The following is a 230,686-nucleotide window of genomic DNA, read 5'->3' on the forward strand; positions in this document are numbered from 1 at the left end:
CGACCGGCGAGGCACCGCCGACGAGGACGCAACTCATCATCGGCGGAGCACTGTTGTTCTTGCTGCTTACGGTCATTGGCCATCTCGCCGCCGCACGGGTGAACCGCCGGCTGCGCACTGATGCGGAGATCGCCGCGGCGTTGGGCTCGACGCTGCTGGGTACCGTCGAAGTGCTCGCTGCACCACCCGCGCACCCGCCGACAGGCCGGGACCCGCGGGCCTTGATCCGCCGGCTGCTTGGCATGGACACCCGGTGGGACATCCCCACCCCGCGCGCCTCCGGCGACGAGGCCGGCAGGCTGATCCGCTATCGACGGGTGTGCGCTCGTCTGCTCAACCAACTGCCGGCCCCCCGGCGGCTGCTGGTGGTCGTCCCGGACGGCGACGAGATCGCCCACCGGGCCGCCCGGCAGCTCGTCGCCGAGGCCAAGAGCAACCCCTCCCCCGGATCTTCGAGCACGGAGTACCCCGTGCTGCGAGTGGTGGAGGTCTCGGTTTCGCAGCCGATGGTGCCGGACCGCGACACCGAATCCGGTGCCCTGGTCGTGCTCAGCGCGGGCAGCTGGACCGCGGAGGAGCTCGCCGGCATCGCCGATGCGTGTGCGGACGCCAGACATCAGGTCGTCGGCATCGTCGTCGCCGGTGCGGTCCGGGCCCGTGCGACGGGGTCTGCCGACCATCCGACGGACAACACCACTTTGGCGCTCGCGGTTAGCGGCCACGCGACGGAAGGTTCAGTGTGACGACGAGCACGACTTCGGAGTCGCCGGCAGCCCGTCCGCTGCTCGACCTGCACGCACTGGTGGTGGCGGTACGCCGGCGCCGGCGCCTGTGGTGCTCCTTGGCGCTACTGGGGCTGCTGATCGGCGTGAGCGTGGCAGTTGTGCTGCCGCCACCACCAACCGCGGTGACCAAGGTGCTGGTCGCGCACCAGGGGGACCAGCCGAACGACACCGGAACGCTGATACGTACCGACGTCGCGCTGCTGACCACCACACGGATCGCCGGCAAGGCGCTACAGGCCCTCAAGTCTCCGCACAAACCGGAGGACTTCATGCAGGACTACCGGGGTAGCGGCCTGACCAACAACCTGTTGCAGATAGATGTGACGGGTACCAGCGACGCGCAAGCGGTGGCCCGAGCCAAGGCGCTGGCCGACGCGTTCGTTGCGGACCATGTGCGGCGGATACGGGATGCCGCGAATGCCGAGGCCAGGGCACTGCTCGACCAACGTGACCGCATGCGGGGCGAGCTTGCCAAGGTCAACGAGGCGATCGGCGGCCGATCGCCGGAAGGGGACCCGAAGGCGTCGGCGAGCGTCGAGTCGCTCTTCGCCCGCCGGGCCCTGCTCAACTCGCGGATCGCCGATTTCGACCAGCGCGCCGCGGAGGCGCGCACCAGCACGCCCAAGCTCATCGCCGGCACGCAAATCGTGGATGACCCGCGCGCGGTGCAGCACTCCCTGCCCAAGGCCGCTGCCATCAACGCCGCGATCGGGCTCGTCCTTGGGCTCGCCATCGGGCTCGCGCTGGCCGCGGTCGGCTCGGTGGTGGCGGACCGCCCCGTACTGCGCCGGGAGATCGCGGCGAACCTGGGCGCCTCGGTCATCGCGGAGTTGCCCCGCGCGCCCCGCCTGTCGGCCCGGCTGTGGCAGCGCAAACGGACCCGGGCAGCACGCGAACGGCTCACCGCGACCCTGGCCCGTACCGTGCGCGACTGTGCGGAACCGGTGTCGCTGCTGGAACTGGGCTGCGCGCGTACCGCGAGCGTGATCGCCCTGGACGCCGGCAGAGCACTGGCGGCAGAGGGGGCGATGACCATCATCGACGCGCTGCCTGGCCAGGAGCTGGCCAACAGCCGCCAGCAGCCAGGAGACCCGACCGTGGTCAGCGGCGAGCGTGCCGCAGCCCTGCCGCATCAGGCGCGCCGGCTCGGCGTCGGCTCGGTCGCGCCCGGCACGGCGTGGACCGACCTCCAGTACCTCGGCAGCCAGACCGTGCTCGTCGTGCGTGCCGGGCATGGCAGCGCCGCATGGCTGCACACCGTGGCGCGGCAGCTCGCGGACCAGCGCATACCGGTGATCGGTGTGGTGCTGATCGACCCCGACCCGCGCGATCGGACCGACGGCACGCTGTGGGACGGGTTGCTCACAGCGCTGCGCGGCCATCACGAACGGCTGCCCCGACCGAACGAGACGGGCCAGCTGCGGACGGAACGGCCCTCGATGCCGGCCGCACGGGTACCGGACAGCGACCAGGAAGCGCGGTAGAACATGTGTGGCATCGCAGGCACTTACCGATGGCCGGACGGGAAAGTCGTGACCGACCGGCTCACCGATGTCCTCGCCCACCGCGGCCCGGACGGGGCGGGCCGATACAGCCACCCCACCGGTGACGGCGAAGTGCACCTCGGGCACCGCCGGCTGGCCATCATCGACCTGTCCGAAACCGGCGCCCAGCCGATGGTCTCGGGCGGCCTCGCCCTCACGTACAACGGAGAGCTGTACAACGCGCCCGAACTGCGTGCCGAGCTGGCAGCCACTGGAGTGCGCTTTCGCGGCACCTCCGACACCGAGGTACTGCTTGAGGCCTGGCGGCGCTGGGGCACGGACTGCCTGCCCCGGCTGCGTGGCATGTTCGCGTTCGCGATCTTCGACGAGCGAACCGGTGAGCTGGTGCTCGCCCGCGACCAACTCGGCATCAAGCCGCTGTTCGTGCTCCGGCGCGGTGCGGGCCTGATGTTCGCCTCCGAGCTCAAGGCGCTCGCCGCAGCGACCGGTGGGTCGCTACAGGTGGACCATGCGGCACTGGTGGCCTCGCTGCTGTACTACTGGGTGCCGGACTCGCGCTGTGCGTTTCGCGAGGCGGAGAAGCTGCCGCCGGGGAGCTGGCTGCGGTGCCGGCCCGATGGCCGGGTGGAGCGCGGCCGGTATTGGAACTTGAAGGATGTCGCCGCCGATGGCCTGGAGCGGGCCCGCAGCGGCGAGCAGCCGGACATCGCTGCCGTGGTCGAGGAATCGACTCGGCGCCATCTGCTCTCCGACGTACCGGTGGCGACCTTCCTGTCCGGCGGTCTCGACTCCAGCTATCTGACCGCGCTGGCGGCCCGCGACCGGCCCGGGATCTCCGCTTACACGATTGGGTTCCGCGCCGAGGACGCCAAGTTCGAGGCGATGCCCGACGACTTGCGCTATGCCCGGCAAGTGGCCGAGCAGTTCGGTGTCGATCTGCATGAGATCGAGATCGCTCCGAACGTGCTCGACCTGCTGCCGCAGATGACGTACCACCTGGACGAGCCGATCGGCGACCCCGCCGCGATCAACACGTTCCTGATCTGCTCGGCCGCCCGGGAGGCCGGGGTCAAGGTCATGCTCTCGGGGATGGGCGCCGACGAGCTGTTCGCCGGGTACCGCAAACACCTGGCCAACCTGCTCGCGCAGCGCTATCAGCGCATCCCGCGGCCCCTGCGGCGCGGCCTGTCCGCGAGCGTGGGCCGGCTGCCGGTCGCCTCGTCCCGCCGGGGGTATCGGTCGGTGCGCTTCGCGAAGCGGTTCCTGTCCTTCGCCGATCTGCCGGAGGAGGCCGCGTTCCGGCGCAGCTACACCATGTACGACCGGGCGGAGTTGCTCGCGCTGGTCAATCCGGACTTGGCCGGGACGGTCGAGGACGTGCTGACCGAGCATGCGGACGTCTACCAGGACAATGACCTGGATGACTTCGTCAACCGCATGTGTCTGGGCGACGCCCGGATGTTCCTGCCGGGCCTGAACCTCGCGTACACGGACCGGTCGAGCATGGCCGCATCCACCGAGGTGCGGGTGCCGTACGTGGATGTCGAGGTCGTCAAGGCGGCGTTCGCCGTGCCCGGCAATCGCAAGATCGTCGGCCGGCAGGGCAAGGCCGTCCTCAAGGAGGCGGCCACCTCGATCCTGCCCCGGGAGATCGCGTACCGACCCAAGGGCTTGTTCAGTGCCCCGCTGCGGGCCTGGATGAGCCGGGATCTGGCACCGCTGGTGCGCGAGGTGGTGAACGACGGCGTGCTCGTCAGTTCCGGAATCCTGCGTCGCGACGCGCTGGCGCGGATGGTCGCGCAGGACGCCGCCGGACAGCAGGACTTCTCCAAGCATCTGTGGCACGTGCTGACCCTGGAGCACTGGTACCGCGGCGCGACCGCTGGCTCCGGCCAGAACCAGGCGGCTTGACGGCGCGGTAGCCGCAGCCAGGCGACTTGACTGCGTAGAAACAAGAGGAGCTCGGGTGAAACAGGTTGTGCAGAACTACAAGAGTGGCGAGCTGGCGCTGCTCGATGTGCCGGTGCCGGGGTGCAAGCCGGGCGGTGTGCTGGTGCGGAGCGCCTACTCGCTGATATCCACCGGGACCGAGCTGATGAAGGTGTCCGAGGCCAGCATGTCGATGCTGGGCAAGGCCCGTTCCCGTCCGGACCAGGTGGCCAAGGTCATGCAGAGCGTGGCCACCAACGGGATGGCCGCCACCTACCGCAAGGTGACCAACCAGCTGGACTCCTACACGCCGTTGGGCTACTCGCTGTGCGGGGTGGTCGAGCAGGTCGGCACCGGGATCGACGATGTGGCGGTCGGCGACCTCGTGGCCTGCGCCGGCAATGAGCACGCGCTGCATGCCGAGCTGAACTGGGTGCCGAAGAACCTCTACGCCCGGGTGCCGGACGGCCTCGCGCCGCAACACGCGGCGTTCGGTACCGTCGGGTCGATCGCGATGCAGGGCGTCCGCCGCGGTGAGTCGCAGCTCGGCGACGTGGCACTGGTCATCGGCCTCGGGCTGATCGGACAGTTGGTGGTGCAGCTGCTCACCGCCTCTGGAGTACGCGTCGTGGGAGTTGACCCCGACCCGGTGCGCTGCGAGCTCGCCGCACGCCTGGGCGCTGCGGCCTGTGGCGATCCCGCGTCCGCGGCCGTGGAAGCTGCCGTGGCCGAACTCACCGGCGGTCACGGCGTTGACCAGGTGTACCTGGCCGCCGGCGGCGACAGCAACCAGCCCGTTGAGCTGGCCGCCCGGTTGTGCCGGGACCGCGGCCGGGTCATCGACATCGGCAAGTGCCGCCTGGACCTGCCGTGGAACGCGTACTACGAAAAGGAGCTCGACGTCCGGTTCTCCCGCTCGTACGGCCCTGGGCGCTACGACCCGGCGTACGAGCTTGAGGGGCGCGACTACCCGATCGGCTACGTGCGCTGGACCGAGCGCCGCAACCTGGCGTGTTTCCTCGATCTCCTCGCCCGCGGCCGGATCGACGTGGAGCCCCTGGTCTCCCACATCGCCGACTTCGATGACGCGGTCGAGACGTACCAGCGCCTGAAGGACGGCGATCTGAAGGCCGTGGCCGTGCTGTTCCGCTACCCCGGCTCCGCTGAACACGCAGCACAAGCGGTGGCACCGGTGGTGGCCGTGCCCGCGGTGAAGCGAGGCAGCGGCGCCGCGTCCACCCCGGCCCGGGCGGCCACGGCACCGGTGCGGCTGGCGTTCGTCGGCGCGGGAAACTACGCGACGTCGATGCTGCTGCCGCACCTGACACAGCGCGACGGCGTCACGCTATCGACCGTTGTCACCACGACGGCGCTGTCCGCGGCCAACGCGAAGCGCAAGTTCGGCTTCGCCGAGGCGACCACCGATCTCGACGCCGTGCTCGGCGACCCGTCCATCGACGCTGTGTTCGTGGTGACCCGGCACAGCTCGCACGCGGAGCTGACCCGCAGGGCGCTGCTGGCCGGCAAGGCGGTGTTCGTGGAGAAGCCGTTGGCGCTCACCGAGGACGAGCTGGCCGGTGTGCTCGCGGCAGTGCAGGAGTCCGGCAACGACCGGCTACAGGTGGGCTTCAACCGCCGGTTCGCGCCGCTGCTCCAGGAGGGCAGGAAGCGGTTCGGCGTCCGGACCGGTCCGGCGAGCGTGCGGTACCTGGTCAACGCGGGCCGGCTCGCGCACGGCAGCTGGTACCTCCAACAAGGCACTCAGGGCTCGCGGTTCGCCGGCGAGGGCGGGCACTTCATCGACACGGTGAGCTGGCTGCTCGCGGCCGACCCGATCTCGGTGTACGCGACCGGCACGCCCGGCAACGAGGACCTGCACATCGTGCTGGGCTACCCGGACGGGTCCACCGCCACCATCAGCTACGTCACCACCGGCCCGACCGGCTTCCCCAAGGAGACGCTGGACATGGTCGCGGACGGCCACGCGCTGCGGCTCGACGACTTCGTCCGTGCCACCGTGTACGACGGCAGCCGCAAGCAGTGGGCCAGCTCGCGGCTGCCCAAGGCCCGGGACAAGGGCCAGTGCGCCGAGTTGGCCGCGTTCGTCAAGGCCGTGCGGACCGGTGGGCCGATGCCGGTATCGCTGGAGTCGCTGGTCGCCACCACCGCGGCCACCCTCGCCGTGCAGGTCGGCCTGGTCGGCGGCGTGCCGGTGACGTTGGCGGGGGTGCGATGACGGTGAGCTCGGGGAGTGCGGGCTGGTACCTGCGGCGGCTGACCCGGATGGGACCGCGGGAGGTCGGCGGCCGGGTGGGCGACGCGGTGCGCAGGCGGCGGTGGCGGTCGGCGCGGCCACCCTGCCCGAGCGTGACCGGCGCCCGGTTCACCGCCGTACTGCCCACCGGGACGATGTCAGCGGTGCCACCGGACGCCGCGAAACGCCTCATCGCCGAGGCGGACCGGCTGCTGGCCGGGCACGCCGAGTTCTTCGGCGTGGTCCGCGACGACCTGGCCGACCCGGACTGGTGGTTCGACCCGAAGACCGGGCGGCGGGCCCCTGCCGGCTACGCCTTCCACGTGCCGTACCGCGACGAGGAAGCGGTCGGGGACATCAAGCAGATCTGGGAGCTGTCCCGGCATCAGTACCTCACCGTGCTCGCCGCCGCGTATGCGATCAGCGGGGACGAGCGGTACGCCGATCGCGTGGCCGAGCATCTGCGGTCGTGGTGGGCGGCCAACCCGCCGCTACGCGGCGTGCACTGGATCAGCGGCATCGAGTTGGGCATCCGGCTGCTGTCCTGGGTGTGGATTCGCCGGCTGCTCGACGGCTGGCCGGGCGCGGCCGGGCTGTTCGAGGACAATCCGGTGGCGCTGCACCAGATCTGGCACCACCAGCGCTGGCTGGCCGCCTTCCCCAGCAGGGGGTCATCGGCGAACAACCACATCATCGCCGAGGCCGCCGGACAGTTCGCCGCAGCCTGCGCGTTCGGCTGGTTCCCCGCCTCGGCGCGCTGGCGCGATGACGCGCTGCGATCGCTGGAGCGGCACCTGCGGGCCAACACCTTCCCCTCCGGCCTCAACCGCGAACTGGCCACCGAGTACCACGGTCTTGTGCTGGAGCTCGGCTTGGCCGCGGTGGCCGAGGCGGATGCCGCCGGCGTGCCGCTCCCCCCGTCCGTCCGGCTGGTGCTGCTGCGGATGACCGACGCGCTCGCGGCCGTCGTGGACGGCCGGCTACGGCCGCCGCGTCAGGGGGACGCGGACGACGGGCACGGCCTGATCGTGGACGGCGCGGGCACCGACCGCTGGGCCTCGCTGCTGACCACAGGGGACGCCGTGTTCGGTCGGCTCGCCTGGTGGCCGGCGGTGACCGGCACCGATGTACGCACCCCGCTACTGGCCGCGCTCATCCGGCCCACGGCACCTACCGTGACCCGCCCGGCAAGCCGACCGGCCCACTTCGCCGACGCGGGCATGACCATCCTGCGCGGCCCGGCGCAGATCTGGTGTCGCTGCGACGCCGGCCCGCACGGGTTCTTGTCCATCGCCGCGCACGCCCACGCAGACGCGCTGTCCGTGGAGGTCCGGCACGACGGGGTTGATGTGCTCGCCGACCCGGGGACGTTTTGCTACCACGGGCAGCCCGAGTGGCGGCAGTTCTTCCGATCGACCCTCGGCCACAACACCCTGCGGCTGGGTGGCGGCGATCAGTCCGTCTCCGGCGGCCCGTTCCTGTGGACCCGGCACGCCCGCAGCCGCGTCCTGGTCGCGGACACCTCCGATGAGAAGGTGGCCCGCTGGTGTGCCGAACACGACGGTTACCAGCCCTCCGTGCACCGCCGCCGGGTGGAGCTGACGGCCGCGAGCCAGGAGCTGAGGGTGGTCGATGAGGTGCGCGGGCCGCGCCGGGACGCGCACCTGGCGTTCCACCTCGGACCGGCGATCACCGCGGACCTGGTGGGAAACCGGGCAGTGCTCACCTGGACCCGGGACGGCGAGGACCGCTCCGCGGTGCTCGACCTACCCGAGCAACTGTCCTGGAGGGCGCATCGCGGCGAGAGTGACCCACCGTTGGGCTGGTACTCAGCGGGCTTCGGGCGCAAGGAACCCACCACCACGCTGGTCGGCGCCGGCTTCGCCGACGGCACGCAGGGGTTCACCACCGTACTCAGGTTCCGCGACTAGGGAAGGGAGGGGGCGCGTGGGGAACAAGTGGCTGCACTGGGCGTTGCCTGCGGCATCGCTGGCGCTGGTCCTGCTGGCGGTGACCGGTTGTACCAGCACGTCGGATGCCCCGGCTGCGAAGCCGACCGGTACGCCATCCACGCCCGGGGCGCGCTCCACGTCCGTGGCCCGGGTGTGCGCCAAGCCCGCTGCCGGGCCGACGAAGGCGCCGGCGGGCGCGGTGACGGTTGACCCCGCGGTGATCGGCGACCTGGCTGAAAAGACCATGAGCAGCCCTGCGAACACCACGTTTTGGCTTCGGCCGGGCAAGCACAGGCTCGAGCCGGACCGCTACGCCCAGGTGATGCCCAAGAAGGGCAGCCACTACCTCGGCGCGCCAGGTGCGGTGCTCGACGGGCGGAAGGTCAACCAGTACGCGTTCAGCGGCACCGCTCCCCATGTCACCATCCGCCACCTGACCGTGGAGCGTTTCGTCGCACCACACAACGAGGGCGTGGTCAACCATGACATGGCCGATGGGTGGGTGATCGAGCACGCGAAGATTCAGTACAACTCCGGCGCCGGACTGATGGCCGGTGCTCGCCAGCAGGTCCGCGCCAACTGCCTGCGTGACAACGGCCAGTACGGGATGAACGCGTACAAGACCGGCGACTCCATCCGGCAGCTGGTGGTCGAGGGCAACGAGATCGTGGGCAACAACACCGACGACTGGGAGCGGCGGCGGTCGGGCTGCGGCTGCACCGGGGGCATCAAGTTCTGGGCGGTCAACGGCGCCGACATCCGCGGCAACTGGGTGCACGACAATCGCGGAGCCGGGTTGTGGGCGGACAACAACAACAACGACTTCCGCATCGAGAACAACGTGCTGGAGGCCAACGACGGTGCCGCGCTGATGTACGAGACCAGCTACAACGCGGTCATCCGGAACAACACGATCCGGCGGAACAACTGGGTCGAGGGCCGCAAGTACGCCGACCGCGGCGACAACTTCCCGTACGCGACCATCTACGTGTCCGAGGCAGGCGGCGAACCACGGGTCCCAGGCCGCACGGACAAGATCGAGATCTACCGGAACGTGTTGGAGAACAACTGGTCGGGGATCACCCTGTGGGAAAACGCCGACCGCTTTTGCAACAGCCCGGCCAACACCTCGACCGGTTACTGCACGCTGCTGGTCAAGGACACCAACCGCTGCGCGCGGCCGGCGATCACCACCGCACCGCTGTACTCCGACTGCCGGTGGAAAACCCAGCGGGTGGACATCCACGACAACCGCTTCGTGCTGGATACCTCCGTCGTCAAGTGCACGGCGGCGTGCGGCCGTATGGCGGTACTTGCCAACTACGGCACCTACCCGAACTGGTCACCGTACAAGGGCACGCGGGTGGCCAAGGCGATCACCCACCACCAGCACAACCGCTGGCACGACAACGTCTACAGCGGACCGTGGAGCTTCGTCGCCAACGATTCCAGCCGGGTGCTCGACCCCGGGCAGTGGCAGGTCGGGCCGTACCAACAGGACGCGGGCAGCACCTTCCGCGCGCGGGACGGTGGTTGAGAATGGGCCAGGACCTGAAGTGCCTTCGGCTGCCGGGCGGATCGGACACGGCGGGCACGCAGCCCGGCGCCGTACCGCACTGCGCCGCCACACCGAAAAGCGTCGGGATCGTTTGGGGACTGCTGATCCTCAACACGCTCGGCTCCGCCGGGGCGAAGACCGTCATTCCGCTGCCCCGCTCCCTTATTCAGATGGTCACCATGGCCGCACTGGTCACCGCGTTCTCACTGGCGCTGGTGCTCAACGTCCGGCTGCGCATCCGCGCCAGCGCCTTCGTGTTCCTGCTCACCCTGCTGCTGGTGCCGAGCGTGATCTCCAGCGCCAACCTGGGGGTGGGGTACGGCGCGCTGTTTCGCTGCACCCGGCTCGCTCTCTTCGTCGGCACGCTGTGGTTGCTCAGCCGCTGGTGGGACGGCGGCCTGACGTTCGTCCGGCACCACATCCGGATCTACTTCGCGGTGCTCGCCTCGGTGGCCGCGGGCCTGGTCATCTCGCCGGGCACGGCCATGCCCGAATACTACGGAGGGCGGCTGGTCGGCGCGTTGTGGCCGCTCACCCCGCCGCAGATCGGACAGTACGCCGCGGTGATCATCGGGCTCACCGTGCTGCTCGTGCTGGGCCGCCAGACCACCAGGGCCAGCGCGGCGATGGTCATCGTGCCAAGCCTCGTCCTGCTCGCGATGACCCATACCCGCACGGCCACGCTCGGCTTGCTCATCTCGTTGGCGTTGGCGATCGGCTCACTCGTGCTGACCAGCGCCGCCGCCCGCCGGTTCTTCGCCTGGGCGGTGCTGTGCGCCGTGGTGGCCGCGGTGGCGTTCAGCTCCGCGCTTCAGGCGTGGTACCTGCGGGGACAAAGCCAGGAGAACATGTCCAACCTCACCGGTCGGGCCAAGGTCTGGGACGCCCTGCTGGCAGCGCCCAGGACGACCGGGGAACAAGCACTTGGCATGGGCCTGGGCGACAAGTCGTTCGGTGGGCTGCCGATCGACAACAGCTGGCTGGCCGTCTACCACGAGCAGGGTTTGATCGGTGTCGCCATCGTGGCGGCGATCATCATCGCGCTTGGCGGCGTCGCGTTGTTGCGGCCACCGTCGCTGCCGAGGGCGTGCGCGATCTTCCTGATCAGCTACTGCGCGATTTCGTCGTACACCGAGGCCGGTCTCGGCGACGCCTCGCCGTATCTGCTGCATCTGGCCCTGGCCGCCTCGCTACTGGCGGCGCCTGCCGCGACGCCGCCCCACGCCGCGCCGGAAGCCCCTCAACGACACAGCCCGCGACGGGCCCGGGATGGAAGATGACCTCAAGCATGCATGTCCTCGTGGTGCACAACCGCTACTCCTCGGCGCAGCCGAGCGGGGAGAACAGGGTCGTCGATCAGGAGGTGGGGCTGCTGCGCGCGGCCGGCCACCGGGTCGAGGTGTTCGAGCGGCGCAGTGACGACATCGCCGCCCGGTCCCTCCTCTCCAAGGCCACCGTGCCGCTCCTTGTGCCGTGGAACCCGGCGGTCCGCACGGAACTCACCGCCCGGCTTCGCGCCGAGCGGCCAGACGTGGTGCACATTCACAACGTCTTCCCGCTCCTGTCGCCCGCCGTGCTGGCCGCCTGCGCCGACGTCGGCGTGCCCGTCGTGGCCACGCTGCACAACTACACCCAGGTCTGCCCGCCCGGCACGCTGCACCGCGACGGCCAGTTGTGCACCGAGTGCGTCGGATCGGCGGCGTCGCTGCCCGCCGTCCGGCACGGTTGCTACCGCAACTCCAAGCTGGCGACGGTGCCGCTCGCGGTGAGCCTGTCGGTCAACCGGCGGCGGTGGTGGTCCGGCGTGGATCGGTTCTTTTGCATCTCCGCAGCGCAGCGCGACGTTTTGGTGCAATCGGGCATGCCCCCCGAGCGGCTGACGGTGAAGCACAACTTCGTACCGGACCCGGACGCCCGCCGTTCGGGGGCCGGCGAGCATGTGCTCTATCTCGGCCGGCTCGCGGAGGCCAAGGGCGTACGGCTGCTCATGACCGCGTGGGATGAGATCGCCGCGGACGGCGGTGTGGGCGTGCCGCTCGTGCTCGCCGGCGCTGGGCCACTTGAGCAAGAGGTGACCGCCTGGGCGGCGGGCCGCGATGACGTGCGATATGTCGGCCTGTACGACGCTGCCCAGTGTCGGCAGGCCGTCGCGCGATCGGTGGCCGTGGTGGCTCCGTCGATGTCCCTGGAGACGTTCGGCCTGGTGGTCGCGGAGGCGATGGCGGCGGGGGTGCCGTCCGTCGCCTCCGGCCACGGCTCCTTCGTCGAACTCGTCGAAGACGGGGTGAGCGGACTGCTGCACCAGCCGGGCGACGCCGCCTCGCTCGCGTCGTGCCTACGTCGGATCGCGGCCGAGCCGGCCCGCAACAGGGAACTGGGCCAGGCGGCCAGGCGCCGTTACGAGCAGGACTTCAGCCCGGTCGTCGGCCTGGAGCGCCTGGTGGAGGAGTACCGCACCGCGATCGCGGGTCGGTCCGGCAGCGGGGACAGCCCGCCGCCGGTAGGGGACAAGAGCACTGGCTCGCGGTGGGGCACCCGCGCGAGCAGAAAATGGGGGAAATAGATGACTCGATGCCGACTTTGCGACTCGCAGGCGCTGGAAAGCGTCGTCGATCTTGGAGCGACCCCGCCGTGCGAGAGTTTTCTCGCCGCGGACCAACTGGACCAACCCGAGCCGGCGTACCCGCTGCACCTGCGGGTGTGCACCGACTGCTGGCTCGCGCAGATCCCTCCGCTGATCACCCCGGAGGAGACGTTCACGCAGTACGCGTACTTCTCCTCCTACTCGACCTCCTGGGTGGAGCACGCGCGCACCTTCGTCACCGACGCCGTACAGCGCCTGGATCTCGCGTCCAAGGAGAAGGACGCCTTCGTGGTCGAGGTCGCGAGCAACGACGGTTACCTGCTCAAGCATCTGGTGGATCGTGAGATCCGCTGCCTTGGCATCGAGCCATCGGTGAACGTCGGCGCGGCGGCGCGGGATGCGGGCGTGCCCACGCTCACGGCGTTCTTGGACCCGGCCACCGGGGCGGCCGTCCGCGCCGAGCACGGCCCGGCGGACCTGGTCGTGGCCAACAACGTGTACGCGCACATCCCCGATGTGGTCGGGTTCACGCAGGGGCTGCGCGCCCTGGTCGCCGACGACGGCTGGGTCTCCATCGAGGTGCAGCACCTGCTGACGCTGATCAAGGAGAACCAGTACGACACGATCTACCACGAGCACTTCCAGTACTACACGGTCGCATCCGCGACCCGGGCGCTGGCGAGCGGCGGACTCACCCTGGTGGACGTCGAGTTGCTGCCCACACACGGCGGCTCCATCCGGCTGTGGGCCCGGCCCACCGAGGTGGCCGGCGAGCCGGCCCCCGGGGTGTCACCTGCTGGAGCGGAGCCGGCAGCTTGGGGAAGAGTGGCCGACGTGCTGGCCCAGGAGAAGGCAGCAGGGCTACAGGAATTGTCCGGGTACACCGAGTTCTCCGCTCGGGTGGCCACCGTGCGCCGGGATCTCCTGCGGTTCCTCATCGAGGCGGCCGAGCGCGGCGAGACGGTCGTCGGATACGGCGCCCCGGGCAAGGGCAACACCCTGCTCAACCACTGCGGCATTCGGCCCGACCTGCTCGCGTACACGGTCGATCGCAACCCCTACAAGCACGGCAGGTTCACCCCGGGTACCCGCATCCCGATCCTGCCGCCCGAGCAGATAGCCGCCGACAAACCGGACTACGTGTTGGTCCTGCCCTGGAACCTGCGGGCCGAGTTGGTCGAGCAGCTGTCCTTCGTGCACGCCTGGGGCGGCCGGCTGGTCTTTCCCATCCCGGAACTGAGCATTGTCGAGGTCAAGCCATGAAGGTCGTACTGTTTTGCGGCGGTTACGGGCTGCGTATGCGCGCCGGAGCGTCCGACGACGTACCCAAGCCGATGGCGATGGTCGGCCCGCGACCGCTGATCTGGCATGTCATGCGCTACTACGCGCACTTCGGGCACACGGAGTTCATTCTGTGCCTGGGGTACGGGGCTCACCACATCAAGGACTTCTTCCTCAACTACGAGGAGACGACGTCCAACGACTTCGTGCTACGCAACGGGCAGACCGAGCTCTTGTCCACCGACATCGCCTCCTGGACGATCACGTTCGTGCAGACCGGCATCGAGTCGCCGATCGGGGAGCGGCTGCGCCGGGTGCGGCACCTCCTGGAGGGCGACGAGATGTTCCTCGCCAACTACGCCGACGTACTCACCGACGCCCCACTGCCGGAGATGATCGACCGGTTCGCGCAGCGCGACGCCGGGGCGTCGATGATGGTGGTGCCGCCGCAGTCCTCGTTCCACTGCGTGGAGCTGGGCGAGGACGGCCTGGTGGGGGGCATCACCGCGGTGAGCGAACTGCCGCTGTGGGAGAACGGCGGCTACTTCGTACTCCGCCAGGAGATCTTCGACCACATACCGGAAAACGGGGACCTGGTCGCTGACGGATGCACCCAACTGGCCAAGCGTGGCCGGCTGGTGGCGCACCAGCACCGCGGTTTTTGGAAGCCGACCGACACCGTGAAGGAGCGGGCCGCGCTCGACGACGCCTACGCCCACGGTGACCGCCCGTGGGCCGTGTGGGAGCGCAGCGGCGCGAGTGCGAGTGCGACCGCGAGCGGGCACGGCGCCGGGGTGAGGACCGCATGATCCGGCTCGGGGCCGGGCGCCTGGACCGGCTCGTCGCGGTGGGCGCGCACTGCGACGACATCGCCATCGGCGCCGGCGGCACGCTGCTGACGCTGTGCCTGGCGCGGCCGGGTATCCGCATCGACGCGCTGGTGCTCTCCGGCGGTGGCAGTGCGCGCGAGCAGGAGGAGCAAGCCGCGCTCGCCGCCTTCTGCCCGGGCGCCGACCTGCGGCTGACCGTGCTCAAGTTGGCGGACGGGCGACTGCCGGCGCAGTGGGACCAGACCAAGGACGCGGTCGAGGAGCTGCGCGGGCAGGGCGAGCCGGATCTCGTGCTGGCCCCGCGCACCGATGACGCGCACCAGGACCACCGCGGCCTGGCGCAGCTGATACCCACCGCATTTCGCGACCACCTCGTGCTCGGCTACGAGATCGTCAAGTGGGACGGCGATCTCGGCCGTCCCACGGCATACCAGCCACTGTCGCCGGAGATCGCCGAACGGAAGGTGCAACTGCTACAGGAGCACTATCCCTCGCAGCGGCACCGGCCCTGGTACGACCGGGAGGCATTCCTCGGTCTTGCCCGCATTCGCGGCATCGAATGCCACGCGCGCTACGCCGAGGCGTTCGCCGTCACCAAACTCACTCTCGACCTGGGGGAATGAACCTTGCGCGTACTGCTGACCGGACACCAGGGGTATCTGGGCACCCTCATGGCACCGGTACTCACCGCCGCCGGACACGAGGTCGTCGGTCTTGACGCCGGCCTGTTCGCCGACTGCGTACTGGGCCCACCGCCCGCTGACCCGCCGGGGCACCGGGTGGACCTGCGCGACATCACGGCCGAACACGTGGCCGGGGTGGACGCCGTGATTCACCTGGCCGCCCTGTCCAACGACCCGCTGGGAGCGCTGGCGCCGGACCTCACCTACGACATCAACCACCATGCGTCCGTGCGGCTGGCCCGGCTGGCCCGCGACGCCGGAGTGCGGCGCTTCCTGTACGCGTCAACCTGCTCGGTCTACGGCGCCGCCGGCAGCGGTGACTCGACGGACTTGGTGACCGAGGACGCCCCGCTGCGCCCGGTGACGCCGTACGCGGAGTCCAAGGTGCGGGTGGAGGACGACCTACACGCGCTGGCCGATGACGACTTCAGCCCGGTGTTCATGCGCAACGCCACCGCCTTCGGCTACTCGCCCCGGCTGCGCGCCGACATCGTGCTGAACAACCTGGTGGGCCACGCCCTGCTGTCCGGCGAGGTGCTGGTGCTCTCCGATGGCACCCCCTGGCGCCCACTGGTGCACGCCGCCGACATCGCACGCGCCTTCGCCGCCGCGCTGATCGCGCCGCAAGAGGCGGTGCACGACCGGGCGTTCAACATCGGCACCGAGGTGAACAACGTCACGGTCGCCGAGATCGCCGAGCAGGTCGCCGATGCGGTGTCCGGCTCGCGGGTGGTGATCACCGGGGAGAACGGTGCCGACCCGCGGTCCTACCGGGTGGACTTCGCCCGGTTCCGCGCCGCGATACCCGGCTTCGACTGCGAGTGGACCGTGCGGCAGGGCGCGCTCGAACTCGCCGACGCCTACCGCAAACACGGGCTGACCCGGGAGGACTTCGAGCAACGCTTCACCCGGCTCGCCGTGTTGCGCGCGGCACTTGAGCAGCAGGGCACCGCCGGCGCCGTTGACGACACCCTGCGGCGGCGCCCATGACCACGGCAGGCGAGCAAATGCACGCGCTGGTGGAGCGGCTGTACCCGCTGTGCCGGAGCATCACCGGCGACGGTGTGCGCGCCACCTTGGAGATCATCGACGAGTACATTCCGCTTCAGGTGCACGAGGTGCCGACCGGGACGCAGGTGCTCGACTGGACGGTGCCGCAAGAGTGGAACATCCGGGACGCGTACGTCGCCGACACCGCCGGCAACCGGGTCGTTGACTTCGCCGCGTCCAGCCTGCACGTGCTCGGCTACAGCGTGCCGGTGTCGGCGACCATGCCGCTGGCCGAACTACGTGAGCACCTGCACACCCTGCCGGACCACCCGACCTGGGTGCCGTACCGCACCAGCTACTACACGCCGCAATGGGGATTTTGCCTGGCCCAGGAGACGTTGGACGCGCTGCCGGACGGCGAGTACGAGGTGCGCATCGACTCCACCCTCGCCGATGGCCACCTCACCTACGCCGAGCACGTGATCCCCGGGCAGGTCCCCGACGAGGTGATCGTCTCCTGCCACGTCTGTCACCCGTCGCTGGCCAACGACAACCTGGCCGGCATCGCGGTGGCGACGTTCTTGGCCCAGGCGCTGGCGAAGACCACCCCGTGGTACACCTACCGGTTCCTGTTCGCGCCCGGCACCATCGGAGCGATCACCTGGCTGGCCCGCAACGCGGAGCGGGTGGAGCATGTCAAGCACGGCCTCGTGCTGGCCTGCGCCGGCGACCCGGGCCAGTTGACGTACAAGCAGAGCAGGCGCGGCGACGCGGAGATCGACCGGGTAACGCAGCACGTGCTGCGCGCATCCGAACGCCCGCACCGCGTCACCGAGTTCACTCCGTACGGCTACGACGAGCGGCAGTTCTGCTCGCCCGGGTTCAATCTCGGCGTGGGCTCGCTCAGCCGGACCCCGTACGCCGGCTATCCCGAATACCACACATCGGCGGACAACGTGGGCTTCGTCTCCCCGCAGGCGATGGCGGACACGCTCGCCGTCTGCAATGAGACGTTCGCCGTCCTTGACCGCAACCGGCGCTACCGCAACCTCAGCCCCTACGGCGAACCGCAGCTGGGCCGGCGCGGGTTGTACGACTCGCTCGGCGGGCGCAGCGACGCGAAGCAGGCCCAGATGGCCATGCTTTGGGTGCTCAACCTCTCCGACGGTGAGCACAGTTTGCTGGACGTCACCGAGCGGTCCGGGCTGCCGTTCGACACCGTCGCCGCTGCGGCCGACGCCCTGCACGGCGCCGGGCTGATCAAGGCGTGACACCGATGACCACCGAGGGGGAGAACACGACGACACCGGCGGCCCCGGCCGAACACGCCCCGCGGGCCGCCAAGCGGGCCATGTTCGGCCGGCTGTCTTGGGGGTTGGCCGACCAAGCGGCCTCCAGCATCAGCAACTTCGCGGTGGGCATCTACGTGGCACGCTCGCTGGGGCTGGCCGCGTTCGGCGTGTTCACCCTGGCATGGGTGACCTACGGCGTGGTGCTCAGCGTCTCGCGCGGGCTGGCCGCCGACCCGCTCGTGGTGCGCTTCAGCGGCGTGTCGGACGCGTCCTGGCGCGGGGCGGTGGCCCGGTCGTCGGGCACCGTGCTCGGCGTCGGTGTCGCCATCGGCGCGGCGTGTGCGCTGGTCGGGCTCGCTGTCGGTGGCCGCGTGGGGTCAGCGTTCGCCGCCCTCGGCGTCGTGCTGCCGGGGCTGCTGCTCCAGGATGCCTGGCGGTACGCGTTCTTCGCCGCCGGCACCGGGCGCAAGGCGTTCATCAACGATGTCGTGTGGGGCGTCGCGCTCGTCCCGGCCATGGTGGTGGCGGCCCGGGTGGGCAGCGTGGCCGCGTTCGTGCTCGCCTGGGGCGCGTCCGCCACGGTGGCCGCGCTGTACGGCTGCTTCCAGTCCGGCATCCGGCCGCACATGGCCGGAGCGCGCCAGTGGCTCCGTGAGCACCGCGACCTCAGCTACCGGTATGTGGTGGAGAACGTCAGCACGAGCGGCGCGAGCCAACTGCGGGCGTACGGGCTCGGTGCGATCGTCGGGATCAGCGCGGTGGGTGTGATTCGGGGCGCCGAGCTCCTGCTCGGCCCGTTCATGGCCGTGCTGATGGGTCTTTCGCTGGTCACCGTCGCGGAGGCGGCACGGGTGGTGCGGCAGGCTCCGCACCAACTCGGCAGGTTCTGCCTCTTGTTGGGCGGGGCGCAGGCCGTCGCCGCGCTACTTTGGGGCGCGGCGCTGCTGCTGGTGCCGGACCGGCTCGGCGAGCTCGTGCTCGGCGACGTCTGGGGCTCCGCATCGGAGCTCATCGTGCCGGCGACGCTCGGCGTCGCGGGCGCCGGCCTTGGCACCGGTGCGGCGGCCGGGCTGCGGGCACTGGGCGCGGCCCGGCGCAGCCTGCGCAGCCAGCTGTTCGCCTCCACCTGTTATGTCGGCGGCGGGCTCGGCGGCGCGGCCTTGGCCGGCACGGTCGGCTCGGCGTGGGGCGTCGCCGCCGCGACCGTGTGCGGCTCCGCCGTGTGGTGGGTGCAGCTGCGGTCCGCCCTGCGCGAACACCACCACTATCCCCTTCGCGAAGTGAGGACGCCATGACCGCTCTTCCCCGGTTGAGCATCGGCCTGCCCGTGTACAACGGCGATGAGTACCTTGCCGAGGCGCTCGACGCCCTGCTGGGCCAGACGTACGAGGACTTCGAGCTGGTCATCTCCGACAACGCCTCGACCGACGGGACCCAGGACATCTGCCGCCGGTACGCGGCGCGCGACGCGCGCATCCGGTACATCCGGTTGCCCCGGAACATCGGCGCCGCGCCGAACCACAACTATGTGTTCACCGAGTGCCGCGGCGAGCTGTTCAAGTGGGCCTCGCACGACGACCTGTACGCCCGGGACCTGCTGCGGCTGTGCGTTCAGGCCCTGGACGAGCGACCGGACGTGATCCTCGCGCACTCCGACCAGGCGGTCATCGACGGCGATGGGCAGGTGAAGGTCCCGTACGAGTACGGGCTCGCCACCGACTCGCCGCACCCGCCGCAGCGGTTCCGCAGCATGCTGTTCGAGCCCGGCGGCGACGACTTCTACGGGGTGATGCGGGCCGACGTGCTGCGCCGGGTCAAGCCGCACAACAGCTACCACCACGCGGACCGCACCTTCGTCGCCGAGATCGGCCTGCACGGGCCCTTCCACCAGGTGCCGGAGTTGCTGTACTTCCGCCGCGACCACCCCACCCGCGCCGAGCGGGCGAACCCGTCCAAGCGCTCCCGGTGCGTCAACTTGGACCCGCGCCGGGCAGGTCCGCTGCACCCGACGCCGCGGCTACTCGCCGAGTACGTGTGGGGCTTCGTCGCAGCGATCCGGCGGGCGCCGTTGTCCCCGGCGGATCGGCGCGCGTGCTATCGCCACCTTGCCGCATGGATGGCCAGCCGGGCCCGGCCGGGCGCCGGCGAGCGGGTCGAGGACCGCGCCCCGGTCGATCCGGCCCTGCTCACCGTCTCCGTCGATGCCCTCGTCGCAGGCCGGGAGGGCAGGCGGACATGACGTCCACGGATGAAACGCCGGCGCGCGTGGGGGTGTTCGGCCTGCTCGGCTCCGGCAACATCGGCAACGACGGGTCGCTGGAGGCCGTGCTCGGGTACCTCCGCGCCGAGCATCCGCAGGCGGTCGTGGACGCGCTGTGCGGCGGACCCGAGGTCGTCGCGGCCCGGTACCGGATTCCCGCGACCCGGCTGCACTGGTACCGCGGGGAGTACCGGACCGCGTCACGTGCAAGCGCGATCGCGGGGAAGGGTCTGGGCAAACTCATCGACGCCTTCCGCACCGCTGCCTGGGTGCGCCGGCACGACGTGGTGATCGTGCCGGGCATGGGCGTACTGGAGGCCACGCTGCCGCTGCGGCCGTGGGGCTTCCCGTACTCGCTGTTCCTGCTCTGCGCATCGGGGCGGCTGTTCGGCACCCGAGTAGCGCTGGTCGGCGTCGGCGCCGCCGCGATCAACCAGCGACCGACCCGGGCCCTGGTGCGCTGGTCGGCGCGACTGGCCACGTACCGCTCCTACCGCGACTCCCTGTCCCGCGACGCGATGCGGGCGATGGGCGTGGACACCGCACGCGACGAGGTGTACCCAGACCTCGCATTCGCCCTGCCGACGCCGCAGGAACGGGATGTCCCCTCCTCGACACCCGTCCAAGAGCTCGGGGAAGCGTCCCCTGACCCAGCTGGCCCGGTATGCGTCGGCGTCATGGCCTTCCACGGCGGCAACGACGACCGCGCCCGGGCCGAGGAGATCTACCGGCGCTACCTCGACGGGACGACCCGCTTCGTCCGCGCGCTGGTCAACGACGGCAGGCCGGTCCGGCTGCTCACCGGCGACGCGGTCGATGCGTCGGTGGTCGCCGCGATCCTCGACGCGGTGGACTCGCCGCTGGTCACCGCTGCCGAGGCGGCCTCGCTGGCCGACCTGATGACGGAGATGGCGGCTGCCGACACCGTGGTGGCTACCCGCTACCACAACCTGGTCTGCGCGCTGAAGGTCGGCACACCGACGCTCGCACTCAGCTATGCGGCGAAGAGCGACGCGCTCATGGCCCAGATGGGTCTTGGGGCGTACTGCCACCCGGCTCGCGAGGTGGACGCCGACCGGCTGCTTGAGCAGTTCCGGGCGCTGGAGCACAGATCGGCGGAGCTACGGCGAACCCTCACCGAGCGGAACCTGGCCACCGCACAGCGCCTCGGGCACCAGTTCACCGCCTTGACCGCGGCCCTGTTCCCGACGACTGACCGCACTCACACCCACACCCACACCCATGCCCTACGGGAGACTCCATGAAGGCGGCCGGAATGCAGGCGACCGAGGTCCCGGCGATCGTCGGCGCGTACCTGTTCGAACCGACGCCCTACGCCGACGAACGCGGCTTCTTCTGCCGCACCTTCGACGCCGACGTGGTCCGCTCGGTGGGCCTGGACCCGGGCACCTTCATCCAGGACAGCGTGTCCCGCTCGGCCCGGGGCGTGCTGCGCGGCCTGCACCTGCGCTCTGGGGCCGGCGAGGCGAAGTTGGTGCGGTGCTCGTACGGAAGGATCTTCGACGTCGTCGTGGACCTGCGAACGGACTCCCCCACCTACCGCAACCGGGCCTTCTTCGAACTGTCCGACGCGACACAGGCGACCCTGTACATCCCGGCGGGATGCGCACACGGCTTCCAGGCGCTGACCGAGACCGCCGACACCTCGTACCGCATCGACCGCCCGCACGATCCGACCGAGGACGTGACGATCGCCTTTGACGACCCGGAGCTCGCCATCCCCTGGCCGCTGCCGGTCACATCAATGTCCCAGCGGGACCGGGAGGCACCAAGCCTCGCCCAGGTCCTGAAGCACAAGGAGAGTTGAGGTCGGCGTGGACACCGAAGACACCGAAGAGTTCCTCCTGCCCCGGTCACAGCTGGCCAACGAACGACTGCACGCCATGATCCCCGGGGGCGCGCACACCTACGCCAAGGGCGACGACCAGTACCCCGAGAACCTGGCCCCGGTCATCAGCCACGGCCGCGGCGCCCACGTGTGGGACGTCGACGGCAACCGCTACCTTGAGTACGGCTCCGGCCTGCGGTCGGTCAGCCTCGGCCACGCCCACCCACGCGTGATCGAGGCGGTCCGGCGCGAACTCGACCGCGGCAGCAACTTCGTCAGGCCCTCCATCGTGGAGGTCGAGGCCGCGGAACTCTTCTTGGCCACCGTGCCGACCGCCGAGATGGTGAAGTTCGCGAAGAACGGCTCCGACGCCACCACCGCCGCGGTACGCCTCGCCCGCGCCGTCACCGGACGCCCGCGGGTGGCCATCTGCGCTGACCATCCGTTCTTCTCCGTTGACGACTGGTTCATCGGCACCACGCCGATGTCCGCCGGTATTCCGGCGGCGACCACCGAGCTCACCGTGGCATTCCCTTACGGGGACCTGGCCGCCACGGAGGAGTTGCTCACCCGCCACCAGGGCCAGATCGCCTGCCTGATCCTCGAACCCGCCACCCACGCCGAGCCTCCCCCAAGCCCTCAACTCCTCCCCCAGCCTTCGGCGGTAAAGCCCCCCCAAAACGGGGGAGACCTCACCGCCGGATACCTCGCCGGTCTGCGCGAGCTGGCCGACCGGCACGGCTGCGTACTGATCTTCGACGAGATGATCACCGGCTTCCGCTGGTCCGAGGCGGGCGCTCAGGGCCTGTACGGCGTCGTCCCCGACCTCTCCACGTTCGGCAAGGCGCTGGGCAACGGGTTCGCCGTCTCCGCGCTGGCCGGGCGCCGCGAACTCATGGAACGGGGCGGGCTGCGCCACTCCCGCGACCGGGTGTTCCTTCTGTCCACCACACACGGTGCGGAAACCCACTCGTTGGCCGCCGCGATGGCCGTGCTCACCACCTACGTCGAGGAAGGCATCACCGCGCGGCTGCACGCCCTCGGCGAGCGGTTGGCCGCCGGGGTGCGCGACGCCGCGGCCGGCATGGGCGTCGGCGACCACATCGTCGTCCGGGGCCGAGCCAGCAACCTCGTCTTCGCCACCCTCGATGAGAACCGGCAGCCGTCACAGCAGTACCGCACCCTGTTCCTGCGCCAACTCCTCGCGAATGGGGTGCTCGCCCCGTCGTTCGTGGTGAGCAGCGCGCTCAGCGACGCCGACATCGACCGCACCATCGACGTGGTGGCCCAGGCATGCGCGGTGTACCGCAAGGCACTGGACGCCGCTGACCCCACCCCCTGGCTGGGCGGCCGACCGGTGAAACCCGCATTTCGCCGCCTGGCGTGATGCGCAGTCAGCGACGCTGCTGCTGACCGGCGTCAACGCTCCCATCGACGAGCCGGTCAGCCGTCCGGTCGATCAGCCAGGCGGTCGCCGGTACCACCGCCAGCGCGGTGCACCAGCCGCCCAGGACGTCGGTGGGGTAGTGCGCGCCCAAAGCGACCTGCGCCCAGCCCATGGCGGCGCCGGCAACCAACGCCGCTGCGAACACGAGTAACGTGCCAGCCGTCCGGCCAAGGCTGAGCCGGCCGGCCGCGAACAGCGCCAGTACAAGGGCGAGCGCGGTAAGGAAGGCGGTGTGTCCGCTCGGGTAGGACAGGTGCCCGTCGTGGATGGTGCGTCCCACCAGGGGCTTGAGCAGCTTCGTCGTCCCCACCGCCATGCCGACGCCGGCAACGATGAGCACCGCGGCGCGAGGTCGCCGAAGCAGCAGGCAGCACGGCACGGCGGTCCCGACCAGCAGCGCCGCTCCGACGGGCTCCCCCAGGAAGTCCGTGGCCAAGGCGAAGTGCCGCCACGGCGACCCCACATCGCCCACCGCCGACTGCACCCACGCGTCCACCGTGCCGGGCCGGCTGTGGCCGGCGTACAAGGCCCCGAGTATGACGACCATCAGCGTGGCGAGGGCCGCCATCAGCCCGAGCCACGCGCGCAGCGACGGGGGCAGCACAGCGGGCTCCGGCCGGCCGCTCACCCGCCCACCGCGTCCGCTAGGCCCCATCCGAGACACGGACAAGCTCGCACACCGTCGCAGAGCATCCGGCAGCTGCGCTGCACCTCCCCCTCCAACCTGGGCCGTTAACGCCCTGTCATCCACCGCTACCGCGATGCCACGTTCCAAGAACTGCCCGCTGCCGCCCGCCGACAAGGCGGGATCGTCAGACCGTACGCTCTGCGCGGCTGGACCGAGCGAGATCGCCGATACGGCAAGCGCGAACTGTGCCTGGCCGACAACCCTTCCCGGCCAAGCGATCCAACGCCACTGAGGCTGGTTCACCGTCCCTCCGGCTTCTGCTGGCGCCGACTCCCCGCCAATCCCGGCTCACCCGCCGGGAGTTCGCGACCTTGGGTGCGGCGAACCGTTGTGCTTGCCGTGCAAGACCATGTGCGGCCCGATGTCTGGTCGGCAGAGTTGGCAGAGGCAGGGCCGCGTCGCGATGGACTGGAGCACGATCCGGAACGAACGGCCTCCCTCACGGCCCCAGCCGTGATCGGCCTCGCCGAGGGCAGTGACTCAGCAGGCTGCTTTGGCGGGGGCCTGCGTGGGCGTCAGCAGGTGTCCCATGGCAGCGAGAACCGACGGCTCGACGCGGTAGTACACCCAGGTGCCACGCCGCTCGGAGAGCAGGAGACCCGCTTCCTTGAGCTTTTTCAAGTGGTGGGAAACGGTCGGCTGGGAAACGCCCACATTGGCGATGTCGCACACGCAGGCCTCACTGTCCGGGTGTGAGGCCACCTTGGAGAACAGGCGTAGCCGAACCGGGTCGCCCAGGGCCTTGAACATGGCGGCCGTGAGTTCGGCCTCCTCCACCGTGAGTTCCCGCTCGGTCAGGGCCGGGCAGCACGGCTGGGCCGAGAGCACGGCTACCTTCTCCTGATGATTTGACCCACCCCCGGCGTGCCACCACCGAGGCGGCCCTGCGGCGCGGCATCGAACGCGGCGACATCCGGGCCGACGCCGACATCGACCTACTGCTCGACCTCCTCGCGGCCTCCACCTACCACCGCGTCCTCTTCGGCCACCGACCGGTCACCGACCAACTGGCGCACGACGTAGTCATGACCGTCCTGGACGGCGCGGCAACCCCGCGCTGGCGCGACCACTACCGCCAGCAACACCACGCATAGCGCCCGGGAGCGGGAGTCTGCCGGCTCGGCGATGCGGTCACCGACCGGGTGCGCTGCTCTCAGACTTTGGCCCGTCCGTCCGCCCGCCCGCCCGCCCGCCCACCTGCCCACGCGGGAGGGCCGCGCGATGGACGTACCCGGCACCGGGGCGACGCGGGGATGATGTGCGGGAGAGCTCACCGGTACGAGACACCTAGCGAGGACAGCGTGCCCATCGCCTCCGCCTCCTTTCAACTCCACCCGGGGGCGCCCGACTCCCCCGTACTCCTCCACGTCCCGCACTCCTCCCGTACCCTGCCCGCCGAGGTCCGCGCCGGGATCGTGCTGGACGACCGGGAGCTGGCGGCGGAGCTGGACCACATCACCGATGCGCACACGGCGCAGATCGCCGCCCGCGCGGCCGAGGCAACGCCCCGCGTCCCCTGGCGGTTCGTCAACCAGCTCTCCCGCCTGGCCATCGACCCCGAGCGCTTCCCCGACGAGCGCGAGGAGATGCTGAGCCGGGGCATGGGCGCGGTCTACACCCGCACCACGCACCGAGCGCTCCTGCGCCCGGCCGACTTCAACGGGCAACCGCTGATCGAGCGCTACTTCCACCCGTACGCGGAGGCGATGACGGCCGCCGTGGCCGAGCGGCTGGCAGCGGTCGGGCGCGCGGTGATCATCGACGTCCACTCGTACCCGACCAGGCCCCTGCCGTACGAGTTGCACGGCGCGGGCCCGCGCCCGCCGATCTGCCTCGGCACGGACGCCTTCCACACGCCGGCGCCGCTGCTGGCCGCGGCGCGGCAGGCGTTCGCGGGGTTCGGCGGCGTCGGCCTGGACAGCCCGTTCGCGGGGGCGTACGTGCCGCTGCGGTACTACGGGAAGGACGCGGGGGTCAGCGCGCTCATGGTGGAGATCCGGCGTGACCTCTACATGGACGAGCCGGGCGGGCCCGCGGGCCCCGGCCTCGACACGCTGGCGCGGGCGCTGGCCGACCTCGTCGCGCGCGTACCCGCCTAACGGGCCGAGGCCGTCTCAGCGCCCCCGCCACGGTCACAGAGCACGCCGGACCGGCGGGCCCGTGCCCGCTTTGCGGGTGTTGCGCGGGCCCCCGTCCGCGGGGGTCTGCGGGTGCCCGCAGGTGCCCGCGTGGCGGACGCGTGGCGGACGCGTTCGCCACGCGGGCAGCTGTCAGCAGCAGGTCATGCGGCGTTCGGGCCGACGTCCGCCGGGGTGAGGGGGCCGCGGACGGGGGCCAGCGTCGTGTACTGGTCCGCGCCGACGTCACGCTTGTCACCACGCGCGTGGCCGTCGATGTCGTCGGCCACGGCCTGACTCCTCAGCGTGGCCGCGCCGATCGCCGGGCTGCCGGCCGAGAGTCGGTGGATGCCATCGGAGCCCTTGCGCAGCAGGGGGTTGGCCCGGGTGTGGCCGCTGGAGGGGATGGTGCCGTTGGACGCCGCGCCCCACAAGATGTTGCCCTGCCAGGTGAAGCCCGTGGTCTTCTGCATCGCGACCAGGCTGCCTGCGTCGCCCACCAGGAGGTTGTCGGCGACGACCACGTCGCGGGGTTCGTAGGTCCGGCTTTCACCCGAGAGCGTGCTGCGGTTGTTCAGCAGGGTGTTGTGCACGATCACCGCGCGATCGCACGCGTCCTTGCCTCGCCGCTCCTCTTCGTTCTCGTTGGTGTGGTGGTCGCGCGTGCTGCCGCTGCCGATCACCAGGGCCTGTGCCGTCAGGCCGCTGAGGTAGTTGTTGACGACCAGGTGGTCGTTGCCGTAGACGCGCACCCCGTCGGCCCCGCCGATCAGGTAGTTGCCCTCCACGGTGGAGCGGTTGCCGTGGCGCAGCACGATGCCGCCTCGGCTGTTGCGGATCGTGTTGTACCGGACGGTGTTGTCCGACGACTTCACCGAGATGGCCTCGGGGTCCCCGTCGCACCGCTCGAACAGGTTGTACTCCACGAACGCCTTGGCGCTGGACAGCGCCTTCTCGCTGACGCCCAGGCGGATCGACTCGCCGCCGTTGTCGCCGCTGAAGCTGTGGTCGGAGAAGTGGTTCCGGAAGACGTGCAGCCCCTGGGCCATGGTGGTCGGGTCCGGCCCGTCCACGACGATGAAGATGCCCGCGGTGGTCTTGTGGTGGAAGTGGTTCCGGTCGATCTTGACGTTGTCGCCGCGTACGACCACCCAGTAGAGCTTGGTGATGTCGGCCAACTGGAAGTCGTTGCGGGTCAGTCGGATGTGCTGGCAACTCGCCGGGATCTCCAGGCCCGTGGACTGCCGGAAGGCGAAGCCGCTGACGATGATGTTGCTCGACTTGTCGAAGACGAAGCCGCGCTCGCCCTTGAGCACCACGCCCCCGCGGGACTCCGCGGTGATGGTGATGGGCGCGCTGGCCGTACCGTTCTTGCCGGAGACGTTGATGGCGCCCCCCGCGGGGACGGTGTACGTGCCGTTGGCCACGACGATGCGGGCGCCGGGTGCCGCGCGGTTGATCTCGTTCTGGAGTTCCTTCAGGAATGTGATCGGCGCCGCCGACGCGCTGGTCGGCAACACGGTGGTGAGGGCCGCGCCCAAGACGGTACCGGCGAGAAACGTGCGTCTGTGCATGATGCCTCCTGAGGGAACGGGGTGGTGCTGGGCCGACGCGTGGTCACCCCCGCCCCTGAGCGGTGGAGAAGGTGCGGTGAGCGGCCGGGTGCGAGAGCACGTCACCCGGCGCGGCTCCCGCGCCGGGCGGTCGCGCCCTGCGTACCCACAGCTTCGGGCCTGGCTCTGCCGTCGCGCTGTCGCGCCGCTAACGCGCGCGACATTCCCGGATGAGTGAGGCCACCTCACGGGCTCCGACGCGGTACGCACCCCACGCGCGCGGCGAGCTGCACGCGGACCGCGAGTTGCAGCACGGTGCCTGGCGGGTCAGTACGGATGCTTGTCTGGCTTGTGTTTCCACGCCTGGTAGGCGGTGGCGCCGAGGTCGGGGGAAATCTGCCGGATCGGGATGAGGCGCTGGTCGAGCGGCTTGTCGAAGTCCTCGTATTGGTAGGCGTCGCTGAAGCCGATCTCCGCGGTGGCCTGCGGGTCGCAGGAGAAGTAGACGGCATCCAGCCGCGCCCAGTAGATGGCGCTCATGCACATCGGGCACGGCGCGCCGTTGGTGTAGATCTCGCACCCCTTGAGCATGCGGGCCCGCTCCGGCAGGGGGTCGGGTGATCCTTCCTCGCGCGAAATGGGCTTGAGGGTGCTGTCGTTCTGGCGGCTCTGGGCGATCGACGGGGCTGAGGGGTTGAGGACCTGGACGGCCTTGCGAATGGCCTCGACCTCCCCGTGCGCGGTGGGGTCTCCGGTCAGCAGGACCCGGTTCTGCCCCCGGGCGATGATTTCCCCGTCGCGGGTGATGACCGCCCCGAACGGGCCGCCCCAATTGTTCTCCACCGATTCCATGGCCAACCGCGTGGCCTCGGCCATAAATATCAGGCTCTTTGGCATGCCCCGTCCCCGTCCCGGCCCGCTTGGCCCGTCGCACAGTTCACCATTCATTCCCTTTGCGGCGATACGACCCAAGGGCGGATGGCAGCCTCGTCCACCCGCCCCGACCTGGGAGGAGCAGACATCCGCGACCACCGCCCGCGCTCGTGCCACCCCGGCCGAGTCGCCCGCCTCATGTGTCCGAAACCCACTTCGCCGCACCGGCTCGTAGGGGCTCGTCACCGGCGCTCGGTCAACGAACGCGGTACCTCCGCACCTCGGCACGCCCTCAACCGAGGGGTGGCCTATGCCCGAGGCAGGGGCCAGAGTTCACCGTGCTCTGTACAAGCTGTCGAAACTCGGGAGGAAAAGGTGTCCGTACGACCGTATGTGATGGCCATTGCCGCGCTCGGGCTGCTCGGTGCCGCGGCCGGCGCCACGCAGGCCGCACCGTTCCACGAGAACGCCTCGACCAGCACGTCAAAGCCCACCAGCACGGCTCGCAGCATCGACGACGGGAGCTTTGAGTACCCCACCGCGCCAGCGAACAGCTTCACCAACGTCACGACGGGCCAGCCCATAGGCCCATGGACCGTCAGCAGCGGAAACGTGGACCACATCGGGCGCGGGCTGTGGCAGGCAGCGGAGCGGCACCAGTCCGTTGACCTCAACGGCCAGTCCCCGGGCACGGTGACCCAGACGTTCCCGACCACTCCGGGCACCACGTACGCCATCACGTACGCCCTCGCCGGCAACTACGCCGGGGGTCCGGCGGTCAAGACGGGTCGCGTCCTGGTCGACGGGCAAGGCATCCAGGACTTCACCTTCGACATCACGGGCAAGACCGCCACGGACATGGGTTACGTGGGCCGCCACGTCACCTTCGTCGCCCGCTCCACCTCCACGACCCTGTCCTTCGCCAGCACCACGCCCAGCAGCGCCCACGGGCCGGTGATCGACGACGTGGTCGTCCGGGCCTCCTGCTGCTCTTGCGGATGCAACCGGGGAGCCACCGGAAAGCAGTGACCCAGCCTCTCGCGGCCCCGTCACCACCGGGGCCGCGAGAGCGCCACTGATCAGCGCGACAACGCGGGGCCCCAGCTTCTGACGCGCATGCGTCGGTCGCTGGGGCCCCGCCCCGCGGGCTCACTTGAAGAGTACGGGTGACGGCCAGCGGGCGCACCGACCCACAAAGGGGCCACGACGGGCCACGACGGGGCACAGCGAGGCCCGAGCACGACCTAGGATCTCGGCCTCAGCCGTCCCTCGGGCAGGCGATTGCCCGCGAAGGCTGGGCCACGAGCCTGGCCAGTCACCGAATAGGACAGCCGCGCTTGGTCGTTGAGCCTGACTAATGCATCGCCTCGGCAGAGCCCTCCGGGCCGCTCGCACGGCTGGGCGGCCTGCCGAAGCTTCGTTGGGTCCCGTGAGTCGCCGGCGCGATCGCGTCCAACCTGCTTCGCAAGTGGGCGCGTTCGGGTTCGGTGCCGGCAAGCTCCAGGGCCCTTCGGTAGGCCTCAGCGGCCTCCGGTAGCCGGCCGAGCCGATGCAGCAGGTCCCCCCGGGCGGCCGGGTACGGGTGGTAGGTCTGGAGCTGCCGTTCGTCGGCCAGGCCGTCGAGCAGCGCCAGACCGGCCAGCGGCCCGTCACGCATCGCCACCGCCACCGCCCGGTTGAGCGCCACAACGGGGGAGGGAGTGAGCGCGAGCAGCACGTCGTAGAGCGCCACCAGTTGCGGCCAGTCGGTGGTGGCGAGGTCGGCAGCCTCGTCGTGCAGGGCGGCGATGGCGGCCTGCACGCCGTACGGCCCGGGTGGTCCGCCCCGCAGCGCGCACACCACCAGGTCCCGGCCTTCCTCGATCATCGGGCGGTCCCAGCGGGTGCGGTCCTGATCGTCGAGCAGGACGAGCGCGCCATCCGGGCCGGTCCGGGCCTCGCGCCGGGCGTGGACCAGCAGCATCAGTGCGAGTAGCCCCGCGACCTCGCGCTCGGCGGGCAGCAGGCGGCGCAAAATCCGCGCCAACCGGATGGCCTCCCCCGCCAGGTCAAGCCGCTGCAACGCCGGGCCCGAGCTGGCCGCGTACCCCTCGGTGAAGACCGAGTAGAGGACCTGGAGCACCCCGGGCAGGCGCTCGGGCAACTCGTCGGCGCCCGGCACCCGGAACGGGATGCGCGCCTCGCGGATCTTCTTCTTGGCCCGCACGATCCGTTGGGCCATCGTCGCAGGTGGCACGAGGAAGGCTCGCGCGACCTCGGGCGTCGTCAGGCCGGCCAGGCAGCGCAGGGTGATCGCGACACGGTCCTCGGCGGCGAGTGCGGGGTGGGAGCAGGTGAAGAACATCTGCAACCGCTCGTCGGGCAGGTCGCCGCCGGCGTCGGCGGGGGGCGCGGGGTCCGCACGCTCCATCTCCGTCTGCAAGATGGCCAGGCGCGCCGCGTACGCCTGGTCGCGCCGCAGGCGGTCGACGGCCTTGCGGCGCGCCGTGGTCAGCAGCCATGCCCCGGGCTTCGCGGGGACCCCTGCGCCCGGCCAGTGCACCAGTGCCGCTTCGACGGCCTCGGAGGTGACCTCCTCGGCCAGGTCGAGGTCGCCGAAGCGGCGGACGAGGGAGGCGAGCAGCCGACCGCGCTCTTCCCGAAACACCGCTTCCACGGACGCCCGCGCGGGAGACTGCTGGGAGGTTGCAACCGGTGTGCCGAACTCGGCACGCTGCTCGTCTCCCATGATCAGGCGTCGAAGTCGGCGATCGGGCGCACCACGATCGATCCGCTGCCGCGCGCACCGGGACAGCGTGCGGCCCAGTCGAGCGCGACGTCCAAGTCGGGCACGTCGATGACGTAGAAGCCGCCGAGGACCTCGCGCGTCTCCGCGAACGGCCCGTCGGTGATGGTTCGCTTGCCGTCCTCGCCCACCCGTACCGCGGTGGCGGTGACCAGGTCGGCAAGCGACTCCCCGGACACGAAGATCCCCGCGTCCTTGACCTCCTTGTCGTAGGCCATCCAGTCCTCGACGGTGCACTCGGCGGCCCCGCCGCTCTCCCCGATCGCGCCAGCGTTGATCAGCAGCATGTACTTCATGGTCCGACTCCTTCAGGTCCCGTGGTCTCTTCGCGCGGCGAGTCGCCGTACACCTAGACGACGAACGGGCAGCGGCCCGATCGACACTGCTGCGAAGATTTTTTCTCCGCACGTTTTCGACTCCGTAGCGGGCGGCTCACACCGAGCCGCCCGGCCCACCTGGCCCACCTGGCGGTGGTACGACCGTTGCGCGCCGGCGTTGGGGCTCCAGTCGCCCGGCCAGGCGGTCCTCGTTGGCGAGGTGGAGGGTGCGGACCCGGTCGATGACGTCGAGTCCGTGGAAGTGGGGCGGACCTGGACGGAGCGACGGTCATGGGGAGAGTTCCGCCAGGGCCGGGGCTGGCTCCGTCGCCTCCCGCCCCGGTGCCCTGCTCCGTCTGGCGGGGCGCGGCACCGCCGGCGGGTTCGGGTCACGGACGTATGGTTTGGCCCTGCAGTGCGCCTTCCACGGCCTCCACATACGCACGGGCCACCTCGGAGACGGGAGTGCCGTCAGCCGGGTCGGCCCCCATGCCTTCCAGAGTCTCCTTGATCCACCCCGGACTGATGAGGTTGATGCGCAGGTTACGCGGCAACTCAGCGGCCACATTGGCGACGAAGCCCTCCAGACCGGAGTTGATGAGAGCGCCCAGCGACCCGCCCGCAAGCGGAGCGGAGAAGGTGCCTCCCGTCAGGGTGATGGAACCGCCGTCCCGTAGATGACGCACGGCTCGCCGAGCCAGCGCGACCTGTCCCAGGAGCTTGCCCCGCACTCCGTCCGCGATCTCGTCGTCCGTCACCGCCGCCACATCCACTAGCGGGCCACTGGCGGCGCAGCACACCACCGCGCCCAAGTCCGACACCTCGGTGAAGAGCGTGTCGAGGGAGGAGGGATCTTCCAGGTCAACCTTGAGCGGACCACTGCGTGAAGCCCCCACGACCTGGTGAGAAGCCTCCAGCGCGCTGACAACAGCACGGCCGACCATTCCGGTCGCCCCAATCACAAGTACCTTCATGCCACCGATCATGTCAGCGGCGGCACTCCCCGCACCCGCGATTACCGCCCTGGGCCGACCGGCCGACAGGGCCTCCACCAGCCGTCTGAGCCACGAGACTTACGCTGTCCGCCCCGCCGCACGGTAGGGCGGGATGGCAGCCGTCACGGCGTACGGTCGCGGCCGTCGCGCGGGGCGAAGGCTTGGATGGCGTCCGCGTCGGTGGCGCGGGCGTGGAGGAAGTAGTCGGCCCACTCGGCGGCTTCGGGGTAGGACGAGTCCTGGCTGACCTGGGTGGCGGCGGCTTCTACGTCAAAGTGCGTGGTGCGCAGTTCGACACCCGGGCCCAGCAGGGCCCAATGCGCTCCGGCCCTCCCGTAGGGCATGCCGACGCTGCCGGGGTTGATCACGAGGCGGCCGTGCGCGAGTCGGACGAACGGCATGTGCGTATGGCCGCAGACCACGGTGCGGAGGTCGGCGTCGAGTCCGCTGAAGACCTCCTGCCAACGGTCGAGTCGGGTGTCAACCAGGACGACCTCCTCGTCGTCGCGGGGCGTGGCATGGCAGAACAGCACCTGGCCCAGGCCGCGCACGGGGAGGGCGAGCCGCTGCGGCAGGGAGCCGAGCAGGTCGAGGTGGTCCGCGCGCAGTTGTTCGGCCGCCCAGGGAGCGATCGGGTCGGGGATCGTGGCGCGTTGCCCTCGGCGGTATTCGAGCAACTCGCGATCGGCGTTGCCGCTGATCCATGCGACGCGGTCACCGAGACCCACGAGCAGGTCGAGAACCCGCGTCGGCTGCGGCCCCGCGGCGATGTCGCCGGTGAGCACGATGCGATCGGCGGCGCTCACCTCTGGTTCGGCGAGCACCGCTTCCAGGGCAGGCAGGACCCCGTGGATGTCGGACAGGACGGCCACCCGGTTCAGCATGGTCACCACTGTGCGGTGTGGGTGGCCAGGAGGCCAGGTCGTTTCGCCTGACGCGTATCTCACGCCCTCCGAAGGAGCAGGGTGGTGTCTGCGGGGGTCGAAGCCGGCGCGCAGTGGCCGAGCTCGCGGGTTCGCGGACCTGCGGGCGCGGGAGAGCCCAGCCGCCCCGAAGCCGCTGACCGACGCTGACCGACGAAGAGGTCAGGGGCTGGCGATGAGTACGCCGAGCTGCCTGGCGAGCCATGGTCTGCGGCCACTGGCTCGCAGGTGGCCGCGCGCGATCGCCTTCCAGATCGGCGAGCGCCGAAAGGAGACCAACAAGAACGCGGTCGGGGTCGCCGTGATCTTGCAGTCGTAGCCGCGGGGTGGAGCATCGCGGGTCACCGTCATCGTCTCGTCCTCGACGACGACCGCCAGCCGCGGGCCACCCTTGATGGCAAGGTCGAACGCGATGCTGACGCCCCGGGCCTTCGCCTTGTGCAAAGCCATGCTCATCATCGTCGGCATCGACTGCCCGATCACCAGGCGCGCGTCGTCCGCGCTGATCGGCCAGGGGAGTCCGGCGCCGCGCGCGATGTCCAGACCGTGCACGAGGGTCTCACTCAGCACGAGTCCCGTCGCGGTCGCCACGGTGATCTCCTGTCCGAGCCAGGGCGCGGCGACGAGTGCATCCGCGGCAAGGCTTTCGGTCACCCGGAGGAACATCTCGCCCCGCTCGGCGAGGAACTCGCCTAGGTGAGCGCGTTCTTGGCCGTGGAACATCTCGATGGACGCGGCGTTCACGGTTGCGATGCGCTCGGCGAACGGCTCATCGCCCTGCGGCAGGATCTGATCCCACTCCACGGGCTCGTCGGCGCAGGCGATGGAGTGGTACGCGAGGTACACGGCGCCCAGGTGCGCGCCGACATCCCCCACCGACCACACCGGGACGCCCGACGCCGCGTCCACATCCCGTACATCGCGCAGCAGCCGGACCACCCTTGGGATCGCGACACCCAGCGCGGCACGGGTCTTCGCGTGCTCGGCGACGGGATCGAAGTGCGTGACGGCACCCATGCCACTCCCCCATGCTGCGGTCGGGCCCGCAGATTACCGCCGGGTAGCGCGGTTGCGATAGTTGTCTGCCCATACCCGGGTGGCGCCGATCGGCCTGCTCCGGGAGGCCGCCCGCCGCCGCGCTACGGCCCCTCCCTCACCGAGGTCACCGAGGTCCACCGAGGTCACCGCGCCCTGCGTACCAGGCGCCGGGCCTCCAGCGCGGCCACTTTCACGACCTCCGGCATTCCACGGCGACCACGCTCCTGGAGCAGGGCGTCGAAGTCCTCCCCCGCCAAGGTGAGCACCGCTCTTCCCGCCGAGCAGGCCCCCGCAGTTCGGTCCTGCATGGTGAACAAGGACCGGAGTGACACCAGCCAGCACCTAGTGCGCGTGCTACGCGCCCCTCCACCTGCGTTCTTCGCACATCATCGGCGGTTGGTGTCGTGCGGGTTGCAGTACGCCCACTCGCAGTAGCCCAGGCCCTCGGTGCACTTGCCGTTGAGCTTCCACTGCGGCGAGCTGGGAGGATGTACGGATGGGTGACGAGGGCACACTCAGGCCAATACCGCGGCCCTGTCCCTGACTTGCCCGCCAACACCCCGACCACCGACAGGCGAACGCGCCACCATACGGAGAAAAGTTCAGGAGAACCGATCGGCAATCGGCGGAAAACGAGTGGCGCTCCCGAGGTGCGGCGCCGTGTCGCTGGCCGCCGCCACGCCTTCACTCACCTCCTGCGGGGCGACCGCGCGGCAGTCGGCCCGTCGCCGTCCTGCCTCGGGCGGTGGACATCAGCTCAGGTGAGAGCGGTCGCGGGCCTACGACGAGCGTCGGTCACGCGGCACGAGGACGCCTTCCGCCAGCTCCGGCCTGCGTCGTCGTAAGTGCGGGTGGTGGCGGGCGATCCCGGGTCTCACATGGTGGGTGGCCGAAGTCCGAGCACTGGCCAAGATGTTTATATAAGCGTCACACTCATTTTGCCCCGCGAGCGGCGACGGCGCCGAGCGCTCATCCATGGACCGGGCCCAAGCGAGCCACACCCGTGCTGGAACCGGTGACAGCCGCGCCAGAAAGGCATCCTGTGACGACGCGATCTGACATGCAGCGCGTACTCGGCAACATCTTGGCCGAGACGGAGCAGCGCAACCCCGCCCAACCAGAGTTCCACCAGGCCGTCCACGAGGTTTTGGAGTCCCTAGCGCCGGTGCTCGCAACCCACCCCGCGTACGCCGAGGCCGGGCTCATCGAGCGACTGTGCGAGCCGGAACGCCAGATCATGTTCCGGGTGCCGTGGCAGGACGACCGCGGGCGGGTGCACGTCAACCGGGGTTTTCGAGTTGAGTTCAACAGCGCGCTCGGCCCGTACAAGGGCGGCCTGCGCTTCCACTCGTCGGTCAACCTCGGGGTCATCAAGTTCCTGGGCTTCGAGCAGATCTTCAAGAACGCGCTGACCGGTCTCGGCATCGGGGGCGGCAAGGGCGGCAGCGACTTCGACCCACACGGGCGCAGCGACGCCGAGGTCATGCGGTTTTGCCAATCCTTCATGACGGAGCTGTACCGGCACATCGGCGAGCACACCGATGTGCCGGCGGGCGACATCGGCGTCGGCGGCCGGGAGATCGGCTATCTCTTCGGCCAGTACCGACGCATCACCAACCGCTGGGAGGCCGGTGTCCTCACCGGCAAGGGCCAGGGTTGGGGCGGCTCCCTGATCCGCCCCGAGGCAACCGGGTACGGCAATGTGCTGTTCGCCGGAGCGATGCTGCACGAGCGCGGCGAGGACTTTGAAGGGCAGACGGTGGTGGTCTCGGGCTCCGGCAACGTCGCGATCCACACCATCGCGAAGCTGCGCGCACTCGGTGCAAACCCCGTGACGTGTTCGGATTCCTCCGGGTATGTCGTGGACGAGAAGGGCATCGAGGTAGAGCTGCTCCAGCAGATCAAGGAGGTTGAGCGGGGTCGCGTGGACACCTACGCCGAGCGCCGGGGCGCTTCCGCCCGCTTCGTGCCAGGCGGGCGCGTCTGGGACGTCCCCGCCGATGTCGCACTGCCATCGGCCACACAAAACGAGCTGGACGAGGACGCCGCCGCCGCGCTGATCCGCAACGGTGTGAAGGCGGTCTCCGAAGGCGCGAACATGCCAACGACGCCCGCGGCCGTCCACCTATTTCAACAGGCCGGTGTCGCCTTCGGTCCCGGCAAGGCAGCCAACGCGGGCGGCGTCGCGGTCAGTGCGCTGGAGATGGCACAAAACCACGCCCGTACCTCGTGGACGGCACAACGAGTCGAAGACGAACTGACACACATCATGAACGACATCCACGCCACCTGCCATGAAACCGCCGAGCGCTACGGCGCCCCCGGCAACTACGTGACAGGCGCCAACATCGCAGGCTTCGAACGGGTCGCCAACGCGATGCTGGCTCAGGGCATCATCTGACACCGATACCCCGGCATTCTCCGACGGTGTCGTGCCAACCGACGGGCCCGTGTCGGCCGCGCCCCGAGCGAACGAGGTTCGGTGCCTGGCCGACGCGAGGGCTCGCCCTTGAGTAATTTCGGTCAGCCGGGACGACTCAGCCGCACGCTCCGGTGGGCATGGTCGAGCCTCGGCCCGCTGAGCGAGCGACAACGGCTGCCCGCCCACGCGGATGTCAGCCTTCAGCGTGTGCGCGACCTCTGTCGGCGCAGGGTGTGGTTTCAGGCCCACAGGGCCGCGTCCCCGAACACCCGCCGCGCGTAGACGTCGCGTACGGCGTCTTTGTCGCGAGTGCCCACGGCGGTCGGCGGTACGGCAGGCCGGCGCTTCCCGGCCGGTCCGGCGGCCCCGCGTGGGGCGGGCAGCGGGGCGTTAGCCAGGCGTGAGTGATGGCGTGCAGAGCTGGCGCGGTGTCACGGTCGGGCCTCGCGGTTGCCCGGACGCGGGGCCGGAGCGGTGCCCAAGCCCTCCGGTGCGGGGCCGAGCTCGAAGGACCGACGCGTGAGCCCACGCCGTCCGCTTCGGCGGTGGGCGATGACGTCGTGCTGTCCGTGACGCGATGGGCGCGGAGGATGCCCCAACCCACCGGCGCCGCGGCCAAGGCCGTGAGCGTGAGGCCAGCCCAGGTGCCCGCCTCACGGAGCACGGGCGTCTTCGCAAGGTGGAGTTGCGCTGGCGGGAACTCTGCGGCAACCCGGACTCGACGTCCGAGGAGATGCCGATCTCGCCGTCTCGGTGGCCTAGTTGTCGGCCGCGACGACACCTCACCCTCTCGGCTGGGACCCCTGGTTAGCGTCCGCTTCGAGTTCGCACGGAACCGAGAGTTCGCACTGAACCAAGCGACTCGCCCCACTTGCCGGTAGGCAACCAAGACCATCGCCGCCTACTGGTGGGCGCGCTGGCTCCGGCGTCATCACCCGGCTCATCGAGACCATGCGACGTCGCCTCGCTCCGGCCGTTCGGCCGAAACCACCGACAGTCCAATCGACCAAAATCGTGAAGCCTCACGCTGTCCGCGAAAGGAAACACACGACATGAACGTCCCGAACCGCATCACCGACCGCCCCGAGCGCCAGATGTTGGAATACATGCTCGACCACACTCGGGCCGAACTGATCGACACGGTGCGTGGCTTATCCGAAACGGAGTCCCGCCGCCGTCTCGTCGTGTCCCGGACGACATCGATCGGTCTGGTCAAACACGCTGCGTTCGCGGAACGCAAATGGTTCCAGCACATTCTGGGCGGCTTGCCGGAATCCGAATGCGACGGTGCGATGGTGGGCGAAGCCAGTTTCGAGGTCAGCGACGACGAAACGGTCGCCGACGTGATCGCCGAGTTCGAGCGCGCCAGCGACCGAGCACGGGCGATTGCCGCTGACGTCGGCCTCGACGCCACCCGACACCATCCAGCCTGTGGCACGGTCAGCCTGCGCTGGATCTACCTACTCATCATCCAGGAATTCGCCCGCCACGCCGGCCACAGCGACATCCTGCGCGAGCAGACCGCCGCCACCCGTCGAACATGAGCCAGCCGTTCAAACCCCGCCCAGCCAGCCGCATCTGCCATGTGACCGACACCCCAATGGATCGAAGCGGCCACTGCAACGGCCGCGATCCCTAGCGTAGTTCGGCGGATTCCCATCACGCGTTGCTGAGGAGAGTTGGCCGACCGCCTGGCCACGCTGGTCAAGCGGGGCGGCCAACGGCTGCGTACGGCGTGCACGCACTGCGGCTGACGCGCCGCGGGCGGGATCGGGTCTCCCACGGACAGGGGCCGCCCTCCATCTCCTTCAGGCGTACGCCCTCGTACGCGACGACGTGATGGACGGACGCCGCAGCGCGCAGACGGCCCCACCCTGCACGTCCAACTCGCCCGTAGGCGCTGGGCCGCAGGCATGCATGGCTCCACCGACCGCGCCCTTCCCCCTACCGCCCCAGCACTCGTCACTCCTGCGAGACCGTGCCTACGGTGATCCGGACTCGTTGGCTTCCCGATCAACGCCATCCTCAACTGGGCGATGGCCACCCAGGCCGGCTTCGCCGCGTTCCTCGACAGCGACGTCAACAACGTCCTCGAAGACATGCTCAACGAGTGGAGCGTGTACCTGGCGAGCCCCGAGCAACCTATGTGCTCGACACGAAGAAGAACCACCGGTTCAGCAAGGAAGCCCTTAACGCGATGCCCAAGTTCGCGAGCACCTTCGAGTGCGGCCCCAAGGCCAAACACTACGGCTTCACGTCCTGGGACGACTTCTTCACGCGCAGATTTCGGAGCGGCGTACGCCCCGTCGCCACGGACCCGAAGACGGTCACCAGCGCTGCCGAGTCCGTCCCCTGTGATCCGCTGAGGCCAGTCAAGGGCGCCGGTCCCCCAACTGGTCCCCGGGAACGGCCAAGGGCCGGTTTCGGATTTCTCCGAAACCGGCCCTGACCTACGACTGTCTCCAGTCGGGACGACAGGATTTGAACCTGCGACCCCTTGACCCCCAGTCAAGTGCGCTACCAAGCTGCGCCACGTCCCGATGCATTCAACGTCGGCGGCGATGTGCCGTCACCTTCGCTGTCGTCGCAGGTCAAGAGCGTACAGCATGGTCGGTCTGAACGCAGTCAGGGCCCCGGCCAGCGCCCCTGGTGCGGCTGTGGGGCACGCGCCCGAGATGCTGCCGCGTGCGGTCCGTGCCCCGTGCCGCCGACGGCTACCCTCGACGGCCATGACGTCGAAGCATGCCGCCTGACGATCGGCGAACTCGCGGCCCGCAGTGGCCTGGCAACCTCCGCGTTGCGCTACTACGAGGAACTCGGACTGATCCACTCCGAACGCACGGTCGGCGGCCAGCGTCGCTTCGCCCGCGCCACGCTCCGCCGGGTCGCTTTCATCCGTGCCGCTCAGCAAGTGGGGCTCTCGCTGGAGGAGGCGGGCGCCGCGCTGGCCCGGCTGCCCGAGGAACGCGCGCCCAACGCGGCTCAGTGGAACTCGGTGGCCCAGGTGTGGAGTCTGCGCATCGATGCGCAGATCGCCGACCTGGAGCGGCTCAAGCGCCGGCTCGCAGGGTGCATCGGCTGCGGATGCCTCTCCCTGCGCAAGTGCGCCCTCTACAACCCGAGCGACGCAGCGGCCGACCACGGCTCGGGCGCCCGCTACCTGCTCGGCGATGCCCCGACCGTGTCGGAGGCGTCGTCCGCCAAGGCCCCGGGCGCCGCCAAGGCACCCGAGGTCGCGCCGGCGCCCGGTGTCCCCAAGTCGTCCTCGCAGCCGCCGGCGCCCTCCTCCTCCCCGGTGGCCCGCGCCTAACACGGCCGGGGCGCCGCCCCCAGCGAGGGGAGCGGCGCCCTGTCGATGCCGAGCCGACCGCCTCCGGCGGCGGCTGGGCCAGTGCCGCCATCGCGGCCCTGGCTTCACTGTGTACGTCGAGCGACGCACGCCATGCGATCCGTACGAAGAGTAACTAATCCCTCACATGCTGCCAGGCTTAAACACATCTTGCTCAATGAGGATCTTGTCGATCCGGGCCTTATCGACTCGGTTGGTCACCTCCTCGACCTCCTGCCGGTCCCGGACGCACTTGGCGAGGGTGAACGTCGAGGTCACCACGAAGACCAGGCCAAGCCCGAGGAAGCTGCGCTCCCACGCCCCAGCGGGCAGCTTGGCGATGCCGATGGCGACAGCGGCGAGCGACAGGCCGAACGAGATCGCGGCCTGCACGAAGAACGCGGTAGTCGTAGGGCGCTGGATGGAAGGTGTCGTCATGCACGTAGCGTCGCCGGACCGTGACCCGGGCGCATGAGTACGCCTACTCAGCTCACCCTGAGTGGCACCACCGCAGCCCGTGCCCCCGCCGCCTGTCCCGAAGATCAACAGCGCGGAAGGGGGGCGCGACCACCCGGTGAAGTGCGGTATCGTTCTCGTGCGCGCTCGGCCGGGGCTCACCCCAGGCCGGACAAGCAATCGGGACGTGGCGCAGCTTGGTAGCGCACTTGACTGGGGGTCAAGGGGTCGCAGGTTCAAATCCTGTCGTCCCGACTGGAGACAGTCGTAGGTCCGGGCCGGTTTCGGAGAAATCCGAAACCGGCCTTTGGCCGTTCCTGGGGACCAGTTGGGGACCGGCGCCCTTGACTGGCCTCAGCGGATCATGTCGATCGGGCACGGGTCATGACGATCGGGCCCGGCAGGGAGCGGGGGGCGCGGAGCACGCTGAGGTGCGCGGAGAGTGCTGCCCCGGCGGCTGTGATCTTGTGTACGTCTGGGTGTAGGTAGCGCTGGGTGGTGGTCAGCGAGCCATGGCCGGCGATCCGCCGCAGGACGTGGACCTGGACACCGGCGTCGGCAAACCAGGTCAGACCGGTGTGCCGGAGATCGTGGCGGCGCGGGTGCTCGTAGCCGAGCTTGGTGACCACGTCATCCCAGCGAGTGGCGACGTGCAGGACCGCGGTGGAGATGCGTCCGCCGCGCGGGCGGGCCGGTGAACAGGCGGGCGTCAAGGTCGGGCCCGGCGGACAGGATGCGCTGGGCGACGAGAGAGCGGATCTCCTCGACGATAGGGACTTTGCGGGCCCGCTTGCCCTTGGTGCCTTTGTCGGTCAGCCCGCCGGGTGCGGGGGGCGTCTGACGCTGCACGGTCCAGTTGAGGTCGCGGGCTGGTGGCGACCAGGCGGAGGGCGCCGAGGCCGGTCGTTGCGGCGGTCACAGCAACAAGCTGGCCTCGGTGACCGCTTCGGGAACCCAGGACGGTGCCGAGGTCGTCCAGTGGACGGACAAGGACAAGCCCAACCAGCAGTTCCGCCTCGGCTGAGACCCCTCCGAAGGTCTCGCCGGCGACCGGCGGGCCTTCACCGTCAGTGCCCGAACCATGTGGGTACGGAATCTGCCGGGCGTGGTGTGACGTGTGCGGCGAGACCTGTCACTTCTCCAGGGGCAACTGATCGCCGGTGGCGCCGATCTCCAGGGATGCGTAGTCGGGGTGGTCGAAGCGGTGGTGGACGTAGATCTGATCCGCCCACGGCGGGTCGAGCGGTGTGAACGCGCGCAGTCCTAGAGCCCGGCCGATCGGCCAGTCAGGGTGAGCGGCATTGAAGTCCGCGATTGCGGCGGCCTCGCCGATCTGCTCGATGGTGCCCGGCAGGTCGTCGAGATAGCAGGTGACCCTTGGCAGCAGATGCTCGTGGCGCGGTCCTCGAAAGAGGTTGAGGGCGGTCGTCGTCGAGGAGCAGTAGTCCAGATCGAGGCTGACGAAGCCGACCGGGTGCTCACGCAGCACGTCCCCACGGGAGCGGAGGTAGTCGGGCAGGGCTACCTTGAGGTCGCCGATCAGCAACTCGGCCGCGCCAAGGCGAGAGCGCAGCCGCTCTTCGTCCATGGTGTAGAAGCCGGGGCCGAACAGGTAGGGCAGATCGCGCGGGTCCTTGGCCGGGGGCATACCGTGGCCGCCGTCGAAGCCGACCACCCGCACCGCTACGCCGGTAGCGGCTGCGTAGTAGCGGGCATGCTCGGCCAGGGCGAGCAGGCCGTTGCCGCCGGCCACCCCGAACTCGACCACGGTGACGCCCCGGTGGCCCAAGCGGGCGGCGAGCTCGGTGGCCCGGCGCACCCCGTAGGCGTAGTGCGGACGCTTCACCAACCCAAACCGGTAGGCCGTATCGTCGCTAACCCCGGGCAGGCGTCTGAGCAGTCGGTTGCGGGCAGCGTGCCGGGTGCCGGACTTCGACCACTCCCACACCGTATCGGCCAGCCCTCCCGCTGGCCTGCGGCCGTAGGGAAGGCCCTTCTGGGCAGTCGTCGGTATCCCTTTGCGCACTACAGTGCTCCCCCTGAACGACGGACAAACGGTCCGTCGCAGCCTCCCCGCCCATGCCCTACGCCCAATCCGGCAAGATTCAGCCAGCACAGATCCGGCCAGTCCTGTTTTCTTGGATCATGGGCGGAGGATAAGCGGTGCCAGGCGAGCCCGCTCCGCATTCGTCAACGCTTGCGGAGAGGATGTCCAGCCGCTCCGGTCCGAGGCCGGCGGTTTGGCCGACCGCCGCCAAACCCTTGAAGCGTCGCCTGGGAGCAGGAGCTTGGTCTTCCCCGCAGTCGGGGGTGCTCGGTTCCCGCGTAACCACCGACCTCGAAGGCCGTTCGACTAGCGTGATCACACCCCGAACTGCGGTCGGTCAGGCACGCAACAGTCCCTCTCCAGCACCCGCCCCGCAGGCTGAACGGGAGGCGATTTGGGGAAGAGTCCCTTCGCTTGCTGCGGGAGGGTCCTCCTTGGCCGACACTCGACGCGATGGCCAGGCAACTGAACAGTCCGTAGACGTCGCGAGGGTACATACCCTGATGTCCCCTCTTCGCCAGATTCACCAGATTCACCAGTGCCAACAACCCTGACGATTCATTGCCGGTGCCAAGAATCTTGGCCAGGCGGGGCCAAGTAGCGTGGCCAGACCATAGGAATGCCCAGTTCACGGGGACCGATTCGTGGCAACTTCCGTGCCCGCTCGCTTGGATGACAAGAAGCTCCCTTGATTGGCCTTGAGCAGGAGGCTCTTTGAGCCGGAGGAGCAGGTGCAGGTTGAATGCCTGCGGCGCCCCTCATGGAAACCTGACGGCGCACTGAGGGCCGCGTTGACATGATTGGCGCATGCTCGTCACACCGCGCCCCGATGTAGACCGGAAAAACATCCAACAGGCCCTCAGCGGCGTCCACATCACCGCGATGGAATCGACCGGACGGTGGCCATCCGGGACCTGGCCGGCTGCGGCGTTCAGTTGCTGACGTGCGATACGAGTCAGCACACCCGGGGTCGCGCCGCCGGGCTGCAAGTGTCCAAAGTGGCGACGAAGGACCCCGGGGCCGAGCCGGACTGGTCGGCCCTGGACGGGTCTGGCCCTGGCGTCCGCACGCAGCGGCGCGCCCGACAGGCCGCAGCCGAGGCTCCCACGGTCAGTTGAGGAACGAAGACCACGGCAGTGACACTGTCGTACACGCTACCTGACGTTAGCTAGCGAAGTAGTGGCACCGCAGTCACGTCCTCGGACCGCGCAGTCCCCAGTCCCGCAGTCCCGCCGTCCCGCCGTCCCGCAGTCCCGCAGCGGATGTCGCTGGCGCTCATGCACAGCATCCACGTAAGACAGCTCGACGTACGGCATCGCAACATCCACTTTGACCAGTGCAGCTACCCACCTCAGCACATCACTCGTATGACTGGGTTCGCTGGTGAGGGACCCAAAACGACGGGGGTTCGCTGTTGGACACCTCGATTCGAAAGCAGCTGTCCTTGGACAGCCAAGTTAGTCCGGTGCGATGCCCTGACCTGGGGCGACTAGGGCGGTTCAGCGCTGGCCGGAACCGCGTGCGCCACCTGCCACGGGCCTCCCTGCCCGCCAGGAGGTCGGCCACGCGACGTCGTCGATCGCCAGCCACGGCGCGGAGGCGACGGCAGTCGGCGTGAGCCCCGTAAACGCCTTCACTTCGCGGTGCAGGTGGGACTGGTCGACGTAACCGCTCTCGGCCGCGACACCGGCGGGAGGGACCCCCGCCGCGAGCAGATGGGCCGCGTGGTCGAACCGCACCAGCTGGGCGGCCCGCTTGGGGGTGACGCCGAGCTGCGCCCGGAAACGCGCCCACAGGCGCTTGCGGCTCCAGCCGACCTCGTCCGCCAGGCCGTCGATACGCATCCGGCCCCTGCTGGCGACCGTCCGCCTCCAGATGTGGACGACCTCCGGATCGACCCGCAGGCCGTCCTCGATCCGTCGGCGGACGGCGTCCGCCGCCATCTCGAACCGCTCGTCCCACGATCCGGCTGTACGCAGCCGCTCCTCGAAGCGCCCGGCGTCGCGGCCCCAGACGTCCGCCAAGGACTCCACGCTCCCGCTGCCCCCGGCCGACGAGCCGAGCACTGTGGCCGCCACACCCGGCTGCAGCCGGATCTGCAGGCACTCGCCCACCAGGCCGGACGCCCGGAGCTCCCCGGGGGCCAGGCCGATCACGACACTGCCGCGTCCGTGCCGCCCCTGCGTGTCGTAGACCAGGCCGTCATCGTCGCTCAGATCGATGAGCAAGGTGACGGACGGATGCGCGACCATCGCGATGTCTACGGGCCCGGGGTCACGGTGGCGGAATCCGGCCATGCTGATGCCCGGCAGCCGGTCCGAAGGCTCCGGTACTGCGATGTCAACGCCCGACCACGCGGGTGGCACGCCCTGCGACAACACGACCCCAGTCTAGGCCGGGCCTGCCGGCGGGGTTCCGGCGCACAGGGTCGCGAAGTCCAGCAGCAGCCGACCCACCGGCTCGGGCGCTTCCAGCATGGGCATGTGCCCAACGCCCGGCAGCATCTCGACCCGCACGCCCGGCACGACGTCGTACTGGCGCGCCGACGCCGGATTCCACCGGGGATCGGCGGCGCCGAAGACCACGAGCACCGGGAGCCCGAGGGCGGCGAGCCGCTCGGGCACGGACTGCTCGGCGAGGTACGCGGTGTTCTCGCGCAGCACCTTGCGGAACGCGCGGTACGTGGTGCTCCGCGCGTCGGCGACCATGCCGGGCGGAATGGGCGCAGGCCCGGCGAGCGTGGCGCCGATGCCTTTGCGGATCATCGCATCCGAACGCCGCCACCACAGCAGCGGTCCGAAGGGCGGTGCCAGCATCACGCGGAGGATGGCCGGCTGCGGCAGGAGCGCGTCGAGGTGCGGGCCGGTGCTGATCATCGCCAGCGAACCCGCCAGGTCGGGGCGCTGCTCCGCGAGCGCGGTGGCGACGTATCCGCCGCTGGAGTGGCCGGCCACGGTGACGGCGCGCAGCCCGAGTTCGTCGAGCAGCGCCGCCACGCGGCCCGCCTGCGCCGGAACGTCGTAGGACGTGGCGCTCGGGGACTGGCCGCAGCCCGGGAGGTCTATCCGGATGACGTGATGACGGGCGGCGAGGGCCGGGACCACCGGCCCCCAGGAGGCGCTCGAAGCTCCAGATCCGTGGATGAGTAGCAGTGGCGGCGCGTCCTGCGGTCCGTCACGGTCCACATGCATCGGCTGCGCGTGCTGTGTGTCGTGGGCGTTCATAGAGCGATGGTGTGGGGGGCGGCGACTGCCGGTCTTGTACGAATGTCGCCAACGGCCCGCGGCGGGCGCGCCCCGCATCTGGATGTCAACGATTCTGCTCGTGCTGGCGCTGTCGGGATCGTGTGTATCGGATGTAGTGGCGGATGCTGTCGTATGTGACCAAGTAGTCGTGGTGGTCTATCGGCCGCGACGACGCGTCCCCCGTCGCGACGGGTTGCCGAACGGATGTTTCTTGCACCGAGTGGGCGGCCGGGACCAGGTCGCGGGAGGGATTGGACGCACGCGCTGGCGTCGGGGTCTGAGCGTGGAGGTTTCTGAACCGGTTCAGGCGGGGGTCGTGGTCATCCGCGCAATGTGCCGCCCGGCCTCGGCGGTCCGGGCCGGTTCACCGGCGGTAACAGTGGCTTAACCGCTCTGTTCTGGTGAGCTGAAACAACCAGCCTGGCCCTGCTGGCCAGGGCACTATCACCGCTGATAGCGGCCTGGTCCTACCCCCAGGGCAGGACCTGGGAGACTAGGGATCATGACCGACCGCCGACCGCTCTCGCTGCCCGTCTTCTCCGAGCCTGCTTCCGATGCTCCCGTCCCCGCCCAGGCGGGTGGGCGCCGGCTGATGCCGATCGAGCAGGGCGCCGACTTCCGCCAGCCGCCTGGCGAGACCGAGCCCGAGCCCGCACCCGCCCCGGCCCGACGTCCGCTCGCCCCCGGCGGCCTCACCTTCTCAGACCCGGACCGCCATATCTGAGCACTACCACCACGGGTTGCGCCACGTCCGGGACCAGCTCACCACCTAGGCCCACCGCCCAGTGTGCCAGCGCCTCCACCTGGACAGTGGCCGTAGCCGGCCCGGCTCCCGCCTCGGATACCGTGTTCCTCCCCGGGGTGCCACAACGGATGTGACGCCCCCCACCGGAGGTAGTCAGCGTATGAGTTCAAAGCGCAGCAAGAATCCAGCACTACCCGTACTTGACGACGCGTTCCGACTCGCGTCGGTCAAGGACGCCGAAGAGTCCACCCGTGACTTGGCCGCGCGGCTGGCCACCACCGAGCTGCGCCGCGTTTCTCACCCGGGCCGGGTCACCTGGGAGCCCACCGATCAGGCCGAGCCCGTACCGGTCCCGCCGACTGTGGTCGACGGTGACGGGGACCTGTGGCTGCGGGACCGGGGCACTGGCACCTGGACCATGCCCGAGTTCGACCCGAAGGAGTTCCCGGCCCGCTGTGGCGAGGTTCTGACGTGGAACCAGCTTGCCCGCGAGTTCGGCCCGCTTACCGCACTGGCCGACGACCGCCGCATCGGCGGCGGCCGGCGCTGACCGCGCAGCCTTCTGGGATGACCGCGCCCCTGAAGCGCCCGTTACGGGTAGCTGGGAGCTCCAGCTCACCGCCGAGCTCGACGATGACGGCGAGCGAGCGTGGTGGTCGGTCACGATGTCTCCATGTTGCAGCCGGATACGTCGTCGCTGTCCGTGGGGTTGGGGTGGAAGAAGCGGGTGTAGCGGAGTCCGGTCTCCGGAGTGATGTTGGACACCGCGCATGGGTGCTGCGGGTCAGCGCCGGTGGCGGCGGCCTTTCGAGGATTCGGTCCTCGCGAGGTTGCTGGGCGGTGACCGGGAGGTCGCGTAGCAGAGGCTGCATCCAGCCGGTTGTGACGGGGCTCGGGTGGCGCGGTCTGCGAGCTGTTGCACACGTGAGGGTTGCGCGTATGTGGTCAGCGCTGGTGCCGGAGGTGGATGTAGTCGCGGCGGCCTGCTGGGCCTGCTGGGTGAAGGCGTCGAGGGGGGTGGTCGATGTCGCCGAGCGTGAGCCGGCCGCGGGTGAAGTCGATGGCGGTCAGGGGCAGCGCTCGGGCCTGGTGCGGGTAGAGCGCATGGATGCCGACGAGGGCGATCAGCAGCTTCAGGGCGGGGTTGGTCTCGGCGGCTGCGGTCAGACGCTGGATCGTTTCGGGGCTCAGCGGCATGGGCACCGAGCCGGGCCGAGATCTCAGGCTCACGCCTCGTGCGGGGTTGGCGAACAACAGCCCAACCGGCGGCTGACCGCCGCCGCCACGGTCATCGCCTCGCTCCACCACGACAACCTGAGCGCGATGGAGGAGCCGCCCGCCGACCATCAGGGGTGGACGGATGTGATCCGCGACAGTGTCAGGGTGCGGCTGGAGCGCTGGCGCGAGCGCGGCGAGGCCGCAGTCCTGTGCCGGGCTTCACGAGGCTGGCCTGGGGACCAGTGGGGGACCGCACGGTGTGCCCGGTGGTCTACGTCAGGCCCCCGCAAGCACGGCAGGCACCCAATTTAAGCCTGTTAAGTCCGGAAAATACCCCCGACCTCACTCGCGGGAGTCAAGGGGTCGCAGGTTCACATCCTGTCGTCCCGACGGTGCAAGAAGGGCTGAGAGCCCAGGTCAGGGCCTCGGTGCCACTTCGGTGGGGCCGGGGCCCTTGGCTGTTGCCACAGCCCTGTCCTCGGCACCGCGGGCGGCTGCATGACCGCTGACTGCACGGCTGCATGGCTGCACGCCTGCCTGTGCTAGCCGGCCTTCGCCGCGAGGGACGCGGCGGCGACCCGCCGCGGGTCCCAGGCCCCTCCCCCGCCGCACTACTCGCCTCGTATCGCGAACGTCCCAGCCCGATTCTGGCGGGATTCTGCGCTTCCGTGGGGTAGTTCCCTGCCCACAATGGCGGTGGCTGAGAAGCACGGGCGCGGGCACGCCGTCCAGTCGTTCCTGTCCATGAACCGTCATGGAGGGGGTGGGCTGTGCGGTATGAGTGCTGTTCCGCGGGAACGTGGGAGATGGCGACGGCGCTGCCGGCCGCTGCGTTGCGGCCCGGTGTGGTGCGGTACCGAGGGTTTCGGCTTGATCTCGCGCTGCCGCGGCGGCGTCTTGAACTGCCCGACCACATGGCGACGTTCGTGATCCTCTTTGGACAACAGCTGCACGTCTGTGCCGCCGTGGGGCAGGAGGCCGGGCAGATGGCCACGTATGGCTCGCTGGTTGCGGGGCCGCAGGCTCGGGCTCGGATCGGGGAGCATGATGGTCGGCTCGCGGGGGTTGAGGTGGTGCTCGCGCCCTGGGCCGCGTACACGCTCTTCGGTACGCGGATGGATCTGCTGGCCAACTGGCTGGTGGGGCCGGATGACCTGCTGGGGGCCCGGTTCCAGGGGCTGGACGAGCAATTGAGTGCCTGCCCGGACTGGGCCACGCGGTTCGCGCTCCTTGACGTGGTGCTGGCCCGCTGGTTCGCGGTGGGGCCGCCGGTTTCGGCGCGGGTGCGGTGGGCGTGGGACCAGCTCAGCAGGACGGTTGGCAATGTGCCGGTTCGCGAGCTTGCCAAGGAGTGCGGCTGGAGCGAGCGGCACCTGGAGCGGCGGTTCGGGCAGCAGATCGGCTTGCGGCCCAAATCCATCGCGCGGTTGATGCGGTTGCGCGGGGCGTTGCGGTTGCTGACCGATGGGCACTCGGGTGCCAGTGCAGCCGCGCTCTCGGGCTACGCCGATCAGGGCCATCTGACCCGGGAGTTCAAGGCCATGACGGGCTGGACCCCCGTGCCGTTTTTGCGGGCCCGCGCGCTCAGGCATGGCGGCCCGCCGGATGTGGATCGAGCGAAGGGGCAGCCCACCAGCCTCGTACTGCCCTCTTGAGCCACATGGCGCTGTCTTGCGCCAGCATCGGTGTGAGGTCGGTTTTCTTCAAGACAGCTCCCGCACCGGTTGCCAGGCTGCTTCCGTCACGGCACCACCACAGCGCCGACTCAAAGGGACGACGGCATGCCACCGACACCGGCCGAACGCGTACGCGCCACGCTCAGCACCGACGGCTACGCACTCGTGGACTGTCTCGGTGGCCAGCGGCAGGCCATCGAGTTGCTCCAGGACATCGGCCGGTTCATTCCCCAGTACGGCAACACGGTCGAACACGAGGTCGTCTACCGCCCCGGCAACGACGGGCGAGCCTACTCGCAGAGCCGCAATGCCATCCGGGCGCACACCGAGGCGCCCGGCTGGGACCCGAGCCCGCGCCATCTGGCCCTCTACTGCCACCGGCAGGCCCGCTGCGGCGGGGGCCATACCGATCTCCTGGACTGGCAGGTGCTGGAGAAGGTGCTCGGCGTGGCCGAGGTGGAACTCCTGTCGGGCCCGACCCTCAGCTTTCCCGGGCCCGGCCCGGCCGGCCCCGTCGTCACCGCGATGCTCGCCGATGAGGGTGGCCGTCCCATCCTGCGGTTCAGCTACAACCTGCTCACCGCGGCGGACTACGATCCGCCCCTGGATGCGGTGGTGGAGCCCGACGCCCTTCCGCTGGGGCAGGACGGCATCGACCTGGCCCACCGGGTGAGCGACCTCTTCGACCAGTACCGTGTTTCGGTGCTCGTTCCCGATGGCGCGCTGCTCATCTGGGACAACCAGCGGATGCTGCACGCCCGTTCGCAGTACGAGGATGTCGGGCGCCATCTGACCCGGTATTGGATCGCCGCCTGATTCCGCCGCGCGCAAGGCCCCAGCCGCCTCGGCCCCACCAAAGCGCCGAGCCCCCGCACACCGAAGCGCCCCGCCCCACGCCCGGCCACCCGGTCGTCTGTCCCCCACCTGACGGCAGCCCATGGAAGCGCCCCACCCGGCATCCCGCGCTGGGCCCTCACCAGAAGGGCACACCCCTGAGATGACCACCCACGAACAGGGCGGCTCCGCGACACGGACCGTGTCCGGCCGCCGTCTCGCTGCCCTCGTGCGCGATCGGTGCGCCGACGAACAGCTCGCGCACGATGTGGAAGTGGTGCGCCAGGTCCTGCCGTTCAAGGTCAGCCGCCATGTCATCGACCAGCTGGTCGATTGGAAGAGCGCGCCCGACGACCCGCTGTATCGACTGCTGTTCCCGCATCGCGACATGCTCGACCCGAAGCACTTTCGGGCCATCGAGCGCGCCCTGGGCGATCCGGTTGCGTTGCGAAGTGCCGTGGCCTCGGTCCGCGGCACCCTCAATCCGCACCCCGGTGAGCAGCTCACCCGCAACATCCCGCACGAGGACGGCGACGAGGTGAGCGGAGTGCAGCACAAGTACGCGCAGACCGCGCTGGTCTTCCCGCGGCACGGGCAGACCTGCCACGCGTACTGCGCGTACTGCTTTCGCTGGGCGCAGTTCGTCGGCCATCCGGAGTTGCGGATCGCGGATGAGGGGCCGCGCCAGGTCATCGCCTATCTGCGGCGGCACCCCGAGGTGAGCGATGTGCTGCTCACCGGCGGTGATCCGCTGGTGATGCGGTCCGAGCTGCTGGAGCCGTACATCGACGCCCTACTCGGGCCGGGGCTTGAGCACATCAGCACCCTTCGCATCGGCACCAAGGCGTTGTCCTTCCACCCGGCTCGGCTGGTGAACGACCCTGATGCGGCGCGCCTGTTGAGGCTTCTGGAGAGCGTCACCGCGGCCGGGCGCCAGCTCGCGGTGATGCTGCACGTGTCCCACCCCAGGGAGTTGGAGCCGGCCGTCACCCGGCAGGCGGTGGCCGCGCTGCGCGCGGTGGGGGCCCAGTTGTGGGCGCAGGCTCCCGTCGTACGCCATGTCAATGACGACCCGACGGTGTGGGCGGACGCCTGGCACGCACAGCTCATGCTCGGCATTCACCCGTACTACCTGTTCGTGGAGCGGGATACCGGCGCGCAGCGCTACTTCGGGTTGCCGTTGCAGCGTGCGTACGAGATCTATCGCGACGCTGTGGTGCGTATGTCCGGGCTGGGGCGTACGGCACGCGGCCCGGTGATGTCCACGACCGAGGGGAAGGTGACCGTGGACGGGGTGGCCGAACTGCCGGGCGGGCGAGCCTTCGCGTTGCGCTATCTCCAGGCCCGGGTGCCGGATGTGGTGGGGCGGCCGTTTTACGCGGTCTGGGACCCGGCCGCCCAGTGGTGGTCGGAGCTGGTGCCCTTCAGCCGTCATGACCGCGGTTTCTTCCCACCGGGTGCGCGGGGTGCCGGCGGCGCGGACCGGGCTGCGGCCCGATGACCAGTGCGCCGCGTACGCCGAGCGCGCCGGTCGTGGCCGGTGGGGGTGGGCCGGCCGCGGGGGTCGCGCTGGCCGTGGTGTCGGCCTGCACCTTCGGCACGGTCGGCCCGGCCACCAAGATGCTGGACGCGGCGGGGCTTTCGGCGCTGGAGACCGCCCAGTTCAGGCTGACGGTCACGGCGGTTTTGTTGCTTGCCTACACGGCCATCACCCGGCCCCGGCAACTGCGCGCGACCCGGCAGGAGTGGGCGGTCATCGCGGTTCTCGGCGTGTTCTCGTTCGCGGCGCTGCAAACGCTGTGTGGCGTTGCGGTGGCGCGAATTCCGGTCGGGGTCTTCGTGGTGGTGCAGTTCCTGTCCCCTGTGATCGTGGTGTTGTGGCTGCGTTGGGTACGCCGCATCCGGCAGCCACCCCTGGTGTGGGCGGGCACGGCCGTGGTGCTGAGCGGGCTGCTGCTGGTGGGCGAGGTGTGGGCGCGGTTACGGCTCGATGTGATCGGGGTACTGGCCGCGCTCGGTACCGCGCTGGCGCTGTCCGTACGGTTTTTGGTCGCGCGGCAGGCGCTGGAGCATCGCGATCCGGTCGCTGTGGCCGCGCTCGGCACCGCCGTCGCCGCGCTGGCGTTGAACGTGTTGTCGCCGCCCACCGCATTTCGCTACGCAGCGCTCGGGGAGTGGGTGGCCTACGGGCGGGTGAGCGCGCCAGTGTGGGCCGTTGCCGGGTGGGCGGCCGTGGTGGCCACCCTCGTCGCCTACCTCAGTGGCATCGCCGCCCAGCGTTTCCTGGCGCCGTCCACGGCCAGCCTCTTCGCGACGCTTGAGGTGGTGGCCGGGGCGGGGGTCGCCTACGTCCTGCTCAGCGAGTCGCTGTCGGCCCCGCAGTGCGCCGGGATCGCCACCGTTCTGGCCGGGGTGCTGCTCGCACAGCGGGCCATGCGCGCCCAGCCACCGCCGGTCCCGGCCCGGCCCGGGTGCCACGCTGCGGTGGCGCCAGGGGAACGGACGAAGACACCAGCGCCGCCGAGATGACCGGCCCATCCGAGCAGGAGAGGAAACCGACCGATGGACGAGCGGTTCATCAGCAACGCCGAGGAAGACGCGCTGGGCAGCGAGCTGTTCGGCGCGGTGGACAACCCGGTGATTCAGCGCCTCGCGGTCAACTGGGGCCGCCGGGCCACCGTCAAGCGCGGCGACCCCGAGCTGCTCGACATGTTCGATCCGGCGCTGCCGGACTACCCGGAGGGCATCGTCCCCTTCGCGGACCACCCCACCTATCAGGGCCTGGCACCGGAGCAGCGCGCGGCCATATTGACGTGGGCCATGCTGGCGCTGAACCGCAACACCACGTATTCGGAGACGCACGTCGTCAATCCGGCCTTCGACCTCATTTTGCGCGGTGAGTTCCCCGGGCTGTGGGGTGAGGCGCTGGAGGTCGCGCTGCTTCAGGCCGTGGTGGACGAGCGCTACCACATCTTGATGCACCGGATGTCCAGCGATGTCATGCGCGCCAAGCGCGGTGCGCACTTGCTGGAGCGGGAGTTGCCACTGCCGTACGTCTCGACCCGGCACGGAGAATTGGTCGCCCAAGCGCCCGAGCGTTGGCAGCGCAGCCTGCTGACCCTCGCGTTCTCCACCACGACCGAGCTGTGCATCGGCGCCTATCTGGAACTGCTGGCCAAGGCTGCGGACGTACAGCCGATGAATGTGACCATCGCCCGGCTGCACCGGCACGACGAGGTGTGCCACGGCTCCATCAGCGGCGAACTCCTCAAGACGCTCTATCCGCAGCTCAACACGGAGCAGCAGCGGTTTCTGGTCGAGTCGCTGTGCGTGGCGCTCACGGCGTACTCGGCCAACGACTATCGCGCCTGGGAGGCGATCATGCGGCTGGTGGGGGTGCCGGGCGGTACGCAGATGCTGCGGGATTGCCAGTCGGCGGGCCGCACCGTGCTGCTCCGCGACTACAGCGGGCTGCACCGGGTGCTCAGCGAACTCGACGTCCTGGACGCCATCGACTTCGACTGGTCGAGCGTCAAGGTGAGCGACGAGCTGCCGTACGTGCTGTAGCCGGTGCGCTCTGCGCGGGGCCGGCGACCGCCGGATTCGCGGCGCGGCATGCGGCTCCCCGCCGTCCGCGCACCCCGGGCCGGGCAGCGGCGCCGGAACACCTCAAAGGGAAGCGACGGAGGTACCACATCCCGTGACAGTGGACGAGAGTGCGGCGGCGTACCGGATGGATGCGGTGACGGCCAGGGCGATCGTGATGCGCGCGCTCGCGGCGCACGGCGTGGACGACGCGGCGTGCGCGGTCGTCGCCGACACGCTGGTCGAGACGTCGATGCGCGGCATCGATACCCACGGTGTGCGGCTGTTGCCGCGCTACCTCAGTGATCTGGAACAAGGCATCGCCAACCCCCGGCCTACGATTCGGGTGGTTCGAGAGACCGGGGCCGCCGCCTTCATCGACGCGGACGCCGCCCTGGGCATCGTGGCCGGGGCGGCGGGCACCCGGGAGGTCGTACAGCGGGCGGCGGACAACGGTGTGGCTGCGGTCGTGGTGCGTAACTCCAATCACTTCGGGGCCGCTTCGGTCTACAGCCGCGCCATGGCCCGCGAGGGGATGGTGGGCTGGGTGATGACCTCGGCAGCCGCGCGCGTGGCCCCGTACAACGGGCGCGGTCCGCTGCTCGGCACCAACCCGGTCAGCGTCGCGGCGGGCGCGGGTGACGCCGAGTTCGCTCTCGACATGGCGACCAGCCAGGTGTGTTTGGGGGAGATACGTGAACGGGGGCGCCGGGGGCAGCCGTTGGAATCGGGTTGGGCGACCGACGAGAACGGCCAGGGCACCCGCGACGCCGCACAGGTGGCGGCCCTGTCGCCGGTCGGGGCCGGTTACAAGGGGCAGGGCCTTGGCATGGTGGTGACCTTGATGACGGCGGTGCTCGCCGACGCGCCCCTGGACTGGCAGCTCGACCACATCGGGCAAGCTCCACCGGGTCGGGGGCGGGGCATCGCGCACTGTCTGCTGTGCTTTGACCCGGCCGTCTTCGGTGGGCGCGACTCCTTCGACCGGCGGCTCGGGGACTTGGTACGCACCACCCGAGAAACCCAGCCGGCCGCCTTCGAGCCGGTGCGCTGCCCGGGCGACCCCGAGCGGCAGCGGGAGCGGGAGGCGGCCCGCACGGGCATCCCGCTGGACCCCGATACCGCGCGCGAGCTCCACGCCCTGGCCCAACGCCACCACATCCCGGTTCCACCGCTCCCCCAGCCGGCCGCGCCCAAAAGTTCCGCTACCGACTCATCCACTGCGGCACCGAGCTCCGCCCCGACCGCCCCAAGGAGGAGCATGTGACCGCGCTGTCGCCCGCGGAGGTCATCTGGATGGATGGCGAGTTCGTCCCCTGGGACGCAGCCCAAGTCCATGTGCTGACGCAGTCGCTGCACTACGGATGGGCGGTGTACGAGGGCATCCGGGCGCATGAGACCGGTCAGGGGCTTGCGGTCTTCCGGCTCCGCGACCATCTGGCGCGACTGGCGCGATCGGCCCGGGTCTATTTGATGGAACTCCCGTACAGCCAGGAGGAGTTGGTTACCGCCATCACCGATCTGATCGGCACCGGCGGTGCGGGGCCGCGCTATGTGCGTCCGCTGGTCTATCTCGGGTACGGCAGCATGGGCGTCGCACTCGATGTGTCCGCGGTGCGGGTGGCCCTTGCTGCCTGGGCCTGGCAGGAGCCGCCCACGCGTGACTGGCGGCTGATGACCAGTGGTTGGCGACGCAACCACCAAGACGCCATCCCGCCGCTGGCGAAGGCCACCGGCGGCTATGTCAACTCGTCGCTGGCCAAGCTGGCGGCCGTGCGTGCGGGGTACGACGATGCGCTGCTGCTGACTGCGTCCGGGCATGTTTCGGAGTGTTCGGCGGCCAACGTCTTTCTCGTACGGGAGGACGTGCTGTACACGCCATCCGTGGAGCAGGGCATCTTGCCGGGGATCACCCGCGCCACCGTGCTCGCCCTCGCCCGGGCGGCCGGCATTCCCACGGTCGAGCGACCGGTGGCTCACGCCGAGACGTACATCGCGGACGAACTGTTCGTCACCGGAACCGCCACCGGCATCGTGCCGGTGGCGTCGGTGGACGATCGCCCCACCGCGTCCAGCGGCTGCGGGCCGATCACCACCGTATTGCGCGACGCCTATCAGGACGCGGTGCACGGAAGGCATCCGATGGCGGACGGCTGGCTCACCCCCGTATGAGCCAGCCGGCGAACCGGGAGCTGCGACGCCGTTTGCACCAAGGGAGTTACGGGCTGCCGCTACGGGGCCGCGAAGAGGACGCTTGACCTGGTGTGGGAGGAGCTCACCGCTGTACCAGCGATGGCGGCTCCTCCCCAGGGCACGCCGCCTTCTCTGCCGCGGGGCGCACCATGATCATGCGGGACACGATGAAGGTGATCGGCACGGCCGCCGCCGCGGCGATCAGCGGCGCTGCCTTGCTGTTCATGCCGGCCAGATCGACCAGTACGTAGACGCCGCCGGTGGTGATGGTGAAGTTGGCGACGGTGGTGAGCGGAAAGAGTAGGAAAGTACGCCAGGCCGGGCGGGTCCGATAGGTGATGTACACATTGAGAAAGTACGAGCCGACCGTACTCAACGCGAACGCCATCACGTGCGCCGCGAGATACGGAAACCACCACAGCAAGGCGAGGTAACTGAGGTAATAGGTACCGGTGTTGACGACTCCGACCAGGCCGAACCGCACGAATTGCCCGGTGATCACCGCACCAAGTCCTTCAGATCGGCCGTGCTGGGAGCGTTCGTGGTCTGCACCAGGTAGTGCGGGCGGCGCTTGACCTCGTAGTAGATACGCCCGATGTATTCGCCGATCACACCGATCATCACCATTTGCACGCCGGCCAGTGCGGTCATGACCACGAGCAGCGTGGCATATCCCGGGGTGTCCACCCCGTCCATCAACACGCTGCCGACGATCCACAAGGCGTACGCCACGGCCACGGACAGCAGAATCAGCCCGAGATACACCGCGGCACGCAGCGGCTTGTTGTTGAAGGAAATGACACCATCGGCCCCGTAGTTGAGCAACTGGCCGAACGTCCATTTGCTGCGGCCCTCCTCGCGCACCGCGTTACCGTATTCGAAGGTAACGCTGGGGAAACCCACCCAGGCGAAGAGCCCCTTGGAGAACCGGTTGTACTCGGTGAGCTGCAAGATGGCGTCCACCGCGCGCCGGGACAGCAGCCGGAAGTCGCCTACGCCATCGACGAGTTCCACATCGACCAGCCGGTTGACCAGCTTGTAGTAGCCGCGGGCCAGCCAGGTGCGGGTCACGCGGTCGCCGTCGCGGGTGCGCTTGGCGATCACCTGGTCGTGTCCCTGTTCGCGCAGTTCGACCATGCGGCCGACCAGCTCCGGCGGGTGCTGGAGGTCCGCGTCCATGATGACGACGGCGTCACCGGTCGCGTAGCGCAGCCCCGCGAGCATCGCGGACTCCTTGCCGAAGTTGCGGCTGAAGGAGACGTACCGCACGCGTGGGTCCGCTTCACCGAGCCGCTTCAACAGGGCCAGCGTGCGGTCCGCGCTCCCGTCGTCCACGTAGACGAACTCGAACTCGTGCTGAATGGCGAGGAGTTCCAACGCCAGGTGCTCGTGAAAGCGGTCAATGACGGCTTCCTCGTTGTAACACGGGACGACTATGGAGATCAGCATGATTCTCCCCGTATGGGTTCGCGGGTGATAGGTCGATGGGTGGGGTGAGCGGTGGAGCAGGGCATGCGGTGGGGCGCGCTAGCCATGGCCCACTCCGTGGGCCGCCGCCGGCGGGCCCTGGGTCGGGTGGCTCGCACGCCGCACTCGCCAGGTGCGCCAGGCGGCGAGGGAGATGAGGGCCAGCAGCGCGCCACCGCCCGCCGCCGCGCCCATGCGCAGGCCCGGTGGGCGGAAGGTGCACTCCAGGGAGGTCGCCTTGCCGTCCAGCGGCACGGAGACGAGACCGAGGTAGGAGTCCGCGGCGCGTGCGGCCCCGTTGCCCGCCTTGCACTGCCAGCCCTCGATGCGGGGCATGGCGACGATGGCGGTCCCCCGGGTGCGGGGCGGGAGTTGGGCGTGGACGCTGGCGCCGGAGACGCTGACGTCGGTGGCTGCGCGGTCGGCCAGCCGGTCGACGGTGGCGCGCAGTTTGCCGGTGTCCAGACAACCCAGAGCGCCCTGCGGCACGGAGCCGCCGCGTTCGGGGCTGAGCGTCACGCGCACCTGTCCATGGGCCGGGACGCGGCCCAGTGGCTGCATGGCGGCGCGCCGCTTGTCCGGATACTCGCCGCGGAAGCCAGCGGGCTTGTGGTCAGCACCGCGCATGGTGGCGGTGCCCCAGTAGTGCGGCGCCCACAGGAAGGCCGAGTTGCCCGCCGGGCAGGTGGCAGCCAGCTCCACCCTCGCGTGTCTGCCGCCGACTATCTGGTATCCGCCTGAGCGATCACGGGCGGGCGTCGCGCCGTCCTCCCGCCGGGCGGACACACGTGTCGGCACGGTGTAGACGCGGGAGCCGAGCAGCAACTCCTGGTTGCGGTAGGCGGAGGTGCCGTAGGCGGGCGTCTTGCCTGGCGGGCGCACGGTCACCAGCGGCGGCACGTCCTGACGCACCACGCGCGTGGGTTCTCCCTTGCGCGGGTTCCACCTTTGGTGCGGGTCGGGCGCGGAGTGCACGCGAGCGCCGACCGAGAAGATGACGTCGGTCACCGGGTTGTCCAGGCTCTGTAGCGAGCGGCCACGTGAGGTGTAGCCGCCGCCGAGCGCCGTCATGGTGCGGCTGAGGACATCCGAGGTGAGGCTGCTGTAATACTGCGCGCCTTGGCCGCCGACCGACATTGGGTCGTTGCCCACGGTCTGCTCGCGGCCGGGCTCGGTGCGGTAGGCGGGCCAACCGTCCACCGCCTCGATCACCTCGCGTTGGGTGCGCTGCCGGTCGCCCCAGGGCCCGTAGTCGTCCATGTGGTTCAGGCGCTTGCGGTCGCTGACGGCCATGGTGGCGGCGGACTGGCCCACCTGCATGCCGATCAGCAACACGGCGGCAAGGGCCGTCAGCAGGGACCGATGGCGGGTGCGGGCCTCGGCGAAGTGCAGGAGCGCGAAGGCTAGCGCCACGGCGGTGACCCCGGCGAGCGTGATCGGGTAGGCCCACCAGTCCCGTAGGCCGCTGTTGCGGGTGCCGAGCGCGATGGCCGCGAGGACGGCGCCCCCGCCGAGCAGGGCGCGCCAGGTGGGTTTGGCGTACGACACGCAGAGCCAGGCGGCGATCACCAGCAGGGCGCACAGCACGAACGTCTGCCGAAATTGGCTGCCGTTGGGGGTGCTGAAGGCGTGCCAGGCCAGATGGGTGGGCTTCCACTGGAAGGAGAGCAGCACCGCGAGGGTCAGCCCGGTCCAACCCCATCGCACCCGCCGGGGCACCGCGCTGTTGAACGGCAGGGTCAGCGCGAGGAGCAACGCGATGGTGTCCACGTATATGGCGGGCGAGTTGAAGCCGTAGACGCCGGGCAGCAGCCGGGCGAACACCTCTTGCCAGGGCTCGGCCACGAACTCGGCGTCCAGGCCCGGATATGCCTCACCGGTGCCGGCGTAGATGACGCTGACGAGCGGTGCGGCGATGCCCATGCCGAGCAGGAGGGTGACCAGCGGGCGCCACAGCTCAAGGAGCCGCCGCGCCGCGGGCCACTGCGGTGGCGGGGCGGAGGCGCCGCTGCGTACCCCGTCGACAGCGGCGTCGCGCGCCGTGTCGCCCACGGGCGGGTGGGCAGGCTCTCGCGCTGTGCCTGCTTCGGGCTGTTGGGTGTCGTGGTGCCCGGGCTCGCGCGCCGCGTTGGGTGCCGCGGCGGCGCGAGGGGCCGTGTCGGGTGTCTCACTGATCAGTAGCCGGGTGATGAGGATCAGCGCGGCCCCGATGGTGGCCATATAGGCGGTGTAGAAGTTGGCCATCCACACGACGGCGACCAGCAAGGTGCCCAGCACCAACCGCCGCCGGGCCAGGGCCCACTCGCCGACCAGACACAGCAGCGGCAGGGCGATCAGGCCATCCAGCCACATCGGGTTGTACGAGGCATTGCCCAGGGTCCAGCCACACAGCGCGTACGAGGCGCCCAGCGCGCCCGCCGCCCACCAGGTACCGGGGCGCAGCGTGCGCAGCAGCCAGGCCATCATGGCGGCGGCAGCGGCGATCTTGAGCAGGGTGATGACGTAGACGGCTAGATCGATCTGGTCGCGCGGGAAGAACGCCACCAGGACCGCGAACGGGCTGGCCACGTAGGTGCCCAGGTCAGGCAGGAAGCTGGAGCCGTAACCGGATTGCCAGTTGATGAGCAGACCGCCATCGGCCTTGCCGTGCAGCAGATCCCACAGGTGGGCGTGAAAAGGAACGAATTGATTTCCCAAATCGTTCACACTGCGGGTCCTTGACCCGAAGGGATAACTGTCGGCGATCGCATCACCGCAGCACACAGCGACGACGGCAAGCAGGGCCGCGAGACCGGCGGCCCGTGCCCGGATACCCCGGAAAGGTTCGATCTTCTTTCCGTTTTGTCGCGGATTCACATCCGCTCGGGGCATAGTGAGAGAAGGCATGTTGTCTTTCGGGGTGTGAAAAGGTAGCCCGGCGTGGAATTGCACGCCGCCAATGAGCGCATGTCCGGTGAGACATGCCCGGTGATACGTATCCGGCCGAGCCGATGCGTTGCCGTGACCCCGACCGCAGTTGACCCACGCAGTTGACTCAAACAACGACGCGTGCGCATGCGGGACCACAGGCCAGCGCCTTTCCGTCCACCTCCCGGGCAGCACAGGCGAGTTTGTCAGTCGGTTTGACGAGCGTAGTACGGGAAGGGTTGCCCAGAGATGCAAATAAAATCGACCCTTATACGAGATGCGCGCGGAGTTTACGCTTCATACACCTGCATTTCATGCGGCATTGTGTAATTCGCAATTCCGCATATCGGCGCACCCGCCTGACCAGCCCGCACGCCCCCACCCGGGCACGACATTCCAGGCACCCCAAGCACCCCAAGCACTCCCGGCGCCCCAGCCACCCCAGGCTTCGTGAGCACCGAACACGGCACCGGAACGGCCGTGGCGCAGTCGATGCGCACGCTCACATCAACGAGCGATCGTCACCATCACCCGGCACGCCCCCGCTTCTCAGCCTGCCTTGACCCGCCCTCGCCCTCGCCCCGGCCCGACCGCGCGCCGCAGGGCGGTGGGGAGCTGCGGACTGACGCATAACAACTCACGACAATCCATGACGACTCATGGCAACTCAGCCGACTTACTTGTACCCTTACAATGATTGGGTTAACACAACTAAACTGGAGCTCACAAAGTGCCAGACGCCGACCTTCGACGGCCTTGGCTTGTGCTCGCCATCTGCTGCATGAGCCTGCTGATCGTCAGCCTCGACAACACCATCTTGAACGTCGCCCTGCCCACCATCCAGCGTGAACTGCACACCTCGGTTTCCGGCCTGCAATGGACGGTCAATGCCTACACACTGGTGCTGGCAAGCTTGTTGATGCTCTCCGGATCGACCGCCGACCGCATAGGCCGCCGCCGCACCTTCCAGCTCGGACTAGTGATCTTCACCGCGGCATCCCTGCTGTGCAGCCTGGCTCCCGGGCTTGGCTGGCTCATCGCCGCGCGCATGCTCCAGGCGGTCGGCGGCTCGATGCTCAACCCTGTCGCCATGTCCATCATCAGCAATGCCTTCACCGACTCCCGCCAACGCGCCCGCGCTATCGGCGTGTGGAGCGGCGTCGTGGGCATCAGCATGGCCGCCGGGCCGATCGTCGGTGGAGCGCTGGTGGAGTCGGCCGGCTGGCGGGCCATTTTCTGGCTCAACGTACCCATCGGCCTGGCCGCGCTGTTCCTGACCCGCAAGTACGTGCCCGAATCGCGGGCGCCGCGAGCTCGCCGAGTGGACCCGGTCGGCCAGGCACTCTTCGTCGTACTGCTCGCCACACTCATGTACGCGATCATCGAGTCTCCGAACCGCGGTGGGACCTCGCCGCTGGTCGTCGGCTGCGCGGCGGCGGCGCTCTGCGCGCTGCTGGGACTGTTGTGGTACGAACCCAGGCGCACCGACCCCCTCATCGACCTGCGGTTCTTCCGCTCCGCACCGTTCTCGGGTGCCACCGTGATCGCGGTTGCCGCTTTCGCCAGCCTGGGTGGCTTCCTCTTCGTCAGTTCCCTGTACTTGCAAAATGTGCGGCAGCTCGACCCGCTACACGCCGGCCTGTTCATGCTCCCCATGGCGGTCATGGCGCTGGTGACCGCACCCATATCCGGCCGCATGGTGGCCTCGCGGGGACCGCGTATCCCCTTGCTGCTCGCGGGGACGGCGTTGTGCGCGAGCGCCGTGCTTCAGGCACTCACCTACTCCGAGCAGCTTCCGGCGACGCTGCTTGTCGTTGCGTACCTGCTCTTCGGCACCGGCTTCGGTCTGGCCAACGCGCCCATCACCAATACCGCCGTATCAGGAATGCCCCGCTCGCAGGCCGGCGTCGCGGCAGCGGTGGCCTCCACCAGTCGGCAGCTCGGCCAGTCCCTCGGCGTGGCTGTCATCGGCGCCCTCATGGCCGGCGCAGCGCACACGAACGCGGCGGCCTTCATCGACGCGAGCCGCAAGGCGTGGTGGATCATCGCCGGTTGCGGCGCCGCCGTGCTGGTCGTGGGTACGCTCACTTCCGGCCGTTGGGCCCGGGCAACGGCCCAGCACACAGCGGAGCGGCTCGCTGCCGAGGAAACGAAGGAGACAGTGACCACCTGATGGAGCACCTGCACGCCAACGAACACCCCCAGGAGGGGGGCGACGCCACCGCCAAGACGGCAGCCCGAGCCTGGCAGGGGCTGAACACACTCCTGATAGAGCGCTACAACCGGCGCAGGATCGTCGCCGAAGCCCTCGGCATGAGCTTCAGTCGCGTCAGGGCGCTGCGCCGCCTCGCCGCCGGCCCGATCACGCTGCGGGAACTGGCCGAGCAGATGAGTGCCGACCCGCCCTACACCACCGTCATCGTTGATGACCTCGTGCGGCGCGGCCTCGCCGAACGCGTCACCAATGCCGCCGACCGCCGGTCCAAACTGGTCCACCTCACGCAGCCGGGACAGGTGACGGCTGCCCGTGCCATCGACATCCTCACCACCCCGCCGGACGCCCTGCTCGCTCTGCCTCCAGAGGACATCGAGGCGCTCGACCGCGTGGTGGCGAAACTTCTAGGCTGAGCCTTGCCGACTTGCTGACTTGTGGAATGTGCCTTCGCCGAAGGTGAGCACGATGCTGTAGACCAGTTCACGGCCACCCTGGTCGGTGACGTACCGGGAGGCGCGGACGCTCCGGTCAGGGGCCCGGTCTTCGCGCGGCCGTTACGAGCCGCTGGCGTGCCGCACATGCGCGAGGGCCAGTGGGGCCCCCTCCAGCCGATGGGCCGGGTCACTGCGGCGTCCACCGGGCTGAGTCAGCCCAGCCGGATCGCCGCACTCGCCGATGGACGACTGCATGTCGTCGCCCACGAATGGAACGCCGATTCCCGCTGCTGGCAGATCACCCAACTCTCCGCCAACGGCCCTTGCGGCTCATGGCAGTTCTGCCCCAGCACCGGATGCGCGTGAGCACTTACCGACCTGCTGCTCTGGAAGCGCCGGGACGGCGGGGCCCGGGACAGGGGCACAAGGACCCCGGTGCGGCGCTCCAGCGACGTGCGGTGACACAACACACCCCAGGTGCACCGCGGTTCACCCTTTGTTGGGAGATCACGTTCCGCAGCACACTTCCCGGATACCGCCCGATTCTCGCCGGACTGCCCGTAGTGTGACCTTCTCGCCGGGGCCAAGGGGGGTTCCCGGCCATGATCACGAGGAATCGCTCATGTTTTCCATACGTACCGCGACCTGTGCTGCCGTTGTCGCGGGGGTGGCTTTGGTGCCGCTGCTGCCCACTCAGGCCCAGGCCGCCGGCTCCGTACACCTGCACAAGATCTACTACGACAGCCCCGGCAAGGACGACCGGTCTACCAAAAGCTTGAACGCGGAGTACGTGCAGGTCAAGAACTCGACCAAGCGCGGTGTGAACCTCAGAGGCTGGACGGTCACCGACGCCTCCCGGCACAAGTACACCTTCGGTTCCTACACGCTGGGCGCGGGCAAGACCGTGACGGTTCGCACCGGTAGTGGCAATGACAACGCGTCCACGAAGTACCAGGACCGGCGGGCCTACGTGTGGAACAACGACAAGGACACCGCGACGCTGCGGAAGTCCTCCGGTAGCCGCGTAGACGCCTGCTCGTACAACTCGACCCGGTACGACTACAAGATGTGCTGAGCCGTCCGCGATCGGCCCGCCGCTGCGGCTGACCGGTAGGCAGCCGGGCAGGCGGGTAGGCGGGTAGGCCCGCACGGGCGCCGCGCCGCGCGGGCGTACGCGCTGTACTGGGCCTGTGCCGTGCGGGGCCCGCGCCGCACGAGGTCACGCGCCGTGCGGGGCCCGCACCGTACGACGTTACGCGCCGTGCGGGCCCCCGCCGTCGTGCGGCGTTACGCGTCGATGCCGGCGGACCGCAGTCGGCGCCGCACCTCCGCCCACTCCGGGGGCACCGGCTCGCTGGTGTGCAGGCCGACCGACACGTCCTTGAAGCCGCTTGAGGTGGACACGCACACCACCGGGCCCTCCATGTCCCCGCACTGGCGCAGACCCGCGAGTCCGGCGGCTGCGGACAGTTCCGCCCACAGCCCCGAAGAGGCCAACTCCCGTTGAGCTGCGTGCAGTTCGTTGTCGCTCAGCAGCAGCGGACGGCCTCCGCTCTCGCGGAGTGCGACGACGCCCCGGTAGCCGCCGACGGAACAGTCGATGCCGTACGCGTCGGTGGGGCCAACAGCGACCTCGGTCGCGGGGACGCCCTCGCGTACCGCCGCCGACAGCGGGCCACCAGCGGCGGGCTCACAGGCGAAGATCCGCGGTACGGCGCCGGTGACGCCGAGGCGGCGCAGTTCGGCGAAGCCCTTCCAAACACCGTAGAGGAGTTCGCCGTAGCCCGACGGCACGAAGACCGCCGCCGGGACCCCGAGGTCGGCGTGGATCTCGTACGCGATGGTCTTGTAGCCCTCGGCCCCGAAGGCGTGCCCGGTGTGGGTGGTGGTCAGGTTGCTGACCGGGTACAGCCCGCAGTCTTCGACGACCTTGTGCATCAGCGGCCACCGATCGGCCACCGGCACCGGCAGCACCACCGCGCCGTAGGCGTGCATGAAGGCGTCAACCGCCGGTGGCGTGTCCTCAGCGGTGAAGACCACGCAGCGCAACCCGGCCCGCGCCGCGTACGCCGCTGCCGCCGCACCGTGGTTGCCGGATGAGGCCACCACGATGCCCGAGGCCCCGGCTCGCAATGCCGCGCTCGTCGTGCAGCGGTTGAGCCGATCCTTGTGACTCCACGTGGGGTTGCGCGATTCGTCCTTGATGAAGACGCCGGGCTCCAACTCGATCAGTGGGGTGCCGCCCTCGCCGAGACTCGGCGCGTTCAACGGCGGAAGCAGCGGCGCCCAGCGCTCGATGCCAGCGCTCGGAGATATGGCGTGCGCCGCGGCGTACCCCGGGTCGAACAGAGCGATGTCCACGCTGTCGTACGCGTAGTCCACCTCGACCGGATAGGAGATGGTGGCGGTGCTGGTCTGGGGGCAGCCCATGGTCAGCGCGGGCCACAGCGGGTACCTGATGGTCGGATCGCCGAGAGATCGCTGGGCGGTCGCCAGTGTGCTGTTAGCTGTCACGGCTGACGAGCCTAGGCGGTCTTCCCCCTTGCGTGACACGTCACTTGACCTTGTCGCGGCGTCAACGTTTCTACTGGCCACATGCGTATTGGAGAACTCGCCGCCCTCACGGGCGTAACCCCCCGCACCGTGCGGCACTACCACCGCATCGGACTGCTGCCCGAGCCCGTGCGGCGGGCCAACGGCTATCGGGTGTACGGGCTGCGCGACGCGGTGGCACTCGCCCGCGTCCGGCGCCTCACGGAGCTGGGGCTGAGCCTGGACGAGGTGCGCGATGTGCTCGCCGACGACGCCGGCAAGGAGCTGCGCGAGGTGCTGAGCGAACTCGATGCGGATCTGGCCCGGCAGGAGGAGACCATCCGGCTGCGCCGGGCGCGCCTTGCCGAGTTGCTGGAGCTGTCCGCGGAAGGCGAGGGGCTGCCGGCGGAGGGCCCCGTGTCGGCCGAGGTCGCCGCTGTTTTCCGGGAAATGGCCCGGACATCGGCGAAGCTGCCGGGCCCGGAACCGGCGATGGCCGCGAAGGAGCGCGAGCTGATCGCGCTGCTCGATGGGACCGCGTCCACCGAGGCCCGCGGCTGGCTGGCCGCAATGACGCGGTCGATGGGCGCGGACCCGGCAGCGATGGAGCGCGCGTACGAGGTGTACGTGCGGATGGATGCGCTGGCCGAAGCGCCGGTCGGCGATCCGCGGGTGGCGGAGCTGGCGCGGGCCATCGCGGCGCAGGTGCCGGACGAGGTGGTGGACGCGATGGCCGATGCCGCCATCCGTGACTCCGACGCCGAGCCGGGTGGCGCCTTCGCCGAGGCCCTTTACGCGGACTTCGCCCCTGCCCAGGCCGAGGCCATTCGGCAAGCCGTACGACTACTCCAGGAGCAGTCCCCATGACCCACACCACACACGCCACATCCGCACGCCCTCCAACATCCGGGCACCGACTGGCGCGCTGCCGCCGCTGGGCCCGCACCCGGGCACTCTCCCTGGCAACTGCCAGCGCTGCCGTGGTGCGGACGACCATGCCACCAAAGCTACGGCGCCTGATGCGGCATGACTTCGTGCTGTCGGCGAGCCTGTTGCGCTGGCTCGCCCGCCGCCGCCCGCACGGGGTGCGCGACGGCGATACGGCGGTCGCTTACGCCGGGGCGCAATCGGCAGCCCTGTACGGGATGCTCTTCGTCTGCCTCGTGGAGACGGTGGCGCTGGCGTATCTCATCCCATGGCCGCTGGTGCACCGAATCGTGCTGGTCATCGACGTGTACGGCATCGTGTTCGTGCTGGGCCTGCACGCCGCGTGTGTGATGCGCCCGCATGTCATCGGCGCGGACGGCTCGCTGCGCCTACGGTACGGGCCGCTAGTGGACATCCACATACCCGCCGACCGCATCAGCTCCGCGCGCCTCCATCTACGCTCCCCCACGGGCCGGCTGGTCGAGATCGGCGATGACCAAACGGCCGACCTCGTCGTCGGCGGGCAGACCACCCTCACCGTCGAGTTGACCGAGCCAGTCTCCTTCCTACGCCCCCTCGGCAGCCCGACCAGCGCCCGCACGCTGCGGTTCTACGCCGACGATCCGCGGTCTGCGCTGGTTGCGCTGGCCGCGCTGGTCACGGTCAAGACGGCGGAAGCCGAGAGGTGAGGCGTCTGCGGCAGGCCGCGGGCGGTCCCAGGAACGTGAAGTAGTCCTTGAGGTCGTGGGCGTACGCCTTGGATCGTGTTCGGGGGCCGCTCGATGTCTGTCAGGTACGCCAGATATTGCTCGATCGGCCCGACTGGGACATCGTCGTCGCCCAGTACCGTCCACGACTCAAGCCGCGTGGTCGGTGACAGGACACGGTGAACCAGCATGCTTCCTCCGGGAATTCACGTGATGGACGGCGGCAGATAAGCACATCCATCAGGCAGATCATCCGGGCACAGCAGCCCTTCATCTACGTGGGAGGCAGCGCTTCTCAGCATCAAGATAATGGTCATTTGTCAGAGCGTCGGGTCGAGGCAGTCGAGGCTGCGGCTTGGCTCAGGAGTCGTAGGCCCTGCTTCGGCCGGTTGTCAGACTCCTCCAGGGAGTGACCCGACACACGGGGCCGCCCGCCGTTAGCTCTCGGCGGAGCTGCCGGAGCTGTCGGAGCTGTCGGAGAGCGGGGCCGAGGGGTCAGCTCCGGTAGCCGTTGAGGAAGACATGGACGCCGGCGGCGATCCTGTCGTCGATGTCCTCCTGTGTGGCTGCGCCGGAGCCTGGGCGGGAGGGGTCCACGGCTGAGATCAGCAGCATGAGGTGGACGGCTGCCTGGTCCGGGTCGGCGGTGCGGAGCAGCCCCTGGTCCGACCATTGGCGCAGGTGTTTGGCAAGTTCGCGGCGGACCCGCAGAGGGCCGGTTTCCTGCCAGACGTCGATGGCGGCCTGCGGGATGTGTCCGGCGTCGGCGTTGATCTGGCGTACGAGTGCGAAGTGCGCCGAGTGCGCGGCAGTCATCGGGGTGACGAAGTCCCGGCCGAAGTCGAGGAGGTCGGCCTCCAGGTTGGTGATCTTGCGCAGGTGCCGGTCGATGATGGCGAGTTGGGCTTCCGCAGCGAGGGTGGCGCTCTCCTGGATGGTGGCCTGGAAGAGCTCGGCCTTGTCCGTGAAGTGGTTGTAGATGGTGCGCGTGGACACCCCGGCCTCGGCGGCGATGGCGTCGATGCTGGCCCGGGTGTAGCCGTCCCGGGCGAAGACGGTCAGTGCGCCGCCGAGGATTGCCTGGCGCTTGTCCGCCGACCGGCCTCGGGGGCGTCCGGTTGCGGTGTTCTGACTGGCCATACTGGGTCCTCCAGGCTTTTTTGCAGCGTTCGTTTTACTAAATGCATTGAGCGTTGTACTTTACCTCGTGTTGAGGCACACAGCACCGCGGTACGCCGCTGCGTGTGCACGCCGAGTCCAGGAGAGACACATGCTCAAGATCGCCATCATCATCGGCAGCACCCGGCCGTCCCGCAGAACGGCCGTCGCGGCCGAGTGGGTCGCGCAAGTCTCCGCCCGGCACACAGCCGCTACCCGGGGGGAGGTGGCCTTCGAAATCGTGGACCTGGCGGACTACGCGCTTCCCGCCCTGGATGAGCCGCTCCCTGCCCTGTTCGGGGACTATCGCCATCCGCACACTGTCCAGTGGGCACATACCATCGCCTCCTTCGACGGGTTCGTCTTCGTCACCCCGGAGTACAACCACTCCTTCCCCGGCGCGTTGAAGAACGCGATCGACTTCCTGTACGCGGAGTGGAACAACAAGGCGGCCGGGTTCGTCAGCCACGGCGTACATGGCGGTATCCGCGCCGTGGAGCATCTGCGGCTGACGATGACCGAACTTCAGGTCGCCAATGTGCGCACCCAAGTCGCCCTCTCGGCCTTCACGGACTTCGCTATCACCGACCCGTCCGAGCCGGGTGTCATCACCCCGGGGCCCCATCAAGAATCGACGTTGTACGAGCTGCTGGACGAGGTCATCGCCTGGTCCGGGGTGCTCAAGCCGCTGCGTACGGCCACCGCGCAGACTGCACCCGCGTAGCGACCAGCATCCGGACCAACCACGAAGACCGGGGGAGTCATGCAGTACCGACTACTGGGCAGGACCGGGCTCCGCGTCTCGGAACTGTTCCTGGGCGCCATGAGCTTCGGGGACGGCGGCGCCTCGCCCGCCGAGGCCCGCCGCATCATCGACCTTTACGACGACACCGGCGGCAACGTGATCGACACCGCCAACGTCTACCGTGACGGGCAGAGCGAAAGCATCCTCGGCGACGTCCTGCACGGCCGCCGCGACCGCTTTGTCCTGGCGACCAAGTACACGCTCTCGCGCGACATCACCGACCCCAACGCCGCGGGCAATCACCGCAAGAGTCTCACCCTGTCCCTGGAACAGAGCCTCAAGCGGCTGCGGACCGACTACATCGACATCTACTGGGCACACCTGTGGGACCGGCACACCCCCGTCGACGAGACCATGCGGGCGCTGGACGACGCCGTCCGCGCGGGCAAAATACTCTACGTCGGGATCTCCGATGCCCCCGCATGGGTCGTCGCCCAAGCCAATACGCTGGCCCACTGGCGAGGCTGGACACCCTTCGCTGGCCTGCAAGTGCCCTACAACCTGCTGCAACGGGACATCGAGCGCGAACTGCTGCCTATGGCCGAGTCGTTCGAGATGACCGTCGCAGCGTGGAGCCCCCTGGCGCACGGCGTCTTGACCGGCCGATCCTGCGACCTCACCCCCCAGCAACACACCGTGGTCGCAGCCGTTCGTGAGGTCGCCGACGAGATCGGCGCCACGCCCGCCCAGGTCGCCCTCGCCTGGACCCGGTCACATTCCGCGGCTGTGCATCCAATCCTGGGCGCCAGCACTGTCGAACAGCTGGCCGACAACCTCGGCGTGCTCGACACAACCCTGTCCGAGGAACAGGTACGGCGCCTGGAAGCCGCCGCTGACTTCACTCTCGGATTCCCCAGTGACTTCCTCGCGCAGTCCCACCCCGGGGCGTTCGGCACAGCCAGTAACGGCCTTGACCGAGGTGCCAGGAGGTGACGGAATCGGGACCAGTGGACGTCGGAGCAGCAAACTGGTCTTGACCGCCCCCAGCCTCGCCACGGGCGACGACGCGGAGCGCGCTCACTCCCCCGGCGCCGTAACCTCCGCAGCGGTGGGGAAGGACTGCTGGGCCCCCGGTCTGGTGACGGCCACCGCGCCGACCCGGACGGCGAACCGTACGGCTGACTCCAGGTCGTCTCCCACGCCGAGCCGCCAGGCCAGTGCGCCGGTGAACGCGTCGCCTGCGCCCGTGGTGTCCACCGCATCGACCGGCTCGCTGGGGATGTGGACGTGGCCGCGCCGGTCGGCGACCAGGGCGCCCGCCGCGCCCAGCGTGATGACCACCGAGCGCGAGCCGCGCGCGAGCAGGGCCGTCGCCCATGCCGCCGGGTCGGCGTCCTCGCTGGCGGGGTGATCGGCCAGCAGGTAGCGCGCCTCGTGCTCGTTGGCCACGAGTGGGTCGCAGGCCGCCAGTACATCGGATGGCAGCAGCGCGGGCGGCGAGGGGTTGAGCACCACGCGGGTGCCGGGGCCCACAGCCCGTACCGTCGCCGCGACCGTTTCCAGCGGGATCTCCAACTGGAGCGAGACCACCGTGGCCGCGGCCAGCAGTGCCGAAGCCGCGTGGATGTCGCCTGGGGTGAGCCGGGCGTTGGCGCCGGGCGAGACGACGATGCTGTTGTCACCCGAGGGGTCCACGGTGATCAGCGCCACCCCCGTGGGTGCCCCGCCCACCAGTACGCCGACCGTATCGACGCCCGCCGCGCGCTGCGTATCGAGCAGCAGCCGGCCGTGCGCGTCGTCACCGATCCGCGCGAGGAGCGCCGTACGGGCGCCAAGGCGCGCGGCGGCCACGGCCTGGTTGCCGCCCTTGCCGCCCGGATGGGTGACCAGGTCGGAGCCGAGCACCGTCTCGCCTGCCGCCGGTCGTCGCTGTACGCCAATGACCAGGTCGGCGTTGGCCGACCCGACGACCAGCAGGTCATAGCCCTCCATGAAACACGTCCTTTCCGCCCGCACGGGCCCTCGCTGTCGCCTCTTGTCGGGTCACCGAAGCTGCCAGCTCAATCTGTTGACCACCGCAGCTGTCACGTCAATCTGCCAGGTCACCACGCCTGCCGGCCCCCGGCCGTGCCGCGCGCCGGTGGCCGCGGGCCCCTCGTATCGGTTACCGGGAGCCTGCGGCAACCACCTTCACCGGCACCTTGACCGTACGACGCGTCGGGTCGCCCTTGGCGAGTTTGATCGCGTTACGCACCGCAAGCTTGCCGAGTTCCCGCGGCTGTTGGGCGATCGTCGCGGCGAGCGTGCCGTCCTGCACGGCCTTCAAGCCGTCCGGGGTGCCGTCGAAGCCGATGACCTTGACCGAGGTGCCCGCCTTGCTGCCCAGTGCCTTGGCTGCGCCGAGCGCCATCTCATCGTTTGCCGCGAAGACGCCGGTCACGTCCGGATGGGCCTGGAGCAAATTAGTGGTGACGTCCAGGCTCTTGGCGCGGTCGAAGTCCGCGGGCTGCTTGCCGACAACCGTGATGCCGGGGTACGCCGCGAGGCCATCGGCGAACCCTTTGCCGCGTTCCCGGGCGGCGGAGGTGCCTGCCGTGCCCTGGAGCACCAGGATGGTTCCCCGGCCGTCGAGTTGGCGGGCCAGTTCCTTGGCGGCGAGCCGACCGCCCGCGATGTTGTCGGAGACGACGAGCGTGCCGACGTCGGCGTTGTTGACACCCCGGTCGGCGGCGACCACCGGAATGCCGGACTTGTTGGCGCCCTTGACCGCGGGGCCGGCGGCGTCGGAGTCCACTGGGTTGACGATGATGGACCCCACCCCCTGACTGGTGAAGTTCTGCACCTGGTTGGCCTGCTGTGACGCGTCGTTTTGCGCATCGGTCACATTCAGGCGTACGCCCGCGGCCTCGGCCTCCTCCTGCGCGCCCTTTTTGAGCTCGACGAAGAAGGGGTTGTTCAGGGTCGAGAGGGAAAGGCCGACCTTCGTATCGGAGCCGGACGATCCCGAGCCGCGCAGCACGGCGCCCAGGACCACCGCCGCCACCACGACGGCGGCCACGCCGAGCCGCAGCGGCGCGCCGCTCCACCAGCGGTGGCCCACGCCCGGGGCACCCGATGCGGCGTTGGACGCAGCGGGACCGGCACCCGCGCGGCGGCGCGCGGTGTCCAGGAGGACGGCCAGCGCGATGACCGCACCGATGACCACCTGCTGCCAAAACGAGGACACCTCAAGGAGGTTGAGCCCATTGCGGAGTGTGGCGAGGATCAGGGCGCCGATCAGCGTGCCGGACGCCTTGCCGACGCCGCCGGCGAGGCTGGCGCCCCCGATGACGACGGCGGCGATGGCGTCGAGTTCGTAGCCGACGGCCGCCTGGGGCTGTGCGGAGGACAGCCGCGAGGCCAGCACGATGCCGGCGACCGCGGCGAAGGCGCCGGAGAGCGCGTAGACGACGAGCTTTTGCCGCCGCACCTGGATGCCGGAGAGTCGGGCCGCTTCCTCGTTGCCGCCGATCGCGTACATCACGCGGCCGACGTAGGTACGGTTCAGCACCCCGGCGGTGAGCAGGCCCATGACCAGCATCACGAGCACCGGAACCGGCAGCCAGCCGCCGAGGGTGTCGCCGAGCGAGGACACGGGGTCTGGCAGGTCGATCGGGCTGCCCTGCGATATCACCAGCGATAGGCCGCGGGCGATGGACAGCATCGCCAGGGTCGCGATGAACGGCGGCAGTTTGCCGAAGGCGATCAGTGCGCCGCTGGCCGCCCCGCAGGCGATGCCGGTGGCGACGGCGAGCAGCACGGCTAGCCACACCGGCAGTCCGTGCGAGGTCGCCGTCCAGGCCAGCACGGTCGCGCAGAGCGCGGCCACCGAGCCGACCGACAGGTCGATGCCGGCCGCGACGATGACGAAGGTGACGCCGAAGGCGAGGATCGCGGTGACGGCTGCCTGGACGCCGACGTTGAGCAGATTTTGGGTGGTGAGGAAGTCCGTGGAGAGCAGTGACATCGCGGCGACCAGCACCACAAGGGCGGTCAGTGCGCCGTTGTCGAGCAGGAGGCGGGCCACCGGCACCGCCCCGTGTGCCTCGGCTCCCCTGGCGTCGGGGTTCTTCACCGTGTTACTGGCCACCGGAGTCCTCCATGTGCGTGCCCTTCGCGACGTCGTCGCCCTTGACTGCCAGGGCCATGACGGCGTCCTGGGTCGCTTCTTGTGCGCTGAGCTCACCGGCGATTCGACCGTGGGCCATCACCAGCACCCGATCGCTCATGCCGAGCACTTCGGGCAGGTCGCTGGAGACCATCAAGACCGCGTGGCCCGATGCCGTGAGTTCGTTGATGAGGTGGTAGATCTCGACCTTGGCGCCCACGTCGATGCCACGCGTCGGTTCGTCGAGGATGAGCACCTTGCTGTCGGCCAGCAGCCACTTGCCGATGACGACCTTTTGTTGGTTGCCGCCGGACAGGGTGCGTACGTGTTGATCGAGACCGGCCATGCGGACCGCGAGCCGAGTGGCGATGCGGGCGGCGGCCTCGCGCTGGCCCGCCCGGTCCACGAGCCCGGCGCGCGTGGCGCGGCGCAGCGTGACCAGGCCGAGGTTCTCCTGCACCGAGGCATCGAGCAGCAGGCCCTGCGCCTTGCGGTCCTCCGGAACCAGGCCGATGCCCGCGGCCAACGCCGCGCCGACGTCGTGCCGGGGCAGCGGCTGGCCGAGCACCGTGACGGTGCCCGCGTCGTACGGGTCGGCGCCGAAGACGGCCCGCACCACCTCGGTACGGCCCGCGCCGACGAGCCCGGCCAAGCCCACCACCTCGCCCGCCCGTACCTCGAAGCCCACATCGTGGAAGCTGCCGTCGCGGGTCAGCCCCGCGACGCTGAGCAGCGGCTCACCGGCATCGACCGGTTCGCGCGGATACTGCTGCTCGATGCTGCGGCCCACCATCAGGCGCACCAACTCGTCCTGGTCGGTGCCGGCCGGGACCTGGGTGACGCTGCGGCCGTCGCGCAACACGGTGACCCGGTCTCCGATGGCGGCGATCTCCTCCAGGTGGTGGGTGATGAAGACGATGGCCACGCCGTCCTCGCGCAGCGCGCGAACGATCCGAAAGAGCCTGCCGACCTCGTCGGTGGTGAGGACCGCGGTGGGCTCGTCCATGATCAGCACCCGGGCGTTCAGGCTGAGCGCCTTGGCGATCTCCACCATCTGGCGGCGGGCGATGCCCAGGTCGCGTATCCGGGCACGCGGATCGACGGTGACGCCGACGCGCTCACAGAGCCGAGCCGCGTCCGTCTCCATGCGCCGCCGGTCGATGAGGCCGAAGCGGCGCGGCGGGCGGCCGAGGAAGATGTTCTCGGCGACGCTCAGTTCGGGCACCAGGTTGAACTCCTGGTAGATGGTGGCGATGCCGAGCCGTTCCGCGTCCTGCGCGCCTTTTAGCCGTACCGGCGTGCCGTCCACCACAATCCGTCCACTGTCGGGGCGGTGCGCGCCCGAGAGCATTTTGATCAGCGTGCTCTTGCCCGCCCCGTTCTCACCGAGCAGGACATGGACCTCACCCGCTCGCAGGTCGAAGTTGACGCTGTCGAGCGCCACCACGCCGGGGAACGTCTTGCGTACGCTCTCCATGCGCAGCACTTCGGGGCCGTCCGGCTCAGCCCGCGGCTCCATCGGGGTCTCCCTTCTTCGGGGTTGCTGGCGATTCTCGGCTGGCGATTCTTGGCTGGGCTGCCTGGCTCGGGGGCCTTGGTTGAGGGGCCTTGGCTCGGGGCCTTGGTTGGCGACCTGGCTTGTGGGCCTGGGGCTTGTGGGCCTTGGCTGGGGAGTGTCTGCCCTGGCGGCTCGTCCGGCTCGTCTGGTGCCGTGGGCTCGTGCGGCAGTTCCGCGCCGGCTCTCCCGCTCGCGCTCCCGCGCCCGCGCACGCCCCCCGGGTCACTCGCCACATGAGCGACGGACGACGAGGCGGGCGGCCAGCGTGACCGATTCGGCGGCGCGGCCGTCGATCAGGCCGACCAGGGCCCGTACGGCGGCGGCGCCGAGGTCCCCGGTCGGCTGGGCGATCGCGGTGACCGGTGGGTCGGTGTGCATGAACCACGGGATGTCGTCGAACGCGGCGAGCGCCACATCATCGGGCACCCGCAGCTTGCGGGCGCGGATCTCGTCCATCGCGCCAAGGGCCATCAGATTGTCGGCGGCGAAGATCACCGCGGGGGGCTCGTCCAGGTCGAGGAAGGCGGCGGTGGCGCGTCTGCCGCTGTCCGCCTGGAAATCGCCCCGCCCGATATACGCGGCGGGCAGCGGCAGCCCGAACTCGCGGAGCGCGGAGCGGAAGGCGTCCACGCGTTCGCGGCCGGTGGTGGTAGCCGCGGGGCCCGCGATGATGGCCAACCTGCGGTGCTCCAAGGCATGCAGGTGGGCGACCAACTCGCGGACGGCGGCGCGGCCATCGGTGCGGACCACCGGCACGTCCACGTCCTTGATCCAGCGATCGACGAAGACCATCGGGGTGCCCGAGCGCGCCGCGTCCAGCATCAGCGGGGAGCCCCCGTCGGTGGGGCTGACGAGGAGACCGTCGATGCGCCGGTCGAGCAGCGTACGTACGTGGTGGTCCTGGAGGTCGGGCCGCTCGTCGGCATTGCCGATGATCACGCTGTAGCCGAGCGCACGCGCCTGGTCCTCAACGGAGCGGGCCAACTCGGTGAAGAACGGATTGAGCACATCACTGATGACCAGCCCCAGGGTGCGGGTCTGGTCGGTGCGTAGCGAACGGGCGACGGCGTTGGGCCGGTAACGCAGGGCGGCGACGGCGGTCAGCACCCTGTCGCGGGTGTCGGCGCGGACGGAGGGGTGGTCGTTCAACACTCGGGAGACCGTCGCCACCGATACTCCGGCCTGGCGCGCGACGTCCTTGATGCCCGCCATGGATGCCACCTCCGTACGCGCTCCGCAGAGCTTTGTAATCGATTACATCGAGGGGAAACGATGACCGGCCTCAGCACAAGAGGAGGGGGCAACTCCGCAACCGGATCGTGACCTTCCGGTCGTTCGGGTCGGCGTCGGTGGCTCGGGCGGCGCCGGGGCCGAGGCCCATCGCGCGCGCCGCGGACCAGCGCCGCCGCGAGCGAGTGTCGCGCCGCGGGCCCGTTCCGCGCCACGTACCGGCCCCGAGCCGCGACCCCGCGCCACCTCGCGAGCCTCCCGCCGCCCCGCCGCTTCTGGCCGGCCGCACCCCATGTGACCTGGGAGGTTAGGCTATTAGGGCGGGGCGGCCCCGCCCCGTACCCCACCCGCCTCCCCCACCCGAGGAACCCGCATGATCTTCATCACCGTGAAATTCACCGTCCGGCCCGAGCGCGCCGAAGACTGGCTCGACTTGGTCGCTGACTTCACCGAGGCCACCCGCAGCGAGCCAGGCAACCTGTTTTTCGAGTGGTCGCGCAGCGTGACCAACCCGCACCAGTTCGTTTTGGTCGAGGCGTTCCGCGACGGCGAGGCCGGCCGGGAGCACGTGGAGTCCGCGCACTTCAAGGCGGGCACGGACGCCATGTCCTACGCGGTCGCCGAGACCCCGCAGATCGTCTCCACCGAGATACCGGACATGGACGGCTGGGGACAGATGGGCGAGGTCTCGCCCCGTAACCCGTAATCCCCAACGACGCTCCCCCACGAGAGCGCGACCGCGCGGCACACGCAACCCCCCGCACGGCGCACCACGGGTGCGCGGCGGCATAGCCGGCCCGAGACTGAGTGCGTGATCTTCCCTCGCGCTCTGGTCCCGGTGTCCGTGCTCGCCCTGCTGGCGCTCACGTCGCCGGCGGCGTCCGCCGGAGCGGATACCGGGGCGGCGGGGCCGCCACCCGCCCCGCGCCGCACGGTCTCCGCCTGGCTGCCGTACTGGCAACAGGACGGCGCCTACCGGGACGCGCTGGCCCACGCCGACCAGCTGCACACGGTCAGCCCCTTTTGGTACGAGATGACCTCGACTCAGCGGATCACCGCGCATCCTGGCGCGGGCGAGCACCGCATCATCGACGGGCTACACAGGGCCGGCATCAAGGTCGTCCCTACCGTCACCGAGGCCCCGAACGCCGCCGCCATGGCCGCGTTGCTCACCGATCCCAGCCGGCGCGCCGCCCATGCGGACACACTGCTGCGGCTCGCCGACAGCCGCCCGTACGACGGCCTTGACCTCGACTACGAGCGGATGAACCACTCCGCTGACCCGGCCGTGCTCCGTCGCGTACGCAACGGGTTCAGCGCGCTGGTCAGCGAGGTGTGCGCACGGCTGCACGCCCGCGGCAAGCAGTGCACCGTCGCGGTGTATCCCCGCACACACGCCAGCGATACGGCTCCCGCTTACGACTATGCGCGGCTCGGCCGTGCCGTGGACCGCCTGCGGATCATGGGCTACAACCTGCACAACGCGCTCGGCCCGCCCGGCCCGCTGTCCTCACCCGCCTGGTACGACGCCATCCTGCGCTACGCCACATCGCGCGTCCCCGCTGACCGGATCGAGATGGGCATCCCGGCGTACGGCTGGGACTACCGCGCCGGCGACCGCGCCCGTGCCACACATCGCACCACCCGTGAGGCGGAGGCCCTGCGCCGCCGCGTGGGCGCCCCGTACGCACTGGACGCCGCGTCGAAGACGCCGCACTTCACGTACGCCGACAACGGGCGCCGCCGCGAGGTCTGGTACCAGGACGCTCGCGGCATCGCCGCCCACCTCCCGGTGCTGCACCGGCACGGCGTAGTCAACACCGCCCTGTGGGCACTGGACTTCGAGGAGGCCGGGCTCTGGCCGACGCTGGAACGCGGCGCTCGCAGGGAAATGCGCGCCAGGACAGGTCCATGAGGCAGGCATGAGGCAGGCATCAGACAACCGTGAGGCCGGCATAAGGCAGACATAAGGCAGGGCTGTTGGCGCAGCGGGTACACCGCCCACTCGCCTCGGTGGCGGTGACTCACCGGCGGGCGTGGGCGCCGGGCCCGGGGTGCTCGTTACGCTGCGTTCGTGACCAGCTCGGACGCCCTCGGCAAAGACGACCCCTTGGTGGGCCCCGCCACCCTTGGCCCAGCGGGGGTTTCGGTCATGAGCCGACGCGGGCTGCTGCGCGGCGGTGCCCGGTCGGCGACCGCCATGGCGGTCGCAACCCTTACCGCGGCAGGGTGTTCGTCCAGCCCGGGGCCCATGCGACGGCTACGGCTGGCGACGGGCCCCGATGGTGGCCCGTACAACGCCTTCGGACGGGCGCTGGCCAAGGCAGTCGCCGCGAGCGGGCGCCGGCTCGATGTAGTGCCGGTGGCCACCGCCGCGAGTGCGGACAACCTACGCCAACTCTCCGAAGGTGACGTGGAGTTGGCGATGACGATGGCGGACGCTGCGCAGGACGCGGTACGCGGCCGAGAGCCGTTCTCCGCGCCGGTGGCGATGACCGCACTGGCCCGGGTGTACGTCAACTACACGCATCTGGTGGTCCCTGCGCACGGCCCGGTGCGCTCCGTCAGTGAGCTGGCGGGGCGCCGCGTCGCCACGGGCGCGACCGGGTCCGGGCTGCGTGCGGTGGCCGAACGCGTGCTGTACGCCGCCGGGTTGAGCGGCGACCGTGCCGTACGCGAACTACGGCTCGGCCTCGCGGAGTCGGCCCGAGCGCTGCGTAATGGCGACGTGGACGCCCTGATGTGGTCGGGCGGTGTCCCCACACCGACGCTGACCGCGCTCGCCAAGACGCTGCCGCTGCGGTTGCTGCCGCTGGATGGCCAAGTCTCGGCGCTGCGCACGGCCTACGGCCCCGTCTACTCCGCGGTGACGCTGCCGCCCGGCGTGTACGGGCTGCGGGAGCCGGTGCGTACGGTCGGAGTCAGCAACTATCTGGCGGCCCGCGGCGATGTGTCCGAGCCGGCCGCGCGCGAGCTGCTTGAGGTCGTTTTCGGCCGCTGGCGCGAGCTGCTGCGGGAGGTGACGGCCGGCGCCCGCCTCGAACCCCGGTTCGCCGTCGCCACCGGGGCCGTGCCCCTCCACCCGGGAGCTGCCGACTACTACCGGTCGGTGTACGGCTGATCCTCGGCCGGCCCAGCCCGGCCAGCCAGCCCAGCCAGCCCAGCCAGTTCGAGCGATGCGAGACGAGGCGAACCTCCCGCGCGTGCTTCCGTTCTGCGCTGTTCTGCGCTGCCCCGCGCTGCCCCGCGCTGCTCTACGCCGCGCGCTGTATCGCGTGCACCAGGCCAGCGGCCAGGTTCGCCCGCTCGGCCATGGCGTCGATCACCAGGTACTCGTGGTCGGCATGGGCGCCCCCTCCGACTGCTCCCAGGCCATCGAGGGTGGGCACCCCGAGGGCGGCCGTGAAGTTGCCGTCGCTGCCGCCACCGACCGCCGTCCCTTCGAGGCCGGGAAGCAGTCGCTGTGCGATCGCGAAGAGTTCGACCGACGCCGACTCGGGCATCGGCGGCCGGCTGACGGCTCCCCGAACCACGAGCTTCGCCCCTTCGAGATGGGGAGTCAGGGCGGCGAACGCGGCTTCGATGCGTTCGGCCTCATCGGCCGACTCGACCCGGACGTCCACGGTGACGGTCGCGGCTGCGGGCACGACGTTGCTCGTGGTTCCTGCGGACGCCACGGTCGGGGTCACCGTCGTGCCCACGTCGGGGCGAGCGAGCGCTGTGATGGCGAGCACCTGGTGCGCCGCTTCGATCAGGGCGTTGACCCCGGCTTCGGGCTCAAGCCCCGCGTGCGAGGCCCGACCCGCGATGGAGACGTGGAAGGTGCCGCAGCCCTTGCGGCCGGTCTTCACGGCTCCGCCATCGGCGGCGCCCTCGAACACCAGCACAGCGCCGCAGGCAAGGGCCCGCTCCTCGATGAGCGCACGCGAGGAGTGGGAGCCGACCTCTTCGTCGGCGGTCACCAAGATCTCGACCCCGGACCGGTCTTCGAGCGCCGCCAGGCCATGGATGGCCTGCACCAAACCGCCCAACATGTCAAAGACCCCGGGGCCGGTTGCTCGCCCGCCTTCGACCGTGAACGGGCGGCGGTCGAGGGTGCCGAGCGGAAATACCGTGTCGTGGTGTCCGAGGATCAGCACCCGGGGATCGCCACCAGCCGCCCAGCGAACATGCGGCCCTGCCTCGCTCTCCACGAGGCTGGCCCGCCCACCGAGGCGGCTTTCGATGAGGGAGCCGACAGCTTGGGCCGATGCCCGCAAGGCGTCGAGATCGCCCGATGGCGACTCGATTTCCACGAGCGTCCGCAGATCATCAATCATCGCGTCAACGTTCACATCGACGGCTTTGTGCATCGTCACGTCGCCAGGGTACGGGTACGCCGGGCCGAGCCGTACCCGACGTACCCGGCTCAGGGCGTCTGACCTGCTGCTACGTCGCCGCTTGCGGACACGTCGCCGCCTACCGTCACGTCTTCACCCACTGCGGCTGCCGGGAGCCGCAGCTCCACCGCGAGGCCGTGCGGGGACTCGGCCATCGTCGTCAGGGTGCCGCCGCTCGCACGTGCCAACTCATCGGCGATGGCCAGGCCCAGTCCGCTGCCGGGCACGTTTTGGTGCTCGGCGCCGCGGGTGAAGCGCCTGATCACGGTGGGAAGTTGGTCCGCCGGTACGCCGGGCCCGTCGTCGGCGACGCGTACCAGCACCGCGTTGTCCCGGGCGACGGCCCGCACCCGCACCCGGCCGCCGGGCGGCACGAATTTGGCGGCGTTGTCCAAGAGCGCGTCGAGCACCCGGCCCACCGCATCCGGCAGCGCCCGTACCCGCAACCCGTCCGCGACCTCGGCGGACAGGTCGAGCCGGGCAGCGCGGAACACCGGCGACCAGGCCGCGACCCGTTCCCGTACCGCGGTGGAGGCGTTCTGGTCGGCGCGTTCGGCCGTGCCCGACTCCACGCGGGCCAGCGCGAGCAGCCCGTCCAACAACTCCTCAAGACGCTCGGCCTCGTCCAGCGCGCGGGCGTGTTCGGGGCGTCCGGCCGGCGCGAGGTGGGGCTCGACGTTCTCCAGTTGCAGCACCAGGGTGGCCAGCGGGTTGCGCAACTGGTGTGAGGCGTCGGCGACGAAGTCACGCTGCCGGCGGATGGAGTCGGCCATGCCCTCGGCCATGGTGTTGAAATGCCGTCTTAGGCTCCGCAGTTCCGGCGGCCCCGAAGCGGATACGGCGCGGGTGTGCAGGCTGCCGGCGGCCAGGCCGCCAACGGCCTGGTCGAGGTCGCGGACCGGGCGCATCAGCCACCGGGTGATCCCGGCCGCGGCCAGCGCCGCCGCGGCGAAGGCGGCGACGGCACCGGCCGCGATCAGCGACCAGCGGGCCGTCACGTCCCGGCGCGCGACGTCGGTGGGGACAGCCAGCAGCACGGCGCCACTGACCCGCTCGTCCCTGCCGACCGGTTCGGCCAGCACCTCGGTGTCCGGGCCCCAGGGCCGTACGGTGGGTAGCCGCTCCGTCGAGCGACCGGCCAGCGCCCGGTTCTTGGCGTCCGCCGCGCGCGGGCCCGCCCACCAGGAACGGGGGCCGGCGCGCAGCATGGTGCGGCCGTTGGCGTCGCTGATCAGCACACCGGCTCCGTACAACTGCGCATAGCGGTGGATCTCCGCTGACAGCTCCGACTGGTCGGCTTCGGTGAGCCCGCGGTCGGCGAGGTCGGCGAACCGCACGGCGTCCGCGCGCCGTTGGAGCAGCAGGTGCTCGGTGCGGCCCCGGGCGTACGCGTCGGCGAGCGGCAGGGAGAGCAGGATGGTCGCCGCCCCCATCAGCGCCATCAGCACGGCAAGCAGCCGGCGCCTCATCGGACGCCGGGCTCCCGGTCCACGGCGCTGGTGCCTTGCTCACCGAGCGAGGTGCCGGGGCCGAGTTGGTAGCCGAAGCCGTGCACGGTGCGTACCAGACCGGGTCTGCCGGTTTTGGCGCGGATGCCCGCGACATGGACATCCAGCGAGCGCGACGCGGCCTGGAGGGCGTCGCCCCACACCCGGTACAGGATCTCGTCGCGCGAGTGCACCTCGCCGGGCCGGGCGGCCAGGTGTGCGAGGACGTCGAACTCGCGTCGGGTCAGTCGCACCTGGTCTCCGGCCACGGTCACGGTGCGGCCTGCGAGGTCGATCAGCGCGTCCCCGGCCCGTACCGGCTCCTGCCCGGCCCGGCCCACGCCGTACGCCGGGTCCGCTGTCGGCTCAGCGCCGGCCCCCGGGGCGGAGCGGCGGCGTACGGAGTCGATGCGCGCCATCAACTCGGCCATCCGGAACGGCTTGACCACGTAGTCGTCGGCACCGGCCCGCAGCCCGCGCACGATGTCGTGCTCCTCACACCGGGCGGTGACGACGATCAGCGGCACCGCGCATACGGCACGTAGCCGGCGCAGCAGCTCCAGCCCGTCCAGGTCCGGCAGCCCGAGGTCGAGGAGGACGAATTCGGCTTCCCCGGTGTGCCGCAGCGCGTCCAGGGCGCGGCTGACCCGGCGCACGGTATGTCCGCGCAGGGCCAGCGCGGTGCCAAGGGCGTGCGCCATCCGATCGTCGTCCTCGACGAGCAAGGTGTGCATGAGGACTCTCCTGGTGGCCGGGGGCAACAGCTACCGGAATACCACGAGCCACGGCGGAAGCCGCATCCCCGCCGCCCGGGGCCGTGCCTTCTCGCCGCCCAGGGACTCTGCCTTCCCGCCGCCGGCGGCGGCGGACAGTCCGCCGCGCCCGCGCCGCGCGGCACCGGGCCGGGCCGGGCTCAGCGCGTGGTGGTCGAGCCGGCGGTGATGGATCGGTCCGCACCAGGCAGCGAGGTGCCGGTCCCGGAGGCAGCGCCTGCTGCGGCGCCGGCCTCGGCGCCACCAGCACCAGCACCAGCACCAGCAGTCTCGTTCTCGGCGCGGCTCAGCGCCACGTTCTTGGTATCCGGCATCAGGAGATACGTCACCAGCGAGACAAACGCACAGCCCGAGACGTACCAGAAGAACATCGACTCATGGCCGCTCTTCTTGAACCACAGCGCCACGTACTCCGCCGTGCCGCCGAACAGCGCGTTAGCCACCGCATAGGGCAGGGCCACGCCGAGCGCACGCACCCTGGTCGGGAACAACTCCGCCTTCACGGCCGCGTTGATCGACGTATAGCCGGTGACGATGACCAGGGCGATCAGGGAGAGGCCGAGCGCGGGCCAGTATGAGGAGGCCGAGCCAAGAGCGGTCATGATCGGGTACGTACCGACCGTGCAGCCGAAGGCGAAGGTGATGAGCAGCGGGCGGCGGCCGATCCGGTCGGACAGCGCGCCGGCGAATGGTTGCAGCACCGCGAAGACCGCGAGCGCGGTGAAGCTGACCAAGGTGGCGGTGTTCTTCTCCATTCCGGCGCTGCCGATCAGGTACTTCGTCAGATAGGTGGTGTACGTGTAGTAGGCCACCGTGCCGCCGAGGGTCAGGGCCATGACCAGGCCCGCCTGGCGGCGGTGTGCCCACAGCACCTTGAGCGTGCCCGCGTCGTCGTCCGAGCCCGCGCCGTCCTGCTCCTGGAACGCCTGCGTCTCCGTGAGCCGGCGCCGTAGCCAGAACACGACCAGTGCGAACACTGCGCCAACGAGAAACGGCACCCGCCAACCCCAACTCTCCAACTGGGCGGTGGTCAAGGTGTGTTGCATCGTGATCAGGATGGCGAGGCCAAGGAGTTGCCCGCAGGTCATCGACACGTACTGGAACGAGGAGCCGAGGCCGCGGCGATGGGGTGCGGACGCCTCCGTGAGATACGTGGCGCTGGCCGCGTACTCCCCGCCAATGCTCATCCCTTGCAGCAACCGGGCCAAAAGCAGCACCAGTGCGCCGAAGTAACCCGCCTGATCGTAGGTGGGCGCAATGGCGATCAACAGGGCAGCCACCGACATCATGGTGACGGTGAGCGTGAGTGCACTTTTGCGGCCATGCCGGTCGGCGGCCCGTCCCAGCACCCAGCCGCCGACCGGACGCATCAAAAAGCCGACCGCGAAGATGCCCGCCGTATTCATCAGCTTGGTCGTCGGGTTATCGCCGGGGAAAAAGGAGTCGGCGAAGTAGATGGCAAAGCTGGCGTAGATAAACCAGTCGTACCACTCGACGAGATTGCCTAGCGATCCGCCGATCAGTGCGAAGCGGCGCTGCTTGCGCTCCTCGGCCGAGTCACGGTGGGGAAATGCGCCGTGCGGACATTCACCGTATGAGGATGCTGCGGCGGCGTGCGATGGCATGGCGACTCCGATGCGCTCCTGGGAGGGTGGTGCGGGGTGCCCAGAGCATGTGGTGACGCAGCATTGGCTCACAAGGCGCGGCGACGAGATCTAACGTTTCGCTAAGAAAGCGGCCGTCGAGTTAGCCGATGCGCAGTGCCTGCAGCAGTTGTCCCAGCGCGGCTTTGGTGTGGTTGAGGTCTTCGGGGTCGGAGGAGGACGCCAGCCAAAGGGCCGCCTCGTTCATCGCCCCCGACAGTAGGTGGACCAGCGGTGCGACCGGCTGCGGGGCGACGATCCCCTCGTCCATGAGGAAGGACAACGCGTCGGCGAGATGGCGGGCCGAGGCTGCCTCGTCCATCGCCCGCCATTGACTCCATCCCAGCACGGCGGGCCCGTCGACGAGCATGACCCGCTGAATGTCCGGATCAGTGGTCGCGGTGAGGAACTCCTGGCAGCCGGCGGTCAACTGGGTCCAGGGATCGTCATGGGTGTCGGCGGCGGCAGCCACGCGTTGGCCCACTTCCTGCTGCAACTCCTCCAAGACGGCCCGGAAGAGGTCCGTCTTACCGGTGAAGTGGTGGTAGAGCGCGCCCTTGGTCACCCCGGCTGCCTGGACGATCTCCGCCAGACTCACAGCGCCATAGCCGCGGCCAGAAAACAGGCGCCTGCCTTCCCGCAGCAGCGACTGCCTGGTCTGCTCCCGCTGCTGCGCCCGGATGCCGTGCTGCTGCATCGCACTCCTCATTGACATACCGACAGTATGCGAATAACGTCACTCGCATACCAATGGTACGCGAAAGGGATTCAGGTATGAAACTGACCGGCTTCTATCCCGTGATCAACACAGCGAAGCTACGAGAGTCCCGCGACTTCTACACCCGGCTGCTGGGCTTCGAGACGACGTTCGAGGCCGACTGGTACGTCAGCCTGCGGCGGCCGGAAGCCCCCGGTTACGAGCTCGCCCTCCTCGACCACACCCACCCGACGAATCCACCGGGCAACCGGGTCCCCGCACAGGGCCTGCTGCTCAACTTCGAAGTGGAGGACGTGGACGCGGAGTGGGAACGGCTCGTCGCCAACGAAGGACTGCACCCCATCCGTGAACTGCGCAGCGAGGACTTCGGGCAACGACACTTCATCGTGGCCGACCCCAACGGCGTACTGATAGACGTCATCACGCCCATCGCCCCCACCGCGCAATACTCCGAGCAGTACGTCACCGGCTGACCCCCGTGAAGGGCGTGTTCGTCAACGACCCATCGAACACGCCCTAGCCACCGGGACCAGCAGCGCCACCAGGGCCACCAGCGCCACCAGCGCGGGAGGCCCAACCTGTCACTTCCGTTTACCGCACCCCGGAAGCGCCACCCGCCGGGCGAACCCTCACTTCCAGGGGACGTTCAACCATGGGCTGCCCGGGTCGGACATCAGGAGCCGGTGCGCGATGACCATGTCCTCGTACCACTCCCCGAACTCCTCCTCGTCGAAGTGCAGGCAACGCCCCAAGATGTACGCGGCGGAGAAGTCCTCCCAGGAACGGTAGTTGGCCTGGCAGCGGCGGCCCGCGCGCAGCACCGCCTGCTCGGTCTCCTGGACGGTGCAGTAGCGGGCGCCGAGACCCCAACGGGCCATGCCGGACGCGCGCCCGTAGTCCCAGGCCTCGACGGACCGGACGAATTTGCCGGCGGCGAGCAGCCCGTCCGCGCGGAACCTGGCTTCGTAGCGGGTGATGCGGCCGATCAGCCGCCCGACCCCGGCGACCTGGGAGCGCACCTCGGCATCGCTGCGGGGCTGGGCCATCGTCACGCCATCGGGAGTGAGGTGGGGCTCGGCCACCTCGGCGGCGTGCTGCCACAGCGCCCGCTCCGCCACCTGCCGCCAGTGGTCCACGGCGACGGCACCCGCGAAGTCAAGTGCGAGCGAGCGGCGGATGCCGAGCGTGAACTCCCACACCGGGCTAATCATTTCGGCACAGAGCAGGAGTTCTTGGGTGCGCTGCCAGTCCTGGCGGGAGGCGACGCCCCACCACTCCTTGAGTCGGTCTCGTTCGGCCGTGTAGCCGCCGCCGTGGTACGCCAACGCGTTCCACAACTCGCCGTTGTTGACGAACAGCAGCGCCCCGCAGGCGAGTCCGTGGGCCACCGGGCCATGCAGCGGTCCCCCGACGAACAGGGTGCGCAGTGCGCGGTGCGGCTGGACGGCGTCGGCGACGCGTTCCACGTGTTGCTGCCACAGTGCGCGGTGGCCCGGCGTGGTCGAGAAGTACGCCTCGCACGGGCTGCCTGGATTGACCGCGAGCCACGGCGGGTCCTTCGCGCCCCAGACCCGCGCGTACCAGCTCAGCGAGCCGGAGTGATAGACCGGATCTTCGACCGGCGCGGGGAGCATGCCCTCGGTGTATACGGCGAGGCAGTCCGTGCGGGTACGCGCATCGTGGTAGGGCGTGAAGACCACGGTGTCGGGATGGGCGTCCACGCGTGCCCGCGAGTCGGCGACGAACAGGTCGCTGCGGGCCAGCACCGCGAAGTAGCGGGTCCAGTCGCCGTGCGTCTTGGCCTCATACAGTTCCTGCTCGATGGCGCTGGGCGCCTGCCACGGCGGCGGCTGCTCCTGCGGCCGCGCCTGCGCTGCCGCGCCGCTCTGCGGGTGTGGGCCGTCATCAGCGCGCGGCGGATCACCGCCACCCATCGGGCCACTGACGCTCCGCACAGGAATACCAACGCTCCGTGTGGGGACCCTGTCATCGTGTTTGGGACCGGCACCGCCCGGCTTCGCGGGTTTCTCCCCGTTCCACAACCCCATAAGGGGGAACTCTACCGAGCGCCCTCTTCGGCGCCCGAAATGCGTCCCGGTGCCAGGCACCGCATCGAAACGCCGATGTGCCCCTCCGCGCGAGCGTGGAGGGGCACATACGGGTGGTGCGGGCTCGCTGTGCGGCAGCCGTCAATCAGTAACTGATCAGCGGCGACAGTCAGCAGCCGGGCGCTTCCTTAGAGGCTGGCGCCCTTGGCACGCAGGTACGCGACCGGGTCAACGTCCGAGCCGTAGCCCGGGCCGGTGCGCACCTCGAAGTGCAGGTGCGGGCCGCTGCTGTTGCCCGTGGTGCCGGACAGACCGATCTGCTGGCCGGCGGTGACCGACTGGCCCGCCGAGATAGAGAGCTGCGACAGGTGTGCGTACTGGCTGTAGTGGCCGTCCGCGTGGCGGATGACGACCTGGTTGCCGTACGAGCCGCCCCAGCCTGCGGAGACGACCTGGCCGGCGCCGATGGCCTTGATGGGGGTGCCGGTGGCGACCGGGAAGTCAACGCCGGTGTGGTAGCCGCTGGACCAGCTACCGCCCGCCTGGTGGTAGGGGGTGCCCATGGCGGTGTTGGCCACAGGTGCGGTGAAGCCGGTCGCCGAGGGGGCCTCGGCCTTCTGCTTCACCGGCGCGGGCAGGGTCTGCGGCTTCGGGGCCGACTGCTGCTTGGGGGCCGTCGGCTGCGCAGCCTTCGGGGCGGCCTTCGGGGCGGCCTTCTGCTGCGGAGCCGGTGCGGAGCCGCCACCGGACAGCTTGAGGTGCTGGTTCGGGAAGATCAGGTTCGGGTTGCCGCCGACGACGTCCTGGTTGCGGTCGTAGACGGCACGCCAGCCACCGCTGACGTCATGCGCCTGGGCGATCTTGAACAGTGTGTCGCCGGAGCGCACGGTGTACGAGGTGGACGCCGTGGAGCTCTCGGCACGCGGAGCGGGCTTGCTCTCAACCTTGGGAGCAGCCTTGCTCTCAATCTTGGGGGCGGCCTTGGGGGTGGCCTTGGGGGCGGCCTTGGGGGCGGCCTGCGGCGCGGGGCGGGAGTTACGGGTGGTGTTCGCCTGCTGCTCGCGGGCACCGTCGGGCGCGATCTGCGGAGCCGGGCCACCGGAGGTCAGGCCCGCCTTGACGGAGCACACCGGCCAGGCACCCGGGCCCTGCACCTTCAGGACCTTCTCGGCGATGGCGATCTGCTGGTCCTTGGTGGCCAGGTCGGCGCGCGGCGCGTAGGTCGTGCCGCCGAACGCGCGCCAGGTGCTGTCGGTGAACTGGAGGCCGCCATAGAAGCCATTGCCGTTGTTGATGCTCCAGTTACCGGTGCTCTCGCACTGGGCGACCTTCTCCCAAACATCCACCGAAGCGGCGTTGGCCTGGGTGGCGCCCAGGAAAGGAATGGCGAGGCCTGCGCCGCCAGCCGTCAGCGCGATGGAAATGCGCGCGAGACGACGGGGACTGAGGCGGCTGTGGCGTGCACTGTGAGACATAGGGGTATCCCTCTCCTATGCCTACGAGGTGAGCTGTCGGATTCGGGCTGGAGTTGCCCGGACGTGTTTTCAGCGGCGTACGCCGCAACACGTCTTCACCCCAAGCCGACCGCGCTGACGCACGGTGCGGCACTTACCTGGTTCCCCCGCTCTTGCCGTCATGACTGTGGGGTTTCTCCGCAGCCAGCGGCAAGATTCGGCATTCCGGCTGCGGATACCCGCCTTCGTTTCAGCGGGAGCGCAAACAAAACACATTCATTTCCCGGACGACAAGCCTGAGTCGCCCGGCAAAGATCGATTAAGGCGATAGCTCGCGATGCGAGATAACGCTATGCATGGGATCTATCCCCCACGGCGATGACGCCGCAGCCTTCGGCAAGACGAGTTCCCCCGTCTGGCGGGGGCTTGACGAAAAACGAGGATCACCCGAACACGGCGCGTTACAGATCAACAAGGGCCGCCCGTGAGCTACACCACAACGTGCGAGAAGTCCGAATGGTCCGTTTCTAATTGATCTTTCCTGGCCGCTCGATGGGGGTCTCGATGCCCGAGGCGGGAGATTCACCGCCGCGCGCCGCGCCCATGGCTGCTCGCGACCCTCGTCACATCCCCATCTGAGAACACGCGAGGAAGGCCCGCCAGGTTGCCTCGTCCCCCCATATTCCTCGTCCGCCAATCGCCGAACCGATCCGCCGCCAACCCCCGCCCTGGCCTTTCACCAGGGGTATCGGTAGGGAGCCGGCGCTCGATACGGCTCCCTACCGGGATGGGGCGACTATCGACCCCCAGCCGGTGTGGAGTCCGCCGCGAAGAACGCCGCCAGTTCGCGCACCACTATTTGCGGCTGCTCCTCCGGTACGTAGTGGCCGCTCCCCTTGACCTCGACGACGCGAATGTCGGTGCCCTTGTCGGCACCCATCTGCGCGCGCAGCGCGGGATAGCTGGTCTCGCCCGCCAGCGTCAGCACAGGAAGCGTCACCGGGTCATAGCTGGCCAGGTCGGTGATGTCCTGCCGCATCGTCTGGTACCAGCCGTTGCCCGCACGGATGGCGTCACGGGTGTCGTAGGCGTGTGCGTAGATGCGCCGCGCGTCCTCCTCCACGGAGTCCTGGTCGAGCAGCATGTGCCCGTACAGCCAATCGATCACCGGCCGGAAGCGCCCGACCAGCAGTTCCTCGGGGAGGCCACGCACCTGGTTGAACGCGAACCACCACGGATATCCGCCGCTGCCGTGCGCGAGGGCCGCCGCCTGCTCGTCGGAGCCGGGCAGCATGCCGATCTCCAGCCAGGAAGCGTCGGGCACTCCCAGATCGATGGTGACCAGGCGACGTACGGACTCCGGATGATTGGCGGCCAGGTGGTAGCCGAGCGAGGCGCCAATGTCATGCCCGGCGACGAACGCCGCATCGTGGCCCAGGTGCCGGATCAGTTCGTGGATGTCCCGCGCCATGGTGCGCTTGTCATAGCCGGACTCGGGCTTGTCCGAGCCGCCCATGCCACGGAGATCGACGGCGGTCACCCGGAAGGTACGCGCCAGCGCGGGCAGCACCTTACGGAACTGCCACCACGTCTGCGGCCAGCCACCCAGCAAGATCAGCGGCGCGCCACTGCCGCCGGTCACATGGTGCAGCCGTACGCCGTTGACATCGGCGTACGCGCTGACGAAGTCGCCCTCAAGGGAGGCGGCCAACTCGGCATCGGTGGGTACGGGGCGCGGTGCGGTCATCACGTCATCCTTTTTCTTGAATGTTCGGTCAAGTAAACGGGCAGGTACACGGGCGACAGTGCGCACAGGATGCGAGAGGAGACAGGGCAGAGCGGGAAGACGGAGGAGGAAAGAGAGCAGGAGAGAAAGGAGGAAAGGAGCGCTACCCGGGGCAGCACGAAGGTGTTTCACCTGACCCCAGGGACCGGCCGTACGCTCAGTCGAGGAGGGTCAGCGCCCGCTCCACGGTGTCATCGAGGAAGCGCTGCCGTACCGGGGTCTTGCCCACTACGCGGATGCCCTGGAGCAGCGTCACCAGGAACCTGGCGAGCGAGGCCGGGTCCTTGTCCTGAGCCAACTCCCCCTCTGCCCTGGCCCGTACGAGCGCTCCCATGATGGCGGTCTCCAAGGTTTCCAGGGAGGCGGCCACCCGCCGGCTCGCCCCCTGGTCCGCGGGCAGTTCGACCGCGGTGTTGGTCATCAGGCAGCCCTTGTGGTCGGCGTCCTTTAGGGCACTTTCCGCGTAGTAGCGGACCATGTCGCGTACTGCTGCGAGCCCGGAGCCGGCCCCGGACAGTCGGCCGACGATGGCTTCCCTGGCGTCCTCGCCATAACGGTCCATGGCCTTGAGGTAGAGCTCGCGCTTGCCGCCGAAGGTGCCGTAGATGCTGCCCCGGCCGAGGCCGAGGTGCTCCACCAAGTCCTGCATGGAGGTGGCCTCGTACCCCTTGCGCCAAAACAGATCCATGGCCGCTCGCAGCGCGGCGTCCGGGTCAAATTCCTTGGTCCTACCCATGGGGTCAGACCTTACTCGATCTTGACCGTTCATTCAAGAAACAAGGTAGGAGCTACAGCGGACGCTCGCGCATCCTCCGGGCACGGCCGCAACCTGCCGAACTCCTGCGCCGAGTTGAAGCCTTGCGCGATGTCGGTGGCGCAGAGTCGATGGTGCTGGGCTGGTGGCGCTGAGTTGGTGACGCTGGGTCGGCTGGCTGTGCGATGTCGATGGCGTAAGGGACCCGGTGGCATGCTGACCTCCGTGAACGCACGACCACGCATCCAGCTCACGATCGCCCCCGAACTACGCCACTTCGTCGCCCCCGACCGCAGAGACGGGCCCTTCCCTGTCACCACCGATGGGGCATCCTCACTCGGCCACGTGGTGGAGTCCGTCGGCGTGCCACTGACCGAGGCCGGCGAACTGCTGGTCGATGGCCGCCCAGAGCCCGTCTCGCGGGTGCCAAGAGCAGGCGAGTGCGTGGAAGTACGCGGCGTACAACGGCCCCAGTCGGTGCCGGGCGCGCCGCTGCGGTTCCTTCTCGATGTCCATCTGGGCACCCTCGCGCGCCGGATGCGGCTGCTGGGGATCGACGCCGCCTACGAGAACCAGGACATCGGCGACGCGGCACTTGCCACGCTGTCGGCGGCCGATCGCCGAGTTCTGCTCACCCGTGACCGCGGCCTCCTGCGGCGGCGAGAGCTATGGGCGGGGGCGTACGTATACAGCGACCGCCCCGACGAACAACTCCGGGACGTGCTCAGCAGGTTCGCACCGCAGCTCGCGCCATGGACTCGATGCAGCGCATGCAACGGGCTCCTGGTCGAGGCGGCCAAGGAGTCCGTGGGCGAGCGCCTTGAGCAGGGGACGCGCAGCACCTACGACGTCTTCGCCCAGTGCACGGCGTGCCAGCGGGTGTACTGGCCTGGTGCCCACCATGCGCGACTGGAGGCCATCGTGGCCGATGCATTGCGCGAGTTCGCGCCGCTGCTCGGGCGGCGCCCGAAGCCCGCAGGTCCACTGTCGGGGCCGCCGGATGCCGGGCCGGCGGCGCCATAAGACACCGCTGCCGACCGCCACCCGCACGCCTCCGCACGCTGGCGCAATTCCCTAACACCAGGGGTTTTAGCCGCACACCAGCGACCCGGGAGACGATCCCCCATCGACAGTGGACGATCTCTCTCAAGCGCGCACGCGCCGACGTGAAGTCGCAGCGTTGCAGCGTTGCAGCAAGGAGGCCCGTGTGCTCAGCTCACGATGGCGCCGGGGCATGGTCACCGCGACAGCGGTGACGACGTCCCTCGCCGCCCTCGCCATCGGCCCGGCACTCGCCGATGGGACCGGTGCGTCCGACAAGCCCTCGATCAAGGTCGAGGATGGCCGTACGCAAGCGGCGTTCTCCTACCGGGACGCCATTCGCGAACACATCATGGTGCAACTCACCGTCGATAGCGACCGCGATGGAAAGCTCGACCGCGCCGGCGTGGACGTCATCCGGCCCAAGGAAACCGATCAGGGCCTCAAGGTCCCGTCAATCATCGAGTCGAGCCCGTACAACGACACCGTGGGCCGCGGCTTTGAGGCGGAGAAGAAGTCCTGGGACGCCGCCGGCAACCCCGTCACGTTCCCGATGCACTACGACAACTACTTCGTGCCGCGCGGCTATGCGATCGTCCAGGTGGACACCACGGGCACGGCCACGTCGGACGGCTGCTTCACCGTGGGAGGTGACAGCGATGTCGCGGCGAGCAAGGCGGCCGTTGACTGGCTGAACGGCCGTGTGAAGGGCTACCGCGCCGATGGCAGCGAGGCGAAGGCCGACTGGTCAACCGGCAAGTCCGGGATGATCGGGAAGTCGTTCGACGGGACGCTGGCCAACGCCGTCGCCGGCACCGGCGTGGACGGCCTGGAGACGATCGTGCCGATCTCGGCCGTCAGTTCCTGGTACGACATCACCCGCTCCAACGGTGCGAAGCACTGGGAGGGTTTCAGCCAGTACCTCTCCACCGCGTTGGACACCGATCCGGACGCGAAGTGCCAGGCGGTGCGCGAAGATCTGGCGGCCGGTGAGGACGATGCGACCGGCAACTACAACGCGTACTGGCACGAACGGAACTACGTCGCCAAGCCCGCACCCGAGATCGGCCACGTCACGGCGAGCGTGCTGGCGGTGCACACCTTGAACGACCAAAACGTGCGGCCCAACCAGTTCAGCCGGTGGTGGGACGGGCTGAAGCAGCAGGGCGTGCCGCGCAAGTTGTGGCTTGGCCAGTACGGGCACACCGACGCCTTTGACTTCCCTGGCCGCCGCGACCTGTGGCAGGACACCCTGCACCAGTGGTTGGACTATTGGCTGCACGGGGTCAAGAACGGGATCATGGACGAGCCCCGGGTCGATCTACAAACCGGGCCCACCCGGTGGACCACCCAGTCCGACTGGCCCGCCCGCACGTCGTCGGTGCCGCTGTACCCGGGCGCCAACGGCTCGCTCGGGCTCCGCCCCGCGCCCAGCGGTGCGCAGTCATTCACTGACCTCAAGGTCAGCGAGGCGGACCTGATCACCGACCCGACGACCACCAAGCCCGGCCGACTCGCCTACGTCAGCCAGCCGTTGACCAGCGCCGCCCGGCTCTCCGGGACTCCGGCGGTGGACATCAAGCTCACGCTGGACAAGCCGACGTCCAATCTGACGGCGATGCTGGTGGATTACGGCGAGGACGAGCGGATCGACGTCACCCGCAACGAGCCACAAAACGACCTGCACGACGGCGTCCAGCTCGTTGCCGAAGAGAGCTGCCACGGCGAAAGCACCGCCGAAGACGATGCCTGTTACCGCAAGGTCGTCAATGTGACGGCGCGCAATGCCGTCCATGTCATCGCCCGCGGCTCGATGGACGCACAAAACCACACGTCGCTGAGCCATCCCCGCCCGCTGACGCCGGGCCAGAGCTACCAAATCCGCTGGCAGACGCTGCCCAACGACTACGAGATCAAGCCCGGCCACCGGATCGGCCTCGTGCTCGCCGGCACCCCCGCCGAGTATTTGTACTTCGAGACCGCCACCGGCGCGAAGGCGACGGTGGACCTACCCGGCAGCAAGATCAGCATTCCGGTGGTGGGCTCCACGCTGACCGGCGCCAACTTCGCCCCGGCGGAGCGCGCCAGCAAGCCATGGCGCGGGCCGAGCACCGCACCGCGCCCACCGCGGCCGACGCTGCCGCACTGACGACCGGCACGCACAACGAACAGGTCATCTCGCGCGCCAGCGTTCCGCTGCCCTGCCCTGCCCTGCCCTGCCCTGCCCTGCCCTGCCCAAAGCGTGTCGCTCTACCGCCGACGTGCGGCCCGGTCAGCTCCGTGGCCGGGTCTCACTCGCACGGGTGCCGCTGGCGCGAGTCGCACAGAGTGGAGCCAACCGGGCGTAGCGTTGCATACATGACGAAAATCAACCTCAAGGGCGAGAAAGCCACACTCCTCCCCACCTTGTACGGCAGGGCGCTCGACTCCCAGTCGCCCGACTCGATCCTGCACGACACCATGGCCTACGAGGCCGTTCAGCAGCTTGAGTTCGACTTCTCCCTGGTGGGCCTGCGGCGCGGAGACGATACCTCGATCGCGCTGCGGGCCCAGCACCTCGACGACTGGGTGCGCGAGTTCCTTGCAGCGCACCCCGAATCGGTCGTGCTGCACCTGGGCTGCGGCCTCGACACCCGAGCGTTCCGCATCGACCCGGGCCCTTCGGTCCAGTGGTTCGACGTGGACTATCCCGAGGTCATCGACCTGCGCCGGCAACTCTTCCCGGACCGCCAGGGTTGTGAGGCCATCGGCTCGTCGGTGACCGACCCGATGTGGCTCGCCGAAATCAAGGGCGACCTGCCGGTACTCGTGGTCGCCGAGGGCCTGTTCATGTACCTCAAGGAGGACGAGGGCAAGGAGTTGGTACGTCGCATCCTGGACCACTTCCCCAGTGGTCAGCTCGTCTTCGACGGCCTGAGCAGGCGCGGCGTACAACTCCAGAAGCTGAACAAGGCGGTGCAGGCCGCCAAGGCGAAGGTGTACTGGGGCTTTGACAGCTGCGCGGAGTTGGAGGCGATCGACTCCCGGCTGCGGTGCGTAGCGTCCATGAGCGCCTTCGAGCTCCACAACGACAAGCTGCCCACGAGCTTTCGGCTGACGGCCAAGGTGTCCAAGGTCTTCACGGGCATGAAGAACCTCGCCGTCTTCTACCGGATGGAATTTTGAGCCCGGGCTCTCGTCGAGCGAGCCGGGGCGGGCTGCGGGCGGCTTGTCCGGGACTCGGGTCTCAGTGGCCCGAGGTGAGTCGTCCGGCCAGCTTGCCGTGCATCTCGGCGCTGGGCTCGTTGAGGCCGACGATGGTGACCTTCTTGCCGCGCTGCTCGTACTTGTTCTCTATCGCGTCCAGGGCGGCCACCGACGAGGCGTCCCAGATGTGCGCGTCGGTCAGGTCGATGACCACGTCGTCGGGATCGTTCGCATAGTCGAACTGGTAGACGAGGTCGTTGGAGGAGGCGAAGAACAGTTCGCCGGTGACCGCGTAGACGACCTGATGGCCCTGTGGATCGACCACCGAGGAGACCTGCGCCAGGTGGGCCACGCGCTTGGCGAAGATCGCCATGGCGGTGAGGGAACCCGCGATGACCCCGATCGCGAGGTTGTGGGTGGCCACCACGCAGCCAACGGTGACGACCATCACGAGGGTCTCGCCGAGCGGCATCCGCTTCAGGGTCTTCGGTTGGATGGAATGCCAGTCGAAGGTGGCGACCGAGACCAAGACCATGACCGCGACCAGCGCCGCCATGGGGATATCGGAGACCACGGGCCCAAAGACGATGCACAAGACCATCAGGAAAGAGCCGGCCAAAAACGTGGACAGCCGAGTCCTTGCGCCCGAGGTCTTCACGTTGATCATGGTCTGGCCGATCATGGCGCAGCCGCCCATGCCGCCGAAGAAGCCGGTGACGATGTTGGCCACGCCCTGGCCGATGGACTCGCGGGTCTTGCCCGAGCGGGTGTCGGTGATGTCGTCCACCAACTTGGCGGTCATGAGCGACTCCATCAGCCCCACCAGTGCGAAGGCGAAGGCGTAGGGGGCGATGGTGGTCAGCGTGTCCAGGGTGAACGGCACATCCGGCAGGCCCGGCACCGGCAGCGAGGAGGGCAGCTCGCCCTTGTCCCCCACCGTGGGTACCGCGATGCCGGCGGCCACGGTGATGACGGTCAATATGACGATGGACACCAGCGGGGCCGGGACGGTCTTGGTGACCTTCGGAAAGAACACCATGAGCGCCAGTCCGCCAGCGATCAGTGGATAGACGGGCCACGGAACGTCGTGCATCTCCGGCACCTGGGCCATGAAGATCAAAATAGCGAGGGCGTTGACGAAGCCGACCATCACGCTGCGCGGCACGAAGCGCATCAGCTTGGCCACGCCAAGGCCGCCCAAAACGATTTGGATGATGCCGCCGAGAATGACGGCGGCGACCAGGTAGCCGAGGCCGTGCTCACGGTTGAGGGGGGCGATGACCAGGGCTATCGCGCCGGTGGCCGCGGAAATCATGGCCTTGCGCCCACCGACGAAGGAGATGACGACGGCCATGGTGAAGGACGCGAAGAGACCGACGCTCGGATCGACATCGGCGATGATCGAAAAGGAGATGGCCTCGGGGATCAGGGCCAGGGCCACCACCAGACCAGCAAGGACCTCGGTGCGGAAGACCTTGGGCGAGGCGAGCCAGTCGGGCCTGCCGGTGTGCTGGGAAAGACGGGCGCGCAGGGTGGGGACTGCGGACAGCGGTGAAGGCATGCAACCGTTTCTGTTCGGGCGCACGCGTCCGTGCGCTGGAGGCCTACGCGTCGCACTCAACCCCGTACGGGGTGCGGACTCACCGGTGATACGGCCTCGATACGGGCCCTGCCGGTAGGAATGGCGCCATCCGAAGCCCTCCGCTCCGGATGAGCGGTGCAGGCTCCGTTGGCTGCCGGCCGGGCATCATGGCCCGGAACCCTGTGGAAGCCGGCGCCGGCCTCATCGGGGCCGACGCGTTGGCGGGGCCGTCCCGCTCCGCTAGCGTCGGCGATGGCCCTCGAAAAAGTCTACCTTGGCGTAAGGGCAGCGCACGATCTACGGCTTGTGAAGTGGCGTACGCAGCGTCTCCAGCCCTGCACCCGCTCCAGCCCCGCAGCGTCTCCAGCCCCGCACCCGCTCCCGGCTCGCTCTCGCTCCCGGCCCGCACCCGCTCCCGGCTCGCTCCCTCAGGTCACCACGCCGTGGGGCGCCGCACCGCCTTCACTGCGGCCCACGGCGCGAAGACGGGGAGTCGAGCGCGGTGAGTACGGCGTGCACGAGGTGCTCGGCGTAGTCGGCGCCCAACAGGCCCGGGCGGAACAGGATGCGGTACATCATCGGCGCCACCACGTGGTCCATGACGACTTCCACGGTGGGGATGGCCTCGGCGCGCCCCAGCGCGCGGGACAAGATGGCCTCGACCTGGTCGGCGGCGTACACCGAGCACTGCCCGGCGTTGCTGCCGTCCGGATCGCCAAGGAGCGCGTCGCGGATGTAGGCCCGGCCCGATGGGGAGCCCATCTCTTCGAGGAACTGCTGGGCCCAGGTGGTGAGGTCCGCGTGCAGACTGCCGTGGTCAACGGGCGGCTCTTCGGGGCGCAGCCGCTCGACCGCCACATCCGAGAGGAGTTCGCGCAGGTCACCCCAGCGGCGGTAGATGGTCGAAGGCGTGACGCCCGCGCGGGCCGCGATCGCCGGGACGCTCAGCGCCGCGCGGCCCTGCTCGGCTTCGAGTTCCCGCACGGCAGCGTGCACCGACTCCTGTACGCGGGCGCTGCGTCCGCCGGGGCGGGCCATCGGCTTGGGGCTCATGACGTCACCTTAATGCGACATAGTTGCGTCTGATCCGCGCGTGCGCGTCCATCTGATCAGGGCTTCAGGCCAGCACCGCGGCCGGTACGGCGGGAGCACCGTAGGCCGCTTCGTATGCCTGGCCGACGCGCAGCAAGGTGGCCTCGGCCAGCGGGGCGCCCATGAGTTGCATGCCGATGGGCAGGCCCGCGCCGTCGCGGCCGACCGGTAGCGTCAGCGACGGCATGCCGGTGATGTTCGCGGGAGCGCTGAGCCTGACATAGGCGTCCGAGACGCCTTCCACCGTGCCGTCTTGCCACTCGACGCTCTCTTGACCCGCCATGGCGGCCGTCATCGGCACCGTGGGCGCGGCGATCACATCGACGCGCTCGCGCACCTGGGCCCATTCTTGGCGCATGAGGGTACGAGCGCGCTGGGCCCGCAGATAGTCGCCCGCCGTGACCAGTTCCCCGGCCTCCAGGAGGACCCGGATGTCCGAGCCGTACAGCCCGGGAACCGATCGCATCGTCCACTCGTGGTAGGCGCTCGCCTCCGGAACCATCAGCCCCCAGTGGGTGGCCAGGACATAGCGCGCCATGGGGATGTCCACCTCGACGAGCTCGGCACCCAGCTCCCGTAGCCGCTCGATGGCGCCACGCACCGCAGCCTCGACCTCGGGGGTGACCCGCTCGAAGTAGTAGGTGGCCGGCACGCCGACCCGCAGCCCCCGCAGTCCCCCGTCCGCCGGGAGGACGTCGCTGGCCGGGCCCGTGCGCAGGCTGGCCGGGTCCCGGGAGTCATGGCCCGTCAACGCGGCGAGCACGAGCGCGGCGTCCTGGACGGTGCGGGTGAGCGGGCCGACGTGGTCCAGGGACCAGGACAGCGGAGTCACACCGTGCCGGGGAAGAAGACCGTAGGTGGGCTTGAGCCCGACGAGGCCGTTGAGCGCCGCGGGGACCCGGATGGAGCCTCCGGTGTCCGTGCCCAGCGCGAAGGTGGCCGCTCCCGCTGCCACCGCGACCGCCGAACCACCGCTGGACCCACCCGCGACACGACCGTGATCCCAGGCGTTTCGCGATTGCGGGGTCGTCAGCCCGTAGGCGAACTCATGCGTATGCGTCTTGCCCACGAGAACCGCGCCGGCCTCGAAGAGCCGCGCCGCCACCGTGCTGTCCGCCTCGGCCATGTGGTCGGCTCGGACGCGTGAGCTGGCCGTGGTCGGTAGCCCAGCAACGTCGATGAGGTCCTTCAAGCCGAAGGGGACGCCGTGGAGCGGGCCACGGTGTCGGCCGGCTGCGATCTCGCGCTCCGCCTGCGCGGCTGCGTGCCGCGCCGCGTCGCCGACCACGCTGACGTAGGCCCCAAGTCGCGCATCGACGGCGGTGATGCGCTCCAGTACGGAATGGGTCAGCTCACTCGGTGAGAGTTCCTTGGTCCGGATGGCGGCGGCTGCTTCGGTGAGGGTCAGCTCAAAGGGTTGCATGCGTCGCCTCCCACGGTGCGGCGTAGACGGCCGCAGGCGGCGTTTCGCCGAAGTCCAGTTCGCGCAGGGTGCCGATCACCGCGTGGATGTGCTGCGCGGTGGCGGCCACGGCGCCATGCCGCTCGTCGGCCAGGGGGAGCCCGGCGCGAAGTGCCCAGCGGGCGGCCTCCTGCGGGGTGAGTTCGGGGGTGTCCATGGGTGTCCCTTCGTCCGGCGGGCGCTGCCGGGTGGCACGGGGTGCGCCACCTTCTCGGCTAAAGCGAAGAGTTTGCTTTAGCTGAGAGTAGGGGCTAGCGTCACCTAAAGCAAATAGTTAGCGTTTATTGCAGATACGGGCTCCGCTCACCGCGCGGCTCCCACACCACCTCGGCAGCGCGTCCGCGCCACCCGGGTGCCACGCCTGCCGCCCCCATAACCGGCCCGGCGATCCACAACGCGCCGCCGCACCGCCGCCGTCCAGCGCCGCCCGTCCAGCGCCGCAGGACGGGCTCAAGAAAGGACCTGCCGAATGTCTCGCCACACCACGCCCGCACCCGCCGCCGAGAGCCCCGTCTGGAGGCTCGGAGACCTCCGCATCCACCGCATCGACGAGGTGACCCTGCCGGCACAGACCGGCCCTTGGCTGCTTCCATCGGCCACGGCCCACGTGGTCGATCAGGCCCCCTGGTTGCGGCCCGACTTCGCCGACGACGCCGGCATCCTGCGGCTGACCAGCCAGAGCTTCGCCGTCCAGGTGGGCGGGGTACGGGTTTTGGTGGACACCGGCATCGGCAATGGCAAAACACGGGCCAACCCCGCCTGGGACCACCTCGACAGCGACTACCTGGCGCGCCTGGAAGCGGCCGGGTTCCCGCCCTCGACCATCGACCTCGTGATCCTCACCCACCTGCACACCGACCACGTCGGCTGGAACACCCGGGCGGATGGCGGCGAGTGGCGCCCCACCTTCCCCAACGCCCGCTATCTGACGGCCAGGGCCGAGTGGGACTACTGGGCGACGGTGGACATGGACGACGCCAGGCGACAGATGTTCGCGGACTCCGTGCACCCCATCAAGGACGCCGGTCTCCTCGACCTCATCGACGTCCCAGCCACCGGCGCCGACGTCGCCCCCGGCCTGCGACTGATCCACACGCCGGGACACACCCCCGGACATCTTGCCGTGGAACTCCGCAGCGCCACCGCCACCGCCCTCATCACGGGCGACTGCGTCCACCACCCCGTACAACTCCTTGACCCGGCCATTACGAGTTGCGTGGACACCGACCCGCGCCAGGCGGCAGCCACCCGCCGCCGCCTACTCACCGAACTGGCCGGCACCGACACCCTGTTGCTCGGCACCCACTTCCCCGCGCCCACCGGCGGTCTGGTGACACCCGATGGCAAAAACGGCTCCTACCGGCTCATCCCCGTGCCCCCGACACCCGCCACCGGCCCAGCCTAGGAACCAACGAGCCCCGGATGAGGCACCAACAGGCCGCGGCCAAGGGGGAGTCGCCCCGGCGCACATCTGATCGCCGTTGCGCGCCCCCCATGCGCCCGTCTCGCTCCCTGGGCCGCGCGGCGTCCACCGTATGGACAACGCGGGCCCGTTGCCCACCTCGTACGGCGTGAAGCCACCGGACGCCTGGGATCAACGGGTACGTAACGTACGCGCCCGCCACGCAGGAGCGTTTCTGCGTCCATCGAATGCTGTCGAAGTGGCTTGACCCGGTGCCCGTACGCAGTACCTTCGGTGCGCACAACCGACTACGGTCGGTTTCGGATTGAGGGGAAGCACAGTGCGCCTGGACCATCACGGCGATGAACGGTACCGACTCAAAGACGGTCCGATTCCCGGTGGGAGATCCGAGGTGTGGCTGGCCCGCGACACACAGTTGGGCCAGGACGTCGCGCTCAAGCGGGCCCGGATCGAGGACAACAGCTCGGCCGCATTCGAGCGACTACAAGCCGAGGCACGGGCATTGGCCCGGTTTCGCGAACACCCCCATGTAGTGACCCTCTATGACGCCGTGAGGGTGGGCGAAGGCGCGGACGCCGAGTGCTGGCTCGTCATGGAGTACGCGTCCGGCGGCAGCCTGGTCGGGCGCCCTGCGATGAGCCCGCAAAAGGCCGCGAAGATCGGCGCCCAGATCGCATGGGCGCTCGTCGCCCTGCATGCGTCGGGCATTGTGCACTGCGATGTGAAGCCGGGGAACATCGTGCTCAGCGACGGCGAGACCGCCAAGCTGACCGACCTGGACTCGGCACACCGCGTGGGTGGCACCGAGACGATCACGTGCAACCAGAGCGTCTCGTACACCCCGGACTACGCCGCCCCCGAGGTGGTACGCGGCAACCCGGTGCGCGCGTCGGATGTGTTCTCGCTCGGGGCCACCGTCTACGAGCTGATCGTCGGCCGGCCACCGCGCCATGACGGCGCCGACTCCTGGTCGGATGACGGCGGCAGTGGTGGTGGGGGCGCACCCTCCCCTCGCTCCGGCGCAGGGAGCGCGGGCGCCGGCTCCACCACGGAGTTCCTGGGGCACGGCGACGAGCAGACCAGCCCTCAGCCGTCCGAGGACGCCGAGGGTGATGAGCGGGTGCGGCGGTGGCGATACCAACACGGTGTGGTCCGGCTCGATGGTGATGTCGGGCCGCTGCGTGAGCTCCTGCACGCGATGCTCGCGACCGAGCCGGCGAACCGGCCCACCGCCAGCGAGGTAAGGAAACGCTTTCAGCAGGTCGCGGGGGACATTGGCGTATCGGCGCCGGACGCTGCCGAGCCCCCATCGGCGGACGCCAACGAGCCCTCGCCACCGGGCGTCGCCGAGGCCGCATCATCGGGCGCCGGCAAGACCGCACCGCCGAATGCCAGCGAGCCCCACGCACCGGACGCCGCTGATCCCACAGCTCCCGGCGACACCAGCGTCGGGTCCCGGGGGGGCGACAGGACTGGATGGCTGCGCAACGTCGCCGGGCCCGTTCGACGCCATCCCTGGGTCACGACCGTGGCGGCGCTGGCCGTCACCGCACTGGGCGCCATCGGCCTCCCTTCGCTCCTGTCGAACGACGGGAACACCAGCAACGACGCCAACGACGGGAACACCGGCGCACATTCGGCGCCTCCGGCTGTCTCGCATGAACCGGATGGCCCGCGTGCTACCGAACCGCGTGCGGCCGACCCGTGCGGCCTGGCCGACCCCCGCGCGCTCAGCCGCTTCGGGAGCGCTCAACTGGACAACGACTACGGGAACTTCGAGCGCTGCGACATCATCGTCGAGCGCGGCAATGACACCGTGGTGGATGTGAAGGTGGAGCTCGCCAGTGGCCTCCCGTCCGACCTCACGTCCCCCACCCGCAAGATGGGCACGGTCGATGTGGTGACCATGCCCGCGGAGAGCGCCGAGTGCGAACGGGTGCTACTGCCCGGCGGTGACGCCAAGTTCGGCGTGTACATCACCGTCAACGAGGACAAGGACAGGCCGGCCCCACTGTGCGAGATGGCCGATGCCGCCGTCCGCTACGCGGCGCAGCAACTCAACAAGGGGCCAGTGCCGCCCCGTACCGCCGAGCCAGCGGCCGACTCGCTGGTACGGAAGGACGCGTGCACGCTGCTTGACGCGAGGGCGCTGTCCATCATCCCGGGCATCGACGCGGACGACCCGGACGTCGGGTACGGCAACTGGGAATGCGACTGGCACAGCAGCACCAGCGACATCGTGGCCGCGCTGCGCTTCGACCGCGGGCAGCCGTTGACCGCGTCGGACGGCCGTCGCACTCAGCTCGGCGGGCGCCCCGCCTTCGTCTCGCCGAAGGAAGAGGGGCCGGACACCTGCCTCGTACGGGTGGAACACCGGGCCTACTCCGATCACGACGGCCAGCGGGCTATGGAGATGCTGCATCTCGTCGTCAGCGGATCACAGCCCACGGACGAGCTGTGCACCATGGCTACGGAACTTGCCACCTCGGCCGCCGCCGAACTCCCGCAGACTGTGGCGTAGCCACGGAGCTTCCCCCGCGGCGGCCGAAGTGGTGTGCGGGAGCACTCGTCCTTTGTAGCGGGCCCGTCCCGGGAGGGGTCCCGAACTGGCCGCGGCACAGTGGGACCCTGTCCATCGACCGATCGAGGAGGCCGTGATGAACAGTCGCGACAGCCTGGCCCGCGGGGCCCCACCAGCCCGGCCCGGCACCCTTCACGCACGGTCCCTGTTGGGCAGCGTGCGGGCCAGGCCCGAGCCGGGCTGCGTGCTGCGGTTCGGCCGCACCGGACCGCCCGAAGTGGAGCTGGCCGTGGGCGACAACGACCTGCGCGTGAGCCGCCGGCACGGCGAGCTGACCTATCGCGACGGTGCATGGTGGCTGCGCAATCACGGCCAGCAACTCGTGCGCCTGCCGCGCGGGCAGTTGATGCACGCAAGCACCGATCCGATGCCCATAGGGGTCGGCTATACCCCGCTGTTCGTCAAGGGTTCGGGCCATCGGGAGCATCTGGTGGAGCTGTACGTCACGGACTATGGCGAACCGGCCACCCCGCGGCAGCGCGCCACGACGCTGCCGCCCAAGCGGTGGACCCTCCAGGATGACGAGCGCCTGGTCCTGGTCGTGCTCGGTCAGCGCTACCTCCTCTACGAGCCGGAGCCGCGCCCCCTGTCCTACCGACAGGCCGCGGCCGAGCTGACCTACCTCTCGGGCGGGGTGCGCTGGGGGGTGAGCAAGGTCGCGCACAAGGTCGAGGACGTACGGATGCGGCTGTCGCGGAGCGGGGACTTTCCGCACGAATTGCGCCGGGACGAGCCGGACGGGCCGAGCGACAACACGCTGAAGCACAACCTGCTCAAGGGCCTGGTGGAATCGACGACCCTGGTTCCGCCAGATCTGGCGCTGCTGGAGCAGGAGCCATCCGACTGACGGGGCGGCGGAGCGCGCGCCGCCCCGTGGCGTTACGCGCGCCCCCGCGCCACCCTGTGCGGTCGGCCTTACGCACCCGATGAGGCCGGCCGCACGCTGCACCCGGCGCGATCGGCGTGGCCCGCCCTTCGGGGCCGACCGGCTCGGGCTGGTCGCGTCGGCCGACTCACGCACCGGGGGTGCCCTGCACGCGCCCGCTGACCGGCGTGATTACCGTATGGCCATGACCGATTCCCATGATGTCCGTCGTATCGCGCTCTCCCTGCCGGAGACAGTGGAGAAGCTGGCCTGGGGCATGCCCACCTTCCGGGTCGCAGGAAAGATGTTCGTCACCATCCCCGATGACGAGACGTCGTTCGCCGTGCGGTGTCCGATGATCGAGCGCCAGGAGTTGATCGCGGCCGAACCTGCGAAGTTCTGGGTTCCCTCGCACGAGGCGAGCTCCCACTGGGTACGGGTGCGGCTTGCCGCCCTCGACGACCAGGCGGAACTGGGCGACATCATCGTGGACTCGTGGCGGCAGGCCGCTCCCCCACGGCTCTTGGAGGAGTTCTCTCCGACCGCCTAGCGCCCCTTATCTACCGATAAGGGAAAGACAAGCGCTCCATAGAAACGGCTACACGCCCCAGCCCGGCAACGTCAGGTCGCGTCCGTACGCGGCCGATGCTTGGTCAGCCAGGTCGCGGCGTACGCAACCGCGTCAGCCAGCGGGAAGAGCCGGGCGTGCGCCGCGCCCACCATGCCCCGTACCACCGGATGCGCCTGCTCGAAGGCCGCACCCAGTTCGTCGAAGCGGTCCTCGGTGATGGACACCTCGCGCACGGTCATCCAGCGCCGGCCGGCCGGAGTCATGACGGCGAAGGCGTTATCGACCTGCGGCGCGGGAATGCGGTATTCCGCCAGGTGGAACGCCGTGCAGGACATATAGCCCGCGCCCAGGAGCAGGACCCGCGCCCCGGCCTCTTCGAGCCGGGCGAGCGGGCTGCGCTCGCCGAGCCGGCAGTCCAGCGCATGGCCCTCGACGATGGCGGCGGCACGCGGACCCACGGCCGCGAAGGAGGTCTGCGGGTGGGAGCTGCGAACGGCCCCCGGCCAGTTGCGGACCAGCTCTGGGACCACTCCCACGCCGAAGGTAGGCGTGGTGCGGGGGTCGTAGGCCGGCATCGCGGCGCGAATCTGCGCCCACCAGGTCTCGGGCACGGGCGGGTTGCTCCAGTGCGTTGGGTCCGAGTTGTCGCTGGTGTGCGTCGGCACCACCAACGTGCCGTCGGTCCCCAGAACATCGAGCAGCGCCCGCACGACGTCGGGGCCCCCGCCGCAGACCCAGCCGAGCGAGCTGAGGGAGGAGTGCACGAGCAGGGTCTCGCCGGGTCGTACACCCAAGGTGCGCAGTGCGCGAGCGAGCGCATCACGTGTACACAGCGGGCCCGTTTGGAGCGCCTTTGACATAGTCAGCGAGTCTGCCCGGTCCAGGTCTCGCGGACCAGCGGATTTCGCCACCCCCGCCACCCCCGCCGCACCCCGCCCAAGCGCCGCATCCAGCCCAAGCCCCGCGCCCCACGTTCCGAACGCCGCACCGGCCGGCCCTGCCCCACCAGCCGGCCCCCACCAGCCGGCCCCCACCCGCCGGCCCCCGCCTGACGGCTCTCGCATCGAGCCAGCGGCCGGACGGCATTCTCACCGCAGCCCATGGCCCGTCAACTCCCCGGGCTGGCGATACCCTTACGTCACGAGGCGTATTTCCAGTGCAACTCAGCTCCGTGGAAGGGAATTCCGTGAGCAGTCTCAACAAAGGGCTGAAGAAGGTCGAGGTGGCCCTCAAGTGGGACCCCAGCCCCGCGGGCGAACCGGTCAATGATCTCGACATCATCGCGGCGACCTATTCCGCCGATGCGCCGTACGGGAAACCCGGGTACCTCGTGCACTTCGGCAGCCGCTCGCCCGATGGCACCATCACCTTGAACCGGGACAGCCAGACCGGTCAGGGCTTTGGCATGGACGAGGTCATGACGTTGGAGCTCGACCGGCTCGCGGACTCGTACGTGCGGGTCGTGGTCGGCGTGGTCATCCAACAAGGTGGCGGCCGAAAGACGTTCGGAGAGGTGGAGAGCACCCTCATCCAGATACAGGAGCGGTATACCACCCTCGTACACAATGACTTTTCCGGTGTTCCGGAGGCCACGGCGGCCACCATCGCGGAAATTTTCCGGGACGAGTCGGGAGAATGGGAGCTTCGGGAGATCGTGCAGGGCTTCGACACCGAGCCCGTGGGATTCGCGGAGCTGATGGGCCAGCGGATTCCCTGAGCCGACTGCGGACATCTTCCCGGGCCGAATGCGTCAGCCCACCATCTTGGTCACAGACCCTTGCGGGCCGCGTAGTGTCGCGCGGCCCGCACTCTGTTTCCGCACTTCGTGGTGCACCAGCGGCGGGCCGCGTGCGAGCGCAGAAACCAGCGAGTACAGCCGCGCGCCCCGCACTCCGCGAGTTGGGCGGCGTCCTGGCCGATCAGCAGCTCCGTACCGTCCTCGGCGAGGAGCGAAAGCGCGGCACCGGCCGGATTGCCGGAGTCCGGTTCATCGGCACGGCGTGGCTCGCCGGCGATCCACACCAGCCGAGGCGTGGGAGGCGCCGCGGCGAGCGAGGCGTTCAGCGTGTCCAGGCTCGCCTGCGGGGGCGCGGTGTGCGCCGCGTAGGCCGTGAACAGCTCGCGTAGCGCCTCGCGCAGCGAACGGAGCCTGCCAAGCTGCCGGCCGGCCAACGCGACGCGGTCTGGTAGCAGTTCATGTCGCACCAACCACAGGTGCGCGGCCTCCGTGTCCTCCAACAGGTCCACCGGGCCATGGCTCACCGTGAAGCGCGTGTTCACCAGGGCGAGCGAGGCGAAGCGCTCCTCGCCGGGCACCGGGAGCTGATGGAGGTAGTACGGGGCATCGCTATCCATCGCCTCATGGTAACGGTTGCACTTCCCCGTGAGGAGGTCTAGCTTTTCTCACGGTAAATAATATGAGAGTGCGTGAGAACTCAGGGGGTCCCCACCGTGGCCATCGACGTTGACAAGCTCCGCGACGACTTTCCGATCCTGCAACGGACGATGGACAGCGGTGCGCGGCTCGTCTACTTGGACTCGGGCGCCACCACCCACAAGCCCCTTCAAGTGCTGGACGCAGAACGCGACTTCTATCTGACCCGCAACGCCGCCGTGCACCGGGGTGCGCATCAACTCGCCCAGGAAGCTACGGAGGCGTACGAGGATGCTCGGCACACCGTCGCGGGCTTCATCGGTGCGGCCGATGACGAGATCGTGTTCACCAAGAACGCCACCGAGGGCATCAATGTCGTCGCCTACGGGCTGGGCAACGCGCTCGCGGACAACGGCGGTGGCGACACGGGAATCTCGCCCATTGGCCCTGGCGACAAAATCGTGGTCACGGAGATGGAGCACCACGCCAACCTGGTGCCCTGGCAACAACTCGCCGCGCGGACCGGCGCCAAACTCGACTGGTTCCGGCTGACCGATGAGGGGCGTTTGGACCTGGATGACCTGGACCGGTTGGTCGATGAGAGCACCCGAGTGGTGGCCGTCAGCCATCAGTCCAATGTCCTGGGCACCATCAACCCGCTGCGAACGATCGCTGATCGGGCGCACGCGGTGGGCGCGTATCTGGTGGTGGACGCCGCTCAGTCGGTGCCGCACCGCCCCGTTGACGTCACCGCGCTCGGGGCCGATTTCCTGGCCTTTTCCGGGCATAAGATGCTCGGCCCCAGCGGGGTGGGCGTGCTGTGGGGCCGCCGGGAACTCCTTACCGCCCTGCCGCCCTTTCTGACCGGCGGGTCGATGATCGAGGTCGTCGAGATGGATCACTCGACGTTCTTGCCGCCGCCGCAGCGCTTCGAGGCGGGCGTGCCGATGGCGGCTCAGGCGGTGGGGCTCGGCGCCGCCGTGCACTACCTACAGGCGCTTGGCATGGACGAGGTCGCGGCACACGAGGACGCACTGACCGCCCGCGCCCTGGAGTTGCTGGGCGAGATCCCGGGCGTACGCATCATCGGCCCGCGCGACCTCACCGATCGGGGCTCGGCCGTGTCGTTCACCGTGGACGGCGTCCATCCGCACGACGTCGGGCAGGTGCTGGACGAACGCGGCATCGCCGTGCGCGTGGGTCATCACTGCGCGCGCCCCATCGTCCGCCGCTTCGGCATTCCGGCCACCACCCGGGCGACGTTCTACGTGTACAACACGCTAGGCGAGGTGGACGCGCTGGCGAACGGGGTACGCGCGGCCCAGGCGTACTTCCGGTCGTAACGCGTGGCAGCGCGATCTGCCGCACTCGTGACAGTGCAACCTCCGCCGGCAGAATCCGTTGGGCCGACACGTCCTCAGATGCTGGCTCCCACTGCGGGTGTTGGTCATCCTGTTCACGTCAAGGTCCGTGCACCGAGCCGGACCTGATGGAGTGTCACTTCATACGGGGGGTCGCGTGAAGTCGCCTGCACAACTCAAGCTGGGCGAGTTACATCAAGTCAACGTGCGTGTTGCCACGCATCCTGGGCTTTCGGTGCGCTCGCTGATCTCGGACGTGCTCGGAGGTCCGCCCCAGGGCGTGCCACCGCGCATCCGCCGAATGATCCTGGCCGCGCTGCCGCCCGGCGCCGCGCGGCTGATCCGCTCGCTGTTCGCCGCCAGTCATTCGCCCATGCCCTGCGGCCTCACATCGGCGCTGGACCCGTTCGCGGCAGGTGGCATGGAGGCACAGCTTGAGCGCATCCGCGAGCTGTCGTCGGATGCCGTTCTCCAACAGGTGACCGAGCACTTCGGAGGTGAGCCACCCGTCGTGTGGAGGCGGCTGTTCGAACACCCCCGGGTCTTCTCGGCCGCATCGGCCAGCGTCCACGAGGCGATCTGGCGGGTGTACGCACCGATCTGGCACCGCACCGCGGCGCTTCGGGACCGGGAGACCGAGCGGATCGGAACCGCGCTGGTCACCAACCGCCTCGACCTCATCCTCTCGGACCTCGGCGCGGGTTGCCGACTCGACGGCTCCACCTTGCACTTCACTGATGGGGCCCGGCTGCACCAGGGCCCGAATCCCCCCACGCTGTCGGAGCGCGATGACAGGCTGCTGGTGCTCGCACCGCTTGTCTCCGGTACCACGGCGCTGGCGGGCTGCACGCTGGGCGCCGACAACATCCGGATCGGGTATGCGCCGTCCGGCCTGACGCACGCCTGGGAGAGCGAGGACCTGCCGGCACCGGCCGCCGATCCGCTGGTGTTGGTGCTGGGCGAGCAGCGGGCGGCGATCTTGCGGCACGGCAGCCGTGACGCCACCATGACCGAGATCGCCAACCATCTCGGCTGCTCCCCGGCGACGGCCACGTACCACTGCGGGCAACTGGAGCGCGCCGGGCTCGTGCTACGGGTGCGTCAGGGCCGCACCGTGCGATTGCGTCTGGCCACCCGGGGCGCGGAGCTGCTCGACCTGCTGCTGTGAGGCTCACCGAGGCTCACAGCGCTGCCGCCGGCCCGCACGGCGCGCCGCCTGCACGGCCCCTGGGCGCGTGGCGCGCTAGTGCTGTGACTGGGATGGGTTCACCGTGGTCGGAAGATGGCTCACGGGACGAGCGCGTTCCGCGGGGCGACTGGTATCACTGGTGTATGCAGGAAGAGACCGCACGGTCCGCGATCGACACGTTCATCTCCGCGTTCAACGCCTCGGACGACAGCTATGTGACTGCGCTGCTCTCCCAGGCCCTCACCTCGGACGTGGTCTTCTGGGGGCCGTTAGGCCGCAGTGAGGGGGTCGAGGCGGTCGAGCGGTTCGTGCTGGACATCCGGCGCCACCCCGCGGGGACCGGCACAATGGTGCGCTGTTCGGCGGTGGACATGCCGGACGAGTGGGCCCGGTACCAGTGGGTCTTCACGACGCCGGATGGGGGCCCCCGCCTGGCGGGAACGGACGTCGTCCATCTGCGGCGGAGCCTCATCGACCAGGTCATCGTCTTCGCAGGGGAGATCGAGCCGTCCGCCTCCTGAGCCATTCTCCGCTGGCGCTGTCCTTCCCCTGAACCGGTTCGGTTCGGGGCTCCGGGTCTGCCCACCGAGATCATCTTCACAACGCTTCGGTCGTCCACGCTTGGCCACGAGCGGACCGATGATGCGCTGTGGCTGTGTAAGTTCGCGAATGGTCAGGCTGCGGTGTTGAGGGGGCGTCCGCCCCAACGGATGCCCTTCTCGCTTCGGATGCGAGCGCGTTTCTTGGCGTTGGGTGGCCAGGACATCACGGTGGCGGGCGTTGGGGTTGCGCCAGCGTAGATAGGCGTGCAGGGCTCGTGTCTGCACCGTGTGGTGGGGGTGGTTGGAGTTGTGGCTGCGACCGCGGCCCATTCCTGGTCGGTCAGTCTGCGCACGCGGACAGGCGCAGCCACCGCGCCTCCAGCGGTTGGATCGGACGTCACCGCACATCCAACCGCCACGACAACCAACCCGGCGAACCTGTGCGGTCACAGCACTAGCGGGAGGTCCCCGCGGCGCCGGAGGTGACGGCTTCCTTCGGTACGTACGCCACCCATACCGGTCCGCGGGCGAAGGCGAGCCGGTCGCCATCGGGCGTGCTGAACTCCGTGCCGCGGGTCGCGGACGGGCGGCTCCAGCGGGCCTTGTGGGTCTTGCCCTCGCGCAGCACCAGCGCCGGGCCCGAGCCAGTGGTGTCGGTGTACGGCGTTGCGCTGCCGGAGCGGTCGTGGAAGCGGGAGGGCTTGATGGTGACGCCTTGCACCACGACGGTCGCCGGTCCGCGTCCCTTGGCGTCGGCAACCGGCACGGCGGCGCCGTCCATCGACACTCGCCAGCGCTCGCGCTCGCCCGACCAGGCGAAGGAAATGGCCGCGGCCGGATAGCGGACGGTGTACGAGGGGGTCGCACGGCCGCCCTTGGGTGGCGCGCCGAAGCGGAAGCCGATGTCCTTGGCATCATCGGCTTCGGACGCGGCGGCCAGCGCGCGTTCCGGCCGCAGATACAGGTTGTGCGGCGCTGGACGGTCCTGGCTGCGGGTGTAGCCATCGGGGAGCCGCTCCGGCGGCACCGTGTGCGCCGCCGCCGCCTTGAGCAGCGGCAGCAGCTTCGACTGCGCGCCGGAGTAGGCGAACGCCGGCCGGCCGAACTGGCGCAACAGCTCAAGGTCGGTTTCGCGGGCGCTGCGGACCGGGCCGATGGTTGAGGGCAGCTGGGAGGAGTAGACGGCCATCAGCCGAGAAAGTCCGGCCTCCACGCGCTCGACGTAGACGATGTCGGCCATGGCGAGCCCGCTCTGCGGCCGTGCCGCACCGACATTGTCGATCTTCACCGCGAGCACGGGGGCATCGCGGGCCTTGAGTCCGGTGAACGGAGAAGTGCCGTCCTGCGGCGGCCCCCCGTCGTCGTTACAGCCGGCCACGGCCAAGGCGAGGGCGGTCGTCGCTGCGGCGCACAGCGCTACCACCCGGCGTTGCTTCTTCTCCACCGCAGCTCTCTTCTTCCGTGAGTTCCGCTCTAGGAGACCTCATCTGGAGCTGCCTCGCCAGTGGAACTCACCCATCTCCGGCGGAAGGTGCTGTCTGGGTGTCGGGCCGGGGCTTCGTCCGGTGGTGAGAGGGGATCAGACTGGCGATGGGGGCCCCTATCGTCGCTCGCGCCGTGCCGTTGGGCGCGCGTCCCGCGACCGGCTGCGGGTCGAGCGGCGCCCCCGCGGCGGAGCGGGCCTCGCGCAGCGAGCCGTGGACCTGGAAGGCGCCGTGCAGTCCGGTCAGCCGCAGCATCTTGAGGGCCAGCGGCCGGGTGGCCACCACGCGCAGTCGGCGTCCCCTGGCAACCAGCCGTTCGTGCAGCGCACACAGCATGCCAAGGCCGCTGCAATCCATGAAGGTCACCGGCCGCAGGTCCACGATGACCTCCTGGCCCTGCACGGCGGTCAGCCGGCGCAGCCGGGGCGCGAGTGACTCGGCGGCCACGATATCGATCTCTCCCTGAAGCTCGACGACGGTGATCGTACCGTCGTACCAGCATCTCGCTTGAAACTCGGAATGCCACTGGCGCATGAGATGCCCTCATCGCTGTCGGTGCGTCCTCGGTTAGACGGTGAACCGTCGGTGCGTGCCAAGACCACTGGGCCTCGACACGCGGCATACGTGCGGTGGGGGACGGTAGTCGCTGGGGGTAGGGCGACACCGGTGTTCACACTATTGCCGTTGTCACGTGCGACTACACCGCCGTTTACCGGCCAACTCCGAATCTACAACTGCATGGCGTTTTTTGGCTCGCCCCGCCGGAGATGACGTTTCCTGACAGCGCTTGCACAGCCTGCCTCGAAGATCACCTGTGAGCTGGCGGATTGTCACCGAAACCGCCGTGACCGCCCTCATGTTCGCCGCCGCGCCGGTGAGAGCGCTGTGCTGACACGGCCGCGCACGCCTTGGCCACCCCGCGCACGGTGCGGGCCCGGCTCGTTGTGCAGGGGCCGTGTCGGCGCCGTGCCGGCCCGGGGGAAAGCGCCGACACCACAGCGCGGGAAGTCGTCATGGCCAATCAACTGGCTTGTTTCTGTCCGCTCTCCGGTACAGCGCAGCCGACCTGCCGGGCGGTGCACGGACGGCGCTACCCACGGTGTGGCCGCCTCCGAAGGGGCGCCGCCGGCTCCCGCCTTGCGGCATCGTCGCAGCACGGGGCGCATGGAGGCGCCACCGTGGCAGGCGCGTACCGCCGCGTACGCCTGTTGCAATCCGGCTGCCCGACGAGGGCCTGACGGCCTGCCAAGAAAGAGCTAGCCGTGGCGGTGAGCCTCGCACCCGGGGCAAGCGTGACGGCGAGCGGTGCGCGGTGCGGCGCCCCGGCGCTGCTGCCGGCGCTGCTGAAGCCTGCCCCGGGCGGGGCACCATTTGGGGGGGGATGGCCGGGCAGAGGAAACGCCGATTCTCTCGCGCGCGCTGGCACCCGGTGGGGCCGCAGGGTCGCTGCGTACGAAGGCGACTTCGGCGTACGCACTCCACCGGCGCGCTCGGATCGTGGCCCGCACCGTGCGGTTGCGCTACGGCTGCGCTCCCCGCCAAGGGGCCGCCAGCCGACCGCTGAGCGGCCTCGGAGGGCATCACTCATTGGCTGAAACCTTTCCCCACACGCATGCCGCCGCGGGCTGAAGCCTCCCGGTGATCCCCCGCCGCGCGGGAAAATCACTGTCGGCATCCGCTATCCGGGACTTAACGTTTCGGCATATGGAAATCTCACCGGCTATACCGCGCCTGACCCGACTCACCTTCCATGGCCCGCTGTCAGAGGCGCGCGCCACCCGGATCATCGACCGACTGGTCCGCAGCGAGCCGCGCAGCGTGCTCGACATCGGCTGCGGATGGGGCGAGTTGCTGCTCCGAACGCTGGAGGCGGCGCCGGCCGCCACCGGCGCCGGCATCGACCTCAACGCCGAAGACCTCGCCCGGGGCCGTGCCAACGCCACGGCACGCGGTCTGGCCGAGCGGGTCGCCTTCTACGAAGAGTCTGGCGCCGATACCGCCCGCGGGCCCGCGGATGTGGTGCTGTGCACCGGCTCAAGCCATGCGCTGAGCGGCGTACAACCGCCCGATCACACCGCCGCCGCGCTCAAGGCACTGCGCGGCCTGGTCAATCCCGGCGGGCGGGTGCTGCTCGGCGAGGGGTTTTGGCAACGCACCCCCTCCCCCGCCGAACTCGCCGTCATGTGGCCGGACGCCTCCGCGAATGAATATTTCGGCCTTGCGGACGTGGTCGATCTGGCGGTGGCCGCCGGGTTCCGCCCCGAGTGGATCGAGACGGCGAACAACGACGAGTGGGAGGAGTTTCAGTCCGCCTACCGGGCCGACCTGGAGGAGTGGCTGGCCGCCCACAGCACCGATCCGGCCGCGGCGAAAGCCCGCGAGCGTGCGGAGCAGCAACGGGCCGGCTGGCTGCGCGGCCATGGCGGGGTGCTGGGCCTGGCCTATCTCACGCTGATTCCGGTCGGCTGACGGGGGCGTCCCCGCGTTCGCGCTCGGCTGGGATGCGGCGCTTCGCCGCATCCCAGCCGAGCGGGAGTTCAGCGGGGCGGGAACGGTGGTGGCCTGTCGCCGGACGGTCAGGGACGTGGTGAAGAAGCGCGGCACACACCGCGGCGAACGCACCCCTGGCCAGGAGGCCATCACGACCGTCTCGGTGGTCGGGGCGGAGGTGCTGACCGCCGTCTGGGGACGGGTGGGCATGGCGCATCCGCCGCAGAAATCGCGGGTAGGAGCTCCACGGCACATAATGAGCAGCGAAACTATCCACTATGGATAGTGCCACTACTCACTCACATATGCCAACCGATACCGCCCGGAGATCCAGGAGAGCGCGCGTGAAGATGTCCGAGCTGAGCCGCCGAAGCGGCGTGGCCATCCCGACGATCAAGTTCTACCTCCGGGAGGGCCTCCTGCCGGCCGGACATGCGACGGCCACCAACCAGGCGGACTACGACGAGGACCACCTGCGGCGGCTACGCCTGGTCCGCGCGCTGATCAGCTTCGGCAACCTCTCCGTCACCGCCACCCGCGAGGTGCTCAACGCCCTCAGCGAACCGCTCGACCTCTACCACACGCTCGGCGTCACCTCGTACGCTCTGCGCCCACCGGCGACCGGGGCCAACGGCGCCAACGGCACGGAAGGGCCCGGCGGAACAAGCGAGTCCGATGACTGCGCGGCTGAGGCCACCACGCTCATCGACCGGATGGGCTGGTCTGTCGGCGACACCTCGCCCAGTCGCACGGCACTGGCCGCCGGGCTGTGCGCGCTACGGAAGGTGGGCGCCGACTTCACGGCGGACGACCTGCTGCCGTACGCCGAGCTCGCCGAGGGCACGGCCCGCGTGGACCTGGATCACCTGGCCGGCATCGACGACCGCATCGACGTCGCCGAACGGGCCCTGGTCATGACCGTTCTCTTGGAACCAGTGCTTGCCACCTTGCGCCGGCTGGCCCAGGAGAACGAGACGACGCTGCGTTACCCCAGCACGATGGAGAAGACGGATGAGGCGAAGGCGTTCCACGAGGCGCGGCGGGCGCCGGAGCCCACCGCTGAGCTCTCTGCGGACGGCCCGGTCTGATCGGCGGGCTGACATGGCCCGCCCTGACCGACGCACTATCGCAAGCCAACCTGGCCGGCGCGATCAGCACCGGCGGAACCAGCCTGGCAAGCGCCCCAGGTGACGGCCGAGCGGTCCGCCCATGGCCTGCCGCGGCGTCATCTGCGGCCGAAGAACTCCACCTCGGCGATGGCCAGTCGGCGCTTCGCACTGGCCCCGTAGGCCGCGTCAACCGTCAGCCGGACCCGTACGACGTCCGAGCCGCGCACATCGAAGGTCTGCTGGCCGGGCTGGTCCTTGAGGTTGACGGCCTTCGTGGAGCGCTCGCCGCGTGCGGTGATGAGCGTCACGGTGAGTTCGGCCGGGCGGGCCTGGGTGAGGAACTCGTCCTGGTTGGCCGAGCGGCCGGAGATGATGAGCAACTTCTGTAGCCGTATCGGACTTTCGAAGGTGGCCTCCAGATACTGGCCGGTGCCGGGCCCAGTGGCCAAGGGTGCCCAGTAGCGGTTGCTGAAGCCGTCAAGGGCCGCGCCCGCCCGGTGCCCCGTAGCCTCGCTTGAGGCCCGCCCGTGGTCCGGCCGTAGCGCCTCCGGCTTGCCGGTCTGGTCCTGGGTGAAGGTGAACACGTCCGTGAGCTGGGAGCGGGCGAAGAACAGCACCGCAAGCACCACCAGCAGCGTGAGGGGCAGCGCGAGCCGCGGTCGGGGCCACGTCCGGTGCCTGGGCCTGCTTCCGGCCTCCATGGTGCGATCGGGGCCCCGCGCGAACCACCGCCGCCACCAAGGCAGCGGCCTGAGTTGGTCCGGCGACGCGGCCACGGGGCCAAGCAGCGCGCCGCAGCGCGCACACAGCCGGCGGTCGTACGCGTTGTCGGCGCGGCAACGCGGGCAGAGGCGGCTTCGGTCGGGCGCGGCGGTGTCGGGGGCTGGCGCCAGGGGCACGTCCGGGGGCGGTGGCGCCACCCGGTGGTCGGGCCCCGGGGCGCCCGCTCCGTCGAGCGGATCGCCCGGTCGCCGCGGCGCAGCCGGCTCCGGGCCGAGTGGTGGCGGTGCGGATGGCCGTGCGGGATGCAGCGGCGCAGTGGGATGCAGCGGCACAGCGGGGCGCGAGACGGGTGGTGACGGGACGGGTGGTGTCGGGACGGGTGCGGATGGGACGGGTGGTGACGGAGTGGGTGCGGGTGGGACGGGTGGTGAAAGGACGGGTGCGGGTGGGACGGGTGGTGAAAGGGCGGGTGGTGACGGGGTGCTGTGCGGTGGTGGTGTGAGCGGCGGGACTGGTGGGCGGCCCGGGGCAGAAGTCGAATTCGGGGCCGGCCCGCAGTCTGGTGTGGCGCGCGGGCCGGGTGGCGGGCCCGGCTCCCCGGCCGGCTGGCTTCCGCGGCCGGCCGGGGCCTCGCCGCTTCGCCGGCCGGACGCGGCCTCCTCCTGCTCCCAGTCCTCCTGCTCCCAGTCCTCCTGTTCCCAGTCCAGAAATCTCCGGCACGAGACGCAGAACTGGACGCCGGGCGCATTGCGATGTCCGCAGTCCGAGCAGATCATGGCGTGCTCGCCTCCCCCTGCGTGCCCAGTATCTCCACCCGGTACCGCACATGCGCGGGCACCTCGGCGGCCACCAGCCGCTCCAACCGGACCCGATCGAATCGCTCCGGCTCCGGCACCCGCAACCTGACCGTCACCCACGGTGGAGCCGAGCCCGGCAGCGCGCCGCCCGGCTCGGCCGACCAGGCGGTGGCGCCGCTCTCGGCGAGCTCGGGTTCGATGCCGGTCTCCACCCGGATCGCCGCCGCGAGCCCGGCGTGGGTGCCGCGCTGGCGGTGCCGGACGACCGCACTGGCCACCACCGCGCGCCGCTGGTTGACCGGCCGCTCCTCGTCGGTGCGTACCGCGACCCAGCCTGCCATCCAGGCCACGAAGTCATCGGGGGCGGTACGCGGGTGCAGATACGCGGGCAGGTTGTCCAGGGTGAGCAGCACAGGAGCGAGCACCTCGTCCAATGCGCCGAGGAACCGCTGGAGGAAGTCCTGATCGAGGTAGACGGCGGGGAGTTGATCGGCCAGCGGGTGCGGAGTGGGTAGCCCCGGTATCACCGCGCGCATGTCATACCGCCCGCACCCGCAGCTGGTGTTCATAGCTGAACACCAGCGCGTGCCGATCGAGGGTGACCTTGTTGGTGGGTTCGGCGCGTTGCCCGGTCACGGGGTCGGCGGGGAACAGCCGTACGTCCTCGACCAGATCGACGCCGGGCAACCGTTGCAGCACCGCGAACACCTCGCCGGAGTGGATCGGCCGCCCAAACGGCCAGCCGTCACCGTCGGGGCCGCCGGTAAGGGGGTTGAAGTAGCCGTAGAGCGCCGTCAGTCCGGCCTCGCGCAACCGCTCGGTTGCCGCGCCGCGGCCCGCGTGGACCGAGGCGACGACGGTCACGCCCTGGTAATAGGGCGGTTCGACGATCAGCCGGGTGCCGAGCGGGCGCCGCTCGTCGAGGTAGGAGGCGATGATCGCGAGCGTCTCGCGCGGGGGGATCAGCTCGTCGAAGCGGACCCGGCCCCGCTCGTCGCTGCGCCCGGCCGGCACGACCAGCAGCCGCACGCCGCCCGCGCTCTCCTGGTCCCCCCAGGCCGCACCGCTGTCGGGTGCCTCGCCCGCGGGAACGCAGCGCACCCGGGCCACGTCGGGGGCGGCCTCACGGGCCAGTTGCTCGTAGTCGTGCGGCACGACGGCCCGGTGCAGGGTGCTCAGCGTCATCGGCCCGCGCACCCGGGCGCCGTCCACCGTCTCACCGTCAACTCCGCCGAGCGCCGGACGGCGGTTCTCCACCCGTGCCACGTACGGCATGGAGCTGCGCAGGATGCGCAGCGCGTGCCGGGCCACGTTGCCGCGTCGGCCGCCGCCGGTGCGGTAGCGGCGTACCCGTACCGTGCTGCCCTTCGGTGGGATCGCACCGAACAGCCGCAGGGTGCCGTCGCGTTCGCGGACGGCGGGCCCGAAGTCCACCTGTCCCGAGTTCGGGTCCAAGGTGATGTGTCGTTCGTACGCGGTGGAGTGGGCGAAGTTATCGACGCGGGTCCACTCGACCCAGCCTTCGCCCTCCGTCACCTCGACGACGAAGGGTTCCTCGCTCGGCACCACCGGCGGTCTTGCCACCTGGAAGCCCTGCCCAGGCACGCCCTCGGACAGGCCGATGACCTCGTTGGTGACGGTTTCGGCGTGGCTGGCTTCCACGGTGCCGCCGATGGTGAACGCGGTGGCCTGCCGCACGGTCGGCGAGGCGACGTACGCCGGCTGCCCTGGCGCAGCCTCGACCAGGCGACAGCGCAGCCAGCCAGCGGTGTGTCTGACGACCACGGAGGAGGCGTGGCTCGCCGGGAGGTGCAAGATGACCTCGCCGGCCTTGTTGAACCCTCCGGTGTCGTCCTTCTCGACCTCGCAGGCGACCCAGGCGGCGCCGTCCCACGCCTCCCACAGCAGCGGCGGGCGCCGGGGGTCCACGCCCACGCCCTCGACCTTGCAGTCGAGCCGCAGCACGACGACGCAGCCGGGTACCGGTTGGGAGAGCCCGACATACAGGCAGTCGCCCGGCCGTGGTGTGGCCCTGAAGCAGCGCACATCGCGGCCGAGCGCCAGGTCATCGGTGCTATCCGTCGCGTCGCCGCCCATCGGCCAGGTGGCGAGGTGGGCCAGGGAGCACGGCACGACGGACAGATCGGCGCTGGTGGTGAAGACCACGGCCTCCTCGGTCTCGGTACGCACCGTGGCGACCTCGGTGCCGGCGGCGACCCGTACGGCTTCCGGTTGCGGGGCCGACAGCCAGAACGTGACCTCGGTACGGGCAGCGGTGGGCGGGTAGAGGCGGACGCCGATGAGATCGAGAAAGGCCAGATAGTTCTTGTCCGGCACCCGGTTGAGCCGGTAGACGAGCTGGTCAACCATGGTCGCGAACGCCTCGATGAGGGTGACGCCGGGGTCGGAGACATTGTGGTCGGTCCACTCGGGGCAGCGCTGTTGCACCAGCCGCTTGGCCTCGTCCACCAGCCCCTGAAAGCGCCGGTCGTCCAGGTTGGGGCTGGGGAGCGTCATGCGCCCTCCTCGTGCTGGGGGATCACGTAGAACGGGAAGACGAGGTTGCGCGGATCGTTGGCGCCGCGCACCACGTAACTGATGTCGATGTAGAGCACCCCGTCGTCCGCATCGTCGAAGCGGACCGCGACATCGGCCACCTCGATGCGCGGCTCCCAGCGCTCCAGCGCGAGCCGTACCTCGTAAGCGAGTTGGCCGGCCGTGCCCGCGTCGGCGGGGGCGAATACGTAGTCGCCGAGCGCACAACCGAACTCGGGCCGCATCGGCCGCTCGCCCGGCGAGGTGGAGAGGATCAACCGAATCGCCTCCGCGATCTCGCGTTCGCCGCGGACCAGCGAGATGCTGCCGGTGGAGTCCGTATGGGGTGGAAACGCCCAGCCCGCGCCGATGAACTGCTGGACCATGGTCAGCCTCCGATCAAGACGGTGGAGCACCCGGAGAGGATCGGGGAGCCGCAGCCCGCTATGTCGCCCACTCGGGCGGCGGGCCGGCCGCCGATCAGCACGCTGACGCTGCCGGGCGGCGCCAGCTCGGAGGCGGCGTGCACGACGGGCGAGGAGCATTGGTGTGGGGTGCCGACGGTGGCGGCGGGCCTTCCACCGATGAGCACGGTGGGCGCCCCCGGCGGGCCCACCACTCCGGGATGGCCGGTCGGATCGCCGACGCGGGCGGCTGCTGGCATATGCGCTCTCCCTTGCGGTCTGCCGCCGCGACATGGGCGGGCGCGAGGTGCAGTGGCGGTGGCTGTGGCGGGGCGCGCCGCGTGTGGTGCGTGTGCTGGGCGCGAGGTCGGGGCCAGGGTCGGGGTCGGGGCTGCGGGGGTATGTCGTACGGGTCGGGGTGGTTCGCGGGCCGAGGCCGGGTGGCCAAGTCGGGGCGTACGGCGGTCAATTGATGCGTACGATCGGGGCGTTGACGGATACGGTGCTGCCGCCCTTGACCTCGGTGCGGGTGCTGCCGTTGAGCGCCACCTGGTTGCCCCGCACCTCGACGGAGCCACCGGTGGCGAGCTTGACCAGGCCCTTGCCTCCGTCCACCTGCACTCCGCTGCGGGCCGTCAACCGCACCGATTCCCCGAGCAGTTCCAGCGCTCCGTCTCCCGCGTCCAGCGAGACGCCGCTGCCCGCCTTGATGGAAACCTGTTGGGTGGCGTCGATCTCCACGGTGCCATCGCTGTGCAGCACGATGGTGGTGCCCTTCCGGTCGAGGTTGATGCTGAGCTTTCCGTCTCCGGTGACCAGGCGTACGCCCTGCGGGCCGCCGGCGGCGTCCAGCAGTTCCAGCTTGTTGCCGCTCTTGGAGCCGAACGCCCGCTTGTTGACGGCCCCGCTGGTGGGATCGACGGCCGCGATGTCCGCGCCACCCCCGGACGCGCCCCCTCCGGGTGGGCCGCCCCCGGACCCGGCGCCCCCGGGGCCGCCGCTGCCGGCTCCGCCCCCACCGGGCTTGTCCTGCCCGTTGTAGAGCGCGGCGAGCACGTACGGCCGGTCCAGATGGCCCTGCTCGAAGCCGACGAGTACCTCGTCGCCCACCTCGGGGATGAATGCCTCCCCGCCACCGATGCCGCTCGCTTGCGCGGTGCGCGCCCAGTCGCTCGCGTACTCGTCGGAAAGCCAGGGAAAGCGCACCTTCACCCGGCCCAGGCCCTCCGGGTCCTTGGTGTCGGTCACCGTTCCGTTGACCAGTCCGGCGCAGCGCGTACCGGCGCCGGGGCCGCGGCTACCGGCCACTCCACCTGCCAGTCCGAACAGCGAGCGCTCCTGCTGGCCCGAGACCGTCAGCCAGGTCTCGTAGCCGCGTAGCGCGTCGAAGACGTGCCGCGAGGAGGTGACGGTATAGCGGCCATCGAAGGGCTTGCCGACACCGGTCAAGGTGACCGCGCCGCCGGCCCGTACTGCCGGGTTGCCCCTGATCACCGCCTCCAGTTCGGCGAACGAGCCCGCGATCCGCTCCGCCAACGCCTTCGCCGCCTGGTCCACCTCGGCCTGACTGCCGTACGGGGCATCGGTCACCACGAAGTTCGCCTCACCGAAGGGCTGCGCCACCTCCGCGGCGGTGAGCCCCAGTTCGAGAGTGGTGGCCTTGCCCGCATCGGCCCGGCCGACCAGCGGTTGCTTGGCCCGTACGTCCCAGCCGCGGACCTCCACCGCCGATACCTGCTCGGCCGCCGACACCCCGGCCCGGCAGCGCAGCAGGTTGTCGCCCATCTCCAGGACCAGCGGGTCACTGTCGGCACGGGCCGAGGTGTCGGGGGCGCCGCCCGCCTCGGTCGGCTTGGTGACGTGCAACTGGCCGTCCATCACCCACACCTGCGCGCCGGCCTCGTCCGCCATGGTGCGCAGGAACTCCCAGTCGGTGACGTTCGGTTGGGCCACGTGTTCCAGGACGGGCCCGGACACATCGACGGTGCCGGGGCGCAGGCCGCTGCGCTGCGCGACGCGGGCCACGATGTCGGAGAGCGTCATGTTCTGGTAGCTGGCGACCTGTCTGCCCCGCAAGAGGCGGTACGACTCGTCCAGGCCGCGCACCACCGTGAAGGTGCCCGTGTCGTCGATCTCCACCTCAAGCGCGGTGACGCTGCCGCTCAGCAGCAGTTGCGGGGTGGGGCCGCCGCCGGCCTGGGCCAGCAGCCGCACCGGGGTACCGATCTTGATGCCGGCCTGCTCAAGGAGCACCCGGCTCGGATCACGGAAGCGCAGCACGAACAGGTCGGGCAGCGTACGGCTGTCATCGACGTACGCCTCCACCAGCGTGTTCGCCAGCGCCGGCGGCAGCGACCGGCCCGCCACCTCGATCACCAGCGTCTTGGCGACGCTCTGGGTCACCACGGGCCGCTCACCCGCCAGCGGTGAGCCGGACGTGCCCACCGCGTTCGTCGTACCCGCGCGCCGCACCCCGGCCCTGCGGGGCGGGCCCCGGTAGACCCGATAGCGCTGCCAGGGACGCCGAGGTGCGCCCCGGCGACGCGGCGGCGCCCGGGAGCCGTGCTGGTTCCCGTAGCCGGGCGAGTTCGTCGGGTGCGGGGAGCAGCAGCTCACGGCCGTTGGCCAGTCGCATCGGGTCGTCGATGCCGTTCGCCTCGGCGATCACCCGCCAGGCCGCCGGGTCGCCGTACTCGCGCCACGCCAGGTCCGGCAGGGTGTCCCCGGTACGCACCTGATGCACACGGCGCGCGTGCAGGGCGCCGGAGGTCGGGTTCTGGCCCGGTGTCTCCCCGCTGATCTCCTCCATCGTCACCTGACAGACGGCTCGGATCGGCACGCCGGAGGTGGTGAACAGGGTGTATTTCACCTGTACTTGGCTGAGGTAACCGGGGAATCCGGTGAGGCCACCCCAGTGGAAGACCACCCAGGGCGGCGATGACCGCTGCTGCTGGCGGGTCTCGCTGGTCGGCACACAGCACGCCAACAGCTTCTCCACGGAGGTCACCACGCTGGTGTCCTGGGTGTCGCTTGCGTCGAAGAACATCTCCACGGTCAGCTTGCTGGGCTTGGGCCCCTGGTACTCGGGAGGGCCCGCGCTCTTGGCGCCCTTGGCGGGAGTACGCTTCCAGGCCGCCGCCTTGGTGAGCGTCAACTCCTTCGGGTTGAACTGGAAGTCGATGCGCCCGCAGGGCCCACCCGGGGTGAGGCTGCCGCCGGGCGGCGGGTTGCGCATCTCCAGATACGCGTGCTCCAGCTTGGGCCTGGCCCCGCCGCCCCTGGCCGTCCCGCCTCCGGTGCCTGCGGCGCTGAACGCCACGGCAGCGCTCATGCCGACCCCTTCCGTTCCCTCGCGCCGCACCGGGCCCCGCTCATCGCTCAGCCCTCCATCACATAGCCGTGATGGGCGATCTCAATGGTCTCGATGGCCACCTTCGGCGACTCGGGGTTGAAGGAGGGCCCGGTCCAGCGCACCGGCACCACCTCAAGCAGCCCCCACTGGGCGACCTTCTTGCCGTCCCCGGTGCGCGCCTCGATGTGTGCGGTCTTCCTGCTGAACCCGCCCGTCATGCTCGCGAACCACTTGGCCACCTTCTCGGTCTCTCGGGTCAGTGGCCGGGAGAGCTTGACGTTGGAGAACTTCAACCGGGTGGGCAGTTGCCACAGATGGCCGTTGTTGCCACCCTCCTCCCGCTGTTCGAGCACCACTTCGCAACCGAGCCCCTCGCACGTGTTGAACGAGCCCAGTTCGATGCCGTCGATGGTGACGACGAAACAGACGGTCACCGCCGGGTCGTCGGTTACGCTCACGCCCTGTCCCCCTTCTCTGCCTGCTCGGACTGCCGTGTGTGGTGCGTGTACTCGCTCTGCTGTGTGTGCTGTGCCTGCTGTGCCTGCTGTGTGTGCTGTGCCTGCTGTGTGTGCTGTGCCTGCTGTGTGTGCCTCGCGCCTGTCAGTGCCTGGTGTCGATCAGATAGCCGGCTCGCTCGCGCTCAAGTCGCAGCTCGGCCTTCAACAGCCGGCTGAGCGGCGCGAACAAGGCCCGTACCAACTCGTCGGTGACCGCAGGAGCGCCACCGCGTCCCCCGGGCGCCCCCTGGCCGCCGCCCTCGCCCGCGCCGCCCGCGGGGTCACCACCGTCCGCCGCCCCCGAGTCGGCGGCTGGTTCCGCTGCGGGCTCGGGCTCCGGCTCGTCGGCCGGCTCCAGCCCTGGATCGAGGGGCAGGTCGGGGGGCGGCGGATCGGCCGTCTCGGTCTCTCGCTGCACGGTTGCCGGCCAGCCAACAGCCCCGGAGGCCGATGGCCCGGCCGGCGGCCGGAACACCACGGAGCCGTCCACCATCCGCTGCGCCACCCCCGCGGAGACGGCCACCGCGCCGGCGTCGAGCAACGGCGAGGACCCGGGACGACGCGGGGAACCGGCGGCTGAAGGCCGCCCGGCGGCCCGTTGCACTGACAGCCCTGGTGACGGACCCGGCAGGGACCCGGCGGATGGCCACTGCCGCTCCCTCCCGAGGCCGCCGCCGGACCGCGAACTCGTCGGGCTCGCGACAGCCGGCCCTGACCACCGCTGCACCGCAGCAGCCCCGCGCACGGCAGTTGAGCCGGACGCCCCCGGAGGGTCAGCGGGAGCGTCCCAATGAATCGGTACGGGGCGATCGCCGGTCCCCGCAGACGCAGCGCTCACGGTCTCCGGCACCGCACCGGAGAACAGTGGGAGCGAGCGCTGGGCCACCAGTGGCGCCATGGGCCCGGCCCATAGCGCCGGCTCGGCGGCGGGCAACGGGGCGCCATCGGCACTCGCCGGCCGCACGGGAACGGGCGAGCGCTGCACCGCCCACCCGGCATCCCCGGGGCCGTCGTCGCCGGGTGCCGAACCCGCCCCGGGCCGCTGCCCCGGCTCCGCCACACGGGCCACGATGGGGCTGCGCGCCGGCTGTTGCTCCGGCTTTTGCTCCGGCTGCGGTGGCCCCGTCTCATCCGCGGTACGGGCCACCAGTGGGTCCGCGCCGAGCAGCGGACGGGACGGCGGCTCGTCGGTGGCCGCGAGGTCCATCTCGCCGGGCGGGAGGATCGGCTCACCGGATGAGGGGACCAACTTATCGGGTGAGTCGGGGTGTTCGGCCGGGGGCGGGGGCGGCTCGATGGGTTGTGCTGGGATCGGCCCCGGCTCCGTAGACCGCGCCACGACCGGGCCACCGGCCGCCGCGTCGCCGCTCGCACAGGCCGCACCGCTCGCACCGGTCGCACTGAGCACGCCAGTTGCCTCCTTTACGCCGCTTGCCTCGCTGGGCGGCGTGGGGGCCGGCAGCGGCACGGGCGCGGCCCCGGTACTCGCCGCGGGCTTGCGCTGCGCGGTCGGCGGCAGCCCCGACAACGGCGGCCCGAGGCCCAAGCCCCGCGGCCCGAACGCCTGGGATGCACCGGCCTGCTGCCCCGTCGCCCCCACGGACCGCTGCGCGGAGAGGTGCCGCGCAGCATCCGCGGGAGGGGCGAGCCGGGCCGGGCCGGGGCCCGGGTCCGTGGCTGGCGCGGGCAAGGGCGCGGGCAGACTGGGCAACTCCCGTACGAGCGCGGGCTGTAGCGGACGCGCGGAGGTCAGCGGCTCGGTGGCGACCCGCTGCACCGGCACGGCCGGCCCCACCGCGCTGGCCGGTGGCGCGGCGAAGCCCCGTACGGGCAGAGCGGACGTGGCGGACGCGGCAGCCGTTACGGGCGTGGCGGGCTCAGCTGGGTCGGTGAGGCCGTGGCCGATGCCGGAGGGTGCGTCGGCGCTGATGAAGTGGCCGAGCGGCGCGGTGAGGGAGGCGTTGCGCCAGGTGCCGAGCGAGGCTCGGAACTGGTCCGGGTCGGCCATCACCGGCGCGGCGCCCACGGTCCGCTGCACGGGCGGCAGTTCGTGCCATGCCTGAGCGCCAGCGGCGGACGCGCCGGAAACGGACACATCGAGAGCGGACGCGGCGGGATCGGACGCGTCAGGAACGGACGCGTCGGGCGGGGCCGGGGTGGGTGCCGGGCCGGTGGCGGCACCGGGCCCCCGGCCTGTCAGCCAGGTCAGGAATCCCATCGGTACGTCGGACCTCCCCCTCGCTCGGCGTGGTTCACTGTCCGCTCAGCCGGGCGACCTGGTGCACGTACTGGAGCCGGTCCGCATGCTCCAGGTCGAGGATCTGATCGAGCGACCAGTGGAAGTGGTAGGCGAGGTACGCGACTTCCTCGTATATCCGGTCGGCCGCGTACGTCACGATTCCCCCAGGCGACCACCACCGGCGAGGTCCACGGCGAACGCTTCCCGGCAGGCTGGGCAGGTCACCGAGGCGCGGGTGTGCCCCTCGGCGTTGATCCTGCGGTAGAAGTCCTGGAGAAATGCCAGGTCAGAGGCGAACAGGTCCTCGACGATGCCCGGATGGATGTCCTCGATCGTGCCGAGCCTAGTGAGCACGCGGGAGATCAGCACAACAGACAGGTACGCGGAGTTCTCTCGCACCCGGTCATCCCGCAGCGGAACCAACTCGTCCCGCGCGGTTGCCAGCCGCATCACCCCCGACCTGTGAACGGTGCCCGACTCGTCCACGTAGCCACGCGGCAGCTCGAAGCTGAACTCGGTGCGCAGCCGCTGCGATTGGCCTGCGTGTCCCTCCTCCTGGCGTGTTGCGGAAGCGCCGGCCGGGGCCGTCGCCTGTGCGGTGACGGCAACGGTGCGTCGCCGCATCACTCGACTTCAATGCTTTCGTAGGTGATGGCGAGCTTTTCGGTGAGGACAGAGGTGTCGCCCGCCTTCAGCGCGCTGATCTCCAATGTCTTGGGCCAGGCGTTAATGAGCTTGTACCGCTTGATCGGAATGCCTTCGTAGTCGTAGACAATGATGGAGCCGTTACGGCGGGCGTTGTGCATTTTCCCGAATCGGGAATCGCTGACCCATCGCTCGAAACTGTTGTCCTCGGTCAGGCCGCGGGTGACGGTGACTTCACCGGCCTTCGGGCGCCCGGGGAGCTTTTTGATTGCGTACTTTCCATCGGCGGTATTCTGCTTGAGTTCGATGACGTCCTGTTCCAGCTTTAGGCCGGTGACCTCGGTTATCTGCCGGATCAGCACGCTGTCGAATTCCAGGCCGAAGGAGTGTCCGACGGAACTGTCGAGATCGGGGAGCGGCATGGCAGCCTCCTTGGGTCAGTCGGTCAGTCAGACAGGTAGGTGCGGTCAGGCAGGCACGTACAGGGCTGGGCTGGGCTGGGCTGGACTCGGCTGGGCTGTACTTGTCTCGGCTGGGCCGCCAGGCGTGGTCACTCATCGACTGCCCCCGTGCCGCCGGAGAGTTGGGCGAGCCGGAAGACCACGAACTCCGCTGGCTTGACCGGGGCCACCCCCACCTCGCAGATGACCCGTCCCGCGTCGATGCTCTCCGGCGGGTTGGTCTCCCGGTCGCACTTGACGTAGAAGGCTTCGTCCGGGGTGAGCCCGAAGAGCGCCCCCTTGCGCCATTCGTTGACGAGGAAGGCCGAGATCGTCCGCCGGACGCGGGCCCACAGAGCATCGTCGTTGGGCTCGAAGACGACCCACTGGGTGCCGGCGAGGATCGACTCCTCCAGATAGTTGAAGAGCCGTCGTACGTTGAGGTAGCGCCAGGCCGGATCGGCGGCGAGGGTCCGCGCGCCCCACACCCGGATACCGCGCCCGGGGAAGGCCCGGATGCAGTTGAGCCCGATGGGGTTGAGCAGGTCGTGCTCGCCCTTGGTGATCTGCGTCTGGAGTGCGACAGCGCCGCGCACCACCTCGTTGGCGGGGGCCTTGTGCACGCCGCGCGACTCGTCGTTACGGGCCCACACGCCGGCGATGTGGCCGCTGGGCGGCACAAAGGCGTTACGCCCCGCGGCCGGGTCGAAGACCTTGATCCACGGGTAATACAGCGTGGCGTACTTCGAATCGAAGCCCGTCGTGTCCGTACGCCAGGTTTTGACCTGCTGCGGGCTCAGCCCGGGCGGTGGGTCGAGAATGGCGATCCGATCGCCCATCGTCTCGCAGTGCGCGATCAGCCCCTGCTGGACCGAGACCACCGTCTCCAGGTCCAGTACGCGCCGCTCGTAGGCGCTCATCAGGTCGGGAGCCACGATCATCGTGATCTCCTCGACCGCCTCAAGCCCGCCGAACCCGGTGCGCTGGTCCGGGTCGCCCACGTACGACTCGACCGTGAGCGCCTGGGGCGCCACGCCCGCCCCTCCGCCGGGCGGCACGGCGAGCGTGACCGACTGCGCCTCGGGCCGCGGGGGCGCCGCGCCCTTCCCCTGCTCCTCAAGGGCGATCAACCGCGACTGCGCCCCGACCTGGGTGACGGCGTTTTCCTTGCTGCGCTTGGTGGTGACCGCGAGATAGGTTTCGGCGACCTTCCCGTCGTGCCGGACCACCAGCTTGAACACGTCTTGCGGCGGGTCCTCGGCCTCCGGGTCCGCGACCTCGACCCTGATCTCTCCGGTCACCCCTGGCAGGGTCCGTACGACATAGGGGCCGAGCCTGGCGTGTGGCGCTACGTCGATCTCCTGCGGCGTCTCCCGCGAGGTGCCTGGTGCGCTGCCGGGCGGGGTGTCTGGTGAGGCCACTTGCGAGGCGCCACCGCCTGTTCCGTGCTCGGCCCGCGGGCCGCCGATGCGCACGACGTAGCAGATGCCGCCGCCGTTGGCGAAGTACCCGTAGACGGAGGTTGCCAGGTACGTCCCCTCAACGAAGTCGCCGAATACGCCGACGAACTGGGTCCAGTTCGTGATCAGCGTCGGCTCGTTGAAGGGGCCCTTCTGCGCGAATCCCACGAAGGCGGCGACCGAAGTCCCCACTCCCTCGATGGGCCGCGATCCGGACTCCACCTCTTCGACGTAGACGCCCGGGGACAGGTACGACGGCATACCACTCTCCTTGACCGGGGAAATCAAGGCGATTCTCGTCACCCAAAGGATCACGGGATAGGACTTTGGGCCGCCCCGACGTGCCTGCCGGGCTGCCCGAATGGGCAATGGATACCTTCTCGCCGGACACCGGAAAGTGCACCCGATTATTCCCTGCCGCTGCGCGCTTTCGATCATTATCGGGGCGCATCCTGACCCTCATGTCAGGGGCGCTGGCGAAGAATGCGGGATGCCACGGCCGGGCGGCGTGCACAGCGCCCCGGCGGTAATGCGGTGACGTCGTGAAGGCCGCGCCCGATGCCGCCTCCGCGCCGAAGGACCACGCGCGGCAACCGGCGCGGCCCGGCTCCCCCGAGCATACGGATCATGCTACGGCCCCGGCGGCGGGCCCGGCCCGGGCAACGAGCGGCCGGGGTCTTGACCGGCGCGCAGTCCAACGGTTGCAAGGCGCGGCGGGGAACGCCGCGGTCTCCCGGCTGGTGGCGCAGCGGTACAAGGCGCCGGTAAAGCCCTCGCCTTCGCAGGCGCCGGGGTTTCGCAGGGTGAAGGCCGACGTCGGGATGAAGAAGCAGACCGTCAAGCAGCACCAGCCGGCGACGGTGGAGTCCCGTTCGGCGCAGGACGCGGCGGTGGCGCCGCCGGACGACAAGGAGGCGCAGGGCAAAGCGGCGCAGGCCGAGAAGATGGATGCGGCCAAGCCGGGCGAATTCAACAAGCAGGCGTTCATCGACGCGGTGAACAACGCGATCGCCGCCCAGGCACCGAAGAACCTCAACGAGGCCGACAAGTTCGCCGACTCCGGCAAGGCCGACCAGGTCAAGGAGCAGGTGGACGGCAAGGTCACGGACGGCAAGAAGACCTCGGCCAAGGACATCGAGACCACCACGAAGGCCGCCCCCGACACCTCCAAGGCCAAGGAGAAGAAGGTCACCCCGATGACGGCTGACAAGCCGCCGGGGAATCCTGGAGCGCCGAGCGCGAACGACGCGGTCCCGGCCAAACAGCCGCCGGAGGTCACGGACTTCTCCGCTGGACCGCAGCAGAACGACAAGGCGATGGCGGACGCCGAGGTCACCGAGGAGCAGCTGGCCAAGGGCAACGAGCCGCAGTTCGACGAGGCGTTGGGCGAGAAGAAGAAGGCCGAGCAGGACGCGAAGAAGGCCGGTCCGCAGGGCCGGCAGGCCGAGGAGCAGGAGCTCACGGACGCGAAGGCGGGGGCCGCGGCTGCGGGCACCACGGCAATGGCCTCGCTGACGGCGACTCGCAGCGAGGCGGGCCAGAAGGTCGATGGCGGCAAGGGCGAGACCAAGTCGAAGGACGAGAAGAAGCGCGAAGAGGTAACGGCCAAGCTCCAGAAGGTCTTCGACGCGGCGAAGAAAGACGTCGAGTCCACGCTTGAGGGCCTGGACAAGAAGGTGGACGACCAGTTCACACAGGGCGAGAAGGCGGCGCGGGACGCGTTCACCGCGGACCACAAGCGCCGGATGAAGAAGTACAAGGACAAACGCTACTCAGGCTTGATGGGCAAGGGCCGCTGGATCAAGGACAAGTTCAAGGGCCTCCCGAAAGAGGGCCTGAACATCTTCCAGGAGTCCCGCAAGCTCTACGTCTCCACCATGCAGGGCGTCATCTCCAGCGTCGCCGACACGATCGGCACCGAACTCGGCAAGGCCAAGGCCCGTATCAAGCAGGGCCGTTCTGAGCTCAAGGCCGAGGTCGAGAAGCTGCCAGCGGACCTCAAGAAGTACGGCGAGGAGGCAGCGAAGGACTTCGAGGGCAAGTTCGAGGACCTGGAGACCAAGGCCAACGAGAAGTCCGACGAATTGGTACAGACCCTCGCGCAGAAGTACACGCAAGCGCTACAGAAGATCGACGAGGAGATCAAGAAACTCCAGGACGCCAACAAGGGCCTGGTCGCCAAGGCGAAGGACGCCATCGTCGGTGCCATCAAGACCATCATGGAGCTCAAGAACCTCCTGATGGGCATCCTCGCCAAGGCAGCATCCGCCATCGGCAAAATCATCAAGGACCCCATCGGCTTCCTGGGCAACCTGGTGAAGGCCGTGAGCGCCGGCCTCAACCTCTTCACATCCAACATCGCGGACCACCTGAAAAAGGGCCTGGTCGGCTGGCTCCTTGGCACCGCCACCAAGGCCGGCATAGAGATCCCGGCGAAGTTCGACATGAAGGGCATCGTCCAACTGGTCGCCTCCATGCTCGGCCTCACCTGGGACAACCTCCGCGCCCGCATTGTGGGCAAGGGCGTCCCCGAAGAGGCGATGGAGAAGGTCGAACAGTCAGTCCCGGCAGCGGGCGCCCTGGCCCGCGAGGGCCCGGCCGGTGCGGTGGACGAAATCCAGGTCGAAACGGGCGACCTGAAAACGAAGATCCTGGATGACCTGAAGTCCTACCTGGTGCCGACGGTCATCATCGCGGGCATTACGTGGATTGCTTCCCTGCTGACGCCGGCTTCGGCCTTCGTACGCGCGGTCAAGGCAATCATCGACATCGTCACCTTCATCGTGAACCAGGGCGCGCAAATCGTCGAGTTCGTGAATGCGGTCCTGGACGCGGTGATCGCTATCGCGGGCGGGGGCAGCGCGGGCGTCCCGAAGATGGTCGAGGCTGCGTTGGCGGCGAGCATTCCGCTGTTGATCGGGTTCCTGGCGGCTTTGGTGGGCGTTGGCGGGCTCGCCAACAAGGTGAAGAGCGTGCTGCGGGCCGCGGGGCGGCCGGTGGGGCGGGCTATTGATCGGATTGTGGGGGTGATTGCTCGGAGGGGGAGGGCGATTTGGGGGCGGTTGCAGGGCGACAAGAAGAAGGGGAGGCCAGCACGCGAGAGCTCGCAGACGGACAAGAGAGAGACGAGGCTTAAAGGGCATGAACAACAGAGAAGGGAGAGCGATAAAAAACCCATTCCCCCAAAAGAGAAGGAAAGAGCTCTACGTAGAGCAGCAGAAGAAGCCCAAAGACGACTGTCCTCTGGCCGCCCCATTGAGAGCGTACCTAATACCCTAAAAACAATCCACCGAAAGTGGGCAAGCAAAGGAGTGAGCAGTGTCCGAATTATACAAGACGGCCCTGCCACATACAAGATTCAGACACACGGCAGCCCCAGCCATACCAACAACGAGCACTTATATTTACTGCGTCCCATTCACGAGCCTATTTCCGATCCCTGGACGGAGGAAGAGCTGAGAATCTGGAAAGACATTACCCAAAAGACCTGCGATGAAACTATGAAAAAGATCGCAGCTGATAGTAAACCTGAACGAAAGGGCGAGCCGCCGCCTACTTACGCACGAGGTTGGCTGTCATGGAAAGTTCCCGAAGAAGCATCACGGCGCGGGCACTACTCTCGAAAATTCAGGACTCCAGGCGAGAAACAGGAAACCTACAAGGACGTGCACCAAGTGAACGAAGCTCACGCAGAGGAACACGTCACTCTTGTTTTTAAACGTCGCACCATTCCAAAAATGCACACATCAGCACCGACGTTAGAGAGCATCCATCTTAAATATCACGTCAATCGAAGCCCTTGCGCTAATTGCGCGAACTATATAGCGGATTTCGTGGATAGCGATCTTCGCACTCAGTCAGGCCAGGTAAGCGCCCAAGTGTTCGCCAGTTCCGCTTATCATGGTGGAACGGACGTAAGCGGAGAGATCAAGCAATTCTATCCGCAAATTTTTGACTCGCTCATAGGCAAAAGAGTGCAGAATGAAGAGCAGTCACAACAAAAGAGTGCAAAGGCCAAGGCGAACCCGCCCCCTATGAAGAAGCGCTTCTCGGGCCATCCAGCCAAGGAAACGACTACGGTGCAGACGGCGAATAAGGAGAAGAAGCCCGATGACCTCCCCACTACTGAAAAGGAAGACGTTCGATCACAATGGTTCAGAATAAGAGCGGGAAAAGCCCCTAGTCATGCGGGAATTGCCATACTCCGCAAGAGAGGTATCGACATCGAAGTGCTAAATGCCGAAGAGGCGGGGATCAAGAACGCGAAAGACATGACCGAAGAGGAAAGAGAAGCTTTCACCGAAGCAGAGCTAAAGACACGGGAACGTTTCATCGCGGCAATGGAAGCGCGTAACACCACGCTAGGGAGGCGAATAGATGAAGTCGATGAGTGGTTCAAGAAAAATGGCACAGCTGAGCTTTGAACTCATCTCTTTCGCCCGACGGGGGCGTCATCGAGCAAACGATGAGAGGACATCTTGATAACCAAAGAGGACCTCATGCGCACTTTCGGAGATCGTGATGTGCTGTGCATATCAGCGGCGGCAGCGGCAGACCAAATAATCGACGAAAATACGCGCTCAACGATGTACGAGTTGGGGATACCGGGCCAACTGGGAAATGCGCTCGTGGTTTCATCATCGATTCCACACGAGGGGCTTGTTACCCTGAGCGAGCACTATCCTTACGGTGGCTCACCGGTCGCTTCGCGGTCAACAGGCGACTATCTTTGGCTAGCAAGTGCCGTGGGCGGCGACGTGTGCCTCGATGGAACCACGGGCGGCGTCTTTTTCGTGAAGCCGGATTATGAACCTCCAGTCAGCCGAATCAATACTTCTTTGGAACGTTTCGTGGAATGTATGTTCGTCATCGAGCGCGAGGTTTTGAGTGAGGAGGTCCCCAATGACCCAGAGTCTTACGCCCGCCTCCTGAATGAGATAATAGGCCTCACAAGCGCAACCGACTCAGAAGCTTTCCCAGGCGACGCAATGTTCTGGCAACAGGTGATCGACTCTTATCTCCAAGAATTAGCAGGTTGAGCAGCCTCGTGGGGGGTAGCACCTGCGGGGACATCCTCTAGGGCGTCAAGTGCGCGCTTGAACAGCTTCCTGCAAGGGGTACGACGCGCAGCGCGGGTTGCGAAGGCGCTAACGGACTCTCCACCTCACCCCCGCAACAACCCCACATAAGCCCCGAACTCCGAAGCCAACGTCAGCCGCCCCAGCTTCTGGTATTCCCGCTGCACCGCATGGATCAGGTCTTCCATCCGCACCGCGCCCCCCGACTCCGCCGCCAGGTACGCCGCCGTTACCGCCACCGAGCGGATGTTGCCGCCCGCCAGCTCGAAAGCATCCGCGCAGAAGTCCAGGTCAAGGTCGCTCGCGCGGGGCAGCAACGGGCCCAGGCAGCGTTCCCATAGGACGCGGCGTTGGGTCGCGTCCGGTAGGGGAAAGTCCACCACCAGGTCCAGGCGACGGGTGAAGGCGTCGTCCAGGTTGGCCCGTAGGTTCGTGGCCAGGATGGCCAAGCCGTCGAAGGACTCCATGCGTTGGAGTAGGTAGGCGCTTTCGACGTTGGCGTAGCGGTCGTGGGCGTCCTTGACTTCCGAGCGTTTGCCGAAGATCGCGTCGGCCTCGTCGAAGAGGAGGACGCCGTTGATGCCGGCCGCCTCGGAGAAGATTTTCTCCAGGTTCTTTTCCGTCTCGCCCACGTATTTGTCGATGACCGTGGCCAGATCGACCGTGTAGAGGTCAAGGCCCAGGTCGGCCGCGATGACCTCCGCCGACATCGTCTTTCCGGTGCCGGAGTCGCCCGCGAACAGGGCCGCCACTCCGCGGCCTCGGCCGCCGCCCGGTCGCATGCCCCACTGGCCCAAGACCCGGTCGCGGTGTCGGGCGCGTGCGGTCAGTTCGCGCAGTTGGGCCAGCGGGTCGGCCGGCAAGACCAAGTCGGCCCAGGTCACGGTGGGTTCGATGCGGCGGGCCAGGCGGTCAAGGCCCGCCGCGTTCTGGGCGCGGGCGCCGGCCCTGATGTGGTCGGCCCGTACCTTCCCGCCGTTGAGCGACGCCGTCTGCGCCGCGCTCCGCGCCGCTCGCGCGATCTGGTCAGGGGTGAGGAGGAAGGGCGACAGGATGCGGGTGACGTCCAGGTCGGGGGAGATGGGCGGCTCGTACGAGCGCTGCCACAGGGCGGCCCGCGCGGGCGGTTCGACTCGCGGGGCGTGCAGCAGGAGCGGTGAGCGCGCCGACCAGGTCGCGTCCCAGGGGGCCCGGCCCACCAGGATCACCGGCAGTTCGGTGTCCGCCACCAGGCGGATCACCTCCGGCTTGTCCCGGATCAGGGTGTCGATGGGCGCGCAGACCAAGCCCGCGCCCGTCAGACGGGCCTCGCGCGTCAGGGTGCGTACGGCGTCCAGCGGGTTGGGGTCTTCGGCCAGGCGCTCCAGGTCCACGCCGATGGCGGCCCGGCCCGCGCGGGTCAGCGCCGAGGTGGCCAGCGCCGTGCCCGCGCCGCCCTGGTCCTCCCGTAGATAGGCCAGTTCGGCTCCGCCGCCGAGGGCTCTCGCCAGCGGAGCCGGGTCCCCCACGCCGGGCAGGTCCTGCCAACGGCCGCCGTCCGGGGCCTCGTTCCATGTCGCGAGCACATCGGCCACCCGCGGATCGGGGACGTCATGGCCCAGCAGGTGCGCCGTTACCCGGTCCGGCACCCGTAGCGCCCGCGCCAGGAACGGGCGGTCGGGCTCCTCGACCAGGAGGAGGCCACCAGCGCGCAGTGGCGAGGCGGGGTGCAGGCGTCCGCGCGCGTCCGCGTCCGCCGCCGAGACTCCGCACAGGCCGAGTGTTAGACCCGTGGACGGGCGGCGGCGGGTCACATCGTCGTTGAGGTAGCCGTAGAACTGCTCGTAGCGGTCGTCCAGGTCCGGGATCAGCGCGATGAGGAGAATTTCCACGTCTAGTGCGGTGAGGTGGAATTCGCGGGTGAGGGCTCGTAAGCGGGTGGGGTGCCGTGCCTTGTTGTCACGGGTCGCCGCGGACCCCTCCTCGGTCTTCGCGGGCCTCACCCGCGCTTCGAGCGGCGCCGCCTCCTCCCCCAGCCACTCCGTCGCGTCAGCCGCGTCCGCCCACGCCTCCGCCGCCGCCAGTTGGTCGCCGTCCGTCGCGTCCGGGCCCGTGATCGTGCGGCCCTCATCGAGCAGGCGGCGGATCGCGTCGTCGCTGAGGTAGAGGCCGCGGAACGCGTCATCCGGGTCCGGGTCGGTGCGCTGCCGCGCGTCCACCGCCCTGCGTATTCGCTCCTCAATGAGGGCGGCCCGGTCCAGCAGGTGACGCAGGCTCAACTCCCGCCAACGTCGCTCGACTTCAGCCCTCATCCGTGCCGCTCTTCCGAGATCCGCCTCGCTATTCCGGGGCGTCGTTTACGGCCCGAGCCCGAACCCGAGCCCGAGCCCGAATCAGGCCCCGCGTCAGGCCCCGCATCAGACCCCGCGTCGGGGCCCGTGTCCGCCGCCGGGTCCGGACGGCCGGGCTGCCGCCCGTATACGGGCACGGCCGCACCGCCCGGCGTGCGCTCGCGCGGCCCGGCACGTTCCGCCGAGTCCTGCGGATCGTGGTCCGAGAAGCCAATGCGCAAGCCCTCGTCGGTGACCGGCGGGCCGACCGGATACACCGGGGACTCGGTAACCGGAACGCTGACCACCAAGTCCAGCGAGGGCTTCAGCTCGCCACCGAGCGCGCTCCACACATCGGCGAACGAACGGTCCTCCGGCGGCGGCAGCGCCACCGTCATCGGCACGGCGACTCCGATGTCCGCCAGGCCGCCGGCGAGGCGTTCCCGCGGCAGCGACTCGTACCGCAGCAAGCACATCAACAGCGAGGACAGCAGGCGGTGTTCGTCCTCGGGGCGCTTGGTCCATGCGGTGATCAGGTACGAGAGCTTGAAGTAGCGCGGCGGCCGGCGGCGGGCCACGACCACGCCGCGGTCGTCGTACTCGTTGTGCAGCCCGCGTTCCCGTAACCGCGTGTCCTCTCTGATGTCGTACAGGTACAGGTTGACCGTGGGGGCGTTGACCTTGGCCGCCCATTCTCGGGTGGGCGCGTCGAAGACCACGGCGATCTGGGCCCCCTCCAGGACGTCCACGCGAAACAGCGCCCGCAGCACCTCATCGACCTCGTGAATCACGCCTCAGCCTCCCGCCTGCGGCCACCCGGCCCGTACTCGTTCCGCGCGCTGCCCTCGATCTGCGAACCGTCCCTTCGTCAACTGCGTCCCGCGAAGTCCGGTGGCTGCAAGTTGCGTTGAACCACCAGGAACGGTTTCTTCAGTCGGTCGAGCCCTCGGACGTCGGCGCGCAGTTCGCGTGGGCCGAGTCGGTCCTTGCGGAGGATGAGCATCTGAGTCACGAAGGTGCCGTCGCGGCCGACGCGTACGGAGGAGCGCGCGGCCGTGATGCCCGGCTTCCAGGACAGCGATACGAGGGCGCCGGGTGGAAAGTCCGTGCCGCGTACGAGCGCGACCTGGTTCGGCGTACCGACTTCCGGAGTGATGGTCAGCTTCGGTTGGAGTACCCGGATGCGGATCGTGTCCGTGTTGTCGCGCTGGTCGGGGTCGGCGAGCGAGCCGCGTACGGATACCCGTACGTCACCGGTGAGCGCCGTACGGTACGTCGCCGACTGGGGCACCACGAGGCGCCCCCCTGCCGGGACGGTGCACGGGGCGCGCCGTGTGCACATCGGTTGCCGCGAAACCGTGCGCTTGCTCGCGTCGTTCGGACGCGGCCACTGGGTGTCCAGTACGACGTTGCGCGCGGTGTCGGGCCCGGCGTTGGTGACGGTGAAGTTCGCCGCGATCCGCTGGCCCGGATAGCTGCGAGCGGGGGCGACGGCGGCGCTCACCGCGACGTCCGCGCTGGGCGGCAGGGGCGGGGCGGGCGGCGGTGGTGGTGGTGGGGCGGGTGGCTTCGGGGGGGCGGGTTGCGGTGGATCGGGCGGTTGCGGTGGGTCGGGCGGTACGGGTGCGGGCAGCACGGTGAAGGTAGCCGTGTCCCGGCCCTCGTTGGCCGCCGAGTCGGTCGCGGTGCAGGTCACCGTGGTCGTGCCGACGGGGAATACCGAGCCGGATGGCGGGTCGCAGGTCACGGGCAGCGGCCCATCCACCTCGTCCGCGGCGGTGGCCGGGAAGGTGATCTGCACGCCGCGGTCGTCGATGGCCTCGGCGGTCCGGTCGTCCACGACGACCACCGGCGCCTGTACGTCGTTGACGTCGATGCTGATGCGTTGCCGGTAGTTGGGTGCGGGGAGAAAACCGGGCGCACCAGCAACAGGGCCCGGATCAGAGCCCGAGTCGGGGGCGGAATCCGGATCTGCATCTGCATCTGGATCTGCATCTGCATCTGCATCTGGATCTGCATCTGGATCTGCATCCGGATCTGGATCGGGGACCTTGCCGTCCAGGAGGAACTGGACGCCGCACTCCACCCGGACCCCCTGCCGAGCGTCCGGCGCCAGGCGGATCGTCTCCTGGAAGGTGGCGACCTCGCCGCTGGTCACGCGCTGGGTTGCCGGCTCCAGTTCCACCGTGAGCGAGGGATCGCAGTCGGCGGTCTGGTGGCTCACGGTGGAGGGCAGGTTGGTCAGGCCGTCCACGACTGCCTCGGCCACCTGTTCCGGGATGACTTGCTGGAGGAGCTTGCCCTCGGTGGCCTCGATCACCTTGGTGGCCTGGTTCGGCTCGTGAAGCGGGTCCTGGTTGTTGTCGGGGTCGCCGCCGTTGTGGCCATTGCCATTGAGGCCGTCACCGGAGCTGGTCGCGATATCGACGCCGATCACCCGCGCGCCCACATCGAGCAGGGCGTTGGTCGCCTCACCCAGCGAGTGACCGGTCGGACCCAGGCTGGGGTCATGGCTGGACGCGTCACCGACGAGCACCACGACCGGGCTGGCGCCATCGCGGAACTGCGTTTGCCCATCGGCCCCATGGGCGACCTGCCACAGCGCGTTGATCCAGTCCTCGGCGGGCCCCCGGCTGTCGTAGCCGCGGGTGGCCGTGAGGCCGTCAACGGCCGTCTTGACGGTGGCCAGGTCGTAGGTCAGCCCTTGATCCACTCGGAAGGCCAGTTCCTTGTCGGTCACATCGCCGTAACTGGCCACTGCGAAGCGCGAGTTGGGCTGCACCTCGCGCACCTTGTCGGTGATCGCTACGAGGCCCGACCGAAGACCGTCGAGAGTGTCCTTCATGCTGCCCGTGCAGTCCACCAGCAGCACCACGTCCGGTCGCGGCGGCACCACGGGCGTACGGACCTCCTTGGTCACCTCGACCGACTCCCCCGGATCGAGCGCGTCCTCCACGACGGCAGGGGTGACGCCTTCCTCCGGGCCTGGCGAGCTCCGGTCCACGGCGGCGCCCGGCACGATGCTGAATGCGAGAAGCAGCGCCAGGGTCAGCGCGGCGATGCGCAGTACGCCGGACCACCCGTCCGGTGAGCCGTGCACCGACGAGCCCTTCGCCAGCGGGCCGTTCGCGCGCCCTTTCGCGTACGCGGAGGCAACGCGTCGCGCGGCGGGCCGCCAGGCTGGCCGCCACCGCCAGCTCGCCAAAGCCCTGGCGCGCCACCTGGTACCCGGACCGGTACGCGATTGCAAGCGCTCACGCCCCCGCACAGAACACCCCACTCAGCTCATGACGCTGACGACGCACGCGAGATACGCGCCCTGCCCGATCGCCCGGCCGACAGCCAGCCTGCGTGCGCCCACCGGTGCGAACAGGCGTGATCAGCGCGCTGGCTCCAGCCTCGCGCGGGCGGGTGGCCCGCACACCGTGGCGTGAGGCAGCCCTTCGGGTACGGCGCGTGCCCGAAGGTGCAGTGCGGGGCGGGCGGCGCGCTGAGGTGCCTGGGGGCTCGGATGCGCGGGCCCGACCAGGGCTGTCGAAGAGGTCGGGCCCGCCGAGGTGTGTTGGTCATTGCGCGCGAGTCGCGCCGCTCGCGTCCCGCGGTCCTGCCGGGTTACGTCGCGACGGCAGGCCCGATCAGATCAGCCCTTGTCTGAGCGCGTACGCCACCGCATGTGAGCGGTTGCGCAGGTTGAGCCGGGTCATGACCGCGTGCAGCACGTTTTTGATCGTGCGTTCGGAGTAGGCGAGCTTGAGCGCGATGTCGGCGGTGTCGTATCCCTCAGCGACCAGGCGCAGCACCTCGATCTCGCGGGCGGCGAGCCCGGTGAAGTTCAGCCCGCGCGGGCCCAGCACCTCCCCCTGAAGTCGGCCGACCTGCGCGAGCAGGTTGCCCAGCAGGTCGGGCGGAACGTACCCCTCTCCCTTCGCCACGGCCGCGATGACCTGCACCAGGCGCTCGGGGGTCGCCTCGGTGCGCCGGATGACGCCGACGAATCCGCACTCCGCGGCGCTGACTAGTTGCTGCTCGTCGATATGGGTGGTCACCAGTACACCGCGCGCCGTGCCGGTGCGCTGGAGCTGACGCAGCAGGCTGACCACCTCGTCATCGACGAGGTCCACGACCACGATGACCACCTGGGCGACTTCGGCGCCGTCCGGGTCGATGATCCGTACCTCTGGTCGCGTACGGAGTTGGCTGGCCACGCCCGCCTGTGAGACAGGGTCTTGCGCCCGCAGGTCCACCAAGATGCGTTCCGCGGTAGTCGTGTTCATGGCAGTCTCCCGCTCCCCTAATAGGTCCGGAAGACGTCATGAACCTGACATGTACGGACATCCTCCGCCACTGGTGTTGCCAGATTCGGGCTTTCTTCCCTTATACATCGCGTTCACCGGCAGGGAAACCGTCGATGGCTCAGAGCGAACCTGCATCTGCCCGAAAGTGTTCCTGCGCGGCCACTCCTGCTGTCTTACGCACGCCGTACGGTCCGGTCATGAGTGTTTCGGCCAGCTTGGACGAGTCGCCCGTAGCCGTTCAGCCCGGTGGCGAGGTCGATCTCCTTGTACAGGTACTCAACTCGGGGGACACCGTTGAAGAGTTCCGGTTCGAGGCGGTCGGGCCGTGCGCCACCTGGGTCACAGTAGAACCAGCGGCGCTGTCTCTCTACCCCGGCGCATCGGGCACTGCGACTCTGACGCTGCGCCCGCCTCGCGATGCGCACATCGCCGCAGGGGAACGACCGCTCGGGCTGCGGGTCATTCCGACCAGCGACGCCCGGCACACCGTGGTGCCCGAACGGTCCATCACGGTACTGCCGTTCAGTGAGATCACCGCCGAGCTCGTACCCCGCTCCTCACACAGCCCCTGGCGAGGCCGACACAAGCTGGCCGTGGACAATCTGGGCAATACGCCCCTGGCGGTGAGTCTGTCCGTCCAGGAGGGCACGGAGCGAGCCCGATGGGTCTTCGAGCCGGCAGAGCTGACCATTCCGCCAGGGCAGGCCAAGTTCGCCAAGCTCACCGTGCGGCCGGTGGGGCGGCTGTGGCGCGGCACCCCGATCACGCACCCGTTCCAGGCGGTGGTGACGCCCCTGGGCGAGGAGCGTGTCGGGGGCCGGACGCGGCGCGAACCGGTGGTGGTGGACGGCTCGTACGAGCAGCAGGCGATCCTGCCGCACTGGCTGCCGCGAGCGCTGATCATCACGGCGCTGCTGGTGGGACTGCTGGCCGGGCTGTGGTACTCGCTGCTGCGGCCCACCGTGCGGTCCGCCGCCCGGGAGGCGATCACCCCGGAGGCGGTCCAGTCCGCCATCGACGAGGACAAGAACAAGCAAGGGGACGGCAACCAATCCAACGGCTCGCAACCGGGCCAAAACGGCGGGCCGAGCGCTGCCACGGGGGGCACGGGCACCGGTGGCCAGAACGGTACGGGCGCCGCCAACGGCGGCAACAGCACGGGCACCCAAGGCGACACCGCAGGTACCGGCGGCAGCACGGCGGGGAACGGCAACGCCAAGCCCGGCGAACCGGGCGGCCCCGCGGCCCCCAAGAGCGCCCGCGTCCAGGTACGCGACGCGGTGGGCGGCTCATCGACCACGAGGGACGCGTACACGGTTCCGCAGGGCAAGACCTTCGCCCTGACCGATATCGTGGTGCAAAACCCCCAAGGCGATGCCGGGACGCTCACCGTTTCCAGCCAGGACGGGCAACTCCTCAACCTCGCGTTGGAGAACTTCCGCGATTCGGACTACCACTTCGTCACGCCCATCCAGGTGCCCGCCAACAGCAAGATCAGCATCTCCGTGAGCTGCCGCGAGGTGGGCAAACCGGTCAAGGCACCCAGGCCGGTCCAGTGCTCGGAGTCGCTGTTCCTGGGCGGCTCGTTGACGGCGGACGCCCAACCCAACACGTAGCGCTGGGAGTTGACGGGTGAGCAACGCGGGGACGGCCCCGCGCCCCCGTCCCCGTCGAGTCGCCCGGCTGCCGGAGTGCTACCGGGCTGCCGCCGCCCCGCTACCGGCACACGTCGTCACGACTCCATCGCCGACGCGCTCCGGGGCCGTCGCGGCCACGGGGGCGGCCACGGGGGCGGCCAACTCCGCGCCCTCCGCCGTGCAATGCTCGCCCCTACTCATGGCCGCGCTTGACGTGGTGATGATGACGTCCAGCCGGTCACGGGTGCTGACCAGGCTGCCGATCTGCTGGTCGATACGGTGCCGCTCTGTCGTCAGCCGGTCGAGCAGCGCCGGTGTGACCTCGCCGGTCACCACGCACGGCAACAGCTCCAGAATGGTCTTACTCGACAGCCCCGCGGCGTAAAGCTGCTGAATCAGCTGAACCCGGGCGACCGCGATATCCGGATAGTGCCGCTGCCCGCTGCTGCTACGGACCGAGGTGAGCAACTGCTGCTCCTCGTAGTACCGCAGCGCCCGTACGGTCACGCCCGTCCGGGCGGCCAACTCACCGATGCGCATGGGATCAGCGCCTCCCTGTGTTCCCTCACGCTTCTTGCCTCTGACGTCAACGTCAGGTCTTAGCGTAGCTCGTGACCGGTTCGCACCTGCGCGACGCAGCAGAAAGAAGCCTGTGAGCGACACGGTTGACACGCATCAGCTCGATGCCGCAGCACCCTGCCCAACCGCCTCGTCATGGCGGCACTGACCCGTATCGGTGCGGGCCGATGGGCAGGGTGGTTGGCCCCTTGCCGGGTGGTGGGGTCCGATGGCGGTTTACGGGTGGCCCAGGGCGGGTTCATCGGCGGCGAGTCCGATGTCCTCGGCGGGGGTGATGAGCCAGCCGAAGGTGACGGTGGCGGTGTAGTGCAGGTGCCGGCCGCCGGGGTGGTCGATGGCGGCGTGTGTACGGCACCAGCGTTGGGCCTGGCTGTGTTGGCCGGTTGGGCCTTGGTCGGGTTCGGGTTGGGGGGATTGCTCGCCGCAGGTGGTGCAGATGGCCCGGACCGCGTACGGCGCGCCGTGGGGGTCGGGGCCGATGGTCATGTCTACGAAGCGGTAGGTGCTGCGGGTCACCGGGTGGCCTTTCGATTGGTGCGGGCGCATGCCGGGTGGACGGTGAGCTGGGAGACGGCGGGGTCGTTGGGGTGGTGGCGACCGGTGATCTTCACTGCCGTCGCGCGGTCAACCTCCTGATCGCATACGGGGCAGATGAGGGTGAGGGCTTCGGGGCCGTGGATGTGGATGACGGCGGGGGCGAGGAACGCGGCGAGTTGGTACGGGTGGGCCAGGTAGCGGCCCGACCAGTTGCGAGGAATGCGCCAGTGCAACCCGGCGCCGAATCGGCGGTGGCTGGGTGGTACGCCGACATAGTGCTCGGCGGGGTCGCCGGTGATGAGGGTGACGTGCGGGCGTAACCGCTGCCACGAGGTGAGGGATGCGCGCGTGGCCACGCCCTTGGGCATGAGCCAGTACACGCAACCGCGGACCGCGTCCATGATCGCGGCGGAGTTTTCCCGGCTGTCGTCCAGGAACTCAAATGCCCACTCGGCAACGGCCGTACTGGTGCGCACGGCATCCCATTCACGACCCGCCGGCAGCATCATGACCTCATCACAGGGCGGGGGAAACCACGTGGTACCCGGTGCTGTCATGCCGCACCTCCGGCGGTCCCTGCGGTCTCGGCGGGCCGGTTGTGGCTGTTGCTGTTGCGCACGGTGTCGATGGCGCCGGCGAGGCGGCTCGCGTCGGTGAGCAGCCGCTCGGACGTCGGCATGACCCGCCACCACACCAAATCGGTACGGGTCATACCGGGCACGAAGACATACGAACTGTCGTCACCGGAGATCGTGACGTTGCTGTCGTCGCGTAGATGTTGGACAGCTGGTGCGTGCGGCTCGGTCAACCAGGTCATCTGGCGGCCGATGTCTTCTTGGATGACCGCCCCGCTCGCTTCACCGAGGTGCGCGAGAACGCGGTTGCCGAGGTAGGTGGTCAGGGTCAGCGTGTGCCAACCGAGGTCACCGACCCGGGTCCAGCGCACGCCGCCACCGGGCGGCATCCAGTCGTGGGGCGGGGTGATGGGCGTGTTGGTTTCGGTCGGCACGATGCGACCTCCGTGACAGGGAGCATGTTGACGGTCACATCCTGTCTACGGATCAAGGGCCCAATGTCCGCCGATTGCGGACACCGAACCCTTGACATGCAGTAGTCACATAGTTACACACCGCTCCACAAGGCGAACTCGCGTAACTCCCGCGAAGCCCGTCGAGCGCGTAGCAAAGTACCCACCGTCTCGCGCATCGTAGGGTGATAGCGAGTCTGTTGCGGTGTTACCTGCCGTGCGGCCTGCAAAGACTCCAACGCCTCCTCCGGCTGCGCGGTCAGCGCCTGCGACCGTGCCCGATCCATCAGGAACTGTCCGGCGCGCAACGGCGAGTAGCCCTCCGGCAGATGGACGTTTGCCGCGCGGGCAAGCGCCAACCCATGCTCATCGCGGTCGCCAGCAGCAGCCACACCGTGCTGCCATACGTTCGTCGGGCCGAACACCATGCCGTAGTGGCCGGTCTCGCCCAGCTCACGCGCCAACCCCTGTGCTTCGTCTAGCCACGTGTCCGAGTCGTCGCCCTTACCCGACAGGGCGTAGAGCTGTACGCCCTTCAGCATGAGACCGCCGCGCACCGCACGCGTCGGGGGCGTGCCGTCGTCGTCCAAATCTGCCAGCGCGCGATTCACCAGGCGCAGCCCCATCTCGATTGCTGGCCCGTGCGCGGAAAGCTGCGCGCGTTTCAGCCGCTCCACCGCGACTTGCCGCGGATCGCCGGATTGCACCGCGGCAGTGGCCATGCGCGCGAGAGCGAGCCGAGCCAGGTCTAGATAGCCAAGTTTGTAAGCAACGCTGAAGGCTCCCAACGCGGCCTCGGACTGAAGCCAGCAGGCCACCTCTCGATCGGCCGCAGTCGGCGCGTCCAGCACGGCGTGGGACACCTCGGCCAGGGCACCGGGCAGCATTTTGGCCAAGGCCCCGAACTCACCGGTGGAGCGCAGCCTATAGATGTGCCGTGCGGTGGCCTGCATCTCCGACGTCGGGCGGGGCGGTGGGACGTCGCCTGCCGGCGGGATATCCCAGTCATCCAAGGCGCTGGACAGCGGGGCGATGAGCTGGTCGAGTTGGTCTTGGCGCAGTTGCTCAATGTACGGCTGACCGTGGATGACCGGCACGGACACGCCTAGCGCCTTGGCCAAAGCTGCGATGACTTGTTCGCTGGGCTGGCGTTCGCCGCGTTCTACGTCGGAAAGCATCGACTTGGACACGTGGGATCGGTGGGCGAGATCCCGTAGGGAGTAATCACGGAGCACGCGCAGCAGGTGGATGCGCGCGCCAACTCCCTCCGGTCGCCCGCCTGTGGCTGGTGCCATCATGGGCTCCGTTCTGACTTCGGCCCCCAAAACAGTACTCCCACCAGGGCCGGGCTGTGTTGCCCGGCCGAGGTGTCCGCAGAGCGCATCGCAGAGATAAGGGAAGAAGCATGAGTAGCCACATTGAAGACGCCTCGACGCTCGACGTGACGTGGTGGAAGTCGTCGGCGTCGGGGGCCCAGTCCGACTGCGTCGAAGTCGGCCGGGTCACCGAGCGGTCAGTCGCGGTGCGTGACAGCAAGGATAAAACGGGGCCGGCCCTGGTGTTCTCGTACGCTGCTCTCAGCGCCCTGGTCAGCGCGGTGCGCCGCGGAGAGTTGCAATGACCCCTTAGTGCCAAGACACGACAGAGCGGCCCGCCCCCTCATTCCCGGGGCGGGCCGCTGCGTTGGGGGCCAGCCGCAAGGGAGCACACAGACAGCGTCAGGCCAAGCACCCCCAGCCCTACTCAGGCGGCGACTCCTCATCCTCCTCCGCGTCCTTCTCCGGGGTTTTCTCCGCTCGCTGCACGAACGCGCCCTGGACGTCCGCCGGTTCTTCGTCCTCGCCCTCGTCCTCCGTGCGCTGCACCGCGGGTGCGGCGGTGAGTTGGGCGGTGGTCGGCGTCGCGGGAGCGGGGAGTGTTTGCGCCTCGGGGCCAGCCGTCTCCGCGGGCGCCGTGGGGGGTTGGGACATGACGCGCTCGGCGTTGTCGGCGGCCTCGCGTTCGAAGCGGTCGGACGGGTCGCTCACCCGGATGCCGCCCGGGGCCTCGGTGCCATCGACGGGTCCGCTGCGCTGCTGCATGACGTGGGTGAGCTCGTGGGCCAGCATGGTCCGGCCGGCTTGCGATGACGGGTCGTACGCGTCGCGCTGGAAGACGACGTTGCTGCCAACGGTGTACGCGTGGGCGCCGACCTCGCGGGCCGAAGCGTGGGCAGCGGAGCCGGTGTGTACGCGTACGTCGGAGAAGTCCGCGCCCAGGCGCGCCTCCATGTCCGTACGCGTCGTCGCGTCCAGGGACTGGCCACCGCCCGATGACACCACGTCGTGCACCGACGAACGCCTCGGCTCTTCCTCGGCCGCCTCCCGCTGGACCAGGGAGCTCACGGCGCTGTTGCCAACGGCGCGTTGCAGGGTGCCCATGCCGGGCCGGCCGATGACGTCGGTGCGGCCCGCGATGGCGGCGCGTAACACGTGTGGCGTCTGGGCCTGCTGGTGGGCCTCGGCGGCGGTTAACGATGCGAAGGACTCGTGGTGTTCGTGCTCACGGTGATGTTCGCGGTCAGGTTCGTGGTCGGCGTCGTGCTCGTGTTGGCGCATCTTCCGCTCCCTTGGGGCGCTCCCCCGCCGACGTGCTGTCCCCTCCAGCCTCTTGCCGCGGGTCGCCCCCGTCCAGACCCGCCCCCGTCGGGGGAGGGCAGCGCTCGCTGCCCCTTCGGGCACGGGCGCCGGCCAGCGGCCAGCGATGGCGGGGACGGGGGCGGGTGCCCGCGAGCCGCGAGTGACCCGCAGTGGCGGCTGCCCGGTGGGCATGGGCGGCGGACGGTTCGCGATGCCGGGGTGGCATGATCCTTCGCGGTCACATGCGACGACGCAACGCGGAGGTACGACGGTGGACGACGGCCCCTATCTACGGTTCCAGGGCACGGCCCGCAACGAGCGCGGCGCGTTTCCCGGGATCTTCGTCTTGGTCAACGGGCTCGCTAGAGAAGGGAAGTTGACGGCGGAGCAAGAACGCTTTCGGCGGCTCAACAACGACTGGTACGACGCCGCGTACACCAACCCCTCCCATGTCGATCCCTCCATTTACGACCGGGAGTTGCATCCGACAGCGGTGGCCTGGTTCAAGAGCTCGGCTGAGCATCTGACCGGGCGGGTGGGCGGCTATCTGGACATCCTCACCGCGCACGGGATCGACTGGGTGCGGCTCAGCTCCAGCGACCCGGGGCGCGTCCTTTACGAGGACGCGGTGCAAATCGTGGTCGTGCCGCACGAGGCGGTACAGTAGGCCGCGATCGCCCACAGGCCAGCGCCGACGACCGCCACCCAGTAGCAGCCGACCGCGATGGCGACGGTCTTGCGCCGCGCCTCACGGTCGAGTGGCGTACGCGTGAGCAGCCAGGCCAGGGCGGGCAGCACCAAGATGGCGTGCAGGCTGACGCCGTGCAGGGGCTTGAGGAAGCCGGTGGAGTGGTAGCCCGCCTCCTGGTGGCCGGTACGGGTCAGCACCACGCCGCGCGCGATCATCGCCGCGCCGGAGAGCAGCGCGATCAACAAGATGGCGAACCCGGCGCGCAGCGCCTGCGCCATGCCCACCGGCCCCTCCGGCTCGCGGAGGAACGACGCCACGGCGAACGCGGAGAGGATCACCACCAGGATGGCGCCGCCCACGGCAAGTGACAGGGAAACGAAGGTGTTGAACGGCGTCTCCATGTTGAAGTGTGATGGCACCCCGCGCCACGCCTGCAAGGTGATCCCGGCGACCTCCAGTACACAATCGGCCGCGAAGGCTCCGCAGAGCAGCACCCGGGTTCGCGCACCCATTCGCAGATACGAGGCCACCCAGGTGACGGCGATCAGCGTCAGCCCGAAGGACAACCCGAAGGTGAACGGCTTGCGCCAGGAGACCGGGCCTTCCCACGCGCCGCCGTCCACGGCGAACACCCCAAGATGGAAGAGGCCGGAGGCGACGAGGACGGCGCCGGTGGCGTAACACAGCCGCTCCCCACCGCGTGCTGCCCGCCAGCGGGCCCAGGGCACCGCGCCCCGGCCGGGCCAGCGGCCTTGGTCGGGCGTGAGCTGCGGCGTCGCCGTGCGGGGTGGCATCGGGCCTCTCTTGGTGCGGTGTGCAGTGGCCCGGCCCCACGTACCGCCGGGCGGTGCCCGGCAGGGCTCCGTACGGCGCGCTGCGCCGCAGGACCAGCATGTAAGCAGCAGGTCCCGGCGGGCGTCGTCCAGTTGGAGACACTCGCGGTACGCCGTGCGGAGTAGCCCGCGGCGCGGCGCGGGGAGCAGCCCGCGGTGTGGCCCGAAGGCCGGAGGGGACGGCGCAGTGGTGCACGGCCGCGCGCGGCGCGGGAGCGGGCGCCGGTACGGGCGCCGGCGCCGGCACGGGAGCACAGGAGCACGGGAGCACGGGAGCACGGGAGCGCAGGCGCACAGGCGCACAGGCGCACAGGCGCACAGGCGCAGGTGCCAGCGCCGGATGGACGTCGCCTTACGTGCTCAGTCGCTACGCACCCGGTTTGCGGGCCTCGATGAGGAAGCGCGTGGTGTGGGCGAGAAATGGGCCTTCGGACTCGATGCGGTCGTGCAGCTCACGCAGCCGCGTACGGTATTCGGCCACGGTGAAGCCGGGGACCATCCAAACCACCTTGCGCAGGAAGTAGATGACCGCGCCGATGTCGTAGAACTCCGTCCGCAGGCGTTCCGACCGCAGGCTCACCACATCGAGCCCGACCGCCTCGGCTGCCGCCCGGGCAACCTCCGGGTCACGCGCGGTGCTGGCCAGTGGCTGCGGCCCGAGAAAATACTCCACCAGCTCGAAGACGCTGCGCGGGCCGACCTGCTGCGAGTAGTACGTACCGCCGGGCCGGAGCACGCGGGCGATCTCCGCCCAGCTGGTCGTCACCGGGTGGCGGCTGACGACGAGGTCGAAGAGGTCATCGGCGAAGGGCAGCGGCTCCTGCGGCACGCCCTCCACGCCGGCGGATGCGCCGGTGTGGTTGACCACGACGGCGACCCCACGCGGTCGTAGCAGCGCGCTGGCCTTTGCGATGTTCGGCGGCCAGGATTCCGTGGCCACGGTGAGGGTGGGTAGGCGGGGGACGGCGGCCAGGATTTCGCCGCCGCCGGTCTGTAGGTCCAAGGCGGCCTCGGCCCGCCCCATCCGCTCGCCCATGGACCGGGCGTAGCCCCACGATGGCCGCTCCTCCGTGGCCCGGCCTTCGAGCCAGGAGAAGTCCCAGCCCTCGACGGACACCGACTCGGCCTCGGCCACGAGTTCCTCAAAGGTGCGCTTGGTGCCACTCATACGGTGATCATGGCAGCCGCGCCCGCTGCGCTCCGTTGGCCTCGCCGGGCGGCGGACGCTGCCGCGCCACCAGCCCCCACCCGCCCCGGCGCCGCAGGAGCCGCGAACCCCGCACCGCGCGAGCCGGGCAAGCCGCGCGAGCCGCGCGCCGGAGCGCCTGGTGCGGCGGCTCGCTCCGGCGCTCGGCTCATCTACGGGCGCGTGGCAGCGCGGCTCCCAGTGGAGCAGCCCTGGTGACTTCGGCAGGGCTTCGCTCAGCCCTGGTAGCCGGCCAGAATCTTGGAGAACTCCCACTGCTTCTGGTCGATGCCGCTGCACGCGCCCTGGTCGCCGCCGCCGCCGCAGGGGCGGTCGCGGTTGACGGACCAGAAGCTGACCCGAGCGAGATGGTGCTGCTTGGCGTAGTTGACCATCTCCTGGAAGCCCGCCGGGGTGACGATCTCGCCCTTGACGTCGGTCTTGCCGTTCATCGAGGAGAAGCCGACCTTGCGGTAGGCCGCGGCATCGGAGATCCCGTACGCGGCGGCGACGGTGCTCTTCAGACCGTCCACGGCGGACTTGGTCGCGGCGACCATGTCCGTCGTGCCGTCGCCGAAGTCGAACGGCATGACCGCCCAACCGTCCACGTCTAGACCGGCCTTGGCGCCCTTGCGCACCAGGTCCTTGCCCGGTGCGGTGGGTCCGCTGGGGGCGGTGCCGAAGGTGACGTAGACCTTGATGCCCCGGTTCTTGGACTTGACGATCTTGAGCGCGTCGATGACCCGCTGCCGTACGGGTTCGCTCTCGAACTCGGTCGATTCGATGTCGATGTCGATCGAGTCGAGCTTGTACGCGTCGATCACCTTTTGATAGGCGCCCGCGAGGTCAGCGGCGGACCGACATGCCTCGCCGAGCTTGGCACCGCTCCAGCCGCCGATGGACGGCGTGATGGAACCGCCCGCCGCCTTCACTGCCTTGATGGTCCGCTCATCCTGTCCGCCGGCGAGCGGACGCTGACCGTCCCAGGCGGGGGCGCAGCCGCCCTTGGCGAGGATGAAGGCCATGGTGAGCTGGGTGTTGCCGGTCGCCTTCAAGAACTCCACCGCCTGGGGCGGGTTGCCCCAACCTAGGTAGAGGTAGGGCCCGTTGAGACCGCTGACGGCGGCTCTGTCAGCGGATGTGGCCGGCTTCTGCCGCGTCGTGTCGGTGGGCACTGCCTGCGCGGTGGCCGCCAGGACTCCGGTGGCGGTCAGCGCCACGGCGAACCCGAGTGCGAGGCGGCGGCGCGTTGCGAGGTGGGGTTGCACGGCACGCTCCAATCACGTGAGGGGGTATGGCGTGCCGCACGCTATCCGTGTGTCATGGTCCAGACAATAGAAAGATTAGGAAAGTTTCCTGTTTGGCCTGAGTTCGCCTACGTCCCTCTTGATGGCACGCCTGATGGAACGTCAAGTCAGCGAAGTACACACGGCGTTGGGTGATTTTCGGATGACTGATCGGCCGGGTGTGTCCGGCCTGCCGCGTCCGCCAGCCACCGCATGGCCGTCTGCACCGCGTCGCTCCGCGCGGGTAGCAGCGGCAATCGCACATCCGGCGTGGGGATGCGGCCCTGGGCGGCCAGTACCCCCTTGATGACGGTGGGGTTGGGTCCCGCGAACGCCGCCGCCGAGAGCCGGGCCAGGGCATGTCCCAGCGTGCGGGCCCGCTGTGCCTGGCCCGTACGCCAGGCGGCAGCGAGCTCGGTGAACGACTCCGGTAGCAGTTGGGCCGATGCGAGGATGCCGCCCGTGGCGCCGAGCGCCAGCAGCGGCGAGACGAAGAGGTCATCGCCAGCAAGGAACGCGAAGTCCGGCGGGAGGTCGCCAAGCAGTCCGATCGCCTCCGCGTCGATGCCGTTCGTCGCGTACTTGATCCCGGCGACGCCCGGCGTGCGCGCCAGCGTGCGGAGCGCGTCCATGCTCAACGCCTGACCGGTTCGGTAAGGAATGTGGTAGGCGATCAGCGGGACCGGGCTGTTGGCCGCCAACTCCGAGAAGTGCGCCAAAACGCCGGCCTCCGACGGCCGGGTGAAATACGGCACGGGCACCAGCGCAGCGCCCACCTGGGGCCAGGCGGCCAACTCGGCGAGGGCGGCGACGCTGCCCTTGGTGTCATTGGTTCCCGCGCCGACGATGAGGGTCGCGGCCCGCTGTCCGCAGACCCGGGCACAGACGTCGATGACGGTCCGGCGCTCCCCCTCGTCCAGGGTCGCGGGCTCCCCCGTAGTGCCGAGCGCGACAATGCCGGTCGCGCCGCCGTCGAGTACGGCATGGGCAAGCTCTTCGAGTGCATCCACCGCAACGCTCCCGGCTGCGGTGAAGGGAGTGATGAGCGATGCGTGTATCCCGCGCAGGGAAGAGGTTGGGGTCATGCGGATGAGCGTGCCGTAGCGCAACATTGCAGGTCTAGTTCGCATTTGTGCCGGCGAGCGTAAGCTGAACTGATGCTCGATGTACGCCGCCTACGTCTGCTGCGAGAGCTCGCTCTCCGCGGCACGATCGTCGCTGTCGCCGAGGCCCTGACGTTTACGCCGTCCGCCGTCTCGCAACAGCTCAGCGCCCTGGAGCGGGAGGCGGGTGTGCCGCTTCTCGAACGCACCGGGCGTCGGGTGACCCTCACGCCCGCCGGCCACCGCCTGGTCCGGCACGCCGAGGCGGTGCTCGAACGCCTGGAACAGGCCGCAGCCGAACTTATCGATACCCGCCAGGGGCTGGCCGGGCCGCTGCGGATCGGCACCTTCCCCACCGCGGCCAGGGCCATCGTCCCCGCCGCGCTCATGGCTCTGGCCAGGGAGCATCCGCAACTTGAGCCGATGGTGTCCGAGGTCGATCCAGCCGCCGTGGCGGACGCACTGCGGGCCAGGGAGCTGGAGGTGGCGCTGGTGCACGACTACGACTTCGTGCCGGCGCGGGTGGAGCCCGGCCTGTCCACCGAACCGCTGTGCACGGAGGCGATGTATCTGGCCTCGCCCAACGCGCCGCATTCCTCACACGCACCACACGGGCCGCACGGGCCGCACGGGCTGACCGACGCATCGGATGCGACGTACGCGCCGGCCGCCGCACCGTACGCCCCAGCCGCCGCGCCCCACCCTCCAACCGCCGCCGAGCGCCCCGGCCCCGGCATCGCGGCCTGGCGGGACGCGCCCTGGATCACCGCCACGCCGGGGACCCTGTGCCACACCATGACGATTCGCGCCTGCCAAGCGGCCGGGTTCACGCCTCGCGTGCGGCATCAGGTGGACGAGTTCGCGACGGTGCTCGCGTTGGTCGCTGCGGGGCAGGGGGTGGCTCTGGTGCCGCAACTCGGCCTGGCGTACCCCTACCCGCATGTGGTGCTGACGCCGATGGCGATGAGCCGCAGAACCAGGATTGCCTTCCGCAGCGGAGCCGGCCAACATCCGGCGGTGGCTGCGGTCGCGACGGCCCTGCGGTCGGTGGTGCCGGCGGCCATGCGCGACCCACAAGAGGCCCCCGACGAACAGGCGCCGGAGCCGGCAGTCACCACTCGCCCGGCGAGCGCTTGACTTCAAGTTAACTTGAAGTTGCACGCTTACTGCCATGACCACCACGACGCTCGACACCGGGCAGACCGCCTCTTTCGGCTACCACGACATTCCTCGGCTGATGAGCCTGATGACCGGGGACGAGAAGCACAGCACCGCCGCCACCTCCACGCTTGACGCGCTGTGGGTGCTCTACGACCGCGTACTACGGGTCTCCCCCGCCGAGTTCGACTCCCCCGAGCGTGATCGGTTCCTACTCTCCAAGGGCCACGGGCCGATGGCGTACTACGCGGTACTCGCCGCCAAGGGCTTCCTCCCCGCCTCGGTGCTGCCGACCTTCGGTGCCTACGCGTCACCGCTGGGCCACCACCCGGACCGGACGCTCGTCCCCGGGGTGGAAATCGGCAGCGGGTCGCTGGGGCACGGACTGCCCATCGCCGTGGGCACGGCGCTCGGGCTGCGGGCGCAGGGCCGCACCGACTCCCGCGTGTGGGTGCTCATCGGGGATGCCGAACTCGACGAGGGCAGCAACCACGAGGCCATCGCCTACGCAGGCGCCGCGGGCCTGGAGCAGTTGCACACCCTGGTCATCGACAACTCATCGGCCACGCACGGCTGGCGAGGCGGCATCGCCTCCCGCTTCGAGGCAGCGGGCTGGTCGGCCACGACCGTGGACGGGCGCGACCACGAGGCGCTGTACGCGGCGTACACCCTGCCGCATCCGGGGCGCTCGCACGCGGTCGTCGCCCGCGTCGAGCCCAAGTGATCGCTCGCCGGCGATAGTTCCCGCGCCGTCGCAGCTGCGGCCACCACCCTGCCGCACCCCGCCTGGCGGCGGCCCGATGGCGGCTACCCGCCCCCCTCGCCGCCGCGCCGCGCTCTGACCGCTCCTCTGCTTCGCTCCACCCTTCGAAAGGACACACCCCATGGACACCATGCGTGAACGCTTCACCACCATCACCTCCCAACTCCTCGACCAGGACCCCCGGCTCGCGGTCGTGCTGGCCGAGATCAGCAGAGACCGGTTCCAGGACACCGCGCGGACTCATCCACATCGGGTGATCAACGTAGGTATCCGCGAGCAGTTGCTGATCGGGGCCGGGAGCGGGCTCGCTTTGGCGGGAATGCGCCCGATCATGCACACCTTCGCCAGCTTTTTGGTGGAACGACCGTTCGAGCAGGTGAAGTTGGACTTTGGGCATCAAGGGTTGGGAGGCGTGCTGGTCAGCTCCAGCGGCTCGTACGACTGGCCCGCCGGCGGCTTCACTCACATGGCACCCGGCGATGTCGCCCTGATGGACACCCTGGACGACTGGACGATCCAGGTGCCTGGCCACCCCGACGAGGCGGAAACCCTGCTGCGGCAGGCGGCAGCCGCCGGTGATGACCGCGTATATCTGCGGCTGTCCGAGCAGGCCAACGCCACCGCCCTGCCCGTGGACGGCAACGGATTCCACACCGTACGGCAGGGGCGGCGCGGCGTGATCGTGGCCGTTGGGCCGATGCTGGACAACACCCTCGCCGCCGTGGAAGGGCTGGATGTGACCGTGCTGTACGCGACGACGGTGCGGCCCTTTGACGACGACGCGCTGCGGTCGGCCGCGGGCGCCACCGACGCCGCCGATGTGGTCCTGGTCGAGCCCTACCTCGCGGGTACGTCCACGGCGGCGGCGGGCATTGCGCTCGTCGATGTGCCGCACCGTGTGCTCGGTCTTGGCGTGGCCCGCCGCGAGCTGCGGCGTTACGGCTCTGTTAAGGAACACCTGGCGGGCCAGGGTCTTGACCCGGCCGGTCTGCGAGAGCGCATCACCGGCTTCCTGTGGGCGTGAGAGCCGTGGCGTGGCTGGCTCCGGACAGGGATTGCGCCCCGAACGGCCCACCCCTGCCCACCTGTCGAACTGACCGGGCCCGCACCGCTGGCGACGCGCAGGCTTCGTCGAGGCGGTGTTGACCGGCGGGCCATCGGCTGTGTAACGATCAGGCGCCCCGTTCCTCGCTCCTGACCCGTGTCACACCTCGTGTTCCAGGAGGACCGTTGGACACCACCGTCCCGCCCCCCGCCCACGACAGTTCAGCCGGCCTCCCCCGCGCCGCCGACCGCGCCAGCGCCACGGAGCCAGCCACCATCACCATCCCCACCGAACACATCACCGAACACGCCACCGAGACCACCGCCGACACGACCGCCGACACCGCCCCCGGCAGCGCCAGCGGCCCGCGTTGGTCCCCGACCCGGCGCTCCTTCCTCCAGACAGCCGCCGCAACGGTGGCCGTCGCAGGCGGGGCCGTTGGCCTGGTGCCCGAACCGGTCGCCGCGGCGGCGCCGCGCCGCGCCACGCTGTCCTTCACCGCCGCCACCAATGGCGCCGCGACCCTCGCCCCGGCCGGCGACCACCTGGTCGCCGAGGTGCAGAACATCCTGTGGTCCATCCCGCGAGCGGGCGGTGAGGCCACCGCGCTGACCACCCCCGACCTTGAACCCACCCGTCCGGTGTACGCCCCGAACGGCCAGACCCTGGCCGTCTGCGCCTATCGGGGCGGCGGGTTCCATCTGTGGACGCTGCGCCCCGATGGCACGCAGCTGCGGCAGCTCACTGACGGGCCGTGGGACGACCGGGGCCCGGCCTGGTCCCCGGACGGCACCCGGCTGGCGTTCGCGTCCGAGCGCGGCGGCGATCCGGTGGCGGGCAGCCCGTACCGCGTGTGGGTGATCGACGTGCACAGCCGCCGCCTCACGCGGCTGACCGGTCTTCCGGGACAGGACGGGCCGCACCAAGACGGTGCCTGGGAGGACTTCGACCCGGTGTGGTCGCCGGACGGCAAGCGGGTGTTCTTCGTTCGCGCACGGCTCGCGGGCACGGCGCTCAACGCCCGTACGATCGCCTCCGTACGCGCTGACGGCACCGGCCCGGTGATCGTGGAGCACACCGAGACCAGCGCCGCGCAGGTCATGACGCCCGCCCTCGCGCCGGACGGCAGGCTCGCCTATCTGCGAACCACCCCGGCCCCCGCCTCGTCCTGCGTGCTCGTCGTGGACGGCGCGCCAGCGGGCGTGCGCGGCGATGTGCTGCCGGTGCCGCCACGCTGGGTCTCGCGCGATGAGCTGCTGATCACCGTTGACGGTCAGTTCCAGCTCGTACGGCCACAGCGACGGCAACGCGACCAGGCCAACGACGGCAACGCGGACCCCCAAGACCTACACGGCCAGCAGGGCCAGCAGGGCCAGCAGGGCCAGCAGGGCCAGCAGGGCCAGCAGGATGACCAGAACAGCAGCGCGCAGGGCAGCAGCGTGCGCACCGACGTCAGCGCCGAGACGATCGCCTTCACCGCGTCGCTGCCCGTGGAGCGGCCCCGCTACCGGGTCAAGCGCTACGACTTCGACGGCGGCGGCGTACGCCCGGTGCGCGGGGTGCATCTGCCGGCGCTGTCACCGGATGGGCGGCGGGTGGCGTTCGCCGCGCTCGACTCGCTGTGGGTGGCTGAGATCGGCGGCGGACGTCCCCCGCGACGGATCGTGCGTACCGACCCGACCCGCTATCTGCTGGCTCCGAGTTGGACGGCCGATGGGCGCGCGCTGATCTACGCCGATGACCGCGACGGGCTGTACACGGTGCGCCGGCGGGAGTTGCACTCCGGCGCGGAGACCGTGTTGGCGTCCGGTGGCCGGGTCCAACCGGCGCTGTCGCCCGATGGGACCCGCCTGGCTAGCATCGACATGTCAGGCAATCTGGTCGTACGCGACCTCGGCGCCGGCACGGAACGGGTGCTGGCCGCCCCGCTCGGTGCTGGTGGTCTGCCGGGCAGGCCGAGTTGGTCACCGGATGGCCGATGGGTCGCGCTGTGCGACCGCAACCGGCTCAACCAGCGCTTCCGCGAGGGTTACAACCTGATCCGCGTGATCGACGCCGACAGCGGGCAGGCCCGGCTGCACGCGGTCGCCCCGCATGTCTCCATCGCCGACCGCTACGACTCGGGCCCGGTGTGGTCCCCCAACGGCCGCTGGATGGCCGTGATCGTGGAGTCGGCGCTGTGGCTGCTGCCCGTGCGGCCGGATGGCACCCCCAACGGCAAGGCGCGGCAGCTCACCGAGGAGAGCGCGGATCACCCGTCCTGGTCCGGCGACTCGCGAACCCTGCTGTATCTGTCGGCGGGCAAGTTGCGGCTGATCGACGCGGAAGGCGGCTCGCCCCGCCCGGTGCGGATGCCGCTGGACTACCGGCGTCCGCGGTCTGTGGACACCGTGGTGCATGCCGGGCGATTGTGGGACGGCACGGGCGAAACGGTGCGCGATGACGTGGATCTGGTGGTGCGCGGCGGGCGGATCACCGCCGTGGAGCCGCACCGCGCGAGCCGCGCCGCCGCCCGCCGGGTGGACGCCTCGGCGCACACCGTCATCCCGGGTCTTTGGGACGCCCACACGCACCCCTGGCAGGTCACCTACGGTGGGCGGCAGCCCGCGTCGCAGCTCGCGTACGGCATCACCACCGCCGTGTCCTTCGGTGGCTTCGCCTACGAGCAGATGCGCATCCGGGAGGCCATCGCGGCCGGGGTGCTCGCCGGGCCGCGGTTGCTTTCCACCGGTGAGCTGCTAGACGGGGCGCGCGTCGCGTACAGCATGGGTCGGGCGCACCGTACGCGCGCGGGGCTGCGCCGGTCACTGTCCCGGGCCGAGGCCCTTGACTGGGACTTCGTCAAGACGTATGTCCGCGCACCGGGTTGGGTGATGTCCGAGGCCGCGCGGTTCGCGCACGAGCGGCTCGGCGTGCGTAGCGGCGGGCATCTGTGCACGCCTGGTGTGCAGCTCGGACAGGACCTGACGACCCATCTCCAGGCAACCCAGCGGCTGGAGTACGGGCACGCCACTTCGGCCACCGGGCGCGCCTACCAGGATGTGCGCGAGATCTACACGGCCACCGACTTCCACCTGATCGCCACGCCCTTCACCTCATCCCCGCTGATGGGGGCCGATCCCTCGCTGGCCGACGACGAGCGCGTCACCCGGTTGATGCCACCGTGGGACATCGCCCTGGTACGGCAGGTCGCCGGGCAGCCGCCGACCGAGGCGCAGCTCACGGCGCTTGACACGGAGATCGGCGTCTATCGGCGGGTGCTGGCCGAAGGTGGCCTTGTGGCGCTCGGCACCGATGCGCCACTGGTACCGGTGGGGCTGGGGCTGCATATGGGGCTACGCGCCCTGCATCGGGGCGGGCTGTCTCCGGCGCAGGCGCTGCGTACCGCTACCGTGCACCCCGCTCGGGTGTTCGGCGCGGAGCGTGACCTCGGCACGCTGGAGCCGGGCAAGCTCGCGGACCTGGCGGTGGTGGACGGCGATCCGTTCACGGACTTCGCCTCGCTGGTGCGGGTGGTGTCGGTGCTGCGCGGTGGGGAGCGCTATGTGGCGCGGGACCTGGTCGAGGCGTTTCCGGCGGGTGACGCGCTGCCGAGCGCCGCACACCGGCACGGCGGGGCCGCCGCCGCGCAGGACTGGCTTGAGGTGGGTCGGCTGCTGCGGCGCGATTCGTGCTGCGAGACGGACGTCTGAGTTCCGGTCCACGCCGGTCGCCCTTGAACGGGCCCGCGGGCCGGTGGGTGGGCGGGCCGGCGAGTGGGTGGGCCGGTGAGTGGGTGGGCCGCGGGCCGGTGGGTGGGTGGGCGTGCGGCGCCCGTGGTCCGGTTCTGCATCGGGAGTGCGCGTCGTGGCCCTGGTGTGAGCCGAGGCCACGGCTGCGGCGTGCCCGCCCACCGGCCCGCCCTCACCTCTTTCCACACCTCTCCGTACCGCCTAGGCCATCAGTACGCCATCTTGCCGAAACCATCGCGCGGTAGGGAGCCATGATTGAGCTCGGCAGTTGAGTGAGGAGAACGATGAGTCACTCCGCAGCGACTCCGCACCCCTACTACCCCTACTACCCCTACTACGAAGACGTCTCGCCCGGCAGCGGCACCATGCCGCCCCGGTCCTGGTACTCCGCATCCGACGCCGACCGCCTCGATCTGAGCGGGCTGTGGCGCTTTCGCCTGTCGCCCGGAGCGCAGACCACGAGCACGGCCTTCGCCCGCCCGGACTTCGACGCATCCGACTGGGACGAGCTGCCCGTCCCCTCGCACTGGGGGCTGCACGCACCCGGTGGGGCTCGGTCGGCCACGCCGCCGATCTACACCAACACCGGCTACCCCTTCCCGGTGGACCCGCCCCGGGTGCCGCAGGAGAACCCCACCGGCGACCACCGGCTCGTCTTCGACCTGCCGGACGACTGGCCCACGACGGGCGCTGCCGTGCTGCGCTTTGACGGCGTGGAGTCCTGTGCGCGGGTCTGGCTCAACGGCCATGAGCTGGGCACCTTCCAGGGCAGCCGGCTGCCGCACGAGTTGTTCGTTGGCCCGATCGCCGCCCCCGGCGTGGACGAAGCGACGGGGCCAGCCGGCGGCAGCGAACCGCACATCCTGCGTAGCCGGGGCAACGTCCTTGCGGTGCGGGTCCACCAGTGGTCGGCGGGCAGCTATCTGGAGGATCAGGACCAGTGGTGGCTGCCTGGCATCTTCCGGGAGGTGACGCTGTTGCACCGGCCGAACGGCAGCGTCGCCGACTTCTTCGTCCACGCGGCGTACGACCACCGGGACGGCCAGGGAACCCTGCGGGTTGACTGTGTGCCCGGCGGCCGGGTGACGGTGCCCGAACTGGGTCTCGACCTGGCCACCGGGCAGAGCGCCACGGTCGCCGTCGAGGCATGGACGGCGGAGACGCCCCGGCTGTATGCGGCCGAGCTGGCCACCGCCGGCGAGCGGGTACCGCTACGGATCGGCTTTCGCACGGTCGCCGTTGAGGACGGGCTGCTCAAGGTCAACGGGCGGCGGGTGCTGTTTCGGGGCGTGAACCGGCACGAGTTCCATCCGGAGACCGGCCGCACCGTGGACCGGGAGACCATGCGGCGCGACCTGCTGTTGATGAAGCGGCACAACATCAATGCCGTACGCACCAGCCACTACCCGCCGCACCCCGCCTTCCTCGACCTCTGCGACGAGATCGGCCTGTGGGTCATCGACGAATGCGACCTGGAGACGCACGGCTTCCACGCCGTGGGCTGGCGGCGCAACCCGGTGGACGACGACCGCTGGACGCCCGCCCTGCTCGACCGCGCCGCGCGCACCATCGAGCGGGACAAGAACCACCCGGCCGTCATCATGTGGTCGCTGGGCAACGAATGCGGCACGGGCGCGGGCCTGTCCGCGATGGCCGCGGCGATCCGCGAGCGGGACCCGGACCGCCCCCTGCACTACGAGGGCGACCGGACGTGCGCGGACGTGGATGTGTACTCGCGGATGTACGCCCCGCACGACGAGGTCGAGGAGATCGGGCGGCGCGCCGAACCCGCGCTGGATGACCCGGCGCTCGATGAGCGGCGGCGGTCGCTGCCGTTCATCTTGTGCGAGTACGCCCATGCGATGGGCAACGGGCCCGGCGGGCTCAGCGCGTACCAACGGCTGTTCGAGCGGTACGACCGCTGCCAGGGCGGCTTCGTGTGGGAGTGGCTCGACCACGGCATCGCCCGCCGAGCCGCCGATGGCACGCGCTACTTCGCGTATGGCGGGGACTTCGGCGAGGAACTGCACGACGGGAACTTCGTCTGCGACGGTCTCGTCTTCCCCGACCGCACCCCATCGCCCGGGCTGATCGAGTACAAGAAGGTGATCGAGCCGGTCTGTATCGAGCCCATCGGCGGGGCGCGCGGCGGCGCGGGTGGTGGGGCGCTCGGCGGCGCGGGCGACGGCGCGCGAGCGGTCCCGGTGTCCGGCGTGCGGATCAGCAATCTGCATGATTTCACCGACCTATCGCACCTGGCCTTCCGCTGGTCCTACGACGTGGCGGGCGAACCGGCGGCGCAGGGGGAACTGGCCGTGCCCCCGCTGGCCCCCGGCGAGTCGGCGGACGTCAAGCTGCCGGTTGTGGAGCTCAGGGAGCCGCCGGCGGGCGAGGCGGTGTGGACGGTACGGGCCGAACTGGCGGCAAGCACGGCGTGGGCCGCGGCCGGCCACGAGGTCGCGTGGGGGCAGTGGCCCGCGGACCCCGGGGCGGAAAACGGGGCGGGAACCAGGGCGGCAAACGATGCAGGAAACGGGGCGGCAGCCGGCGCCGCCGTGCCGCTGACCGGAACTACCGCGAGCGGGCCCGCCGTGGAACCCCGGCGCAGCGATGCGGGGGACGCCATCGTGCTGGGGCCCGGCACCTTCGACGCGTACACCGGCGCGCTGCGCTCGCTGGGCGGCCACCCGGTCACCGGCCCCCGGCTCGACGTCTGGCGGGCGCCGACCGACAACGACGAGGGCGCGCCCTGGCAGCCCGGTACCCGCTACGGCACGGTGTGGCGGCAGGCGGGGCTGCACCGCATGCAGCACCGCACCGACCGGGTGCGGGCCGAGGACGGCGCGCTGGTGGTGCAGTCGCGGGTCGCGCCGGCGGCCACCGACCGCGCACTGTCCGTCGTCTACCACTGGACCGCCACGGCCGTACGGCTGCGCCTGACCGTCAGCGTGATCCCGGAAGGGGACTGGAACTTCCCGCTCCCCCGGCTGGGGGTGCGGCTCGGCGTGTGCGCGAGCCTGGGTGACGCCGAGTGGTACGGCGGCGGCCCTGGCGAGGCGTACCCGGACACCAGGACGGCATCGCGACTCGGTCGGTACGCCATGCCGGTGGACCGCATGCAGACCCCGTACGTACGGCCGCAGGAGAACGGCGCCCGAGCCGACGTGCGCTGGGCCCGGCTCCGCGGGCACCACGGCAACTGGCTGCGGGTGGAGGGGGAACCGCCGTTCTGGTTCACCGCGCGCCGCTGGACGACGGAGCACCTGGACGCGGCGGCGCACACCACGGACCTGACGCCGGATGACCGGATCTGGCTCAACCTCGACTACGGCCAACAGGGCATCGGCAGCCAGTCCTGCGGCCCGGGCGTGCTCCCGGAACACCGGCTGACCGCCGGGCCCGCGACGTTCTCCTTCACCTTCTCCACTGGTCGGGGCGCCTAGCCGCTTCGGCCAGGGGCGGCCTGGCCCGTTCCCAGCGCGGGGAGCGGGCCCGCTGCCGGCCCGCGGTCGCGTCGGCGTGGGGCGCGCCCGCGGTCGCGCCGGCAGCGGGAGGTGCCTGGCGCTCGGCATGGCTGCGGTAGACGCACCAAGGCATCAGCAACTGGGTGATCGAGCCGACCGTCAGCGCGTACAGCACCGTGCCAACCCCGACGGTTCCTCCCAGCAGCCAGCCACCGGCGAGCACAACGACCTCCAACACGGTGCGGACCAGCCGGATGGAACGCCCGGTGACGGCACACACGCCGATCATCAGCCCGTCCCGGGGCCCGGGGCCACAGCGCGCACCGACGTAGACCGCGACGGACAGCCCGTTCAGCGCGACGCCACCGACGAGCAGCGCGATCCGGGTGGGGAGCCCGAGGTGCTGGGGGACGAGCAGGAGACCGAGGTCGGACGAGCACGCCAGAACGATGATGTTGGCGGCGGTGCCACACCTCAGCCGCTGTTTGAGGGGGACCCACAGCAACAGCACGAGAACGCCCACGATGGCGCTGATCGCCCCGAAGCTCAGTGCGGTGCGACCCTCAAGCCCCTCGTACAGGACGCTCCAGGGGTTGACGCCCAGCGAGGCCCGGACCATGAGCGCAAGGCTGAATCCGTACAGGGCGAGACCGACGAACAGTTGCGGCAGGCGCCGCAGCGGACGCTCACCGAGGGAGACATAGCTGAGGGAGGGCGGGGTCGGGCCTGGGGTCGGGGAGCCCGGGGTTGGGACTGGGGAGCCCGGGGTGGGGGCCGGGGAGCCCGGGGTTGGGGCCGGGCTCGCTCGGGGTGGGTGCGCGCCCGAGGCGCGCGCCTCGTGCCGCTGTGCGGCCTCTCGGTCGAAGTGGCCCGTGGTCTCCTGCTGCATGCTCGGCTCCCTCCACCTTCCGTGTCCTCGTGTCCTTGGATTCTTTTCCAGGCCATTGAGGTGACTCTGTAGAGTGATTGGCCCAGACAACAGAGCCAATTTAGGGAGAATGGTATGGCTGATGCGCATCCGTACCCGCTCGCAGGTCATACGGACCGCACCCTGGGGAGCCGACAGCTTGCCGCGATGCTCCCCGACCCGGCGGCGATGAGGCCCGCCTACCGTCACTTGGCCCAGGCGATCAGCGCGCTGATCCTGGACGGGCGCATCGCCTTGCACGTCAAGCTCCCCGCCGAGCGGGAGTTGGCCGCCGCCCTGCACACCAGCAGAACCACCATCACCGCGATGTACGACCTGCTACGCGAGAGCGGCTACGCACACAGTCGCCAAGGCGCCGGCACCTGGACCGCCCTGCCCGAGGGCCGCAATCCCAGCGGTGTCACCCGACTCCTGGAGACCGTGGAATCGGGTGACACCGCCATCGACCTGGCCAGAGCCGCTCCCGGGCTGCCGGAGCACCTACTCATCGACGCCATCGCCCAGGTCACCCCCCGCCTGGTCGAGCACGCGCATACTCCCGGCTATCACCCCTACGGGCTGCCGGAACTGCGCGCCGCCATCGCCGAGCGCTTCACCGAGCGGGGCCTGACCACCGTGCCCGAACAGATCCTCGTGACCTCCGGCGCTCAACACGCGCTCACGCTGGTCATGGGGCTGCTGTGCCGCGCCGGCGACCGCGTCATGGTCGAGAATCCCTCGTATCCGAACGCGCTGGAGGCGATGCGCCGCGCTCGGCTGCGTACGGTGTCGGTCCCCGTGACAGACGACGGCTGGGACATCGAGATCATCGAATCGACCTTGCGCCAGGCCGTGCCCCAACTGGCTTATCTGATCCCCGACTTCCACAATCCGACCGGTTGCCTCATGCCCGAGCACGAGCGCGCCCGCACCCTGCGAGCCGCGGCGCGCTCCGGCGCCTGGCTGGTCATCGACGAGACCTTGACCGAACTCGCCCTCGACGTGCCAGCGCCGACGCCCTTCGCCACCCACGCCGCACCCGGTGGGGCCGGGCAGGTGATCACCATCGGCTCGATGAGCAAGACCCACTGGGGTGGCCTGCGCATCGGCTGGCTGCGCGCGCCCGCGCGGCTCGTCACCGAACTCGCCGGCCAGCGCGTCGCCACCGACATGGGCGGCTCGGTCCTGGACCAACTTCTGGCCCTGGCCCTGTTGGACGGGGCGGGAGACCTCCTACCGACCCGGCTGACACAGCTGCGCCAGCAGCGCGACGCGGTGGCGGTCGCCTTGGCCGAGCACCTTCCCCAGTGGCGTTGGCGTCAGCCGCCCGGCGGTCTGTCGCTCTGGGTTGACCTGGGCGAACCCGTCGCCTCGGCGCTCGCCGAGCGGGCCCTTGACAAGGGGGTACGGATCGAAAGCGGTGCCTACTTCGCCACCGACCCGGGCATCTTCGAGCAGCGGCTCCGCATCCCCTACACCACGCCTCCGGACGCCCTGCGCGAAGCCGTCCTCCGCATGGCAGCCACCCTCGCAGGCGGCCTCCCCCTGGCGGCCACCGCCCGCCGACCGCACTGGGTCGCCTGACCGCAGCGGACCGTCTGCCCACCGCGGGGCGCCTGTCAGCGGCCCCGTTTCGCTGGGCCGTACCCGGTCCTGATGGGGCGAAGCCGCGGGGCGTGCGCAGCAGCGTTCCGCACGCCCCCGCCGTCACAGACGGGTGAACCTGCGGAGCCAGGGGAAGCGCTCGCGACCCTCGCGAGCGCTCTGGTCAAGCTCCTCCATCAAACGCATGGTCCGGTGTTCCATGTCCATCTCATCCAGGATGCGATCGACCTCCGACAGCAAGGCGCCGTGCAGATGCCACTGGCGCGGATTCGCCCGGACGTGATCCAGCAGCAGATGTGCGGCCCGTTCCCGGCTGACACAGGCAGCGTCCAGCGCGGCGGCGAGCCGCGTTTCGGCCTCCTCCGCGTTCGCACTGACCTGCGTGGTGACCAGGGCCGCGAAGTTCTCGACCGCCTTCGCGACATGACCGAGCAGTTCCTCCAGTGCCTGCGCCACATCCCGCGGGAACAGTGGCTCGTCCGTGCGGTGTTTGGCCAGGTCGGTGATGGTACGGGCCATGACACGCAACACCACGGTGCAGATTTCCAACGTATCGAGACCGGTGCGCAACACCACCCGGTGCAGCAGCCCCTCCTTGACACGGGGGTTGAGGCGCAGGCTGTCCTCCGCCTGGCGTAGCGCGGCGTCCACCTGGGCCACGTCGTTGTCCAGGCGCCGCGCCTCGTGGAGCCGGGCCGCGGCGCGCTCAACGGGCGTGTGCTGGCCCAGTTCCTCGCCGATGCGTACGAGCAGATCCCGCAGCCGGCGGGCCAGGTCCTCGATGCGTTCGCCCGCCGTGTGTACCCAGACCGGCGGCGCGAAGAGGAAGTTGAAGAGCAGGCCCACCACGGCGCCGATGAGGGTTTCAAGGACGCGGTCCCACGCCGTGCTGGCCACCCGGGTCACGCCGAGGACGAGCATGGCGCTGATCGCCACCTCGGGAACGAACTCGTTGACCCGCACCAGGTGGCCCGCGCCCAGCGCCGCCAAGATGATCAGGCCAAGGCTCCACCACGACAGGCCGACCAGGGCGCTGAAGCCAATGGCGATGAGTACGCCGGCGACCACCGCGTTCACCCGGCGAATGCCGGTGGTCAGCGTGGCGTACAGGGTGACCTGTACAACGAGCAGGGCGGTGAGGGGCGCGGTCAGCGGAACGGATTCGCGGCTGAGTTGTAGGGCGACGGCGTACGCGATGGTCGCCGCCACCGTGGACCGTATCGCCTGCACGACGGTGGGATGGCGACCGCGTTTCGTCAGTGCGGCAACGGGGTCGATCACTTCACGCACTCCCTGCCTGTCCGCTCCCTGGCCCCCGGCAACACCGGAACGCCCGGCTTGCCACCTGGCTGGCGCTAGGCACGCCAACCGCCGACCCGCCGACCCCACCCGGCCACCACGCCATCCCCGGCCCCGGGTCCGGCCCTGCTGCTGCCTGCTGCCTGCTGCCTGCTGACCCTAGACCGTGGGAGGTCGCCGGCGGTGTATCGGCTCCAGGTTGCACGAGCCAGACAGCAATCGGGTGTCCCGTGCCGCGTCCCGCAACATCCGGTACGTCTGCCCAGCTTCCGCACGATGTCGGGCCCGGCCATCGCCGCGAGGCCCTGGTGCGGCGAAAGGGAGCTAGCCCACACCGGCCGGAAGAGAGAACAGGCGGGTGGCCTGGCGGGGTGTCACGGTGTCACTTCCGCAGTGACCAGGCGGGCCAGCCGCCGGCCGGCGGGACGGCAGCTGCCCGCCACCACGGCTCCTGGGGCAGCTTGCCCGCCGGCTCGAACGGCTCCCCCGGGCAGGGCACGGCCGTGGCGACACCGGCTCGGTGCGCGGCGGCCACGGTCCGCTCGACCGGCTCGGCCCATGGGTGCGGTGCCAGATTGAAGGTGCCCCAGTGGATGGGGAGCAGTACCCCTGTCGGGTCGCCGCCGCCCAGGTCGAGGTGGGCTCGCACGCCATCCTCGGGCGTCATATGGATGTCGGGCCAAAAGTCGCTGTACGCACCAATTTGGATCATCGTCGCGTCAAACGGCCCGTGCTGCCGTCCGATGTCCGCGAACTCGGCGAAGTACCCGGTGTCCCCGCTGTGGAAGATGCGATGTCCGGGCCCCGCCACCACCCATGACGCCCACAGGGTGTGCTGCCCGCCGCGCAAGCCGCGCCCGCAGAAGTGCCGGGCCGGGGTCGCGGTGAAGGCCAGCCCGGCGACCTTGCCCGACTCGTGCCAGTCCAGCTCGGTGATCCGGGACGCGGACACGCCCCAGTGCTCCAGGTCGGCGCCGACACCGAGTGGCACCACAAAGGCCGTGCCGGTGCGGGCCAAGGCGCGGACCGTGGGCATGTCGAGATGGTCGTAGTGGTCGTGGGAGATGACGACGGCATCCACCGGCGGCAGTTCGGTCAACGGCAGCGGCACGGGGTGAAGCCGCCGCGGTCCGGCAAAGGTGAAGGGCGAACATCTCTGCCCCCACACCGGGTCGAAGAGCACGCGTCGCCCGTCGATCTCGGCCAACACGCTGGAGTGCCCCATCCAGGTGAGGCGCAACCCCGACGCGGGTGCCTGGTCCCAGTCCGCGGCGATCGGGTGGCGAACGGGCACGTGCCCCCGGGGCGCCCGGCGAGTTCGGTCAGCCTTGCTGAGCTGGGTGAGCAGCAGCCGTCCGGCGGAGCCGGGGCGCAGGGTGCCGGTCGGCTCCGGATTGCGGAACTGTCCGGCGGCGAACTGTGGTGAGCGTCGCATGCGCGCCAGCCGCTCGCCCTGCGGCTCGGTCCCGAAGGCGGCCGGGCGGAGCGCGGCGAGGCGCTTGCGTCGAGAGTCTGGGCCGGTCAAAACATCTCCTGACATCACCTGGAGGAAAACGGTGGCGGCGCACGGGGCGGTGACACACAACCTATGCGACCTCGCACAACCGGTATTGCGCCGCCCACCCGGTCCCGCGCCCAGCGGGCAGCCGGGTGACTGGTTGGGTCTGTCAGGCGATCCGGCCGGGGCCGAGGCCGAGGTCGTTAAGGGGCGACGGCACCCGAGGGGTCGGGTGCCGTGGCTCGGCTCGGACGGCTCAGGTTTGGCGCTGCGGCTCGTAGGCGTCGGCGCTCACGCCGAAGGTCCACGCGACGCCTTCGCGGGCCGTCCTCGTACGGGGCGGCACGCGCAGCCAGTACGTACGAGATGAACCATCGGGCTCCGGGGTGGAGTTGACTACCTCCACCATGACGACCGGCTCATCGTCGTCCAACTCGATCCGCCACAGCACTCCCGTCTCGTCCTCGTGCACAGGCTGGGCACCGGACTCGCTGAGGTATCGATCGTAGCCGTAGTGTTCCAGCATGACGCGGCGCAGCTCCGCGTTCTCCTCGGTGCGGATGCGGGTGGCGTCCAACTCTCCCAAGCTGTGCAGGAAGTTGGCGGGAACCGGCATGCCGCGCCAGGCGTACAGGGCGAAGCCATCGGGGAAGGCCAGGGCCGGCCCGTCGCCCCGATCGAGGCGGCCGGCCTCGTCTCGGTACAGCTCCGATGGCCGCTCGGCGATGATCGCTACGTTCTCGTAGGGCCACCACCAGCCAGCGGCCTGGGCCACCGCGCTCACTCCGGCCAGCCCCTCAGCGCCGTCGAAGGCCGCCAGCCAGGGCGCATCGTGCTGCCCCAGTACGGCGTCCAGAAGGGCAAGGCGCACCGCTGTTTCGCGCTCGTTTCGCTCGGCGCGGTCCAGCTCTTGTGCGCTCGCTCCCTCGGCGGTGCCTGACCCCTGCTCGGATGCGCCGCGCCCGGAGGCGCCCTGGCCGGGCCCTAGGTCTGCGGCGAGGTCCCCCGATGGGCCGGTCAGCACCTGCGTGATGCCTCCGCGGACTCGGTCGGTCAGGGCGCGGGTCAGGTCCCACAGGGCCGCCGAGGTCAGCGCCCACCGGTCGGCCCAACCGCCGGTGCCCAGTGCCGCGTGGACACGCCGCCGCTCGGCCTCCCAGGGCGCGGTCCGCACCGCCTCGCGCACCGAAGCGCCCAGCTCCGGCCGTTGCGGATCGATTCCGGCCGTGCGCAGCAGCTGCGCGGCGTGCTCAGCGATGCCGTCCGGCATCCGCTCCCGCTCGCCCGTCATCAGCAGCACGGCTGCGGTGGCAAGAAGCGGCGATGGGGCCCACACCACCCGGCTGGGGCCGGCCAGTCCCGCCCGCTGGTAGGCCAGGCGCACGCCCGCCTCCGCCGCCGCGCGGTCCGCGCGCGCGGTGGAGGCCGCCACGGCCCGCCAGTTCGTCGCGTCATCGCCGCTCCGCGCGGCCTGGTTCGGTTGCTCCACGGTGGTCCTCGTCATCTCCCGCTCCCCCTCAGTAGATCGATCTGTGTGGTCCATCGACATACCCGGCAGCCACCGGCCGGATCGCGCGTCGGTTCAGTCGGCCACGACGCGCACCGCGCCCGGCACGTACTCCCGCTGCCGCACCACGCGGTACCAGCCCTTCGGCAGCGCTATGGGCGCGTGCTCCTCGTGCACCACCCGGCCGCCGTCCGGCACATGCAGGTACGCGGCGCTGAATTGCCCCGGTTCGCGCACCAGCGTGCCGGGCCCGACAACCGCGTGCGCGTGTCCGGTGACCTCGCCGAGCGCGAGCACCAGCCGACCGCGCCCGTCCCGCGGCTGCCGGGGCAGCGCGTCCGTGCCGGGCGGCAGCGCTGCCTGCGCCACCGGCACGATCAGCACATCTCCCTGTCGAAACATGGCGTTCCTCCGTTACGTCTTCACGTCCGTGATGTTCGGGCAACGTCACGTCCGTGGTGTGTGCACACAGTCACGTCCGTGCTGTTCGAGCACAGTCACGTCGGTGATGTTCAAGCGATGCTCACGACGCTACGGGCAGGGTCTGACAACGGACCGTCACGGCCGCCCGCCGACGAGGATGTCAGTGCCGCTTGGTACAACTTTTCGCACGCCGCTTCGCACACCGTGCGAGACCTCACCACCCCAAGGAGACCGCGTATGTCCACCGTTGAGCATCTGGAGGAACTTCATGGCCTACCGGTCTTCGACTTCCCGGCCAAGGGCGAGTCAGCCGATTTGCCGGTGGCGGACACCGTCGCCTGGTCGGTGGGAGTGACGCCGTTTGTGGAGGGTGCGGAGGAGTTTGCCGAGCTCTTCGAGCGGTTCCTGACAGAGGTGGACGCCTCCCGCGTGCGGGCGCTGGTCATCGGCCAATGGGGCGAGCCGTACGACAACGACTCCGGCATGGTGGTCGAGCTGCTGGTCGCTGCGAAGGACCGGTTGGGCTGCCTTGAGGCGCTGTTCATCGGCGACCTGGAGGCGGAAGAGGCGGAAATCTCCTGGATCGAGCACGCGGATGTCACGCCCGTTTTGGCCGCGTACCCGCAACTGCGGGAACTTGGTGTGCGCGGCGGCACCGGCCTGCGTTTTCCCGCGGTGCGCCACGAGGCGCTGCGCACGCTGAGCTTTGAGGCCGGCGGGCTGCCGGGAGAAGTGGTGCGCGGCGTCATCGCCAGCGAGTTGCCCGCCTTGGAGTACTTGGAGATGTGGCTGGGTGTGGAGGAGTACGGCGGTGATGCCACGCTCGCTGATCTGGCGCCGCTGCTGGGTGGTGACCGCTTCCCCAAGCTGCGCCACCTGGGCTTGCGCAACAGTGAGGTACAGGACGAGATCGCACAGGCCGTCGCCTCCGCGCCCCTCGTGGCTCAGCTCACCTCGCTCGATCTCTCGCTCGGTGTCCTTACCGATGCGGGCGCACTCGCGCTGCTCGACGGCCAGCCGCTCACCCACCTCAAGTGGCTCGACCTACACCACAACTTCGTTACCGAGGAGATGGCCGACCGGGTGCGCAAGGCATTGGAGCCGTCCGGAGTCGAGGTGGATCTCTCGGAGACCGGTGACGAGTGGGAGGACGGGGACGAGGTCCACCGCTACACGGCGGTCGCTGAGTGACCAACCAGTCCCCACGCCCTGCTAGGCACCCCAATCCCTTCGAAGAAGGCCGGATTTCTCAGCATGATCGATGACACAGACGAGTTCGCACAGCTTCCCGTAACGGACTTCGTCCAGTACCAAACGGTGGTCGAACCGGGCGATGTGCCCGATGTACTGCCGGAAACGTCCACCGTTGCCTGGCGGATCGCATTGGATTACGACTCCGACGCCGAGGACTTCGCCAAGGTCTGGGACCACTTCCTAGACACCGTGGCACCCGAGCAGGTGCGTGCGCTCATCATCGGCAACTGGTGGGGCGACGACCACTACCAGCCCATCCGCCCCGTGCTCGACGTCATCGCCGGTTCCGCGCACCGTCTGCCCGGCCTCCGAGCGCTCTTTCTCGGCGATGTGGACTCCGAGGAGTGCGAGCTGTCCTGGCTGCAAATGTGCGATGTCACCCCGGTTCTTGAAGCGTTTCCGCGGCTGGAGGAGTTCGTGGTGCGCGGGTGTTGTCCCAACTCGGCCGATGAGGAGGAGGGGCTGGCCTGGCGGCCCGTGCGGCATGAGCATCTTCGGGCGCTGCGCTGCGAGTCGGGCGGCTTGTCCAGCTCCATGGTGCGGGCGATCGGCGCCAGCGAACTGCCCCGGCTTGAGCGGCTTGAGCTGTGGATGGGGGTGGTGCACTACGGAGGTGACGCCACCGTCGCCGATCTGGCGCCCTTCTTGGCCGGCACCCGGTTTCCCGCACTGCGCCATCTGGGACTGGAGAACAGCGAGGTGCAGGACGAGATCGCGGCAGCCGTGGCGTCGGCTCCCGTCGTCGCCCAACTCGATTCGCTCAGCCTTGCTCTCGGTACGCTCACGGACGCCGGGGCCGAGGCCCTACTCACCGGCCAGCCGCTCAACCACCTCAGCCGACTCGACCTGCACCATCACTACGTAAGCGATGCCATGGCCCAGCGGATACGTGCGGCGCTGGAGCCAAGCGGTGTGCGCGTTGATCTGTCCGAGCAGGAGGAGGCGGACTTCGGGGATGAGGACGACGAGGTGATCCGCTATGTCGCCGCCTCCGAGTGAGGCCGGCCCGCGCTTCGCGGTCATCGGCGTGCCGGGGGGCCGCCGGGTCACGCTGTTCGCCGACGCGGTACGCGCGGCGGGCCTTGCCCCGCCGCGCGTCGTGAACTGGTCGGATGTGCTGCGCGGAGGGGCCGTCATCCAGCCGGGCGAAACCGTGCGCATCGACTCGCCCGGCGAGGACAGCGCCCTGGAGAGCGCGCTGCGGGGCGTGCGCGATCCGACCCGCGTGGAGGGCACCGCCCGCTGGTACGCGGCGTTCATCAAGGCGACCGAACAGGTGGCGTCGGCGGCACGCACGGCCGGTGCCGATCTTCTGGATGACCCGGCCGAGTTGGCCGTCCTCTTCGACAAACGGCTGTGCCATGGCGTGCTGGACGCGGCGGGAGTCCCGGTGCCGCCGTCGCCGACGTCTGTCCCGCCTTCGGCCACCGTCCGTACCTCGCTCGCCCCGTCCGCCGGCCGGCCGGCGACCGCCGTCCCGGCAACCGGCACACCGGCAGCTGTCCCGCCCCACGGCGCTCCGGGCGCAGCCGCCACGCCCGTGCGGGGCTGGGCCGACGTCCGAGCGCTGCTCGATGGCGAGGGCGGGCTGCGCCGCGCCTTCGTGAAGCTCGCGCACGGCTCGTCCGCCTCCGGCGTGCTGGCCGTCGAGCGGGCCGGGCCAGGCCGGGTGTGTGCGAGGACCTCGGTGGAGCGCACACCCGATGGCCGGCTGTTCAACTCCCTTCGGGTCCGCCGCTACGGCACGGAGGCCGAGGTCGCCGCGCTCGTGGACGCATTGGCTCCGGATGGGCTGCATGTCGAACGCTGGCTGCCGAAGGCCACACAGGACGGCCGTGCCACGGATCTGCGGATCGTGGTCGTCGGCGGACGGGCCACGCACGCCGTCGTCCGCACCAGCCGCTCCCCGATGACCAACTTGCACCTCGGCGGCGTGCGGGGGGACCTGGCCGCCGCCCGCGCTTCGGCGGAGGCTGCCGGGGTGCCCTGGGGTGATGTCCTCGCGCTGGCCGAGCGCGCAGCCCGCTGTTTCCCGGGCACCCTGTGCGTCGGCGTGGACGTGCTACCCAGCACGGGCTGGCGGCGGTTCACCGTGGGCGAGGTCAACGCCTTCGGCGATCTGCTGCCGCGGTTGACCGGCCTGCCCGGCAGCGGCGCAGCGGGCCTGGACACCTATGGGGCACAGGTCGCCGCCGTCATCGACGGAGCCGTCGGCAGATTCATCGACGGGGCCATCGACGGAGCCATCGACGGAGTTACCGACAGAGTTACCGACAGAGGGGGCCGCCACCATGCCGCCGCGTAACGCCGCCGACCACGTGCCGGGCACGTACGCCGATGCCCTGGCGGGTCCGACCGAGCAGCCAAGCCCCGGGTGCCCCGGGCCCAGTTGGTCGGGGCCCACGAGCCACGACCGGGCGCCGCATCTGGTCGAGCCGGACATGAACACCGTCATAGGCAGCCACGATCTGCTCCTGGTCACACTGGACACACTGCGCTACGACGTCGCGGCCGAGCTGACCGCTAACGGTCGGCTACCGCATCTCGCGCAGCACCTTCCGGCGGGACAGTGGGAGCGCCGGCATGCCCCTGGGAGCTTCACCTACGCCTCTCACCAGGCCATGTTCGCCGGCTTTCTGCCCACCCCCGCCGCGCCGGGCCCGCATCCGCGACTGTTCGCGGCGCGGTTCGCGGGCAGTGAGACCACGGCGGACGGTACGTATGTCTTCGACACCCCGGACCTGGTGTCCGGTCTCGCCGCCGCCGGGTACCGCACGGTGTGCGTCGGCGGTGTCGGGTTCTTCAACAAGCGCGGCGCGCTTGGCGCCGTGCTGCCAGGGCTCTTCCAGGTGAGCCACTGGGAGCCGGAGTTCGGCGTCGTTTCGCCGACCTCGTTTGAGGCACAGGTGGCCTGCGCCGAGCGGGCCGTCGCCCAAACGCCGGCGGACCAACGCTTGTTCCTCTTTGTCAACGTGTCCGCGCTGCATCAGCCCAACTGGTTCCATCTGGCAGGCGCCACGCGTGACACCGGCGACTCATGGGCCACGCACGCCGCCGCGCTGGAGTACGTCGATCGGCACATCGGCCGCCTGCTGGCCGCCGCGAGCAGCCGCCGCCGCTGCTTCGCCATCATCTGCTCCGATCACGGAACGGCCTACGGCGACGACGGCTACACCGGCCACCGGCTCGGCCACGACGTCGTTTGGACCGTGCCGTACACCCACTTCTTCCTTGAGGGCCCATGACCAACAGCACCACCACCGCGTTCACGCCAGCACGCACCACCGAACCGACCGACGCACCCGACCTCCGCACCCCGTATCGGAGTTACGTCTACGCCTATCCCCACAAGACCGCCTACGACGAGCTCACGTCCCGCCCCACACTGCGCGACCTCTGGGCGGACGAGGACCGCAGCGCGCTCTCGCTCTACGCCCACATACCGTTCTGCGAGGTGCGGTGCGGCTTCTGTAACCTCTTCACCCGCATCGGCGCGCCCGAAGACCTCGCCACCAACTACCTCGACGCGCTGGAGCGGCAGGCACGAGCCGTACGGGAAGCACTCGGGGACGATGACGCACCGCACTTCGCGACCGTGGCCTTCGGCGGCGGCACGCCGACGTATCTGAGGGCTGCCGAGCTCACCCGGTTGTGCGATATCGCCGAGCAGCAGATGGGCGCCGATCTGCGGGCCGTTCCGCTGTCGGTCGAAGCCTCACCGGCGACGGCGACCGCCGACCGACTCGCGGTGCTGGCCGAGCGGGGCACGACCCGACTCAGCCTGGGGGTGCAGAGCTTCGTTGACGCCGAGGCGCGTGCCACCGTACGCCCGCAGCGCCGTGCCGATGTGGAGGTTGCGCTCGGTCGCATACGGGACGCCAGGATTCCGGTCCTCAACATCGATTTGATCTACGGCATCGACGGCCAGACCGAACAGTCGTGGCAACAGTCGCTCGATGCCGCGCTGGCCTGGCAACCCGAGGAGGTGTACCTGTATCCGCTGTACATACGCCCGTTGACGGGGTTGGGACGCAGCAGCGGTACCGGTGCCGACCCGCAGTGGGATGCTCAGCGGCTGCGGCTGTACTGGCACGGCCGCGATGCGCTGCTCGCCAGCGGCTACGAGCAGACGTCCATGCGGATGTTCCGCCGCAGAGGGGCGCCCGCGGCCGACACCGATGACTACGCATGCCAGCGCGACGGCATGATCGGTCTGGGCTGTGGCGCCCGTTCGTACACCTCGCGCCTGCACTACTCCTTCGACTACGCCGTGGGCATGCGGAAGATTCGGAGCATCATTGACGCCTATGTCGCCAGCCCTGCCGATGCGTTCACGCGCGCTGAATACGGCCGTTGGCTTGATGGTGGCGAGCGGCGCCGCCGGCATCTTTTGCAGTCCGTGCTCCAGGCCGATGGGATGCCCATCGCCGACTACCGGAAGCGGTTCGGCACCGAGCCGGCCGACGACTTCCCGAGCGAACTGGCCCTGTTCGCCGAACGCGGCTGGCTCGATGAGCAGGCAGGGCCGACCCAACTAAGGTTGTCTGCCGAGGGGTTGGCGCACTCCGACGCGCTGGGTCCGCTGCTGTTCTCCCCACAAGTGCAGGCCGCCATGGACGCGCACGAGGACAAGTGAGCGAAATCGATGTACGAAGCGATCCGATGCCCATCGAGGCGGCCGAACCCGAGGGCGGACCGGCGCCCATGGACCTGACCCTCCTGTACCGCGGGCCGCTCGCTTCTTGCGACTACGCCTGTCCGTACTGCCCCTTCGCCAAGCAGCGGGACTCCCGCGAGCAGTTGCGCGCCGATCGAGCGGCGCTGGAGCGTTTCACCAACTGGGCCGCATCGCGTACCGAGGATCGGCTTTCTGTCCTGTTCACACCGTGGGGCGAGGGGCTGGTCCGCTCGTGGTATCGGCGCGCTCTCACCGAGTTGAGCCACCTGCCGCACATCCAGCGGGTCGCGATCCAGACCAATCTGAGCTGGCGCACCGACTGGCTCGGCGCGGCGGACCTGGACACGCTGGCCCTGTGGTGCACGTACCACCCGGGCCAGACGCCCTACGAGCGGTTCGTGACTAAATGTGGCGAACTTGCCGCGCGAGGCGTGCGGTTCAGCGTCGGCATCGTGGGACTACCGGAACATCTGGCTCCGGCGCGGCGACTGCGGGCCGCTTTGCCCCAGAAGGTCTATCTGTGGGTGAACGCGGCCGAAGGCCACACCTACGGTGATGCCGAGGCCGCCGAGTGGTCCGGGATCGACCCGTTGTTCGGCTACAGCCGCCACCCGCACCGAAGCGCCGGTCTCCCCTGCCGGACCGGCGCTTCGGTAGTTTCGGTGGACGGCGACGGCACGGTGCGCCGCTGTCATTTTGTGCGGGACGAGTTGGGCAATCTGTACGACGGGTCGTATCGGGCGGCGCTGCGTCCGCGCCCGTGCCCGCTCACCGTCTGCGACTGCCACATCGGCTACGTCCATCTGGAGACGTTGCCGCTGTACGACGTGTTCGCCGGTGGTGTCCTGGAGCGGATACCGGCGAGCCCGCGCGCGGCGGTGCCGCTTCGACTCGGTCCGGCTCGGTTTACCTCTTGATCCCCACCCCTCCGTAGAAGGCGACCCGGTGGCTTTCCGCCGCATCGGCGACGGGCCCGTCCGGGCGCCACAGCGGCGCCTGGACGACGCCCGGCTCCAGCAGTTCGAAGCCCGCGAACAGGGCCTCGACGGCGGCCTGATCGCGCAGGTTGAGGGTGGCGGTGGCGGCCTTGTAGACCTCGCTCGCGTCGCCTCCGCCGTCGCCGTGGAAGTCGGTTGTGCCGTGGGTGAGGACGAGATAGCTGCCTGCGGGCAGGGCATCGCGCAGCGTGCCGACGATCCCGGCCGGGTCTTCTTCGTCCTTGATGAAGTGCAGGACGGCGACCAGTAGCACGGCCACCGGCTGATCGAAGTCGATGAGGCTGCGGATCTCGGGGTGGTCGAGTATGGTCCGCGGCTGTCTGGCGTCGGCCAGCACGAATGCGGTGCCGGTGGTGTTGGTCAGCTTCGCCCCGGCATGCGTGGCCACTATGGGGTCGTTGTCCACGTACGCCACCCGCACATCGGGAGCGATCTCCCGCGCCGCCTCGTGGGTGTTGGGCGAGGTGGGTATGCCGGTGCCGATGTCGATGATCTGCCGTACGCCCTGGCGCACCACATGCCGTACGGCGCGCAACAGCAACTGCCGGTTGGCGCGGGCGCTGGGGCGGGCCTCGGCGGCCATCTCGATGACGCGCTCGGCGGCCTCGCGATCGACCTCGTAGTTGTCTCTGCCGCCGAGGTAGTAGTCGTACATCCGGGCCGGGTGCGGCTTGCTTGTGTCAATCGCCCCGACCGGAAAGCCCTGCTCAGCCACGCCGTTCTCCATCCGCTGCCTGTGCTGCTGCTACTACTGCCGCTACTGCCGCCACTGCCGCTTCGCGCTGCCGTCCGTGCCCCGTGCCGAAAGCCGTGCCGGGCGCCGGGTCGTCTTCACATGACCAGGAAGTCGGCGTCACCGGCCTTCGCCCCCTGGATGAATCGCGCGATCTCGTTGTGGCTGTAGATCAGGGCCGGGCCGTCCGGGTCCGTGGACTGGCGCAGCGCTATCCTGCCGTCGCTCAGCCGCATGGCCTCCACACAGCTCCCCCCGTTGCCGCCGCTCCAGGGCTTGTGCCATCCCTCGGTGCCGAGGTCGGCAGCGGGCATGCCGTTGTAGATGCGACCCATGGTTCAGATCTCCTTGCGAATGTCACCGAGGATCGCCTCGGTGGACTGTGCTGGCGCGGCCTGCGCGCACATCCGGTCCAGGGCCTCCAGGAACGTTGACACGTCATCGCGCTGGTCGAAGTAGACGGCGCCGACAAGGCTCTCCGAGTACGCAATATCGGGAAGTTCAGGGATCGGGAACCGGAAGATGTGGAAGGGGCCGTACATCGCCGGGTGCGGACCGGCGTCAAACGGCATCACCTGAAGGCGAACGTTGGGCATGGCGGTGGCGTCGATGAGGTGGGTGAGCTGGTCGCGCATCACACCGGGCTGGCCGATTGGCCGCCGCAGCACCGTCTCGTCCATCACGACCCACAGCAGCGGTGGGTTCTCGCGAGTGAGGAGCGCCTGCCGCTGCGCGCGTAGCGCGACTTGGCGGTCGATCTCCTCCTCGGCTGCGTGCGGCATGCCGGCGCGCAGCACGGCGCGCGCATAGCCCTCGGTCTGCAACAGGCCGGGGACGTAGTGCGGTTCGTAGGCGCGGATCAGGTTCGCCTCGACCTCAAGGCTGACGAAGGCGCTGAACCAATCGGGCAGCACATCGCGGAACCGGTGCCACCAGCCGGGCTGATTCGCCTCCCTGGCCAGGGAGAGAAAGCCATCGACCTCTTTCGGGTCGGTCACCCCGTAGGTGGTCAACAGCTTCTCGACGTACGGGATCTTCAGGCCGACCTCGGCCTTCTCCATCCTGCGGATCGTGGCGTGGGTGACATCGAGCGCGCGTCCGGCCTGCTCGTAGCTGAGCCCGGCTTTTTCTCTAAGGTCCTGTAGGCGTCTGCCAAGCACCACCCGCAAGACGGTCGGGGCGCCTCCCGACCGTACGTCCGCCACTGCAGTGCTCCTTCTCAACGCCGTCACGAAGACGCAGTCTGTCATGTGCTCAGCTCACCGAACAGACTGCTCTTACGATTCTGCAATTTACAGATTGAAGCTTGCCATCCGTTGCCGACGGCCCGCATAGTTACGGCGTGGCCACTTCATCTGACGGTCTCTGGTTAGGACGCCACGGCGGCGCCGTCGCCCAACGTCTTCAGGACGCGTTCCATCTGCCGGCACTCAGTACCTCCGTCGCTGAAGCACGCAAGCGGGTACTGGCCCGGTTGGGCGATTGGGGCGCCCGAGATGAGCTGCGGGACGACGCACAGTTGGTCGTCTCCGAGCTGTTCACCAACGCGGTACGGCATACGAGCAGCGAGAAAGTCCGCTGCGAACTGCGGGTCTACCCGGACCGGCTGCGGGTCGAGGTCGCGGACCAGGGGTGCGGGCTAGCCGCGCTGCGGGCCTGCGAAGGCAGCTGGGAACAAGAGGGCGGGCGCGGGCTGATGCTCGTAGAAGCACTGTCCGATTCCTGGGGCGTGCGCCCTCGGGAGGGCGGGCGGGGCCGCGCGGTCTGGGCCTATCTGCCAACTGCGGGCCTACCGATGTAGTCAGCTGTCGTCAGAAGCAATCGATACAGCCCAGCGCACCCAGCGGCGCACCCATGCGCCACCGCCCTCGCGCCCGCTCTCGACGCCGCCTGAACCTCACCCCATGCGACGCCACCTCGGCCACGGGTGGCTCGACCGGTTCGACCGGCCCGCCGTCTGCGGCCACCGCAGGCCCGGCCAACACCCGGGCCTGGTCGCCACCCCCACTGCGTAACCTCCTCGGCCAACTCCCGGGCCCAGCCGCCGCCCCCACTGCGTGCTCTGCCCGAGCAGCGCACCAGCCGCCCGCCGCCGCGGGGCTCCCCATACCGCTACAGCGGCAACAGGTCCGGCCGCTTGGGTTCCACATGGTCACCGGATGACTCACCACGTAGCCGGCGGCCGATCCAGGGCACCAGGTGCTCACGTGCCCAGTGGATGTTGTCGCGGCGAACAGCCGCCGCGGGGCGCTGCGCCACGGGGGGCCACGGCTGATCGGGGTCGGCGCACACCTCAAGGCCGAGGACCTGCGCGGCACGCAGGGCGACCCGGGTGTGGCCATCGGGCGACAGATGCAGCCGGTCCGTGCCCCAGGCGCGCCGGTCCTGAATGGACCGCAGCGACCACAGGTCGAGCACCGGGCAGTCATAGCGGTCGGCGATGGCGCGAACGTGCGCCGTGTACGTGGCGATCTTGCCGCGCAGATGACGCAGCACCGGCATGCCACGCGTATCGAATCCGGTGCACACCAGCACGGTGCCCACCGAAGCGGTGAGGTCGGCGACGGCCGCCTCGTAACGGGCGGCGACATCGTCCGGATCGCTGCCAGGTCGCAGGATGTCATTGCCACCCGCGCAGAAGGTCACCAGTTCGGGACCGAGCTCAAGCACCCGGGGGACCTGCTCCTCAACGATCTGGTCGAGGAGTCGGCCGCGGACGGCGAGGTTGGCGTATCGGAAGTCGTGCTCGGCGCGTTGGTCGGACAGCAGCACGGCGAGCCGGTCGGCCCATCCCACGAAGGCCCCATCGGGCCCGGGGTCGCCGACGCCCTCGGTGAAGCTGTCCCCCACGGCTGCGAACGACTCGAACGCGTCACTGTTGTTTCTCTTCGAATCGGCTGCCACGTCAGGACATCCTCCTCTTCGAGAAGTGACTTACGCCATCGTAACCAGGGCTTGACCTGGGGTGATCTATCCCACTGGAAGGCTTGGGTAAAGACGGAATAAGTCATCGTGCCCACGATGGCACGGGGCAGCACGGCGGCGGAGATTGTTCTACGCACCCATACCGTAGGGTCAGAACCATCGCCTCTCGTCGGCCCCACCAGCCGCACCAACACCGAGGAGCAGCCCGTGACGCAGCAGATGCCTCAGGTCTCACCCGTCACTCCGGAGCGCGTGGAGCCGTCTTTGACCGGGGTCAGGAACTTCCGGGACGTGGGCGGTCTGCCGACGCTCGACGGTCGGCGGGTACGGCACGGCGTGCTGTTCCGCAGCGGCCACCTCGCGCATGCGACCGCCGACGACGTGGACTACCTCACCTCGCTGGGCCTCCACACCGTCTTCGACTTCCGTAACTCCGCCGATATCGCGGTGGAAGGCCCCGATGTCGCGCTCCCTGGAGTACGGAACGTCAATGTGCCGCTGACCGACCCCGCTGAGGGCGTCGAATTCTGGTCCATGGTGCGTAACGGCGGCATCGAGCAGCTTCGCGCCGCGCTCGCCGATGGCCAGGCCGCCGCCCGGATGGTCACCTCGTACCGCACGATGATCACCACCCGCACCACCGAGCACGCCCGGGTGTTGACGGCGCTCGCCGACGACAACGTGCCGGCGCTGATGCACTGCGCGGCGGGCAAGGACCGCGCCGGTCTGTCGATCGCCATCACACTGCTCGCCATCGGCGTCACGCCGGAGGCGATCGAGAGCGACTACCTGGAGTCAGGGGCTGCCCACCGTCGCTACCAGGTGCGGCGACACAGCGAGTCCGCCGAAGCCATGTCGCCGGAGGTGCTGGAGTTGATCAACCCCCTCTTCGACGCGCACACCAGTTATCTGGCAGCGGCCTTCGAGGCGATTGAGGCGACCTGGGGCGACCCGGAGCGCTACCTCGCCGATGGCCTCGGTCTCGCCCCCGAGCAGCGCGACCGACTGCGCACCAGGCTGCTAACGGACTGAGCCCCGCGCCGGACGTCATGGGCCGGCTCGCGCCGATGTGCGCGAGCCGGCGCCCGCACTCATCTGTTGGCGACGGCCTGTTTCACGAGGGTCTTGCCGAAATCCCACAGCAGGCCGCCGCCATCATGTGCGTCGTCCATGACGGCGGTGAACGCGGACACAAAACGGTCTACCTCCGGCTCGCCGATGATCAGCGGCGGAATGAGCTTGATGACCTCCAGATGGTCACCGGAGACCTGGGTGAGAATGCGGTGCCTGTGCAGCAGCGGCGCCACCACCAGCTGGGCGAACAGTCCCTTCCTGGCCGCCTGGAGCATCGTCCAGCGGCTGCGCAGCCCAAGCGAGGTGGGTTTGCCGAACTCGATGCCGACCATCAGTCCCCGGCCGCGCACCTCGTGCAGCAGTTCATAGCGCGGTACGAGCGCGGCAAGCCGCTCCCGCAGCAGATCGCCGGTGTGCCGAGCACGGGCCACGATTCCCTCGTCCTCCATGACCGCGAGGGTGGCGAGGCCGGCGGCCATGGCCTGGGCGTTGGAGCCGAAGCTCGCCGAGTGCACTAGGACCCGGTCCATGGACGAATAGACCCGCTTGAAGATCCAGTCCTTGCCGAGGGTCGCGCCGATCGGCACATAGCCGCCGGACAGCGCCTTGGCCACACACACCAGGTCGGGTTCGACACCGCCCTCATGCTGGTAGGCGAAGAAGTCTCCGGTACGGCCAAGGCCCGTCTGCACCTCGTCGGCGATCAACAGCGCCTTGTGCCGCCGCAACAGGTCCTGCGCGGCGCGCAGATAGCCGGGCGGGGCCGCGTGTACGCCCTTGCCCTGGATCGGCTCGACGACCAGGGCCGCCACGTCACCGCGTCGCAACTCCCGCTCCAGCGCGCCCAGATCCCCGAGCGGAACCGCCGTGTCCGGCAGCAGTGGTGCGAAGCCGTCGCGGAAGCCGTCCTCGCCGTTGACCGACAGTGCGCCCGTGGTCAGGCCGTGGAAGGCGTGTGTGCAGTAGAGCACGCGTGGCTTGCGGGTGGCGTAACGGGCGAACTTCAGCGCGGTTTCCACCGCCTCGGTACCGCTGTTTCCGAAGAACACCCGGTCCAGGTGTGGCGCATGCGCGAGGAGCCGCTCGGCCAGCAGCCCGGGCAGCGGCTGACAGTCGAAGCGGGTGAGGTCGGGGAGGTTCGCGTCCAGCACATCGTGCAGCGCCTTGCGTACGACGGGGTGGTGGCGCCCCAGGCCCATCACTCCGAAGCCGGCGAGCATGTCCAGGTAGTCCTGGCCATCGGCGTCCCAGAAGTAGGCGCCCTCGGCCCGCTCGTAGACCTTGTCGAAGCCGATGGTGTGCAGCATGCGCGGCAGTTGATGGTTGAGATACCGGGCGTGCAGCTCATAGCCTTCCGCCCCGCGCTGCGTAAGAAGTCTGCCGAGGTCGAAGCCCGTCGATTCGGCCACCGTCATGCCGCTGCCCCTTCGTGAGTACGTCGCTTGCGCTGCTGTCCCCCACGTGCCGGCCCACCCGGACGGCCCCTGGGCGGTCAGCCCGCCTGGCCTTGGGCCGCGCTGGTCACCCCCGGCCCGACCCACCGGCCGGAGCGCGGGGTGCCGGTTCTCCTGGCCGGAGCGCAGGGCCGGACACCCCGCGAAGGGGGGCGTCCGGCACCGCGAACGGCGCTAGCCGTGGTTAACCGCCTGACACCGTTTCCCGCACCGCGCGCAGCGACTCCTTCAGGGAGCCCATGGTGGCGAGCACGGCCGTCGGCTCGTATCCGCAGTGCGCCATGCAGTTGTCGCAGCGCGGGTCCTTGCCCCGGCCGTACTTGTCCCAGTCGGTCTCCTCCACCAATTCCCGGTAGGTGGGCACATATCCGTCGCTCATCAAATAGCAGGGCCGCTGCCAACCGAAGAGCGAGTAGTTGGGAATGCCCCACGCCGTGCACGGAAAGTCGGTCTTGCCCTCAAGGAAATCCAAGAAGAGCGGGCTGTGGTTGAGCCGCCAGCGACGGCGGTTGCCACCGGCGAACGCCTTGCGGAACAACTCCCTGGTCTGCTCGACGCCCAGGAAGTGGTCCTGGTCCGGTGCCTTCTCGTACGCATAGGCGGGGGAGATCATCATCTCGTCCACCTGAAGATCATCGTTGAGGTAGTTGAGTACCTCGATGATGGTTTGCGGGGTGTCGGTTTGGAAGAAGGTGGAATTGGTGGTGACGCGGAAGCCGCGCCGCTTGGCCTCCTTGATGGCCTCCACCGCCTCGTCAAACACTCCCTCCTTGGCGACCGACTCGTCGTGCCGCTCCCGCAGGCCGTCGATGTGTACGGCAAAGGCGAAATAGGGCGACGGCCGGAACTTATGGATTTTCTTGCGCAGCAACACCGCGTTGGTGCACAAGAACACGTACTTCTTCCTGGCCGTCAACTGCCGCACGATTTCATCGATCTGCGGGTGCATCAGGGGCTCGCCGCCCGCGATGGACACCATGGGGGCACCCGATTCGAGCACCGCGCCCACCGCTTGTGCTACTGGCATCCGCTGCTTCAGCACCCCGGCCGGGTGCTGGATCTTTCCGCACCCCTCACAGGCGAGGTTGCAGGCGTACAGCGGTTCAAGCTCCACGATCAGCGGGAACTTCTCTCGCCGCCTGATCACTTTCTGTTCGAAGAGATACGTCCCGACCCGGATGGTCTGACGAAGCGGCATGGCCATCTAGCTCACCTCCTGGAGAGCGGTAAAGAACGGTGCCATTGGCAAAAAGCGGGGAGGATCGAGCGCAGCACCCGAAAGGCGGTTATCCCACCCCGCAAGGTTCCCATGCGGACAAGCTCATGCTCTGGAGCGTCCACGACCACCCGCACGGCCGCGACCGGACGCGGGCCCGCGCTGATGGCGCAGCGCAAGGTGGCCGCGGACTCCATGTCTACCGCGACGGCGCCCGTCGCCCGCAGTTGGGCCCGCTCGACGCCCCGTACCACGTGGTCGGAGCCCGCCACCGGGCCGATATGGACGGTCGGCGCCGCGCCGCGGGCGCCCCGGGGGAGTTCTCGAAGCGCCTTGGCGAGTACCTCGGTGCCCGTGCACTCGGTGCTGCCCTCCCGGTCGCGGGTCTGATCGGCGACGATCAGGTCACCTGGGTGCATGCCGGGGGCGAGGCCGGCACAGAAGCCGGTGGCGATGACGGCGGCCGGGCCCGGGCTGTGCCCTCGGGCGTCGGCGGCACCCACTTTCGGTGCGCGGCCGTGCGGCGGCTCGGCGTCCGTGGCCAGGATGCGAGCCATCGACCGCTCGGCCGTTCGCGGGCCCATCCCCGTGCGCAGCAGCACCATGGGGCCCGCGGCGGCGCTTCGATCGCCGCCGCGCAGCGCGAGCCGCTCAATGCCGAGCGCGCAGACCACCAGCAGCGGCGAAGCCGCGCCGTGGTTCCTGGTGGAACGGTCCGGCATCAGACGCCCTGCCGTTCCACCCCGAACGGTTCCGCACGGACATAGCGGCCGAGTGCGGTGATCGGGAAGACCATCCGGTACAGGTGGTAATTGATGGAGAAGTCCCAGGGGAAGCCGGTGCCGGTGAAGTAGGGCTCGTCCCAACTTCCGTCCGGGCACTGGGTATCGGCCAGCCAGGTGACCCCGCGTCGTACTGCCTCGCTCTCCCGCTCGCCGGCCGCGAGCAGGGCGAGCAGGGCCCAGGCGGTCTGTGAGGCGGTCGATACGCCCCGCCCCGCCCACTGACGGTCCCGGTAGGAGCGCTGGTCCTCGCCCCAGCCGCCGTCCTCGTTTTGCACGCTCTCCAGCCAGCTCACAGCGCGCCGGATGGCCGGGTTCGAGACGGGAATGCCGGAGAGGACGAGCGCGGGCACCACGGACCCGGTGCCGTACAGGTAGTTGGTGCCCCAGCGGCCGAGCCACGGGCCGCTGGGCTCCTGCTCGGACAGCAGCCAGTCGATGCCACGCTGGGTGCGCGGGTCGTTCCGCTCACCCAGGGCGACGAGCATCTCCACCACATGCGCGGTGACATCGGCCGATGGCGGGTCGATGACCTCGCCGAAGTCGCAGAACGGGAGCCGGTTGGGGAAGGGGCTCATGTTGTCCGCGTCGAACGCGCCCCAGGCCCCGTTGCGGGACTGCATGCCCAAGTTCCACTCGGCGCCACGCTGGATCGCCCAGTCCACCCGCTTCGGATCGGGGTGGGTAACCCGGCGCAGGGCGAGCACCACTTCGGCGGTGTCGTCGATATCGGGGTAGTTCTCGTTGTGGAACTCAAACGCCCAGCCACCCGGGCGCACCTCCGGTCGGCGCACCGACCAGTCGCCCGGCTTGAGGATCTGCTCGTCGAGCATCCAGTCCACGGCGCGCACCAGGGCGGGGTGGTCGGCGGGCAGACCCGCGTCGGCGAGCGCGATGGTGGCCAGGCAGGTGTCCCACACCGGCGACTGACACGCCTCGACCATCCGCACCGGGTCGCCGTTCTCGTCCTTGCGCCAGACTGCGAATCGTTCGAGCGAAGCGAGCCCGGCACGCAGCACCGGATGCTCCAGGTCGTAACCGAGGAGGTGCAGGGCGATCACTGAGTACACGGCGGGTGGCTGAATGCCGCCCCAGCAGCCGTCGTTCTCCTGCCGCTCGATGATCCATCTCGCGCAGGAGCGGATGGCGGAGCGGCGCACCGAGCGAAGGGTGACCTTGCGGTACGCGTGCAGGGCCCGGTCCAGCCGTTGGAAGGCGCCGTCCCACGTGGTGGCGGGGGCCAGCGGGCGCGCTGGGTTGGGCCGGCGCGGGTCGATGTGCAGCTCGTCCAGGGCAAAGGACGCGGGGCGCACCGGGCGCTTGGCGGACACGATCGTCAGCGGCACGATGGTCTGCCGGGCCCAGCAGCCGAAGTCGTAAATGTTGAGCGGCACCCACTTGGGCAGATAGATCAACTCAGGTGGCAACTCGGGCAGATCATCCCAACTCCACCAGCCGAATAACGCCAGCCAGATGCGGGTGAAAACGCGGCTTGAGGCGATGCCACCCGCGCCGCGCACCCAGGCGGACGCGGCGGCCATGTGCGGCGCGTCGGGCTCGTCACCGGCGAGCCGAAGCCCGACGTACGCCTCGATGGTGGCGGAGATCTCGGGCGGGCCACCGTGGAAGGTGGGCCAGGTGCCGTCTGGGCGCTGCTGGGAGCGAATGTGGCGGGCGGCTGCCGCTGTGGTCTCGGGATCGCTGATACCGAGGAACTGACGGAGCAGGAGGTCTTCGGCGTCCATGGTGACGTTGGTCTCCAGGTCGCCTTTCCACCACCCTGCCTCGTCCTGGAGCGCCAGCAGGTTGTCAACGGCCCGGGCCGTCGCCTGCTGGGCCGCCGTTAAGGTCGTGGACGATTCGACGGCTGTCGCTGTCATGGCTTCCCCTTTCGCAGTCCGTTCTCTGCCGTGCTGGGGTTGCGTCGAAAGGCGCCGCGTCAGCGGTGCCTTTCGGCGACCGCGAGCTAAGTGTGGTGGCTGTGCCTGGTGGGGTGCTCCAGAAGACCCCCGTGTCTCATCTGTGGGTCATCCCTCTCGTACGACGACGAAATCGGCGAGCGCCACCAGTTGCGCTCGTACCGCGGCGGGCATGTCTACGTCGTGCAGCGCCTCGATTGCGGTGGCGTGCTGCCTGCGAGCCTCCTGCGAGGTCCACTCTCGGCCGCCCGCCTCCTCGATCAACGCCGCCCGGCTAGCGAACTCTTCCTCATCGAAGTCGGCAATGTCATCCGTTTTCTCATCTCGGTTGGCATCGGCCGCGAGAATGTGGGCCAATCGCTCCGAAGCGGGCCCTCCAGCGGCCAGCGCGGCGACCACCGGGAGTGACTTCTTGCGCTGCCGCAGGTCGCTCCAGGGCCGCTTGCCGGTGGCTAGCGGGTCGCCCCAGATGCCCAACAGGTCATCGACGGCCTGGAAGGCGAGCCCGAGGTGGTAGCCGTACGTCTCCAGGGTGTCGGCGGTACGGTCATCCACCCCGCCGAGCACCGCGCCGATGGAGACGGAACAAGCCAGCAGCGCACCGGTCTTGTTGCCCTCCATGTCCAAACACTCTTGGACATTGACCCGCCCGCGCTGCTCGTAGGCGATGTCCTGGGCCTGCCCGTCGATGAGCCGGCGCGTCGCGGTGGCCAGTCGTCGGGTCGCGCGCCCGGCATCCACCGTGCCCAGTTCCAGCAGAATTTCGTTGGCGAGCGCGAACAGGGCGTCACCGACCAGGACAGCCTGATCCGGGCCGTGCACCTTCCACACGGTGTCGCGGTGGCGGCGCTGTTCGTCACCGTCCATCAGGTCGTCGTGCAGCAGCGAGAAGTTGTGCACGAGCTCGACCGCGACCGCGCCGGGAAGCCCGACTTCGGGAGCGGCGCCCGCGGCCTCGGCGGAGAGTAGAGCGAGTGCGGGTCTGACGGCCTTGCCGCCGTCTGAGGCCGACGGGTTGCCCTCAACGTCAATCCAGCCGAAGTGGTAGGCGGCAACGGTGTTCATGGGCGGGGCGAGCCTGTCGATGGCCGCGCGCAGCACGGGCGTGACGAGCGTGCGCCCGCGCGCAAGCATGGCGCTGACGTTCGCGGTCTCGACGGGGATGGCCGGAGTCACGGTCTCTCCTCTGTTTCCGGTCACAGTGCTCATACCGCCTCCAGCAGCGGGCTGCGGTGCGGGCGGCCCAGCTCGGACAGTGCCGCGCCCGCGGCAGTCAGGCCGCTGCGCACCGCGCTCTCCATGGTCGCTGGCCAACCGGTGGCGGTCCACGCTCCGGCCAGGTACAGGCCGGGCGCGTTGGTCGAGGCGGGCGGGCGCAGCCGGCCGACGCCCGGCGATGGGGCGAAGGTCGCCGTGCGCTCCCGGGTGACGAAGAAGTCTCGTACCTTGGCGTCGCGCGCGGCGGGCAGCAGCCGTGCGAGCTCGGGCAGGTAGCGCTCGCGCAACTGGGACACGGGCTGATCGATTTCCTCGTGCGCGGCGGACTGGGATACCGCCAGATACTGGCCCTCGGTCAGGCCCGAGGTGTCGGTACGGTCGAAGACCCACTGCACGGGGGTGCCGATGGCTACGAAGAACGGCCGGCGCAGCACCTTGCGGTCGTAGACGACATGCAGGTTGAGAATCGGCGCGGTGCCGATTTTCAGCAGCCGGCCGGGGTCGTCGAGCGCGCCGGCCGGCAAGAGGCCGTGCGCGTCGTGCTGGGGTAGCGCCAGGACGACCGTGTCGGCCGCGAGCCGGGTGCTTGAGTGCGGTGCCGTCTCCACGTCGATGTCCCAACGGCCGTCTGCCCCCCGCGCGATGGCGGTGACACGGCTACGCAGCGCGGTGCGGACGCCCGCCGTGTCGAGGACGGCGCGGGCCCTGGTGTCGTGGAGCTCGCCGAGCGGTACTTGGGGGATGCCGATGTCGGCATGGCCCGGCTTGGTGAGCAGTCCCGTCTTGAAGACCATGGTGGCCAGGCCCAGTGAGGACTGTGCGCAGCGGGCGTTGAGGGTGGCGACGGCGACGACGTCCCAGATCGCCTCGATGGCGCGCGCGGACTGGCCCTTGCGCCGCAGCCACTCCCCGAAGTTGATGCCATCGAGCGCCGGGTCGTACGGGTCGAGCGACTTGAGGGCGAGCGCCGCCCGGCCGATGCCTGCCCGCTCGGCGGGTGACAGGTGCGGATAGGTGGCCAGGCTCGCGGCCAGGTGGAGCGGGACCGGCAGCGCGGTGCGGCGCAGCCGCCCAAGGCGCGGCCTGGCCCTGCCCACATCGAGTACGGGCACATCGAGCCGGTCTTGCAGCGGCGCCAGATGGCGGGCGCCGATGCGGTCGAGGAACCACGCGTAGCCGGTGCAGCAGCGCAAGTAGACGTGCTGCCCGTTGTCGATGGTCAGCTCCCCGGCGGGCGAGGAACGGCGGAAGGAGAACGCGGCGCCCCCGAGCCTGGGTCGCCCTTCGAGCAGGGTCACCTGTAGCCCGGCGTCGGCGAGGGCGAGGGCGGAGGTGATGCCCGCAAGTCCTCCCCCGATGACGACGGCACTGTGGCCCGCGCGCGAGCCGTGCTGCTCAGGGAGTACGTTCAATGTCATCTTGCGCCCGCTTTCTCGACTGCGACGAGGGACGCGGCAGCGCCGCCTACGGTTGACCCGAACCGAAGATGCGCACGCTGATGTGCGCGGTGGTGGTGCTGTGCTCCTGGCCGCTGAGGCGCGCGGCCGGCGTGCCGGGTGGGGGTTCGGACCGTCACATGCGCCCCCTGGCGGCCCGCCGGGTCACGGTGCGGGCATCGGCACCAGACAGGCCGCGCATGGCGACGTACGCCTTCTCCCTTCCGGGAAGAGAGACGCGACCGTGCAAAACGGCCGCGGGGTCCGTGGCGATCCGCTCCAGCAGTCTGCGGTAGATACCGGCCATGGCGGCCACGCAGGCACCGCTGCGCCGGTCGAGCAGCGGCAGGAGCTGGAACCCCTCGGCGAACAGGGCGCGCGCACGCCGCGCCTCGAAGTGCACCAGGCCGGTGAAGTCGGCCTCGGACGAGGGCGTGCTGCTGTGGAACCCCGCCGAGCAGCCGAACTTGGCCAGGTCGTCGGAGGGTAGGTAGGTGCGCCCGTTGGCCGCGTCCTCCCGAACGTCTCGGAGAATGTTGGTGAGTTGGAGGGCAAGCCCGAGCGTGTCGGCGTACTCGGGGGCGCGTGCTGCGCCAGGCGCTCCGGGCACGGTGCCGAACACGCCCAAAGACAGCCGGCCAATGGCGCCCGCGACGCACCGGCAGTACACCTTCAGGTCATCCCACGTCTCGTAACTTTCGCCGCGTACGTCCATCAGTACGCCGTCGATGAGTTCATCGAGGCCGCCGAGCGGGATCGGAAAGTGGTGTGCGGCGTGTGTGAGGGCGACGGCGACCGGGTCGGTGTCGTCCTCCTCCACCTCACCGTCGCCGATCCGGCGCAGCAGCGCTCGGGTGTTCTCCAGCCGGTCTTCCTTGGCCGGTGTGCTCAGCGCGCCGTCGCCAATGTCGTCCACCCGGCGGGAGAAGGCGTACAGCGCGGACATCGCCCGCCGCTTGTCCGTGGGCAGCAGCCGGATGCCATAGGCGAAGTTACGGGCCTGCTGGCCGGTCACGGCCTCGCAGTAGCGGTACGCGGCAGCTACCGGTGCGGGGATACGCGAAGATCCGTCCACGCTCTGGTTCACCCCTCTCCTCGCAGTGTTGCCCCGACCTCGCGCAGTTGGGTGAGCTTGGTGGGCTTGGGCGGCCCAGGGAACACGTTGTACCCGGCGTTCGCGACCGCTTTGAGGGCGGCCCGCCCGCCGCCTACGAATCCGGCAAGCAGCAGTCTGAGTCTGCCGTGGACGCTACCCACCAACGGGGTCCCTTCATTCAGCAGGTCCCCGGCGCGTTCGGCCTCGAACGCGATCAGTGCGCGTACCGAGGCGCCAGCTGACGGAGCTCTCAGATCCGCCTCGCTCACGCCGAATCGCCGCATGTCATCCGCGGGAAGGTAGATCCGGTCGCGCCCCAGGTCCTCGACGATGTCCTGGAGGTGTTCGATGATCTGCAACGCCGTACAGATCGCGTCCGAGCGCCGCACCCGCTCCGGCGTCGCGGTGCCGGTGATGCCGAGCACCAGGCGGCCGACCGGGTTCGCGGACAGTTCGCAGTAGTCGAGCAGTTCTTGATACGTCGCGTACCGACGCACCCGCTGATCCTGCCGGTTGGCCTCGATCAACCCCAAGAACGGCCCGGGGCTCAGTCCACAGCGACGCACGGTGGGCCGCAGCGCGCGCAGCAGCGGATGCTGCGGCGGCTCGGCCCGGTCGTCGAAAACCCGCCGCAGGTCCGCCTCGAAGGCGTCGAGCATGGCCAGCGGGTCATCGGCCTGTGACCGGCCGAGGCCAAGGAGTACGGCGTCGCCGCCGCCGGGGGCCAGGTCGCCGTCACCGATGTCGTCCACGAGCCGGGCGTAGCCGTAGACGGCCATGAGGTCCGTGCGCCAGGCGCGCGGCAAGAAGAAGGGGGCAACGGGAAAGTTCTCGTGCGCTGCCTTGTCGAGCACCGCACGTGCCTGTTTCTCCGACCAGGCTGGTGAGGTGGTGTGTGACCGGCCGCGCTCGTCTTCCAGGGTCACCGGAGACAGCCAGGCGTACGGGCGCGCACAGCGCCATCACAGGGGGCTGGGGCGCCGGGGCCCGCGGGGGCGTCGAGAGCGCTGGGAACGCCGGGGAAGCCGGGGACGCCAAGAAGCGGTCGCGTGGCCAATGCCGTCACATCCCCCGTTCTACACCGCATGTCAGTCACGGCACGACGCGGACACGCCGCGCCCCAGGTCGCGAGGGGCAGCCTCCGGACCCCCGAACGGGGGGCCGGACACAAGTCCGCCATAGTCCGGATGGTCATCAGTACAGCGTACGCCGCGCCAAGCAGTGCGACAGCAGCCCCCGGTGCCGTCGAGCCCCGGGCAATCCGGTCAACGCCAGGGTGGCCCGGCAGCGGTGCACAAGGGGCGTAGGAGCCGTGTGGGAGCTGTGTGGAAGTGGGCCCACAGCGGCACGCGGGCCGCGCGGCGAGGCAGGTACGGCAGCCCGGGTGCGGCGGGCGGTCAGCGCGGGTGGGGATCGCGCTGACCGTACGAGCCGACCGGGCCCCGGCAGCGCGTGCCGCCGACCGCACCGCGCCGTGCCGCACCGGCGCCAGACCGGACCGGCACCAGACCGGCCCGCACCCGGCCGCCTCGTACCAGAGCGCCCCGCGCCCGGCTGCCTCGTGCCGCGGACGTCAGTGGGCCACCGGCTGCCCTGCCGGGTAGAACTCCTCGATGCCGAGGACGGCCGCCAGGTCCTGGAGTTCGCGCTCGAAGAAGGCATCGCCATTGGGAAGGACGAACGCGAGGTGGCCCAGCGCGTCCATGGAGATCACGCCGTACAGCCGCACCCAGCAGCGGACCATCATGGCCAGGGCCTCCACCGGAAGGTCTACCTGGTACTCCTGGCGCAGGGCCGTGAGCTGGGCGACCAGCTCCGGATCGAGCGAGTCGGGGCGGGGGACGGGAAAGCCCCGGGTGCGCCACAGCTCCGAAATCAGGTCGGCGAACAGCGACCCGAACGCCCAACTCGCATCCCGCTCCGCCTGACCCGCCTGCCCGCCCTGATGCGGCCCCCACGGACCAAGGATGAGCCCGAACTCATGCGGGTGGTCGATCGCCCAGCGGCGCAGCGCGCGTCCCGAGGCCAGCAGTTCGCCGGCCGCCTCGCGGTGCGGAAGTGCCTCGATCACCGCTCGTAGATGGCCGCCCATCTCGCCGTAGATGTCGCGACGGATCGCCTGGATGAGCTCATCCCGGCTGGAGAAGTAGCGATACACGGCGGGCGCTGTCATGCCCATTTCGCGGGCAATAGCGCGAATCGTTACATTGCCGGGGCCGTCTTGGACGAGAAACTCCCGCGCAACGTCCTTGATCTCCTGAATGGTCGCGATCCGCAGTCGCTCACGACGTGAATACGGTGCGACAGGTACTACTTCTTGCGACACTCGCCCTCCCTATGCCCGGCGTTTTCGCGTGCGAACCACACGCGTGCGAGCACGCCCCACGTTCAGAATCGCCAGCACCCACGGCCACCAGCCGATCGCCGGCGGCTAGTCGTGCGGCATCCACTCCGCGCAGAGCGCGGAGACCGACGGCCCCCTCACCGCCGCCCCGGCCGCTCCCACCCGGCCGCACTATGGAACACAACGCACCGAAAATACTCGCCCCGGAAAACCGGGAAAGAACGCGAGGATCAGCGCGGCAGCACCCTACGGGCACACGATCGCGCACACAACACAGCGCGCGCGAAACGATAGGGAGCGGGCTCGCAGCGGACACTCCACGTCAGCACTTCCCCATGCTGCTCACCGGTTTCGCGTATTGCCATCGAGGGAATTCATAAAACCTGCAAGGAAACCGCTAGGGCAACAAGCAACAAAAGCCGGGGGCAGAATAAAAAGAGCCCGCCCAACGCGTGAGCGGTGGACGGGCAGCATGCGAAGCGAGCGGGATTACCTGCTCGCCTCCTTCTCGTACGCCTTGATGACCTCGTCGGTCGGGCCGTCCATCAGCAGTTCGCCCTTCTCCAGCCACAGCACGCGGTCGCAGGTGTCCCGGATCGACTTGTTGTTGTGGCTGACCAAGAAGACCGTGCCCGCGTCCTTACGCAGTTCGCGGATGCGGGCCTCGGAGCGTCTTTGGAACGTGCGGTCGCCGGTCGCCAGGGCCTCATCGATCATCAGCACGTCATGGTCCTTGGCCGCGGCGATGGAAAAGCGCAGTCGGGCCGCCATGCCGGACGAGTAGGTGCGCATCGGCAGCGTGATGAAGTCGCCCTTCTCGTTGATGCCGGAGAACTCCACGATGTCGTCGTACCGCTCACGGACCTGCTCACGGGTCATGCCCATGGCCAGGCCACCGAGAATGACGTTCCGCTCACCGGTCAGGTCATTCATCAGCGCCGCGTTCACACCGAGCAGCGAGGGTTGGCCATCGGTGTAGACATGGCCGCGTTCGGCGGGCAGCAACCCCGCGACGGCTTTGAGGAGGGTGGACTTGCCGGAGCCGTTGGAGCCGATCAGTCCGATCGACTCGCCTCGGTAGGCGATGAAGGTCACCCCGCGCACGGCGTGCACCTCGCGTACACCGGGTGATCTGCCACCGCGGACGATGCGGTTCAGTGCGGCGGTGGCGCTGCCCTTGCCGCCGGTGCCGCCGTTGACTCGGTAGACGATGTGCACATCGTCAGCGATGACGGTGGGACGCAAGTCCGTGGGCGTGTGCTCGGGGGTTTGCTCAGCCACGGCCGTACTGCTCCTCTGCCTTCCAGAAGTACAAGAAACCGCCGATGCCGACGAGCGCCGCCCAGCCAAGGGCCAGCAGCCACACGTGCGGGGGCAGGTTGGACGAGGAGTAGTCGTCCATGAGCGCGTAGCGCATCAGGTCGATGTACACCGATGCCGGGTTGGACAGCAGCACGTCATCCAGCCACTCCGGCACGTTCTTCTTCGCCAGCATGTCCGAGATGCTGTACATCACGCCGGACGCGTACAGCCAGGTACGCAGGATGAACGGCATGAGCTGGGCCAGGTCGGGCGTCTTGCTGCCGAGCCTGGCCATGACCATGGCCAGGCCGGTGTTGAACACGAACTGGAGCGCGAGCGTGGGGACGATCAGCACCCACGACAGACTGGGGTAGTGCCCGAAGCCCACCAGCACCATGACCAGCACGATCATCGAGAACAGCAACTGCTGGAGCTGCTGGAGCGAGAAGGAGATGGGCAGCGCGGCGCGCGGGAAGTGTAGGGCCCGTACCAGGCCGAGGTTTCCCGAGATCGCCCGGACACCCGCCAGCGCCGATGTCTGGGTGAAGGTGAACACGAACACGCCCGTGACCAGGAACGGGATGTACACGTCGTTGCCCATGCCGCCTCGGCCGCCCATCAGCAGGCCGAAGATGAGGAAGTACACCAGTGCGTTCAGCAGTGGCGTCGCCACCTGCCACAGCTGCCCGAGCTTCGCCTGGCTGTACTGAGCGGTGAGCTTGGCCTGGGAGAAGGCCAGGATGAAGTGGCGCCTCCCCCACAACTGACGCACGTACTCACCGAGCCCCACCCGAGCACCGCTGACCGACAGGCCGTACTTCTGGGCCAGTTCGGCAGGGGTCAGGCCGTCATCGGGGGATGGCGGGGAAGTTATGGCGACCGCACTGCCGTGCGTTGTCTCGCTCACAGTTGACACTTTCGTCCTCAAGGTGCGCTGCCGGGGCCGTGCCCAGGATCGCGCCCGATGCTCTCAGACCAGAGCTTGTCAGATCACAGGAGGTCGGCCCAGCCGGGTCAGGCGCCAAACCGTACGCCACTTCATCGGGCGTCGCGGACCGCAGGGCGTCGTCCAGCCTTCCTTGAAGCCTCCGAACCAGGCGCGCAGCGCTGGCCTCGATGGCTTCCGGGCCAAGGTGAGCAAGAGCCATACCGATAGATATATGGGCACCAGAGGGAACGGAAGGTTCCGCCGGGCCAGCCACACCCGGTTCCTAGCCACCATTCGGTGGTAGACGGCGTGCCTGCTCGGAGCGGTTGTCGGATGGAAGAGCACCAGGTCTGACCGGTAATCGATCATCCAGCCCGCGTTCAGGGCTCGCCAGGCCAGGTCGGTTTCCTCGTGGGCGTAGAAGAACTCGTCGGGCAGGCCGCCGACCTGGGCAAAGACTCGGGTGCGTACCGCGTTGGCGCCGCCGAGGAAGGTGGTGACCCGGGAGGAGCGCATCGGGTCGGATGCGCGTAGCCGAGGCACATGGCGGCGCTGCGTCTCCCCGGTGTCGGGGTCGGCGATGCGGAAGCTGATGATGCCGAGCGCGGGGTCGGCGGCGAACGCCGCCCGGCACAGTTCGGCGGTGTCCTCGCCCGGCAGCAGCCCGTCGTCGTCGAGGAAGAGCAGGATGTCCACGTCCCGGCCGTCGGGGCCAAACGCCTCGATGCCGATGTTGCGCCCCGCGGGAATGCCCACGTTCTCGGTCAGCTCCACGGTCCGTACGTCCGCCGGGAGGGTGGGCAGCGGCGAGCCGTTGCCGACCACGACGACCTGCACCGGATCGCCCTGCTGGCGCGCGACCGAGTCGAGGAGGGCACGCAGCTCGTCGGGGCGGTTGCCCATGGTCAGGACAACCGCACCGACGCTGAGCCCGGAACCGGCACTCACTTGAGCCTGCTCGACGCAAGGATCGACACCAGGTGCAGCAGGGTCTGCATGATCGCGATGCCCGCGAGCACCGCGACGCCCAGCCTGGTGAAGAACAGGTCCCCCTTGGCCATATCGGTCATGTCCAAGATCGCCACGAACAGGATGACCAGCGACGCCTCCACGCCGCCAACCAGGCGGTGGAACTTCAGCGCCGCCGCCGCCTTGCGGGCCAGCGCGATCCCCGAGGAGCGCGGAGTGGCGGCCTCGTCCTTGACCGCGGGCAGCCCGCTGCGCGCCCTGGCCACGTCCACCAGGTCGGTCTCGGCCTTGATCAAAATCGCGCCGAGCGCCGCCAAGGTGCCGAGGAAGGCCCACATCCAGTTCGTCGAGTCACCTTCCTGGTGGAAGACGTCGGCCGCCCGGACACCAAAGCCGACCAGCAGGGCCGCCTCGCACAGGTAGTGGCCGACCCGGTCCAGGTAGACGCCGGTGATCGAGGTCTGCCCCCGCCAGCGGGCGACCTCGCCATCCACGCAGTCGAGCAGCAGGTAGAGCTGGATGAGGACGACGCCAAGCACTGCCCCGGTCAGGCCAGGCACCAAGAGCGCCGCGCCGGCCAGGAAGCCAGCGACCACCATCAGGTGGGTGAGCTGGTTGGGCGTGATCCTGGTGTTGACCAGGTACGGGTCGCACCGCAGCGAGATCTCTCGCATGTACAGGCGTCCGGCCCAGTGCTCACCGCTGCGCCGGTCCTTCACGCCCTCGGGGTGAACGACTGGACGGAGTTCAGCTACTGACGGTTTTGGCATAGTCGGCGTATGCGTCCCTGATCGCTTCGGTGGAGAGCCCCAGGTGCTCCAAGATCGTGTAGCGCCCTGGGCGGGTCTGCGGCGCGTACTCCACCGCCGTGACGAATTCGTCGACGGTGAAGCCTATTTCGCTGGGCAGCACGGGCAGCCCGTGCCGCTTGAGCACATCGACCATGAGGGCCGACATCTCGTGATCGCCCCTGAGATACGTCGCGAAGGCGGCGCCGAGGCCGCACTGCTCGCCGTGCGAGGCGGCGCGCTTGGGGTAGAGCAGGTCGAACGCGTGGTTGATCTCATGGCAGGCGCCGGATGCAGGGCGGCTGTCGCCGGCCACCGACATCGAGATCCCGGTCAGCACCAGGCCCTCGGCCAACACCGTCAAAAACTCGTCGTCGCCGCAGCCGCCGGGGTGCCGCAGCACCGCATGGCCGGCTTGGCGGGCCATCGCGGCGGCCAGGCCGTCGATCTGCTCGCCGGTCTCGCGGTGCGAAAGCTCCCAGTCCGCGACCGCGGAGATGTTGGAGATCACATCGCCGACGCCCGAGCGGACGAAGCGGATCGGCGCCTCCCTGATCACATCCAGGTCGATGACGATGGCGATCGGATTGGGCACACCGTAGGAGCCACGCCCCGCATCGTTGTCGAGCGTGGCGACCGGCGAGCACAGGCCGTCGTGCGAGAGGTTCGTGGCGACGGCGACCAGGGGCAGCCCGATCCGTGCCGCGGCGAACTTCGCGCAGTCGATGATCTTGCCGCCGCCCATGCCGACGACCGCGTCGTAGCGCCCCGACTTCATGGCGTCAGCGAGCTTGATCGCGTCATCGAGGGTGCCGCCGCCGACCTCGTACCAGGAGGCACCGGGCAGCGCGGGGGCGAGGCGCTCACGCAGCGCCGCCCCGGAGCCGCCGCTGATGGCGATGGCGAGCTTGCCCGACGCGGAGATCCGCTGATCGACCAGGAGACCTGCCAGGTCGTCCAGGGCGCCCGACCTGATATCGACGACGACCGGCGAGGGGATGAGCCGGGTCAGTACTGGCACGCGATCTCCCGTCCCTTGGCGAGGTCGTCGTGGTTGTCGATCTCGACCCACTTGACGTCGCCGATCGGGGCCGTGTCGATGGTGAAACCGCGGTTGACCAGCTCCTGGTACCCGTCCTCGTAGTAGAGGTCGGGGTCGCGCTCGAAGGTGGTCTTGAGCGCGTCGGCCAGTTCCTCGGCCGCCTCCGGCTCGATCAGCGTGAGACCGATGTACTCACCGGTCGCCGCGGCCGGGTCCATCAGCTTGGTGATCTTGCGGACGCCCTTGGCGGGGTCAGCGACGACCTTCATCTCCTCGTCGGCCAGCTGCTTGACCGTGTCGAGCGCCAGAATGATCTTCTGGCCCTTGCCGCGTGCGGCGAGCAGCGACTTCTCCACCGAGACCGGGTGAACGGTGTCGCCGTTGGCCAGGATGGCGCCCTGCTTCAGCACCTCACGGGCACACCACAGGGAGTAGGCGTTGTTCCACTCCTCGGCCTTGTCGTTGTCGATGAGGGTGAGGGTGACGCCGTACTTACGCTCCAGCGCTTCCTTGCGCTCGTACACCGCTTCCTTGCGGTACCCCACGACGACGGCGACGTCGGTGAGACCCACCTCGGCGAAGTTGCCCAACGTGAGGTCGAGCACGGTGGTCGTGCCCTCCCCCGCGGGGTCCACTGGCACCAGGGCCTTGGGCAGGGTGTCGGTGTAGGGGCGCAAACGCCGTCCGGCGCCGGCCGCCAGCACGAGGCCAATCATGCGGGTTCTCCTGATTCGTCGTGTACAGCGGGTGCTCCGGAGGAGACCCAAAAACGGATGCTCTCGATGAGCACCGCAAGCGCCAGGGCTAGTGCGAGTGCCGTCAACGCGAGGGTGAAACCAGTACCGTGCAGCAGGGCTGCGACGACCGTGACCACCAGGACGCGTCCCTCGTGCCCGCCGGTCATCCGCACCAGCCAGTGCGGCGGCGCGCCGGTGCCGCCGCGAATGCGGTAGACCGTGTCGTAGTGATGGTAGGCGACGGCGGCCACCAGCCCGAAAGCAGCGGGCAACGCTCCGTTCACCTCCGAGCGAGCGGCAAGCACCAGGACGGTGAGGTATTCCGCCGCTCGGAACAGCGGTGGGACCAGCCAGTCAAGCGCGCCCTTGAGGGGCCGGGCGACGGCGCGGCCTGCGCAGATCACATAGATCGCGGCGCCAAGCACCGGCCACCAGGCGCCCGGCTCACCCACCCACACCGAGGCGATCAGCGCCGCGGTGCCCACCACCGCGAAGAGCGGGGCGGCAAATGACATAGCAGGCGCATGGGGCGCAAGGGGTGCAGACGGGGGTGAAGCGCGGTGGGCGGAGCCCTTGCCGATCGCCTCGGCCAGCGGCCCTGAGTCGGCGAGGTGGGCGAGCGCGGTGGCGGCCCGGTCGGTCCGCACCGCGGCCCGGGTCAGCGAGCGTAGGACCCGGCCCGCCGTGGTGTAGCAGGCGGCCAGGGCGCAGCCGATGAGCAGCGCGTAGAAGGTGATACGGGGCGTGGTCAGCGCGGTGAGCACGGCGATCATGGCCCAGCGTTCACCGATCGGCAGCACGACCATGCGGCGGGCCCACACCGTCCAGCCGACGCTGTTGAGCCGATCGGAGAGTGCGGCGGTGGGGCTGGAGTTGCCGGTGGCGTCGTGGTTGGCCTCGTTGAAGGAGAAGTCCACGACATGGCGGCAGGTCTGGAGCACCATGGCCGCAAGAGCCAGCGTCCACACGTCATCGCTGCCGCCGCCGCGTGCGGCGCCGATCGCCAGGCCCGCGTAGTACGCGTACTCCTTGGCCCGGTCGAAGGTGGCGTCGAGCCAGGCGCCCAGTGTGGAGTACTGGAGCGAGTAGCGGGCGAGTTGGCCGTCGGTGCAGTCCAGTACGAAGGAGGCGATGAGCAAGATGCCTGCGGCGACGAAGCCGGGCCGGGTGCCGGTGGCCGCGCACCCCGCCGCGATGAGCGCGGTGAGCAGCGAGGCGGTGGTGACCTGGTTGGGGGTCAGCCCCCTGCGGGCACACCAGCGGGCGATGTAGCGGGAGTAGGGGCTGATGAAGAAGGTGGTGACGAAGCCGTCGCGGGCCTTGACGGCGCTCCGCAGCCGCACCTTCTCCTCATCGACGTCCGCGATGGCGGCCCTAGCCCGGGCATGTGCCGTGGCATCGGCAGGCACGGCAGCCACCAGCACGCCCAACTCGGGCCGCTGTACGACGATGCCGTCAGCGATCAGATCGTCCGCCACCAGATCCGGCAGATTGGCAGCAGCCACGTCGCAGGAGTGGGCAGAACCAACCGATGCGCGGGCGTGCACGGCGCGAGCCAGCGCGCCGCTGGCCTCGGCCTGGACGGTGAGGGCGCCGGTCACAGCGGCGGCGGGAAAGCGTGGGTCGGTCAGGGCCAGGCGCAGCGCGTGCAGATGGCCGGTGAAGCGGCTGTCCACCAGCGCGACGCGCTGATGCGCCGGGGCGGCAGTCAGTTCGCGGGCAGCATCGGCGGCATCGGCCGCCGGGCGGACATCAAAGCCGAGCCTCCGCAGGTCGTCCTCAACGGACGAGCCGACGACCGGCGGACCGGTCACAATGGCGATCGACAGACGAACTCACTCCTTGGCAACTGGCGTGGCCGCGCCGGTTCATGGCCGATTCATGGCCAGTTCAGGGCATGTCCGGGTACCGGTCGCGACCTGCTCCGACCTGGTGGCGGCGGACAGCACGTCGGCAGAGGTTATCGGATCACCGGAGGCGACCGTTCACCGCACATTCACCTCGCGATCCGATGAACGACGGCTCGGCCTGCCGCGATCATCATGGTCGATGGCCGCCATCCACGACAAACGCCGGCCCGCTCAAGCGGACGAATTCCGGTCGGTAAGGTGCGGTCATGATGTGGCTGATCACCGGCGGTGCCGGATATATCGGGGCGCATGTCGTACGGGCCATGCGCGAAGCCGGTGAGCGCGTGGTGGTCCTGGACGACCTGACGAGCGGCGTCGCCAGCCGGCTGCCCCATGACGTTCCACTGGTGCGCGGGTCGGTCCTTGACCGGGCCCTGGTGGACCGGGTGCTTACGGAGCACGAGGTGAGCGGCGTGGTGCACCTGGCCGCGCGCAAGCAGGTCGGGGAGTCCGTCGAGCAGCCGATCCGCTACTACGAGGAAAACGTGCACGGGCTGGCCGTGCTGCTTGGCGCGGTGACCGCCGCAGACGTACGAGCCTTTGTGTTCTCCTCGTCCGCGGCCGTCTACGGCATGCCCGACGTGGACCTGGTCACCGAGGACACCCCGTGTTTGCCGATGAATCCGTACGGCGAGACCAAGCTGGCCGGCGAGTGGCTGGTACGGGCCGCAGGGCGGGCACACGGCCTCTCCACGGCCTGCCTGCGCTACTTCAACGTGGCCGGAAGCGCCAGCCCCGAACTCGCCGACACCGGCGTGTTCAACATCATCCCGATGTTCTTCGACAAGGTCACCGAGGGCCAGGCCCCGCTGATCTTCGGTGACGACTATGCGACGCCGGACGGAAGCTGCGTACGGGACTACGTCCACGTGGCCGACCTGGCCGATGCGCATCTGGCCGCCGCCCGCTGGCTGGCTGGGCCGACTGGGCCGGCTGGGTCGGCTGGGCCGCGCGATCTCACCGTGAACGTCGGCACGGGTCAGGGGGTATCCGTACGCGAGATGGCCGAATTGGTCGCAGACGTCACGGGCCACGGTGGCCCGATCGCCGAGGTGGCGCCGCGCCGCGCCGGAGACCCGGCGCGCGTGGTGGCCTCCGCGGAGCGGATCACCCGAGAACTCGGCTGGTCGGCCCGGTACGACGTGCGCGCAATGGTCACATCCGCCTGGCAGGGCTGGCTGCACCACCAGGCCACATCCCGCTGAGCCGCGCCCGCGCCGGACGCGCCCCGGCCAGCCCGCAAGCGCACGCCGTACGCGGCGTTCCGCTACCCGCCGTACATGCCAAGAGGCAATTCATCACCGCAGGTCACAGCACATGACAACGGTATTCAGCGCCGCGTTGCAAAGACCCCCCGCCCCACCGTTCACTGAGATCGGCGCCGACATGCGGCGGCCGGTCTGAGTCCACTGTGGAGGCACTTCATGGGCGCTGGGCACGATCACGGACACTCCCACGGGGCCCCGCCCGCCGGGGCCACGGGCACTGCCGCCGCCGCCTACCAAGGGCGGCTGCGGATCGCGCTGGGCATCACGCTCATGGTGATGGTCCTGGAGATCGTGGGCGGCCTGGTCGCCGGTTCGCTGGCACTGCTCGCGGACGCCGGACACATGGCCACGGACGCGGTCGGCCTGGCCATGGCGCTGCTCGCCATCCACTTCGCCAACCGGCCCCCGAGCGTGCGCCGCACCTACGGGTACGCCAGGGCCGAGATCTTGGCCGCGCTCGCCAACTGTCTACTACTGCTCGGTGTCGGCGGTTACATCCTGTACGAGGCAGTCGATCGGTTCCTCACCCCGGCCGAGACCGAGGGCGGGCTGACCATCGTGTTCGGCGCGATCGGCCTGGTCGCGAACGTGATCTCGCTCTCGTTGCTGCTGCGCGGCCAGCGCGACAGCCTCAATGTGCGCGGTGCCTACCTTGAGGTATTGGCGGATGCGCTGGGTTCGGTGGCGGTATTGGTGTCGGCCGCGGTGATCATGGCAACGGGCTGGCAGGCCGCCGACCCGATCGCCTCGCTGGTGATCGGCCTGATGATCGTTCCGCGTACCTGGAAGCTGCTGCGCGAGACGCTGAATGTGCTGCTTGAGTCCGCGCCCACGGACGTGGACATGGAGGAAGTACGCCGTCACATCCTGGCGTTGCCCGGGGTTGAGGGCCTACACGATCTGCATGTGTGGACGATCACCTCGGGGATGCCCGTTCTCTCCGCACATGTAGTAGTAAGCCAGGAAGTAGTGGACTCGGTCGGTCACGAAAGGTTGCTGCACGAGTTGCAGGGCTGCCTGGGTGAGCACTTCGATGTGGATCACTGCACGTTTCAGCTTGAGCCCGGCGGACATGCCGCGCACGAGGCAAAGTTGTGCCACTGACGTGCACCCCTGTCATACGGCAGACTGGATCACCGAAGCCCGACGACGAGGATGGACATGCCGACGACACCCACCAACGGCCGCTCCACCGACAGCGCGGCGGCATCCGTGCCCGACCCCGCTGCTCAACCGATCATGCTTGAACTGGTCGATGAGGACGGCAATACGATCGGCACCGCGGAAAAGCTGTCCGCTCATCAAGCGCCCGGCCAACTGCACCGCGCCTTCTCCGTCTTCCTTTTCGATGACCGCGGACGCCTGCTGCTCCAGCAGCGCGCGCTGAGCAAGTACCACTCCCCCGGCGTCTGGTCGAACACCTGCTGTGGCCATCCGTATCCGGACGAGCCCCCGTTCGTCGCCGCCGCACGACGCACCGGCGAGGAGTTGGGCGCGGCACCTATCTTGCTGCGCGAGGCGGGCAGGGTGCGCTACAACCACCCGGACCCCGCCTCTGGTTTGGTGGAGCAGGAGTACAACCACCTGTTCGCTGGGCTGATCGGGACCGCGTTGCGGCCCGACCCCGAGGAGATCGCCGAGACGGCGTTCGTCACGCCGGACGAGCTCGACGCGTTGCGTGCGGAGCGAACGTTCTCGGCATGGTTCATGGACGTCCTTGACACCGCGCGGCCGGCGATCCGCGAGGTCACGGGCCCGGCGGCAGGCTGGTAGGAAAGAGCGGCAGCGCGGCCCACACGACCTTGCCACCGCTTGCGGTGTGCTCGACGTCGTAGCTCCCGCCGACCTCGTCGGCGACCGCCTTCACCAAGAGAAGTCCCCGCCCGCCGGTTTGGCCCTGGTCAGCGACCAGGGCCTTCGGTCGGTAAGGGTGGTTGTCCTCGACGGCGACCTTCACCCACTCCGGGGCGATGGAGACCTCGACCGCGATCTCGGGCGACAGCACCGCCGCGTGCTTGACGGCGTTGGTGACCAGTTCGGAGACGATCAGCAGCAGGGAGTGCACCATGTCGCCCGCGACCGGCACGCACTGATTCTTGAGCAGGTCGCGCACCGCGTGCCGGGCCTGCGGAACGGCGGCCTCCTCGGCCTTGGCCGTGAACCGCCAGTTCCCTTCGTAGGCGATCGTTCTCCGGGGCGGGGCCTGTCCAGACCCAGGCGGGACGCTCCCGAGGATTTCCATGTCCGATACCCACCTATCGCCGCAGCCCGACACTCGTGAAGAGTGTTGGGAATGTAGGGGTCCATACCGACCAACTGAACAGAAGTCAGCACTTATCGACCCCTTTTGACCGGGTAGGGGCGTCGTAATTATTCGCGCGACATATCTTGTTCGCCCACCGCGGCACCGCGGGGGAAGCGTCGATCGGCTCCCGGGGAAAACACCCCTGCCGTGATGCCACCCGCCGGAACCCCGGATGACCTGGCAGCCCACCGAAGCGACCGCGCGGCGAGCGCGGCGAGCACTCGGGGCGCGGCGAACACAGCGAGCGCGGCGCCGCATACGTACGGCATACGGACGCCATGCCGACCCGGCCAGCGAAGGCGAGCCCCGCGTCGAGCGGAACGAGCGGATCAAGCAGGCGAGCACCCGCGAATTCAAGCCGAGCCGGGCACGGTACCCACTGCCCCCACTCGTCCGGGTGGTCCCGGCGCCATCGGCGGTTCCGGCGCCCTCCTACGGGTTCGCTGTGCGACTGCCGCCACCTGCGCCGACTCATGCTCGCCCCCTCGCCTCCACCTGCGCGAATCGCCCCTTTCCCGGTCGAGTGGGCTTTTCATCCCGTGACCAGACGAGGAAGGAGTGATCTCTTCCACTCAGCAGACGATGCGATCTTCGCCGTTCGCTTCCGGCCACCCCGATACGATCCGCGCATGGAGCCTTGCCTGCTGTATTCGGTCACCGACGGCATCGCGACCGTCATGATCCACAATCCCGCCAAGCGCAATGCGATGACCTACGACATGTGGCGCGAACTGCCTCCCCTACTCGACAAGCTCACGGTCGATCGCCATGTGCGCGCCCTGGTGTTGACCGGCGACGGCGACACCTTTTGCGCGGGTGCGGACATCGGCTCCCTGATCGAGCGCGGCGAGGAGTCACAGGGCCTCGCAGTGACGGCCGAGGAGGCACTGGCGGCGTTTCCCAAGCCCACACTCGCTGCGGTACGCGGCTACTGCGTGGGAGGCGGCTGCCAGCTGGCCGCCGCGTGTGACCTGCGATTCGCCACCGACGACAGCGCGTTTGGCATCACCCCGGCGAAGCTGGGCATCGTCTACCCGGCCTCGTCCACGGCGCGCCTGGTGAGTTTGGTGGGGCCGGCGACCGCGAAGTATCTACTCTTCTCAGCGGAGTTGATCAACGCCGAGCGGGCGCATCTACGCGGTCTGGTGGACGAGGTCTTGCGGCCAGCCGAGTTCGACCAGGAGGTCGCCCACTTCGCCCGCGTCCTGGCCTCCCGCTCGCAGCTCACCCAGGCCGCCGCGAAGGAGTTCACGGCGGGTCCTGTCGCTCGGGCACGCGTCGCGTACTGGGCCGAACAGGCCCGCACCAGCGATGACACAAGCGAGGGCGTCACGGCGTTCTTGGAGCGCCGGGCGCCACGCTTCAGTTGGACGCTGCCGGCTGGCTGAAATCAAGGGGCGCGAGCGCTCGGTGCCCGACGCCCCAGGGCCCAGGCAGCCGGCTGGGAAAGAACGTCGAAACGGCGCGCCACGAAAGGGGAAACGGCCGCGCACGGCCCCGGCCCGGGGTTATGGTCACAGGTTCCACAACAGGCTACCTATGGGTAACGTGCCGGCATGACCTCACTGCCCGAGCGCGCCGGACGGCGCTGCCACAACGTTCTCAATCCTCTGCACTCCAGCGTCTACTTCGCCCCGGAGTTCACCGAGGAGCTGGGGCGCCTCGGCGCCAAGAACGGCGCCGCGTACCTCGCCGGTCGGGCCGCGCCCCTGGGCCGGGTGAGCGCGGGCACGGTCACCGCGACCTTCTACAACTTCAAGCATGAGTTGGTCGCCCAGCACATCCCCGCCGTATGGGACGTAGTGAGCCCCGAAGCCGCCATCGCGGCCCGCCTTGCGGTGGCCGACCGGATGCTGCGCCGCCTGCTCGGCGTGGAGGCCGTCGCAGCACAGGAGATGACCGAGGCCGCCACACTCGCCCTGCGCGCCGCCGAGGCGTGCTCCCGCTTCGCCCGTCCGCTCTACGCGGCGCACGCCGACCTCGCCGTCCCGCAGGAGCCTCACCTGGCCTTGTGGCATGCCGCGACCTTGTTGCGCGAGCACCGCGGCGACGGCCACCTGACCCTGCTCGTCAACGCCGAGCTCGATGGCCTTGAGGCGTTGGTGACACACGCCGCCAGCGGGCACGGCCTCTCCCCTGCGTGGACGCGTAAGACCCGCGGTTGGTCCGATGAGGAGTGGGCGGCGGCCCAAGAGCGACTGCGCGAGCGCGGTCTGATGGCCGCCGATGGCGAGCTGACGCAGGCAGGGGCCGAACTGCGCAAGGAACTGGAGCACGAGACCGACCGGCTGGACCGGGCGCCGTACGAGCACCTGGGCACGGCAGGCGTGGAGCGGCTGACGGAGCTGGGCACGGCGTTCACGACGGCCGCCCTGGCCGCGGGCGCCTTCCCTGCCGACCTCTTCGGCAAGGGCTGAGCCCACCGCGACCAGACGAGGTGTGCCCTGCCGCGCACGCGGCAGGGCCCCACCCCCGCATCTTCGGCTGCCTTTTAGGCACCCTCCTTTCGCTTTCAGACACCCCTCCTTTCAGGCGCGCCCTCGCCAGCTCGCTGATTGCGCGACGGCGCATGCGCGGTGGCACGCCGTCGTGAATTGCCCAGCGCGGCGGCGGGTTCGCGCCCCCTGTACCGCGCTCCCCCATCACCCGCTGTGGCACCCCCACCGCCCGCTGCGGCACCCCCACCGCCCGCTGCGGCACCCCCACCACCCGCTGCGGCACCCCCACCACCCGCTGCGACCGCGGGGCGTCACACCCTGCGAGACCACGGCCGCCCTCGCCGACAGCGCTGAACCCGCGAGATGACGAACACGGCGGCACTTTCACCGGCGAGCGAGTGCCCTTCGCGTATCGCGACAGGCAACCGCCGATGCCACTTGGAGCCCGTTAGAGCAAAAAGCTATACCGGATGAGAGTGGTAGGTATTGGACGAGTTTGCCCGCGCAGTGTGAAGGTGAACCCATTCCGCTCAGCGTCGCACCGCGCCCAGCACGTCCAGGCCGGTTTTCTCGATGCCTGACACAGTTCCCTTAAGCGATCGCCGCTGCCATAAAAAGCCATGCCGGTGTTTTCGCGATATCGCATTGCGTGAGAGGTGTACCGTGACCTTGCAGGGTCAACGCCAGCGCCAGTTACTCATTCTCATCTTGCTGTGTACGACACAGTTCGTCGCCATTCTCGACTTCTCCATCACCACCGTCCCACTACCGGACATCCAAGAAGACCTGGGATTTAGCTCCGGCGGTATCCAGTGGGTCGTCAACGCCTACGGTGTAGCGATTGCGGGTTTCCTTCTGCTCGGCGGCCGGGCCGCCGACATCATGGGTCGCAGGCGCGTATTCATCGCCGGCCTGATTGTCTTCACCATCGCATCGCTGGTCGGTGGATTCGCCTCCACCCCGGCCATGCTCATCATCACCAGAGCCCTGCAAGGATGTGGCGCGGCCCTGTTCTCGCCGGCCGCGTTCTCCCTGTTGACGACCACCTATCCGCCGGGGAAGGAACGCAATCGGGCCCTGGGAGCGTGGGCCGCCGTCGCAGCAAGCGGGTTGGCCGCCGGAGTCATCCTCGGCGGCTTCGTCACCGACGTACTGGGGTGGCGATGGGTGCTGTGGCTCAATGTCCCCATCGGCATCGTTGTGGTGTTGCTCGCCCGCGTGCTGCCGGAGGGGCGGCCTACGGAGCGGTCGAAGACCGCACAGCTGGATGTGACCGGAGCGCTGCTGGTGGCCGGCGGCCTCGTCACCTTGATCTATGCCTTCGCGAACAGTGAGCATGTCGGTTTGGGAGACCCGGTCACCTTCGCCCTGATCGCAGTGGCAGTAGCGCTGCTCGCGGCATTCCTTTGGGTCGAGTCCAAGGTGGTCGATCCGCTGGTGCCTTTGGGGCTGTTCCGTACGCGTTCGGTCGGCGGGGCCAACGTGATATCGCTGCTGGCCAATATGGGGCTAGGTCCGACCTTCATCATTGCCGCGCTACACATGCAACTGGTCCTTGGTTTCACGCCCATTGAGACCGGCCTCGGACTGCTCCCCATGGCCGCCGCCTTCTTGGTGTTCAGTGCGTGGGTCGGGCCGACGCTAGTTGCCCGGCTCGGCACCAAGCCGGTCATTATTGTGGGAATGACGGTCTTCACGATCGGCCTGGCGCTCCTTGGTTTCTCACTGTCCGATGACGGGTCGTGGGCGGCGTCGGTCTTGCCGGGTGCGCTGCTCGCCGGGGTGGGGTACGGGGTCGCCTTCCCGGCGTGGACCGTCGCGGGAGTCGAAGACGTCGAACCCGAGGACCACGGTCTGGCCGGCGGGATGCTGACCACGACCCAAGAGGTCGGGTCCGCGATCGGGTTGGCCGTGGGATTGGCGGTGGCCGCCGCCGCGGTGAACGCCGACCATTCAGCGGCCGAAGGCTACGGCCTGGCCGTGCTCACGGCCGCCGTCCTGGTAGCCATCGGCGTCGTGGTGTCCGCTGCCGTCCTGCCCAACCGCGGCGCAGACGCGGCTCCGAGCGCCGAACCTGTTCCCGAGGCCGTCCCCGCCAAGGCCGAGTGACGCATTGCCATCCGGGCTCGCACGGCTGGTGTCCCCCGCCATGTCCCACCATGTCCCTGCTATGTCTCCGCTATGTCCCCGCGAGGGTGCCCGCCGTGCGGCGGCGCCCGGTCCTCAGCTTCGGCCGCGGTCGTCTTCCGCACCACACATCCGCTGCGGACACAGCGAACCAACTACATCCCAAGGATTCCCATGTCGCTACACGTTCCCATTGCTCACGCTGCGAAAGCGCGCGTGATTCCCGCTCACCAACTGAGTGAAAAGGATATGTTGTGGGCATTCCTTGAATTTGCCAGGGCGACGGTGATCGCGAAGGTGGCCGGTCTTGGAGACCAGGAACTGAGGCAACCGCATGTCCCGTCCGGGATCTCGCTGGGCGGTATTCTCAAGCATTTGGTGACCGGTGAGAACCACTGGTTCGCCAATGTTCTGGGCGGACGTGAACTTCCCATGCCGTTCAGCGTAAACGCGCCTGACGGCGACTGGTGGTTGGACGCCGAAGAAGGACCGGAACAGCTGGTGACCTCTTATCAAGCCGCCTGCAACACCAGTAACACCGTCATTGCCTCGCTGCCACTGGACAGCACAGGCAAGCAGCGGGACAGCGACTACACACTGCGCTGGGCACTGTGTCACCTCATCGCGGAGACGAACCGGCATGCGGGACACGCGGATCTACTCCGCGAGCTGACTGACGGCGCTCGCGGCTGGTAATCCGTCCTTGGGGACGTCCGCGCTCCACCGAGCAGTCGCGCACCGCTTCGGCGCCGGCCCGCTGGTCAGCGCGGCTCATCGGGCCTGTGGTCGGGCCCTTCGCCGTTGCCACGGGGGCTGGCCGGGCTGATCAAGGGGCGTGGCGTGCGCGATGTACAGTCATCGCTCATGACAGTTGACCTACGGCAGTTCCGCTACTTCATAGGCGTCGCCGAGGAAGGCAACTTCACCAGGGCGTCCGGTCGGCTCAACGTCGCCCAGCCGTCTCTTTCCCGACAGGTGCAGCAACTCGAACGCGAACTCGGCCTGCAACTACTGATTCGGCACCCGCACGGCGTCTCCCTGAGCGCAGCGGGTGCCGAATTCCTGGTGCACGCGCGTGCCGCCGTAGAGGCCTTCGATGCCGCGGTCAATGCTGCCAGGCTCGCCAGTGAGGGCAAGAGCGGTCATCTCACGGTGGGCTTTGTGGTGGCCGCCGGACTCGAATACGTGCCGATCATTCTGCAAACGTTCCGTAAGCAAGTTCCCGATGTCAAGGTCGAGGTGCGGGAGTTCAACTTCACCGACACCTCAGCCGGCTTGGCGGATCAGGTCACGGATGCCGCTTTCGTGCGGCTCCCGATCGACACGGTCGGCCTCGAACATGTCGTGCTAGCCCACGAAGAGTTGGTCGCCGCCATGCCGATCAATCACCGGTTCGCGCAGAATGACGAGATCAGCGTCGCCGACCTGCTCGACGAACCGCTCATCACCTCGCCCGTCGCCGGGTCGTGGCGAGACTTCTGGTTGTTCAACGACCGGCGAGCTGGCCGCCCCGCGGTCATCGGCGCCGAAGCCAGCACGTTCGAAAGCGAGTTGCAGGCCGTCGCGGCAGGACACGGCATCAGCATCACCACCGAGGGCGCGCGCCGCTTCTACAACCGGCCAGACCTGGCGTTCGTCAACATCAGCGACGCCCCGGTGTCCACCATCGCCCTCGCCTGGCGCTCGGACAGCGTCTCTCCCGCGCTGCGACGATTCGTCACCGTCGCCCAGGAGGCCATCGGCCCGGCCGCGGCGCATCGGCGCCGATAAGCCAAGGTTTACGAAGCCGCCCAGGGTTTTCGAAGCCACCGAGCGCCGCGTCGTGACCGACAGCGGGTGAGCGTGCGCCAAGAGCGCGCAGGGGCCGCGGCGCCCGGGTGCCGGTGCTGCCGCGGCCAACCCTCCCCACGGCGCCGCATGGCGCTGAGTGAGGAGCGGGCAGCGGCCCTGTGGCCCACCGTCAACGGCGTCTTCGGCGCGTTCCATGGGGACGACGTAGATCTCCTGCGCGGAGCCATCGACGGAGCGGTCGGCGGGCAGGCTCGCCGGCCACCTCATCGCCACCTCGGCCGTTTTTCGCGCTGTACCTCAGCAAAGCTCAACGAAGCTCAACGAATGCACCACCATCGGAATTCATATCGACGGCTACCACCGATCGCTAAGCCAGTTTACCTTCGCCCCGAGCGCATGCGAAATACGCTGCGCGTATTGCCTCATGCCAAAACGCTATACCGAACTGCCTGGAATTTCGGTGAAGAGTGTCTGGTAGCTTCGCGGTAAGACAAACGCTGTACCGGGAAGTAGGTGCATTCGGGATGGGTTTACTAGACGAGCATCCGGGCTTTCGGAAGATGTTCGCTCCCGGCCAGTTGACGGTCGGTCTGTTCTTGCCGCTGTGGCCCTATACCGGAGACATGTCCGCAATGGCGGGCCAGGGCGGTGCGGTGCGGCTTGCCGACCAATCCGGGTTCGCGGCCATTTGGGTGCGGGACGTTCCGCTGTTCGACCCGGGGTTCGGTGACGTCGGGCAGGTCTTCGACCCGTGGACCTATCTGGCGTGGCTGGCCGCTCAGACGCGTAACGCCACACTGGCCGCAGGCAGCGCGATCTTCACCCTGCGGCACCCGATCGACCTGGCGAAGCAGGCGGCGTCGATCGACCAGTTGTCGGGAGGTCGGTTGGTGCTGGGCGCGGCCTCCGGTGACCGGCCGGTGGAATTCCCGGCATACGGCATCGACTTCGCGTCTCGGGGCGAGCGCTACCGGCAAGCCGTGGACATGTTCCGTACGCTCTTGGAGACGGTGCAGCCCACCGTGTCCTCCCCGCTCGGTCAGATGCAGGGCCCGGACCTTCTCCCCAAGCCGGTCAGCCGGCGCGTTCCGTTGCTGGTCACCGGCTCCTCTCAGCAGACGCCGCAGTGGATCGCGGACCACGCGGATGGCTGGCTGGTGTATCCCGGGGGCACGGCGACGCCTGAGGGCCCTCGCGCGCTCGGGGCGAAGGCCGCCGCCTGGCGCAAGCTGATCCCCGACGGGCAGTTCAAGCCGGTCGCTACCAACGAGTGGATCGACCTGGTCGAGGACCGGCACCACCGACCGACCCCGCTGCGCGGTGGTTTTGTGCTGCGGACCGGGACCGATGGGCTGGTGGAGCTGTTGCGGCGCTGGCAGGAGGCCGGGGTCAATCACGCGGCGCTCGGTGTGCAGCACGGCCAGCGTCCGGCCGCGGAGGTGGTGGCCCAGTTGGCCGAGGAAGTGGTGCCGCACTTCCCGGCCCTGTCCGGGCCGCTGCCGAGGGACTCGGCATGGTGATGGTGCGATGAGCCGTGGTAGCGAGGATCTGCCCGCTGTTGTCGGACCGTTGGCGTTGGGCGGTTACGGCAATGGCGCAATGGCCGTGTGTGCATTCGCCAGCACGGCCGCAGGCCTGTTCGGTCCGCTGGATATGCCGGGGATGCCGACCGCATCTCGCGACAAAGCGTCAGCCACGGCGGCAACATCGCGCGCGTATGCCGCGGTTAAGCCCCATCGCCATCGATGTGCCTCAGTTCGGCATCCCGGTGCAGCGGCGGCGCGCGGTTGTAGTTTGCGGTGCGCGGGAGACTCCCCAAGCGGCTTTAGCGGCCCCTCGAAAAACTCTTGACATGGTGGGTGAGTGATGACTTTCGATGCTTCTGCCGACATGACACACGCAAGGCCCGTCGAGCCGAGTCCATTGGATATTTCCTCGCAGCAGGTGGAAAACCTGCTGCACACCGCCGTTACTCTGGTGCGCAAGCATGCGGGGAGTGTGGCTGAAGGGCCGGTGGCACCCAAGTCGTTCGACAGCGACGAGATACGCACCTGGCTCGGTAGCTATGACTTCACTGCCGGCAACGCCGCCGATGAGGTGCTCGCCGACGTCGCTGCCGGGTTGGCACGGTGGGGTGTCCACACCACGCATCCCCGCTACTTCGGATTGTTCAATCCGACGCCCACCTGGTGGGGCGTTGCCGGTGAGCTCCTGACCGCGGCGTTCAATCCGCAACTCGCCGCGTACAGCCATGCGCCCGCGGCGGTGGAGATCGAACAACACGTACTGCGTTACCTGGCAGCCAGGCTCGGGCTGCCCTCCTCGGTGGCCGGTAGCTTCACCACCGGCGGCGCCGAGGCGAATCTGAGCGCGGTGGTAGTGGCGCTCACTCGGGCCTTCCCTGACTACGCCGACCGCGGTCTGGCCGCCGCGCCTGGTCCGCCCGTGCTGTACGCGTCGGCGGAATGCCATCTGGCCTGGTTGAAGATCGCGCACATGACCGGCCTCGGCCGCGACGCGGTGCGCTTGGTTCCCGTCGATAGCAGTTACCGCATGGACATCAGCGAACTCCGCAGGCTCTACGCGGAGGATGTCGCCGCCGGGCGGGTGCCCTTCTTGCTGATCGGCACGTCCGGCACCACTGGTGGCGGCGCGCTCGACCCGCTACCCGAGTTGGCCTCCTGCGCGGCCGAGTGGGGACTGCACCTGCACGTCGATGCGGCATGGGCGGGAGCCGTCGCCTTCTCGGACCGGTTGCGGCCGTTGCTGGCCGGGGTGGAATCCGCGGACAGTGTCACCGTGGACGCGCACAAATGGATGTCCGCGCCGATGGGCGCCGGCATGTTCCTGAGTAGGCATCCGCAGGCGGTCGCGGAAAGTTTCCGCGTCAGCACCTCCTACATGCCCGCGGATACGGTCGGCAGTGACCCGTACACCAACAGCATGCAGTGGTCGCGCAGGCTGATCGGGCTCAAGGTCTTCATCGGACTGGCCGTGACGGGCCAGGCCGGTTACGGGACGCAGGTGGAACGCGACAGCGCCCTGGGCGAACTGGTGGCCCAGCGGACGGCCGAGCGCGGCTGGCGACGGATCAACGACACTCCCCTGCCTGTGGTGTGCGTGGTGGATGAGGCTGCGGATGTCCTTAGCCCGGCGGCGAGTTGGGCCTGGCACTGTGCCGTTGCGGCCAACGTGGTCGAGAGCGGGCAGGCGTGGCTCAGCCCCGTGCGACTGGCCGGGCGCGCCGCGCTGCGCGTGTGCATCACCAGCTACCGCACCGGAGTGGCCGATGTGGCCGCTTTGGTGGATGAGTTGGACAAGGCGCGTGCCAGGGTCGGGGCGCCGGCCTAGGGGCAACCGGGCGGCGGCGCGGCGGGCGACCGTCGCCGAACGCGTCTCGGCCTCGCAGCGCGGGGGTTCAACGCGAGGCCGCCCGACGCTCGTCCACCGTCTGACGCTCGGGTGTGCGGATGACGCTCGGGTGTGCGGGCGCCGGTGGCACGCCGGCTAGCCGGCGCAGCATGGAGCGCGTTGCATGGGCCAGCCGGAAGAAAAACGACAAGACAGAAGAAACTCATACATACGGCAGCTCGAAAACGCAGAAAAGAGAAGCGAAGCTGCCAAGGCAGTTTACGGACGAGGGTCGGGGTTACCCGATGTCACGAGCCGACGGAACGCCCCGGTCGGCGCACCGTGGGCACAGACAAGGAGGACTCCGTGTTCCGTGCCATTGCAGATGTTCTGCGTACCATCGGCGGCACTCTCGCCGCCGTGGTGACGCTCCCCTTCCGTGCGCTTGCTCGGCTCTTCGGCGGGGCGTCACGCGGCGGCTCACGCCGCCACAGGGTATGAGCGCGCGTCGGTGGGTGACGTCCTAACCCCGCCCGCGTGGTGCGATTCCCACGTGCCTAATCCGCAGCCGCCCGGCCCCTGTGCCGGGCGGCTGCGGCGCGTGCGGCCCATCGCATCGTCGTGGCCACGCAGCTATGGACCATCTCCGCCACCGCCACCAGCTGCCGTCCACCGCCGCCAGCTGCCGTCCCGCGGCGCGGCGGCGGGCCCTGGCATTCACGGCGCGCGGCGCCCGTGGGAGAGGGACGCCGCCGTACCGGTCCGTTGTCGTCGCTCTGTCACACCCACCTGCCACAATGCAGGTCGCGGTGCAGACAGAAAGCGGAGCGTGATCGTGACGACGTCCATCGAAGGCCGGATCGCCGAAGAGCTGGGAGTGCGGGAGCGGCAGGTGAAGGCCGCCGTCGAGCTGCTCGACAGCGGTTCGACCGTGCCGTTCATCGCGCGCTACCGCAAGGAGGTCACCGAAATGCTCGACGACGTGCAACTGCGCGCCGTCGAGGAGCGACTGCGATATCTGCGGGAGCTCACGGAACGGCGGGCCACGATCTTGGAGTCGGTCCGCTCCCAGGGCAAGCTCGACGCGGAGGTGGAGGCGCGCATTATGGCCGCCGACTCCAAGGCGCGACTTGAGGACGTCTACCTCCCGTTCAAGCCAAAGCGGCGCACCAAGGCGCAGATCGCCCGGGAGGCAGGGCTCGAACCGCTGGCCGATGGGCTGCTGAGCGACCCCTCGGTGGAACCGAGCGCCGCAGCGGCGGCGTTCGTGGATGCCGAGCGCGGGATCGCCGACTCGGCGGCTGCCCTTGATGGTGCGCGGGCCATCCTCACCGAGCGGTTCGGGGAGGACGCCGACTTGATCGGCGAGTTGCGCGAGCGGATGTGGCAGCGCGGGCAGCTCGCGGCGAAGGTCCGAGAGGGCAAGGAGGAGGCGGGCGCGAAGTTCGCCGACTACTTCGACTTCGCCGAGCCGTTCACGGAGTTGCCCTCGCACCGGGTGCTGGCCATGTTCCGGGCCGAGAAGGAGGAGATCCTCGATCTGGCCCTGGAGCCGGAGGAGCCCCCAACCGAGACCGGGCCCACCGCGTACGAGCAGGCCATTGCCCGCCGCTTCGGAATCGCTGACCGTGGCAGGCCGGCCGACCGTTGGCTAGCGGACACAGTGCGCTGGGCGTGGCGCACCCGGGTCCAGGTGCACCTGGGCATCGACCTGCGGCTACGGCTGCGGCAAGCCGCCGAGGACGAGGCGGTACGGGTGTTCGCGTCGAATTTGCGCGATCTGCTGCTGGCCGCCCCGGCGGGTACGCGGGCCACGATGGGCCTTGACCCCGGTTTCCGTACGGGCGTGAAGGTAGCCGTCGTGGACGCCACCGGGAAGGTCGCCGCGACGGAAACGATCTACCCGCACGTGCCGCAGCAAAAGTGGGACGCCTCGCTGGCCACGCTCGCTCGGTTGGCCAAGGAGCACCAGGTCGAGCTGATCGCCATCGGCAACGGCACGGCTTCGCGGGAGACCGACAAGCTGGCGGCCGAGTTGTGCGGCAACCATCCCGAGCTGCGGCTGACCAAGGTGATGGTCTCCGAGGCGGGCGCCTCGGTGTACTCGGCGTCCGCGTTCGCCTCGCAGGAACTGCCGGACATGGATGTCTCCCTGCGCGGCGCGGTGTCGATCGCGCGACGGCTTCAGGACCCGCTCGCCGAGCTCGTCAAGATCGATCCCAAGTCCATCGGCGTCGGTCAGTACCAGCACGACCTGTCCGAGGTGAAGCTTTCGCGCTCGCTGGACGCGGTGGTCGAGGACTGTGTGAACGGCGTGGGTGTGGACGTCAATACGGCCTCGGCGCCCCTGCTCGGCCGGGTCTCGGGCATCAGCACGGGGCTCGCCGAGAACATCGTGGCGCATCGCGACGTCAACGGCCCGTTCCGCAACCGCAAGGTACTCAAGGACGTGGCCAGGCTCGGCCCCAAGGCGTACGAACAGTGCGCGGGCTTCCTTCGCATCCAGGGCGGCGATGACCCGCTGGACGCCTCCAGCGTGCACCCCGAGGCGTATCCGGTGGTGCGCCGGATGGTGGCCACGGCCGGCAGTGATGTCGGTTCGTTGATCGGCAACACGGCTGTGCTGCGCCAACTGGACCCGGCGCACTTCGTGGACGAGTCCTTCGGGCTGCCGACCGTCACCGACATTCTCAAGGAGTTGGACAAGCCCGGCCGTGACCCGCGGCCCGCGTTCAAGACCGCCACGTTCAAGGACGGCGTCGAGAAGCTGGGTGATCTTTCGGCGGGGATGCTCCTTGAGGGAGTGGTGACCAATGTGGCCGCGTTCGGCGCCTTCGTGGATGTCGGGGTGCATCAAGACGGCCTGGTGCATGTCTCGGCGATGTCGAAGACGTTCGTGAAGGACCCGCGCGATGTGGTCAAGCCCGGCGACGTCGTGCGGGTCAAGGTGCTCGACGTGGACATCCCGCGCAAGCGGATCTCCCTCACGCTGCGATTGGACGACGAGCCGGTGCCCGCGGCCGGCGGCGGGCGGGACGGCGAGCGAGCCGAGCGCGGCGGCGGGCGGCGCGGCGCGCCCCAGCAACGACAGCGCACTCCGGGCGGCGGCCAGGGCTCGGGCGCTGGGAGCGGTCAGAGCGCAGGCGCAGGAGGCGGCCAGCGCTCCGGCGGTGGCCAGCGCTCGGCCAGTCGCCGGGACGCCACCCCAGCCACCGGTGCGATGGCCGACGCGCTGCGCCGTGCGGGCCTTGGCGACCCGGGGCGCAGCTGAGCTCCCGCCCCCGGGTGAGTGCTTGAGTATCGCGACAGGGTGCGCGACCCAAGCGGCAGACTCAGCAGGTCGCGAGCCGCGGAAGCCGCGGAGCCATGAACATGAGCCATAAACATCGGGGGCCCGGGAGAGGGAGCGGTGCCCGTACGGTCGGGGCTTGTTCCGCAGGGAGCAAGCCCCGACCGTACGGTGGGCCGGCCGGTGGGCGCGGTGCGCCGCCGCGCGGGGGCCGTGGGACCACACGCCACGCGCGGGCCAAAAGGCCATGAGGCGCGCGCAGTTCACGGGTCCGCTGCCGCGCGCGGCAGCGCCGGGCCGACGGCGGTAGCGGGGCCCGAAGCCGGACAGCGGCTAGCGCCCGGTCCCGCCTGCGTTCATGCGCCACTTCGTCGCGTACGCGGTGACGGCTTGCGGTGCCGCGGCCTTAGCCTGCGCGCTGGTCCCGCCGATGCGCGGAGCGCCCGTCACCGCCACCACCAGGGAGTACACACTGGGTCCCGCGGTGATGAAGAGTCGGTTGTTCTTCGGTCCTCCGAAGGCGAAATTGGACGCGGTTCGCGGGATGATGATGCGGCCAATCAACGTCCCGTCCGGGGCGTAGCAGTGCAGTCCACCGCCGCCAGCTGCGACCCACAGGCGGCCTTCGTCATCAAAGTGGACGCTGTCGAACTGGCATTTTTCGAGCGGGGCTTCGGCGAAGATTTTGCCCTCGCTCGGCTTACCGTCATCGCACAGGTCGTAGACGCGTATCTGGCCCGCGACGGTGTCGGCGACGTAGAACTGACTCTCATCCAGGGAAAAACACAGACCGTTCGGGGTGAGAAAGCCATCTGCCATCACACGAGCCTTGCCCGTTTTCGGGTCTACCCGGTAGACGTTGCTGGCACCGATCTCACTCTCGCCGCGGTTTCCCTCATAGTCACTGAGGATGCCGAAAATGGGGTCGGAGAACCAGATTGAACCGTCGGAGTGCACCACCACATCGTTCGGGCTGTTGAATCGCTTGCCGGCAAAGCGGTCGGCGATGACGGTCACCGAGCCGTCGTGCTCGGTACGGGTGACACGACGGTTGCCCTGCTCGCAGGTGATCAGGCGGCCCTCACGGTCGAGGGTATTGCCATTGCTGTTGCCTGACGGGGTCCGGAAGACGCCGATGGTGCCGGTCGGCTCGTCCCAGCGCAGGATTCTGTCGTTGGATACGTCGCTGAAGATGACCTGCCGCCACGCCGGCACGTAGAGCGGTCCCTCGGACCAGCGCGCCCCGTCATACAGCAGTTCTAACCGCATGTCGCCGTTGGCGGGTATAAGAAATCGCTCGTCCAGGATTTCATAAATTTCGGAGCGCGAATCAAATGCCATGGTTCTCCCCTACCGGGCTCACATAATTCCACATTTACGCCACCGCATATTTACCGGACCGCACACCGCAACCGCAAGGGCTAGGGAGGCTTCAGGGATACCCGTCATCGAGATGAGCTCAAAAAGCGGACCCCGCGATTCCAAAAGCAGAGCGGATTTGACCATTCCACAGAAGAACGGAGCCCGCCATTCTGAAGCGGTAAAGGCCGCCTTCGCCCCGTCGAGAGCCGAGCGCGCGGAGCCCAGCGCCCGGAGTCCAGAACCCCGCAGCCCCGCAGCCCCAGCGGCCCAGCGGCCCAGCAAACGGATGCGTAACAGATGCAGCAAACGGGCGGCGACCATCCCCTGCCCGAGGTGGTCGCCGCCCTTGAGCCGTGGATGCGGCGGTACGCGAGGGGTCAGCTACGCGCGCGGCGCCATTCGCTGTTCCTCCGCCATGCTGTGGCTCTCCGGCTGTGGCCGACGCAACTTGGCACCCTCGATGTCGAGGTTGGGCAGCATCCGATCCAGCCACCTGGGCAGCCACCAGGCGCCCTTGCCGACCAGCACCAGCAGGGCCGGCACCAGGGTCATCCGGACGAGGAAGGCGTCTACCATAATGCCGAACGCGAGCCCGAAGGCGATGGGCTTGAGCGTGAGGTCCTCTGCGGTCACAAAGCTCGCGAACACGGAGAACATGATCAGCGCAGCGGCGGTAACGACCCGTGAGGCGTGCCGCGACCCCGCGATCACCGCCTCATGGTGACTGCCGGTGTGCACGAAGTGCTCCCGCATCCGCGCCACCAGGAAGACTTCGTAGTCCATCGCCAGCCCGAACAGCACGGCAATCAGGACGATCGGCATGAAGCTGAAGACGGGGCCGGTGGTTTTCACCCCGAACACCTCGGCGAGCCAGCCCCACTGGAAGACCGCGACGACGGCGCCGAAGGCAGCCCCCACGGAGAGCAGGAAGCCCAGGGCGGCCTTGACAGGCACCACGATCGATCGGAATACCAACAGCAGCAGGATGAGGGCGAGACCCACCACTACCCCGATGAACGGCAGTAGTGAATCGCTGAGTCGATCGGACACATCGATCGCGGCGGCCGTGGACCCGGTGACCAAGATCCTGGCGTCCACATCGGCTGCCATCTTCGGCGTGACGGCGCGGATATCGCGGACGAGTTGTTCCGTCTTTTCATCACGCGGCCCGGCCTTCGGGACGACGGTGACGATCGCCGTGTGACCATCGGTGCCGAAATCCGGGGGGCGCACGTCGAGGACCTGCGGCAGGTTCATTTCCTTGAGCTCGGTGACGACCTGCTCGGCAGCGGGCTTGGGGTCGCCTCCCTGGCGCTGGACGAGCACGAGCAGCCGGCCGTTGTTGCCGGGCCCGAATGCCGAGGAGATGTGGTCGTACGCCTTGCGCTGGGTGGTTTCCGGTGCCGCGGTGCCGTTGTCGGGCATGGCGAGGGTGAGTTGGGTGGCCGGGAGCGCCACCGCGCCGATGCCGATGACGACGGTGAGTACGGTGACGAGGGGGTGGCGAGTGACCAGGCGTGCCCACCGCTCGCCGCCGGAGCGTCCCGCACCGGACGCGGCCCGCTCCCGCCGGCTGGCGCGCGAGCCGACCTTCGGGCGGACGCGCTCGCCGGCGAAGCCAAGGAGGGCCGGCAGCAGGGTGATGGCCACGGCCACCGCCATCAGCACCGTGCCCGCGGCGGCCAGCCCCATGACCGTCAGGAAGGGGATGCCCACCACGCTCAGTCCTGCCAGGGCGATGATGACGGTGAGGCCGGCATAGACAACGGCGCTGCCGGCGGTCGCGGTGGCGCGGGCCGCGGACTCTTCTGCGGCCATTCCGGTGGCCAGTTGCGACCGATGGCGAGAGAGGATGAGCAGCGCGTAGTCGATGCCAACGGCGAGCCCGACCATCAGGGCCAGGCTGGGTGCGGTGGATGACACGGTGGCGACGTTCGAGATCAGCAACAGCCCGATCAGGCCGACGGCCAGTCCGATGAGCGCCGTCAGCAGGGGCAGCCCGGCCGCGAGCAACGATCCGAAGGTGATCAGCAGGACAACGATCGCAACGGCGAGGCCGATCGCCTCTCCGATGCCCACGGCGAGCCCGGAGGTGCTGTAGATCGTGCCGCCGACCTCCGCTTCCAGGCCGCTGGTCCGCGCCGATTTGGCGATGTCCTCCAAGGCCGTGACGCTGGAGTCCTCCAGCGCATCGCGCTTGATCGGATACAGCACCTGCGCCAGGGCCGTGCGCTTGTCCTGCGAGATTTTCTTCTCATCGAACGGATTGAGCGCCTTCTCGACCTGCGGCGCCTTCCCTGCTTTCGCCACCGTTTTCTCAATGGCGGCGCGGTAGGGCGCGTCCTCAACGCTCTTGCCCTCGGGGGCGACGAAAACGAGCTGCGCCGTGACACCGGTGGAGGCCGGGAGCGACTTCTCCAGCACGTCGATGCCCGCCTGTGACTGCGAGCCGGGGATGGTGGCCTCGCTGTCCAGGTGGGAGCCGAACGTCGCCAGGCCGCCCCCCGCGATGGCTAACACCAGTAACCAGCCAGCGAGAAAGCGGCCTCGACGGCGGAACGCCGCCCGACCGAGGGAGTAAAGCAAGGTGGCCATCGGAAGGTTCCTTCAATCTAGGAGGGAAGGTCGATCAGCACGGGCCCAGCGATCGGCTCTTCCTCATCGACGTTCGGTGACGTCGGTGCTGATCGATCCCTGGATCTAGCGGGTTCGGCGGTGCTTGTCGCCGGCGCCCCCGCTTGGCGTCGTCGGCTGTCCTTCCGTCTCCGGCCTGGCGCGCGCCCCTCTCGGGTGGCACAAGGTTTACGCTGTGGTGCTAGCCGGAAGCGGACAGTCATCTTATGGGATGGCGCTCGGCGTGCTGTTACCGCTGTGGGCACGGGGGTGGAACGCGTGCGAAGGCTGTGCTTCGTGTGGTATCTCGCCCCGCACGTCGCCGCGGCCCGGATCGGCCGTGCCGGCGTAGCCGGCGCTCAGCGCTTCGGCCACCATCTGGTGGCCCGCTGTTCTCGCCAACGCCGCACCGGGTACGACAGTGCTGACCCAACTCATCGAGGCAGCGCAGCCGTTCCTGTCCACCACAGCGTTCATGCCGTTCTCACAGTTTTCTGCGCACTCCGAACGTGCCGTGTTCCGGACGTACTTGACACCGGCTTCCCGTTCCGCCACGCGGCCGGCGTCAGGCGCCGAACTCACGCCGCGTGCGGTGGGGATGGAGAGCACCAGCGACACACCTTTGGCCGCAAAGGAAACGCGGGTCGTACGGTGATGCGTGGCAGCCACTGGAAGCCCCCGGGAGCCGATGGAGTTCGACCGGACTTCCGACAGTACGGAGAAATCAATCCCCCATCGAGCCGCCAGACCCCCGACTGCGTGTGGGGAGCTCCCCCCAGGCGCATCGGGGGCTAACCCCCGTAAGTCCCTGATCTTCACGGCCACTTGATCCCTAGTCATCGCTTGGCACCGGCTGCCGGGCGGACGCTTCCCACGCCCGGAGCGGCTGAGCCCGCATCAGGAGACGTCGGCGCTGATGAGCTGCTGCCAGCCGCGACCTGTCAGGGCGTGCGGGGGCGTGTCGGTGCCGGCCAGGCGGCGCCACAGCGTGGGTGAGGCCAGCAGGCAGGCGCTTAGCGCGCCCAGGAGGAGCGCGACGGCCGGGTCGGAGCCGACCGGCAGCAGTTCCTCTCTGCTACCCGCGTACCCTCCCCGCCGGGTGATGGCCTGGAACAACTCACGCACCATGGCCCGGCGCCCTCGACCGGTCTCGGCGTGCCGCACCAACGCCATCAAGAGCATGTGGGTACGCACCCCCGCTCGGGCGGCGGGGAGCGGGCCCGGCTGTTGGCCGCAGGAGACCGCGAGCCAGCGCCGCACCAGGTCGGCGCCGGCGAGTTCCGCGTTCACCGGCTCCACTAGGCGGGGGTTGACGTCGATGTAGTGGACCAGGCCGAAGTCTTCGTCAAGCACCGCGTCCAGGGAGATAGGACCGTGCCAGGTCAGTGCTGCCCCCAGCTTGGTCAGATGCTGGACGATGTCCGGCAGCACCACCGATTCCTTGGCGGACGAGCTGCCTTGCACTCCCTCACGTCGGCGCAGCACCGCGTGGACGCCGGCCAACTCGCCCTGGTTGAACAGAGCTTGAACCATGACCACGCGACCGGGCAACTGGCGTTGGACGAGCACCTCACCGCCGGTGGCGAACGTTTCGCGTACCGCGGGTTCGGTGGCGATGCGGGCCAGTTGGGCGGGGTCTTCCGCTAGCCATACGCCCCGACTTGAGGTAGCCACCGGCACCTTGACGTAGGCGGGCAGCCGGTGGCACTCGGCGATGAGCCCGCCTTCGTCGCGTACCAGCGCGGTATCCGGCTGGGGCAGCCCCAGCGCCTCGAAGAGCCGGATAGCGGCGGCCTTGTCCTGCACCTTGCGCACCGCGTCGAAGGTAGGCACCGCGAGACCGGGCACCAGGCGGCCGAACTCCTCCCGATACCGAGCCAGCGCGGCGAGTTGCTCATGCGTGGGCAGAAGCACGTCGTAGGAGTAACGCGTCAGTACCTCGCGTAGCGCCGCCAGGTAGCGCAGTGGGTCCGCAGCGAACGGTGGGCTCTTGTGGCGCCGCTTCACCCACCGCGACAGCGCGGTGAAGGAGATGCCTCCGCTGTCCATCACCCCCACCTCGTGCCCTTGGCGTCCCAGCACGGTGAGCACCTCGCGTGCGGAGGCGCTCGATGCCTCCGTCAGCAAAATGCGGTAGCGCTGGTTCGCCGGTGCCGAATGAGCCATAAGTCATCCCCTTCGTGTCGCCATATCTCCGTTCCTTCCCTTACGCGCCATCACGCCGGGCGCCAGCGCCACGGCCCCTGCCACAAAAAACACCAAGATCGACAGCCATGCGGTGCGATAGCTCCCCGTCTGCTGGAGAACGATCCCGAAGACGGTGGGTCCCACAAAACCCAGGCACCGGTTGGCCATCTCGAAGATGCCGAAATACTCCGCTGTACGGCCCGCCGGAACGAGGCTGACGAAAACGGAGCGGGAGAGGGCGTACGTCCCACCGACCACAAAGCCGGCCGCGACGCACAGCGTCGCGAACGCCATGAACGACCGCTCCGGGATCAGCGCGCCCGTGATCACGGTGGCGCACCACACGAGCGCGAACCCGAAAAGTACGGTGCGGCCACCGATCCGCTCGGCCAGCCGACCAGCGATGACCGCTCCGGCGAACGCCACAAACTGCACCAGCAAGATCGCGGTGATCACATCGTCCTGAGCCAGTTCGAGCTGCTCCACCGCGAACGTCCCTACCAGCGAGGTGACGCTTTGCATGCCGTTGTTGTAGAGCACGAACGCCACGAGGAACCAGCTCGCACCCGGGTAGCGCCGCATCTGCCGCACCGCCGTAATCGAGGCCCGATAGGTGCTGGTGCGCGCGGGCGAGTCGGCGGCGGTCCTCGTCGGCGCGGGAGGGCTGCCATAGCCCCGTAGCAGCCACACCGACACCACGCTGAACACCAGCCACCACAGCCCGGTGGTCAACAAGATGACCCGGACCACCTGTTGTTCCGTCAGCCCCCAGTCCTCGTGCTTGGCGTACATCAGCAGATCGGCGATGAGGACAAGACCGCCGCTGAGGAACCCGGCTGCCGATCCCTGGGCCGATGTGCGGTCGCGACGGCCCGGTGGGGCCAGCACGGGGAGGTAGGTGTTGACCACCATGACCGATGCCCCCAGGGCCATGGCCGCCCCCACGTACAGCGCACCGCCCAGCACATAGTCCGTGTCCCCTATCGCGTACATGCCCGTCGCCGCGCCAGCGCCGCTGAGCGAGGTGATGCTCAACAGGACGCCCTTGTCGTAGCGCTCGGTCAGCACGGCGGCGAGGGGCAGGACGAAGACCTGGAGGAAGACCGAGAGGCCGACGAGGAACGGAAAGAAGGAACTGGCCAACACCTGTGTCCCGAAAGGATGGAGGTAGCCATCGGCGTCGGCGGCCTTCTCGCACACATCGGTGATGAACGGCCCGAAAAAGATCGAGGTCACCGAGGTGGTGAAGACCGCGTGCGCCCAGTCGTACCCGTACCAACCCCATCGCCCGCGCCGCGTTGCCCGCCAGGCGGCTTCGGGATTCTCAGGGCTCTCGGGGCTCTCCGGCGCCGGCCCGTGCGTCGTCGCACGCTGGGGCGTCACGACCGCCCCCCATGAGCTGCGGACACAGCCTGTCGGCCGTGGCGGCGGGCGCAACAACCGGGCTTAGCCGCGGGCAGGCGCTCATGTGCCTGGGTGCGCTCTGTGCTCTCCATGCTGGCCGACGCCGTCTCGGTGCGCGACGGCCGGCGGGTGCGGTGCGGAGCAGCGGGCATGGGCGGACTTCCTCCGGGAGTGTGCGGGCTCGCGCCCTGAGATCGGCGAGAGCACCTCGGCATGCCTCGCTGCCGGCCCCGAGCCCCCGATGGAGCGACCGCCGCCCAAGGAGAAAGGCGGCGGCGCAAGCGACAGCACAGGGGGCGCACCGGCGCGCTCTCAGGCGGGCAAGAGGGCCGTCATCTCCTTTACGAGGGTGCCCGCGTTGTCGTTGATGAAGAAGTGGCCTCCCGGGAACATCCGCAGGTCGAAGTGGGCACTGGTCTGGAGGGACCAGGCCGCCAGCTCGGCCTCCTCGGCCCGCGGGTCCTGTTGGCCTCCGAAGGCGGTCAGCGGGATGTTCAGCGGCTGCTCCTCCCGATAGGTGTACGTCTCGTTGATGGCGAAGTCGGCTCGTATCAGTGGCAGCAGGGAGCTCATCAGCGACTCCTCGCGCAAGACTTCGTCCGGTGTGCCGCCCATGCGAGCCAGTTCACCGATGAGCTGGGCCGTTGGCAGATCCCGTAGCGCCCTGCGGGTATCCGGAAGCTGCGGCGCTGCTCGTCCCGAGACGAACAGGTGCACGGGAAGCTGCTCGCCCTCCCGCCGCAGCCGTCGGGTGAGCTCGAAGGCGACCAGAGCGCCAAGACTGTGGCCGTACAGGGCGTACGTACCGGTGAACTGTCCGCGTAACGCGTCGGTCAGTTCATCGAGTAGGGCGTCCAGTGATGCGTGCGGCTTCTCCCGGAACCGCTCCGCCCTACCGGGCGGTTGCACCGGGCAGACGGCCGTCCCGGGCACCGCGAGTGCGCGCCATTGGGCGAAACTCGCGGCGCCTGCACCGGCGTTGGGAAAGCAGTAGAGCCTGGGGCGCGCGGCGGGTGCCGCCTCGAAGGGAAGCCATGCCTGGGCCTGGTGCGCAGTCGGTTGGTTCACAGCCGGTACCCGTTCTCCGGTCTTGAAGTGATGGTCCTTGCAGTCTTGTGCCTTTGAGCCTTGTGCCTTCGGGCCTTTTGCCTTTGGGTCTCGCGCCCTCGGACCTGGTGCCCTCGGACCTTGGCGATAGGTGAAGGGGCCTGGCGGGGGCGTGGGCGCTCAGCGCACGGTGACGGTGAGGTAGTCCGGTGGGGGCTGGATGCGCCCCAGGTCGGACCGCAGGATCACCCGGTCCCCGTCGCGCTCGACTTCCTCGAAGCCGGCGAACGCGTAGGTCACGTACATGACCCGGTTGCGGCCGGTCTCCACGAACTCGGCGCGCAACTCCGAGCTCTCCGCCTTGGCAAGCGCCATCACATGGTTGAGCAAAACCGTGCCGACGCCGCGGGCCATCACGCGGCACGACATCAGCATCATCCGCAGCTGCCAAGCCGGGCTGCCCCGCTCGACCAGGGCGAGCCCGATTTTGCCGTACTCCCCGTAGCGGTCCGTCAGATCGGCCACGAGGAGCAGATGGTTCGGGTCCTGCCGCAGGGTGTCCAGTTCCTCATAGGAGTAGGTGCGCCCGGTGGAGTTGAGCTGGTTGGTACGTACGGTCAACTCTTCGGCCCGCTGTAGGTCCTCCACCTGGGCCTCGGAGATGGTGAACTCCATGCCGAGCGTGGCGAGAAACTCCTCGCTCGTGCCCGCGTAGTCCTGCTCCGCCTCATCACGTACGACGGCGCTGCGGTACATCTCGCGGCGCAGCTTGGACTCGTCGGTGATGAACTTCGGCTGGAACTCCGGGGTCCGCAGCGCCTCGGCGAGGTGGGCGACGTCCACCGTGAGGACCGCAGGCAATTGGTGTTCTACCTCGGCCCGTTCGAACGGCTGGTCATCGACGAAGGCGATGGCGTCGAGCCCGATGTTGATGGCCTTGGCGATGTGCTCTACGGAGCCGGACTTGGGGTTCCAGTTGATTTGGGGGTAGAGGAAGTAGTCCGCCAGGTTCTCTTCTTTGAGTTTTTGTAGGGCGGCTTCGTGGTCGTTGCGGCTGGCGATGGAGTGCAGGATGCCGAGGCTGTCAAGACGGCGGATCTCCTCGACGACTTCGGGGCGCACCGTGACGCGGCCATCCTCCAGGAGGACGCCGTCCCACAGGGTGTTGTCCAGGTCCCACACCACGCACTTGATACGGCCCTGCTGGGGCTTGGTGGCAGGGGTGCTCTGGATGGGCTGGGCGCTGCTCATCTGGCCACCTCCCGATAGGCCTCGTCCGCGATCGTGATTTGCTGCAACTCCGTGCTCCCCTCGATGATTTCGGCGACCTTGGCGTCTCGGTAGAGCCGGGCCACCGGGTAGTCGCTGACGAAGCCGTTGGCGCCGTGGATCTGTACCGCGTCGCTGGCCGCGGCGGTCGCGGCGGTGGACGCGTGGTACTTGGCCACCCAGGTGGCCATGATCGTCGCCGGGTCGTCGGTGTCCTTGAGTCGGCCGGCCTCCGCGCACAGCAATCGGGCGGCGCGGCTGCTGACGACCATGTCGGAGATCTTTCGCCGGATGAGCTGGAGCTCGGACAGCCGGCCGTCGCGAACCCGGCGTTTGGAGGTGTAGGCAACGCAGGCGTCCAGGCACGCCTGGACGACACCGACGCACCCGCAGGCCACGCTGTATCGGCCCAGGTCCAGTGCCCCGGTCATGACCGTGCCCGCAGCCCAGCCGGGCGGACCGATCAGCGCGTCAGGGCCGACGTGCACCTCGCGCAACACGATTTCGGCGAGCATGCTCGCCCGGGTGCCCATCACCGCGTTGAGCGGGGAGATCCGGACCCCTGGGGTGTCGGCGGGGACCAAGAACGCGCTCATCCCCGCTTCGGTGCGAGCGAACACCAGGAGTAGGCCGGCTACTTGGCCGGCGGTCATCCATTTTTTGTGGCCGTTGAGAATCCAACCGGAGTCGGCTGGTTGGGCCACCGTGCCCATGGCCGCCGCGTCGCTTCCGCTGTCCGGCTCGGTGAGGCAGAAGGCGCCGATGAGTTCACCGGTCGCCAAGCGGGGCAACCAGCGGGCTTGCTGTTCGGCGCTGCCCCAGCGCTGAACCGTCCAGGTGACCATGGTGTGGACGGTCAGAAAGCTGCGTACCGAGGAGCAGCCGCGGCCGATCTCCTCGTGCACCTGGCCGATGCCGGTCCAGTCCATGCCGCTGCCACCGTCATCGGGCGGCAAGAACGGTGCCCACAGGCCGAGTTCGCCGATGCGGGTGAGCAGTTCCGATGGCAATTGCTCGGCCTGGTCCCAGGCATCGGCGAACGGGGCGATTTCGGTATCGACAAAGGCACGGATCTTGTCAAGGCCGGCGGTTTCCTTACGCCCCGGGTACTGGGCGTGCCGGGAGCGCCCCGGGTCAGTGGCGGGGACAGTCATGAGCTTCTCCTCAGCCGGTCGATATCTGGGCATCGCTGGAGAGCCGCTCCACCAGCTTCGCCATCGAGTCGATCGTGCGGAAGCTGTCCAGGCGCAGCTCCTGGTTGGGCACCCGAAGGCTGAAGGTCTTCTCAATGAACATGACCAGTTGCATGGCGAACAGGGAGTTGACGAAGCCGAGTTCGAAGATGTCCTCGTCGTCCTTGAGGGCAAGGTCGGGGAAGTTGCCGGTGATGAAGTCGCGGATGGTGGCGCGTACGTCCTCGGACATGGTGGGGCACTCCTCAAGGGGTCGAGGTCACGGGGGATTTGCTGCTGCCGTTGCTGCTCGGCGTGGTGGTCGCGAAGCGGCCGTAGGTGTAGAAGCCCTCGCCGGACTTGCGGCCGTGCAGACCGGCGTCGGTCATCTTCTTGAGCAGTGGGCAGGGCCGGTACTTGCTGTCGGCGAAGTGCTCGTACAGCACGTCGATGCTGTACAGGATCGTGTCGATGCCGATGAGATCGGCGGTCTCCAGCGGGCCCATCGGGTGCCCGAAGCAGCTGCGAAAGACCTCGTCCACGGTTTCGGCCGTGGCCACCCCCTCGTACACCAGGAAGGCGGCCTCGTTCACGGTGAGCATCAACACCCGGTTCGAGACGAATCCACAGGCGTCGTTGACCTCGATGGCCTTTTTGTCCATGGAGTGCAGGAGTGCGCGCACCCGCTCCAGGGCTGCGGTGTCCGTGTGGTGGCCGGGGATCAGCTCCACGGCCGGCTTCATCGGCACGGGGTTCATGAAGTGGACGCCGACGAACTGCCGGGGGCGCGTGGTCAGGGATGCCAGCCGGGTGATCGGGATCGCCGATGTGTTGGCGACGAACACGGCGGAGGGCTGAACGATCGTGTCCAGTTCCTGGTAGAGGGACCGCTTCAGGTCCCAGTTCTCGGTGATGTTCTCGATCACGATCTCGGTGTCGGCCAGCAGCGCGAGATCGGTGCCGGACTCGATGCGGGCAAGTACCTGTGCCGCGTCGATCTCGGGGCCGCCCAGCATCCGGCTCATCCGACAGTTCGTCTCGACGGTGCCAAGTGCGCGTTCGACCGCGTCGGGATGGATGTCCACGAGCGCGACCGTATGGCCGACCTGCGCCAAGTTTTGTGCCACTCCGGCGCCCATGACTCCGGCGCCGACGACTCCGACGTGTGTCACCGCGGTGCTCCTTCTTTGGTTACTTAGGCCTGGTTGCTGAGGCCTGGTTGCTGAGGTTGGTCACTGTGTGTCTTGCTGCGTACGCAACACCTTGCTGAAGCTGCGTACCGTGGGGTTCTCGATCAGCACATCGGCGGGAAATCCGCCAAATCGGGCCCTGACCTGGGCCATCATGCGAACGGCGGCGAGCGAGTGGCCGCCGAGGTCAAAGAAGCTGTCGTTGACCCCCAGCCCTTCCACACCGAGGATCTCGCCCCAGATGTCGGCGAGTGCGGCCTCCTGGGCGGATGCCGGCGCCTCGTGGGGCACCAGCAGGTCGGGCCTGGGATACCGGGTGCGCGGCGGCTCGGGCGCGGTCTGGTTGAGCCGGGTCCACTGGTCGAATCGCTGCTCCAACGGCCCCGTTGAGATGGTGAGTTGACGCACCCGGCCGGCGACGGAAAGACAGCGTTCGAGGACCTGGCAGCCTTCGGCGGCGTCGTAGAAGTAATCCTTCATCGTGACGCCGAAGTCGCCGTGTGGGTCTTCGCCCATGTTCCAGGTGTCCCAGTTGACCGGCAGCCAGGCGCCGCGCGGCCCCAGTGCCCGGGCGTAGGCGTCCATGGCGGCATTGGCCGCGGCGTACGGCCCGTAGGCGACGCCGCCGAGCACTGCGGCCAAGGAGGACATGGTCAGTCGCAGGGGGGCCTCGGCTGGTTGGAGTAGTTCGTCCAGTACGCGCAGGCCGGTCACCTTGGAAGCGAAGTGCGCCTCGCACACCTCGCGACCGATGCCCGAGGTGAAGCCGAAGCTTTCCCTGCCCTGGGTGCCGGCGCCGTGGATCACCACGTCGATGGGTCCAAAGCGGGCCCGGGCGTCGGCCAACACCTCGGCCATCCGTGCCCGGTCCGCCACATCGGCCGCCGCCGCCATCACCTGCGCGCCACGTTCGCGCAGCTCAAGGATGCTACGGATGTGCGAGGCGGTCCGCTCTTGTGCGGGGTGCGCGGTCAGCCACTGCTGCCACTGCTCCTCGGGTGGCAGCGGCGTTCGCGCGGTGAGCACCAGGTTGCAGCGGGCTGCGGCGAAGTGCCGGGCCAGTTCGGTGCCGACCGTGCCGAGGCCGCCCGTGATCAGGACCGTCGAGCCGGGGGCGAACGGTCGGCGGCTGTCGGGGACGCGGCCTACCCGTACCGGGTCGAAGGACCGCACCCAACGGTCCTTGCCGCGTAGCGCGGCGGGCTCGGTGCTGTCGGTGCCCAGTTCGGCCAGGAGTTCATCGGCCAAGGCGGCACCGTCACCGCCGTACGCCTGGACGCAGCCTTGGGTGTCCAGGTCCAGGAGGTGGCAGGTGAGGTCGCCGTACTCCTGGTTGATCACGGGTTGCAGGCCGAGCAGGGTGGCCTGTTGCGGCTGGCGCAGATCCGCGCCGACCGCCTCGACGGCGCCTTCGGTGCACAGCAGCAGATCCACGGAGCCCGGGGTGCCGTCCTGGGAGAGCGCGCCCACCAGGGCGAGTACGGAGTAGAAGCCGAGCCGTTGCGCCTCGGCGAACCGCTCGTCGGGGGTGCCGTCGGGGCCCGCCTCCAGGCTCAGCGCATGCACCACGGCGCGGGGGCGCCCCAGTTCGCTGAGCGCGCGCTCGATGTCGGCCCGTGAGGTGGGGTCCACGTCGCGCACCCGCAGCCCCGGCGCCTTGGCGGCATCGGGCGTTCCCGCAACATCCACAGCATCGGCGCTGTCGGCAGCGTCGGTGTGTCCCGAGCCGCCCCGCGCGGCC

Annotated in this window: 197 protein-coding genes, 2 tRNA genes, 3 pseudogenes and 1 riboswitch (2 of these 203 only partly in view); of the genes and pseudogenes, 93 read left to right on the forward strand and 109 right to left on the reverse strand. The window is 69.4% G+C overall.

The window, feature by feature from the left end; genetic code table 11:
* The 18 genes in view from FHS42_RS16935 to FHS42_RS17020 are tightly spaced (at most 55 nt apart) and all read left to right on the forward strand, a layout consistent with a single transcriptional unit that may run on beyond the window.
* On the forward strand, positions 1-743 hold the 3' portion of the coding sequence (locus FHS42_RS16935) for a GumC domain-containing protein (protein WP_184573071.1). It extends 655 nt beyond the left edge of the window; the window shows 743 of its 1,398 coding nt (coding positions 656-1,398); its start codon lies beyond the left edge, outside the window; its stop codon occupies positions 741-743.
* Entirely contained in the window at positions 740-2,269 is a 1,530-nt protein-coding gene (locus FHS42_RS16940) for a Wzz/FepE/Etk N-terminal domain-containing protein (protein ID WP_184573072.1), read from the forward strand. Before FHS42_RS16935 ends, FHS42_RS16940 begins: the two co-directional genes overlap by 4 nt.
* A gap of 3 nt (positions 2,270-2,272) precedes the next feature.
* Complete coding sequence (asnB, locus tag FHS42_RS16945; RefSeq protein WP_184573073.1) at positions 2,273-4,201, forward strand: asparagine synthase (glutamine-hydrolyzing); 1,929 nt, start codon at positions 2,273-2,275, stop codon at positions 4,199-4,201.
* 55 nt (positions 4,202-4,256) lie between these two features.
* Complete coding sequence (locus FHS42_RS16950) at positions 4,257-6,455, forward strand: bi-domain-containing oxidoreductase (RefSeq protein WP_184573074.1); 2,199 nt, start codon at positions 4,257-4,259, stop codon at positions 6,453-6,455.
* Positions 6,452-8,404, forward strand: a complete 1,953-nt coding sequence (locus FHS42_RS16955) for an alginate lyase family protein (protein ID WP_184573075.1) — start codon at positions 6,452-6,454, stop codon at positions 8,402-8,404. Before FHS42_RS16950 ends, FHS42_RS16955 begins: the two co-directional genes overlap by 4 nt.
* Before the next feature lie 16 nt (positions 8,405-8,420).
* Positions 8,421-9,962, forward strand: a complete 1,542-nt coding sequence (locus tag FHS42_RS16960) for a right-handed parallel beta-helix repeat-containing protein (RefSeq protein ID WP_184573076.1) — start codon at positions 8,421-8,423, stop codon at positions 9,960-9,962.
* Between the two features lie 2 nt (positions 9,963-9,964).
* The gene (locus tag FHS42_RS16965; protein WP_184573077.1) at positions 9,965-11,263 is read left to right on the forward strand and encodes an O-antigen ligase domain-containing protein; all 1,299 of its coding nucleotides are present in this window, start codon (positions 9,965-9,967) and stop codon (positions 11,261-11,263) included.
* An 8-nt stretch (positions 11,264-11,271) separates the two neighbouring features.
* Positions 11,272-12,546, forward strand: coding sequence for a glycosyltransferase (locus FHS42_RS16970; protein WP_184573237.1), 1,275 nt, complete (start codon positions 11,272-11,274; stop codon positions 12,544-12,546).
* Entirely contained in the window at positions 12,547-13,830 is a 1,284-nt protein-coding gene (locus FHS42_RS16975) for a class I SAM-dependent methyltransferase (RefSeq protein WP_184573078.1), read from the forward strand.
* Positions 13,827-14,657: a glycosyltransferase family protein gene (locus tag FHS42_RS16980; RefSeq protein ID WP_184573079.1), complete on the forward strand. Its 831-nt coding sequence runs from the start codon at positions 13,827-13,829 to the stop codon at positions 14,655-14,657. Before FHS42_RS16975 ends, FHS42_RS16980 begins: the two co-directional genes overlap by 4 nt.
* Positions 14,654-15,301: a PIG-L deacetylase family protein gene (locus tag FHS42_RS16985; protein WP_184573080.1), complete on the forward strand. Its 648-nt coding sequence runs from the start codon at positions 14,654-14,656 to the stop codon at positions 15,299-15,301. Before FHS42_RS16980 ends, FHS42_RS16985 begins: the two co-directional genes overlap by 4 nt.
* A gap of 3 nt (positions 15,302-15,304) precedes the next feature.
* Positions 15,305-16,351 carry an NAD-dependent epimerase/dehydratase family protein gene (locus FHS42_RS16990; RefSeq protein ID WP_184573081.1) on the forward strand — a complete coding sequence of 349 codons (1,047 nt, stop codon included), beginning with the start codon at positions 15,305-15,307 and terminating at the stop codon, positions 16,349-16,351.
* On the forward strand, positions 16,348-17,622 hold the full coding sequence (locus tag FHS42_RS16995) for a DUF4910 domain-containing protein (RefSeq protein ID WP_184573082.1): 1,275 nt from the start codon (positions 16,348-16,350) through the stop codon (positions 17,620-17,622). The genes FHS42_RS16990 and FHS42_RS16995 overlap by 4 nt, the downstream gene beginning before the upstream one ends.
* A gap of 5 nt (positions 17,623-17,627) precedes the next feature.
* Complete coding sequence (locus FHS42_RS17000; protein ID WP_184573083.1) at positions 17,628-18,938, forward strand: MATE family efflux transporter; 1,311 nt, start codon at positions 17,628-17,630, stop codon at positions 18,936-18,938.
* The gene (locus FHS42_RS17005) at positions 18,935-19,882 is read left to right on the forward strand and encodes a glycosyltransferase family 2 protein (RefSeq protein ID WP_184573084.1); all 948 of its coding nucleotides are present in this window, start codon (positions 18,935-18,937) and stop codon (positions 19,880-19,882) included. Before FHS42_RS17000 ends, FHS42_RS17005 begins: the two co-directional genes overlap by 4 nt.
* Positions 19,879-21,168, forward strand: coding sequence for a polysaccharide pyruvyl transferase family protein (locus FHS42_RS17010; protein ID WP_184573085.1), 1,290 nt, complete (start codon positions 19,879-19,881; stop codon positions 21,166-21,168). The genes FHS42_RS17005 and FHS42_RS17010 overlap by 4 nt, the downstream gene beginning before the upstream one ends.
* Positions 21,169-21,179: 11 nt before the next feature.
* Positions 21,180-21,731: a dTDP-4-dehydrorhamnose 3,5-epimerase gene (rfbC, locus tag FHS42_RS17015; RefSeq protein ID WP_184573238.1), complete on the forward strand. Its 552-nt coding sequence runs from the start codon at positions 21,180-21,182 to the stop codon at positions 21,729-21,731.
* A 7-nt stretch (positions 21,732-21,738) separates the two neighbouring features.
* Complete coding sequence (locus tag FHS42_RS17020) at positions 21,739-23,139, forward strand: glutamate-1-semialdehyde 2,1-aminomutase (protein WP_184573086.1); 1,401 nt, start codon at positions 21,739-21,741, stop codon at positions 23,137-23,139.
* Positions 23,140-23,146: 7 nt separating this feature from the next.
* Here FHS42_RS17020 and FHS42_RS17025 read toward each other — a convergent pair whose 3' ends face one another.
* Complete coding sequence (locus FHS42_RS17025) at positions 23,147-23,827, reverse strand: phosphatase PAP2 family protein (RefSeq protein ID WP_184573087.1); 681 nt, start codon at positions 23,825-23,827, stop codon at positions 23,147-23,149.
* A gap of 540 nt (positions 23,828-24,367) precedes the next feature.
* Positions 24,368-24,715, reverse strand: coding sequence for an ArsR/SmtB family transcription factor (locus FHS42_RS17030; protein WP_184573088.1), 348 nt, complete (start codon positions 24,713-24,715; stop codon positions 24,368-24,370).
* Positions 24,716-24,735: 20 nt separating this feature from the next.
* Here FHS42_RS17030 and FHS42_RS17035 point away from each other — a divergent pair, with 20 nt between their 5' ends.
* Positions 24,736-24,981 carry a TetR/AcrR family transcriptional regulator C-terminal ligand-binding domain-containing protein gene (locus tag FHS42_RS17035; RefSeq protein WP_312866915.1) on the forward strand — a complete coding sequence of 82 codons (246 nt, stop codon included), beginning with the start codon at positions 24,736-24,738 and terminating at the stop codon, positions 24,979-24,981.
* Between the two features lie 162 nt (positions 24,982-25,143).
* Positions 25,144-25,986 (forward strand): N-formylglutamate amidohydrolase, encoded by an 843-nt coding sequence (locus FHS42_RS17040; RefSeq protein ID WP_184573239.1) that lies wholly within the window; start codon positions 25,144-25,146, stop codon positions 25,984-25,986.
* Between the two features lie 182 nt (positions 25,987-26,168).
* On the opposite strand, the gene FHS42_RS17045 is transcribed toward FHS42_RS17040, so the two are convergent.
* Entirely contained in the window at positions 26,169-27,578 is a 1,410-nt protein-coding gene (locus FHS42_RS17045; protein WP_184573089.1) for a polysaccharide lyase 6 family protein, read from the reverse strand.
* A gap of 306 nt (positions 27,579-27,884) precedes the next feature.
* On the reverse strand, positions 27,885-28,454 hold the full coding sequence (locus tag FHS42_RS17050) for a nucleoside deaminase (RefSeq protein WP_246494908.1): 570 nt from the start codon (positions 28,452-28,454) through the stop codon (positions 27,885-27,887).
* Positions 28,455-28,826: 372 nt separating this feature from the next.
* Between FHS42_RS17050 and FHS42_RS17055 the strand changes: the two genes are divergently transcribed.
* Positions 28,827-29,459, forward strand: coding sequence for a choice-of-anchor C family protein (locus FHS42_RS17055; protein ID WP_184573241.1), 633 nt, complete (start codon positions 28,827-28,829; stop codon positions 29,457-29,459).
* Positions 29,460-29,784: 325 nt separating this feature from the next.
* On the opposite strand, the gene FHS42_RS17060 is transcribed toward FHS42_RS17055, so the two are convergent.
* The 6 genes from FHS42_RS17060 to FHS42_RS17085 form a co-directional block, all read right to left on the reverse strand.
* Positions 29,785-31,158 (reverse strand): RNA polymerase sigma factor, encoded by a 1,374-nt coding sequence (locus tag FHS42_RS17060; RefSeq protein ID WP_184573090.1) that lies wholly within the window; start codon positions 31,156-31,158, stop codon positions 29,785-29,787.
* A gap of 2 nt (positions 31,159-31,160) precedes the next feature.
* The gene (locus tag FHS42_RS17065; protein ID WP_184573091.1) at positions 31,161-31,511 is read right to left on the reverse strand and encodes a YciI family protein; all 351 of its coding nucleotides are present in this window, start codon (positions 31,509-31,511) and stop codon (positions 31,161-31,163) included.
* 410 nt (positions 31,512-31,921) lie between these two features.
* Entirely contained in the window at positions 31,922-32,506 is a 585-nt protein-coding gene (locus tag FHS42_RS17070) for a short chain dehydrogenase (protein WP_184573092.1), read from the reverse strand.
* Between the two features lie 143 nt (positions 32,507-32,649).
* Complete coding sequence (locus tag FHS42_RS17075) at positions 32,650-33,411, reverse strand: metallophosphoesterase family protein (protein WP_184573093.1); 762 nt, start codon at positions 33,409-33,411, stop codon at positions 32,650-32,652.
* Positions 33,412-33,612: 201 nt separating this feature from the next.
* Positions 33,613-34,467: a maleylpyruvate isomerase N-terminal domain-containing protein gene (locus FHS42_RS17080; RefSeq protein ID WP_184573094.1), complete on the reverse strand. Its 855-nt coding sequence runs from the start codon at positions 34,465-34,467 to the stop codon at positions 33,613-33,615.
* 164 nt (positions 34,468-34,631) lie between these two features.
* Positions 34,632-34,820, reverse strand: coding sequence for a hypothetical protein (locus FHS42_RS17085; protein ID WP_184573095.1), 189 nt, complete (start codon positions 34,818-34,820; stop codon positions 34,632-34,634).
* Positions 34,821-35,548: 728 nt separating this feature from the next.
* Here FHS42_RS17085 and gdhA point away from each other — a divergent pair.
* The 3 genes from gdhA (at position 35,549) to FHS42_RS17100 (ending at position 39,359) form a co-directional block, all read left to right on the forward strand.
* Positions 35,549-36,889, forward strand: a complete 1,341-nt coding sequence (gene gdhA, locus FHS42_RS17090) for an NADP-specific glutamate dehydrogenase (protein WP_184573242.1) — start codon at positions 35,549-35,551, stop codon at positions 36,887-36,889.
* Between the two features lie 1,073 nt (positions 36,890-37,962).
* The gene (locus FHS42_RS17095) at positions 37,963-38,454 is read left to right on the forward strand and encodes a DinB family protein (RefSeq protein ID WP_184573096.1); all 492 of its coding nucleotides are present in this window, start codon (positions 37,963-37,965) and stop codon (positions 38,452-38,454) included.
* 566 nt (positions 38,455-39,020) lie between these two features.
* Entirely contained in the window at positions 39,021-39,359 is a 339-nt protein-coding gene (locus FHS42_RS17100) for a phosphatidylserine decarboxylase (protein WP_246494909.1), read from the forward strand.
* A 17-nt stretch (positions 39,360-39,376) separates the two neighbouring features.
* Here FHS42_RS17100 and FHS42_RS17105 read toward each other — a convergent pair.
* Positions 39,377-39,450: transfer RNA gene (locus FHS42_RS17105), tRNA-Pro, on the reverse strand.
* A gap of 161 nt (positions 39,451-39,611) precedes the next feature.
* Here FHS42_RS17105 and soxR point away from each other — a divergent pair.
* Positions 39,612-40,220 (forward strand): redox-sensitive transcriptional activator SoxR, encoded by a 609-nt coding sequence (soxR, locus tag FHS42_RS17110; RefSeq protein ID WP_184573097.1) that lies wholly within the window; start codon positions 39,612-39,614, stop codon positions 40,218-40,220.
* Between the two features lie 162 nt (positions 40,221-40,382).
* Here soxR and FHS42_RS17115 read toward each other — a convergent pair whose 3' ends face one another.
* Positions 40,383-40,676 carry a YiaA/YiaB family inner membrane protein gene (locus FHS42_RS17115; protein WP_184573098.1) on the reverse strand — a complete coding sequence of 98 codons (294 nt, stop codon included), beginning with the start codon at positions 40,674-40,676 and terminating at the stop codon, positions 40,383-40,385.
* A gap of 199 nt (positions 40,677-40,875) precedes the next feature.
* On the opposite strand from FHS42_RS17115, the gene FHS42_RS17120 reads away from it, so the two are divergent.
* Positions 40,876-40,949 (forward strand) — tRNA-Pro (locus FHS42_RS17120).
* A 107-nt stretch (positions 40,950-41,056) separates the two neighbouring features.
* Here FHS42_RS17120 and FHS42_RS17125 read toward each other — a convergent pair.
* Positions 41,057-41,549: pseudogene (locus tag FHS42_RS17125) on the reverse strand (tyrosine-type recombinase/integrase); the annotation flags it as partial.
* A gap of 1 nt (position 41,550) precedes the next feature.
* On the opposite strand from FHS42_RS17125, the gene FHS42_RS17130 reads away from it, so the two are divergent.
* On the forward strand, positions 41,551-41,718 hold the full coding sequence (locus tag FHS42_RS17130) for a ricin-type beta-trefoil lectin domain protein (protein WP_184573099.1): 168 nt from the start codon (positions 41,551-41,553) through the stop codon (positions 41,716-41,718).
* 108 nt (positions 41,719-41,826) lie between these two features.
* Here the strand turns inward: FHS42_RS17130 and FHS42_RS17135 are convergent, their stop codons facing one another.
* Positions 41,827-42,720: a hypothetical protein gene (locus FHS42_RS17135; RefSeq protein ID WP_312866917.1), complete on the reverse strand. Its 894-nt coding sequence runs from the start codon at positions 42,718-42,720 to the stop codon at positions 41,827-41,829.
* Between the two features lie 920 nt (positions 42,721-43,640).
* Here FHS42_RS17135 and FHS42_RS17140 point away from each other — a divergent pair.
* The gene (locus tag FHS42_RS17140) at positions 43,641-43,859 is read left to right on the forward strand and encodes a hypothetical protein (protein ID WP_246494911.1); all 219 of its coding nucleotides are present in this window, start codon (positions 43,641-43,643) and stop codon (positions 43,857-43,859) included.
* Between the two features lie 381 nt (positions 43,860-44,240).
* Here FHS42_RS17140 and FHS42_RS17145 read toward each other — a convergent pair whose 3' ends face one another.
* On the reverse strand, positions 44,241-45,122 hold the full coding sequence (locus FHS42_RS17145; RefSeq protein ID WP_312866918.1) for a helix-turn-helix domain-containing protein: 882 nt from the start codon (positions 45,120-45,122) through the stop codon (positions 44,241-44,243).
* A 9-nt stretch (positions 45,123-45,131) separates the two neighbouring features.
* Positions 45,132-45,965, reverse strand: coding sequence for an alpha/beta fold hydrolase (locus tag FHS42_RS17150; protein ID WP_184573100.1), 834 nt, complete (start codon positions 45,963-45,965; stop codon positions 45,132-45,134).
* Between the two features lie 523 nt (positions 45,966-46,488).
* Here FHS42_RS17150 and FHS42_RS17155 point away from each other — a divergent pair.
* Together FHS42_RS17155 and FHS42_RS17160 are read left to right on the forward strand one after the other, a co-directional pair.
* Complete coding sequence (locus FHS42_RS17155; protein WP_184573101.1) at positions 46,489-46,710, forward strand: hypothetical protein; 222 nt, start codon at positions 46,489-46,491, stop codon at positions 46,708-46,710.
* Positions 46,711-46,891: 181 nt separating this feature from the next.
* On the forward strand, positions 46,892-47,281 hold the full coding sequence (locus FHS42_RS17160; RefSeq protein WP_033177552.1) for a hypothetical protein: 390 nt from the start codon (positions 46,892-46,894) through the stop codon (positions 47,279-47,281).
* A gap of 395 nt (positions 47,282-47,676) precedes the next feature.
* Here the strand turns inward: FHS42_RS17160 and FHS42_RS17165 are convergent, their stop codons facing one another.
* Positions 47,677-47,961, reverse strand: coding sequence for a hypothetical protein (locus FHS42_RS17165; protein ID WP_184573102.1), 285 nt, complete (start codon positions 47,959-47,961; stop codon positions 47,677-47,679).
* A 794-nt stretch (positions 47,962-48,755) separates the two neighbouring features.
* Between FHS42_RS17165 and FHS42_RS17170 the strand changes: the two genes are divergently transcribed.
* From FHS42_RS17170 to FHS42_RS17200, 7 genes are all read left to right on the forward strand, one after another.
* The gene (locus FHS42_RS17170; protein ID WP_184573103.1) at positions 48,756-49,604 is read left to right on the forward strand and encodes a helix-turn-helix transcriptional regulator; all 849 of its coding nucleotides are present in this window, start codon (positions 48,756-48,758) and stop codon (positions 49,602-49,604) included.
* Positions 49,605-49,730: 126 nt separating this feature from the next.
* Positions 49,731-50,441, forward strand: coding sequence for a TauD/TfdA family dioxygenase (locus FHS42_RS17175; protein WP_184573104.1), 711 nt, complete (start codon positions 49,731-49,733; stop codon positions 50,439-50,441).
* 181 nt (positions 50,442-50,622) lie between these two features.
* A complete protein-coding gene (locus FHS42_RS17180; RefSeq protein ID WP_221476590.1) occupies positions 50,623-51,960 on the forward strand; it encodes a KamA family radical SAM protein in 1,338 nt (445 codons plus the stop codon).
* On the forward strand, positions 51,957-52,988 hold the full coding sequence (locus FHS42_RS17185) for an EamA family transporter (protein ID WP_184573105.1): 1,032 nt from the start codon (positions 51,957-51,959) through the stop codon (positions 52,986-52,988). Before FHS42_RS17180 ends, FHS42_RS17185 begins: the two co-directional genes overlap by 4 nt.
* A 33-nt stretch (positions 52,989-53,021) precedes the next feature.
* Positions 53,022-54,026, forward strand: coding sequence for a diiron oxygenase (locus FHS42_RS17190; protein WP_184573106.1), 1,005 nt, complete (start codon positions 53,022-53,024; stop codon positions 54,024-54,026).
* 133 nt (positions 54,027-54,159) lie between these two features.
* A complete protein-coding gene (locus tag FHS42_RS17195) occupies positions 54,160-55,311 on the forward strand; it encodes an Ldh family oxidoreductase (RefSeq protein WP_184573107.1) in 1,152 nt (383 codons plus the stop codon).
* Entirely contained in the window at positions 55,308-56,216 is a 909-nt protein-coding gene (locus tag FHS42_RS17200) for a branched-chain amino acid transaminase (RefSeq protein ID WP_312866919.1), read from the forward strand. The genes FHS42_RS17195 and FHS42_RS17200 overlap by 4 nt, the downstream gene beginning before the upstream one ends.
* Positions 56,217-56,319: 103 nt before the next feature.
* Here the strand turns inward: FHS42_RS17200 and FHS42_RS17205 are convergent, their stop codons facing one another.
* The 3 genes from FHS42_RS17205 to FHS42_RS17215 all read right to left on the reverse strand — a co-directional run bounded on the left by FHS42_RS17205 (position 56,320) and on the right by FHS42_RS17215 (position 60,575).
* Complete coding sequence (locus FHS42_RS17205; RefSeq protein ID WP_184573247.1) at positions 56,320-56,736, reverse strand: GtrA family protein; 417 nt, start codon at positions 56,734-56,736, stop codon at positions 56,320-56,322.
* Positions 56,736-57,686 (reverse strand): glycosyltransferase family 2 protein, encoded by a 951-nt coding sequence (locus tag FHS42_RS17210; protein WP_184573108.1) that lies wholly within the window; start codon positions 57,684-57,686, stop codon positions 56,736-56,738. Before FHS42_RS17210 ends, FHS42_RS17205 begins: the two co-directional genes overlap by 1 nt.
* 78 nt (positions 57,687-57,764) lie before the next feature.
* Positions 57,765-60,575 carry a YfhO family protein gene (locus FHS42_RS17215; RefSeq protein ID WP_376772618.1) on the reverse strand — a complete coding sequence of 937 codons (2,811 nt, stop codon included), beginning with the start codon at positions 60,573-60,575 and terminating at the stop codon, positions 57,765-57,767.
* A 766-nt stretch (positions 60,576-61,341) separates the two neighbouring features.
* On the opposite strand from FHS42_RS17215, the gene FHS42_RS17220 reads away from it, so the two are divergent.
* A complete protein-coding gene (locus FHS42_RS17220) occupies positions 61,342-62,784 on the forward strand; it encodes an MFS transporter (RefSeq protein ID WP_184573109.1) in 1,443 nt (480 codons plus the stop codon).
* Positions 62,784-63,239 (forward strand): MarR family winged helix-turn-helix transcriptional regulator, encoded by a 456-nt coding sequence (locus FHS42_RS17225; protein ID WP_184573110.1) that lies wholly within the window; start codon positions 62,784-62,786, stop codon positions 63,237-63,239. Before FHS42_RS17220 ends, FHS42_RS17225 begins: the two co-directional genes overlap by 1 nt.
* Positions 63,240-63,284: 45 nt before the next feature.
* Here FHS42_RS17225 and FHS42_RS39120 read toward each other — a convergent pair.
* Positions 63,285-63,412 (reverse strand): annotated as a pseudogene (locus FHS42_RS39120) (D-alanyl-D-alanine carboxypeptidase); the annotation flags it as partial.
* A gap of 25 nt (positions 63,413-63,437) precedes the next feature.
* On the opposite strand from FHS42_RS39120, the gene FHS42_RS39125 reads away from it, so the two are divergent.
* Both FHS42_RS39125 and FHS42_RS17235 read left to right on the forward strand, forming a co-directional pair.
* Entirely contained in the window at positions 63,438-63,626 is a 189-nt protein-coding gene (locus FHS42_RS39125; RefSeq protein WP_246494912.1) for an FHA domain-containing protein, read from the forward strand.
* A 256-nt stretch (positions 63,627-63,882) separates the two neighbouring features.
* Complete coding sequence (locus FHS42_RS17235; protein ID WP_184573112.1) at positions 63,883-64,335, forward strand: lamin tail domain-containing protein; 453 nt, start codon at positions 63,883-63,885, stop codon at positions 64,333-64,335.
* Positions 64,336-64,547: 212 nt separating this feature from the next.
* Here the strand turns inward: FHS42_RS17235 and FHS42_RS17240 are convergent, their stop codons facing one another.
* A complete protein-coding gene (locus tag FHS42_RS17240; protein WP_246494932.1) occupies positions 64,548-65,696 on the reverse strand; it encodes a threonine synthase in 1,149 nt (382 codons plus the stop codon).
* 159 nt (positions 65,697-65,855) lie between these two features.
* On the opposite strand from FHS42_RS17240, the gene FHS42_RS17245 reads away from it, so the two are divergent.
* Positions 65,856-66,659 carry a MerR family transcriptional regulator gene (locus tag FHS42_RS17245; protein ID WP_184573113.1) on the forward strand — a complete coding sequence of 268 codons (804 nt, stop codon included), beginning with the start codon at positions 65,856-65,858 and terminating at the stop codon, positions 66,657-66,659.
* Positions 66,656-67,408, forward strand: a complete 753-nt coding sequence (locus FHS42_RS17250; RefSeq protein WP_246494913.1) for a hypothetical protein — start codon at positions 66,656-66,658, stop codon at positions 67,406-67,408. Before FHS42_RS17245 ends, FHS42_RS17250 begins: the two co-directional genes overlap by 4 nt.
* 513 nt (positions 67,409-67,921) lie before the next feature.
* On the opposite strand, the gene FHS42_RS17255 is transcribed toward FHS42_RS17250, so the two are convergent.
* Entirely contained in the window at positions 67,922-68,566 is a 645-nt protein-coding gene (locus FHS42_RS17255) for a TetR/AcrR family transcriptional regulator (RefSeq protein WP_184573114.1), read from the reverse strand.
* Between the two features lie 130 nt (positions 68,567-68,696).
* Here FHS42_RS17255 and FHS42_RS17260 point away from each other — a divergent pair, with 130 nt between their 5' ends.
* Together FHS42_RS17260 and FHS42_RS17265 are read left to right on the forward strand one after the other, a co-directional pair.
* Positions 68,697-69,308 (forward strand): NADPH-dependent FMN reductase, encoded by a 612-nt coding sequence (locus FHS42_RS17260; RefSeq protein ID WP_184573115.1) that lies wholly within the window; start codon positions 68,697-68,699, stop codon positions 69,306-69,308.
* Positions 69,309-69,347: 39 nt separating this feature from the next.
* On the forward strand, positions 69,348-70,322 hold the full coding sequence (locus tag FHS42_RS17265) for an aldo/keto reductase (RefSeq protein ID WP_184573116.1): 975 nt from the start codon (positions 69,348-69,350) through the stop codon (positions 70,320-70,322).
* An 84-nt stretch (positions 70,323-70,406) separates the two neighbouring features.
* Here FHS42_RS17265 and rbsK read toward each other — a convergent pair whose 3' ends face one another.
* The 4 genes from rbsK to FHS42_RS17285 form a co-directional block, all read right to left on the reverse strand.
* Entirely contained in the window at positions 70,407-71,321 is a 915-nt protein-coding gene (rbsK, locus tag FHS42_RS17270; protein WP_184573117.1) for a ribokinase, read from the reverse strand.
* A gap of 172 nt (positions 71,322-71,493) precedes the next feature.
* Positions 71,494-73,443: an ABC transporter permease/substrate-binding protein gene (locus tag FHS42_RS17275; protein WP_312866932.1), complete on the reverse strand. Its 1,950-nt coding sequence runs from the start codon at positions 73,441-73,443 to the stop codon at positions 71,494-71,496.
* Positions 73,444-73,447: 4 nt separating this feature from the next.
* Positions 73,448-74,995 carry a sugar ABC transporter ATP-binding protein gene (locus FHS42_RS17280; RefSeq protein WP_184573119.1) on the reverse strand — a complete coding sequence of 516 codons (1,548 nt, stop codon included), beginning with the start codon at positions 74,993-74,995 and terminating at the stop codon, positions 73,448-73,450.
* 261 nt (positions 74,996-75,256) lie between these two features.
* Positions 75,257-76,246 (reverse strand): LacI family DNA-binding transcriptional regulator, encoded by a 990-nt coding sequence (locus FHS42_RS17285; RefSeq protein WP_184573120.1) that lies wholly within the window; start codon positions 76,244-76,246, stop codon positions 75,257-75,259.
* Positions 76,247-76,637: 391 nt separating this feature from the next.
* Between FHS42_RS17285 and FHS42_RS17290 the strand changes: the two genes are divergently transcribed.
* The 3 genes from FHS42_RS17290 (at position 76,638) to FHS42_RS17300 (ending at position 79,385) form a co-directional block, all read left to right on the forward strand.
* The gene (locus FHS42_RS17290; protein ID WP_184573121.1) at positions 76,638-76,970 is read left to right on the forward strand and encodes a putative quinol monooxygenase; all 333 of its coding nucleotides are present in this window, start codon (positions 76,638-76,640) and stop codon (positions 76,968-76,970) included.
* Between the two features lie 105 nt (positions 76,971-77,075).
* Positions 77,076-78,179 (forward strand): glycosyl hydrolase family 18 protein, encoded by a 1,104-nt coding sequence (locus FHS42_RS17295; RefSeq protein ID WP_312866920.1) that lies wholly within the window; start codon positions 77,076-77,078, stop codon positions 78,177-78,179.
* Positions 78,180-78,338: 159 nt separating this feature from the next.
* Positions 78,339-79,385 (forward strand): TAXI family TRAP transporter solute-binding subunit, encoded by a 1,047-nt coding sequence (locus FHS42_RS17300; protein WP_312866921.1) that lies wholly within the window; start codon positions 78,339-78,341, stop codon positions 79,383-79,385.
* 133 nt (positions 79,386-79,518) lie between these two features.
* On the opposite strand, the gene FHS42_RS17305 is transcribed toward FHS42_RS17300, so the two are convergent.
* From FHS42_RS17305 to FHS42_RS17325, 5 genes are all read right to left on the reverse strand, one after another.
* Positions 79,519-80,616 carry a M20 family metallopeptidase gene (locus tag FHS42_RS17305; protein WP_184573253.1) on the reverse strand — a complete coding sequence of 366 codons (1,098 nt, stop codon included), beginning with the start codon at positions 80,614-80,616 and terminating at the stop codon, positions 79,519-79,521.
* A 56-nt stretch (positions 80,617-80,672) separates the two neighbouring features.
* Positions 80,673-82,112: a sensor histidine kinase gene (locus FHS42_RS17310; protein ID WP_184573122.1), complete on the reverse strand. Its 1,440-nt coding sequence runs from the start codon at positions 82,110-82,112 to the stop codon at positions 80,673-80,675.
* The gene (locus FHS42_RS17315) at positions 82,109-82,864 is read right to left on the reverse strand and encodes a response regulator transcription factor (RefSeq protein ID WP_184573123.1); all 756 of its coding nucleotides are present in this window, start codon (positions 82,862-82,864) and stop codon (positions 82,109-82,111) included. Before FHS42_RS17315 ends, FHS42_RS17310 begins: the two co-directional genes overlap by 4 nt.
* Before the next feature lie 179 nt (positions 82,865-83,043).
* Positions 83,044-84,426 (reverse strand): MFS transporter, encoded by a 1,383-nt coding sequence (locus FHS42_RS17320; protein ID WP_246494935.1) that lies wholly within the window; start codon positions 84,424-84,426, stop codon positions 83,044-83,046.
* Positions 84,427-84,649: 223 nt separating this feature from the next.
* Positions 84,650-85,261, reverse strand: coding sequence for a TetR/AcrR family transcriptional regulator (locus FHS42_RS17325; protein WP_376772614.1), 612 nt, complete (start codon positions 85,259-85,261; stop codon positions 84,650-84,652).
* A gap of 59 nt (positions 85,262-85,320) precedes the next feature.
* Between FHS42_RS17325 and FHS42_RS17330 the strand changes: the two genes are divergently transcribed.
* A complete protein-coding gene (locus FHS42_RS17330; protein WP_184573125.1) occupies positions 85,321-85,737 on the forward strand; it encodes a VOC family protein in 417 nt (138 codons plus the stop codon).
* A 156-nt stretch (positions 85,738-85,893) separates the two neighbouring features.
* On the opposite strand, the gene FHS42_RS17335 is transcribed toward FHS42_RS17330, so the two are convergent.
* The 4 genes from FHS42_RS17335 to FHS42_RS17350 all read right to left on the reverse strand — a co-directional run bounded on the left by FHS42_RS17335 (position 85,894) and on the right by FHS42_RS17350 (position 91,288).
* Positions 85,894-87,198: a DUF1266 domain-containing protein gene (locus FHS42_RS17335; protein ID WP_184573126.1), complete on the reverse strand. Its 1,305-nt coding sequence runs from the start codon at positions 87,196-87,198 to the stop codon at positions 85,894-85,896.
* A 302-nt stretch (positions 87,199-87,500) separates the two neighbouring features.
* Complete coding sequence (locus FHS42_RS17340) at positions 87,501-88,787, reverse strand: transglycosylase family protein (RefSeq protein ID WP_184573127.1); 1,287 nt, start codon at positions 88,785-88,787, stop codon at positions 87,501-87,503.
* A 3-nt stretch (positions 88,788-88,790) separates the two neighbouring features.
* Positions 88,791-88,999, reverse strand: a riboswitch (cyclic di-AMP (ydaO/yuaA leader).
* A gap of 563 nt (positions 89,000-89,562) precedes the next feature.
* Positions 89,563-90,513: an alpha/beta fold hydrolase gene (locus FHS42_RS17345; protein ID WP_184573128.1), complete on the reverse strand. Its 951-nt coding sequence runs from the start codon at positions 90,511-90,513 to the stop codon at positions 89,563-89,565.
* 196 nt (positions 90,514-90,709) lie between these two features.
* Positions 90,710-91,288 (reverse strand): TetR/AcrR family transcriptional regulator, encoded by a 579-nt coding sequence (locus FHS42_RS17350; protein ID WP_184573129.1) that lies wholly within the window; start codon positions 91,286-91,288, stop codon positions 90,710-90,712.
* A 243-nt stretch (positions 91,289-91,531) separates the two neighbouring features.
* On the opposite strand from FHS42_RS17350, the gene FHS42_RS17355 reads away from it, so the two are divergent.
* The 3 genes from FHS42_RS17355 to FHS42_RS17365 all read left to right on the forward strand — a co-directional run bounded on the left by FHS42_RS17355 (position 91,532) and on the right by FHS42_RS17365 (position 95,512).
* Positions 91,532-92,329, forward strand: coding sequence for a Mut7-C RNAse domain-containing protein (locus tag FHS42_RS17355; RefSeq protein WP_184573130.1), 798 nt, complete (start codon positions 91,532-91,534; stop codon positions 92,327-92,329).
* Between the two features lie 184 nt (positions 92,330-92,513).
* The gene (locus tag FHS42_RS17360) at positions 92,514-94,496 is read left to right on the forward strand and encodes a CocE/NonD family hydrolase (RefSeq protein ID WP_184573131.1); all 1,983 of its coding nucleotides are present in this window, start codon (positions 92,514-92,516) and stop codon (positions 94,494-94,496) included.
* A gap of 209 nt (positions 94,497-94,705) precedes the next feature.
* Positions 94,706-95,512, forward strand: coding sequence for a class I SAM-dependent methyltransferase (locus tag FHS42_RS17365; protein WP_184573132.1), 807 nt, complete (start codon positions 94,706-94,708; stop codon positions 95,510-95,512).
* A gap of 61 nt (positions 95,513-95,573) precedes the next feature.
* Here the strand turns inward: FHS42_RS17365 and FHS42_RS17370 are convergent, their stop codons facing one another.
* The 4 genes from FHS42_RS17370 to FHS42_RS17385 form a co-directional block, all read right to left on the reverse strand.
* Positions 95,574-97,094 carry a SulP family inorganic anion transporter gene (locus tag FHS42_RS17370; protein WP_184573133.1) on the reverse strand — a complete coding sequence of 507 codons (1,521 nt, stop codon included), beginning with the start codon at positions 97,092-97,094 and terminating at the stop codon, positions 95,574-95,576.
* 483 nt (positions 97,095-97,577) lie between these two features.
* Positions 97,578-98,168 carry a TetR/AcrR family transcriptional regulator gene (locus FHS42_RS17375; protein ID WP_184573134.1) on the reverse strand — a complete coding sequence of 197 codons (591 nt, stop codon included), beginning with the start codon at positions 98,166-98,168 and terminating at the stop codon, positions 97,578-97,580.
* Positions 98,169-98,232: 64 nt separating this feature from the next.
* Positions 98,233-99,630, reverse strand: a complete 1,398-nt coding sequence (locus tag FHS42_RS17380; RefSeq protein WP_184573135.1) for an amidase — start codon at positions 99,628-99,630, stop codon at positions 98,233-98,235.
* A complete protein-coding gene (locus tag FHS42_RS17385; RefSeq protein ID WP_184573136.1) occupies positions 99,617-99,826 on the reverse strand; it encodes a hypothetical protein in 210 nt (69 codons plus the stop codon). Before FHS42_RS17385 ends, FHS42_RS17380 begins: the two co-directional genes overlap by 14 nt.
* A 312-nt stretch (positions 99,827-100,138) precedes the next feature.
* Here FHS42_RS17385 and FHS42_RS17390 point away from each other — a divergent pair, with 312 nt between their 5' ends.
* The 4 genes from FHS42_RS17390 to FHS42_RS17405 all read left to right on the forward strand — a co-directional run bounded on the left by FHS42_RS17390 (position 100,139) and on the right by FHS42_RS17405 (position 105,088).
* Entirely contained in the window at positions 100,139-101,074 is a 936-nt protein-coding gene (locus tag FHS42_RS17390) for an MBL fold metallo-hydrolase (RefSeq protein WP_184573137.1), read from the forward strand.
* A gap of 337 nt (positions 101,075-101,411) precedes the next feature.
* A complete protein-coding gene (locus FHS42_RS37200) occupies positions 101,412-103,613 on the forward strand; it encodes a protein kinase domain-containing protein (RefSeq protein ID WP_184573138.1) in 2,202 nt (733 codons plus the stop codon).
* Positions 103,614-103,749: 136 nt separating this feature from the next.
* Positions 103,750-104,520 (forward strand): FHA domain-containing protein, encoded by a 771-nt coding sequence (locus FHS42_RS17400; RefSeq protein WP_184573139.1) that lies wholly within the window; start codon positions 103,750-103,752, stop codon positions 104,518-104,520.
* Between the two features lie 223 nt (positions 104,521-104,743).
* Positions 104,744-105,088 carry an MmcQ/YjbR family DNA-binding protein gene (locus tag FHS42_RS17405; protein WP_184573140.1) on the forward strand — a complete coding sequence of 115 codons (345 nt, stop codon included), beginning with the start codon at positions 104,744-104,746 and terminating at the stop codon, positions 105,086-105,088.
* Between the two features lie 71 nt (positions 105,089-105,159).
* On the opposite strand, the gene FHS42_RS17410 is transcribed toward FHS42_RS17405, so the two are convergent.
* Entirely contained in the window at positions 105,160-105,969 is an 810-nt protein-coding gene (locus FHS42_RS17410; RefSeq protein WP_184573141.1) for an AAC(3) family N-acetyltransferase, read from the reverse strand.
* A gap of 326 nt (positions 105,970-106,295) precedes the next feature.
* Here FHS42_RS17410 and FHS42_RS17415 point away from each other — a divergent pair, with 326 nt between their 5' ends.
* A complete protein-coding gene (locus FHS42_RS17415) occupies positions 106,296-106,826 on the forward strand; it encodes a TerD family protein (RefSeq protein ID WP_184573142.1) in 531 nt (176 codons plus the stop codon).
* Between the two features lie 50 nt (positions 106,827-106,876).
* On the opposite strand, the gene FHS42_RS17420 is transcribed toward FHS42_RS17415, so the two are convergent.
* Positions 106,877-107,464, reverse strand: coding sequence for a CGNR zinc finger domain-containing protein (locus tag FHS42_RS17420; RefSeq protein WP_184573143.1), 588 nt, complete (start codon positions 107,462-107,464; stop codon positions 106,877-106,879).
* 96 nt (positions 107,465-107,560) lie between these two features.
* Here FHS42_RS17420 and FHS42_RS17425 point away from each other — a divergent pair, with 96 nt between their 5' ends.
* The 3 genes from FHS42_RS17425 to FHS42_RS17435 all read left to right on the forward strand — a co-directional run bounded on the left by FHS42_RS17425 (position 107,561) and on the right by FHS42_RS17435 (position 110,554).
* Positions 107,561-108,826: a cysteine desulfurase gene (locus tag FHS42_RS17425; protein ID WP_184573255.1), complete on the forward strand. Its 1,266-nt coding sequence runs from the start codon at positions 107,561-107,563 to the stop codon at positions 108,824-108,826.
* A 175-nt stretch (positions 108,827-109,001) separates the two neighbouring features.
* The gene (locus FHS42_RS38240) at positions 109,002-110,012 is read left to right on the forward strand and encodes an ArsR/SmtB family transcription factor (protein ID WP_184573144.1); all 1,011 of its coding nucleotides are present in this window, start codon (positions 109,002-109,004) and stop codon (positions 110,010-110,012) included.
* A 164-nt stretch (positions 110,013-110,176) separates the two neighbouring features.
* Complete coding sequence (locus FHS42_RS17435) at positions 110,177-110,554, forward strand: nuclear transport factor 2 family protein (RefSeq protein ID WP_184573145.1); 378 nt, start codon at positions 110,177-110,179, stop codon at positions 110,552-110,554.
* A 152-nt stretch (positions 110,555-110,706) separates the two neighbouring features.
* On the opposite strand, the pseudogene FHS42_RS37210 reads toward FHS42_RS17435, so the two are convergent.
* The 3 genes and pseudogenes from FHS42_RS37210 to FHS42_RS17445 all read right to left on the reverse strand — a co-directional run.
* Positions 110,707-110,884, reverse strand: a pseudogene (locus FHS42_RS37210) (IS630 family transposase); the annotation flags it as partial.
* Between the two features lie 145 nt (positions 110,885-111,029).
* Complete coding sequence (locus FHS42_RS17440; protein ID WP_184573146.1) at positions 111,030-112,019, reverse strand: DUF3048 domain-containing protein; 990 nt, start codon at positions 112,017-112,019, stop codon at positions 111,030-111,032.
* Positions 112,020-112,086: 67 nt separating this feature from the next.
* Positions 112,087-112,593: an STAS domain-containing protein gene (locus FHS42_RS17445; protein ID WP_184573147.1), complete on the reverse strand. Its 507-nt coding sequence runs from the start codon at positions 112,591-112,593 to the stop codon at positions 112,087-112,089.
* Positions 112,594-113,763: 1,170 nt separating this feature from the next.
* Here FHS42_RS17445 and FHS42_RS17450 point away from each other — a divergent pair.
* The gene (locus tag FHS42_RS17450; RefSeq protein WP_184573148.1) at positions 113,764-114,528 is read left to right on the forward strand and encodes an SAM-dependent methyltransferase; all 765 of its coding nucleotides are present in this window, start codon (positions 113,764-113,766) and stop codon (positions 114,526-114,528) included.
* Between the two features lie 371 nt (positions 114,529-114,899).
* Positions 114,900-115,637 (forward strand): MerR family transcriptional regulator, encoded by a 738-nt coding sequence (locus FHS42_RS17455; protein WP_246494941.1) that lies wholly within the window; start codon positions 114,900-114,902, stop codon positions 115,635-115,637.
* Positions 115,638-115,774: 137 nt separating this feature from the next.
* Here FHS42_RS17455 and FHS42_RS17460 read toward each other — a convergent pair whose 3' ends face one another.
* The 13 genes from FHS42_RS17460 to FHS42_RS17520 form a co-directional block, all read right to left on the reverse strand.
* Entirely contained in the window at positions 115,775-116,359 is a 585-nt protein-coding gene (locus tag FHS42_RS17460) for an NADase-type glycan-binding domain-containing protein (RefSeq protein ID WP_184573150.1), read from the reverse strand.
* Between the two features lie 794 nt (positions 116,360-117,153).
* Positions 117,154-117,714 (reverse strand): phage tail protein, encoded by a 561-nt coding sequence (locus FHS42_RS17465; protein WP_184573151.1) that lies wholly within the window; start codon positions 117,712-117,714, stop codon positions 117,154-117,156.
* A 1-nt stretch (position 117,715) separates the two neighbouring features.
* Positions 117,716-119,695, reverse strand: a complete 1,980-nt coding sequence (locus FHS42_RS17470; RefSeq protein ID WP_184573152.1) for a putative baseplate assembly protein — start codon at positions 119,693-119,695, stop codon at positions 117,716-117,718.
* Entirely contained in the window at positions 119,692-120,099 is a 408-nt protein-coding gene (locus FHS42_RS17475; protein WP_184573153.1) for a gp25 family contractile injection system sheath assembly initiator, read from the reverse strand. The genes FHS42_RS17470 and FHS42_RS17475 overlap by 4 nt, the downstream gene beginning before the upstream one ends.
* A 2-nt stretch (positions 120,100-120,101) precedes the next feature.
* Positions 120,102-120,377 carry a PAAR domain-containing contractile injection system baseplate protein gene (locus FHS42_RS17480; protein ID WP_184573154.1) on the reverse strand — a complete coding sequence of 92 codons (276 nt, stop codon included), beginning with the start codon at positions 120,375-120,377 and terminating at the stop codon, positions 120,102-120,104.
* A 205-nt stretch (positions 120,378-120,582) separates the two neighbouring features.
* Positions 120,583-122,523 (reverse strand): VgrG-related protein, encoded by a 1,941-nt coding sequence (locus FHS42_RS17485; RefSeq protein ID WP_184573155.1) that lies wholly within the window; start codon positions 122,521-122,523, stop codon positions 120,583-120,585.
* A 7-nt stretch (positions 122,524-122,530) separates the two neighbouring features.
* Positions 122,531-123,448 carry a CIS tube protein gene (locus tag FHS42_RS17490; protein WP_246494914.1) on the reverse strand — a complete coding sequence of 306 codons (918 nt, stop codon included), beginning with the start codon at positions 123,446-123,448 and terminating at the stop codon, positions 122,531-122,533.
* Between the two features lie 47 nt (positions 123,449-123,495).
* On the reverse strand, positions 123,496-123,927 hold the full coding sequence (locus FHS42_RS17495; protein ID WP_184573156.1) for a phage tail protein: 432 nt from the start codon (positions 123,925-123,927) through the stop codon (positions 123,496-123,498).
* Between the two features lie 142 nt (positions 123,928-124,069).
* Positions 124,070-126,184 carry a hypothetical protein gene (locus tag FHS42_RS17500; protein ID WP_184573157.1) on the reverse strand — a complete coding sequence of 705 codons (2,115 nt, stop codon included), beginning with the start codon at positions 126,182-126,184 and terminating at the stop codon, positions 124,070-124,072.
* Positions 126,185-126,218: 34 nt separating this feature from the next.
* Positions 126,219-126,362, reverse strand: coding sequence for a DUF6760 family protein (locus FHS42_RS17505; RefSeq protein ID WP_184573158.1), 144 nt, complete (start codon positions 126,360-126,362; stop codon positions 126,219-126,221).
* Complete coding sequence (locus FHS42_RS17510) at positions 126,359-126,829, reverse strand: hypothetical protein (RefSeq protein WP_184573159.1); 471 nt, start codon at positions 126,827-126,829, stop codon at positions 126,359-126,361. The genes FHS42_RS17505 and FHS42_RS17510 overlap by 4 nt, the downstream gene beginning before the upstream one ends.
* Positions 126,829-127,272, reverse strand: coding sequence for a contractile injection system inner tube protein (locus FHS42_RS17515; protein ID WP_184573160.1), 444 nt, complete (start codon positions 127,270-127,272; stop codon positions 126,829-126,831). The genes FHS42_RS17510 and FHS42_RS17515 overlap by 1 nt, the downstream gene beginning before the upstream one ends.
* 128 nt (positions 127,273-127,400) lie before the next feature.
* A complete protein-coding gene (locus FHS42_RS17520; RefSeq protein ID WP_184573161.1) occupies positions 127,401-129,011 on the reverse strand; it encodes a phage tail sheath family protein in 1,611 nt (536 codons plus the stop codon).
* A gap of 281 nt (positions 129,012-129,292) precedes the next feature.
* Here FHS42_RS17520 and FHS42_RS37215 point away from each other — a divergent pair, with 281 nt between their 5' ends.
* Both FHS42_RS37215 and FHS42_RS17530 read left to right on the forward strand, forming a co-directional pair.
* On the forward strand, positions 129,293-133,174 hold the full coding sequence (locus FHS42_RS37215) for a phage tail protein (RefSeq protein ID WP_312866923.1): 3,882 nt from the start codon (positions 129,293-129,295) through the stop codon (positions 133,172-133,174).
* 54 nt (positions 133,175-133,228) lie between these two features.
* Positions 133,229-133,789: an SUKH-4 family immunity protein gene (locus FHS42_RS17530; RefSeq protein WP_281392778.1), complete on the forward strand. Its 561-nt coding sequence runs from the start codon at positions 133,229-133,231 to the stop codon at positions 133,787-133,789.
* A gap of 125 nt (positions 133,790-133,914) precedes the next feature.
* On the opposite strand, the gene FHS42_RS17535 is transcribed toward FHS42_RS17530, so the two are convergent.
* From FHS42_RS17535 to FHS42_RS17550, 4 genes are all read right to left on the reverse strand, one after another.
* Complete coding sequence (locus FHS42_RS17535) at positions 133,915-136,119, reverse strand: ATP-binding protein (protein ID WP_184573163.1); 2,205 nt, start codon at positions 136,117-136,119, stop codon at positions 133,915-133,917.
* Positions 136,116-136,928: a Pvc16 family protein gene (locus tag FHS42_RS17540; RefSeq protein WP_184573164.1), complete on the reverse strand. Its 813-nt coding sequence runs from the start codon at positions 136,926-136,928 to the stop codon at positions 136,116-136,118. Before FHS42_RS17540 ends, FHS42_RS17535 begins: the two co-directional genes overlap by 4 nt.
* Before the next feature lie 77 nt (positions 136,929-137,005).
* Positions 137,006-139,237 carry a vWA domain-containing protein gene (locus FHS42_RS17545; RefSeq protein WP_312866924.1) on the reverse strand — a complete coding sequence of 744 codons (2,232 nt, stop codon included), beginning with the start codon at positions 139,235-139,237 and terminating at the stop codon, positions 137,006-137,008.
* A 535-nt stretch (positions 139,238-139,772) separates the two neighbouring features.
* Positions 139,773-140,411, reverse strand: a complete 639-nt coding sequence (locus FHS42_RS17550; protein WP_184573165.1) for a helix-turn-helix transcriptional regulator — start codon at positions 140,409-140,411, stop codon at positions 139,773-139,775.
* A gap of 218 nt (positions 140,412-140,629) precedes the next feature.
* Between FHS42_RS17550 and FHS42_RS17555 the strand changes: the two genes are divergently transcribed.
* Positions 140,630-142,048: a COG1470 family protein gene (locus FHS42_RS17555; protein ID WP_184573166.1), complete on the forward strand. Its 1,419-nt coding sequence runs from the start codon at positions 140,630-140,632 to the stop codon at positions 142,046-142,048.
* Between the two features lie 78 nt (positions 142,049-142,126).
* On the opposite strand, the gene FHS42_RS17560 is transcribed toward FHS42_RS17555, so the two are convergent.
* The 5 genes from FHS42_RS17560 to FHS42_RS17580 form a co-directional block, all read right to left on the reverse strand.
* On the reverse strand, positions 142,127-142,609 hold the full coding sequence (locus FHS42_RS17560; RefSeq protein WP_184573167.1) for a MerR family transcriptional regulator: 483 nt from the start codon (positions 142,607-142,609) through the stop codon (positions 142,127-142,129).
* A gap of 255 nt (positions 142,610-142,864) precedes the next feature.
* Positions 142,865-143,164 carry a DUF7848 domain-containing protein gene (locus FHS42_RS17565; protein ID WP_184573168.1) on the reverse strand — a complete coding sequence of 100 codons (300 nt, stop codon included), beginning with the start codon at positions 143,162-143,164 and terminating at the stop codon, positions 142,865-142,867.
* Positions 143,161-143,742, reverse strand: a complete 582-nt coding sequence (locus tag FHS42_RS17570) for a hypothetical protein (protein ID WP_184573169.1) — start codon at positions 143,740-143,742, stop codon at positions 143,161-143,163. The genes FHS42_RS17565 and FHS42_RS17570 overlap by 4 nt, the downstream gene beginning before the upstream one ends.
* Positions 143,739-144,194, reverse strand: coding sequence for a hypothetical protein (locus FHS42_RS17575; RefSeq protein WP_184573170.1), 456 nt, complete (start codon positions 144,192-144,194; stop codon positions 143,739-143,741). The genes FHS42_RS17570 and FHS42_RS17575 overlap by 4 nt, the downstream gene beginning before the upstream one ends.
* 113 nt (positions 144,195-144,307) lie before the next feature.
* Positions 144,308-145,510, reverse strand: coding sequence for a helix-turn-helix domain-containing protein (locus FHS42_RS17580; RefSeq protein WP_312866925.1), 1,203 nt, complete (start codon positions 145,508-145,510; stop codon positions 144,308-144,310).
* A gap of 107 nt (positions 145,511-145,617) precedes the next feature.
* On the opposite strand from FHS42_RS17580, the gene FHS42_RS17585 reads away from it, so the two are divergent.
* Entirely contained in the window at positions 145,618-145,833 is a 216-nt protein-coding gene (locus tag FHS42_RS17585) for a DUF397 domain-containing protein (RefSeq protein WP_184573172.1), read from the forward strand.
* A gap of 118 nt (positions 145,834-145,951) precedes the next feature.
* On the opposite strand, the gene FHS42_RS17590 is transcribed toward FHS42_RS17585, so the two are convergent.
* Positions 145,952-146,809 carry an eCIS core domain-containing protein gene (locus FHS42_RS17590; RefSeq protein ID WP_184573173.1) on the reverse strand — a complete coding sequence of 286 codons (858 nt, stop codon included), beginning with the start codon at positions 146,807-146,809 and terminating at the stop codon, positions 145,952-145,954.
* A 292-nt stretch (positions 146,810-147,101) separates the two neighbouring features.
* Between FHS42_RS17590 and FHS42_RS17595 the strand changes: the two genes are divergently transcribed.
* Positions 147,102-147,497, forward strand: a complete 396-nt coding sequence (locus FHS42_RS17595; protein WP_184573174.1) for a hypothetical protein — start codon at positions 147,102-147,104, stop codon at positions 147,495-147,497.
* Here the strand turns inward: FHS42_RS17595 and FHS42_RS17600 are convergent.
* The 4 genes from FHS42_RS17600 to FHS42_RS17615 form a co-directional block, all read right to left on the reverse strand.
* The gene (locus FHS42_RS17600; protein WP_246494915.1) at positions 147,446-148,315 is read right to left on the reverse strand and encodes a hypothetical protein; all 870 of its coding nucleotides are present in this window, start codon (positions 148,313-148,315) and stop codon (positions 147,446-147,448) included. The two genes, FHS42_RS17595 and FHS42_RS17600, sit on opposite strands and share 52 nt — an antisense overlap.
* Before the next feature lie 406 nt (positions 148,316-148,721).
* Complete coding sequence (locus tag FHS42_RS17605) at positions 148,722-149,522, reverse strand: class I SAM-dependent methyltransferase (RefSeq protein WP_184573175.1); 801 nt, start codon at positions 149,520-149,522, stop codon at positions 148,722-148,724.
* A gap of 254 nt (positions 149,523-149,776) precedes the next feature.
* The gene (locus FHS42_RS17610; RefSeq protein ID WP_184573176.1) at positions 149,777-150,808 is read right to left on the reverse strand and encodes a chitinase; all 1,032 of its coding nucleotides are present in this window, start codon (positions 150,806-150,808) and stop codon (positions 149,777-149,779) included.
* A gap of 146 nt (positions 150,809-150,954) precedes the next feature.
* A complete protein-coding gene (locus FHS42_RS17615) occupies positions 150,955-151,911 on the reverse strand; it encodes a dihydrodipicolinate synthase family protein (protein WP_184573177.1) in 957 nt (318 codons plus the stop codon).
* Between the two features lie 72 nt (positions 151,912-151,983).
* Between FHS42_RS17615 and FHS42_RS17620 the strand changes: the two genes are divergently transcribed.
* The 5 genes from FHS42_RS17620 (at position 151,984) to FHS42_RS17640 (ending at position 162,069) form a co-directional block, all read left to right on the forward strand.
* Positions 151,984-153,066 (forward strand): LysR family transcriptional regulator, encoded by a 1,083-nt coding sequence (locus FHS42_RS17620; RefSeq protein ID WP_184573178.1) that lies wholly within the window; start codon positions 151,984-151,986, stop codon positions 153,064-153,066.
* 34 nt (positions 153,067-153,100) lie between these two features.
* Positions 153,101-153,811 carry a thiamine pyrophosphate-binding protein gene (locus FHS42_RS17625; protein WP_184573179.1) on the forward strand — a complete coding sequence of 237 codons (711 nt, stop codon included), beginning with the start codon at positions 153,101-153,103 and terminating at the stop codon, positions 153,809-153,811.
* Positions 153,812-153,971: 160 nt separating this feature from the next.
* Positions 153,972-154,874: a transketolase family protein gene (locus FHS42_RS17630; protein WP_184573180.1), complete on the forward strand. Its 903-nt coding sequence runs from the start codon at positions 153,972-153,974 to the stop codon at positions 154,872-154,874.
* 317 nt (positions 154,875-155,191) lie between these two features.
* Positions 155,192-158,587 carry an amidohydrolase family protein gene (locus FHS42_RS17635; protein ID WP_184573258.1) on the forward strand — a complete coding sequence of 1,132 codons (3,396 nt, stop codon included), beginning with the start codon at positions 155,192-155,194 and terminating at the stop codon, positions 158,585-158,587.
* A 323-nt stretch (positions 158,588-158,910) separates the two neighbouring features.
* A complete protein-coding gene (locus FHS42_RS17640; protein WP_184573181.1) occupies positions 158,911-162,069 on the forward strand; it encodes a glycoside hydrolase family 2 TIM barrel-domain containing protein in 3,159 nt (1,052 codons plus the stop codon).
* On the opposite strand, the gene yczE is transcribed toward FHS42_RS17640, so the two are convergent.
* Positions 162,041-162,979, reverse strand: a complete 939-nt coding sequence (gene yczE / locus FHS42_RS17645) for a membrane protein YczE (protein ID WP_246494916.1) — start codon at positions 162,977-162,979, stop codon at positions 162,041-162,043. The genes FHS42_RS17640 and yczE overlap by 29 nt on opposite strands.
* 114 nt (positions 162,980-163,093) lie before the next feature.
* On the opposite strand from yczE, the gene yczR reads away from it, so the two are divergent.
* Positions 163,094-164,581 carry a MocR-like transcription factor YczR gene (gene yczR, locus FHS42_RS17650; protein ID WP_184573182.1) on the forward strand — a complete coding sequence of 496 codons (1,488 nt, stop codon included), beginning with the start codon at positions 163,094-163,096 and terminating at the stop codon, positions 164,579-164,581.
* Between the two features lie 123 nt (positions 164,582-164,704).
* Here the strand turns inward: yczR and FHS42_RS17655 are convergent, their stop codons facing one another.
* The 4 genes from FHS42_RS17655 to FHS42_RS17670 form a co-directional block, all read right to left on the reverse strand.
* Positions 164,705-165,892 (reverse strand): aromatic acid exporter family protein, encoded by a 1,188-nt coding sequence (locus FHS42_RS17655; protein ID WP_184573183.1) that lies wholly within the window; start codon positions 165,890-165,892, stop codon positions 164,705-164,707.
* Positions 165,893-166,283: 391 nt separating this feature from the next.
* The gene (locus tag FHS42_RS17660; RefSeq protein ID WP_246494917.1) at positions 166,284-167,426 is read right to left on the reverse strand and encodes an MBL fold metallo-hydrolase; all 1,143 of its coding nucleotides are present in this window, start codon (positions 167,424-167,426) and stop codon (positions 166,284-166,286) included.
* A gap of 229 nt (positions 167,427-167,655) precedes the next feature.
* Positions 167,656-168,903: a DUF6745 domain-containing protein gene (locus FHS42_RS17665; RefSeq protein ID WP_221476596.1), complete on the reverse strand. Its 1,248-nt coding sequence runs from the start codon at positions 168,901-168,903 to the stop codon at positions 167,656-167,658.
* A 78-nt stretch (positions 168,904-168,981) separates the two neighbouring features.
* Positions 168,982-169,308 carry a DUF8820 family protein gene (locus tag FHS42_RS17670; protein ID WP_184573184.1) on the reverse strand — a complete coding sequence of 109 codons (327 nt, stop codon included), beginning with the start codon at positions 169,306-169,308 and terminating at the stop codon, positions 168,982-168,984.
* 258 nt (positions 169,309-169,566) lie between these two features.
* Here FHS42_RS17670 and FHS42_RS17675 point away from each other — a divergent pair, with 258 nt between their 5' ends.
* The 6 genes from FHS42_RS17675 to FHS42_RS17700 all read left to right on the forward strand — a co-directional run bounded on the left by FHS42_RS17675 (position 169,567) and on the right by FHS42_RS17700 (position 176,178).
* Complete coding sequence (locus FHS42_RS17675) at positions 169,567-170,520, forward strand: STM4015 family protein (RefSeq protein WP_184573185.1); 954 nt, start codon at positions 169,567-169,569, stop codon at positions 170,518-170,520.
* A 63-nt stretch (positions 170,521-170,583) separates the two neighbouring features.
* Positions 170,584-171,582 carry an STM4015 family protein gene (locus FHS42_RS17680; RefSeq protein WP_184573186.1) on the forward strand — a complete coding sequence of 333 codons (999 nt, stop codon included), beginning with the start codon at positions 170,584-170,586 and terminating at the stop codon, positions 171,580-171,582.
* Positions 171,563-172,888: an STM4014 family protein gene (locus tag FHS42_RS17685; protein ID WP_184573187.1), complete on the forward strand. Its 1,326-nt coding sequence runs from the start codon at positions 171,563-171,565 to the stop codon at positions 172,886-172,888. Before FHS42_RS17680 ends, FHS42_RS17685 begins: the two co-directional genes overlap by 20 nt.
* Before the next feature lie 136 nt (positions 172,889-173,024).
* Entirely contained in the window at positions 173,025-173,828 is an 804-nt protein-coding gene (locus FHS42_RS17690; protein WP_184573262.1) for an STM4013/SEN3800 family hydrolase, read from the forward strand.
* The gene (locus tag FHS42_RS17695; protein ID WP_184573188.1) at positions 173,825-175,219 is read left to right on the forward strand and encodes an STM4012 family radical SAM protein; all 1,395 of its coding nucleotides are present in this window, start codon (positions 173,825-173,827) and stop codon (positions 175,217-175,219) included. The genes FHS42_RS17690 and FHS42_RS17695 overlap by 4 nt, the downstream gene beginning before the upstream one ends.
* Before the next feature lie 68 nt (positions 175,220-175,287).
* Complete coding sequence (locus tag FHS42_RS17700) at positions 175,288-176,178, forward strand: STM4011 family radical SAM protein (protein ID WP_184573263.1); 891 nt, start codon at positions 175,288-175,290, stop codon at positions 176,176-176,178.
* Here the strand turns inward: FHS42_RS17700 and FHS42_RS17705 are convergent.
* The 3 genes from FHS42_RS17705 to FHS42_RS17715 form a co-directional block, all read right to left on the reverse strand.
* Positions 176,168-176,986, reverse strand: coding sequence for an SAM-dependent methyltransferase (locus FHS42_RS17705; RefSeq protein ID WP_184573189.1), 819 nt, complete (start codon positions 176,984-176,986; stop codon positions 176,168-176,170). The two genes, FHS42_RS17700 and FHS42_RS17705, sit on opposite strands and share 11 nt — an antisense overlap.
* 104 nt (positions 176,987-177,090) lie before the next feature.
* Positions 177,091-177,327, reverse strand: coding sequence for a DUF397 domain-containing protein (locus FHS42_RS17710; protein ID WP_184573190.1), 237 nt, complete (start codon positions 177,325-177,327; stop codon positions 177,091-177,093).
* A gap of 3 nt (positions 177,328-177,330) precedes the next feature.
* A complete protein-coding gene (locus FHS42_RS17715) occupies positions 177,331-178,197 on the reverse strand; it encodes a Sco1979 family transcriptional regulator (RefSeq protein ID WP_184573191.1) in 867 nt (288 codons plus the stop codon).
* Between the two features lie 137 nt (positions 178,198-178,334).
* Here FHS42_RS17715 and FHS42_RS17720 point away from each other — a divergent pair, with 137 nt between their 5' ends.
* A complete protein-coding gene (locus FHS42_RS17720) occupies positions 178,335-178,793 on the forward strand; it encodes an ATP-binding protein (protein ID WP_312866927.1) in 459 nt (152 codons plus the stop codon).
* Between the two features lie 311 nt (positions 178,794-179,104).
* On the opposite strand, the gene FHS42_RS17725 is transcribed toward FHS42_RS17720, so the two are convergent.
* The gene (locus FHS42_RS17725) at positions 179,105-179,896 is read right to left on the reverse strand and encodes an SGNH/GDSL hydrolase family protein (RefSeq protein WP_184573192.1); all 792 of its coding nucleotides are present in this window, start codon (positions 179,894-179,896) and stop codon (positions 179,105-179,107) included.
* Positions 179,897-180,124: 228 nt separating this feature from the next.
* Between FHS42_RS17725 and FHS42_RS17730 the strand changes: the two genes are divergently transcribed.
* Positions 180,125-180,949, forward strand: a complete 825-nt coding sequence (locus tag FHS42_RS17730) for a tyrosine-protein phosphatase (RefSeq protein ID WP_376772615.1) — start codon at positions 180,125-180,127, stop codon at positions 180,947-180,949.
* 59 nt (positions 180,950-181,008) lie between these two features.
* On the opposite strand, the gene FHS42_RS17735 is transcribed toward FHS42_RS17730, so the two are convergent.
* The 16 genes from FHS42_RS17735 to FHS42_RS17810 all read right to left on the reverse strand — a co-directional run bounded on the left by FHS42_RS17735 (position 181,009) and on the right by FHS42_RS17810 (position 200,051).
* Complete coding sequence (locus FHS42_RS17735; RefSeq protein ID WP_184573193.1) at positions 181,009-182,406, reverse strand: aspartate aminotransferase family protein; 1,398 nt, start codon at positions 182,404-182,406, stop codon at positions 181,009-181,011.
* A 223-nt stretch (positions 182,407-182,629) separates the two neighbouring features.
* On the reverse strand, positions 182,630-183,649 hold the full coding sequence (hpnH, locus tag FHS42_RS17740) for an adenosyl-hopene transferase HpnH (RefSeq protein ID WP_184573194.1): 1,020 nt from the start codon (positions 183,647-183,649) through the stop codon (positions 182,630-182,632).
* Between the two features lie 5 nt (positions 183,650-183,654).
* Positions 183,655-184,383 carry a phosphorylase family protein gene (locus FHS42_RS17745; RefSeq protein ID WP_184573195.1) on the reverse strand — a complete coding sequence of 243 codons (729 nt, stop codon included), beginning with the start codon at positions 184,381-184,383 and terminating at the stop codon, positions 183,655-183,657.
* Positions 184,383-186,323: a squalene--hopene cyclase gene (gene shc, locus FHS42_RS17750; RefSeq protein WP_184573196.1), complete on the reverse strand. Its 1,941-nt coding sequence runs from the start codon at positions 186,321-186,323 to the stop codon at positions 184,383-184,385. Before shc ends, FHS42_RS17745 begins: the two co-directional genes overlap by 1 nt.
* Positions 186,324-186,470: 147 nt before the next feature.
* Positions 186,471-187,571 carry a polyprenyl synthetase family protein gene (locus tag FHS42_RS17755; RefSeq protein ID WP_184573197.1) on the reverse strand — a complete coding sequence of 367 codons (1,101 nt, stop codon included), beginning with the start codon at positions 187,569-187,571 and terminating at the stop codon, positions 186,471-186,473.
* Positions 187,568-188,998, reverse strand: coding sequence for a hydroxysqualene dehydroxylase HpnE (gene hpnE / locus FHS42_RS17760; RefSeq protein ID WP_184573198.1), 1,431 nt, complete (start codon positions 188,996-188,998; stop codon positions 187,568-187,570). Before hpnE ends, FHS42_RS17755 begins: the two co-directional genes overlap by 4 nt.
* 154 nt (positions 188,999-189,152) lie before the next feature.
* Entirely contained in the window at positions 189,153-190,103 is a 951-nt protein-coding gene (gene hpnD / locus FHS42_RS17765) for a presqualene diphosphate synthase HpnD (RefSeq protein WP_184573199.1), read from the reverse strand.
* Complete coding sequence (gene hpnC, locus FHS42_RS17770; RefSeq protein ID WP_184573266.1) at positions 190,100-190,966, reverse strand: squalene synthase HpnC; 867 nt, start codon at positions 190,964-190,966, stop codon at positions 190,100-190,102. Before hpnC ends, hpnD begins: the two co-directional genes overlap by 4 nt.
* A 719-nt stretch (positions 190,967-191,685) precedes the next feature.
* Complete coding sequence (locus tag FHS42_RS17775) at positions 191,686-192,438, reverse strand: TetR/AcrR family transcriptional regulator (RefSeq protein WP_184573200.1); 753 nt, start codon at positions 192,436-192,438, stop codon at positions 191,686-191,688.
* Between the two features lie 507 nt (positions 192,439-192,945).
* A complete protein-coding gene (locus FHS42_RS17780; protein WP_184573201.1) occupies positions 192,946-193,737 on the reverse strand; it encodes an ABC transporter ATP-binding protein in 792 nt (263 codons plus the stop codon).
* On the reverse strand, positions 193,730-194,665 hold the full coding sequence (locus tag FHS42_RS17785; RefSeq protein WP_184573202.1) for an ABC transporter permease: 936 nt from the start codon (positions 194,663-194,665) through the stop codon (positions 193,730-193,732). Before FHS42_RS17785 ends, FHS42_RS17780 begins: the two co-directional genes overlap by 8 nt.
* A gap of 78 nt (positions 194,666-194,743) precedes the next feature.
* Positions 194,744-195,589, reverse strand: a complete 846-nt coding sequence (locus FHS42_RS17790; RefSeq protein WP_184573267.1) for a glycosyltransferase family 2 protein — start codon at positions 195,587-195,589, stop codon at positions 194,744-194,746.
* 41 nt (positions 195,590-195,630) lie between these two features.
* Positions 195,631-196,425 carry a CDP-alcohol phosphatidyltransferase family protein gene (locus tag FHS42_RS17795; protein ID WP_184573203.1) on the reverse strand — a complete coding sequence of 265 codons (795 nt, stop codon included), beginning with the start codon at positions 196,423-196,425 and terminating at the stop codon, positions 195,631-195,633.
* Positions 196,403-197,464, reverse strand: coding sequence for an iron-containing alcohol dehydrogenase family protein (locus tag FHS42_RS17800; RefSeq protein ID WP_184573204.1), 1,062 nt, complete (start codon positions 197,462-197,464; stop codon positions 196,403-196,405). The genes FHS42_RS17795 and FHS42_RS17800 overlap by 23 nt, the downstream gene beginning before the upstream one ends.
* On the reverse strand, positions 197,452-198,201 hold the full coding sequence (locus FHS42_RS17805) for a phosphocholine cytidylyltransferase family protein (protein ID WP_184573205.1): 750 nt from the start codon (positions 198,199-198,201) through the stop codon (positions 197,452-197,454). Before FHS42_RS17805 ends, FHS42_RS17800 begins: the two co-directional genes overlap by 13 nt.
* Positions 198,198-200,051: a DUF5941 domain-containing protein gene (locus tag FHS42_RS17810; protein WP_184573268.1), complete on the reverse strand. Its 1,854-nt coding sequence runs from the start codon at positions 200,049-200,051 to the stop codon at positions 198,198-198,200. The genes FHS42_RS17805 and FHS42_RS17810 overlap by 4 nt, the downstream gene beginning before the upstream one ends.
* Before the next feature lie 287 nt (positions 200,052-200,338).
* On the opposite strand from FHS42_RS17810, the gene galE reads away from it, so the two are divergent.
* The 3 genes from galE (at position 200,339) to idi (ending at position 203,173) form a co-directional block, all read left to right on the forward strand.
* On the forward strand, positions 200,339-201,337 hold the full coding sequence (galE, locus tag FHS42_RS17815; protein ID WP_184573206.1) for a UDP-glucose 4-epimerase GalE: 999 nt from the start codon (positions 200,339-200,341) through the stop codon (positions 201,335-201,337).
* Positions 201,338-201,556: 219 nt separating this feature from the next.
* A complete protein-coding gene (locus FHS42_RS17820; RefSeq protein WP_184573207.1) occupies positions 201,557-202,504 on the forward strand; it encodes a cation diffusion facilitator family transporter in 948 nt (315 codons plus the stop codon).
* 57 nt (positions 202,505-202,561) lie between these two features.
* Complete coding sequence (gene idi, locus FHS42_RS17825; protein WP_184573208.1) at positions 202,562-203,173, forward strand: isopentenyl-diphosphate Delta-isomerase; 612 nt, start codon at positions 202,562-202,564, stop codon at positions 203,171-203,173.
* Here the strand turns inward: idi and FHS42_RS17830 are convergent.
* Entirely contained in the window at positions 203,148-203,642 is a 495-nt protein-coding gene (locus FHS42_RS17830; protein ID WP_184573209.1) for an ATP-binding protein, read from the reverse strand. The genes idi and FHS42_RS17830 overlap by 26 nt on opposite strands.
* 692 nt (positions 203,643-204,334) lie before the next feature.
* Between FHS42_RS17830 and FHS42_RS17835 the strand changes: the two genes are divergently transcribed.
* From FHS42_RS17835 to FHS42_RS17870, 9 genes are all read left to right on the forward strand, one after another.
* Positions 204,335-205,093, forward strand: coding sequence for an enoyl-CoA hydratase/isomerase family protein (locus tag FHS42_RS17835; RefSeq protein WP_184573210.1), 759 nt, complete (start codon positions 204,335-204,337; stop codon positions 205,091-205,093).
* Positions 205,094-205,261: 168 nt separating this feature from the next.
* The gene (locus FHS42_RS17840; protein WP_184573211.1) at positions 205,262-206,122 is read left to right on the forward strand and encodes an SCO6745 family protein; all 861 of its coding nucleotides are present in this window, start codon (positions 205,262-205,264) and stop codon (positions 206,120-206,122) included.
* A gap of 684 nt (positions 206,123-206,806) precedes the next feature.
* Complete coding sequence (locus tag FHS42_RS17845) at positions 206,807-208,252, forward strand: MFS transporter (RefSeq protein ID WP_221476599.1); 1,446 nt, start codon at positions 206,807-206,809, stop codon at positions 208,250-208,252.
* 192 nt (positions 208,253-208,444) lie between these two features.
* Complete coding sequence (locus FHS42_RS17850) at positions 208,445-208,966, forward strand: DinB family protein (RefSeq protein ID WP_184573213.1); 522 nt, start codon at positions 208,445-208,447, stop codon at positions 208,964-208,966.
* 168 nt (positions 208,967-209,134) lie between these two features.
* Positions 209,135-210,040 carry a LysR family transcriptional regulator gene (locus FHS42_RS17855; RefSeq protein ID WP_184573214.1) on the forward strand — a complete coding sequence of 302 codons (906 nt, stop codon included), beginning with the start codon at positions 209,135-209,137 and terminating at the stop codon, positions 210,038-210,040.
* A 545-nt stretch (positions 210,041-210,585) separates the two neighbouring features.
* A complete protein-coding gene (locus tag FHS42_RS17860; protein WP_184573215.1) occupies positions 210,586-211,581 on the forward strand; it encodes an LLM class oxidoreductase in 996 nt (331 codons plus the stop codon).
* Positions 211,582-211,951: 370 nt separating this feature from the next.
* Positions 211,952-213,412, forward strand: a complete 1,461-nt coding sequence (locus FHS42_RS17865; RefSeq protein WP_184573216.1) for a pyridoxal phosphate-dependent decarboxylase family protein — start codon at positions 211,952-211,954, stop codon at positions 213,410-213,412.
* 366 nt (positions 213,413-213,778) lie between these two features.
* On the forward strand, positions 213,779-213,913 hold the full coding sequence (locus FHS42_RS38245) for an LPFR motif small protein (RefSeq protein ID WP_312866928.1): 135 nt from the start codon (positions 213,779-213,781) through the stop codon (positions 213,911-213,913).
* A gap of 334 nt (positions 213,914-214,247) precedes the next feature.
* Complete coding sequence (locus FHS42_RS17870) at positions 214,248-216,683, forward strand: Tex family protein (protein ID WP_184573217.1); 2,436 nt, start codon at positions 214,248-214,250, stop codon at positions 216,681-216,683.
* A gap of 351 nt (positions 216,684-217,034) precedes the next feature.
* Here the strand turns inward: FHS42_RS17870 and FHS42_RS17875 are convergent, their stop codons facing one another.
* The 11 genes from FHS42_RS17875 to FHS42_RS17925 form a co-directional block, all read right to left on the reverse strand.
* Complete coding sequence (locus tag FHS42_RS17875) at positions 217,035-218,042, reverse strand: SMP-30/gluconolactonase/LRE family protein (RefSeq protein WP_184573218.1); 1,008 nt, start codon at positions 218,040-218,042, stop codon at positions 217,035-217,037.
* 402 nt (positions 218,043-218,444) lie between these two features.
* Positions 218,445-220,658, reverse strand: coding sequence for an MMPL family transporter (locus tag FHS42_RS17880; RefSeq protein WP_184573219.1), 2,214 nt, complete (start codon positions 220,656-220,658; stop codon positions 218,445-218,447).
* A gap of 243 nt (positions 220,659-220,901) precedes the next feature.
* Positions 220,902-221,153: a hypothetical protein gene (locus tag FHS42_RS17885; RefSeq protein ID WP_184573220.1), complete on the reverse strand. Its 252-nt coding sequence runs from the start codon at positions 221,151-221,153 to the stop codon at positions 220,902-220,904.
* A 420-nt stretch (positions 221,154-221,573) separates the two neighbouring features.
* Positions 221,574-222,842, reverse strand: coding sequence for an ATP-grasp domain-containing protein (locus tag FHS42_RS17890; RefSeq protein WP_184573221.1), 1,269 nt, complete (start codon positions 222,840-222,842; stop codon positions 221,574-221,576).
* Positions 222,843-222,845: 3 nt separating this feature from the next.
* Complete coding sequence (locus tag FHS42_RS17895; protein WP_184573222.1) at positions 222,846-224,246, reverse strand: MFS transporter; 1,401 nt, start codon at positions 224,244-224,246, stop codon at positions 222,846-222,848.
* A gap of 333 nt (positions 224,247-224,579) precedes the next feature.
* Entirely contained in the window at positions 224,580-225,335 is a 756-nt protein-coding gene (locus FHS42_RS17900; RefSeq protein ID WP_184573223.1) for a thioesterase II family protein, read from the reverse strand.
* 159 nt (positions 225,336-225,494) lie between these two features.
* Complete coding sequence (locus FHS42_RS17905) at positions 225,495-226,565, reverse strand: HAD-IIIC family phosphatase (RefSeq protein ID WP_184573224.1); 1,071 nt, start codon at positions 226,563-226,565, stop codon at positions 225,495-225,497.
* Positions 226,562-227,737 carry an acyl-CoA dehydrogenase family protein gene (locus FHS42_RS17910; protein ID WP_184573225.1) on the reverse strand — a complete coding sequence of 392 codons (1,176 nt, stop codon included), beginning with the start codon at positions 227,735-227,737 and terminating at the stop codon, positions 226,562-226,564. Before FHS42_RS17910 ends, FHS42_RS17905 begins: the two co-directional genes overlap by 4 nt.
* Positions 227,738-227,747: 10 nt before the next feature.
* Positions 227,748-228,008 (reverse strand): phosphopantetheine-binding protein, encoded by a 261-nt coding sequence (locus tag FHS42_RS17915; RefSeq protein ID WP_184573226.1) that lies wholly within the window; start codon positions 228,006-228,008, stop codon positions 227,748-227,750.
* A 13-nt stretch (positions 228,009-228,021) separates the two neighbouring features.
* Positions 228,022-228,927 carry a 3-hydroxyacyl-CoA dehydrogenase family protein gene (locus tag FHS42_RS38660; protein WP_184573227.1) on the reverse strand — a complete coding sequence of 302 codons (906 nt, stop codon included), beginning with the start codon at positions 228,925-228,927 and terminating at the stop codon, positions 228,022-228,024.
* 60 nt (positions 228,928-228,987) lie between these two features.
* Positions 228,988-230,686, reverse strand: the final stretch of a protein-coding gene (locus tag FHS42_RS17925) for an SDR family NAD(P)-dependent oxidoreductase (RefSeq protein ID WP_184573228.1). Its footprint extends 2,000 nt past the window's final position; the window shows 1,699 of its 3,699 coding nt (coding positions 2,001-3,699); the start codon falls outside the window, past its right edge — the gene reads right to left on this strand; the stop codon is at positions 228,988-228,990.

It is taken from the genome of Streptomyces zagrosensis (genome assembly GCF_014203645.1).
Taxonomy (GTDB): domain Bacteria; phylum Actinomycetota; class Actinomycetes; order Streptomycetales; family Streptomycetaceae; genus Streptomyces; species Streptomyces zagrosensis.

Bases quoted from the DNA above. Each gene is read 5' to 3' on its own strand.
- FHS42_RS17585 (WP_184573172.1), top strand. From the start codon at position 145,618: ATGAGTAGCCACATTGAAGACGCCTCGACGCTCGACGTGACGTGGTGG.
- FHS42_RS17700 (WP_184573263.1), top strand. From the start codon at position 175,288: ATGGACCTGACCCTCCTGTACCGCGGGCCGCTCGCTTCTTGCGACTAC.
- rfbC (WP_184573238.1), top strand. From the start codon at position 21,180: ATGCAGGCGACCGAGGTCCCGGCGATCGTCGGCGCGTACCTGTTCGAA.
- FHS42_RS17690 (WP_184573262.1), top strand. From the start codon at position 173,025: ATGAACACCGTCATAGGCAGCCACGATCTGCTCCTGGTCACACTGGAC.
- FHS42_RS17210 (WP_184573108.1), bottom strand. From the start codon at position 57,686: ATGCTGATCTCCATAGTCGTCCCGTGTTACAACGAGGAAGCCGTCATT.
- FHS42_RS39125 (WP_246494912.1), top strand. From the start codon at position 63,438: ATGGGCCGGGTCACTGCGGCGTCCACCGGGCTGAGTCAGCCCAGCCGG.
- FHS42_RS17400 (WP_184573139.1), top strand. From the start codon at position 103,750: ATGAACAGTCGCGACAGCCTGGCCCGCGGGGCCCCACCAGCCCGGCCC.
- FHS42_RS17380 (WP_184573135.1), bottom strand. From the start codon at position 99,630: ATGCAACCCTTTGAGCTGACCCTCACCGAAGCAGCCGCCGCCATCCGG.
- FHS42_RS17455 (WP_246494941.1), top strand. From the start codon at position 114,900: ATGTCCGAGCTGAGCCGCCGAAGCGGCGTGGCCATCCCGACGATCAAG.
- FHS42_RS17835 (WP_184573210.1), top strand. From the start codon at position 204,335: ATGGAGCCTTGCCTGCTGTATTCGGTCACCGACGGCATCGCGACCGTC.
- FHS42_RS17515 (WP_184573160.1), bottom strand. From the start codon at position 127,272: ATGCCGCTCCCCGATCTCGACAGTTCCGTCGGACACTCCTTCGGCCTG.
- FHS42_RS17305 (WP_184573253.1), bottom strand. From the start codon at position 80,616: ATGCACAAAGCCGTCGATGTGAACGTTGACGCGATGATTGATGATCTG.
- FHS42_RS17185 (WP_184573105.1), top strand. From the start codon at position 51,957: ATGACCAGTGCGCCGCGTACGCCGAGCGCGCCGGTCGTGGCCGGTGGG.
- asnB (WP_184573073.1), top strand. From the start codon at position 2,273: ATGTGTGGCATCGCAGGCACTTACCGATGGCCGGACGGGAAAGTCGTG.
- FHS42_RS17500 (WP_184573157.1), bottom strand. From the start codon at position 126,184: ATGGGATTCCTGACCTGGCTGACAGGCCGGGGGCCCGGTGCCGCCACC.
- FHS42_RS17250 (WP_246494913.1), top strand. From the start codon at position 66,656: ATGACCCACACCACACACGCCACATCCGCACGCCCTCCAACATCCGGG.
- FHS42_RS17245 (WP_184573113.1), top strand. From the start codon at position 65,856: ATGCGTATTGGAGAACTCGCCGCCCTCACGGGCGTAACCCCCCGCACC.
- FHS42_RS17095 (WP_184573096.1), top strand. From the start codon at position 37,963: ATGAACGTCCCGAACCGCATCACCGACCGCCCCGAGCGCCAGATGTTG.
- FHS42_RS17865 (WP_184573216.1), top strand. From the start codon at position 211,952: ATGACACACGCAAGGCCCGTCGAGCCGAGTCCATTGGATATTTCCTCG.
- FHS42_RS17050 (WP_246494908.1), bottom strand. From the start codon at position 28,454: ATGCCAAAGAGCCTGATATTTATGGCCGAGGCCACGCGGTTGGCCATG.
- FHS42_RS17615 (WP_184573177.1), bottom strand. From the start codon at position 151,911: ATGACCCCAACCTCTTCCCTGCGCGGGATACACGCATCGCTCATCACT.
- FHS42_RS17520 (WP_184573161.1), bottom strand. From the start codon at position 129,011: ATGCCGTCGTACCTGTCCCCGGGCGTCTACGTCGAAGAGGTGGAGTCC.
- FHS42_RS17710 (WP_184573190.1), bottom strand. From the start codon at position 177,327: ATGGGTCGCATCTACAACGGCATGCCCGCTGCCGACCTCGGCACCGAG.
- FHS42_RS17265 (WP_184573116.1), top strand. From the start codon at position 69,348: ATGCAGTACCGACTACTGGGCAGGACCGGGCTCCGCGTCTCGGAACTG.
- FHS42_RS17695 (WP_184573188.1), top strand. From the start codon at position 173,825: ATGACCAACAGCACCACCACCGCGTTCACGCCAGCACGCACCACCGAA.
- FHS42_RS17040 (WP_184573239.1), top strand. From the start codon at position 25,144: ATGTGCGGGAGAGCTCACCGGTACGAGACACCTAGCGAGGACAGCGTG.
- yczR (WP_184573182.1), top strand. From the start codon at position 163,094: ATGGCTGATGCGCATCCGTACCCGCTCGCAGGTCATACGGACCGCACC.
- FHS42_RS17280 (WP_184573119.1), bottom strand. From the start codon at position 74,995: ATGGAGCCGCGGGCTGAGCCGGACGGCCCCGAAGTGCTGCGCATGGAG.
- FHS42_RS17625 (WP_184573179.1), top strand. From the start codon at position 153,101: ATGACCACCACGACGCTCGACACCGGGCAGACCGCCTCTTTCGGCTAC.
- FHS42_RS17060 (WP_184573090.1), bottom strand. From the start codon at position 31,158: ATGGGAGACGAGCAGCGTGCCGAGTTCGGCACACCGGTTGCAACCTCC.
- FHS42_RS17605 (WP_184573175.1), bottom strand. From the start codon at position 149,522: ATGAGTGGCACCAAGCGCACCTTTGAGGAACTCGTGGCCGAGGCCGAG.
- FHS42_RS17875 (WP_184573218.1), bottom strand. From the start codon at position 218,042: ATGGCATTTGATTCGCGCTCCGAAATTTATGAAATCCTGGACGAGCGA.
- FHS42_RS17805 (WP_184573205.1), bottom strand. From the start codon at position 198,201: ATGATTGGCCTCGTGCTGGCGGCCGGCGCCGGACGGCGTTTGCGCCCC.
- FHS42_RS17150 (WP_184573100.1), bottom strand. From the start codon at position 45,965: ATGAACGCCCACGACACACAGCACGCGCAGCCGATGCATGTGGACCGT.
- FHS42_RS17560 (WP_184573167.1), bottom strand. From the start codon at position 142,609: ATGCGCATCGGTGAGTTGGCCGCCCGGACGGGCGTGACCGTACGGGCG.
- FHS42_RS17490 (WP_246494914.1), bottom strand. From the start codon at position 123,448: ATGAGCGCTGCCGTGGCGTTCAGCGCCGCAGGCACCGGAGGCGGGACG.
- FHS42_RS17590 (WP_184573173.1), bottom strand. From the start codon at position 146,809: ATGCGCCAACACGAGCACGACGCCGACCACGAACCTGACCGCGAACAT.
- FHS42_RS17480 (WP_184573154.1), bottom strand. From the start codon at position 120,377: ATGCCAGCAGCCGCCCGCGTCGGCGATCCGACCGGCCATCCCGGAGTG.
- FHS42_RS17170 (WP_184573103.1), top strand. From the start codon at position 48,756: ATGGCGACGGCGCTGCCGGCCGCTGCGTTGCGGCCCGGTGTGGTGCGG.
- FHS42_RS17385 (WP_184573136.1), bottom strand. From the start codon at position 99,826: ATGGACACCCCCGAACTCACCCCGCAGGAGGCCGCCCGCTGGGCACTT.
- galE (WP_184573206.1), top strand. From the start codon at position 200,339: ATGATGTGGCTGATCACCGGCGGTGCCGGATATATCGGGGCGCATGTC.
- FHS42_RS17680 (WP_184573186.1), top strand. From the start codon at position 170,584: ATGATCGATGACACAGACGAGTTCGCACAGCTTCCCGTAACGGACTTC.
- FHS42_RS17830 (WP_184573209.1), bottom strand. From the start codon at position 203,642: ATGGAAATCCTCGGGAGCGTCCCGCCTGGGTCTGGACAGGCCCCGCCC.
- FHS42_RS17820 (WP_184573207.1), top strand. From the start codon at position 201,557: ATGGGCGCTGGGCACGATCACGGACACTCCCACGGGGCCCCGCCCGCC.
- FHS42_RS17350 (WP_184573129.1), bottom strand. From the start codon at position 91,288: ATGGGTAGGACCAAGGAATTTGACCCGGACGCCGCGCTGCGAGCGGCC.
- FHS42_RS17550 (WP_184573165.1), bottom strand. From the start codon at position 140,411: ATGAACACGACTACCGCGGAACGCATCTTGGTGGACCTGCGGGCGCAA.
- FHS42_RS17070 (WP_184573092.1), bottom strand. From the start codon at position 32,506: ATGAAGGTACTTGTGATTGGGGCGACCGGAATGGTCGGCCGTGCTGTT.
- FHS42_RS17580 (WP_312866925.1), bottom strand. From the start codon at position 145,510: ATGATGGCACCAGCCACAGGCGGGCGACCGGAGGGAGTTGGCGCGCGC.
- FHS42_RS17755 (WP_184573197.1), bottom strand. From the start codon at position 187,571: ATGAGCACTGTGACCGGAAACAGAGGAGAGACCGTGACTCCGGCCATC.
- FHS42_RS17180 (WP_221476590.1), top strand. From the start codon at position 50,623: ATGACCACCCACGAACAGGGCGGCTCCGCGACACGGACCGTGTCCGGC.
- FHS42_RS17175 (WP_184573104.1), top strand. From the start codon at position 49,731: ATGCCACCGACACCGGCCGAACGCGTACGCGCCACGCTCAGCACCGAC.
- FHS42_RS17915 (WP_184573226.1), bottom strand. From the start codon at position 228,008: ATGTCCGAGGACGTACGCGCCACCATCCGCGACTTCATCACCGGCAAC.
- FHS42_RS16965 (WP_184573077.1), top strand. From the start codon at position 9,965: ATGGGCCAGGACCTGAAGTGCCTTCGGCTGCCGGGCGGATCGGACACG.
- FHS42_RS17465 (WP_184573151.1), bottom strand. From the start codon at position 117,714: ATGCGCGCGGTGATACCGGGGCTACCCACTCCGCACCCGCTGGCCGAT.
- FHS42_RS17115 (WP_184573098.1), bottom strand. From the start codon at position 40,676: ATGACGACACCTTCCATCCAGCGCCCTACGACTACCGCGTTCTTCGTG.
- FHS42_RS17375 (WP_184573134.1), bottom strand. From the start codon at position 98,168: ATGAGCCCCAAGCCGATGGCCCGCCCCGGCGGACGCAGCGCCCGCGTA.
- FHS42_RS17075 (WP_184573093.1), bottom strand. From the start codon at position 33,411: ATGCTGAACCGGGTGGCCGTCCTGTCCGACATCCACGGGGTCCTGCCT.
- FHS42_RS17310 (WP_184573122.1), bottom strand. From the start codon at position 82,112: ATGAGGCGCCGGCTGCTTGCCGTGCTGATGGCGCTGATGGGGGCGGCG.
- FHS42_RS17840 (WP_184573211.1), top strand. From the start codon at position 205,262: ATGACCTCACTGCCCGAGCGCGCCGGACGGCGCTGCCACAACGTTCTC.
- FHS42_RS17685 (WP_184573187.1), top strand. From the start codon at position 171,563: ATGTCGCCGCCTCCGAGTGAGGCCGGCCCGCGCTTCGCGGTCATCGGC.
- FHS42_RS17790 (WP_184573267.1), bottom strand. From the start codon at position 195,589: ATGGGCAACCGCCCCGACGAGCTGCGTGCCCTCCTCGACTCGGTCGCG.
- FHS42_RS17370 (WP_184573133.1), bottom strand. From the start codon at position 97,094: ATGCCTTCACCGCTGTCCGCAGTCCCCACCCTGCGCGCCCGTCTTTCC.
- FHS42_RS17910 (WP_184573225.1), bottom strand. From the start codon at position 227,737: ATGACTGTCCCCGCCACTGACCCGGGGCGCTCCCGGCACGCCCAGTAC.
- FHS42_RS17855 (WP_184573214.1), top strand. From the start codon at position 209,135: ATGACAGTTGACCTACGGCAGTTCCGCTACTTCATAGGCGTCGCCGAG.
- FHS42_RS17000 (WP_184573083.1), top strand. From the start codon at position 17,628: ATGACCACCGAGGGGGAGAACACGACGACACCGGCGGCCCCGGCCGAA.
- FHS42_RS17435 (WP_184573145.1), top strand. From the start codon at position 110,177: ATGCAGGAAGAGACCGCACGGTCCGCGATCGACACGTTCATCTCCGCG.
- hpnE (WP_184573198.1), bottom strand. From the start codon at position 188,998: ATGACATTGAACGTACTCCCTGAGCAGCACGGCTCGCGCGCGGGCCAC.
- FHS42_RS17470 (WP_184573152.1), bottom strand. From the start codon at position 119,695: ATGACGCTCCCCAGCCCCAACCTGGACGACCGGCGCTTTCAGGGGCTG.
- FHS42_RS17045 (WP_184573089.1), bottom strand. From the start codon at position 27,578: ATGCACAGACGCACGTTTCTCGCCGGTACCGTCTTGGGCGCGGCCCTC.
- FHS42_RS16955 (WP_184573075.1), top strand. From the start codon at position 6,452: ATGACGGTGAGCTCGGGGAGTGCGGGCTGGTACCTGCGGCGGCTGACC.
- FHS42_RS17260 (WP_184573115.1), top strand. From the start codon at position 68,697: ATGCTCAAGATCGCCATCATCATCGGCAGCACCCGGCCGTCCCGCAGA.
- FHS42_RS17235 (WP_184573112.1), top strand. From the start codon at position 63,883: ATGTTTTCCATACGTACCGCGACCTGTGCTGCCGTTGTCGCGGGGGTG.
- gdhA (WP_184573242.1), top strand. From the start codon at position 35,549: ATGCAGCGCGTACTCGGCAACATCTTGGCCGAGACGGAGCAGCGCAAC.
- FHS42_RS17010 (WP_184573085.1), top strand. From the start codon at position 19,879: ATGACGTCCACGGATGAAACGCCGGCGCGCGTGGGGGTGTTCGGCCTG.
- FHS42_RS17190 (WP_184573106.1), top strand. From the start codon at position 53,022: ATGGACGAGCGGTTCATCAGCAACGCCGAGGAAGACGCGCTGGGCAGC.
- FHS42_RS17340 (WP_184573127.1), bottom strand. From the start codon at position 88,787: ATGTCTCACAGTGCACGCCACAGCCGCCTCAGTCCCCGTCGTCTCGCG.
- FHS42_RS17665 (WP_221476596.1), bottom strand. From the start codon at position 168,903: ATGACGAGGACCACCGTGGAGCAACCGAACCAGGCCGCGCGGAGCGGC.
- FHS42_RS17880 (WP_184573219.1), bottom strand. From the start codon at position 220,658: ATGGCCACCTTGCTTTACTCCCTCGGTCGGGCGGCGTTCCGCCGTCGA.
- FHS42_RS17330 (WP_184573125.1), top strand. From the start codon at position 85,321: ATGAAACTGACCGGCTTCTATCCCGTGATCAACACAGCGAAGCTACGA.
- FHS42_RS17160 (WP_033177552.1), top strand. From the start codon at position 46,892: ATGAGTTCAAAGCGCAGCAAGAATCCAGCACTACCCGTACTTGACGAC.
- FHS42_RS17410 (WP_184573141.1), bottom strand. From the start codon at position 105,969: ATGTCAAAGGCGCTCCAAACGGGCCCGCTGTGTACACGTGATGCGCTC.
- yczE (WP_246494916.1), bottom strand. From the start codon at position 162,979: ATGCAGCAGGAGACCACGGGCCACTTCGACCGAGAGGCCGCACAGCGG.
- FHS42_RS17885 (WP_184573220.1), bottom strand. From the start codon at position 221,153: ATGAACGCTGTGGTGGACAGGAACGGCTGCGCTGCCTCGATGAGTTGG.
- FHS42_RS17705 (WP_184573189.1), bottom strand. From the start codon at position 176,986: ATGGAGAACGGCGTGGCTGAGCAGGGCTTTCCGGTCGGGGCGATTGAC.
- FHS42_RS16985 (WP_184573080.1), top strand. From the start codon at position 14,654: ATGATCCGGCTCGGGGCCGGGCGCCTGGACCGGCTCGTCGCGGTGGGC.
- FHS42_RS17675 (WP_184573185.1), top strand. From the start codon at position 169,567: ATGTCCACCGTTGAGCATCTGGAGGAACTTCATGGCCTACCGGTCTTC.
- FHS42_RS17535 (WP_184573163.1), bottom strand. From the start codon at position 136,119: ATGAGGGCTGAAGTCGAGCGACGTTGGCGGGAGTTGAGCCTGCGTCAC.
- FHS42_RS17850 (WP_184573213.1), top strand. From the start codon at position 208,445: ATGTCGCTACACGTTCCCATTGCTCACGCTGCGAAAGCGCGCGTGATT.
- shc (WP_184573196.1), bottom strand. From the start codon at position 186,323: ATGACAGCGACAGCCGTCGAATCGTCCACGACCTTAACGGCGGCCCAG.
- FHS42_RS17335 (WP_184573126.1), bottom strand. From the start codon at position 87,198: ATGGGTGGCGGTGATCCGCCGCGCGCTGATGACGGCCCACACCCGCAG.
- FHS42_RS17080 (WP_184573094.1), bottom strand. From the start codon at position 34,467: ATGGGTGCCGTCACGCACTTCGATCCCGTCGCCGAGCACGCGAAGACC.
- FHS42_RS17290 (WP_184573121.1), top strand. From the start codon at position 76,638: ATGATCTTCATCACCGTGAAATTCACCGTCCGGCCCGAGCGCGCCGAA.
- FHS42_RS17795 (WP_184573203.1), bottom strand. From the start codon at position 196,425: ATGCCAAAACCGTCAGTAGCTGAACTCCGTCCAGTCGTTCACCCCGAG.
- idi (WP_184573208.1), top strand. From the start codon at position 202,562: ATGCCGACGACACCCACCAACGGCCGCTCCACCGACAGCGCGGCGGCA.
- FHS42_RS17460 (WP_184573150.1), bottom strand. From the start codon at position 116,359: ATGGAGGCCGGAAGCAGGCCCAGGCACCGGACGTGGCCCCGACCGCGG.
- FHS42_RS16970 (WP_184573237.1), top strand. From the start codon at position 11,272: ATGCATGTCCTCGTGGTGCACAACCGCTACTCCTCGGCGCAGCCGAGC.
- FHS42_RS17555 (WP_184573166.1), top strand. From the start codon at position 140,630: ATGAGTGTTTCGGCCAGCTTGGACGAGTCGCCCGTAGCCGTTCAGCCC.
- FHS42_RS17225 (WP_184573110.1), top strand. From the start codon at position 62,784: ATGGAGCACCTGCACGCCAACGAACACCCCCAGGAGGGGGGCGACGCC.
- FHS42_RS17055 (WP_184573241.1), top strand. From the start codon at position 28,827: ATGGCCATTGCCGCGCTCGGGCTGCTCGGTGCCGCGGCCGGCGCCACG.
- FHS42_RS17630 (WP_184573180.1), top strand. From the start codon at position 153,972: ATGGACACCATGCGTGAACGCTTCACCACCATCACCTCCCAACTCCTC.
- FHS42_RS17640 (WP_184573181.1), top strand. From the start codon at position 158,911: ATGAGTCACTCCGCAGCGACTCCGCACCCCTACTACCCCTACTACCCC.
- FHS42_RS16975 (WP_184573078.1), top strand. From the start codon at position 12,547: ATGACTCGATGCCGACTTTGCGACTCGCAGGCGCTGGAAAGCGTCGTC.
- FHS42_RS17405 (WP_184573140.1), top strand. From the start codon at position 104,744: ATGACCGATTCCCATGATGTCCGTCGTATCGCGCTCTCCCTGCCGGAG.
- FHS42_RS17860 (WP_184573215.1), top strand. From the start codon at position 210,586: ATGGGTTTACTAGACGAGCATCCGGGCTTTCGGAAGATGTTCGCTCCC.
- FHS42_RS17905 (WP_184573224.1), bottom strand. From the start codon at position 226,565: ATGAGCAGCGCCCAGCCCATCCAGAGCACCCCTGCCACCAAGCCCCAG.
- FHS42_RS17420 (WP_184573143.1), bottom strand. From the start codon at position 107,464: ATGGATAGCGATGCCCCGTACTACCTCCATCAGCTCCCGGTGCCCGGC.
- FHS42_RS17255 (WP_184573114.1), bottom strand. From the start codon at position 68,566: ATGGCCAGTCAGAACACCGCAACCGGACGCCCCCGAGGCCGGTCGGCG.
- FHS42_RS17670 (WP_184573184.1), bottom strand. From the start codon at position 169,308: ATGTTTCGACAGGGAGATGTGCTGATCGTGCCGGTGGCGCAGGCAGCG.
- FHS42_RS17315 (WP_184573123.1), bottom strand. From the start codon at position 82,864: ATGCACACCTTGCTCGTCGAGGACGACGATCGGATGGCGCACGCCCTT.
- FHS42_RS17570 (WP_184573169.1), bottom strand. From the start codon at position 143,742: ATGACAGCACCGGGTACCACGTGGTTTCCCCCGCCCTGTGATGAGGTC.
- FHS42_RS17325 (WP_376772614.1), bottom strand. From the start codon at position 85,261: ATGTCAATGAGGAGTGCGATGCAGCAGCACGGCATCCGGGCGCAGCAG.
- FHS42_RS17620 (WP_184573178.1), top strand. From the start codon at position 151,984: ATGCTCGATGTACGCCGCCTACGTCTGCTGCGAGAGCTCGCTCTCCGC.
- FHS42_RS17510 (WP_184573159.1), bottom strand. From the start codon at position 126,829: ATGCGGCGACGCACCGTTGCCGTCACCGCACAGGCGACGGCCCCGGCC.
- FHS42_RS17600 (WP_246494915.1), bottom strand. From the start codon at position 148,315: ATGCCACCCCGCACGGCGACGCCGCAGCTCACGCCCGACCAAGGCCGC.
- FHS42_RS17450 (WP_184573148.1), top strand. From the start codon at position 113,764: ATGGAAATCTCACCGGCTATACCGCGCCTGACCCGACTCACCTTCCAT.
- FHS42_RS17365 (WP_184573132.1), top strand. From the start codon at position 94,706: ATGACGAAAATCAACCTCAAGGGCGAGAAAGCCACACTCCTCCCCACC.
- hpnH (WP_184573194.1), bottom strand. From the start codon at position 183,649: ATGGCCATGCCGCTTCGTCAGACCATCCGGGTCGGGACGTATCTCTTC.
- FHS42_RS16980 (WP_184573079.1), top strand. From the start codon at position 13,827: ATGAAGGTCGTACTGTTTTGCGGCGGTTACGGGCTGCGTATGCGCGCC.
- FHS42_RS17745 (WP_184573195.1), bottom strand. From the start codon at position 184,383: ATGCCGGACCGTTCCACCAGGAACCACGGCGCGGCTTCGCCGCTGCTG.
- FHS42_RS16995 (WP_184573082.1), top strand. From the start codon at position 16,348: ATGACCACGGCAGGCGAGCAAATGCACGCGCTGGTGGAGCGGCTGTAC.
- FHS42_RS17890 (WP_184573221.1), bottom strand. From the start codon at position 222,842: ATGGCTCATTCGGCACCGGCGAACCAGCGCTACCGCATTTTGCTGACG.
- FHS42_RS17445 (WP_184573147.1), bottom strand. From the start codon at position 112,593: ATGCGCCAGTGGCATTCCGAGTTTCAAGCGAGATGCTGGTACGACGGT.
- FHS42_RS17285 (WP_184573120.1), bottom strand. From the start codon at position 76,246: ATGGCGGGCATCAAGGACGTCGCGCGCCAGGCCGGAGTATCGGTGGCG.
- FHS42_RS17215 (WP_376772618.1), bottom strand. From the start codon at position 60,575: ATGCCCCGAGCGGATGTGAATCCGCGACAAAACGGAAAGAAGATCGAA.
- FHS42_RS17735 (WP_184573193.1), bottom strand. From the start codon at position 182,406: ATGACGGTGGCCGAATCGACGGGCTTCGACCTCGGCAGACTTCTTACG.
- FHS42_RS17065 (WP_184573091.1), bottom strand. From the start codon at position 31,511: ATGAAGTACATGCTGCTGATCAACGCTGGCGCGATCGGGGAGAGCGGC.
- FHS42_RS17155 (WP_184573101.1), top strand. From the start codon at position 46,489: ATGACCGACCGCCGACCGCTCTCGCTGCCCGTCTTCTCCGAGCCTGCT.
- FHS42_RS17005 (WP_184573084.1), top strand. From the start codon at position 18,935: ATGACCGCTCTTCCCCGGTTGAGCATCGGCCTGCCCGTGTACAACGGC.
- FHS42_RS17345 (WP_184573128.1), bottom strand. From the start codon at position 90,513: ATGACCGCACCGCGCCCCGTACCCACCGATGCCGAGTTGGCCGCCTCC.
- FHS42_RS17390 (WP_184573137.1), top strand. From the start codon at position 100,139: ATGTCTCGCCACACCACGCCCGCACCCGCCGCCGAGAGCCCCGTCTGG.
- rbsK (WP_184573117.1), bottom strand. From the start codon at position 71,321: ATGGAGGGCTATGACCTGCTGGTCGTCGGGTCGGCCAACGCCGACCTG.
- FHS42_RS17475 (WP_184573153.1), bottom strand. From the start codon at position 120,099: ATGGTCCAGCAGTTCATCGGCGCGGGCTGGGCGTTTCCACCCCATACG.